Consider the following 230,686-nt stretch of genomic DNA (forward strand, 5'->3'; position numbering starts at 1 on the left):
TAACTGATAAGTAAAAGGCACGATGCGGCCACCAACCTTGGCACCAATGCAACTGTGCCCCACATCACTGTGGATATGGTAGGCGAAGTCGAGCGGCGTCGACCACGCCGGCAGATCCACGACATCACCTTTCGGGGTAAAGACATACACTCGGTCATCAAACACTTGGCTACGCACTTCATCGAGCATCTCGCCGGAGTCCGCCATCTCTTCCTGCCAGGTGATCAATTTACGCAACCAGGTGATGCGCTCCTCGTAACCGGAACGCATCGTCGCCCCGGCGCCCTCTTTATATTTCCAGTGCGCGGCCACGCCTAGCTCGGCGTTTTCGTGCATCTGGCGGGTACGGATCTGGATTTCCAGCATTTTACCACGCGGGCCAAGCACCACCGTATGGATCGACTGATAGCCATTGGGCTTCGGGTTGGCAACGTAATCGTCAAATTCGTTCGGTAGATGACTGAAGTGGGTATGCACAATCCCTAACGCGGCATAACAGTCCTGCAAACGCTCGACCACCACACGCACCGCCCGAACATCAAACAGTTCGTTAAAGGAAAGATGTTTTTTCTGCATCTTACGCCAGATGCTGTAGATGTGTTTCGGGCGTCCATAGATCTCAGCTTTGATGTTCTCATCAGCCATGGCACCGTGTAACGACGCAACGAAATCGTTGATAAATTGTTCACGATCAATGCGGCGCTCATGCAACAGATTGGCGATACGCTTGTATTCGTCCGGGTGCAGATAGCGGAAGCACAAATCCTCCAATTCCCATTTGATTTGCCCGATGCCCAGGCGGTTGGCCAGCGGTGCATAGATATTGGAACACTCCTTGGCGGCCAACACGCGCTCATCTTCGGGCGCGTCCTTTACCTCACGCAGGTGGACGATGCACTCCGCCAGCTTGATCACCACACAGCGAAAATCCTCCACCATCGCCAACAACATACGACGCATATTGTCGACCTGCTCGTAGGCCATCGAACCATTTTGGGTGGCTTTCAGTTGACGGATAGCATCCATATCGCGCACACCATGTACCAGATAGGTAATCTCCTTGCCGAACGTTTCGGTCAGGGTCTCTTCCTGCACGATGCCGACATCCGCCAATGGGAACAGCATCGCGGCGCGCATACTGTCATTATCCATGCTCAGGGTGGAGAGAATTTCTACCATTTCAAGCCCACGCCACAACAACAGCGGCGCATTAGGGTAGTTTTGGGTCTGCTGTTCACAATAACGCCAGGTTGTGGCTAATCGCTCACATGATTTTGGGCCAGTTAGCCCCAAACTGGCGATCCACTCATCAAAAGCGAATTCAACCGCCGTATTCAGATGTGCACTCCTTACCGCAACCATAACCAACCCCTCTCTACTTTGCAGCGCCATTGACCAAGATGCCCCTTATGCGGAAACATTTATACCCTAAATAATTCTAGTTGCTGGAAGGCGGAAACGTAGCGACAAATTGGTCGAGAACCAATTTGAAGCACTCTTGCGCTGGGCCGCTGGCTTAACTTCAGGGATGAGGTTGATTAATCCCCAGGCGCTTAACCAGTCAGTAACAGGGGTAAGCAAAGAAAGCTAACGACAAGCAACGTGAAGTATCACGGGTATACAGCACCCTCATGCATGCCAGACACTAACCGGTAACCAGTCGCTAGCCTTCGTGGTGTGGGATACATCACACCCAGTGATCATAATCTGTGACATCCTTCCAAGCGTCCTGGCCCGGGTAGGTTCCAGCAACGCCTGATCGACTCTATACGCCATCCATCTTGTCGCTCAACGTCTGCCTCCCAGTTTTCATTGAAAACGAGATATTTTCTTCTTAAGGATATTCTTATGCACATTATATTGCCCATTCACTACCAGCGTGGCAACACCTTACATGCGCGTTACCAGTACGCTTCTGCCCACTACGGGCTATGGGGGCTTATTTGGGGCCAACTAGATTTCTACCCGTTTGCACCCTGCCTTGGCGTTGTTGAATAAATCGAACATTTGGCCGGCACGCGGATCCGATCACTCTCCTTCTGTCAAAATAGCGACATTCCGTGCCCAGCAAAAGTTCAACATCGCCAACTGGAAGGCTTACAACAACGCCCTTACCACTCGGGGTTTACTCACTTGCTGGGGGGATGAAACGGCACTTCACGCCTGGTACTGCGAGGCAAAACCTTCTCTGCGTGTTCGCCCACCACATTATTCCGATATGGCAATCACCAGCGTATTGATGCTGAAACGGATTTTCGGCCTGACACTTCGCACCCTCCAGGGCTTCATCGACTCCAGTGTCACACTGATCAAAGTGCCGTTGAATTGCCCGGACGACACCTGCATCAGTAAGCGGGCGAAGTCCGGCCATGTCCCGTTTAAAACCCCAACGCCGGGTGAAATTGCGCACCTCGTTATCGACTCTAGCGGGCTCAACGTGTTGGGTGAAGGCGAGTGGATGGTAAAAAAACACGGTCAGGAAAAACGGCGGATCTGGCGAAAACTGCATTTGGCCGTAGATACAGAAACACATGAGGTCATCTGTGCTGACCTTTCCTTGAGCAATGTCACCGATACCGCAGCCTTCCCAGGTCTCATCCGCCAGAGGTACCGTAAAATCAAAGTCGCCTCGGCGGATCGGGCTTAGGATACGCGAGTGTGTGATGATGAGTTAAGGGGCAAGAAGCTCAAGGCGTTAATACCGCCCAGCAGCGGAGCCCGTTATTGGTCGGCAGACTATGCAGAGCGAAATCAAGCGGTGGTGCACCAGCGCGTTACCGGAGACAACACACGGTGGAAAAGTATCACAGGCTACCACCGACGTTCGATAGCGGCAACAGCGAGGTACAGAGTAAAACAGCTATTTGGTGGTCACCTGTCGCTGCGAGATTATGATGGGCAAGTTGCAGAGGCGCTGGCCATAATCTGTGCATTAAACAAGATGCCGCTCGCCGGTATGCCAGAAAGTGTACGCCTTGCCTGAAAGATGCCCATTCACGGGACTCTTTATTCCAAATCCGATTTATTCAACAAAGCCACTGTTAGGGCAAGAAGCCCGTCGGCGTAAAACGCCTCAGGAAAAGATCGCCATTATTCAGCAGTCGATAGAGCCGGGAATGTCGGTATCCCATGTGGCCCGCCTGTATGGCATTCAGCCCAGTCTGCTGTTCAAGTGGAAAAAGCAGTACCAGGAAGGCAGTCTCGCGGCATTAGCTGCCGGTGAAATTGAAACCGGGTATTTATATCCGAGGATTACTTACCGATTAGGTCGTGCCCCACGCGGGCACGTGGATTGAAACCAATCAGCGATACCAATACACCAATGGCTCCATGCATGGCCGTACATGGTTTGAAACCCAAACACGGGCGGTTAGGGGGTATTACGGGGATGCCAGTTACCTTAATTAACTGGCTGGCATTGGATTTTGAATGTCAGAGCGCGTTAGTCCAGTTTAGGGTGCTGATCGACTAACGTCTGTTTTTTATTTTCTAAATCGGCAATTTGCGCATTGATGTCCTCGACCTTTTGTTCGATGTTGTCATAGGTTTCCTGGAGCAGTTCTTTGGCTTCCGTGCGATCAGAGGCGGCTGGGGGGGCACCGCGTAGCGGTTTGTTGGCAGTTTCTTTCATAAATAGACCGGTAATCAGGCCGATCACTGCCACTACCATCAAATAGTAGGCCGGCATGTAGAGGTTGCCAGTGGATTCTACTAGCCAGGCTACCGCCGTTGGGGTAGCGCCAGCAACCAAGATTGAAATGTTGAAGGAAATTGCCAGCGCGCTGTAGCGAATATTCGTTGGGAACATTGCTGGCAATATGGATGCCATCACGCCTGTAAAGCAGTTCAGCAGCACCGCCAGCACCAATAAACCGACAAAAATTAAGCCAATCACGCTGCTGTTAATCAAAATAAAGCACGGAATAGACAACGCTACCACACCAATGCTGCCCCCGATAATAAATGGCTTACGGCCAATGCGATCGCTGGTCAGGCCGATCACTGGTTGCACGAACAGCATGCCAATCATGATGGCAATGATGATCAATATTCCATGATCTTCCGAGTAGTTCAGATTATGCGAAAGATAGCTTGGCATATAGGTCAGCAACATGTAATAGGTCACATTGGTGGAAATCACGATACCTACGCACACCAGCAGACTTTTCCAATGTTTGGCTGCAATTTCTGTGAACGAGATCCTCGGCGGATTTTCGATAGCGTTGCGATCATCTTTCTCCATCTTGTCAACATGTTGCTGGAAAGCAGGGGTTTCTTCCAGTGCATGGCGCAAGTAGAGACCAATAATGCCCAGCGGTGCCGCTATGAAAAACGGAATACGCCAGCCCCAGTCGAGGAAGTGGGCTTCGCCAACGATGCTAGAAATCAGCACCACGACGCCGGCACCCAGCACGAAACCGGCGATAGAGCCGAAATCAAGCCAACTACCCATAAATCCACGTTTGCGATCGGGTGAATATTCTGCCACGAAGATCGCCGCCCCGGAGTATTCTCCGCCGACGGAGAAACCCTGAGCAAGCTTGGCCAGCAACAGCAGGATTGGTGCCCAGATGCCGATAGCGGCATAAGACGGGATCAGTCCGATGCAGAAGGTGCTCACAGCCATAATGATAATGGTGGTGGACAGCACTTTCTGACGGCCAAATTTATCGCCCATGGCACCAAAGAAGATACCGCCGAGTGGACGGACTAAGAAAGGCACCGAGAAGGTCGCCAGCGCAGCAATGATCTGTATGCCAGGAGATGCGCCGGGAAAGAAGACTTGTCCAAGAGCATAGGCTACGAAGCCGTATACGCCGAAGTCGAACCACTCCATCGCATTGCCCAATGCGGCGGCGGTAATCGCCTTCTTCAGCTTACTGTCGTCGATGATAGTTATGTCATTAATGTGCATCGGCTTATGACGTTTTTTTCTTAACTTCATATTATCTTCCCTTAATGAAACATTAGTTGTTCGTGAATTCGCAATCCCCATCCATTTGTTTATGTTGAACCATTAGTTTGGCTAAACATATTGCTGTTCCAGGTGGCCAGCCTCCACTATCTTCATGAAATATGAACCGTAAATGCAAGCCAGCTTTAAGCGATATCACGCTATTTAGGGGACTAATTTTTTTACATTTATAGCTTAACGTTATATCTTGCGGCGATCAAATTTGGCCTTTTTTCTTATAAATTTGCATGGAAATAGATTGACGGTAAGATGCCCATTCAGGGGACTCTTTATTCCAAATCTGATTTATTCAACAAAGCCAAAAACTGTACACAATAGCCCATGGACAAAGGTAAACAAGAAAATACTGTCGATTACAATTATGGACAGAACAGGCAGTAAAAATACATAAAAACCCCTTTAAAATGGCATGTTAGATCACAAACTCAGGCAATAATAGACAGTGATAGATAACCGTAGACAGAATACTTTTTACATCCACGATTACGAAACCTTCGGCAAAAGCCCATCAATGGATCGCCCGGCGCAATTTGCTGGCGTGCGTACCGATATGGATTTTAATATCATCGAAGAGCCACTGGTGATTTACTGCGCTCCAGCCGATGACTACCTGCCAGAGCCTGAAGCGGTAATGATCACTGGCATCACGCCACAGCAGGCGCGTTCCAAAGGTGTCAATGAGGCCGATTTCGCCCGGCAAATCCATCAGGCTTTCAGCATGCCGGGTACTTGCATTCTGGGATACAACAATATCCGTTTCGATGACGAAGTCAGCCGCAATATTTTCTACCGCAGTTTCTACGATCCTTATGCCTACAGTTGGCAAAACGGCAATTCTCGCTGGGATTTGCTGGATGTGATGCGCGCTTGCTATGCACTACGCCCAGATGGCATCGTTTGGCCAGAAAACGAAGACGGATTCCCCAGCTTCCGCCTGGAACATCTCACCCGCGCCAATGGTATCGAACACACTCAGGCTCACGATGCCATGTCGGACGTTTACGCCACCATCGCCATGGCTAAGCAGGTGAAGCAAGCACAGCCACGCCTGTTAGATTTTTTGCTGCAATACCGTAACAAACAAAAACTGAATACCCTGATCGATATCGCTGAAATGACGCCCTTGGTGCACGTTTCCGGCATGTTCGGCGCAGCGCGTGGCAATACCAGTTGGGTGGCGCCGCTGGCCTGGCACCCAGTCAACAAGAACGCGGTGATCATGTGCGATCTGGCTGGTGACCTGACGTCACTGCTAACGCTAAACGCCGATCAGTTGCGCGAACGGCTGTATACTCGCCGCGATGCGATGACGGTTGACCAGACGCCGATACCGCTCAAGCTGGTGCACATTAACAAGTGCCCTGTGCTGGCACTGGCCAAAACGCTGCTGCCGGAGAACGCAGAACGATTGGGCATTGATCGCCGAACCTGCCGACAAAACCTGCAACTGCTGCGCCAACATCCGCAAGTGCGGGAAAAAGTGGTAGCGCTGTTTGCTGAAGCCGAACCTTACAAGGGCTCCGACGATGTTGATGCTCGGCTTTACGATGGCTTTTTCAGTGATGCCGACAAAGCGGCGATGAAGATAATCCAACAGACTAAGCCGCAGGATCTGTCAGCGCTGGATCTGGCCTTCAGCGATGGCCGTATGAAAGAGCTGCTGTTCAACTTCCGTGCACGCAACTACCCCAATACGCTGGACAACGCCGAACAACAAAGCTGGCTACAATACCGTCAAGAAGTGCTGAGCGCGGGACGAGTGCAAAAATACCTACTGCAACTGGAAGCACTGTATAACCAGTACGAGGGTGATAAAGAGAAAATCGCGCTGCTACATGCACTGTTTGACTATGGCCGAGAGTTGGCAGGTTAACCAGCGTAAACGCGGCTTTTATTGTTGTAAGGGGTTCAATGTTGCACTGAACCCTTCAGCTTTCGTTATGCAATCTCTTCGTTTGCCTGCGGTACTGACAGGCAGAAGCCGCGAGTCACAATGGCCAAGTAGATCAGCCCTACCGCAGCCCACACCAACCCCAGCATCATTGAGCTAGCTTCCAGATTAATCCAGAGTGTTCCCACGGTCAGCGCTCCCATCACCGGTAGGATCAGGTAGTTGAAGGTATCCTTCAGCGTGCAATTCAGCTTGTCACGGATGTAGAACTGCACAATCACCGACAGGTTGACGAAGGTAAAAGCTACCAGTGAACCGAAGTTAATCAGTGCGGTGGCGGTGACCAGATCAAAGGATACCGCCGACAGTGCGATGACACCAACCAACAACACGTTAAACGCCGGGGTACGCCATTTCGGATGCACATAGCCAAAGAAGCGGGTTGGGAACACGCCGTCACGGCCCATAACGTACATCAGACGCGATACGACAGCGTGTGCCGCCATGCCGGAAGCCAATACGGTTATACTGGAGATCACCAGGATCACCGATTGGAAGAATTTGCCCCCCATATACAGCATGATTTCAGGCTGCGAGGCATCAGGATCTTTAAAGCGCGAAATATCCGGGAAGTACAACTGCACAAAGTAAGACACCACGATGAAAATCAAACCACCAATTAACGCTGTCAGGAAGATAGCTCTCGGGATCACTCTCTCCGCGTCTTTGGTTTCTTCCGACAACGAACTGATGCCGTCAAAACCTAGGAACGAAAAGCACAGAATGGTTGCACCGGTGATCATCTGCACCACATGAGCATTTTCCGACCAAAACGGACGGCTACTGAGTAAAGTACCAGCACCTTCGCCTTGATAAACGCCGTTAATCACCAGACCTAGGAATACAATCATGATCGCCACCTGTACCACCACAATGATGGTGTTCAGGTTAGCCACCAGCTTAATGCCACGCAGGTTGAAAAAGGTCATCAGGCCGACCAATGCAGCCACGAAGATCCACGATGGTGCACCTGGAAAAATGGCTTCCAGATAAATTTTAGCCAGCAGAATGTTGATCATCGGCATGAACAAGTAGTCCAGCAACGATGACCACCCCACCATAAAGCCGACATGCGGGCTGATGGTTTTCTGTGCGTAGGTATAGGCGGAACCGGCTGAAGGGAATTTTCTCACCAGTTTTCCATAGCTCAAAGCAGTGAACAAAATTGCCAGCAACGCGAAAATATATGCGGTCGCAACGTGTCCATCTGTCAGGCCAGATACGATGCCGAAGGTGTCAAAGATGGTCATTGGTTGCAGATAAGCCAGGCCCATCATCACGACCGAAACTAAAGTCAGGGCTTTACGCATTTGAGTGCGTTGTGCTGGAGCGGCGTTAATTAGGTTATTGGACATTGCACAGCCCCCCTTTACCTTCTGCCTTACGGGGATTAGACACGCTAAGACTTAAGGTTGCAGGGAAACTTCGCAACGAGCGACTTAATTCAAAAAGAGAAGGGGTAAAAACCGGATAGCACGTCAAAGACGTCTTGACTGCGCCATAATCGCTGCGCCCACAGCGGAAACTGGCGGGCACCAATGCTAAAGTAAATAATTGCCCCATCGTTCTTATCCTCATGAGTCAAGACCATAAGAATGTTGTTTGGTCGCTCGCAAAACTATTTATCTATCCGGAACACTTGTCCGGCCTCGCTTGGTGTATGAAACGAACAGTTTGTAAAACGCCGTGCAAAAAAATAACCGACGCGTTAAAACGTCGGCTATCTGCATCCGGGGGCATTTTGCACCAAAATGCCCCCGGATGACAAGCACAAAATATTTTCTTCCTATACAAATTATTTGGGAGATGGGGCGTAAAATCCGCTAATGGATGAAGGTGGCCAGCGAAACCGTCAGGGTATGACAAACTGTAGGAAAACCACTTATGATCCACAGTGGAAACAGCCATAAACCTGCGCCACCTGCGTTCGACAGGTTTTGAGGCCCTAGGGCACGAGGTCTTATTGATAAGACTGCAATGAGAAGTCCACCTACTACGTTAACGTCTCAAACACTAGCACTACTACCTACCCCTGATATAGTGCGACTGTCTCGCGCCACGTTTCTATTTAACGTCCATTTTCGGAAAGGTCATTTCACGGTATTTCACGATACGGGTGCCGTGCGTCATCTTGTAGCCAAACCAGATAATCAGGAACAGGGAGATACCAATATAGGTTGCAGTCACACCATACCAGTCGATCTTGTCTTCCAGGAACGCCTGGTAATTTTGTCCCAGTGTGATGATCAGGCACAGCACAAAGGCAAAAATCGGGCCCAGCGGGAAAAAGCCGGAACAATAAGGCAGCTCGTTTAAATCACGCCCTTGCAGCATATAACCCCGACGGAACCGATAGTGGCTGATGGCGATGCCCAGCAAGGCGATAAAGCCAATCATGCCCGAAGTATTCAGCAGCCACAGATAAACCGACTGATTACCGAACATCGAGCTTAGAAAAAACAGACAAGCCACCACCGTGGTAGCGTAGAGCGCGTTACGTGGCACGCCACCCTGAGACAGTTTAGAGAAGATGCGGGGTGCCTTGCCTTACACCGCACAGGTAAACAGCATACGGGTTGAGGCGTACATGCCAGAATTCCCGGCGGACAGCACCGCAGTCAGGATCACTGCATTCATTACTGCTGCCGCCGACAGTAGACCAGCATGTTGGAATACCAGGGTAAACGGGCTGACACTGATATCTTTCATATCGTTGCGCAGCAGGCTTGGATCGGTATAAGGAATGATCAGGCTAATGATCAAAATGGCAAAGATGTAGAACAATAGGATACACCAGAACACCTGGCGCACCGCACGTGGGATATTTTTGCTTGGATTTTCCGATTCGCCAGCGGCGATACCGATCAACTCGGTACCCTGAAACGAGAAGCCGACGATCATCGCCATACCTATCATCGCCGAGAAGCTGCCAGCAAAGGGGGCCTCAACTAGCGTCCAGTTCTGCCAGCAGCTATGTTCGCCGCCTTTGAGAATGCCGAAGATCATTAGCATGCCGATACCAATAAAGATGATAACGGTGCTCAATTTGATCAGTGAGAACCAGTATTCTGCATCGCCGCAACCTTTGACCGATATGTAGTTCAGCAGGAACATTAGGCCGATGAACAGCGCACTCCAGATCCAACCTGGGGTAGCGAGGAACCAATACGTCATCACCAACTGCGATGCCACCAAATCAACAGCGATGGTGACTGCCCAGTTTTACCAGTAGTTCCAACCCAGCGCAAAACCAAAGCCCTCTTCAACATATTTGGCACCATAGGTGGCGAATGAACCGGACACCGGCATAAATGCCGCCAGTTCGCCAAGGCTGGTCATCAGGAAGTAAGCCTATCAAGGCATAGGACAGCAACGCCCCGCCTGAGAAACGGTAGCACCTGAGGCAACAAACAGGCCGGTGCCGATAGAACCACCAATGGCAATCATGGTTAAATGCCGGGCTTTTAGCTCGCGGCGTAATCTGGGAACTTGATGCCCCATTGTTTTTATATCCTGCTGGGCCATGCTTACCCTCTCTGCTCGTTAAAAATGAGGGCAGATTGTAACAAATACCCACTGATGAACTAGCAACATGGCAGTGATATAAGATAGCTTCATAACTCAGCAGTAATTATTAGCAGCCGCCCTACCAGGCTGTGTCCCGTGATTGAACGTGCCAGCCTCGCAGGCGCAAAAGCCCATAATCAAAGCCGAGGGGCCAGGTTTATACCCTGGCCCTATATCCAAAGCCCGACAACACGGGGTGAGGGCTTTTGGGGCACGCTCCGAAGGGCTATGCGTACCTACCAGACGAACCACTAATTTGGGTTACCAAACCTTACGCCCAGCGCCTTGCTGCGCGTTCAAATGACCACTAGCTGCGCTCACGGACAATGGCCTGGCACAGCCTAAATAAGACGACACAGAATAAAAAGTTACAGCGTGCAATAGCTGAGAAAACGCTCAAGCGCATTGGAGATGTGTTTCTGTCGGTGATGGATCAGGTACAAAGTGCGCATCAGCGGCATTAAAGGGTCATCCGGCGCGGCGAACACAACCAGTTCATCCTCCAGCCAAGGCTGAGTCACCAGTTCCTGCGTGTGGTAAGGCCCCTCTATCAGCCCAAGATCAACGCGGAAATCTGCTACTGCGGCGATCACATCCTGGTTATTGCTAACATTCAGCTCTAACTGGCTATCTAGGAAACCCTTCCAGTAACGGCCGATCATATCCGGCAGGATATAATTACCGATGGTGCTGCTGGCAGCGATACGCAACGCCGCAGCACCATGGCAGAATAGCTGCTCAATTTCCCCCACCTGCTCCAGCGTCGCCAACGCTTTAGGATACAGCAGACTGCCGTGCTCGTTAATCCCCAGCCGCTTGCCAACGCGATCGAACACCTTTATGCCCAACTGTCCTTCTAATATCCGCTAATGCCGCACTGACCACCGATTGTGACAAAGACAGCACCACTGAAGCCTGCGTGGTCGAACTGCTTTTTAGCACTTCAGTGAAAACTGCAAGTTGACGCAGGGTGATATGCATAGCCGTCTTGGTGTTGCAACGTGACCGATTAGTAAAGCTACTGAAATTATTGAAAAATTTGTAATAACACAAAGATTGTATTCTACAATATTACCACGTTTACTACATCCAAAATGAAGCTAGCTCAAAAAAAAGAGACTCGCAGGGCTGCTTGCCAGCGTGCCGGATCTTAATATCGGCAATTAGGCCCATCAATACCAGTTATTAAGATAGGTTATAGATGGCGTTGTTGAATAAATCGAACTTTTATCCGGCACGCGGATCCGATCACTCTCCTTCTGTCAAAATAGCGACATTCCGTGGCCCAGCAAAAGTTCAACATCACCAACTGGAAGGCTTACAACAACGCCCTTACCACTCTGGGTTGACTCACTTGCTGGGGGGATGAAACGGCACTTCACGCCTGGTACTGCGAGGCAAAACCTTATTATTCCGATATGGCAATCACCAGCGTATTGATGCTGAAACGGATTTTCGGCCTGACACTTCGCGCCCTCCAGGGCTTCGTCGACTCCATTATCACACTGATCAAAGTGCCGTTGAACTGCCCGGACGACACCTGCATCAGTAAGCGGGCTAAGTCCGGCCATGTCCCGTTTAAAACCGCAACGCCGGGTGAAATTGCGCACCTCGTTATCGACTCTAGCGGGCTAAACGTGTTGGGTGAAGGGGAGTAGAAGGTAAAAAAACACGGTCAGGAAAAACGGCGTATCTGGCGAAAACTGCATTTGGCCGTAGATACAGAAACACATGAGGTCATCTGTGCTGACCTTTCCTTGAGCAATGTCACCGATACGGAAGCCTTTCCAGGTCTCATCCGCCAGAGGTACCGTAAAATTGATGAGTTAGACATCGATATGAACCCTAAAATAGGTGCCGACTGGCAGAAAAAGGGTCAACAAAAACGCATCACGACACCGGGACAGAATGAAAAGCATTACCTCGCGGGTGCCCTTTATGCAGGAACCGGAAGAGTTGATTATGTCAGTGGGAACCATAAAAACTCGGGTTTATTCATTAGCCTGTTACGCAAGCTGAGAAACACATACCTAAGTGCCAAAACCATTACGCTGATTGTCGATAATTACATCATTCATAAGAGTAAAGAAACGTTGAGCTGGTTGCAGAGAAACCCGAATTTTATTGTTATTTATCAGCCATTTTACTCTCCATAGGTAAACAGGATAAAGCTCCTTTGGTTAGCTTTACATGAGACAGTCACACGCAATTACCGTTGCCGGACGAGGTGGAAATTGCTAAAAAATATGGGTCATTTTATGAAAGCCGCCTCACCGTTCCCAGGCAATAAACCTGGCTTAACGAAAGTGGAGCGGTATTAAGCGCAGGTATTTAGCGATGCTTTTAATTCTCGCGGCGTGTTGTACAACAACAAACTCAGGGATGGTAAAGATAATGCAGCGGGGTTCAGTAAAATTGGGCAGCGCTATATTAAACTGAAAGGCGAGGTGGGTGGCGCTGCGCTCAATGTGCAGTGGGGCTGGCAAACGCTGCGCGATTATGGCGTGATTTCCCGTTCCACCCGTCTTTCGCCCAGCAGCTATTTGGGATGTTCAGGCGGAGCGACGCGTGCCGGGTTGCCTTTCCGTGGGGCTTATATCGAGCGTTCCATGGCGCGCCACTCCCCCGAAAGTCTACGCCTGAAAACCTACGATGGCCGTGTTATCGGCCATCTTACCACTGCCGAGCTAGGCTATAAGAATGACCTGTTCAATGGTCAATTTGCGTACTGTGAATCTCAGGACTGCTTGCGCCGCCAAATCTTACGGCTGGTGTTCAGCCCCTATGAGAAACTCACACTGTGCAGCCAGATTTACACCACTCAAGTGCTGGACAGCTACCAGGCGATGGCGCTGAGTAAACGTCATTTCGATCGTAATGCCAACCACTATGCCTTCGATGTTAAATGGCAGGAGCCACGCTGCAACCTCAAGTTGGGTATCGCCCAGATTCGGGCACCAAAAGGGGAAGGAACGTTGGGGTTTTATCCGCGTCATATGACGAAGGACTCGCGCGGCACCTTCACCTCTATGGCCAATATGGAAGCGTATATGGCTGATGGTGAAACCATGCTGGGGATGGAGGCCGAATACGGCATGACGCCTGAATTCACCGCCGGGCTGCTCGGTACCTATGGTCAATTCGACTATCAAGGGGTTAGGATACGCCTAGGTGAGATTAACGCTTTCGGCCGCTGGCCTCCTTCACAATCACAAGTTGAAAAAATCGTTGGCCCAGGTTGGTCCCATAAGCATCAGAATAATACCCACGTAATAGCCGATGGACGCTATCAGACGTCTCATTCTCTGGCGGCAGAATTTATTGCCGAGTACCGCTTCAAACTGTTTTAACCTACCTAATTAGCGCGGTATCACTTTTTTCTACTGCGCCCCTTCAATGAAAATATGCTGGACATTCATACAGCATCCCCTTAACGTGACAGGCAATGGGCGAGTCAAACGCCGGAGCGGCAAGGTTTAACAGGAAGCAGGGTGGATAGCAGTCTGGTTTATGGGATCGGTGGGTGGGGGATCGGCCTGCTACTCGGCTGGCTGATCGCCAGCCTACTGGCGCAGCAGACCAAAGCGAGGTATGAGACCAAACTGCGTTTGCTGGAGCAAGCGTTGCAACAGGTGCAGCAGGTGGCAGCGGCTCGACGAGAGGAAACGTTACGACACCATGAGCAACAAATGCGCCAGAACGAGTTGGAACTGCGCAATTTACACAGCCAACTGGCAGCTGGGCAGGAAAAGCTGCAACAGCTCAATCACTGGCGCAACGAGTGTGAGTTGCTCAATCAGGAGCTGCGCGCCCAGCGTGAGGTCAACAGCGCGCAGGAAGCCGAACTACGCGAAGTTACCATCCGGCTAGAGGAGACTCGCATGGCAGCAGAAGAGAAGCAGCGCCTGCTGATCAACAGCGAACAGCGTCTCACCACCCAATTCGAAAACCTGGCAAACCGTATTTTCGAACATTGTGGCCGCAAGGTGGATGAACAAAACCAGCAAAGCCTGGATCGCCTGCTGTTGCCGTTACGTGAACAACTGGACGGTTTTCGCCGACAGGTGCAAGACAGCTTTGGACAGGAAGCACGTGAGCGCCATACGTTGACGCATGAAATACGCAATTTGCAGCAGTTGAATGCCCAGATTGCGCGTGAAGCTGTCAACCTCACTAAGGCGCTAAAAGGGGGCAACAAGACCCAGGGCAACTGGGGCGAGGTGGTACTGAGCCGGGTGCTGGAAGCCTCTGGCCTGCGCGAGGGGCATGAGTATGAAACCCAGGTCAACGTGCGGTTAGATCACAATAGTCGCATGCAACCGGATGTGATCGTCCGTCTGCCGCAGGGCAAGGATGTGGTGATCGACGCCAAGGTGTCCCTGATTGCCTATGAGCGTTATTTTAACGGTGAAGACGAGGCGCAGCGCGAGGCGGCGCTAAACGAGCATATTGCCTCATTGCGCGGCCATATCCGGCTGCTGGGGCACAAGGATTATCAGCAGCTGCCCAGTTTGCGCTCGCTGGATTACGTGCTGATGTTCATCCCCATCGAACCGGCCTTTCTACTGGCGATTGACCATGAGCCGGAGATGATCAGCGAGGCGCTTAAGCACAACATCATGTTGGTCAGCCCGACTACGCTGTTGGTGGCGCTACGCACCATCACTAACCTGTGGCGCTACGAGCACCAAAGCAAGAACGCCCAATGCATCGCAGACCGGGCAGCAAAGCTATATGACAAAATGCGGCTGTTCGTCGACGATATGTCCGCACTGGGTCAAAGCTTGGACAAAGCGCAGGGAAGTTATCGCCAGGCAATGAACAAACTGAGTACTGGCCGTGGTAATCTTATCGGCCAGACAGAGGGTTTCCGCACGCTGGGAGTCGAAGTAAAGCGGCCAATCAATCCGTTATTAGCTCAGAAGGCCAGCGCACAACAGCATGAAGCCGAGGCGTCGGTGGGCAACGAACCGACCAGTGTGCTGCCGCAGGCAGAAGAAGACCCTCCCTCAGGAAAAGCAAACGCCGTTTCGCCCCCTTGAACACTGCAGCAAGGTGGGGTATTACGTGGGGTTCTGTTACACTCAGCAGCACCAAATTGACTGAATAGCAGGCAGAATATGGCAGAACAACCGCAGAAAACGACCGATTTTGGTTTTCGTACCGTTGCTAGAGACGAAAAACAGGCCATGGTAGCGGATGTTTTTCATTCAGTAGCGGCAAAGTATGACGTCATGAACGATCTGATGTCATTTGGCATTCACCGTATCTGGAAACGCTTCACCATTGACTATAGCGGCGTGCGCCGTGGGCAGCGGGTCTTGGATCTAGCTGGTGGTACGGGTGACTTAGCGGCCAAATTCTCCGGCATGGTTGGCGAGCCGGGGCTGGTGGTGCTAGCGGATATTAACGATTCGATGCTCAAGGTGGGTCGCGACAAGCTACGCGATCGCGGCATCGTCAGCAATGTCAGCTATGTGCAGGCCAATGCGGAAGCATTACCGTTCCCTGATAACTATTTTGATTGCATCACTATCGCTTTCGGCCTGCGCAACGTCACCGAAAAAGGCAAAGCGCTGCGTTCGATGTTCCGCGTACTAAAACCGGGTGGCCGTCTGCTGGTACTGGAATTCTCCAAGCCTCGGCTGGCACCGTTGAACAAAGCCTACGATGCCTATTCTTTCCATGTGCTGCCAAAAATCGGCGCACTGGTGGTGAAGGATCCAGACAGCTACCGTTATCTGGCCGAATCAATCCGCATGCACCCCGATCAGGAAACGCTAAAGGGTATGATGGTCAATGCTGGTTTCGATAACGTCACCTATTTCAACCTGACCGGCGGCATTGTAGCCTTGCACCGTGGCTTCAAATTCTGAGATGAATATGCCGATGCTGTTTACCCCCCTGCTGACTGGCGCGTTGGAGACCTCGCTCAACAGCTTACTCTTTCACGATCGCAGCATGAAATCCGCCCGGCAGCGTTTGGTGGGCAAGGTGCTGCGCATTGAGCTGAAGGAACTGGCCTCTCCGCTGGTGCTGGTGTTTAGCGAGCGGCGGGTGGATGTGCTGGGGCAATATGAAGATAACGTTGATTGTACCGTCCGTAGCCGTATCCCGGCGCTACTGAAGTTGCGCGATCGCCAGAAACTGCCAGTGTTGATGCGTTGCGGCGAACTGATGGCGGAAGGCGACATTCAGGTAGTGCAACAGTGGGTCGCTCTGCTCGATCTGGCTGAGTGGGACCCTGCCGAATGGCTGGCACCCTACATCGGCGATATTGCCGCTCAGGGCATCACCCAGGCGTTGGGCAAAGGAGCCCGCTTGTTGAAAGCCGGTTTACAGCGCTGGCAACATGACATGGCGGAGACGCTAACGGAAGAGTGGCGTGTGGCACCGGGATCGCTTGAAGTGGCCTGGTTCAACGAGGATGTTGACGCCGTCACCCACAGCACACAAGCGCTGATCGCCAGCATGAACCAGTTAGAGGGCAAGCGATGACCCCTGGTGAACTCTGCCGCCTGTATTTGATCGTCCGCGTTTTTCTTAGTTATGGCCTGGATGAATTAATCCCTAAAATGCGCCTGACGCCGCTCTTGCATTTTGGCCGTCGGTTGCTGTTCTGGATGCCGAATCGGCATCAGGAAAAACCGCTGGGCGAGCGTTTGCGGCTGGCGCTGCAAGATCTGGGGCCGGTGTGGATCAAGTTCGGCCAGATGATGTCGACCCGCCGTGACTTGTTTCCACCGCACATCGCCGATCAACTGACGCTGCTACAGGATCGGGTGTCCCCCTTTGATGGCGCGCTGGCACGCAAGTCTATCGAACAGGCGATAGGAGGGCCGCTGGAGGCCTGGTTTGACGAGTTTGACCCACAAGCGCTGGCATCGGCCTCCATTGCACAAGTACATAGCGCCCTGCTGAAAACCACCGGAAAGGAAGTGGTGCTAAAGGTGATACGGCCAGATATCGGGCCGATCATTAAAGCTGACGTTCGCCTGATGTATCGCTTGGCCGGCTGGGTGACAATGTTGATGCTAGATGGCCGCCGCCTGCGCCCGCGTGAAGTGGTTCGCGAGTACGAAAAGACCTTGCTGGATGAATTGAACCTGCTGCGCGAAGCGGCCAACGCCATTCAGTTACGCCGCAATTTTGAAGGTAGCTCTATGCTGTATGTGCCTGAAGTCTACACCGATTACTGCCGTGAAAACGTGCTGGTGATGGAACGGATCTACGGCATTCCGGTTTCGGACATTAACGCACTGGAACAGCAAGGCACCAACATGAAGCTGTTAGCAGAACGCGGTGTTCAGGTGTTCTTTACTCAGGTATTCCGCGATAGCTTCTTCCATGCAGATATGCATCCTGGTAATATTTTTGTCAGCTACCAGCACCCGCAAGATCCCTGCTATATCGGCATTGACTGCGGTATCGTCGGTTCGCTGAACAAAGACGACAAACGCTATCTAGCGGAAAACTTCATCGCCTTTTTCAATCGCGATTACCGTAAGGTGGCAGAGTTGCACGTTGACTCAGGTTGGCTACCGCGCGACACCAACGTGGAAGATTTTGAATTCGCCATTCGCACGGTGTGTGAACCGATCTTTGAAAAGCAGTTGGCGGAGATCTCATTTGGCAACGTGCTATTGAACCTGTTCAATACGGCACGCCGCTTCAATATGGAAGTGCAGCCGCAACTGGTGTTATTGCAGAAGACCTTGCTGTATGTTGAAGGTCTGGGCAGACAGCTCTATCCACAATTGGACTTGTGGAACACCGCCAAACCCTTTCTTGAGAGCTGGCTGCGCGATCAGGTCGGCATACCAGCCGCGATACGTGCCCTGAAAGAAAAAGCACCGTTCTGGGCAGAGAAGCTGCCCGAATTACCTGAACTATTTTACCACAGCTTGCAGCAGCATAAGTTGCTGCTGCAAAGCTTGGATAAGCTGACTGAGCAGATGCAGGTGCAGCGGGTTCGTCAGGGGCAATCGCGTTATCTGCTCGGCGTTGGCGCTACACTGTTAGTAAGCGGTACACTGCTGCTGTTAGGACAGGTCGCGCTTTTCCCCGTCTGGATAATGGCTGCTGGCGTTATCTGCTGGGTGACTGGCTGGCAGCGAACTCCCTGAATGGGTTCGATACCCTGGTCAATCCTGTAGACTTTAAAGCACTTTTAAAGTAGAGGTAACTGAAATGGACAGTATTAGTATTACGCAATTTTTGGTTATCGCAGTGATCGTTGTGCTGCTGTTTGGCACCAAAAAGCTCCGCACATTGGGTTCTGATCTCGGTGCCTCCATCAAGGATTGCAAAAAAGCGATTGGCGACGAAACGCCACCGTCAACCCGCCAGTCACTGACCCAGCAGCCAGTCACGATGGCGTGACAAAGACTGTGGTGGAGCCTCAGCCTGCGACAGGCTCGGTGGCCACACCGTCAATCACCACGGTTTCTGAACCTGTTGCGGAGAAAACCTCATCATCTCACCAACCTAGTAGCGATCGTTAAAACATGGCTGCTGAAGATACCCAACCCCTTATCAGTCACCTGATAGAATTGCGTAAGCGGTTGTTACACTCGATTATCAGCGTGTTGGTGATCTTTTGGGTGCTGGTCTATTTCGCCAACGACATTTACCAATGGGTCGCTGCACCGTTGATTAAACAACTACCTGTCGGGGCTATCATGATCGCCACCGATGTGGCGGCACCGTTCTTTACTCCCATCAAGCTGACCCTGATCGTCTCGGTGTTTGTTTCAGCACCGATGATTCTGTATCAAGTCTGGGCTTTTATCGCACCGGCGCTGTACCAACATGAACGTCGGTTAATGGTGCCGCCGCTGGTTTCCAGCAGCTTGCTGTTTTATCTCGGCGTGGCCTTCGCTTACTTTATCGTGTTTCCGCTTGCCTTTAGCTTCTTCGCCAAGACTGCGCCAGTCGGGGTGATGATCGCCACCGACATCAATAACTACCTCGATTTCGTCATGGCGCTGTTTATGGTATTCAGCACAGCTTTCGAGGTGCCCGTTGCCATTATCCAGCTTTGCTGGAGCGGTGTAACCTCGCCGGAAGATCTGAAGAAGAAACGGCCTTATGTATTGGTCGGGGCGTTTTTGGTGGGGATGTTACTAACGCCGCCTGACGTGTTTTCACAGACTTTACTGGCAATACCGATGTACCTGCTGTACGAGGTAGGGATATTCTTCGCCCGTTTCTATACGGGCAAACGCAATGCGCCGCCGGAAGAAGAAAACCAAGGCGAATAACCCCCTGTATCTTGAGGCTGTTTTGTTTCTAATCTGCGGCAACAGACCCAGTCTTCTGCGCCAAAAAACCAATGACAACACCCACCAGCTATCCTGGTTGGTTTGAGTTAGGAGAAAACTATGAGCCATGCATTTCAGGGTTCCTTCCCAGGACGTCGCATGCGCCGCATGCGACGTCATGACTTCAGCCGCCGCCTGGCTGCTGAGAATCAATTGACGGTCAACGACCTGATTTATCCCGTTTTTGTCATGGAAGGCAACAACCGTCAAGAACAGGTCGCAACGATGCCCGATGTCTCACGCATGACTATCGACTGGCTGATCAAGGAAGCGGAAACAATCGCCATGCTCGGTGTGCCGGTGATATCCCTATTTCCGGTCATCGAGCCGGGTTTGAAATCGCTGCACGCAGAAGAATCTTATAATCCAGATGGCCTGGTGCAACGCGCGGTACGCGCGCTGAAAGATGCAGTGCCAGAACTGGGCATCCTGACCGATGTTGCGCTCGATCCCTATACCACCAATGGGCAGGACGGGGTAATCGATGAACAAGGCTATGTGATCAACGATATCACCAAAGATATTCTAGTTCGTCAGGCACTGTCTCATGCCGAGGCAGGAGCGGAAATCGTGGCACCGAGCGATATGATGGATGGCCGTATCGGGGCAATCCGCTATTGTCTGGAGCAGCAGGGCCAGGTGAACACCCAAATTATGGCCTACTCGGCCAAGTACGCTTCTTACTACTATAGCCCGTTCCGTGACGCGCTGGGATCCAGCATCAACCTACATGGCGGCTGCAAGAAAAGCTATCAGATGAACCCCGCCAATAGCGACGAAGCACTGCAAGAGATTGCGCAGGATCTGCTGGAAGGCGCGGATATGGTGATGGTAAAACCGGGTATGCCCTATCTTGACGTGGTGTATAGGGTGAAAAGCACCTTCGGCGTACCCACCTTTGCTTATCAGGTGTCTGGTGAATACGCCATGCATATGGCAGCGATTCAGAACGGCTGGCTACCAGAGCAACCTACGGTGATGGAGTCGCTGATAGGCTTCAAGCGCGCGGGGGCTGACGGTGTGCTGACCTACTTCGCCAAGCGTGTCGCTCAATGGCTACATGACGGGGCAATGCAGCGCTAGGCTGTGTCCTGTCATTGAGCATGGTGACATTGCCAACCGAAGGACGGGGCCAATAGCTGGCACAGCGCCTAATGCGCATCATAAACCAAATTGCCTTTTGCATTACACCTTCTGGAATTGTCGATTGTCCAAACTTTGGCTGACCTGCTTGTGCAGCAGGTTCAGTAACAACATCGAACGCGTCTCACCGTCTGGCTCGGTGTAGATGGCGCGCAACCCTTCGAGCACCCCGTTAACGATCAACACGGTATCCCCCGGTTGCGGGGTTTGTGGATCGACGCAAGTCTCGCCGGCATGTATTTGCAGCTCTTCGATCACCCCATAGGGTATGGTAGCCGACAGCGCTCCAAAGCGCACAAAGTGACTGACACCCCGAGTAGCGCTGAGGGTAGTGGTATGAATGCGCTCTGGGTCGAACAGTAAAAAAAGATAGTTGGGGAACAGGGGTTCGCTGACCGCGATGCATTTGCCCCGCATGATTTTTTCCAGCGTGATTATTGGGCTGAAACAATTGACTGCCTACCACTTCAGATGTTTCTGCGCCCGTGATAACTGGCCGCGTTTGCAATAAAGTAAATACTAGGATTCCACAATTACAGGCGTTGTTGAATAAATCGAACTTTTGGCCGGCACGCGGATCCGATCACTCTCCTTCTGTCAAAATAGCGACATTCCGTGGCCCCGCAAAAGTTCAACATCACCAACTGTAAGGCTTACAACAACGCCCTTATCACTCGGGGTTCACTCACTTTCTCGGTGGATGAAACGGCACTTCACGCCTGGTACTGCGAGGCAAAACCTTCTCTGCGTGGTCGCCGACAACATTATTCCGATATGGCAATCACCAGCGTATTGATGCTGAAACGGATTTTCGGCCTGACACTTCGCGCCCTCCAGGGCTTCATCGACTCCAGTGTCACACTGATCAAAGTGCCGTTGAACTGCCCGGACGACACCTGCATCAGTAAGCGGGCAAAGTCCGGCCATGTCCCGTTTAAAACCGCAACGCCGGGTGAAATTGCGCACCTCGTTATCGACTCTAGCGGGCTCAACGTGTTGGGTGAAGGGGAGTGGAAAGTAAAAAAATACGGTCAGGAAAAACGGCGGATCTGGCGAAAATTGCATTTGGCCGTAGATACAGAAACACATGAGGTCATCTGTGCTGACCTTTCCTTGAGCAATGTCACCGATACCGAAGCCTTCCCAGGTCTCATCCGCCAGAGGTACCGTAAAATCAAAGTCGCCTCGGCGGATCGGGCTTAGGATACGCGAGTGTGTGATGATGAGTTAAGGGGCAAGAAGCTCAAGGCGTTAATACCGCCCAGCAGCGGAGCCCGTTATTAGTCGGCAGACTATGCAGAGCGAAATCAAGCGGTGGTGAACCAGCGCGTTACCGGAGACAACACACGGTGGAAAAGTATCACAGGCTACCACCGACGTTCGATAGCGGCAATAGCGAGGTACAGAGTAAAACAGCTATTTGGTAGTCACCTGTCGCTGCGAGATTATGATGGGCAAGTTGCAGAGGCGCTGGCCATGATCTGTGCACTAAACAAGATGACGCTCGCCGGTATGCCAGAAAGTGTACGCCTTGCCTGAAAGCTGCTCATTCACGGGACTTTTTATTCCAAATCCGATTTATTCAACAAAGCCCATGCGTCTATTGTACAAATGATGACTTGCGCCCACTTTGCTTCAGATTATCTCCATGATGCGTACGCTTAAATCCATTGAAAAATCAATAAAGTAAAAAATCTGGATAGGGGCATTTCTCATGGAGCGCCTCTTCCCACACCAGTGTACATACTGGTCTGTTTACGGCGGTTGAAATAGTTGGGATCTATGCACGTATTTCTGAGCAGAGCCGACTTTAGGCGCTCAAAAAGAAGCACCTCACCGGAGGTATGGGGTTTGCCAGCAGTCTGAAACGTCCTGATGGCCGTTTTTTTGATGGAACTATGAGGAACTGATAATCTGGTTATGTCAAAATCGCTTGGTAATTATACCTTCAGTATCCCTTGGTAACCACTAGTACCATTCAAGAGTATCAACCAAGCTCCTGGGTGTGACATTTGTACTATTGGCTCCCCTACTAAAGATTTAATTAAGTTGTCAGGACTTCAATTAATTATCGAAAAAATACGTTGCAGTAAATCCGTCTCGGCCCCTGTCAGCGGCACTAAATTTGCTGCCATTGACCCGGCCCACCTCGGCGTGGAACGAAGACGGCAATGCCCTGTTTCCAACGCCCGATGGCAAGATCATGCCGGTGGGGTGCTTGCCACGCCGAAGCAGACCAAACTCACCACTATTGTAGCGGGCGACTCCGGGGGCGGCAAATCGGTGCTGCTCAACCGGCTGACCACCATTATGGCCACGAGTGCGAATCATCACCTCCCCTTCGTTTCACTGACGGATATAAGGACTGAGTACGACGGGCATGGTCTCACTGATGCGATCGGCGCTGCCGCCCGCGCGGCAGGACGAGGTGCTGAACATCATCCTGCGCAATGAGCCGGCGTACTGCCGTAACCTGTTCGATATCCAGCTCGGTTGGCGATCGCCGCTCGGCTACGAGGAAGACTTCATGACAAACCTGCTGACGGCACTGTGGGACAGGAGGTTTCCCGACTACCGCGAAAACTGTAGCTGGTATGAGCTGTGTGATGTGCTGCAGGATGTGGGGGAAACGCTTGCCGCGCAGCGGGCGCAGTTTCAGGCGGTACCGGAACTGGCAGACATGCCACCGCTGCTTGGCAGCGCGGATCTGACCAGTATCTACGGCACCATTGAGCGTGACGGGAGCCGGGAGTTTCTTGTCGACTATCTCGCACGCTGTCTGCGCGATGCCAGTCGCCAGTACCGCATATTTGCGGGCCGCACGCGGTTCATGATCAGTCTGCAGGCGCGGGTCATCAATGTGGATCTGCAGTATGTGGTCGGCAAGGAGACCAGGGTCTGTGACCTGAAGACCGGGATCATGTTCCTGTTTGCCGGGCATATCTCGGGCGGCGACTTTGTCCTGTCCCAGTTTGCCGGTGAGCTGTTTGCGGGGCTGCACCCACGTTGGCATGCAATGCACAGGGCACGCGTGAAGCAGCTTGACCAGGAGGTAAACACCCGGGTGTACGACGAGCTGCATAACGCCAGGCATGTGCCGTTTATCTTCCCGATGCTGGAGATCGCTGACCGCGAGCAACGCAAGCACGGTGCTCTCATCCCAGTACCTGCGTGACTTTCCGGAGGCTGTCCAGCGCTGCGCCAACTCTGTCTATATGGTGGCGGTCGATCCGGATGATGAGGCGGTGCTGCGGGATCGCTTCCAGATCCCTACGGTGACGCTCAGGCGATTCATGCACATGGGCAGTGGGGCAGCAGGAATTGTGGGCGTTAAGTACCACACCGGAGGACAGGGCACAGCGCGAGATGCTGGAAAAAGACGTGGGCGATGAGATGGCAAGACGTATCCTCAGGCGTTTTTTCCCCGGCGGCAGCGCGGAGAAAGTCATTGCGCACCGGCGGCGCACCACGGGTGAAATCAGCAGCGACAACGCCATTCATATACTGGCCGACGAACTCGTCAGGCAACATGGCTATGACCTCTGAACCCGTCAGGAGGATCAAATCCATGAACAGACCATTACACGCAAGCGGGCGGCAAGGGCTGCTGGCGACGTTGGCAGGTCTGGTGACTATGGTGGTGTATGCGTTTATTACGGGGGCGCTGCGCGCGTTGAGTGTGCTGCACTGTCAGCCTTTCACGCTGTTTCAATCGACATTGACGCATCAGGGGGCGTGCCATGAAGACAGAAAGCAGGGGGCGTGATCGCCTCCCGGAGGAAAAACCGCCCGTACCGATAGCGAAACGTGCACGCTGGTTTGCCATCAACGTACTGGTGCCGGTCTCCGACATCTCTCAGGTTGGGCGCTACACCGGCCACAACGTTGCCCGTCTCTGGCAGCGTATCCGGACTGTCACGTCGTGCCGGGCTGTGGATGACTATCGTCCGGCCAACTGGTCTCAGGCGGTGGCGGACACCGGCCTGTCGGCCTCGACGCTATGCAGGCACTATCGCTTCAGCCTGTGGATCTGGTGGGGGCTGATGTGGCTGACGGCCCTGTCGGCCATCGGACTCCTACTGATGCTGGTGACAGCGGGGGGGAGCGTCAGCCCGACTGGCTGGTTGCGTATCGGCAGTGTGTTGCTGGTCATGGGATTGCTGAGCGCCACCGGTTTTGTGCATGCACTGGGGGTAAACTACCGGCTGTGGCAGCTTGAAGCGCAGCGGGTCTCGGCGTCAGAGCAGGGCGGGTTTCAGGCATTTCTGCGGGAGACGCGCTGGTTTCGTCGGGTACTCACCGCCGGTCTACGGCGATAGTGGATAACAGGTAACAGGAGAGACATATGCATGCATTAACGTTCGCAGACGCAAGGAAACACTTCGCCGAGATAATGCAGCGCATCAGTGACAATGCTGAGCTGGTACGTATCTTGCGGCGTGATGCCCCTGACGTCGTCATCATTGGTGCCCATGAATACGACGCCATGGTTGAAACGCTACACCTTTTCAGCAATCCGGTGAACGCCGCACATATCAATGCGTCTCTGGATGAACTGGAACGTGGGGATATTGTCGAGATTGACGTTTGAAGATCCGCTTTACCCGCCGGGCTGCCACCGATTTTCAACACTGGCAAAATAACGTCAAGGTATACGAGCGCGTTAGATTGCTGATCAAGGCGGTTCATGTTGATCTGTTTTGTGGTATTGGAAAGCCCGAGCGGCTTCGCCACCATAAAAATCCTGCACTGTATTCACGCCGTATAGACAGGGAACACAGACTCGTTTACAGCGTCACTGACGGTGAGTTAACGATAATTGCCTGGAGCTTTCACTACGAAAGCCTCTGACCAGGCTTGACACCTTTCCCCTTGTCCGAGGAAAGGGGAAGCCCGTCGTCTGCCCCCCCGGCGGCTTCTGTAGTCTATCCTCTCACATTCTTTAAGGTTCCTTCCCCATGAAGCTACTGAAGCCCATTCAGGCGGCGATGCTGCTGTACGCCGTATCCTGCCCGTCGTTCGCCGCCGACGTGGACTATCAGACCATCAGCGACGCCGCAAAGAAGACGGGTGACCTGTCCAGACAGGCGCTGGTGATGATATTTGGGGACGTGGTGCTGTCCCCTTTCCAGCACGGGCAGCCCACGCTGATAGGCTCGTTCTTCGCAATGGTCTGCACGGTGGCGCTGGTGTGGTTCCTGGTCGTGACCCTGAAATCACTCTACCAAGGGGGCAGGAGGTACAACGCCTGAAATCTGCGACGGGCGATGAAATCTGGACGCTCATCGCCAATATAGGCACACGCATCACGGGGAAGATTCGGGATCCGAAGGATACGCTGGAAATCCTGCAACTGATGGCGGGTACGGAGTACCGGCCGGAGATGCCGGCCATGGTGCAGCAGGTGGGCCTGATGGGCAGCCACTGGCGTGACGATAACCGGGTGATCCTGCGTGAGCAGAAAAAAGTGGATGTGGAAGAAGTGCAGGTGCTGCAGGAGGGGGAGAATGTGACCCTGTTTAACGGCATCCTGCTGCGTTGCAGCGCATTTTATATCAAGGATGCGGACAAGTTTGCATCGGAGGCGGTGTGCATCAACCGGTCTTCCCCACGCCCGCGGGGGTATTGCCCCCTTATCGTCATTACTTATTCAAATATTGAACTAGTCATTCCTTTTCATCATTTCAGGGGCTAAATATCAGCCCGTATAGTCGGATTATATTTCTATAATTCATGAAAAGGCTGTTGTGGACCTACCTACCCATTTTTGCTGACCTGAAACAACGCCCGGTGCTGGTGGTTGGCGGTGGTGAAGTGGCGGCGCGCAAAGTCGATCTGCTTCAGCGCTCCGGGGCTGAAATACGCATAGTGTCGCAGTCGCTGTCACCTGAACTTGAACAACAGTGGCAGCATGGGCTGCTTATCTGGTTGGGAACAACTTTCGAGCCTTGTCAGTTGGATGAAGTATTCCTGGTGATTGCCGCTACGGATGACGGTGCGGTGAACGCTAAGGTGTTTGCCGCAGCGGACAAATGCCGGGTGTTGGCAAACGTGGTGGACGACAAGCCGCGTTGCTCATTTATCTTCCCATCGATTATCGATCGTTCACCCTTGGTAGTCGGTGTCTCTTCCAGCGGCCAGGCCCCGGTACTGGCGCGCATAAAGCTGGAGGCGCTACTGCCTGCCAGCTTGGGTCAGATGGCGGAAGTGGCTGGGCGCTGGCGTGGCCAAGTCAAACAGCGGTTGACGTCGATCAGCGAGCGCCGTCGTTTCTGGGAAAAAACCTTCGGTGGCCGTTTCTCTACGCAGGTAGCCAATGGCCAGAGTGCACAGGCAGAACAACAGCTAGAACAGGATTTGCACCGCTTCGCCCAAAGCGGCGAAAGTACCCAGGGCGAGATAGCCTTGGTGGGGGCCGGGCCGGGTGATGTGGGGTTGTTAACCCTGCGCGGACTACAACTCATACAACAGGGGGACGTGGTGTTGTATGACCATCTGGTTAGTGACGAGATCCTCGATCTGGTGCGCCGCGATGCTGAGCGTATCTGCGTAGGTAAACGCGCTGGCGCACACTCGGTGATTCAGGAAGAGATCAATCGTCTACTGCTGGTGTTGGCGCAGCAGGGCAAACGTGTAGTGCGTCTTAACGGAGGCGACCCGTTCATTTTCGGTCGTGGTGGCGAAGAGCTACAGGTGGCAGCGGAGGTAGGAATTCCGTTTCAGGTGGTGCCGGGCATCACTGACGCCGCTGGGGCGACCGCCTATGGAGGCATTCCGCTGACCCACCGTGATCATGCGCAGAGCGTGACATTTATCACTGGTCATTGCCGCCCCGATGGCGACGGTTTGGATTGGGCTAATCTGGCTCGGTCAAGGCAGACGTTAGCGATTTATATGGGTGCTATGAAAGCGGCAGCCATCAGTCAGTGCCTGATGGCCCATGGTCGTGTAGCTTCTACGCCAGTGTCGGTGATCAGTCGGGGTACGCGTGCCGATCAGCAAGTGCATATAGGCACGCTGCAACAACTTGAAGAGTTGGCTCAACGGGCAGCGCTGCCCGCGTTGCTGGTGATCGGCGAGGTGGTGGCACTGCATCATCAAAATCAAATCGCCTGGTTCGGGCAGCAACCACAGGTAGCAGGGACATCGCGCCCAGCTGTTGTGAATTTTGCTTAAGAAAGGCTTTTAATGTACCAGGTCCGGGATCGCATGGCGCAGGAATACGGTTTCGAACTGCTGGTGCACAAAACCCGGAAGGGGTAGCGATGAATATTAACCCGTTTATGCATGGCAGCAGAAAGTATACCGACATCATGAAAACCGAAAGTCTGAAGCAGGCACTGAACCAATATGGTTTCGATGCCGCCTTTGGCGGTGCGCGCCGCAATGAAGAGAAGTCGCGTGCCAAGGAACGTATCTATTCCTTCCGTGACCGCTTCCACCGCTGGGACCCAAAAAACCAGCGTACGGAGTTATGGCACAACTACAACGGCCAGATCAACAAGGGCGAAAGCATCCGCGTGTTCCCGCTATCGAATTGGACTGAGCTGGATATTTGGCAGTACATCTTCCTGGAAAAAATCGACATTGTGCCATTGTATCTGGCGAAATCACGGCCAGTGGTGAAGCGTGATGGCATGCTGTTGATTGTGGACGATGATCGCATCGCTCTACAGCCGGGAGAAGTGATCAGCCAACGCAGGGTGCGTTTCCGCACCTTGGGGTGCTGGCCGCGAACCGTCGCGGTGGATTCAGAGGCGCAAACGCTGCCGGAGATCATCGAAGAGATGCTGGTCTCTACCAACATTGAGCGCCAGGGGCGGATGATTGACCGTGATCAATCCGGTTCGATGGAATTTTAAAAGCGTCAAGGGTATTTCTGAGGAGCAACTGGATGAACAAAGTAATTACTCAACAAATTGCTGCCCAGGGCGGCGTCGAGTCTTATCTGCATGCTCAGCAACATAAAATCCTGCTGCGTTTTCTGACCTGCGGCAGCGTTGACGATGGCAAAAGCACCCTGATCTGGCGTTTGCTGCATGACGCGCGCCAGATCTACGAGGATCAACTTTCTACGCTGCACAGAGACAGCAAGCGCATTGGCACTCAAGGTGAGAAACTCGATCTGGCCCTGTTGATGGACTGCCTTCCGGTGTAGAGTCCACAGTGGCACGCATCGTCACCTTCGACGGCGATTTGCAAGAGGCGGTACCGGGCGAGGCTATTACCTTGGTGCTACAGGATGCAGTGGACATCAGTCGCGGCGATCTGCTGGTCGATACGGGTGAAACCTTGAAGGCGGTACAGCGCGTGCTAGTGGACGTGGTGTGGATGGCCGAACAGCCGCTGTTTCCGGGCCAGAGCTATGGTATTAAGGTGGCTGGCAAGAAAAGTCGTACGCTGGTAGAAGGCATTCGTCATCAGGTGGAAATTAACTCGCTGGCGCAGTACCCAGCGGAGAGGCTGCCGCAAAACGGCATCGGATTGGTGGAACTGACCTTCGAGGAACCACTGGTGCTGGATAGCTACCGGAGCAACCACGATACCGGCGGGCTGATCATTATCGATCGTCTTAGTAACGAGACGGTCGGTGCTGGCCTGATGCGCGAGGCGCTACTGAAAGCTAAGGACACTGTATTCAGCGCCTTCGAGCTGGAACTGAACGCGCTGGTGCGCAGGCATTTCCCGCACTGGGATGCGCGTGATCTGCTTGGAGGTCAATAAAATGGCCGCTATCCATCTACGGCCGACAGTGCCGGACGACAAGAATGTAGTTTGGCACCCGCATGCGGTGACACGAGTAGATCGTGAAGCCTGCAACGGCCATAAGGGTGCGCTGCTGTGGTTTACCGGGCTGTCCGGTTCGGGAAAATCCACTTTTGCTGGTGCGTTGGAACAGGCGTTGCATGCGCTGGGTATCAGTACCTATCTGTTAGACGGCGATAACGTGCGCCATGGCCTGTGCGGTGATCTGGGCTTTCTGACGATGATAGGCGGGAGAATATCCGCCGGGTCGGCGAAGTGGCTAAGCTGATGGTCGATGCAGGGCTGGTGGTGCTGACGGCGTTCATTTCACCCCACCGCGACGAACGGCAAAAAATACGCGAAATGTTCAACGTTGCGAGCTTTATTGAGGTGTTTGTTGATACCACACTGGCAATTTGTGAAGCGCGCGATCCGAAGGGATTGTATAAAAAATGCGCGCCGGTGAGCTGCGAAGTTTCACCGGAATTGATGCGGTTTTCGAGGCACCGCAACAGCCTGACATTCATTTGGATGGCCAACAATTGGTAACAAACTCGATTGCGCAATTGTTATACTTACTGCGTGATAAGACTATCATCGAACCCTGAATTTAAAAAGCATTTGGTGTTTGCGCCAAAGGCTTTTACGTTAAGAACCTATCCCAATAGGTGTAGATTGTTGCAGCCAGTTTGGATCAGGACAGCGCTCAACTACCGGCGTCCGGCGTATATAGAAAGTCCATGAGGAGGGTGAGCACTGCTCAGCAAAAATGGCAAATAAAATAGCCTAAAGGGATAGGCTCTTCGCTTTTAAACGCAGGAGATACTTATCTGCGGGCTAAATTGGTACTGAAAGCCGCTCTTAGTGTAGAGTACAACGAGAAGTTGTGGGATGATTAGGCGGTTTTTCAGGGGACGGGAATGGGAAAACTTACGCTGCTATTGCTGGCCTTGCTCAGTTGGTTACAGTATTCACTGTGGCTGGGCAAAAATGGTATTCACGATTATGCGCGAGTCAATGAAGACATTGTGGCTCAACGGGGCAACAATGCTAAATTGAAAGCGCGTAACGATCAGTTTTTTGCCGAAATTGACGATTTGAACGAGGGCCAGGAAGCGCTCGAAGAGCGTGCGCGTAATGAGCTGGGCATGATCAAGCCTGGTGAAACTTTCTATCGTCTGGTTCCCGACCAATACAAACGCTATGCGGTTTCCCCTTCGCAGACCAACGTGCAAAAATAGCGCATGAATCATCCTGCGAAAACCTTGCCATCGGTCACTGCTGTCCTGCCAGCTGCCGGTACTGGCAGCCGCATGCAGGCTGATTGCCCAAAACAGTATTTAACCATCGGCCATCGCAGCATTCTTGAACACGCTATCGATGCGTTGCTGCGCCATCCGCGCATTCAACGGGTCATAGTCGCTATCAGCCTTGGAGACCAACAGTTTGAGCAGTTACCAATTGCCGCTGATCCCAGGGTAAGTGTCACCATTGGTAGTCGGCAGCGCGCTTATTCAGTGCTGGCTGGCCTACAATTGGCGGGTGATGTGCAATGGGTGTTGGTACATGATGCGGCGCGCCCTTGCTTGCACGCCGACGATCTTACACGCTTACTGGAAATTACGGAACACAGTAAAGTTGGTGGCATTCTCGCCGCGCCAGTGCGCGATACCATGAAGCGTGCTGAGCCTAGCCTAGGCACCATTTCCCATACCATTGAACGCCAGGAACTGTGGCATGCGCTGACGCCGCAGTTGTTCCCGCTGGCGTTACTCAAGTATTGCCTGCAACGTGCGCTGGATGACGGCGTGACCATCACCGACGAGGCATCGGCGCTGGAGTATTGTGGTTATCATCCGTTGCTGGTGAGTGGGCGTTCGGACAATATTAAAGTAACTCTGCCAGAGGATCTGACGCTGGCCACGTTTTATTTGACTCAGTTGGACAACTAAGGAGCGCAGTATGCGTATCGGTCACGGTTTTGACGTACATAAATTCGGTGGCGAAGGGCCGCTGGTGATCGGTGGTGTTCGCATCCCTTACAAAAACGGTTTACTAGCCCATTCAGACGGTGATGTTACCCTGCACGCGGCGACGGATGCCCTATTGGGAGCGGCAGGGTTGGGGGATATAGGTAGGCTGTTCCCTGATACTGATCAGGCGTTTAAGGGCGCAGATAGCCGGGAACTGCTGCGCCAAGCCTGGAAGCGTATCCGCGCCAAAAAAGGTTACCGCTTGGGCAACCTGGATATTACCATTATTGCCCAGGCACCGAAGATGGCACCATACATCCCGCAGATGTGCATTTTCCTGGCAGCAGATCTGCAATGCCATACAGATGATGTTAACGTCAAGGCCACCACCACCGAACAGCTCGGTTTTACTGGGCGCGGCGAAGGCATTGCCTGCGAAGCCGTCGCTTTACTGATCAAGGAATAGCTGCATGGATATGGCCAATCTGATCTGGCTGCACGGTCGGCCACAGAGCATCAGCATGCTGAAAGCGAACCCAGAAGACTTCGTGGTGGTGGAGGAGTTTGGATTTGAACCGGACGGCGAAGGCGAACACGTTTTGGTTAACATCCGCAAAACAGGCTTTAACACCCAGTTCGTGGCGGATCACCTGGCGCGCTTCGCTGGCATCCATGCCCGCTCCGTCGGTTACGCAGGGCTAAAAGATCGCCACGCGGTGACTGAACAATGGTTCTGCTTGCATCTACCGGGTAAGAAAACGCCTGATTTCTCGCAGTTTGCGCTCGAGGGCTGCGAAGTGTTGGCTTGCGCCCGTCACCTGCGCAAAATGCGCATCGGCACGTTGAAAGGCAACGCCTTTACGCTAATATTGCGTCAAATTTCTGATGGTGATGACGTTGAACAGCGTTTGCGGGCGATTGCCAGCGGCGGTGTGCCGAATTACTTCGGTAGCCAGTGTTTCGGTCGCGGCGGTAATAACCTGGTGATGGCGCGGCGTTGGGCCAATGACGAAATTCGCGTCAAGGAGGCGCAGCAAGCGCAGCTTCTATCTTTCCGCCAGCCGTAGTGCGCTGTGCAATCATATTGTCAGTCGCCGTCTGACTGATGGCCTGTCGCGTACCGTGTTGGCGGGCGATGCCCTACAGCTCAGTGGCTGCGGTAGCTGGTTCATTGCCAAAGGAGACGAGTTAGAGATGCTCCAGCAGCGTCTGGATGCTGGTGAGTTAACCATCCTCCGTTACCGGGGAACAGCGAACTAGGCACCGCAGGGGATGAGTTAAAATTTGAACAACAATGCTTGGCGGAACAGCCGGATTTGCTTACGCTTTTAAGGCGCGAGCGCGTTAAACCCGCTCGCAAGGCCCTGCTGGTGCAGCCGCAAAATATGCGGTGGAATTGGTGAATTGGTGGGATGATGTCACCGTTGAATTATGCTTCTGGTTGCCCGCAGGCTGTTTCGCCACCAGCGTTGTTCGCGAAATCCTGCAGCAGGATAGCAATGATGCGGATATTGCTGAGTAATGATGATGGCATTACCGCGCCAGGCATTCAGGTGCTGGCGGCGGCGCTGCGGGAATTTGCCGATGTACAAGTGGTCGCACCGGATCGCAATCGCAGTGGTTCTTCCAATGCATTGACGCTGGAGTCGCCGTTGCGCACCTTGACGTTGGCCAATGGCGATATTGCTGTACAGCAGGGTACGCCGACCGACTGCGTATTTCTGGGCGTTAATGCGTTGATGCAACCTGCACCAGATATCGTGGTTTCAGGTATCAACGCTGGTCCCAACCTCGGCGATGACGTTATCTATTCCGGCACAGTGGCGGCCGCCACGGAGGGACGCCATTTGGGTTTGCCCGCGCTGGCGGTGTCACTGAACGGCCAGCAGCACTATACAACTGCCGCTACTATTACCTGCCGCATATTGAGGGCGTTACAGCGTGAGCCGCTGCGTACGGGAAAAATACTGAATATCAATGTACCTGATTTGCCGCTGGCGGCGATCAAAGGAATCCGCGTGACTCGCTGTGGCAGCCGCCATCCCGCCGATAAGGTGTTTTGTCAGCAAGATCCGCGTGGGCAGAACCTCTATTGGATTGGGCCACCTGGTGATAAGTTTGATACCGGGCCAGATACCGACTTCGCGGCAGTTGAACAGGGCTATGTGGCGATAACGCCACTACAGGTGGATGTAACCGCCTACACGACTCAGGAGGTCGTGAAAACATGGCTAACCAATGTAAGGGTTAACGGGAAATGGTGAACAAGCGTATGCAAACTTTGCTGACGCAGCTACGCCAGCAGGGAATACTGGACGAACGGTTGCTACAGGCGATAGAGGCTGTGCCGCGTGAACGTTTTGTTGACGAGGCGTTTGAACAGAAGGTCTATGAAAATACCGCGCTGCCTATCGGTTCAGGCCAGACTATTTAACAGCCTTATATGGTGGCGCGGATGACCCAACTGCTGAACCTTACGCCCACCTCACGGGTGCTAGAAATTGGCACTGGTTCCGGTTATCAAACCGCCATTCTGGCACATCTAGTACAACACGTTTGCTCTGTTGAACGCATTAAAGTCCTGCAATGGCAGTCCAAGCGCCGTTTTAAACAGCTCGATCTTTACAATGTCTCTACCCGCCATGGTGACGGCTGGCAGGGTTGGGCATCGCTTGGCCCATTCGATGCGATTATCGTCACCGCTGCGCCGCCGGAAATTCCGCAGGCGTTAATGGAACAACAGGACGATGGTGGCATGCTGGTGCTACCACTGGGGGAACAAGCTCAAACCCTCAAACGTATCCAACGTCGCGGCAATGAATTTGCCATCGACAGCGTTGAAGCGGTGCGCTTTGTGCCACTGGTAAGAGGTGAACTGTCCTAAATACCTGCGTTAAATAGTAGATCACTGAAGGAACTTAATTAGGTTTGAGCGATCTGATCAATCGCCAAACATCACAACCCCTCACAACCGGACTGAGTAATGCCGAACATAGCACCCATACCCCGACATGAACGACGTCAGATACAAAAAATTATCCAGAAAACACCAGATAAAAATTATGCCAGACGCCTTATCGCCATGTTGATGTTACACCGTGGCTACACGCTGAATTACCTAGGTAAAACCTTATGTGCCGCTGTCGGACGATGGGTTAATTTGTTCACATTGGGCGGCTATGAAGGATTGGCAAGCCTTTCACCTGGACGCCCCCGAAAATGGCCCACGGAGGCGATGTTGAAGATGCTTGATTTGCTCGTTCAGCGTTCTCCATAGGACTTTGGCTATCTGCGCTCTCGGTGGAATACTGAGATGTTAACGATTGAAATTAATAAATTATTTAACTCAACGTTACATCCTGGCTCACTTCGGCGCTGGTTGCCGAGAGCCGGTATTGTGTGGCGTAGAGCGGCTGCAACATCCCGTCTTTTACGAAGATGAGGTAGACATCGATATGAACCCTAAAATAGGTGCTGACTGGCAGAAAAAGGGTCAACAAAAACGCATCACGACACCGGGACAGAATGAAAAGCATTACCTCGCGGGTGCCCTTTATGCAGGAACCGGAAGAGTTGATTATGTCAGTGGAAACCATAAAAACTCGGGTTTATTCATTAGCCTGTTACGCAAGCTGAGAAGCACATACCGAAGTGCCAAAACCATTACGCTGATTGTCGATAATTACATCATTCATAAGAGTAAAGAAACGTTGAGCTGGTTGCGGCGCAACCCGAATTTTATTGTCATTTATCAGCCAGTTTACTCTCCATGGGTAAACAGGATAGAGCTCCTATGGTTGGCTTTATATGAGACAGTCACACGCAATCACCGTTGCCGGACGAGATGGCAATTGCTAAAAAATATGGGTCATTTTATGAAAGCCGCCTCACCGTTACCAGGCAATAAACCTGGCTTAACGAAAGTGGAGCGGTATTAGGCGCAAGTATTTAGGTCGAATCCGTTCGGAAAAAATAGCATCGTTGTTCCGATTTCCAAATTGTGACGCTTGCCATATATTACCCATTAATGCAATATTTTCGTTACAGGTCAATAACCTATATGAAAGAAATCAAAACACTTATCGCCAATAACCAGGCCTGGTCAGCCTGTATCAATAAAGAAGATACGAAATTTTTTGAACGTTTAGCTCAGTCGCAAAAACCCGTTTTTTATGGATAGGATGCTCTGATAGCCGCGTTCCCGCAGAACGCCTAACCGGTTTAGAGCCAGGTGAGTTGTTCGTTCACCGCAACTTGGCCAACCTGGTGATCCACACCGATCTCAACTGCCTGTCGGTTGTACAGTACGCCGTCGATGTGCTGGAGTGGAGGTTGAGCACATCATTATCTGCGGCCACCTAGGCTGCGGCGGCGTAAAAGCCGCAGTGGAGAACACAGAGCTGGGGCTGATCAACAACTGGCTGCTGCACATCCGCGATCTGTGGTACAAACACAGATCGCTACTGGGCGAATTTGCGCCGGAGCAGCGCCTCGACGTGCTGTGCGAGATCAACGTCATTGAACAGGTATATAACCTGGGCCATTCCACCATCATGCAGTCCGCTTAGAAACGCGGGCAGAAAGTAATGATTCACGGTTGGGTGTATAGCATTCAGGATGGCCGCCTGCGCGATCTGGATGTCACCGCTACCAGCCGTGAAAGCCTGGAGATGGGCTACCGCTTTGCGGTAGCCCCCTGCAGCAGGATAAAGGTTTATAATCCCACTATCGGCGCGGCATACCACCCCCACAGCACATTACTCGTCCAGCAACACCACTTTACCGATGTAGGGCAGATGGCGGTAACGTTGGGCGTAGTCGATACCGTAGCCCACCACGAATTCGTCTGGGATCGAGAAACCCACGTACTCCACCGGCACGTCCACTTCACGCCTATCAGGCTTATCCAACAAGGTGCAGATCGCCAGTGAATTCGGCGCGCGTAACGCCAGGATTTCACGTACTTTATTCAGTGTATTACCGGAATCAATGATATCTTCAACGATCAACACGTCTTTACCACGTATGTCTTCATCCAGGTCCTTGAGGATCAACACATCTCGGGTAGTGGACATGCCGCTGCCATAGCTGGAGGCAGTCATAAAATCGACTTCGTGCGGCACTGCGATAGCACGGCACAAATCAGCCATAAACATGAAGGAGCCACGCAGCAGACCGACCAGCACCATATCGCTGCCACTGTCGCGGTAATGTTCAGTGATTTTGCGGCCAAGTTCGACGATACGGGTATTAACTTCCTGCGTGGAAATTATTACGTCTACAGTGTGTTTCATAATGTATATATCTCACTGATTTTTATCAGTTAAATTTTTAATCGCTCTGCCATCTTCAGCAATTAGTGATACACCGATTGATATATGAATCATTGCACAAAGCCGAAATGATGCAAAAGCATTAGTACTATAGAGAAGAAGGCGGCGAGTATACCAGTTGTGGAGAGACATTAGGCGTTGTTGAATAAATCGAACTATCGAACTTTTGGCCGCTACGCGGCTCAGATCACTCTCCTTCTGTCAAAATAGCGATATTCCGTGGCCCAGCAAAAGTTCAACATCACCAACTGGAAGGCGTACAACAACGCCCTTATCACTCGGGGTTCACTCACTTTCTCCGTGGATGAAACGGCACTTCACGCCTGGTACTGCGAGGCAAAACCTTCTCTGCGTGGTCGCCCACCACATTATTCCGATATGGCAATCACCAGCGTATTGATGCTGAAACGGATTTTCGGCCTGACACTTCGCGCCCTACAGGGCTTTGTCGACTCCATTGTCACACTGATCAAAGTGCCGTTGAACTGCCCGGACGACACCTGCATCAGTAAGCGGGCGAAGTCCGGCCATGTCCCGTTTAAAACACCAACGCCAGGTGAAATTGCGCACCTCGTTATCGACTCTAGCGGGCTCAACGTGTTGGGTGAAGGGGAGTGGATGGCAAAAAAACATGGTCAGGAAAAACGGCGGATCTGGCGAAAACTGCATTTGGCCGTAGATACAGAAACACATGAGGTCATCTGTGCTGACCTTTCCTTGAGCAATGTCACCGATATAGAAGCCTTCCCAGGTCTCATCCGTCAGAGGTACCGTAAAATCAAAGTCGCCTCGGCGGATCGGGCTTAGGATACGCGAGTGTGTGATGATGAGTTAAGGGGCAAGAAGCTCAAGGCGTTAATACCGCCCAGCAGCGGAGCCCGTTATTGGTCGGCAGACTATGCAGAGCGAAATCAATCGGTGGTGAACCAGCGCATTACCGGAGACAACACACGGTGGAAAAGTATCACAGGCTACCACCGACGTTCGATAGCGGCAACAGCGAGGTACAGAGTAAATCTGTGCATTAAACAAGATGCCGCTCGCCGGTATGCCAGAAAGTGTACGCCTTGCCTGAAAGAGTCCCCTGAATGGGCATCTTTCAGCCAACGATTACTAAAATTTCTAAGATATTTGCGTCAAGGAGCTGTCAGCCGGGAACGGAACAACACCATAAATTTTGCAGCAAGAACAGATAATAGTTTAACGATTTACCACTTCCCTTTTCTCAGTAAGATAACTCAACGTTACCAACCTAAAACCCTTCCCTTCGCGCACGGTCAAGCATTTCACCACGGCGCTGCCAGCAAGACGCAATAAAATTCAGTGCCTTTGCAGGCAAGTGTGGTAACGTCTGCTGACGATGACCCAGTCTATTTTTACGATGAAAAAAACAACGTTATTGCTGCTAATGCTTTCTATGCTGGGGTTCTCTAAGGCCAGTCTGGCGCTGAGTGACTTAGAAGTGGAAGATCTGGCCGATCTGACAGCGGTATTTATTTACCTGAAAAATGATTGTGGTTACAACTATTTACGGAATACCCAAATCAAACGCGCTATCGTTTATTTCGCCGAACAAAATCGCTGGGATCTGAGCAATTATAATAACTACAATATGAATTTGCTGGGCGAAAACAGCTATCGCGATCTCACTGGTATCGCTATCTCTACGCATAACAAGTGTAAATTGTTGGCACGCGACTCACTAAGCCTGCTGGCCTATGCCAACTAATTCGGGTGCCTCCTGTTCATTTCCTCTCTCCTACCTTGGCCTAAATCAGCCATGCTACCGGGCAGAGTGACGCTAAGATAATATCCCGCCTCTGTGATGTGGCATGGATGCGGGGTGCCCCTATGGGCGTTTTTGAATAAATCGGATTTGGAATTCGGATTTGGAATAGAGTCCCGTGAATGGGCATCTTTCAGGCAAGGCGTACACTTTCTGACATACCGGCGAGCAGCATCTTGTTTAATGCACAGATCATGGCCAGCGCCTCTGCAACTTACCCATCATAATCTCGCAGCGACAGGTGACCACAAAATAGCTGTTTTACTCTGTACCTCGCTGTTGCCGCTATCGAACGTCGGTGGTAGCTTATGATACTTTTCCACCGTGTGTTGTCTCTGGTAACGCGCTGGTTCACCACCGCTTAATTTCGCTCTGCATAGTCTGCCGACCAATAACGGGCTCCGCTTTTGGGCGGTATTAACGCCCTGAGCTTCTTGCCCCTTAACTCATCATCACACACTCGCGTATCGTAAGCCCGATCCGCCGAGGCGACTTTGATTTTACGGTACCTCTGGCGGATAAGACCTGGAAAGGCTTCGGTATCGGTGACATTGCTCAAGGAAAGGTCAGCACAGATGACCTCATGTATTTCTGTATCTACGGCCAAATGCAATTTTCGCCAGATAAGCCGTTTTTCCTGACCGTGTTTTTTTACCTTCCACTCCCCTTAACCCAACACGTTGAGCCCGCTAGAGTCGATAACGAAGTGCGCAATTTCACCCGGCGTTGGGGTTTTAAACGGGACATGGCCGGACTTTGCCCGCTTACTGATGCAGGTGTCGTCCGGGCAGTTCAACGGCACTTTGATCAGTGTGACAATGGAGTCGACGAAGCCCTGGAGGGCGCGAAGTGTCAGGCCGAAAATCCGTTTCAGCATCAATACGCGGGTGATTGCCATATCGGAATAATGTGGTGGGCGACCACGCAGAGAAGGTTTTGCCTCGCAGTACCAGGCGTGAAGTGCCGTTTCATCATAATTATATTGAGCAAATCATGCTTGGCGATTATCCTCAGGCCTTACAGAATACCGTCATTGAAAGCATGGGGGCGTTTGAGAAACATAAAGAATGCCGCAACGTTATCCGTTGCGGCATTGTTAAAAGCGTTTTTGACAAGCAATACGCCTTGTTATCTCTGATACTACCGATTAATGCGTGACGTGGCTGTGATGGCGATGCTTGGTCACAAAACCGAGCAGAACACACATCACCATCACCGCTGCGTACAGGCCAGTGGCGGTGGTCAGCGCTGCGTGCGCACCACCTTTCGCCACAATGGGACCGGTAACCACAAAGGTCAACATGGTACCGACAGTGCCGCAGGTCAGGATGAAGTTAACCAGCTTTGGAGAGGAAACCTTGGTCTGTAGTGAACCCAGGGTGATCAACGTGGTGTAGATTGCGCTGGAAACGAAGCCCAGAGCCATAATGTAGTAATCCAAATACTGAGAGTTATCGGTATTAACGAACAGATACATCGCGAGGGTCGACAGTGAGGCCAGCACGGTGACTATACGCTGCAAGTCGAAAAAGCGCAGTACATAGCTAAATAGCCACATGCCGATCATATAAGAGGTCCAGAAATCGCTCACCAGCTTGCCGGCCTGGTTGATATCCATGCTGAACGATTTGGTGGCGTATTCCGGCACCCACTGAATAAAGCCCAGTTGACCAAGGATGTAGCACAATGCGGCGACCGACAGGAAAAATACCCCAATACCCCATTTTTCCTTGGCGATAGGTTGCTGGGTATCGGCATCTTTTTTACCCAGTACTGGGAACTCGGTGCACAGCGTCAGCACGAAGATGCCGAGGTATAGCAGCCCGATACAGGCGTAAACCCAATACCAGCCGATGTTACGAGCCAGCAGCATAGCGGCAACGATCGGGAAGAACATGCCAGCCATGCTGAAGAAAGAATCGGTGAACAGCAAACGTGAACCGCGCTGGCGGCCAGTATACATATGGGTGATCAGGAAAGTCCCTATCGACATAGTGATACCGCTGACCACACCGAGGATAAACATATACAGGGAGAATAGGGCCAGGCTTTTGCTGACCATCAGTCCTGCCACTGCCAGTACCATCAGGACAAAACCGAATAGCAACTGACGCTTTAGCGGGATGATTTCCATCAGCCAGGTATTGAGGAAAATCGCCATCAAAATACCGGCGTTGAGGAAAGTAAAGGTATTACTCATGCTGGAAACCGGCACGTTAAAATACTCTGCAATGTTTCCCATCACCATCCCTGTGACGATCACTAAAGCACCTGTTAGTGCGTATGAAAGGAAGCTGATCCAAAGGACCCGTATGCGGTTGCTGTCATTCATTGTATAGACCTGATTATGTCTGTTAAAGGTTTTATACCAGTCATACTTCAAGTTGCCTGTGCGTGAGCTTTCCTCACTCACCCCGTCACTTACTGATCTAAGCTCCTGGGGATTAATGCACCTCATCCCTGAGGTTCAGCCTGCGGCCCAGCGCAAGCACTATTTAAATCGGTTCCTGACCAATTTGTCGCTGCGTTGCTGCCTTCCTGCAACTTGAATTATTTAGGGTAAATACGGGTAAAAGGCCGCTGGTTTTTCCTGGTAAAACAGAAGAAAGTCCTGAACAGGGCCACCAGAGGGCAAATCCTAGCACAGAGGACCGGAGTTTTTATGATGGCTGTCGATTTTTTGATACAATCAACGAGGTGTAATGAAATATCTTATGATCTTTGCGTCCTTCGGCGCGGATCGCGGCTGATTGGGCTGTAAAGGCATGGCCTGCTGCTAGCTCGTGTCGTCTAGTGATCATTTTTTATTTACCAGCAGGGTGTTTATGATAGATTAATTCCCGTTGACTGTACCCTCCATACTTCAAGTTGCCTGTGCGCTAGCTTTCCTCGTTCCCCCGGTATAAGTGCCGGGGGGGGATTAATTCCCCCCCCTGAGGTTAAGCCTGCAGCTTAGCGTTTGCCGCCTTCCTGCAACTCGAATTAGTTAGGATATATTTGGTATCGGCTTATTTTTCCAGCAGTTTGTGATGCTGTTAGTAAAAGAGTAACTGGCGATCATATTTTGACCGCAAGTCCGAGTTTGTCGGTGCTATGTTCTACCATTGTATAAATATAGATAAATGGCGGGTACTTGCTGGTACCGCTCTTTAAATCACAGCGCTTTTCCGCTGTTTGTCTCTCAGAGAAGGATCTTGCCCATGCTCAAACGTACTTTAGTCGCCTGCGTTGCGTTGTGTTCCCTAGCAACAATGGCACCAAGCGCATTCGCCGCTAATGAAACCCATGTTGTGCTGACCACCTCGGTAGGGAATATCGAATTAGCGCTCGACAGCCAAAAGGCACCGGTTTCTACCAAAAATTTCGTCGACTACGTGAATAGCGGCTACAACACCATTTTATACCGAGTGATCCCAGGTTTTATGGTTCAAGGCGGCGGTTTTACGGCTGATATGCAGCAAAAATCCACCCATGCACCGATCAAGAATGAAGCTGATAATGGCTTGGGCAACCTGCGTGGTACCATCTCGATGGCGCGCACCGCCGACAAAGACAGTGCCACCAGCCAGATTTTTCTGAACGTAGCGCACAACGCCTTTCTGGATCACGGCCAGCGTGACTTCGGTTACGCGGTGTTCGGCAAAGTGGTGAAGGGTATGGACGTAGTAGACAAAATTTCTCAAGTACCGACCGGCAATCTCGGCCCGCACCAGAATGTACCGACCAAACAGGTACTCATTCTGTCAGCCAAAGTGGTGCCATAAGTCTTCCTGCCGATCCCGCCGGGGTCGGCCGTTGTCTTTTCCGTCCCCTTGCCTGTCTTTTCTTCCACTATTTGTAATATATCCCCTGTACGATCAGTTGCCTTTTGGCGATCCCCTTTTTGTTGTCCTTGACGGGGCTATGTGGCGCTTATAGTTTTATTGGCATCAGTAAGCGTTTTTCGCGCCACGTCAAAGGAAAAGAAAATGAGTGAAGCACGAATTATTGCCAAAGCGATGAAAGATGGAAAACCGATGCAGGATCTGATGATCCTACCAGCCTTAGCCAATCGGCATGGTTTGATCAACGGGGTGACCGGCACCAGCAAAACGGTGACGCTCCAAAGAATGGCCGAGCAGTTTTCGCGTATCGGTGTGCCGGTATTCCTATCGGACGTGAAAGGCGATCTTTCCGGTATTGGTGCTTAGGGTGTGCAGTCCGAAAAACTGCTGGCGCGGCTGGCAGCGATCGGCGTCACTGATTGGCAACCGCAAGCCTGCACCATCATCCCCTGGGACATCTACGGCGAGAAAGGCCAGCCGATCCGCGCCACCCTGTCCAATTTTGGGCCATTGCTGCTAGGCCGCCTGCTCGACTTGAAAGAAGTGCAAAACGGCGTATTGCAGATCGTGTTTAAAATCGCCAATGATAACGCGTTGCTGTTACTGGATATGAAAGATCTGCGTGCCATAGTGCAAATATGTCTGCGACCATGCCAAGCAGTTCCAGACCCAGTACGGTAATATATCGGCGGCCTCGATCGGCGCCATTCAGCGCTGGCTGCTGACGCTGGAGGAACAGGGTGACAATCGGTTTTTCGGTGAACCGATGTTGGATATCAACGATCTGATGAGAACTGACGCCGATGGTCATGGTGTCAGCAACTTGCTGGCGGCAGACAAGCTGATCAATCAGCCTAAGTTGTATTTGGTGTTCCTGCTCTGGTTGGTGGCTGAGCTGTTCGAACGTTTGCAGGAGCTAGGTGATCCGGTGCAGCCAAAGCTAGTGTTCTTTTTCGATGAGGCACACCTACTGTTCAACGATGCACCACCAGCGCTACTGGCCAAAATTGAACAGGTCGTGCGCTTGATCCGTTCCAAAGGCGTGGGTATTTACTTTATTACTCAGAACCCGCTGGATATCCCGGATAGCGTGCTAGGGCAACTGGGCAACCGTGTACAGCATGCATTGCGCGCTTTTACTCCGCGCGATCAAAAGGCAGTGAAAGCAGCAGCGCAGACGATGCGTGCAAATCCGGCTTTCAACGCCGAGACGGCGATCACCGAATTGGGGCTAGGTGAAGCGTTGGTGTCGTTTCTGGATGAGAAAGGGCGGCCTCATGTTGTGGAACAGGCGATGGTGTTCGCGCCGTGCTCCAAGATGGGCATGTTAGGTGCGGACGGAATGAATAGTGCGATCAATAAATCACCGTTGTATGGCCGTTATAAAGACAGGGCCGATCGCGAGTTTGCCGATGAAAAGCTGTCGTTAGAAGGCTTCGTCGCCCATGGTACGCAGCAGCCAACCCAACAGGAACAGCCTGCACCGGCGAGGAGTGGTGGGGGCGTAAACGAGTTCCTGTTCGGCTCTACCGGCCCACGTGGCGGTAAGCGTGATTGCATCGTGCAGACTACCGTCAAGAGCATGGCGCGCGATCTTGGCCGCCAGATTTTGCGCGGCGTTTGGGACTCCGTCATGGGCGGCCGGAGAAAGTAGGCTGAAATTATCGATCGGCAGCGGTAGGTTAAACCAGTAAACTGGCGCAGCGCTTTTTTATGCTGGATCTACCACTATGCTACTGCTAATCGATAATTACGACTCCTTTACCTATAACCTTTATCAGTATTTCTGCGAATTAGGTGCTGAGGTGCTGGTAAAGCGCAACGATGAGCTGCAATTGGCCGATATTGAACGGCTGGTGCCGCAGCATTTAGTGATCTCCCCCGGCCCTTGTACCCCGAATGAAGCGGGCATCTCCCTGGCCGCCATCCGTCATTTTGCCGGTAAATTACCGATCCTGGGTGTTTGTTTGGGGCATCAGGCTCTGGGGCAAGCATTTGGTGCTGAAGTGGTGCGCGCCCGCAAGGTGATGCACGGAAAAACTTCGCTGATCCATCATTTTGGATGCGGGGTATTTCGCGGCTTGAACCTCCCGCTGACCGCTACCCGTTACCATTCGCTGGTGCTGAAAGCCGAGACACTGCCGGAGTGCTTTGAGGTGACTGCCTGGAGCGAACGCAACGGCGAGCGCGATGAAATTATGGGCATCCGCCACCGCCAGTTGGCGTTAGAAGGCGTGCAGTTCCACCCAGAGAGCATCCTCAGCGAACAGGGTCACCAACTGCTGGATAACTTCCTTAAAAGCTAATTTTCCTTGCTCTTTATTGTTTTTTATGTATATTTTTTCCCTTATTCGGCATGGTTACGCTGAATAACCACTCAAAGTGGCTCCGATAATGGCCAAAAAATCCGCAGTAAGCCGCAGTATCTTTGATCCGGTTTTCTTGCCTGTTTATGCGCCGGCTCAGTGTTTGTAAGTCAAAGGCAGCCGCATTTGGGATCAACAATGCAGAGAGTACATTGATTTATCCGGCGGCATCGCGGTGACGGCACTGGGGCATTGTCACCCGGTGCTGGTCGAGGCACGGAAACAGCAGGGCGAAACCTTGTGGCATACCAGCAATGTCCTCACTAACGAACCTGCATTACGCCTGGTGGGGAAACTGATTGATGCCACCTTATGCCGATCGGGTGTTTTTGCCAACTCGGGCGCTGAGGCCAACGAAACGGTCTTTAAATTGGCGCGTCATTACGCTATTACCCCGCCCAGCCCTATAAAACCAAAATCATCGCTTTTTATAATGCTTTCCATTGCCGCACGTAGTTCACCATATTGGTGGGCGGGCGGGCCAAATACGCTGACGGCTTTGGGCCAAAACCTGCCGACATTGTGCATGTGCCGTTTAATGATCTGGCGGCGGTGAAAGCGGTGATGGATGACCACACCTAAGTAGTAGTGATACAACCGATTCAGGGTGAGGTCGGTATCACGCCGCAGGTCGGCACCCATGGCACCACCTACGGTGGCAATCTGGCGGAAGTGGCACTGGATGTGATCAATACGCTGGAGGTGTTGAGCGGCATTGAACAACGCCACGGCCTATATGTGGTCGCGTTACAGAAAATCGGTGAGCAATACCGGGTTTTCACTGCCATTCGCGGCATGGGGATGTTGATTGGTGCAGAGCTGACACCGCAGTACCACGGCAAAGCGTATGACTTCCTCATCACTGCTGCTGACAAGCGCGGCCTGATGATCGTCAATGCCGGGCCGAATGTGATCCATTTTGCCCCTTCGTTGGTGATAGAGTTTCAGGATATCGCAGCTGGCATGGCGCTGTTTGAGTTGGCGGTATAAGAAGTAATCGGTGGGTGATTGTGATCCTTGGGGTACTGCGTCTATACTATATATAGATAGACAGATAAAAAAACGACGCTTTGCTGCGCCGTTTCTTCGGTGGTTAACGCGTGTCGTAGACGACAATGGTTTTGCCGTGAGCGGAAATCAGGTTTTGGTCTTCGAGCATTTTCAGAATTTGGCCAGCAGCTGTTTCTCGTGAGCAACCGACAATTTGGCCAATTTCCTGGCGAGTGATCTTAATCTGCAGGCAGGTTTTGAGGCGTGTCAAAAATAATAAATATAGGCTGTTGCTCTGCATATTAACTTACTCGGATAGCCGAAATATACATTCCGCCGTTGCTCCATTGCTCCAGCGGTGTCATGATCAGTTCCATGGCCAGTCACATTTTGCAGCCTGGTAACACCAGGGTGTTGGTGTTGATGTGCGAGATGAAAAAGCCTTGCAGCATCGCCAATAGGTAGGGGAAATCGATCTGATCCAGCTTGCGGAAGTGGATCACCACAAAACTCTCGTCTAGTGAGGGAATAGCTTTGGCGGCGAACGGGTTGGAGGTATCTACAGTTGGTAAGCGCACCACCGAATCCATCACCGCCTCGCGGGAATGACCGCCATCTCCGGTATCTCGTATAAGCTTTTGTATCCACTTCAGGTTAACGATCGACACGTCGGTCGGTGCCGGAAGTGGCTCCCAAGGTATGAAAGTACCCGGTACCTGATGGTGAGGCATGGCTTCGTCATCGGTGTGCAGGTAATTGCGTGAGTCTCAGGTGCCGTTTTTGCCATATTCGATAAAACTCTGTTGCAGCAGGCCAAAGTCGTTGGCTTCGGGACCGAAATAGCTGATATGCCGACCCAGATCGCTCGCCTTGCGGATCGCTGCGTCCATTTCTGGCCGGGTGTAGCGGTTGAAGCTGTCGCCCTCCAACTCTGCGGCACGGAAGTGGAGTTGCTGAAATATTTTACGGAATGCCACGCTGGTGGTTGTGCCAGCACCGCTGGAGCCAGTCACTGCGATGATGGGATGTTTGGCAGACAATATGGTCGTCACTCCATTTTAAATGAGACGGTGCTAGATAATGATTATTGGCCTGTTTGGCGCACTTTCGCTGGGAGTAAATCCTGTACATGAGTGTTGGCAATCATTCATTTGTTAGCTGATTTTTCCGTTGGTCTTTGCGCCGATAACCACTAAATTTAATCCAGCCCGGCGCAAAACTGTCGGCGTGGCATGATGTTAACGGTTTCGTGCAACTGCGACCACACTAACACCACCTCTCCGCTTTTCAGTTGGTTACGCACATTTTCCACCTTTTGCTCCAGCGAGCGTTCATGCTCGCCGTAGTCGGTGCCTTCCCGTAGCACAAAAGATTCGAGGAGGCTGTTCAGGGTAGCAGTTTCAAGTTCTTGCCAAGGGATGATCACGTCGAGATATCCAGATAAAGAGATAGCCAAGATGGAATACGCTATTCCAACCACATTTTACGGTATTTAACAATACGCGGTAGCATACCCACTGCGTTTTCAGGGGCGGATTAATAGCCTCGGTCAGAGGGCGAAAGGATGCATGCATAGCCTGAATAAAAATCGGGTTGGTGGCTATTGTGGGAATAATAACGCACTGTTAGCTTTACTGGCATTAATCAACAATGATATGGCAAAAAAGCGACGCGAATCAGGGGTACCTGCTTCATGGAACTGAATTTATTTCTTTCGATGTTAGGCTTCCTACGGGTCACTGCTATCACGCCTGGCCCCAACAATATGTTACTGACTAACTCTGGTGCCAACTTCGGCTTTATGCGTTCACTGTGGTTGATGATCGGCATCCTGCTTGGCATGCAAAGCATTTTGCTGTTGGTGGCGTTTGGCGTAGGTAGCCTGCTGTTGGTCTACCCATCGCTGCACCTGATCCTGAAAATCCTTGGCAGCTTGTACCTGCTGTGGCTGGCGTGTAAAGTTTCCTCCGCCGCCTATGAAAAGCTGGAAACCGATGTGGTTCCGCTCAAGCCGATACGGCTGTATAAGGATGGTTGTTGCAGTTTCTCAACCCAAAAGCCTGGTTGATGGCGCTGGGTGCGGTAGTGAGTTTCAGTTTGACGGGTGACAGGTACTCCACTTCCATCGTGGCGATTGCGGTAGGTATCTTGGTGGTGAATATTATCGCCGGTATGATTTGGTTAGGGTTCGGCACAGTGATCGGCCGTCTGCTACATAGCAAAAAAGCCTGTATTATTTTTAACGTTTGTATAGGTGTGTTGACTGCGGCCAGCGTCCTGCTGATCTGGCACTAGTGCAGGGATGCGCGTCAACCCGTGTTGTCGGGTTTGAACATAGGCCCCCGACTTGATGATGGGATTTTGGGTCTGCGATGTTGCCATGCTTAATGGCGGCACAGCCTGGGAAGGACTGCAATGGTTGGTACGCCACGGGTCTACCCCTCACAGGATACCAAATATTCATAATTAGAATAAAAAATATTTTTTTATTCCTTTCTCATTAGTTATCACTCAGATAAAACTGCTGGCAACTAGACAGTTTCCTATCAACTTAGCGGAACATGGCGGGTAAATTTTTTTCCTTACGCGGTGTCGCGTTGCTGATGTTGTCACTTAGCGCCACCCACGTTTATGCGCTGGATATGACCGTAGCCTATCAGACATCGGCGGAACCGGCCAAGGTGGCACAGGCGGCAAACAGTTTCGCTAAACAGTCCGGTGCTACCGTCGACTAGCGTAAATTCGACAGCGGTTCCAGCGTGCTGCGTGCACTGGTCTCCGGTGATGTGCAAATTGGCAATATTGGTTTTAGCCCGCTGGCAGTGGCCGCCAGCCAGAAACTCCCCATTGAAGTGTTCTTCATCGCCGCGCAGCTTGGCAGTGCCGAAGCGCTGGTGGTGACGAACGGCATCAATAGCCAGCAGGGTTTGATCGGCAAGCGTATCGCTGTGCCGTTTATTTCCACCGCCTATTACAGCCTGCTGGCCTCACTTAAGCACTGGGGCATCAAGCCTGAATAGGTAAAATTCTCAACTTGCAGCCGCCAGCCATCGCGGCTGCCTGGCAACGCGGCGATATTGATGGTGCCTACTTCTGGGCACCCGTGGTCAACGAACTGGTCAAGCAAGGTAAGGTGCTGACCGATTACCGAATAAGTAGGGTAGTGGGGGGCACCAACGTTCGATGTCTGGGTGGTGCGCAAGGATTTCGCCTATAAACATCCTGCGGTGGTGGTTGCCTTTGTCACCCATGTGCTGGCGGCGCAAAAAGCTTATCTGGTAGAGCCGGAGAAATGGCTGAAAGATCAGAGCAACCTGAGTACGCAGGCGCGCCTATGTGGCATATCGGCGGCGCAGGTGCCGGAGAGGGTGAGGGGTAACATTTATCTGCCGGTGGCACTTCAGATCACCCAACTTGGTTAGCCGATGGAACCAACGATCCGCAACACTGCTGAGTTCCTTAAGCAGCAGGGAAAGATCCCGCAGGTTGATAGCGATTACAGCGCTTATGTTACCGACCGTTTTGTGCAACAGGTGCAGGCTGCACTACAACCTTAAGGACGCATGATGCTTAGCGTTAACCACCTTTGTGCAGAATATCAGGGATGCCCTGCATAGCGCGATGTCTCGTTTCAGATAGCATCTGGACAACTGGTGGTGATGCTCGGCCCGTCTGGCTGCGGCAAAACCACGTATCTCCGGGTTTATTGCGCCATCAGCAGGCAGCATCCAGCTAGATGGCGTGCCGATGAGCGGTCCAGGGGCCGAATATGGCGTAGTGTTCCAGCATGAGGGTTTACTGCTGTGGCGCAATGTGGTGGAGAACGTTGAGTTTGGTTTGCAATTGGCTGGCATTGGCAAGCAGCAGCATCGGCAGGTGGCACAGCAGTTGTTGTAGCGTGTTGGGCTAGCAGGTTATGAGCAGCACTTTATCTGGCAGCTCTCTGGCGGCATGCGCCTGCGCGTTGGCATTGCCCGTCCGCTGGCGACCGATCCGCGCCTGCTATTGCTAGATGAACCTTTTAGCGCGTTGGATGCTTTCACCCGAGAACAGATACAGGAACTGTTGTTCACCATCTGGCGCGATAGCGGAAAGCAGGTGCTGCTGATCACCCAAGATATCGAAGAGGCGGTGTTTCTCGCCAGCGAGTTGTTGCTGTTGTCACCGGGGGGCCGGGACAGGTGGTGGAAAGGTTGCGGCTGAACTTCGGCCAACGTTTTGCTGACGGCGAGTCTTGTCGGTCGATCAAATCTGCTCCTGAATTTATCGCGCAGTGCGAATATGTTGGGCAAAATGTTCCAACAGCGTGAGATATTGCTATGAGCCTGCATTACAATCGATGCCACCGCAGGTCAAGGCCGCGCGCCGTTGCGGCGTGCCACGCCATGTCTAGCTAAGTGGCACGATCTTGCTGGTGCTGCTGGTTGTCTGGTGGGGTGTGGCCGCCCTGTATTGGGTTAGCCCGCTGTTTTTACCCGCGCCGCAGCAGGTTCTGCATCAACTGATCATCATTGCCAGCCCGCATGAATGCCACCCTGTGGCAACATCTGGTGGCCAGCCTGGGACGCATGGCGGCAGTGATCATCGGCATTCTGGTGGGTTTTGCCATGGGCTTAATGACACGGTGCGCGGCATTCTCGTTCCGCTAATTGAAATTTATCTTCCGGTGCCGCCATTAGCTTATTTGCCGCTGATGGTGATTTGGTTCGGTATCGGCGAAACCTCGAAAATTTTACTGATCTCTTTGGCGATTTTCACACCAGTGACATTGTCCGCCATGGCGGGGGTGCGTAGCGTGGCACGGGTGCGAGTGCGCGCCGCCCACACGCTGGAAGACAATCGCTGGCAGGTGCTGTATTTTGTGGTATTGCCAAGTGCGTTGCCGGAGATGCTGACCGGTATCCGCATTGGGCTGGGTGTCAGTTGGTCGACCTGGTGGCTGCCGAATTGATCGCCGCCACGCGCGGCCTGGGATTTATGGTGCAATCCGCTGGTGAGCTTCTGGCGACCGACGTGCTGCTGGCACGCATCGGCGTGATTGCGATTATTGCATTTGGACTGGAAATGTGGCTGCGTACCTTGCAACGCCGATTGACCACTTGGCATGGAGTACAGCAATGAACGAACGTCTAAATATCACCCCGTTGGAGCCTTATCCTTATCCTTATATTGGTGCGCAGGTAGAGAACGTAGAATTGGCTAAGCCGTTAGGCGATGGGCAATTCGAGCAGCTTTATCATGCGTTGCTGAAGTAGCAGGTGCTGTTTTTCCGCAATCAGCCTATCACGCCATTACAGCATCGCGATCTGGCTGGCCGCTTCGGCGACCTGCATATTCATCCCGTATACCTGCATGTCACCAATGTGGAAGAAATTATAGTGCTGGACACTTACGACGACAACCCGCCGGATAACGATAACTGGCACACCGATGTGACCTTTATCGATAATCCGCCGTTTGGGGCGATTTTGGCGGCCAAGACGTTGCCTGCCACTGGCGGCGATACGTTGTGGGCCAGCGGCATTACCGCTTACTAGGCGCAGTCGGCACCGTTCAAACAGTTGTTGAGTGGGCTACGGGCGGAACATGATTTCACTAAGTCATTTCCTGAATACAAACATCGTGGCAGTGAAGAAGAGCACCAGCTTTGGCAGCAAGCCATGCAGAAAAACACACCATTGCTGCACCCGGTAGTGCGTACCCATCCGTTCAGTGGACGCCAGGCGCTGTTCGTCAACGAAGGTTTCACCACGCGGATTGTCGATCTGGCAGTGCAGGAGAGTGAAGCGTTGCTGAACTTCTTGTTTGCCCATATTACCAAACCGGAATTTCAGGTGCGTTGGCACTGGCAAGAAAATGACGTGGCGCTCTGGGATAACCGCGTGATGCAGCATCATGCTAACTCGGATTACCTACCGCAACGGCGCATTATGCACCATGTGACCATTTTGGGGGATAAACCTTTTTATCGGGGTTAAGCAGCTGTGCGGATCTGCGGCTGTGTTGCTGCACTGACCCACCTATGATGTATGTTTGTTTCTAGCGCTTTGCCTCGCACCCGCACCGCCGTTTTTCGATAATGGCAACGGCGGTAGTAAATATTAAGATTCGAATGACTGGGTCAGATTTTCCAACTGCTCCTGTGCCTCAAACCAGGTTATTTCCGTCTCTTCCAAGTCGGATTTTGCCTGGTTTTGTCGTTGCAGACACTCGGCCAACTCGGCCTTACGGCTGATTTGGTACAGTGCCGCGTCTGCCAGTTTTTCTTCCACCTCTGCCAACTCGGCACTCCGTTTTTCCATCTGTTGTTCCAGCTTTGTAATGTGCTTGCGCAGTGGCTGAGTCTGGGTGCGGAATTTGGCTTCACGACATTTTTGATCTTTACGCGCTTGCGCGCTGTTGCCGCCGCTTTGCTTCTCCAGCGCATCATGCTGGCTCTCCTGACGCTGCAAATTGATCAGCCATTGTTGGTAGTAATGCAGATCACCCGCAAACACTTCAACTTGGCCATCGTGCACCAGATACAGATCATCAGTGGTATAGCGCAACAGGTGACGGTCATGTGAGACCACGACCAGCGCGCCTGCGAAATCGATCAGTGCTTAGGTCAGCGCCTAGCGCATATGCATATAGAGGTCCAGGTGGTTGTGGTTGGTTCATCGAGCAGCATCAGGTTAGGGCGTTGCCAGGCCGATTTCACCGCTTAGCGGTTGCAGAGAGCCAGCCAACAGTTTGATTAGGGTTGGTTCATCAAGCAGCAGTAGGCCTGAAAGGCATATCAGCGCCTGCGCCAACCGCCGGAGAAGGCGCACACCGGACTTTGCAACTGTTCATTGGAGAAGCCGAGGCCATGTAGTGGGTTGGCGGCGCGGGCGCGGATAGTCCAGGCGTTGATGGCGTCCAGTTTGCCGTGCAATGTGGCAATGGCGTGGCCGTCGTTTTTCTCGTTGGCGAGCTGCAATCCAGAGTCAAGCTGACGAAATTCACGGTCGCCGTCGATAACATACTCTATTGCTGGCACATCCAGTGCTGGCGTTTCCTGGTTGACCCCCAGGACAAAGCCCAATGGTTGGGGAAGGTGTAGCTACCGCCGTCTGCGGTGATCTCGCCCTTCAGCAGCGCCAACAATGTGGATTTGCCGCAGCCGTTCTTGCCTACTAGCCAGATCTTCTGACCTGGATTAACCGTCGCCGTGGCGTTGTCCAACAGGACGCGAGTGCCGTGTCGGATTTGTAGCGAGGAGAATACACTCATAAAGTGCCGTATGTTCAGAGTGTGTTAAATTGTTATCTAAGGTATCAGCGTGTATTGCGTTCGCTGTTTTAATCTGCGCGTTGAATGGTAAGGGAAAACCGTTACCATGACGATGCTTTGGAGGGGAATGATATTGCCGCAGCCCAAACTTTTGCTGCTGTATTCGCACCCGGAAGCCCATGATTCGGTGGCTAACCGGGTTTTGCTCTGATCGGCACAGTAGTTGGAACATGTTAACGTACACGATTTATATGCGCACTATCCTGATTTTTTTATTGGTATTCACTACGAACAACAGTTGCTGCGTGAACATCAGGTCATTGTTTTTCAACATCCTATTTATACTTATAGCTGCCCTGCATTGTTGAAAGAATAGCTGGATCGCGTGCTGTCGCGCGATTTCGCCAACAGCATGGGTGGCAATGCGTTGGCGGGCAAGTATTGGCGCTCGGTGCTCACCACCGGCGAGCCAGAGGGCGCTTATTGTCCCGGCGGTTATAACCGCTATTCGATGGTGGATATCCTGCGGCCGTTTAAACTGACCGCCGCCATGTGCCATATGCACAGGCTGACGCCGAATCCTGGTATACTGGGCCCGCCGGCAGAAGCCGGAGGTATTGGAAAGCCATGCCACGGCTTATGGTGACTGGCTGCGTAATCCGCTGCCCTAAAGAGGGCGCTAATAATGGAAGGATCGTCTTTACTAACAGCCATTCTGCTGCTCCTGTTTGCTGCGGTGGTGATGGTGCAGATCGCCTGTCGGTTGGGAATTGGTGCGGTGCTAGGTTACTTTATTGCCGGTATCGCCATCGGTCCCTTGGGGCTTGGTATTATTCGCGATGTTGATGAAATAATGCACTTTTCTGAACTGGGGATAGTGTTCATGATGTTTATCATCGGGCTGGAACTGAATCCCAGTAAGCTGTGGAGGCTACGGCGTGCGATCTTCGGTGTTGGTGCTGAGCAGATGTTGATCACTGCAGTAGTGATTGGCGCACTGCTATTATATGTGGCAAATTTTGCCTGGCAAGCTGCTGTGATCGGGGGTATCGGATTGGCGATGTCTTCCACCGCCATGGCGGTGCAACTGATAAGTGAGAAGGGCATGAACCGCAATGAAGGCTGCCAGTTAAGCTTTTCGGCGCTGCTGATTCAGGACATGGCGGTGATCCCGACGTTGGCACTGATCCCGATCCTGGCCGGGGCTGATGGCACCAGTGATGATTGGGCGAAGACAGCGCTAAAAGTGGCGGCGTTCGGCGGCATACTGCTCGGCGGGCGTTTGCTATTGCGGCCACTGTTCCACTATATCGCCGCTTCTGGCGTGCGCGAGATTTTCACCGCTACCGCACTGTTGGTGGTGTTGGGCGCGGCGCTCTTTATGAATGCACTCAGCCTGTCGATGGCGCTTGGTACCTTTATAGTTGGTGTATTGCTGGCGGAGAGCGAATACCGCCATGAGTTGGAGATCTCCATTGAGCCGTTGAAAGGGCTGCTGTTGGGGCTTGTTCTTTATCTCGGTGGGCATTGAGTTGAATATCGGCATATTCTACATCCATTTGGCCGAAGTGTTGATCGGTGTGCTGCTGCTGGTCACCATCAAGTCAGTGGTGCTCTATTCGCTGGAGCGCATTTTTGGCTTGCGACGCTCGGTGCGCCTGCAATTTTCTGGTGTGCTTAGCCAAGTAGGAGAGTTTGCCTTTGTGCTGTTCTCGACGGCGGGAGCGCAGCAAGTATTGCAGCCTGACTCACTTTAACTGCTGCTGGTGGTCACGCTGCAGATGATGACCACGCCGCTGCTGATGCAGATTATCGACGCATTTTGGCACGCCGCTATAACGCTAAAGATGAAAATGCGGAGACGCCGCACGTTGAGGATGACGAACAACAGGTGATCATCGTCGGCTTCAGGCGTTTTGGTCAGATGATCCGCCGTCTGTTGATGGCCAATAAAATACGTATTACCGTGCTAGAGCGCGATGTCAGCGCTGTTAGTGTGCTACGGCGCTATGGTTATAAGGTGTATTACGGCGATGCTACTGAGCTGGAACTGTTGCGTGCTGTGGGAGCCGGGAAGGCCCAGTCGATCGTGATCACTTGCAACGAGCCGGAAGATACTTTGGCAGTCGTGCGCCTGTGCCAGCAGCATTTTCCGAAACTGAGGATTCTGGCACGCGCGCGGGGCCGCGTTGAGGCGCATGAGCTGTTACAGGTAGGGGTAAGGCAATTCAGCCGCGAGACCTTCTCCAGTGCACTGAAACTGGGGAGAAAGACGTTGGTAGCGCTGGGCATGCATCCGCATCAGGCTTATCGCGCCCAGCAGCATTTCCGCCGCTTGGATATGAGTATGCTGTGGGAACTGATGCCTCCGCATCAGGGCAAAGTGGCGCAAATTTCCCGCGTGAAAGAGGCACGGCGTGAGCTGGAAGAACTTTTCCATCGTGAAATGCAAAAAGAGAGTTGCCAGTTCGATGGCTGGGATGAGGACGAATAAGCGTGAGCACAGCTAGGGTTGTAACACGTAAGCGGTTTATCGCTGGTGCTATGTGTCCGGGGTGTAACGCTATGGATACGCTGGCGGTTTGGCGTGAAGATCAGGTTGATGTGGTGGCCTGTGTCAAGTGCGGCCACCATCGGCGGCAGAACGAACAACAGTTGGAAAAACATCTTCGGCCTCAGGAGCAAGTGATTGGTATTTTCCATCCATAGTAGTGTTATCCGACGTATTTTTTTACCCGAAGGGCACAGTAGGGCATATTTCCGATACAATCTGCTCAGTAAAAGCGCAGTTCTCACCATGGTGGGCGGCGTCCAAGTAGCCAACGGTAGGAGATATCATGAAAGTAGCAAAAGACTTGGTGGTCAGCTTGGCCTACCAAGTACGTACAGAAGACGGTGTTTTGGTTGATGAGTCTACGGTTAGTGCGCCGTTGGACTATCTGCACGGGTACGGTTCTTTGATTGTAGGTCTGGAAAAAGCGCTCGCAGGCCACGAAGCAGGCTCGCTTCGACGTTACAGTTGGCGCTAACGAGGCATACGGCAACTACGATAAAACCTGGTGCAACGCGTGCCGAAAGACGTTCTCATGGGCGTTGATGAATTGCAGGTTGGCATGCGTTTCCTGGCTGATACCGATCAAGGCCAGGTGCCAGTTGAAATCACTGAAGTAGATGGCAACCACATGTTGGTTGGTCAGAACCTAAACTTCAACGTGGAAGTGGTGGCCATCCGAGAAGCGACCCTTGAAGAACTGGCACACTGCCCTGTTCATGGCGAGCACGATCATCACCACGAACAGGGTGATGGTTGCTGTGGCGGTCACGGCTATGATCATGACCACGGCAAGAAAGGCGGCTGCGGTGTCTCTTCTGACTGTGCAGCGATCATTTAGGATTGAGTGGCACGCAGCTTGTCGGTCAGTGTGCGCAGGTGTTCGTGCATTTCCATTTGGTGTTGAACGACGGTCTGGTTCAGTTCTCCTATAGTGAGTTCCTGAAAGGCCAAACGGCTTTCCAACTCTTCAAGCCGTTATAGCAGCAGGCTTTGTGTGTCGGTGTGTTGCATGAGGCAACCTCTGAAATAATTAAGAGCCTATCCTATCCCATTAGGCTATTTTATTTGCCATGTTGGCCCTGGGCAGTGCTCACTCTCCTCACGTACTCTCTGTACGCTGCGGTTGTGGCGCGCTGTCCCTGTGCAAACTAGCTGCAACAATGAACGCCTATTGGGATAGGCTCTAAATCCTAATTCCGGTGCTATGTTAATAGTTGTAGTCGGGTTTGCCCTGTACTATTTATCTGGTTATCTGGGCAGGGCGCTAATGTGCTGAAGAGTTATTACCACCTTTTCCTAACGTTTTCGGGTAAGGTGAAAGAAAAATCTAATTTATCATACAAGTGGCACGTTAAAGAAAACCTGTTTATAAAATCGAAGTCTCATTTTGACTTTATGGCTGACCTGTACCATTGTTTTGTTTTCTTTCAGGCTGCTATATAATAACTCAATTATCTTACTTAATAATTGTTTGGGGCATCGCTTCAGACACGGGAGAAATGGATGAAATTTTTGTTTAAAGTTACACTTCTGGCAACAACCATGGCTTTGTCTCTTAATGCGACACAGGCCATGGCTGACGATGCCGCCAAACCGGCAGAGACTGCCAAACCCGATAACGCTGCGGCAACGCTAAGCACTGGCAAGTTCAAGAACAATGATGATCAAGCGGCTTACGCACTGGGTGCTTCTCTAGGCAGTTACATGGGTAATTCTCTCAAAGAGCAAGAAAAGCTGGGTATTAAGCTAGATAAAGACCAGTTGATTGCTGGCGTTCAGGACGTTTTCGCTAACAAGAGTCAACTGAGTGACGCGGACATCGAGAAAACCCTACAGAGCTTTGAAGCGCGCGTAAAGGTTTCTGCTCAGGCGAAGATGAAGCAGGAGGTAAAAGAAAACGAAGCCAAGGGTGTTAAGTATCGTGACATCTTTGCCAATGAAAAAGGCGTGAAGAAAACCGAAACCGGCCTGCTGTATCAGGTAGAGAAATCAGGCACAGGTGCAATACCGAAAGATAGCGATACTGTTGTCGTTAACTACAAAGGCACCTTGACTGATGGCACCGAGTTTGACAATTCTTATACCCGTGGCGAGCCATTGTCGTTCCGTTTGGACGGTGTTATCCCAGGCTGGACCGAAGGTCTGAAACACATCAAGAAAGGCGGTAAGATCAAACTGGTTATCCCTCCGGCATTGGCCTACGGTAAAACTGGCGTTCCAGGCATCCCGGTAAATTCCACGCTGATATTCGATGTTGAATTGCTGGACGTGAAAGCGGCACCGAAAGCAGAGACCAAAGCGGTGAAACTGGCTGACGCCAAAACGAAATAGGATCGACGTCCTATCGCCAGCGCCGCGAATGCTTTCGCGGCGGCACCACTTCTCCATTGATTCGCTTGACGTCTACCGTGTATCAGGCTTAACGTCAATACTGCGTATACACTGGCAGATTTGCTAGACTCGTTATCTGAATTTATAAGTTATATGCCTACCCTTAGGGTGTGTACCCGAAACTGTTCCAAGCCGTCATGCCTCGCAGACGCTTGTCGCGCTGTTTTTATGCTGATACTGGTGCAAAAGACCCTGCACGAGCAGTTTTAGCTGCGTTCCTGGCACAGGCGATCTATTTTAGAGTGGTATTTTTAATGTCTGAATCACTTTTATCCAGCGAAGCCAGCGAACTTGATTTGCTTAATGAGTGGCCTTTTAGCCAGGCGGATCACGCAATCCTGAAATCGTATGAAGCGGTGGTCGATGGTTTGGCGATGCTGATCGGCGGCCACTGTGAGATCGTGCTGCATGCGTTGGAGGACCTGAACTGCTCGGCTGTACGCATTGCCAACGGCGAACATACCGGGCGTAAAATCGGTTCGCCGATCACCGATCTGGCGCTGCGTATGTTGCATGACATGGTCTGCGACAGCAGCAGTAGTGTGTCGAAAGCTTACTTTACCCGTGCTAAAAGTGGTGCGTTGATGAAATCGATTACCATCGCTATCCGCAACCGCGAACAGCGAGTGATCGGCTTGCTGTGCATTAATATGAACCTTGATGTGCCGTTCTCACAGATCATGCAAACCTTTATTCCTCTGGAGACGCAAGAGGTGCCTTTTTCGGTTAACTACGCCTCTACCGTTGACGATCTGGTAGCGCAAACGCTGGCGTTCACCCTTGAAGAAGTGAACGCCGATCGTAACGTCGCCAATAACGCCAAAAATCGCCAGGTGGTGCTTAATCTCTATGAGAAAGGTATTTTTGATATCAAAGATGCTATTAACCAGGTGGCTGATCGCCTTAACATCTCCAAACACACTGTTTATCTGTATATCCGCCAGTTCAAAAATGGCGATCTGTTAGGAAGCGATCGTTGATAATTAATTACTGTTTGCTGGTCACCGGCCCGGCCTATGGCACCCAGCAGGCCAGCAGTGCCTATCAATTCGCCTCGGCGCTGTTAGCTAAAGGGCATCAGCTCTCCAGCGTATTTTTTTACCGTGAGGGGGTGCTTAATGCCAACCAACTGGCCGCGCCCGCCAGCGATGAGTTCGATTTGGTGCGGGCATGGGGGCAATTGGCACAGCAGCATGGTGTTACGCTCAATGTCTGCATTGCGGCGGCGTTGCGCCGCGGCGTGACCAATGAACAAAACGCGCAGCAGCAAGGTCTGCCGACCGCCAATTTGCAGCCGGGTTTCACCCTCAGCGGGTTGGGTGCATTGGCGGAAGCGTCGCTCAGCTGCGATCGCATGGTGCAGTTTTAAGAGATCATATGAAAAGAGTTGCTTTTATTTTTACCCACGGACCACATGGCAACGCTAGCGGTAGGGAAGGGCTGGATGCTTTGCTCGCCACTTCGGCATTGAGCGAAGATTTGGGGGTGTTTTTTATCGGCGATGGCGTATTGCAATTGTTGCCGGGACAGCAGCCGGAAAAAATTCTGGCGCGCAATTACATCGCTACTTTTGGCGTATTACAGCTCTATGATGTTCAGCAGTATTATTTGTGTCTGGCCTCGTTACAGGAACGCGGATTAAACCAGGTGACAGACTGGGTGCTGGACGCCGAAGTGTTGGCACCGGACGAATTGCGCCGCAGGCTGGCGGGTTATGATGCGGTGATGACTTTTTAGTTAGGAACGTTTAATGCTGTATACCCTGAGCCATTCTCCCACCCAATGTGACTTATCCGCATTATTGCGCCTGATGTTGGAAGGTGACGCCCTGCTGCTGATGCAGGACGGGGTATTAGCTGGCATGGCTGGCAGCACCTACCTTGAATTACTGTTGTTCAGTGTCCCAATATCCTTGTATGCGCTGCAAGACGATCTGGAGGCCAGAGGATTGGTAGGTTTTTTTTCGCACAAAATCACCATTATTGGATATAATCACTTTATTGAACTCACTGAAAAGCATCACAGTCAAATGGCGTGGTGAAAATGGTGATAGGCGTTGTTGAATAAATCGAATATTTGGCCGGCACGAGGATCAGATAACTCTCCTTGTGCTGTCATCAGATCACTCTCCTTCTGTCAAAATAGCGACATTCCGTGCCCAGCAAAAGTTCAACATCACCAACTGTAAGGCTTACAACAACGCCCTTACCACTCGGGGTTCACTCACTTGCTGGGGGGATGAAACGGCACTTCACGCCTGGTACTGCGAGGCAAAACTTTCTCTGCGTGGTCGCCCACCACATTATTCCAATATGGCAATCACCAGCGTATTGATGCTGAAACGGATTTTCGGCCTGACACTTCGCACCCTCCAGGGCCTCATCGACTCCAGTGTCACACTGATCAAAGTGCCGTTGAATTGCCCGGACGACACCTGCATCAGTAAGCGGGCGAAGTCCGGCCATGTCCCGTTTAAAACCCCAACGCCGGGTGAAATTGCGCACCTCGTTATCGACTCTAGCGGGCTCAACGTGTTGGGTGAAGGCGAGTGGATGGCAAAAAAATATGGTCAGGAAAAACGGCGGATCTGGCGAAAACTGCATTTGGCTGTAGATACAGAAACACATGAGGTCATCTGTGCTGACCTTAAAATCAAAGTCGCCTCGGCGGATCGGGCTTAGGATACGCGAGTGTGTGATGATGAGTTAAGGCGCAAGAGGCTCAGGGCGTTAGTACCGCCCAGCAGCGGAGCCCGTTATTGGTCGGCAGACTATGCAGAGCGAAATCAAGCGGTGGCGAACCAGCGCGTTACCAGAGACAACACACGGTGGAAAAGTATCACAGGCTACCACCGACGTTCGATAGCGGCAACAGCGAGGTACAGAGTAAAACAGCTATTTGGTGGTCACCTGTCGCTGCGAGATTATGATGGGCAAGTTGCAGAGGCGCTGGCCATGATCTGTGCATTAAACAAGATGCCGCTCGCCGGTATGCCAGAAAGTGTACTCCTTGCCTGAAAGCTGCCCATTCACAGGACTCTTTATTCCAGATCCGATTTATGCAACAAAGCCATGGTGATACTGTATATTTCTTGACACCTCTTCAGGTCAGCAATAAAATTCTGCGTCCTCGTACTATTGCTAATAGTGCATAGTAGGGGACTTATCACATGTTTACGAAGCAAGTACGAAGCAAAAACCAGGAGCTTTTTGAATGGCAACAATTAATCAGCTAGTTCGCAAACCACGCTCTGTGAAGGCTGCTAAAAGCAACGTTCCAGCGCTGGAAGCGTGCCCTCAAAAACGTGGTGTATGTACCCGCGTATATACCACCACCCCGAAAAAACCAAACTCCGCACTGCGTAAAGTATGCCGTGTGCGTTTGACCAACGGTTTCGAAGTGACTTCCTACATCGGTGGTGAAGGTCACAACTTGCAGGAACACTCCGTGATCCTGATCCGTGGCGGTCGTGTTAAAGACCTGCCAGGTGTGCGTTACCACACCGTCCGTGGTGCACTTGACTGCTCCGGTGTTAAAGACCGTAAGCAAGCACGTTCCAAGTACGGCGTGAAGAAGCCAAAGGCTTAATGGTTCTCCGTCAAGTAAGGCCAAACATTTTCACTTTAATATCAAAATAAACTCGTAGAGTTTTGGACAATCCTGAATTAACAACGGAGTATTTCCATGCCACGTCGTCGCGTAATCGGCCAACGTAAAATTCTGCCAGATCCTAAGTTTGGATCTGAGCTGTTGGCAAAATTTGTCAATATCCTGATGGTAGACGGTAAAAAATCGACTGCTGAAACCATCGTTTATACCGCGCTAGAGACCCTGGCTCAGCGTTCTGGTAAAGATCACCTGGAAGCTTTCGAAGTCGCTCTCGACAACGTTCGTCCGACGGTAGAAGTTAAGTCTCGTCGCGTTGGCGGTTCTACTTATCAGGTACCGATTGAAGTCCGCCCGGTTCGTCGTAATGCTCTGGCAATGCGTTGGATCGTCAATGCTGCTCGTAAACGCGGTGATAAATCCATGGCTCTGCGCTTAGCTAATGAGCTATCTGACGCAGCAGAAAACAAAGGTTCTGCTGTTAAGAAGCGTGAAGACGTTCACCGCATGGCCGAAGCCAACAAGGCGTTCGCCCACTATCGTTGGTAATTGCCACGCGGTAGTTATGCTAACCAGGCGGGCGCTTAAAAAAGCAAACCTACCTGGCTTAACTGAACTTGAACGCCTAAGGCAATGAGGAATCAAATGGCCCGTACAACACCTATTGAGCGCTACCGTAATATCGGTATCAGTGCTCACATCGACGCCGGTAAAACCACCACTACCGAACGTATTCTGTTCTACACCGGTATAAACCATAAAATCGGTGAAGTTCATGACGGCGCTGCCACTATGGACTGGATGGAACAGGAGCAGGAGCGTGGTATTACCATCACTTCTGCAGCCACCACTGCTTTTTGGTCTGGTATGGCCAAGCAGTTTGAACCGCATCGCGTAAACATTATTGACACCCCAGGGCACGTTGACTTCACCATTGAAGTAGAACGTTCCATGCGTGTTCTTGATGGTGCGGTAATGGTTTATTGCGCTGTGGGTGGTGTTCAGCCGCAGTCTGAAACTGTATGGCGTCAGGCTTATAAATATAAAGTTCCACGCATCGCGTTCGTTAACAAAATGGATCGCATGGGTGCTAACTTCTTAAAAGTTGTTGAACAGATCAAATCTCGTTTGGCAGCCAATCCAGTGCCATTGCAGCTTGCTATGGGTGCAGAAAAGAAATTTACCGGTGTTGTCGACCTGGTGAAAATGAAAGCTATCAACTGGAACGATGCTGATCAGGGCGTGACCTTCGAATACGAAGATATTCCGGCAGATATGCAAGCTCTGGCTGAAGAATGGCGTCAGCATCTGGTTGAGTCTGCGGCTGAAGCTTCAGAAGAACTGATGGACAAATACTTAGGCGGTGAAGAACTGACCGAGGAAGAAATCAAGAAAGCGCTACGCAAGCGCGTGCTCAACAACGAAATCATTTTGGTTACCTGTGGGTCTGCCTTTAAAAACAAAGGCGTGCAGGCAATGCTGGATGCGGTTATCGAATACTTGCCGGCCCCGACGGATGTTGCTGCCATCAACGGTATTCTGGATGACGGAAAAGACACGCCAGCTGTTCGTCACTCTGACGACAAAGAGCCGTTTGCTGCTCTGGCGTTCAAAATTGCGACTGACCCATTCGTGGGTAACCTGACATTTTTCCGCGTGTACTCTGGTGTGATTAACTCTGGTGATACCGTACTGAACTCGGTGAAAAGTGCTCGTGAGCGTCTGGGCCGTATCGTTCAGATGCATGCTAACAAGCGTGAAGAGATCAAAGAGGTACGTGCAGGCGATATTGCTGCGGCTATCGGTCTGAAAGACGTCACTACCGGTGATACTCTGTGTGATCCAAATAATGTGATCATTCTAGAGCGCATTGAATTCCCTGAACCGGTCATCTCCGTAGCGGTAGAACCGAAAACCAAAGCTGACCAAGAGAAAATGGGTTTGGCATTGGGGCGCTTGGCGAAAGAAGACCCATCATTCCGCGTATGGACTGATGAAGAATCTGGCCAGACCATTATCGCAGGTATGGGTGAACTTCATCTGGATATCCTGGTTGACCGCATGCGTCGTGAATTTAACGTTGAAGCGAACGTAGGTAAGCCGCAAGTTGCTTATCGTGAAACAATTAGTGAAACAATTAAAGACGTTGAAGGTAAACACGCCAAGCAGTCTGGTGGTCGCGGTCAGTATGGTCACGTTGTGATCGACATGATGCCACTAGAGCCAGGCGGCGTGGGCTACGAATTTGTCAACGACATCGTGGGTGGTACTATTCCTAAGGAATTCATCCCGGCCGTTGATAAAGGCATGCAGGAACAACTGAAGTCTGGTCCTCTGGCTGGTTATCCGGTTGTTGATATCAAGATCCGTCTGCACTACGGTTCTTACCACGATGTCGATTCCTCTGAGCTGGCGTTTAAATTGGCCGCTTCTATCGCGTTTAAAGACGCGTTCAAGAAAGCCAAACCAGTTCTGCTTGAGCCTATAATGAAGGTTGAGATCGAAACCCCTGAAGATTACATGGGTGACGTAATTGGTGACCTGAACCGTCGTCGCGGTATGATCGAAGGCATGGATGATACTGCCACCGGTAAAACCATTCGCGCTCAGGTTCCGCTGTCTGAAATGTTTGGTTATGCTACTGACCTGCGTTCTCAGACCCAGGGCCGTGCCTCATACTCCATGGAGTTCCTGAAGTATACTGAAGCTCAGAACAATGTCGCTATGGCCGTTATCGAAGCCCGTAGTAAATAAGCTTTCGGGTTTAACACATTTATTCATTGCCCTCTCCACGAGGGGAGAGCATTAAGAGTAAGGAATATAGCCGTGTCTAAAGAAAAATTTGAACGTTCCAAGCCGCACGTTAACGTTGGTACTATCGGCCACGTTGACCACGGTAAAACTACCCTGACTGCCGCGATCACCACCGTTTTGGCTAAAACCTACGGCGGTTCCGCACGTGCTTTCGACCAGATTGATAACGCCCCAGAGGAAAAAGCGCGTGGTATCACCATCAACACTTCTCACGTTGAGTATGACACCCCGACTCGCCACTATGCGCACGTTGACTGCCCAGGGCACGCCGACTACGTGAAAAACATGATCACCGGTGCTGCTCAGATGGACGGCGCTATCCTGGTGGTTGCTGCGACTGACGGCCCAATGCCTCAGACCCGTGAGCACATCCTGCTGGGTCGTCAGGTTGGCGTTCCTTTCATCATCGTATTCATGAACAAGTGCGATATGGTTGATGATGAAGAGCTTCTGGAACTGGTAGAGATGGAAGTTCGTGAACTGCTAGCTGCTTACGACTTCCCTGGTGGTGATCTGCCAGTAGTACGCGGTTCCGCACTGAAAGCGCTGGAAGGCGATGCGGAGTGGGAAGCTAAAATCATCGAGCTGGTGGGTCACCTGGATACCTACATCCCAGAACCAGAGCGTGCTATCAACAAGCCGTTCCTGCTGCCGATCGAAGATGTTTTCTCCATCTCTGGTCGTGGTACCGTTGTTACTGGTCGTGTTGAGCGCGGTATCGTCAAAGTTGGCGAAGAAGTTGAAATCGTTGGTATCAAAGACACCGTTAAGTCTACCTGTACCGGCGTTGAAATGTTCCGCAAACTGCTGGACGAAGGCCGTGCCGGCGAGAACGTGGGTGTTCTGCTGCGTGGTATCAAGCGTGAAGATATCGAACGTGGGCAGGTTCTGGCGAAGCCAGGCTCTATCAAACCACACACAAAATTTGACTCAGAAGTGTATATCCTGAGCAAAGAAGAAGGTGGCCGCCACACGCCATTCTTCAAAGGTTACCGCCCGCAGTTCTACTTCCGTACCACTGACGTAACCGGCACTATCGAACTGCCAGAAGGCGTTGAGATGGTTATGCCAGGCGACAACGTAAACATGGTTGCTACCCTGATCCACCCAATCGCGATGGATGACGGTCTGCGTTTCGCCATCCGCGAAGGCGGCCGTACCGTTGGTGCGGGTGTTGTTGCTAAAGTTATCGCCTAATTGCATATAATTTTCTCAACTCAAAAAAAAGGGCACGTCGGTGTCCTTTTTTTATGCCATTTATGCAAGTCTTGAACATTGCATCGAACACATTTTCTTCTTGTAAGGATTGCTTAAATCAGCAGTGGCAATATCTTGAGCATATTTCCAACCTCATCTTGCTTCCTGGCTCATTTTGCGTATAATGAGCCAGCCTACGTGATCAAGGTAGGCCTGATTTTAGTGAATCAGCCGAGTGGCAAGTAGTTTGGCCCTGCGAACAATACTCCCGATATGGGGGTCATATGCTAACGACTACACCCCCCGTAAATCGAAATGGGTGCGGGTAGTGGTTATTTATATTTATAAATAATTGGAGCTCTGTTCTCATGCAGAACCAAAGAATCCGTATCCGCCTGAAAGCGTTTGATCATCGCCTGATTGATCAATCAACTGCGGAAATCGTCGAGACTGCTAAGCGCACGGGTGCGCAAGTCCGTGGTCCGATCCCGCTGCCAACTCGCAAAGAGCGCTTTACCGTTCTGATCTCCCCGCACGTTAATAAAGACGCACGCGATCAGTACGAGATTCGCACTCATAAGCGTTTGGTTGACATCGTTGAGCCAACCGAGAAAACCGTTGATGCACTGATGCGTCTGGATCTGGCTGCTGGTGTAGACGTGCAGATCAGCCTGGGTTAATCAGGTCATTGAGCGATTGAGAGGTTGAAACAATGATTGGTTTAGTCGGTAAAAAAGTGGGTATGACGCGTATTTTCACTGAAGATGGTGTTTCTATCCCAGTAACCGTAATTGAAATTGAAGCAAACCGTGTGACTCAGGTTAAAGACCTGGACACCGACGGCTACCGTGCCATTCAGGTCACTACCGGTAGCAAGAAAGCTAACCGTGTGACCAAACCGAAAGCGGGCCATTTCGCTAAAGCTGGCGTTGAAGCTGGTCGTGGTCTGTGGGAATTTGGCCTTGAAGAAGGTCAAGAGTTCACAGCAGGTCAGGAAATCAGCGTAGAAATCTTCGCTGACGTTAAAAAAGTCGATGTTACCGGTACTTCTAAAGGTAAAGGTTTTGCTGGCACTGTAAAGCGTTGGAACTTCCGTACACAAGATGCTACTCACGGTAACTCCCTCTCTCACCGAGTTCCAGGTTCTATCGGTCAGAACCAGACTCCGGGCAAAGTGTTCAAAGGCAAGAAAATGGCTGGCCACCTGGGTGATGAGCGTGTAACCGTTCAAAGCCTGGACGTAGTACGCGTTGACGCTGAGCGTAACCTGCTGCTGGTTAAGGGTGCTGTACCGGGCGCAACCGGTGGTAACCTGATCGTTAAACCAGCTGTGAAGGCGTAAGGGGATAGCAATGGAATTAGTATTGAAAGACGTGCAAAGCGCGCTGACTGTTTCCGAAACTACCTTCGGTCGTGATTTCAACGAAGCGCTGGTACACCAGGTTGTTGTTGCTTATGCAGCAGGTGCCCGTCAAGGTACCCGTGCTCAGAAGACCCGTGCTGAAGTGACTGGTTCCGGCAAAAAGCCATGGCGTCAGAAAGGTACTGGCCGTGCGCGTTCAGGCTCTGTAAAGAGCCCGGTCTGGCGTTCCGGTGGTGTAACCTTCGCTGCGAAGCCACAAGACCACAGTCAGAAAGTAAACAAAAAGATGTACCGTGGCGCGCTGAAAAGCATTCTGTCCGAGCTGGTACGTCAAGATCGTCTGATCGTTTTCGAAAAGTTCTCTGTAGAAGCGCCTAAAACTAAGCTGCTGGCACAGAAACTGAAAGAAATGGCGCTAGAAGATGTGCTGATCGTGACCGGTGAACTGGATGAGAATCTGTTCCTGGCTGCTCGCAACCTTTACAAGGTTGACGTGCGTGATGTAGCAGGCATCGATCCAGTTAGCCTGATCGCCTTCGACAAAGTGGTTATGACTGCTGATGCTGTGAAGCAAGCTGAGGAGATGCTGGCATGATCCGTGAAGAACGTTTGCTGAAAGTGCTGCGTGCACCGCACGTATCTGAAAAAGCATCCGCTGCGATGGAAAAAAGTAACACCATCGTTCTCAAAGTTGCCCTAGACGCGACCAAAGCAGAAATCAAAACCGCAGTGCAGAAACTGTTTGAAGTCGAGGTCGAAGACGTGAACACCCTGGTAGTTAAAGGGAAAGCAAAGCGTTACGGTCAGCGTGTTGGTCGTCGTAGCGACTGGAAAAAAGCTTACGTCACCCTGAAAGAAGGCCAGAATCTGGACTTCATCAGCGGCGCAGAGTAAGTCGGAGGAGTAAGAACAATGGCAATTGTTAAATGTAAACCTACATCTCCGGGTCGTCGCCATGTTGTTAAAGTGGTTAACCCTGAGCTGCACAAGGGTAAACCCTATGCTCCTCTGCTTGAGAAATTGAGCAAAAGCGGTGGACGTAACAACAATGGCCGCATCACTACCCGTCATATCGGTGGTGGTCACAAGCAACATTACCGTCTGGTCGACTTTAAGCGCCACAAAGACGGTATCCCTGCTGTGGTTGAGCGTCTGGAATACGATCCGAACCGTTCTGCAAACATCGCACTGGTTTTGTACAAAGACGGCGAACGCAGTTACATCCTGGCACCGAAAGGTCTGAAAGCTGGTGACCAGATTCAATCTGGCATTGATGCTGCAATCAACGTAGGTAACACCCTGCCAATGCGCAACATCCCAGTAGGCTCTACGGTTCACAACGTAGAAATGAAACCAAGTAAAGGCGGCCAGTTGGCGCGTTCTGCTGGGGCCTACGCTCAGATCATTGCTCGAGACGGTTCCTACGTAACTCTGCGTCTGCGCTCTGGCGAAATGCGTAAAATTCCAGTTGATTGCCGCGCCACCTTAGGTGAAGTGGGTAACGCTGAACATATGCTTCGTGTTTTGGGTAAAGCAGGTGCTGCACGTTGGCGTGGTGTTCGTCCTACCGTTCGCGGTACAGCGATGAACCCAGTCGATCACCCGCACGGTGGCGGTGAAGGTCGTAACTTTGGTAAGCACCCGGTAACTCCATGGGGCGTTCAGACCAAAGGTAAGAAGACTCGTAGCAACAAGCGTACTGATAAGTTCATCGTACGTCGCCGCAGTAAAAAATAATTAGAGGATAAGCCATGCCACGTTCTCTCAAGAAAGGTCCTTTTATTGACCTTCACTTGCTGAAGAAGGTAGAGAAAACGGTGGAAAGCGGTGACAAGAAGCCTTTGCGCACCTGGTCCCGCCGTTCAACGATCTTTCCTAACATGATCGGTTTGACCATCGCTGTCCATAATGGTCTTCAGCACGTACCAGTGTTCGTTTCCGATGAAATGGTCGGTCACAAACTGGGCGAATTTGCGCCGACTCGTACTTATCGCGGCCATGCGGCTGATAAAAAAGCTAAAAAGCGCTAAGGTAGGAGGAAGAGATGGAAACTATCGCTAAACATCGCCACGCTCATTCTTCTGCTCAGAAGGTTCGCCTTGTTGCAGACCTGATCCGCGGTAAGAAAGTGTCGCAAGCTCTGGAAACTCTAACCTACACCAACAAGAAAGCTTCTAGTTTGGTTAAGAAAGTACTGGAGTCTGCCATTGCTAACGCAGAACACAACGATGGCGCTGACATTGATGATCTGAAAGTCACGAAAATCTTCGTCGACGAAGGCCCAAGCATGAAGCGCATTATGCCGCGTGCAAAAGGTCGTGCAGATCGCATCCTGAAGCGCACCAGCCACATTACTGTGGCCGTGTCCGATCGCTGATACTCTGGAGACTAGCAATGGGTCAGAAAGTACATCCGAATGGTATTCGCCTGGGTATTGTGAAACCTTGGAACTCTACTTGGTATGCGAATACGAAAGAATTCGCTGACAACTTGGACAGCGATTTTAAAGTCCGTCAATTCCTGGCTAAGGAACTGGCTAAGGCTTCCGTTTCACGCATTGTTATCGAGCGTCCTGCTAAGAGCATTCGTGTGACTATTCACACTGCTCGTCCAGGTATCGTTATAGGTAAGAAAGGTGAAGATGTTGAAAAACTGCGTAAGGTCGTAGCGGATATCGCTGGTGTTCCTGCACAGATTAATATCGCCGAAGTCCGTAAACCGGAACTCGCCGCTAAATTGGTTGCTGACAGTATCACTTCTCAGTTGGAACGCCGTGTCATGTTCCGTCGTGCTATGAAGCGTGCTGTACAGAACGCAATGCGTCTTGGCGCTAAAGGTATCAAAGTTGAAGTAAGTGGACGTCTTGGCGGTGCTGAAATCGCGCGCACCGAATGGTACCGTGAAGGTCGCGTTCCGTTGCATACTCTGCGTGCGGATATCGATTACAACACATCTGAAGCGCACACCACTTATGGTGTAATCGGCGTTAAGGTATGGATCTTCAAAGGTGAGATCCTTGGTGGTATGGCTGCAGTTGAACAACCGGAACCGGCTGCTCAACTTAAAAAGCAGCAGCGTAAAGGCCGTAAGTAAGGAGATTCGCTGATGTTACAACCAAAGCGTACAAAATTCCGTAAGAGGCACAAAGGGCGCAACCGTGGTCTGGCGAACGGTACAGATGTTAACTTCGGCAATTTCGGCATGAAAGCTGTTGGCCGTGGCCATATGACTGCGCGTCAAATCGAAGCAGCTCGGCGTGCAATGACTCGTGCAATTAAGCGTCAAGGTCAAATCTGGATCCGTGTATTCCCAGACACCCCGGTCACCGAGAAGCCGCTTGAAGTGCGTATGGGTAACGGTAAGGGTAACGTGGAGTATTGGGTTTCCAAGATCCAGCCTGGTAAGGTCCTGTACGAAATGGATGGCGTGCCAGAAGAGGTTGCCCGCGAGGCATTTGAACTGGCAACATCGAAACTGCCGTTCAAAACCACCTTTGTAACCAAGACGGTGATGTAATGAAAGCACAAGAGCTGCGTGAAAAGAGCGTTGAAGAGCTGAATACTGAGCTTCTCAACCTGTTGCGTGAGCAATTCAACTTGCGCATGCAGGTGGCCAGTGGCCAACTGCAACAAACTCAACTGTTGAAACAAGTGCGTCGTAACGTCGCACGCGTTAAGACTTTACTGACCGAAAAGGCGGGTATGTAAATGATCGATGTTATCCGTACTCTGCAAGGGCGTGTTGTGAGTGACAAAATGGAGAAATCCATTGTTGTTGCTATTGAGCGCACGGTGAAACACCCAATCTATGGGAAATTCATCAAGCGTACAACCAAACTGCACGTACATGACGAGAACAACGAATGTGGTATCGGCGACGTGGTGGAAATCCGCGAATGCCGCCCACTGTCCAAGACTAAGTCCTGGACGTTGGCTCGCGTTGTAGATAAAGCAATTCTGTAATAGAGTGAGTAGCTGGTTATCATTTAATAAACGGTTCAGAAGGTGGGCCGCTTATTTTTTCTACCCATAATCTGGAAGCGGTGCTACAATGCTGCTCCCTCAGTTATGGGGCTTTTCAACGACCTGACTATTTATTGGGTCCTTTTCTTGGGTCCCTAAAGTAGTAGTTGACATTAGCGGAGCACTAAAATGATCCAAGAACAGACTATGCTGAACGTCGCCGACAACTCCGGTGCACGTCGCGTAATGTGTATCAAGGTTCTAGGTGGATCGCACCGTCGCTACGCAGGCGTCGGTGACATCATCAAAATTACCATCAAGGAAGCAATTCCTCGCGGTAAGGTGAAGAAAGGCGATGTACTAAAGGCGGTAGTGGTGCGCACCAAGAAGGGTGTACGTCGCCCAGACGGTTCTGTCATTCGCTTCGATGGGAATGCATGCGTTATTTTAAATAATAATAGCGAGCAGCCTATCGGTACGCGTATTTTTGGGCCGGTAACTCGTGAACTGCGTAATGAAAAGTTCATGAAAATTATCTCTTTGGCACCAGAAGTACTCTAAGGAGCGAACCATGGCAGCGAAAATCCGTCGTGAAGATGAAGTTATCGTTATTACCGGGAAAGACAAAGGTAAACGCGGTAAAGTAAGAAATGTCCTGTCCTCTGGCAAGGTCATCGTTGAAGGTATCAATCTGGTTAAGAAACACCAGAAGCCGGTTCCGGCTCTGAACCAACCAGGCGGTATTTTTGAAAAAGAGGCTGCAATTCAGGCTTCCAACATTGCCCTCTTCAACGCGGCTACCGGTAAGGCTGACCGTGTAGGTTTTAGATTCGAAGATGGCAAAAAAGTCCGTTTCTTCAAGTCTAACAGCGAAACTATCAAGTAATTTGGAGTAATACGATGGCGAAACTGCATGATTACTACAAAGACGAGGTAATCAAACAACTGATGTCTCAGTTTGATTACAACTCTGTCATGCAAGTCCCTCGGGTTGAGAAGATCACCCTGAATATGGGTGTTGGTGAAGCGATCTCTGACAAAAAACTGCTGGATAACGCAGCAGCGGATCTGACAGCAATCTCCGGCCAAAAGCCGCTGATCACCAAAGCCCGCAAATCTGTTGCAGGCTTCAAAATCCGCCAGGGCTATCCGATCGGCTGTAAAGTAACTCTGCGGGGCGAACGCATGTGGGAGTTCTTCGAGCGTCTGATTTCCATTGCTGTTCCGCGTATCCGTGACTTCCGTGGCCTGTCTGCCAAGTCATTCGATGGTCGTGGTAACTACAGCATGGGTGTGCGTGAGCAAATCATCTTCCCAGAAATCGACTATGACAAAGTCGATCGCGTGCGTGGTTTGGATATTACCATAACTACTACTGCGAAATCTGATGATGAAGGCCGCGCGCTGTTGGCTGCTTTTAACTTCCCGTTCCGCAAGTAAGGCAGGGTTGACTTATGGCTAAGCAATCAATGAAAGCACGCGAAGTCAAGCGCGTGAAATTAGCTGGCAAGTTCTTTGCAAAACGCGCTGAACTGAAAGCTATTATCTCTGATATGAACGCATCCGAAGAAGATCGTTGGAATGCAGTCCTCAAGCTGCAAACTCTGCCGCGTGATTCCAGCCCATCTCGTCAGCGCAATCGCTGCCGCCAAACTGGTCGTCCACATGGTTATGTGGGCAAATTCGGGTTGAGCCGTATCAAGCTGCGTGAAGCCGCTATGCGCGGTGAAGTACCAGGCTTGAATAAGGCTAGCTGGTAATTACCAATTGAATCACGGGAGTAAAGACAGATGAGCATGCAAGATCCGATCGCCGATATGCTAACCCGTATCCGTAACGGTCAAGCCGCGAACAAAGTTGCGGCCACCATGCCTTCCTCTAAGCTGAAAGTGGCAATTGCCAACGTGCTGAAGGAAGAAGGTTTTATTGAAGATTTCAAAATCGAAGGCGGCACCAAGCCTGCTCTGGAACTGGTACTGAAGTACTTCCAGGGCAACGCAGTGGTAGAAAGCATTCAGCGTATCAGTCGTCCAGGTTTGCGCATTTATAAGAAAAAAGATGAGCTGCCAAAAGTTATGGCCGGCTTGGGTATCGCTGTTGTTTCTACCTCTAAAGGTGTTATGACTGATCGTGCAGCTCGCCAAGCTGGTCTTGGTGGCGAGATTATCTGCTACGTAGCTTAAATCGGGAGGAAAGAATGTCTCGTGTTGCAAAAGCACCCGTCGTCATTCCTGTCGGCGTAGAGGTAAAACTCAACGGTCAGGTTATTTCGATTAAGGGTAAGAACGGCGAGCTGACTCGTACTGTCCACGACGCCGTTATCGTAAAGCAAGCAGCTAATGCGCTGAATTTTGCTCCGCGCGAAGGTTTTGCTAACGCTTGGGCCCAAGCGGGTACTACGCGTGCACTGCTGAACGCAATGGTGGTTGGTGTTACCGAAGGCTTCACCAAGAAGCTTCAACTGGTAGGTGTTGGTTATCGTGCTGCTGTAAAAGGCAACGTGGTGAATTTGGCTCTGGGCTTCTCTCACCCAATCGAACATCAGTTGCCAGCAGGTATCACTGCTGAATGCCCAAGCCAAACTGAAATCGTGCTGAAAGGCGTTGATAAGCAGGTTATTGGCCAGGCTGCTGCAGATCTGCGTGCCTACCGCCGTCCTGAGCCTTATAAAGGCAAGGGTGTCCGTTACGCCGACGAAGTCGTGCGTACCAAAGAGGCTAAGAAGAAGTAAGGTAACACTATGGATAAGAAATCTGCTCGTATCCGTCGTGCGACCCGCGCACGCCGTAAGCTCAAAGAACTCGGTACAACTCGCTTGGTGGTACACCGTACTCCTCGCCATATGTATGCACAGGTAATTGCTCCGAACGGTTCTGAAGTTCTGGTGGCGGCTTCTACTTTAGAAAAGGCTATCACTGAGCAATTAAAGTATTCCGGTAACAAAGACGCAGCAGCAGCCGTAGGTAAAGCTCTGGCTGAGCGCACGTTGGAAAAAGGGATTGCGAAAGTCTCCTTTGACCGTTCCGGTTTCCAATATCATGGTCGAGTCCAAGCACTGGCAGATGCTGCCCGTGAAGCTGGCCTTCAGTTCTAAGGAAGAGGTTTAAGATGGCTCACATCGAAAAACAAGCTGGCGAACTGCAGGAAAAGCTGATCGCGGTAAATCGCGTATCTAAAACCGTAAAAGGTGGCCGCATTTTCAGCTTTACCGCACTGACTGTCGTTGGTGATGGTAACGGTCGCGTTGGCTTTGGCTACGGCAAAGCACGCGAAGTTCCGGCAGCGATCCAGAAAGCGATGGAAAAAGCCCGTCGCAACATGATGAATGTTGCGCTGAATAGCTGCACCCTACAGCACCCTGTTAAAGGCGCTCATACGGGTTCCCGTGTCTTCATGCAGCCGGCTTCAGAAGGTACCGGTATTATCGCCGGTGGTGCAATGCGCGCTGTCCTTGATGTCGCTGGGGTGCACAACGTATTGGCTAAAGCTTATGGTTCCACCAACCCGATCAACGTGGTTCGTGCAACTATTGATGCTTTGGCAAATATGAAGTCTCCTGAGATGGTCGCTGCCAAGCGTGGTAAATCCGTTGCAGACATTCTGGGGTAATGACCGTGGCTAAGACTATAAAAGTAACACAAGTTCGCAGCTCTATTGGCCGTCTACCGAAGCATAAAGCTACACTGCTCGGTCTGGGTCTGCGTCGTATTGGTCACACCGTAGAGCGCGAGGATACTCCTTCTTTACGCGGTATGATCAACCTGGTTTCCTACATGGTTAAAGTTGAGGAGTAACAGATGCGTTTAAATACTCTGTCTCCGGCTGAAGGTGCCAAGCATGCGCCGAAACGCGTAGGTCGTGGTATTGGTTCTGGCCTGGGTAAAACCGGCGGCCGTGGTCACAAAGGTCAGAAGTCTCGTGCTGGTGGTGGCGTACGTCGTGGTTTTGAAGGTGGTCAGATACCTCTGTACCGTCGTTTGCCGAAATTCGGCTTCACTTCACGCAAAGCGATGATCACGGAAGAAGTTCGTCTGTCTGAACTGGCTCTAGTTGAAGTCGATGTTATCGACCTGAATACGTTGAAAGCCGCTAACGTTGTTGGTATCCAAATCGAGTTCGTGAAAATTATACTTTCTGGTGAAATAGCTCGTCCGGTTACCCTGCGTGGTCTGCGTGTCACCAAAGGCGCTCGTGCTGCTATCGAGGCTGCTGGCGGTAACATTGAGGAATAAGTGAGCTGATGGCTAAGCAACCAGGATTAGATTTTCAAAGTGCTAAAGGCGGGCTAGGTGAGCTGAAGCGCAGACTTTTGTTTGTCATTGGCGCGCTCATTGTCTTCCGTATCGGTTCTTTTATTCCGATTCCTGGTATTGATGCCACTGTGCTTGCAAAATTGCTTGAGCAGCAGAGAGGCACTATCATTGAAATGTTCAACATGTTCTCTGGTGGTGCCCTCAGCCGTGCTTCTATATTTGCATTGGGTATCATGCCGTATATTTCGGCGTCGATCATTATCCAACTGCTAACGGTGGTTCACCCAGCCTTGGCGGAAATCAAGAAAGAAGGGGAAGCTGGCCGTCGCAAGATTAGCAATTACACCCGTTACGGTACGCTGGTGTTGGCCATATTCCAGTCGATCGGTATTGCTACCGGTCTGCCTAATATGCCTGGCATGCAGGGCCTGGTAATGAATCCAGGCTTTGCATTCTACTTTACTGCGGTTGTGAGCCTGGTAACCGGGACGATGTTCCTGATGTGGCTGGGTGAGCAGATTACTGAGCGCGGTATCGGTAATGGTATCTCGATCATCATTTTCGCGGGTATTGTAGCGGGACTTCCGCCAGCAGTAGCCCATACTATTGAGCAAGCCAGGCAAGGTGACCTGCATTTCCTCTTGTTACTGCTGGTTGCAGTATTGATGTTTGTAGTAACCTTCTTCGTTGTTTTCATAGAGCGTGGTCAACGCCGTATCGTCATTAACTATGCGAAACGTCAACAAGGTCGTCGTGTTTATGCTGCACAGAGCACACACTTACCGTTGAAAGTGAACATGGCGGGCGTAATACCAGCAATTTTCGCTTCCAGCATTATTCTGTTCCCGGCCACGATTGCGTCTTGGTTTGGGGGCGGTACCGGTTGGAACTGGCTGACAACGGTCTCGTTGTATTTGCAGCCAGGGCAACCGCTTTATGTGTTACTCTATGCGTCTGCAATCATCTTCTTCTGTTTCTTTTACACGGCGTTGGTTTTCAACCCGCGCGAGACAGCAGATAACCTGAGTAAGTCCGGTGCCTTCGTACCAGGAATTCGTCCGGGAGAGCAAACGGCGAAGTACATCGATAAAGTTATGACGCGTTTAACATTTGTTGGCGCGATATATATTACCTTTGTCTGCCTAATCCCGGAGTTCATGCGTGATGCAATGAAAGTACCATTCTACTTTGGTGGTACCTCGCTACTGATTGTGGTTGTCGTCATAATGGACTTTATTGCTCAAGTGCAAACTCTGATTATGTCAAGTCAGTACCAGTCGGCATTGAAGAAAGCAAATCTGAAAGGTTATAACCGCTAGTCAGATTGGTTTGAGAAGTTACGGAGAGTAAAAATGAAAGTTCGCGCTTCCGTCAAGAAATTATGTCGTAGCTGCAAAATCGTTAAGCGTAACGGTGTCGTTCGTGTGATTTGCAGCGCCGAGCCGAAGCATAAGCAGCGTCAAGGCTGATTATCTCGCATATTTTTCTTGCAAAGTTAGGTTGAGCTGGCTAGATTGGCCGGCCAATCTTTTGTATGTAGCTGCAATGCTATTTTAGTATCCTGAAAACGGGCTTTTCAGAATGGTGTTGCTGTATAAGCTGTATAAATAGTAGGAGTGCATAGTGGCCCGTATAGCAGGCATTAACATTCCTGATCATAAACATACCGTAATCGCATTAACGTCGATCTTCGGAATCGGTAAAACCCGTTCACAGTCCATCTGTGCCTCTACGGGTACTGCTGAAAATGTTAAGATCAGTGAGCTGTCTGAAGAGCAAATTGAACAACTGCGCGAAGCAGTTGCCAAATTTACTGCTGAAGGTGATTTGCGTCGTGAAGTTACCCTGAGCATAAAGCGTCTGATGGATCTTGGTACATATCGTGGTTTGCGTCATCGTCGTGGTCTGCCAGTTCGCGGTCAGCGTACTAAGACCAACGCACGTACCCGTAAGGGTCCGCGTAAAACGATCAAGAAGTAATCGGGGTGATTGAATAATGGCAAAGGCACCTGTTCGTACACGTAAGCGTGTAAGAAAGCAAGTCTCTGATGGCGTGGCTCATGTCCATGCTTCTTTCAACAACACTATTGTAACTATTACCGATCGTCAGGGTAATGCTTTGGGTTGGGCAACTGCCGGTGGTTCCGGCTTCCGTGGTTCTCGTAAGTCTACTCCGTTCGCAGCACAGGTTGCCGCAGAACGTTGTGCTGACGCAGTAAAAGAATACGGTATCAAGAACCTGGAAGTTATGGTTAAAGGACCCGGTCCTGGTCGGGAGTCTACTATCCGCGCTCTGAATGCGGCAGGCTTTCGCATCACTAATATCACCGATGTGACTCCGATACCTCATAACGGTTGTCGTCCGCCGAAGAAGCGCCGCGTATAACGTCGCTGTTTTTCGGATTGTTGGAGAAAGAAAATGGCAAGATATTTGGGTCCTAAGCTCAAGCTTAGCCGCCGCGAGGGCACAGACCTGTTCCTGAAGTCTGGCGTTCGTGCGATCGATTCAAAATGTAAAATTGATCAACCTCCTGGTCAACATGGTGCGCGCAAGCAGCGTCTGTCTGACTATGGTGTACAGTTACGTGAGAAGCAGAAAGTTCGTCGTATGTACGGTGTTCTGGAGCGTCAGTTCCGTAACTATTATAAAGAAGCAGCACGCTTGAAGGGAAACACCGGTGCAAACCTGCTGCAGCTGCTGGAAGGTCGTCTGGACAACGTTGTCTACCGTATGGGCTTCGGCGCTACGCGTGCAGAGTCACGTCAGTTGGTTAGCCACAAAGCAATTATGGTAAACAGTCGTGCTGTTAACATCGCTTCTTATCAGGTATCTCCGAATGACGTAGTCAGCATCCGCGAGAAGGCTAAAAAGCAATCTCGTGTTAAAGCTTCTTTGGAGCTGGCTGAGCAGCGCGAAAAGCCGACTTGGCTGGAAGTTGATGCGCTCAAGATGGAAGGTGTGTTCAAACGTATTCCTGAACGTACTGATCTGTCTGCGGACATTAACGAACACCTGATCGTCGAGCTTTACTCCAAGTAAAGCTTGAGTTTCAAAGAGAGGACACAATGCAGGGTTCTGTGACAGAGTTTCTAAAACCGCGCCTGGTAGATATCGAGCAAATTAGTTCGACGCACGCCAAGGTGACCCTTGAGCCTTTAGAGCGTGGCTTTGGCCATACTCTTGGCAACGCACTGCGCCGTATTCTGCTTTCATCTATGCCGGGTTGCGCGGTGACCGAGGTTGAGATTGATGGTGTACTGCATGAGTACAGCACAAAAGAAGGAGTACAGGAAGATATCCTGGAGATCCTGCTCAACCTGAAAGGGCTGGCGGTGAGAGTTCAAGGAAAAGACGAAGTTATTCTTACCCTGAATAAATCTGGCATTGGCCCTGTGACCGCTGCCGATATCACCCATGATGGTGATGTCGAAATCGTCAAGCCGCAGCATATAATCTGCCATTTGACCGATGAAAACGCTGCTATCAGTATGCGTATCAAAGTTCAGCGTGGCCGTGGTTATGTGCCGGCCTCTGCCCGAATTCATTCGGAAGAAGATGAGCATCCGATTGGTCGTCTGTTGGTTGATGCCTGCTTTAGCCCTGTAGAGCGTATTGCCTACAATGTTAAAGCAGCGCGTGTAGAACAGCGTACTGACTTGGACAAGCTGGTAATCGAGATGGAAACCAATGGCGCGATCGATCCTGAAGAGTCGATCCGCCGTGCGGCTACCATTCTGGCTGAACAACTTGAAGCTTTCGTTGATCTGCGTGATGTACGTCACCCGGAAGTAAAAGAAGAGAAACCAGAGTTCGATCCAATCCTGCTGCGTCCTGTTGACGATCTGGAATTGACTGTCCGCTCTGCTAACTGCCTCAAGGCAGAAGCTATCCACTACATCGGTGATCTGGTACAGCGTACCGAGGTTGAGTTGCTGAAAACGCCGAACCTGGGTAAAAAGTCTCTCACTGAGATTAAAGACGTGCTGGCCTCACGGGGTTTGTCTCTGGGCATGCGCCTGGAAAACTGGCCGCCGGCAAGCATTGCTGACGAGTAACCGGCGGATCACAGGTTAAGGTTTTACTGATAAGGATAAGGTCATGCGCCATCGTAAGAGTGGTCGTCAATTGAACCGTAAAAGCAGCCATCGACAGGCTATGTTCCGTAACATGGTCGGCTCTTTGGTTCGTCATGAAATCATTAAGACGACCCTGCCAAAAGCGAAAGAGCTGCGTCGCGTTGTTGAGCCGCTGATTACTCTTGCTAAGACCGACAGCGTAGCTAATCGTCGTCTGGCATTCGCCCGCACCCGTGATAACGAGATCGTGTCAAAACTGTTTAATGAGCTGGGCCCGCCTTTTTCGAGCCGTGCTGGAGGCTACACTCGTATTCTAAAGTGTGGCTTCCGTGCGGGCGACAACGCACCGATGGCATACATCGAGCTGGTTGATCGTGCTGAGTCTCAAGCAGAAGTAGCAACTGCAGAGTAATCTGTAGACGCGTAAAAAAACCGGGCAAGCCTGGTTTTTTTACGCCTAAATTCCCATTGATCTTAAGCTACCCATCCCTTTAACTAAGTCGACATGATATCTAAGTGTGTTGCAGGGTAAATTTATCTGGGAGGAAAAGTGATGTTCAAAATCGGTCAATTGGCGAAGCTCGCTGACATAACTCCGGATACGATACGCTACTATGAGAAGTAAGGCATGATGGATCATAATGTCCGTACAGCAGGAGGCTATCGGCTGTATAGCAATCAGGATCTGCAACGTCTACGTTTTATCCGCTATGCCAAACAATTAAGTGTTACGCTAGAGATGATCGCCGAACTGTTGTCAATCCGCATCGACCCAGAGCATCATACCTCCAAGGAGTCGAAGTCTATCGTTGATGCTCGCTTGAATGATGTTGAAAACAAGTTGGCTGAGTTAACCCGGATGTATGGATCCCTGAAGCGGTTGAGCGATGCCTGTTGCTGTGCCGCCCACTCCAGTAACTATTGTTCTATCCTTGAGGCGCTGGAACAGGGTGCCAGAGATGAAAAGTGCGAAAAAGACCACTGAGGAGCCTTTAATTTTTACATGGACGACAATATCAACGGCACACTTTATAATGATACTTTTAATATGGTTATTGCCGTGACGAAATACCGCCATACCAAAGGTCAGATTCAGGATAACGCCATTGAGGCGCTGCTGTATGATCCATTATTCCACCAACGTGTGGAGAGGAAAATCAAAGCGAAAGGCAGCTAACGGCGTAAAGACAAACACGCATGGGAGGCAGGTGGAAAGTAGAGACTGTGATTTAAATTGTTTAATTGCCTGTTTTTGATATGTTCACTCCAGTAACGGATACAGGAAAATGTAGTGGATCACAAAATAAGGTGTGTGATTCATAGACATCGTTTCAATTTTTTCAGCTCAAGTTCAAGCTTGTAATTCCGTTCCTGTATTGCCCATGTGACTGACAGACGCGCGTTATTTTGAGCCTCGGCGCTGGTGCTTGCACGATAATATGGGCGTTGTTGAATAAATCAGATTTAGAATAAAGAGTCCCCTTAATGGGCATCTTTCTGGCAAGGCGTACACTTTCTGGCATACCGGCGAGCGGCATCTTGTTTAATGCACAGATTATGGCCAGTGCCTCTGCAACTTGCCCATCATAATCTCGCAGCGACAGGTGACCACCAAATAGCTGTTTTACTCTGTACCTCGCTGTTGCCGCTATCGAACGTCGGTGGTAGCCTGTGATACTTTTCCACCGTGTGTTTTCTCCGGTAAGGCGCTGGTTCGCCACCGCTTGATTTTGCTCTGCATAGTCTGCCGACCAATAACGGGCTCCGCTTCTGGGCGGTATTAACGCCTTGAGCTTCTTGCCCCTTAACTCATCATCACACACTCGCGTATCCTAAGCCCGATCCGCCGAGGCGACTTTGATTTTACGGTACCTCTGACGGATGAGACCTGGGAAGGCTTCGGTATCGGTGACATTGCTCAAAGAAAGGTCAGCACAGATGACCTCATGTGTTTCTGTATCTACGGCCAAATGCAGTTTTCGCCAGATCCGCCGTTTTTCCTGACCGTATTTTTTTGCCATCCACTCGCCTTCACCCAACACGTTAAGCCCGCTAGAGTCGATAACGAGGTGCGCAATTTCACCCGGCGTTGGGGTTTTAAACGGGACATGGCCGGACTTTGCCCGCTTACTGATGCAGGTGTCGTCCGGGCAGTTCAACGGCACTTTGATCAGTGTGACAATGGAGTCGACAAAGCCCTGTAGGGCGCGAAGTGTCAGGCCGAAAATCCGTTTCAGCATCAATACGCTGGTGATTGCCATATCGGAATAATGTGGTGGGCGACCACGCAGAGAAGGTTTTGCCTCGCAGTACCAGGCGTGAAGTGCCGTTTCATCCCCCCAGCAAGTGAGTCAACCCCGAGTGATAAGGGCGTTGTTGTAAGCCTTCCAGTTGGTGATGTTGAACTTTTTCTGGGCCACGGAATGTCGCTATTTTGACAGAAGGAGAGTGATATGATGACAGCAAGGAGAGTTATCTGATCCTCGTGCCGGCCAAATATTCAATTTATTCAACAACGCCGTTATGAATATCAAAAAGGGTTTATCTGTCGGGTCAAGGGAAGGAAAGAAGGCGCTGGACGAGTTTCAGCGACATAGACCGATTAGGTTAGAGTTGCGCGGTGGCAAGTACACGCCGCGCTGTTATCAGAGTGTATCTTTGAGCAATACCTGCTGATGATAATGTAACGGTCGCAGCTTGCTGTAAAGCAAAGCGATGACGAACAGCATGGCTTGAACGATCACGATGCAGGGGCCGGTAGCGCCGTCGATATAGAAACTGATCAGGGTGCCGAGCACGCAGGAAAATACCGAAACCAGCGTTGCGACGATCAGCATGCTGTCAAAAATACGGCACAACATAAAGGCAATGATGCCTGGTGCAATCAGCATTGCGATCACTAAAATCACCCCGACTGCCTGCAACGATGCGACAATGGTCAGCGCCAGTAGGCACAGTAGTCCGTAGTGCAGCAGCTTCACCGGCAGGCCAATCACCCATGCATGATGTGGGTCAAAGCAGTAAAGCATGAAGTCTTTGCGCTTTAGCACCATTATCACCAGGGTGGCACCAGCGATCAACAGCGTTTGCTTCAATTCACCGTCGGTAATACCCAGCATATCGCCGAACAAAATATGGCTCAGGTGCTGATTGGTGTCGATACGTGAAAATAGCACCAGCCCAAAGGCGAACATGCCAGAGAAGACGATGCCCATTACTGTATCTTCCTTCACCCGGCTGTGCTCTTTCAGGTAGCCAGTAGCCACCGCGCAGAAAATACCGGAAAGAAAGGCACCGATCGCGAGTGGAATACTGAGTACGAACGCTATCACAATGCCTGGCAGCACCGCGTGAGAAATAGCATCTCCCATCAGTGACCAGCCCTTTAGCACCAGATAGCAGGACAGTACTGCGCAGATCACGCCAGTGGCGATGGCGGCGATAATCGCCCGCTGTATAAACGGGTAAGCGAAAGGTTCACTGAACAGTTGATACAAGTTTTCCATCAGTGTCCCCCAGGGTATTCACGTGCCATACGGCGTTTTGACGCTAGCAAACCGTGCTTGGGGGCAAAGAAGAAAGCCACCAGGAACACTAGCGTTTGCAAGGTCACGATCACACCACCAGTGGCACCGTCTAGGAAAAAGCTCAGGTAGGCACCAATACCGCTGGTCAACGCGCCTATAGTGATGGCGAGGAGCACCAACCGGCTGAAACGGTCAGTCAGTAGATAAGCGGTGGCTCCCGGCGTAATCACCATAGCGATCACCAAGATGGCACCGACGGTTTGCAGTGCGGCTACGGTACAGGCGCTGAGCAGGCTGAAGAACAAGATCTTAAGGCGCAATGGAGACAGGCCGATCGAAACCGCGTGATTTTCATCAAAGAATACCGCCAGCAGGTCTTTCCACAGTAAGCACAGGATCAATAGCGATATGCCGATGATGATTTCAACCTGCTGTACATCTTTGTCGGCGATGCCAAGAATGTTGCCGAAGATAATTGACTGAACATTAACCGAAGTCGGATTGAGTGAAACGATCAACAGGCCAACTGCAAAGAAGGTGGAAAAGATAAAGCCGATGATCGCATCTTCACGCAGGCGGGTGATGTGGCGGACCAGCGTCATCGCCAGCGCCGCCAGCATGCCAGTAAAGAATGCGCCGACGGCGTAGGGAAGGCCAAGGGCATAGGCACCGGCCACGCCAGGCATCACCGAATGCGACAACGCATCACCCATCAGCGACCAGCCTTTCAGCATCAGGTAGGCCGAGAGGAACGCGCAAGCAGCACCGACGATGGCGCTGACCCAGATGGCTTTTACCATGTAGTTGTAGCTGAAAGGTTGCATTAGGAGTTCCATCATCTGGGGTGTTTCTCCTTTTGCTGGCTTTGTGATGGCGGGTCGTTTTTGGTATGGCCGTAGAATACTGCTGGCCGTTCTTCATCGGTCAACATAGTCACGGTACGCGGAATCGTTATCCTCATGCAGATCCGTCCCAGACAGATTGATATGGCGTAGTACACCGCCAAATGCTTGTTCCAGATTGCTTTGGGTAAAGGTGGTTGCTGTCGGCCCGGCGGCCAGCACCGTGCGGTTAATCAGGATCACCTGGTCACAGAACTCCGGTACACTGCCGAGGTTGTGGGTGGAAACCAGGATCAGGTGGCCTTCGTCACGCAACGCACGCAGCAGTTCGATAATTGTGTTTTCAGTTTTGACATCAACGCCGGTGAACGGTTCGTCGAGCAGCAGCACTGTACCCTGTTGAGCCAGCGCCCGCGCCAGGAATACGCGCTTCTTTTGGCCACCGGATAGCTCACCAATTTGCCGGGTGCGCAATTCGCTTAACCCAACGCGCTCCAGTGCTTTGTCAACCCGCAACCGATCCTCCTGCGCAGGGATACGCAGGAAGTTCATCTTGCCGTAACGGCCCATCATTACTACGTATTCTACCAGCACCGGGAAGTTCCAGTCTACCTCCTCGGTTTGCGGTACGTAGGCGATAAGGTTTTTTTTCAAGGCGTCTGACACTGGCTTTTCACTTAATAGCACCCGTCCAGCAATAGGCCTGACTAGGCCCATGATGCTTTTGAACAACGTGGATTTGCCACTGCCATTAGCACCGACCAGTGCGCAAATGGAACCACCTCTAAGGGTAAAGTTGGCACTGTGGATCGCGGTATGGCCATTGTTGTAGGTTACCGTCACATTGTCCACGCTCAACTCAGGGCGGACAAAAACCTCGCTGGTCATTGATTAAATCCTTTGGCGATGGTTTCTACTGTGACCCTAAGCAGGTCAATATAGGTAGGCACTGGCCCATCTTGGGTAGACAATGAATCAACATACAGCACGCCGCCGTATTTGGCACCAGTCCCTTTCGCCACTTGCTTGGCTGGCTTGTCTGAAATGGTGCTTTCGCTGAACACTACCGGAATATGGTGGGTGCGCACTGCATCCACTACGCGGCGAACCTGCTGCGGTGACCCCTGCTCATCGGCATTGATCGGCCACAGGTAAAACTCTTTTAATTGGTAGTCCTTCGCCAGATAGCTGAAAGCACCCTCACTGCTCACTAGCCAGCGCTGGGCTAGAGGAATGCGTGACAGGCGTGCGCGAAGTGGGGCATCGAGTGCGCTGATTTTAGCGGCGTAGGCTTTGGCGTTACGGTTATAGGTCGCTGCGTTGGCCGGATCGTATTGAACCAGTGCCTTACGGATGTTTTCGATATACACCAGCGCGTTGCTTGGCGACATCCAGGCATGCGGGTTTGGGATACCGTTGTAAGGGCCTTCTCGGATCGGCAGCGGGGTAATACCTTTGGTCACGAACGCCGCTGGCACTTGTTTAATGTTCTCGAAAAAGCGCTGGAACCAACGTTCCAGATCCATGCCATTCCACAGGATCAGATCGGCATGCTGCGCTTTGACGATATCGCGGGGCGTTGGTTGGTAATCGTGGATTTCTGCGCCCGGCTTGGTGATGGATTCCACTACTGCGGCGTCACCTGCCACATTCTGTGCAATGTCCTGAATAATGGTGAAAGTTGTCACCACGCGGAACTTTTTCTCCGCCAAAGAGGTTTGGCTAAACAGACTGGCGCTTAGCAATAGACATAGTGGGCTGAACGGTCGGAAAAAAGCGGCTGCCTGGCGCAGACAGTTACGAGTATAAGCAATGTTTTTCAACAGCATAATAGCACCTAATCTGGGTATTGTTATAAATGCAATTGATTATTAATATCATTCATAACAAAGTCAAGCAGCAACCACGGATAGAAGGTAAATTATTTCCGCTACTAAGAAAATAATACCAGTTAGTGACTTATAATATTTTATATTTCAATATGTAACCTGTTAATCTGGTCACTCCAAGTGTAGGCTATATCCGGCAATGGCTGGTGGGCACTGCTGCAGGGCTTTCACAGGATATATGTTTGCTCAACTGGACCAACATATATTCTGCCACGCAGTAGCAAAAGTTACCACAAAGCATGTAGGGACAGGTTGATTGATAAATCACCTCTTGCTATGGCGTTGTTGAATAAATCGGATTTGGAATAAAGAGTCCCGTGAATGGGCAGCCTTCAGGCAAGGCGTACACTTTCTGGCATACCGGCGAGCGTCATCTTGTTTAGTGAACAGATCATGGCCAGCGCCTCTGCAACTTGCCCATCATAATCTCGCAGCGACAGGTGACCACCAAATAGCTGTTTTACTCTGTACCTCGCTGTTGCCGCTATCGAACCTCGGTGGTAGCCTGTGATACTTTTCCACCGTGTGTTGTCTCGGGTAAGGCGCTGGTTCGCCACTGCTTGATTTCGCTCTGCATAGTCTGCCGACCAATAACGGGCTCCGCTGCTGGGCGGTATTAACGCCTTGAGCTTCTTGCCCCTTAACGCATCATCACACACTCGCGTATCCTAAGCCCGATCCGCCGAGGCGACTTTGATGTTACGGTACCTCTGGCGGATAAGACCTGGGAAAGCTTCGGTATCGGTGACATTGCTCAAGGAAAGGTCAGCACAGATGACATCATGTGTTTCTGTATCTACGGCCAAATGCAGTTTTCGCCAGATCCGCCATTTTTCCTGACCGTGTTTTTTTGCCATCCACTCCCCTTCACCCAACACGTTGAGCCCGCTAGAGTCGATAAAGAGGTGCGCAATTTCACCTGGCGTTGGTGTTTTAAACGGGACATGGCCGGACTTCGCCCGCTTACTGATGCAGGTGTCGTCCGGGCAGTTCAACGGCACTTTGATCAGTGTGACAATGGAGTCGCCGAAGCCCTGTAGGGCGCGAAGTGTCAGGCCGAAAATCCGTTTCAGCATCAATACGCTGGTGATTGCCATATCAGAATAATGTGGTGGGCGACCACGCAGAGAAGGTTTTGCCTCGCAGTACCAGGCGTGAAGTGCCGTTTCATCCACCGAGAAAGTGAGTAAACCCCGAGTGATAAGGGCGTTGTTGTAAGCCTTCCAGTTGGTGATGTTGAACTTTTGCTGGGCACGGCATGTCGCTATTTTGACAGAAGGAGAGTGATCTGATCCGCATGCCGGCCAAATGTTCGATTTATTCAACAACGCCCTTGCTCAGGCGAATTTCACCAGCAGCCTGGCAGCATCTGCATTTCCTTGGGCACTACGCCTTCAGGGATAAGCAAAAACCAATTGATTTATATGCCATTTTGGCAGGGATTGACTGAAGGTAAATTGTTAATTTGAGCATTTCTAAAAATTTCGTGGATTAGGGGGGGCTTATAACCCCATATAATCGACAAAGGCCAACGCCAGGCGCAGGTTGGAGACGGCGGTTACTCTAATCATTTCACTTCCGTTTAAAAAAGAAACCCGCCAGTGTTCGGCTGACGTGCTGTGGATACTGGCGCACACAGGCTTCAAAGCCGCCGTCAATGCTGCAGACCGCGTCAAATCCATGATGCAACAAGTATTGCGCCACGCTGCGGCTGGTGTTAGTGAGGTGGAAGGCACCCGGCGTATGCCCGCATCAAAACTCTGCGTATCGCGAATATCAACCAGAGCGGCACTGCCATCTTTCCAACGGGTGTAAGCTTGCTCAACGTTGATCGCTTTAAACTATTCCATACTGCTGACTGCCTCATAATAAGAATATAGCGCCATTCTAGTCAATTATGCAGCCGTTTAGACCAGATTAACACTGTGGTTTTATCATACCAGCAGCACGTCGCCTCCCTGATTTCACCCGGCTAGCAAAGCTGCGACGACGTACATTTTCTTGTCTAGATGCTGGGTTTGGTAAATATTGAGCGGCGTCCATGCGGGTTATAGAGTCTACGTGGCTTCAGCGCCTTTGCAGACCTGGCGCCACTTGCCAATTTCATTCGGCTTATTGATGTCGCGGAGCGTGTGGTAGTGGGAGAGATATTAAACACTGCTATCACGTCTGCCATGGAAATTTGCCCGTGACGCGGTAAGAGATTGATAATGGCATTGTGGCGCTGGCACTCAGTCACGCAGGCTCCATCGGGAGATGGCGGATTGGTCGATGCTAGACCGCCGTTGATGCAGGAACCGAGCCTGTGCATCTCACCTTTGCGATCCTGCTGACAATACAACAGGTTGCGCTTGATAACGCTCATCATACACAGCCAGCTGGGATTATCGATCAACTCATCCAACACTACTGACAATCTGCCTACGCTGTGCGGTTATATAATATACAAGCCGCCAACAACGCTGCAAGTTCAAGTAAGAAGGGCATCAGTAGTAAGAGTGCTCACCGCGCTGATGCTCGGTCAGATCTCGCACGCCTTTCAACTCCGGGAACTGCAGCAACAGCTCTTTCTCGATCCCTTCCTTCAGCGTCACGTCAACCATGGAGCAGCCGTTACAGCCGCCGCCAAATTGCAGGATCGCCAGATTGTCATCTGTGATCTCCATCAACGTCACGCGGCCACCGTGGCCAGCCAGTTGCAGGTTGATCTGCGATTGCAGCAGGTATTTAACGCGTTCCATTAGCGGCGCATTATCGTCCACCTTGCGCATTTTTGCATTTGGCGCTTTTAACGTCAGTTGTAAACCCAACTTGTCGGTGACGAAGTCGATTTCGGCATCGTCCAAATACGGTGCGCTCAGTTCATCGACAAAGGCAGATAATTTTTCGAACTGTAGTTCGGTGTCCGTGGCTTCTACTGCGTCTGGTGGGCAATAAGAGACACCACATTCCGCTGTTGGCGTGCCGGGGTTGATCACGAATACACGGATTTGGGTGCCTTTTTCTTGATTTGCAAGCAGTTTGGCAAAGTGTTCCTGTGCAGCATCTGTTATATGGATCATAGCATTAGCTCAATAGTTGACTTCTACAGCAGGTTATAATACGCCCATCGCCATGGCACTACAACGTGCGGCAGATTTACCATATTTGTAGTGATGCGGCACCCTACCGATGCAACAGTGTAGCGATTTCCGCCACCGTACTGCCCGTGGTGACCACATCATCTAACAGGGCGACATGCCGTCCTGCGACTTGCTCATCGCAATCAAAGGCGTTGCGCCGCAGCGCCCACCGGCACTGAGTTGCTGCTGTAAGAGAGTTTTGCCTATCCGGCGCAATGCCGCTGGTCGATAGGTACAACTCAGACAATATGCTAGCGGCCAGGCTAATAGATTGCTCTGATTATAGCCGCGATGCCAGCAGCGTTTTGCTTGTAAGGGGACAGCCAAAATCAGATCGGGTTTGTTCAGATACAGCTCTCTGCGTGCTTGCGACCAGCTTAATAGCATCATGCGCGCCAGTATGGGTGCTAGCTCGGGGGCGTGCTGAAACTTGAACCTCTTAACCAACTGGCTTAGTGGGTTAATAATAGTCACTGGCGAACACCAACCGTTGCCATAGTGGCGGCTGTTGCAGGTAGCGGCCACAGGGGGGTAGCGGACTCACAGCAGGCAGCGCACAGCGCGGGCAGCACAGTGGTTTGTGCCGGTAGATTACGCAGGAAGTAGCTACAGATGCCGTGTTTGATAAGCTGTAATGGTTGCCGACATAGCCAACACCGGCTGCGGATTGATAGCATAGGTTCCTGGTAACGAACGAACTTACAAGGACATTAACCGATGACAGCGTTGTATCGGCAAATAATAGGTGAAGGTGGACGCGATCTTGTACTGCTGCACGGTTGGGGTTTGAATGCCGAGGTATGGGGCTGCATGCTGGCTCGTCTGACGCCGCATTTTCGCCTATATTTGGTCGATCTGCCCGGCTATGGCCGCAGCCAAGGGTTTGGCGCGATGTCGCTAGAGCAGATGGCTGAGAGGGCGCTCACCGCCGCGCCGCCACAGGCTTGGTGGCTCGGCTGGTCACTTGGTGGGCTGGTGGCCAGCCAGGCAGCGCTGATGCAGCCGCAGCGAGTACGCGGGTTGATCACCGTCGCGTCCTCGCCGTGCTTTGCCATGCTAGGCGATTGGCCAGGTATCCGCCCGGACGTGTTGAGTGATTTTCAGCATCAGTTGAGCCAGGATTTCCAACGCACCGTCGAGCGTTTTTTGGCCTTACAGACGTTGGGTACTAATAGCGCGCGTCAGGATGCCCGCCTGCTAAAATCGGTGGTGCTCAATCAGCCGATGCCCACAGTTGAGGTGTTGAACGGAGGCCTTGAGATATTGCGTACCGCTGATCTACGCCAGACGCTGGCGGGATTAGCTTTGCCGTTGCTGCGTGTCTATGGCTATATCGATGGATTGGTGCCGCGCAAGGTTGCCGAACGGCTCGACATTAGTTGGCCGCATTCAGTCTCTGTGATGGTGCCTAAAGCTGCCCACGCGCCTTTTATTTCTCATCCTGACGAGTTCGCGTCGCTTATTGTGTCTTTTAGCGCAGCACATTAAGAACCTATCCGAGTAGGCGTGAAATTAGTTGCCGCTAATTTGGATCAGGACAGCGCGCAATTACCGCAGCGCACAGGGCGTCCGTAAGGAAGGTGAGCACAGCCCAGGGCCAAAATGGCAAATAAAATAGCCTTATTTGATGGGTTATAAATATTGATGAAAAAGGCAGGATAGGGCGGCACTCATGAGATCACTTCAATCGATACACCACCGTACTGCACCCTTGCCCTTGCGGGCAGCTTTTGCAACTGCCACTCAGGCAGGTGTTGTTATCCTGCTTAATGCGCATCACCTTACCCATGGCCGTTAAACGTTCAAGCATCGCCTGTACCAGCGGTGTCGGCGCACCTAACAGACGGCTGAGCTGTTGCGCCTGCACGTTACCGTGTAGCGCAAGCGCATCACGTACTTTCAGCAGACTGGTCATCAGTGGCAGTTCCCCTGGGAGCACTTGCAGCAGGAGGCCGGTGTGGCGTTGCCCAGACGCACCGTGACGCGGCTGCGCGCCCGGCGTAGGCTACACAGGATCAACAGATTAACCAGCACTACCACCAGGATAACCGTCAGGCTGTACTGTGGATGCTGATTGAAAGTCGCCACCTGATAGAACAACGTCGCCAGCGAGTAAGCGATGTTCAGTCCCCACAGAATGGAGAACGTCATCCAGCCACGGCTTGATTCACGGGCGATTGCACCCATTACCGACGCGCAAGGTACATACAGCAGCACGAAAATCAAGTAGCTGTAGGCGGAGATGTTCGAACCAAACTTGCTGCTCATCACCCCTACCGAACTGACCTCCATCTCCCCTTCGCCCTTATTGGCTTCGATAGGATTGGCCAGCACGCTCAGGCTGAAGGTGTTTTTCAGCCCTTGCCAGGTTTTCCGCAGCGCGCCGTCCAGCTCATCCAGCAGATTGAAGCTGGCGGCGTCGAATTCCTGGTTGCTGATACGTTCGGCGGTATAAAGGGTATTCAGCGTGCCGACCACCACTTCTTTCGCTATGGCACCGGCCACCAAGCCGACTGTGGCCGGCCAGTTATCGTTGTGCACGCCCATCGGTTGTAGCAGCGGCGTCATAATTTTTGACACCGACGCCAGCGCGGAATCGTTGATGTTGTCGACCGGTTTGCCGCTGAACGTGAAGCTGTTTAGGCCACCGATAAAGATGCTGGCTATCACGATCACTTTGCCAGCGCGTAGCACGAAGTCTTTCAATCGTTGCCAGGTTTGCAGCAGCAGGCTTTTAAGGTGCGGTACGTGGTAGACCGGCAACTCCATGACGAATGGTGAGGCTTCGCCGCGCATGAGGGTGTATTTCAGCACCAGGCCGGTGAGGATCGCGACCACGATGCCGAGCATATATAGCGAAAACACCACCTCCGTGCCGTCCTGTCCGAAGAAGGCGGCGGCAAACACCGCGAAGATCGCCAGGCGGGCACCGCAGGACATGAAAGGTGCCATCATGATGGTGATCAGTCGTTCACGCTGGGCGTCCAGCGTTCTGGCACCCATGATCGAAGGCACGTTGCAGCCGAAGCCGACGATCAGGGGCACAAAAGATTTGCCCGGCAGCCCAAGTGCCTGCATCAGACGATCCATGACGAACGCTGCACGAGCCATGTAACCTGAGTCTTCAAGGAAAGATAGGAACAGATACATCATACCGATCTGCGGCACTAGCGGTAGCACGGTATGGATGCCGCCGCTGACCCCTTGTGCCAGGAACAGGGTCAGCCATTCAGGGAAGTGTAAGGTATAACCGAGCCACTGAATGCCCTGAATGAATATGGCCTCCGACCCGATATCGAAAATCGGCTGTAGCGCGCCACCGATGTTGATCGCCAGCAGGAACATCAGGTACATCACCAACAGGAAGATCGGCACCCCCAGCCAGCGGTTGAGGATCACTTTGTCCAGCAGTTCGGTCAGGCGGTTCGGCATCGCCTGCTGCGAGTTGCTGACCTCATCGCATAGGGTGGTGATCGACTGGTAACGGGCATCGGCGATCACCAGCGCCGGATCTTCCTGCTGTTGCAGCGCCAGCTTGGCCGCCGGCAGCAGCGTAGTGGCGGGGCCAGCCAGGCTGTGGCTGTAGATATCACCTTCAAGCATCTGCAACGCCAGCCAGCGGCGTTGCTCCGTCGGCAGGTGCTCCGGCATGGCGTCGCTTAGCGTGGCGACCTCTTTCAGCAAAAGCGATGGGTAGCTCACCAGCGCTTTCAATTCGTTAAACTGATGATTGTCGATCATCTGCTTCAGCACGCCGATGCCATCGGCCTTGGTAGAAACCATTGGAACCACCGGGCAGCCCAGTCGCGACGACAGCGCGGCGATATCGGTATTGATGTGCTGACTTTTGGCGATATCCAGCATGTTCAGTGCGATGATGCACGGGATGCCCAACTCCAAAAGTTGCAGCGTCAGGTAGAGATTGCGCTCCAGGTTGGAGGCGTCGATCACGTTGATCAGCAGATCGGCATCGCCACTGAGGATGTAGTAGCAGGCGATCTGTTCGTCGAGCGAGGTTTGCTCCGAGATGGTGGTCAGGGAATAGGTACCTGGCAGGTCGACCAGCTTAGCTTCAGACTGTGGTGTAGTGAACTGACCTTCCTTGCGTTCGACGGTGACGCCCGCCCAGTTGCCAACCCGCTGCTTGGCTCCGGTCAGTTGATTGAACAGTGTAGTTTTACCGGAGTTCGGATTACCTACTAAGCCGATGTTGAGTTTTTTCATAATCAAAGATTATACGAGTTAGTGAAAACAACGCCGACGCAATGGAAAAGCGGCAATCGAACCCAATGACGACGGCTCAGGGTTGCTCGTCAAGCAGCAATAGGGCTAGATCTTTTCTGCGCAGCACCAGGTTGACGCGGTGGGTCTTGATTGCTATCGGATCGCCGAGCGGAGCAACGCGCAATATCTCGAATGAGGAGCCGGGCAGCATACCGAGCGATAGCAATTTCTGGCGATAGGCAGGCCCAATTTCGCTGGAGAAGCCGACGATCTTATAAGTGTGTTTGGGCAGAAGAGGCATGTCATTAACCTTCCGGGAGTTGGGGGAGTAGTGCTGATGATTATTGCGCGTTGTCGGCGAACAAGATGCGCCATCGGCGTTACTCACCCATAAATCTGCGCATAAAAAAACCAATAATAGTGAGAATCGTTATTGCTTGCAATGCGAAAAGAAAGGGAATTGGTAACCAATTGTTATTGTGGTAATCGCAACCGCCAGCAACATTGCTTTGATGAAAGCTGTATGACTAACGGCACAGATGAGAATGATGAGCAATCAGTTGCGTAGTTGTGATTGATTTCATAGCTTTGAAAATTATGGCGACAGTTCTGTCGCCTTTTATTTTCACCGTGGGGAATTTAATAATATTTTAATGGGGGAATACGGGCGGTAACCATAGGTGTTTCGCCCATATAGCCCATATAAAGGCTTTGTTGAATAAAATAGCCTAATGGCATAGATGCTTAATGCCACGGGCTGCTTTTACCGCTATTACCGCCGTACAGTGCTGTGACATCACTTGGATCAAAGAGATAATGATTACCGCAGTAATCGCAATGCATATCAATATTGCCGTCTTGCTCCAACATTTCCGCCACTTCTTCGGTGGGTAGTGTCAGCAGCGCATCGGTACAACGTTGGCGCGAACAGGTGCAACGGAACAGCACATCCTGCGGCTCATATAGGGTAACCTTTTCTTGATGGTACAGGCGATACAGCACTTCGTTAGCTGGCAGGCCGAACAGCTCTGCGCTTTTCACTGTGTTGGTCAGTTGCACCAAATGGTCGAAATCGTTGGCGTTGCCCTCCTGCGCCGGTAACGCCTGCAATAGCATACCAGCCGCTACTTTTTCATCTATGTGGATGAACAGGCGGGTTGTCAGTTGTTCTGATTGGCGAAAATAGGCTTCCAGACATTCTGTCAGGGTTTCACCCTCCAGACCGACCACCCCCTGATAACGCTCACCTTCCGTTGGCGAAATAGTGATGACCATGACGCCATTGCCGATGAGCTGATGCAGGGTGCTATCTTCGGTAACGGGGGCTTGTACGCGCGCCACGCCACGCATTTCCTGGCGGTTGTTGCCATTGATCACAGCCAGCTTCAGCGGGCCATCACCTTGTAACTGGACGGTGATGTCGCCATCGAATTTCAAGGTGGCGGTCAACAGGCTGGTCGCGACTAGCAGTTCGCCCAACAGTTTCTGTACCGGTGCTGAATAGTCGTGATTGCTAAGTACCTGCTGATAGGTTTCGCTGACGGTAACCAGCTCACCGCGAACCGCATAATTTTCAAACAGGTAACGGTACAATTGGTTAGGGTTAGACATAATTTTCTCTCATTGAGGTGAGTGATTATTCCGGCTCACCAAATTTGAATTTTATCAGGTTGCGTCGCTCCTTTGTTATCAGGACGGCGATCTGGATGCGGCATAGTCAAGGCGTTCATCTTGCGTGCGAGCGCCATTTTTTCGCGCTTGGCGATACTGGCATCGGTTTCCTGATATGCCTGCTGCGCCTCACATGCACTGCGTCGCTGGTTAGTCAGTGACAGTACGATCACTATGCGCTCTTCGTTGCCTTGGCGCAGTGTGATCTCGGCATTGAGCTCAACCAACTTGCTTGGCTTACCGCGCTGCCCATTTTAGTTCACTTTACCACCGTCAATCATCTCCCGCGCTAACGCACGGGTTTTGTGGAAACGTGCCGCCCACAACCATTTATCCAGCCGAATCGCCTGGTTGCGTGTTTCCTGTTCTTTAATGTTTATCCCCCTGAGAGCTGCTGGTATCAACAGCCGGAACGCAGGGTGCTGAAAGGTTTTTCCGCACCATGTCACAAAAGCTGATCTGTTTTCAGATAACCCGATATGTGGGTGGAAAATGATAAATCAAGTTATTTATCCAAAGCCTGAGCCGGGTATGGCGGCCAAACTTGGCCACCTTGGCACCTCTGGGATAGGCTCTAAGCTCTGTTTACCCATATTGAGATAGAAATGGGGGGCGTGTAGGCTAAGCTGATTAAAAAAGTCAATATACCCGTCATGCTCCGAGTTGCCTGTGTGTGAGCTTTCCTCGCTCATTCCAGTCATTGACTGGGATGAGCACCTGGGGATTGCTGCGTTGCCGCCATCCTACAACTCGAGTTGTTTTGGGTATAGTTTTATGTGCGTTAACGCACAATGTGACTAATATTAAATTTGGTCAACGTTTGAACACTGACGAAGCCTGTGCTGTACCGATCATTATTTTGGCTATCCCTCTGCGCGCCTGATATTGCCGCTGGCTGACGGGTAACCCCTGTGAGGCAATCATGAATAAACACCCGCAACAACCTAAAATTCTGAAAGTGGTCACGGTTGCGTGTTTACGTCTATTTCACGTTGAGTCGGTCGATTTGGAATTCAGTAACGAGGAACGGCGAGTGTATGAGCGCATGCGACCTTCACTGCGTGAGGCGGTGATAATTGTGCCTGTGATCGGTGACCACCTGTTGTTGATCCGCGAGTATGCGGTGGGTACCGAGTCCCATGAACTAGGTTTTCCGAAAGGCTTGATCGATCTGGGTAAAAAGATATTGGAGGCGGCCAACCGCGAATTAATGGAAGAGGTGGGATTTGGGGCCAAACGCTTTGATTTCCTCAGCAAGCTGAAGATGGCACTATCGTACTTTTCCAGCACAATGAATACCACAGAGCCTGATAGGGGATGAACCAGAGCTGTTTCCGCAGGTACGTTGGCCGATTGCCAACATGATGGCACTGCTGGCGGAGCCGGACTTCCGCAAAGCGCGCAACGTCTGCGCACTGTTCCTCAGCGAAGCATTTTTACGCAGCTCGCGCTAAGCGTTATCCCACTGCTGAATCAAAAAGGCCAGAGATCGCTCTGGCCTTTTTGATCAGAACAGCTCGCGTCTTTCGCCAGCGGGAGCCATCAACGTGATTCTAGTATCGCGCGATGGATAGTCCGTAGGTTGAGTGCCTTAGATGAAATACTCAGAACGGCTACTATTGCCTTGCCACCATCAGAGAGCTTGCCGCTGCTCTTGTCGATGATGACCCTGATAATGCCCGCAGGCGGGGTGACCTCCTGCTCTGGAATACCTTCCAGCGCAATTTTCATGAAATCATTCCATGCCGGTTGTGCGCTCTTGGCACCGCCTTCACCGCCGGAAATTTGATCTGGGATGGCTCCTGAGGCCGTTGAACGGCCCAAATCACGGCGATGATCATCGAAACCGATCCATACAGATGTCACGGTATCCGGGCCATAGCCGGAAAACCAAGCGTCTTTCGAGCTGTTGGTAGCGGTTTTACCGCCAATATCATAACGTTTCAAATCACGCCCTGAACGCCATGCAGTGCCCATCCAGATTTGTTCACGATAGATATTGCTTGTTAATGCATCGTGGAGCAGGAACGCCAATTGGCTGCTGATGACGTGCGGCGCATACTGCTGATCGCCCTCCTTCTGAACTTGGGCAGGGGTAACTTGCTCTAACTGAGGCATCGGTACGTTACTGTTATTGCTTTCCTGCGACATGGCAACGTTTTCGACGTTATCGTCGGAAAGCAGCATTGAACGTTGGGTATCACCGTAAATCACTGGCAGGTCACACTGACTACAAACCTCCTTAGGCTTGGTTACGAATGGCGTGTTACCGCTATCATCTTCGATTTTGGTGATGAAGTACGGCTCCACCAGATAACCACCGTTTGCCAACACCGCATGGCTGCGCACTAACTGCATGGGGGTGAAGGATGCTGAGCCTAGCGCCAATGATTCGGTGTGCAAATATTCTGCGCTGGGAAACCGAAACGTTGTAGGTATTCCGCTGCGTAGTCAACGCCCATGGCACGCATCACGCGTACCATCACCACGTTCTTGGATTGGCCCAGCCCTTGGCGCAAGCGAATCGGGCCAGCGTAGGTGGGAGGTGAGTTCTTTGGTCGCCAGTAGGTGACAGCACCGGCATCCCAGCGGGTGATCGGCAGGTCGTTCAGAATGGTGGCCAGTGTCATCCCCTTATCAAACGCAGCGGTATACAGGAACGGTTTGATATTCGAACCGACCTGACGCAGCGCTTGAGTTATGCGGTTGAATTTGCTCTGATTGAAATCAAAACCGCCGACCAGCGCTTTTACCGCGCCATCGTTCGGGTTAATCGACACCAGCGCCGAGTTGACGTCCGGATTGCTGCCTTCTGCCAACATTGCTGTATCTTCCTGAGCGTTGGCGGCGGTGATCACCGCTGGCACCAGCGGGCCGTAGTGGGGCAGGTTTTTTAGTGTGTCAACGATCTGGTTTTGATCCCAGGCTGCGGCACCGAATCTCCACAGCACCTTGGACGGGCCACGGTAACCGTGGCGCATATCGTAAGCCAGCACGTTGTTGCGCACTGCCTTCTGCGCCGCCAGTTGCAGCCGCTTAGTGATTGTAGTGTAGACCTTGTAGCCATCGGTATAGGCGCTGTCACCATAGCGGGTAATCATTTTCTGACGCATCATCTCGGAGAGATAAGGGGCGGAGAAGCTGATTTCTTGCGTATGGTAGCGGGCCACCAGATGTTCAGTAGGGGCCTGATCATACTGCGCCTGTGTAACGTAATTCTCATCCAGTATACGCGTCAGCACCACGTTGCTGCAGGCGACGGCACGACGGTTGACGGTTAGAGTAGAGCGGGTTGAAGATGGAGCGGGCTTTCAGCAGACCAGCTATAGTCGCCATTTCGCTTAAGCTAAGCTGGTTGACGTTTTTACCTAAGTATACTTGTGCAGCGGCACCCACGCCGTAGGCGCGGTAACCTAAATAGATCTTGTTCAGATACAGTTCAAGGATATCGTACTTAGACAACATTCGCTCGATGCGCACCGCCAGGAAAGCTTCCTTGATCTTACGCATCAGGGTACGTTCCGGGCTCAAGAAGAAGTTTCGCGCAAACTGTTGGGTGATGGTACTTGCCCCTTGCGACGCGTGGCAAGAGATCAGCGCAATAGAGGCAGCGCGGAAGATGCCGACTGGATCGACGCCATGGTGCTCATAGAAACGGCTGTCTTCGGTAGCGATAAATGCGTGCACCATCACCGATGGGATCTGATCCAGCTTCAGCGGGATCCGGCGTTTCTAGCCGAACTGAGCGATCAGTTCGCCATCAGTACTGAAAACATGCATCGGTATCTGTAGCCGTATGTCTTTCAGTGTTGTAACATCATGTAGCTGTGGCTCGATGTATTTGTACAAGCTAAAAATCGAGGCTGCTCCCAGCACAATGCAACACACTGCGAAGATTAAAAAATACTTTACGAACTTCACCTGAGATTTCCCATTTTCATGTCATTGGGCAGTCTAGAAACAACCGCGCGGTAGTATAAAGGCAAGCCTGCAACATGGATATGTTCTTTAATTTAAATTTATCATCATCGGATGGGGGCTTGGCGAAAAATATGTTCTATCAATCATGGCAAGTGGGGCTGGATATACAAAACCAAAGTGTGCGAGCCTTGGCCGTTCAACGTCTCCGCGATGGATGGCAACTACGCCACTGGTGGCAGCATAAGTTGTCGCAGGCGGTATTGTGCGACGGTTGCCTGGAACATTCCAATGCCCTGATCCAGGAGCTACGACAGTGGAGTGTCCAGTTACCAAAATATATTTCCCGATGCATTGCATTGCCAGCTCAAAGGGTTTTGCAACAGAGAATGCCGCAGCCGGATGCGCTGCTGAAAGAACCGCAGCGCAACGATTATATTAGTATCCAAGTGGGCGTTGTTGAATAAATCGAACATTTGGCTGGCACGCGGATCAGATCACTCTCCTTCTGTCAAAATAGCGACATTCCGTGGCCCAGCAAAAGTGCAACATCACCAACTGGAAGGCTTACAACAACGCCCTTATCACTCGGGGCTCACTCACTTGCTGGGGGGATGAAACGGCACTTCACGCCTGGTACTGCGAGGCAACACCTTCTCTGCGTGGTCGCACACCACATTATTCCGATATGGCAATGACCAGCGGGCAATGACCAGCGTATTGATGCTGAAACGGATTTTAGGCCTGACACTTCGCGCCCTTCAGGGCTTTGTCTACTCCATTGTCACACTGATCAAAGTGCCGTTGAACTGCCCGGACGACACCTGCATCAGTAAGCGGGCGAAGTCCGACCATGTCCCGTTTAAAACACCAACGCCAGGTGAAATTGCGCACCTCGTTATCGACTCTAGCGGGATCAACGTGTTGGGTGAAGGCGAGTGGAAGGTAAAAAAACACGGTCAGGAAAAACGGCGGATCTGGCGAAGACTGCATTTGGCCGTAGATACAGAAACACATGAGGTCATCTGTGCTGACCTTTCCTTGAGCAATGTCACCGATACCGAAGCCTTCCCAGGTCTCATCCGTCAGAGGTACCGTAAAATCAAAGTCGCCTCGGCGTATCGGGCTTAGGATACGCGAGTGTGTGATGATGAGTTAAGGGGCAAGAAGCTCGAGGCGTTAATACCGCCCAGCAGCGGAGCCCGTTATTGGTCGGCAGACTATGCAGAGCGAAATCAAGCGGTGGCGAACCAGCGCCTTACCGGAGACAACACACGGTGAAAAAGTATCACAGGCTACCACCGACGTTCGATAGCGGCAACAGCGAGGTACAGAGTAAAACAGCTATTTGGTGGTCACCTGTCGCTGCGATATTATGATGGGCAAGTTGCAGAGGCGCTGGCCATGATCTGTGCATTAAACAAGATGACGCTCGCCGGTATGCCTGAAAGCTGCCCATTCAGGGGACTCTTTATTCCAAATCTGATTTATTCAACAAAGCCTGTTTATGATCTAAAAATGATGCACATCGCCTCCTTGGAATCAACGGATTTAATCTGGTTGTTGCAACAAACAGGCGATGAAATTCTCGATTACAAGCAAGCAGTGGCCTATTATTATACTGACTTCCCCAGATTTTGGATTGTTTAGGTCTATAACTCGTCTACAATGTCAAGTAAGAAAAGTATGCATAGCAGACCCAATGGATTGCAAGTTGAGGATAGGCGGAAAGCTCATTAACCTCTTGGAGCTTAGATAGGTAAGCGCTTGAGGTGCGCGGGTGCAGCCAACAGCGCGGCGGCTTGCAAGACTAAGGGGATAAAAGCCTGCTAAGCTAATGGTTCCGGCATCTTCCGCTCACCACGAAAAATAATTAACGATGACACACACCAGCTATAACGCTGATGCTATTGAAGTACTCAGCGGTCTAGAACCAGTACGCCGTCGTCCCGGTATGTATACCGACACAACGCGTCCCAATCACCTCGGCCAAGAAGTGATAGATAACAGCGTTGATGAAGCCTTGGCTAACCACGCTAAGCACATTGAGGTGATTCTGCACGTTGATCAGTCGCTGGAAGTGATTGATGACGGCCGTGGCATGCCGGTGGACATCCACCCCGAAGAGGGCGTACCAGCGATTGAGCTGATCCTGTGCCGCCTGCATGTCGGCGGCAAGTTCTCGAATAAAAACTACCAATTCTCCGGTGGCCTGCATGGAGTGGGGATCTCGGTGGTCAACGCCCTGTCTAAGCGGGTAGAAGTCAACGTTAAGCGTAATGGCAATGTCTACGGCATCGCCTTCGAAAACGGCGCCAAGGTGCAGGATCTGACGGTGACCAGTACATGCGGCAAACGCAATACCGGCACCAGCGTCCATTTCTGGCCCGACGAGCAGTTCTTCGATAGCCCGCGCTTTTCGGTTTCACGCTTGAACCACCTGCTTAAAGCCAAAGCAGTACTGTGCCCAGGCGTCAAAATCGACTTCATCGACCAGGTGAACAACACCGAGCAGCGCTGGTGTTACCAAGACGGCCTGACCGATTACCTGTTGGAAGCGGTCAACGGCCTGATGACCTTACCGACAGCGCCGTTTGTCGGTAACTACGCCGGTGATACAGAAGCCGTCGACTGGGCGCTGCTGTGGTTACCGGAAGTAGGCGAGCTACTGACCGAAAGCTATGTTAACCTGATCCCTACCATTCAGGGTGGTACCCATGTCAACGGGCTGCGTCAGGGGCTGCTGGACGCAATGCGCGAGTTCTGCGAATTTCGTAACATCTTGCCACGTGGCGTAAAGCTATCAGCGGAAGATATTTGGGATCGCTGCGCTTACGTGTTGTCGGTGAAAATGCAAGATCCGCAGTTCGCTGGGCAGACCAAGGAGCGGCTGTCGTCACGCCAGTGTGCGGCCTTTGTTTCCTGCGTGGTGAAAGACGCTTTTAGCCTGTGGCTGAACCAGAACGTTCAGGCGGCGGAACAATTGGCTGAACTGACGATCTTCAGTGCTCAGCGCCGTCTGCGTGCTGCCAAGAAGGTGGTGCGTAAGAAACTGACCAGTGGGCCAGCGCTACCGGGGAAACTGGCAGACTGCACTTCGCAGGATCTGAGCATGACCGAACTATTCTTAGTGGAGGGGGACTCTGCAGGTGGCTCTGCCAAGCAGGCGCGTGACCGTGAATATCAGGCGATCATGCCGTTGAAAGGCAAGATCCTCAACACCTGGGAAATTTCCTCCGACGAAGTGCTGGCCTCGCAAGAAGTACACGATATTTCCGTGGCGATCGGCATCGACCCGGACAACGAAGATCTCAGCCAATTGCGCTACGGTAAAATCTGTATCCTGGCGGATGCGGACTCGGACGGTTTACACATCGCCACGCTGCTGTGTGCATTGTTCGTCCGCCACTTTAGTTCGCTGGTGAAGGGTGGCCATGTGTATGTGGCGAAGCCACCGCTGTATCGTATCGATATCGGCAAAGAGGTGTTCTACGTCCTGGATGAAAAAGAGAAAGCTGGCGTGCTGGAACAACTTAAGCGTAAGAAGGGAAAACCGAACGTCCAGCGCTTTAAAGGGCTGGGTGAGATGAACCCACTCCAACTGCGAGAAACCACGTTAGATCCGAACACACGCCGTCTGGTGCAGTTGACGGTAAACGCCGACAATGTGGTTCAAACGCTGGCAGTGATGGACATGCTGCTCGCCAAGAAGCGTTCAGAAGATCGCCGTAATTGGTTGCAAGACAAAGGCGATATGGCCGAACTGTCGGTTTGAACCGTTCTCAGGCCTGGCGCTGCCTGCAACGCCAGATAACTCAGGGTAGAATGCTCTAGAAGCATGGCTGGCGCTGACCGATGAGGGGCAAAGCTCGCCCAACCATGCGTGTCAAATCATCCGCTCGGTGGAAAATGCCGACGAGCAGAGGGGACAAATGATGCATAAACATACCGACCTATTAGCTTCCAGCCAGCAATCATGGCACCTACTGTGACAGCCACCACGCAGATAGGTTACTATTACCAGAAGAATATCCCCTTTGTCGTCTTTGTCGTCCAAGAGTTACTGCCATGCCAAGGTCTGAGGATAATTGAGTAATGAGTGATCTAACTCATGACGGTGTAGAGCGTTTACCGCTGCACACCTTCACTGAAAACGCCTATCTGAATTATTCCATGTACGTCATCATGGATCGAGCGTTGCCGTACATTGGCGATGGGTTGAAGCCAGTACAACGCCGCATTATTTACGCGATGTCCGAGCTGGGGCTGAGCAACAGAGCCAAATTCAAGAAATCGGCCCGTACCGTGGGTGACGTGCTGGGCAAATATCATCCGCACGGTGACAGTGCCTGTTATGAAGCCATGGTGTTGATGGCACAGCCGTTCTCATATCGCTATCCGCTGGTAGATAGTCAAGGAAACTGGGGTGCACCGGATGATCCCAAGTCCTTTGCCGCCATGCGTTATACCGAATCGCGGCTGTCCAAATATGCAGAAGTCCTGTTAGCTGAACTGGGCCAAGGCACTGTCGACTGGGTGCCAAATTTTGACGGCACCCTCCAGGAGCCGAAGATATTGTCGGCGCGTCTGCCAAACATTTTACTCAACGGCACCACGGGTATCGCCGTCGGCATGGCAACCGATATCCCACCACACAATGTGCATGAAGTAGCCACCGCCGCAGTGGCACTGATCGACAAGCCGGGCGCTTTTCTCGATGATCTGCTCGTATTCGTTCAAGGGCCGGATTTTCCCACTGAAGCCGAGATCATCACCCCGCGTGATGAAATTCGCAAAATTTACCAGAATGGTCGCGGTTCGGTGCGCATGCGAGCCGTGTGGAACAAGGAAGACAACAATGCAGTGATCACTGCACTGCCACACCAGGTTTCCGGTGCCAAAGTGCTGGAACAGATCGCCAATCAGATGCGTGCCAAAAAGCTGCCGATGGTCGAAGATCTGCGTGATGAGTCCGATCACCAGAACCCGACGCGTCTGGTTGTTGTGCCGCGCTCCAACCGCATCTATCTGGATCAAGTGATGAACCACCTGTTCGCTACCACCGATCTGGAACGCAGCTATCGCGTCAACATGAATATGATCGGTTTAGATAATCGCCCACAGGTAAAAGGGTTGGTGGAAATCTTAACCGAGTGGCTGACGTACCGTCGTGATACGGTACGCCGTCGGCTTAACTATCGCCTTGAGAAAGTGCTGAAACGCCTGCACATTCTTGAAGGTTTGCTGGTGGCGTTCCTCAACATCGATCAGGTGATCCACATCATCCGCAGCGAAGACGAACCTAAACCGGTGCTGATGCAGAGTTTCGGTATCTCCGACACCCAGGCGGAAGCGATCCTAGAGCTGAAGCTGCGCCATTTGGCCAAGTTGGAAGAGTTCAAGATTCGCGGTGAGCAGGATGCGTTGGCCAAAGAACGCGGTCAACTGCAAGCACTGTTGGCCTCTGAGCGCAAACTGAACACCCTGCTCAAGAAAGAGATCCAGGCTGATGCGCAGGCTTATGGCGACGACCGCCGTTCCCCCATTATCGAGCGCGCAGAAGCCAAGGCGATGAACGAGCACGATTTCGTGCCGTCCGAACCAGTGACTATTGTGTTATCCGAGATGGGCTGGGTACGTAGTGCCAAGGGGCACGATATCGAACCAGGCGGATTAAGCTATAAGGCTGGTGACAGCTTCCGTAGCGCGGCGCGCGGCAAGAGCAACCAGCCGGTGGTGCTTATCGACTCTACTGGGCGCAGCTATGCGCTCGATCCACTGACGCTGCCTTCGGCACGCGGCCAAGGCGAGCCACTAACCGGCAAGCTGACGCTACCACCGGGCGCTACCATCGAACAGGTACTGATGGCACCAGACGATCAGAAACTACTGATGGCATCCGATGCTGGCTACGGTTTCATTTGCACCTTCAATGATTTGGTGGCGTGCCACCGCGCTGGCAAGGTGATGATTACCTTGCCGGATGACGCCAAAGTATTACCGCCAATAGAGATCCACGGCGAAAACAACATGCTGCTATCGATCACCGCCGCTGGGCGCATTCTGATGTTCCCGGTCACCGACCTGTCACAACTATCGAAGGGCAAGGGCAAAAAGATTGTCTCCATTCCGGCGACGCAGGCGGCAACCGGTGAAGATAAACTGGCTTGGCTGTTGGTGCTACCGCCACAAACTTCCATAACCCTGCATGTAGGAAAACGTAAGCTGACGCTGAGCCCAGAAGATCTGCAAAAATTCCGTGCCGAGCGTGGCCGCAAAGGCACCCAACTGCCACGCGGCTTGCGGCGCATCGACTGCATAGATGTGAATGCGCCACAGCGTGCTGCGATAGTAGGTGACCAAGAATAAGCAATAACAGGATGATAAACAGGTGGGTGCCACTTGTCAGCCCTTAGCGGTTTTGCACGCGCCGTCATTATTCATCTTTCACACGCTCAATTTTCGCCCCCAGTGCGCGCAGTTTGTCTTCAATACACTCATAACCGCGATCAATATGATAGATACGATCGACGATGGTTATACCGTCGGCGATACAGCCCGCCACTACCAGGCTGGCAGAAGCGCGCAGATCGGTCGCCATCACCTGAGCGCCGGAAAGCTGCGCAACACCATGACAAATCACGGTGTTGCTCTCCACTTCCGCCTGTGCGCCCATACGGATCAGTTCCGGCACGTGCATGAAGCGGTTTTCGAAAATGGTCTCGGTGATCACACCAGTGCCCTCTGCCACCAGGTTCAATAGACTGAACTGAGCTTGCATATCGGTCGGGAAGCCCGGATGCGGCGCAGTACGCACGGTGACTGCTTTCGGGCGCTTGCCGTGCATGTCCAAACTGATCCAGTCCTCACCTACTTCGATATCCGCACCTGCTTCGCGCATCTTGGCCAGCACAGCATCCAGTGTGTCCGGGCGGGTATCGCGGCACAGTACTTTGCCACTAGAAACTGCAGCAGCGATAAGGAAGGTACCGGTTTCGATACGGTCAGGTAGCACGCGGTACACACCGCCACCCAGACGATCCACGCCTTCGATGGTGATTTTATCGCTGCCAGCGCCGCTGATTTTCGCCCCCAACGTATTAAGGAAGTTGGCGGTATCGACAATTTCCGGCTCGCGCGCTGCGTTCTCAATAATGGTAGTGCCGGTCGCTAAGGTAGCAGCACTCATGATGGTCACGGTCGCACCAACACTCACCTTGTCCATCACGATGTGTGCGCCTTTCAGGCGGCCTGCCACAGAAGCTGTGACGTAACCTTCTTCAAGTTTTATCTCAGCACCCAGTTGTTCAAGACCCGTGATGTGCAAATCAACCGGACGTGCACCGATAGCACAGCCGCCCGGCAGGGAAACCTGGCCACGACCGAAACGCGCCACCAGCGGCCCCAGCGCCCAAATGGACGCGCGCATGGTTTTCACTAGATCGTAAGGCGCGCAGAACTCATTCACACCGCTGGCGTCAACATACACCGAACCGTTACTTTCAATCTTGGTGCCCAACTGGCTGAGTAGCTTAATGGTGGTATCGATATCCTTCAATTTGGGGAGATTTTGTAGCTCGACTGGCTCTTCTGCCAACAGGGTGGCGAACAATATTGGCAGGGCAGCATTTTTAGCCCCGGAAATAGACACTTCACCGCTCAGGCGAGTCCGCCCCTGCACACGAAATTTATCCATTTGATACTCTCTGTTATCTAACCTTACGCTGTCCCCCGCAGGGCAAACCGCCTTAAAATCCGTTGAGTTTGCGGTCTCGCTGCCACTCTTCAGGGGTATATGCTTTGATCGACAAAGCGTGAATGCGGTTGTCCGCGATGTATTCCATCAGCGGTGCATAAACCGTCTGTTGTTTTTTGACGCGGCTCATGGAGGCAAAAAGTTCGCCAACCACAATCACCTGAAAGTGGCTACCATCTCCTGTGACATACGCTTCTTCCAGTGCCAATGCCTGCATCAGCACGTCTTTTATCTCTTTATTTTCCATAGTATCCAGTTCTGCAACTCTCCCCTTAATACTGCAAGTTGCGGGCGAGTGTTGGCTTGCTCCATTGACCCCAGTCACTGACTTAAGTAAGCTTCTGAGGCTCCGTTGCGTCGCCGCTTTCCTGTAACTCAAATTATCTTGGGTATAAAGGACGGTAAACAGCCTGGTATCTTAGCGGGATAACCGGTTTTCTTAAACTAAGAACCTATCCCATTAGGCTATTTTATTTACCATTTTGGATCTAGGCAGTGCTGACCCTCCTTAACGGACTCTCTGTACGCGCCGGTTGTTGCGTACTGTCCTGGTTCAAACGGGCTGCAACAATGTACGCTTACCGGGATAGGCTCTAAAGCAAAAGCCCCTGTTCAACAGAGGCTTGGCGTAAATTCATCGTATTAAAACAGCGAAAAATGCCGCTAACCGGCATCGACAGGCATTATTGTTTGCAGGTTGTACAGTGCCACCAACGTTCTCAGCCGATCGGTCGCGCCGGAAATTTTTAGCTCCACGCCGCGCTGATGTTGATGCGCACGTAGATGCACCAGCAACGCCAACCCAGCAGAGTCCACGCGCTGCAATTGTGCCACATCAATCTCGGTTTTATCCGCCAATAATGCGCCCTGTTGTTGCCACAGTGGCAACAGCGTTTCCCGATCCAACACCCCGCGTAAGATCAACGTCTGGAGCTGAGATTCATAGCTGAGAGCCGCCGACATCAGTTTTTTCGATCCAAGGTAATCGGCTGCGCTGCAGCAACCTGCAACTGCTTGGTCAGACCGTCGATACCCTGAGTTCGAAGCGTGGCAGCCCACTCGTTCTGCTTAGTGGTGATCATGCTGACGCCCTCAGCGATCATATCATACGCCTGCCAATAACCGGTTTTGGTATTCTTGCGCCACTGGAAATCCAGACGTATCGGCGGGCGACCGTCGTTGTCAATGATAGTCACACGGATTGCCACGATATTAGCATCGTCCACTGGTCGCTCAGGAGCAATATGGTAACTTTGGCCGTGGTACATCGCCAGCGCCTGGCCATAGGCCTGCTCCAGGTAGGACTGGAAGGCGGTAAAATAAACTTCACGTTGTGCTGGCGTCGCATCTTTGTAATAGCGGCCCAGCACCAGCGCGCCAGCGTATTTGACCTGTACGAACGGCATCAACTCCTGATGCACAATGGTGTGCAGGTAGTTGGGATCCTGCTGAATTTTCGGCTGCTCGGTTTTCAGGCGGCTAAAGGTCTTCTGCGCCGCGTCTTGCATCATACTATACGGGTTGGTCTTATCGGCCGCCATCGCCAAGGGCGCAATCGCAAGCAGGGCGACCATCAATAAACGTTTAAACATGCAGGTTTCCTCTCTTAATGACTCGGTACAGTGGATTGCGATGCTACTGTGTCGGCAGCCACATCTCCCGGTTTAGCGCTGTCGCTTTTATACAGGAACTGGCCTACCAGATCTTCTAGAATTATGGCTGACTTGGTGTCCTGAATGGTGTCGCCGTCTTTCAGAATAGCGGTGCCCATATCTGGATCTTCAAAACCGACGTTCAGCGCCAGATACTGCTCCCCCAACAGACCGGCGGTACGGATCGCCAGGGAGCTGGTGTTCGGGATCTTGTGGTACTTTTCCTGGATATCCAGCACCACGCGCGGCGTATAAGTTTTCGTATCAAGCTCAATATTGGCCACGCGACCAATCACCACGCCACCGACTTTCACCGGCGAACGCATTTTCAGCCCGCCGATGTTATCAAAAGCAGCATAGATGCGGTAAGTTGGCTCACTGCCGATCGATTTAATATTCGCTACCTCTAGGCAGATAAACACCATGGCGCACAGCGCAATCAGCATAAATGCCCCAATCCAGATTTCACTTTTCTTCGTTTGCATCGAATCAATTCCCAAACATCAGTGCTGTTAGCACAAAATCCAATCCCAATACCGCCAGTGACGAATGTACCACGGTACGGGTCGTTGCCTGGCTAATCCCCGTAGAGGTCGGTACAGCGTCATACCCGTTGAAGATAGCAATCCATATGACAATAATGGCGAATACTACGCTTTTGAGTAGGCAGTTGAGCAGATCTCTTTTCCATTCCACGGCACCTTGCATCTCCGACCAGAAGAAACCGCTGTCGATGCCCTTCCAATCCACACCGACGATAGCACCGCCCAAGATGCCGAGTGCAACGAAGATAATCGTCAACAGTGGCAAACTGATCAAACCGGCCCAAAAACGCGGTGCCACGATGCGCCGCAACGGATCGACGGCCATCATTTCCAAGCTGGAGATTTGCTCGGTCGCCTTCATCAGGCCGATTTCTGCGGTAAGCGCAGAACCGGCGCGGCCAGCGAATAGCAACGCGGTCACCACTGGCCCCAACTCTCGCATAAGCGATAACGCCACCATCATACCCAGACTGGCCTCGGCACTGTAAGTGGTGAGCACGATATACCCTTGCAGCCCTAACACCATGCCGATAAACAGGCCAGAAACCATGATGATCAGCAATGACTGCACGCCAATACTGTACATTTGCTTCAACAACAGCGGCCACTGCTTGCGCGGTTCTGGCTCCCCGACCAGCGCGTTGAACAACATCAGCCCGGCGCTGCCAAAGCTGGCGCTAGTGTCAATGCATCGGCGTCCTAACGACGCTAACGCCTGTAATAACATAAGGTTATTCACTCCCTAAGCCTAATAGTTCGGTCTGATAGTCACCGGCCGGATAACGGAACGGCACTGGCCCATCGGCAATTCCATCCAAGAACTGGCGCACACGCGCATCAGGATTGTCCTGTAATTGCTGCGCCGTGCCTTCAGCGATCACCCGATGATCGGCCACGAAATAAGCATAATCGGCGATGCTCAACACCTCCGGCACGTCATGCGACACCACAATACAGGTGATGCCCAGCGCATGATTCAGTTCGTCGATCAGTTTAACCAGCACGCCCATGGTGATCGGATCTTGGCCGACGAAAGGTTCGTCGAACATGATCAACTGCGGATCCAACGCAATCGCCCGTGCCAGCGCCGCGCGCCGCGCCATACCACCGGATAATTCATTAGGCATCAGTGCAGCCGCATCGCGCAACCCCACTGCCTCCAACTTCATCAGTACCGTGCTACGCAGGAGAGGCTCTGGCAGCTTGCTGTGCTCGCGCAACGGGAAAGCGACGTTTTCAAATACCGTCAGATCGGTGAACAGCGCGCCCGACTGAAACAGCATGCTCATTTTCTTGCGCGCGTCGTACAATGGGTGGCGGGACAATGCGGGAATATTGACATCATCAAACCAGATTTCCCCACTATCCGGCGTCAGTTGACCACCGATTAGGCGCAGCAGCGTCGTTTTACCGATGCCGGACGGCCCCATGATCGCCGTTACCTTACCACGGGGAACCGTCAGGTTAATGTCTTCGAATATTAGTCGATTGCCGCGTGAGAAGCTCATGTCGCGCACGTCGACCAAATTCTTTACTTGGTGGTGCATGTTAATGCTCCTTTAGGTACGGCACATTTTTGCCAAAGCTACCTATGATGTGAAAGCAATAAGCACAATGCGTATCATCTTGACAAAACCTAGCCGCCATTTTGCTACCATTTGCTACCAATGGTGCCATTGATTTTACTTTTACGCGCCACACGGTCAAAATTGGTACCATCCATAAAGAAAAAAATAAAAGTGTGCATATTTTAGTCCATTAACCGGGAAAACCCATCACGTCGGATTTATGAGCCTATCCTAGGCGTACATTGTTGCCGCCAGTTTGCACACGGATAGAGCTCAACAACCTGAGTGTACATGCAGTACGTGAGGATGGTGAGCACTGCACAGGGCTAAAATGGCAAATAAAATAGCCTAATGGGATAGATTTCTTAGTCTGCGCAGCGGTGAGCAAAGCAAGCTAGCCGAATGACAGCTGTTAACCAACTAACTACAATAATACCCGACTAAAGGACCCTGCATGTTTCTCGCGATAGTATTATTAATCGTTGGTTTATTTTTACTGGTGTATGGCGCAGACCTCTTAGTTTACGGTGCAGCGGTGATTTCATATTCGCTCGGCGTGCAGCCGCTGATTATCAGCATGATCATCGTCGGGATCGGCACCTCGCTACCAAAGTTGGTTGATCATCTCGATCACCGCCGCGCTAAACGGGCAAATTGACATAGCATTATGAAACGTCTTAGGTTCCAACATCGCCAATATTTTACATCGCCAATATTTTACTGGTCCTGGGGGGATATACGCTGATCCAGCCGCTGGTAGCGCACTTAGAAGTGCTGCGGCGCGAACTGCCGTTGATGTTGGCAGTCACCGTATTATGCAGTTTCGTGTTGTTGATGGAAGGCCCCCTAAGCCAGTTGGACGGTGTGATGCTGTTGGCCACCGCTGCCAGGTTTATTCTGCTGATGCTGAAAATCTCCAGGCTGGCGAAGCGCGAAGGTAGAGACAGCCTGCCTGTGGAGCAAATCGCCAAGCTACCGCAAGATAGTAGCAATACAGTTGCGGTGTTGTGGCTGGTACTAGCGTTTATCATTCTGCCGCTATCATCCAAAATGGTGGTCGATAACGCCACAGTGATCGCGCACCATTTCGGTATGAGCGAGTTTATGGTCGGGTTGACCATCATTGCCATCGGCACCAGCCTACCTGAGTTGTCCACTTCCATTGCTGGTGCACTTAAAAGCGAAGGTAACATGGCGATTGGTAATATCATAGGCTCCAATATTTTTAACACGGTGATCGTGCTGGGCGTTTCCGCTTTGCTGTCTCCAGGCAGCGTTGACCCCGCCGCCTTTCAACGCGATTAATGGGTGATGCTGGCCGCCAGTATCCTGCTTAGCGCCCTGTGCATTGGCCGCAAACATCGCATCGGGCATCTAGCGGGCGATCTGTTATTATGTGGTTTTATTGCGTATCTTGCGCTGTTGTTCTTTAACCCTTTCAGTACATTCGGTTAAACCCAGGGAAGTATGTATGTCGAGTTTTCAATTGCAACCGGGCTTCGATTTTCAACAGGCCGGGAAAGAAGTGCTCCAGATAGAGTGTCAAGGGTTAGCTCAGCTCGATCGCTATATTGATGCGGACTTCACCCGCGCCTGCGAAACTATCACCGCCTGCTGTGGCAAAGTGGTGGTGATGGGCATAGGCAAGTCCGGGCACATCGGTTGCAAGATCGCCGCCACTTTCGCCAGCACTGGCACCTCCTCATTCTTCGTCCACCCGGCTGAAGCCAGCCATGGCGATCTCGGCATGGTCACCGCGCAAGACATCGTGCTCGCCATCTCCAACTCAGGCGAGTCCAATGAAATTCTGGCGCTGATCCCAGTATTAAAGCGCCAGCAAATCCCGCTTATCTGCATGACCAACAACGCGGAAAGTACGATGGGCAAGGCAGCGGATATCCACCTGTGCATCAAGGTGCCGCAGGAAGCTTGCCCAATGGGGCTAGCACCGACCACCAGTACCACCGCTACCCTGGTGATGGGCGATGCGCTGGCCGTTGCGTTGCTAAAAGTACGCGGCTTCACCCCGCAAGATTTTGCGCTGTCGCACCCAGGCGGCGCACTCGGCCGCCGACTGCTGCTGCGGGTGAACGACATCATGCACAGCGGTGATAAAATCCCACACGTCAGCACTGAGGCTTCGCTACGCGATGCGCTGCTGGAAATCACCCGCAAAAACCTGGGCATGACGGTCATTTGTAACGATACAATGAATATTGCTGGCATCTTTACCGATGGTGACCTGCGCCGGATATTTGATATCGGCATCAATCTCAACGATGCCAAGATCATCGACATCATGACACCGGGCGGCGTGCGAGTGCACCCAAGTATGCTAGCGGTCGACGCGCTGAACCTGATGCAACAACGCCACATTACTGCGCTGCTGGTTGCCGATGGCGACCAGTTGCTGGGTGTGGTACATATGCATGACATGCTGCGCGTCGGCGTTGTTTAATTAGGAAATAGAACGGAATGCGTATGGTAGACACCTGCTACGGGCCAGTAGAGCAAGACGTGATAGCGCGTGCCAACAATATCCGCCTGCTGATTTGTGATGTTGATGGCGTGCTGTCCGATGGCCTGATTTTTATGGGCAACAATGGTGAAGAGTTAAAAGCGTTTAACGTGCGCGACGGCTACGGCATCCGCTGCCTGAAAACCTCAGACATTGAGGTGGCGATCATCACTGGCCGCTCCGCCAAACTGCTGGAAGACCGGGCGAAAACGCTCTGTATCAGCCACCTGTATCAGGGGCAATCCGATAAGTGCTTAGCTTTCCACGACCTGTTGGAAAAGCTCTCGCTAACGGCGGCTCAGGTAGCCTATATCGGCGATGATCTGATCGACTGGCCAGTAATGGTGCAGGTGGGTTTAGCGGTCGCCGTGGCGGACGCGCACCCCTTGCTGACACCAAAAGCTCACTATGTGACCCGCATTGTCGGTGGTCACGGTGCGGTGCGCGAACTGTGTGACATAATTCTTTTGGCTCAAAATAAGCTGGAGGGGGACAAAGGGCTATCGATATGAGCAAAACCAAATTGTGGATCACCCTCCTGCTGGCCGTAATCGCGTTCGCACTGATCGGCTGGAATATGGTGGATTTCAGCGATGACACTGCACCGCAGCTGGTCAACGATCAGGCACCAACGTATCAGAGCGAGCACACAGTCACCGTGGTATACAACCCAGTCGGCAAGCTGAGCTACAAGCTGGTATCGGATGACGTGAAATATTATACCACAGATGAACTGAGCTGGTTTACCCAGCCAGTAATGACGCTGTTCGATAAATATGGGCTGGCAACCTGGTCAGTGCGTGCCGATCGCGCAAAACTGACTAAAAACCGGATACTGTATCTTTACGGCAATGTCGAAGTGGACAGCCTGACCGACACCTCGCAGGTGGAAAAAATTAAAACCGACAATGCTCGGGTGGATCTGATAACCCAGGATGTGTCTTCCGATGAAGTAGTGACGCTTTACGGAACAAATTTTACCTCTAACTGCATGAAAATGCGTGGAAATCTGCGGGACAAAACCGCTGAGTTGATTGATAAGGTTAAGACCAACTATGAAATTCAGAATCAAAAAACCACTCCGTAATCTGTTGATCTCAAGCGTAGTTTTGGCCACCAGCGCGCCGGTCCTGGCGCTTAAATCCGACGCCAATCAGCCAGTCGCCATCGACTCGCTCAAACAATCTCTGGATATGCAAAAAAACGTCAGCACCTTCACTGATAACGTAGTGATCAAACAAGGCACCATAGATATCTGTGCGGACAAGGTGGTCGTCACCCACCCTGGCGGCGATCAGAAAAAAACCTATATTGAAGCGTTTGGCGACCCAGTCACCTTCCATCAGATGCAGGACAGTGGCAAGCCGGTAAAAGGTCACGCGCAGAAAGTGCGTTATGACGTTGCGACGCAGTTGGTAACCCTAACGGGCAATGCCTATCTAGAGCAACTCGATAGCAATGTGAAAAGCAATCGCATCACCTATTTTGTACAACAGCAGCAAATGCAGGCGGTTAGCGATAAAGGCAAACGTGTGACCACGGTTCTGGTGCCGTCACAGTTGCAAGACAAAAATAGGCAAAATAAGAGTAACTAATCATTTATGGCTACACTTATCGCAGAAAACCTGGCAAAAGCCTACAAATGCCGAAAAGTTGTTGAAGATGTCAGCCTTAAGGTGAAATCCGGTGAAATCGTCGGCTTGCTGGGGCCGAACGGTGCTGGAAAAACCACAACCTTTTATATGGTGGTCGGTATCGTGCAACGTGATGCCGGGCGTATTGTGATCGACGAAGAAGACATAAGCCTGCTGCCGCTACACGCCCGGGCGCGCCGTGGCATCGGTTATCTGCCGCAGGAGGCGTCGATTTTCCGTTGCCTGAGCGTATATAAAAACCTAATGGCGGTGCTGGAGATCCGTTCCGATCTCACCAGCGAGCAGCGCGAAGACCGCGCCAAAGAACTGATGGAAGAGTTTCACGTCACCCACCTGCGCGACAGCCTGGGCCAAGCGCTGTCCGGAGGGGAACGCCGCCGCGTCGAGATCGCCCGCGCGCTGGCTGCCAACCCGAAATTCATCCTGTTGGATGAACCTTTCGCCGGAGTTGACCCGATTTCCGTTATCGACATCAAGAAGATCATCGAGCACTTACGTGATAGTGGCCTGGGCGTGCTGATCACCGACCACAACGTGCGCGAGACCCTGGATGTGTGTGAACGCGCCTATATCGTCAGTGAGGGCAAACTGATTGCCCACGGCACGCCGGATGCTATTCTGGCTGATGAGCAGGTGAAACGCGTTTATTTAGGCGAAGCATTCCGCCTCTGAGTACCAGCACGTCATGAAGCACAACTGGTTAACGGAAGTAAACTGAAGATTATGAAGCAAGGCTTGCAACTTAGGTTCAGCCAACAACTGGCCATGACCCCACAATTGCAACAGGCTATCCGCCTGCTGCAATTGTCCGCACTGGAGCTTCAACAAGAAATACAGTTGGCGTTGGAGAGTAATCCCCTGCTTGAGCAGAGCGATCTGCACGATGAAATCGATACCACAGCATCCAACGACCTCGAAGGTCCGGATACTCGCGAGGCACTGGAACAGAAGGAAATAGCTAAAGAGTTACCATTGGACGCCACCTGGGATGTGTTCTACACCACCAGTTATTCTTCCGGCACTAGCACCGACTACAGCGACGACGAACGGCTACTGTATCAGGGGGAAACCACCCAGACATTGCAAGATCACCTGATGTGGCAACTGGGGCTCACGCCATTTTCCGATACCGATAGCGCCATCGCCACCTCGATCATTGATGCAGTCAACAGCACCGGCTATCTCACCGTGCCGCTGGAAGAGATCCTAGAGAGCATAGGTGACGAAACTGTGACCATGGCCGAAGTCGAAGCGGTATTGAAGCGTGTACAGCGTTTTGATCCGGTCGGCATTGCCGCCCGCGATCTACGCGACTGCTTGCTGGTACAGCTTTCCCAATACGCCAAAGATACGCCGTATCTGGCAGAAGCTCAGTTGGTCATCAGCGAACATCTTGATTTGTTAGCCAACCACGACTTTCGCAGTTTGATGCGGTCAACCCGGCTAAAAGAAAATACACTAAAAGAGGTGATAGTGCTGATTCAGTCGCTCGATCCACGCCCAGGGCAGTCGATCATTACCGATGAATCGGAATACATCATTCCAGACGTGCTAGTGCGCAAAGCGCAGGATAAATGGATAGTTGAACTTAACGCCGATAGCGTTCCGCATCTGAAGATCAACCAGCAATACGCCGCGCTGGGCAACAGTTCACGCAATGAAGCAGATGGCCAGTTTATTCGCAGTAACCTACAGGAAGCCAAGTGGCTGATTAAAAGTCTGGAAAGCCGCAATGAAACCCTGCTAAAGGTCACCCGCTGCATTGTCGATCAGCAGCAGGCATTCTTTAAACAGGGCGAAGAACTGATGAAGCCCATGGTACTAGCAGATATAGCCCAAGCCGTGGAGATGCATGAATCGACAATTTCGCGCGTCACTACGCAGAAGTTTTTGCACAGCCCACGCGGTATTTTTGAGTTGAAATATTTCTTCTCTAGCCATGTGAATACCGACAGCGGTGGCGAAGCCTCCTCAACGGCGATCCGCGCACTGGTTAAGAAATTGATTGGGGCGGAAAACCCCGCCAAACCACTTAGCGATAGTAAACTGGTCACCCTGCTTTCCGCACAGGGGATCATCGTGGCGCGGCGTACCGTCGCCAAATACCGAGAGTCTTTATCCATCCCGCCATCTAACCAGCGTAAACAGTTAGTTTGACCTCTATTAGATAAGGAAGACACTTGCAGCTCAACATTACTGGACATCACATTGATATCACCGAACCATTGCGCGAGTTCGTCACCAACAAGTTTGCCAAACTCGAACACTATTTCGACCGCATAAATCAGGTGTATGTTGTCTGAAGTGTGGAAAAAATGCAGCAAATCGCGGAAGCGCAGATGCATGTGAATGGCGGCGAGTTGCACGCCTCTTCGGAAGACGAGAATATGTATGCAGCAATTGATACACTGATGGATAAATTGGCACGCCAATTGAGTAAACATAAAGATAAACTGAAGCAACACTGACATTTTGACCCCTTTTCTATCTGGGATCATGCTTAAGGCAACTTCAGTGATCAGCGCGTTACCTGTTGAGTAACGAGCCATATGGTAACCAGGGTTAAAACAGGCGAAAAATCACCTTGCTGGGCAATGCCCTGACACGTGGTTTTAAGTGAAGATGAGATGAACAACGAATATAGGCAATTAAGCTCGGTGCTAAACATCGAGTGCACTAAAAGCGCGGTATACTGCACTAGTAAAAAGCGGGCTTTGGAGATTATCAGCGAACTGGCGGCCACTCAGTTCAACCTACCGCCGCTGGTGGTGTTTGACGCGGTGCTCACCCGGGAGCGCATGGGCAGCACCGGCATAGGCAACGGTATCGCAATTCCCCATGGCAAACTGGAAGAGGATACATCGCAGGCCGTTGGCGTGTTTATTCGTCTCGACCAACCTATTGCCTTTGATGCCATAGACAACCAACCGGTTGATCTGCTGTTCGCTTTGTTAGTGCCAGCTAATCAGTGCAAAACACATTTGCATACCTTATCGCTAGTCGCCAAACGCCTGGCCGATAAAAGCGTATGCCGCCGTCTGCGTGCGGCGCAGAGTGACGAAGAACTTTACCAAATCATCACTGAGTGATACCTCGCTAACGTGACTTACCGTCAGGGTAGTGGCTACTGTTTCACCATGATGGATCCCGGCTCTTGCCGAAATTAATAATGTTTCTAGCAGTGGTAATGGATGCCACCAAAATAGCAGAGGAGTGACTACATGGTGCTGATGATTGTCAGCGGACGTTCCGGTTCAGGGAAATCCGTCGCCTTGCGGGCGCTGGAGGACATGGGGTTTTACTGCGTCGATAACTTGCCCGTGGTGTTGCTGCCGCACCTTGCTAATACACTAGCGGAACGCAACAGCTCCGCCGCAGTGAGCATCGACGTACGCAACATGCCGGAATCACAGGAGGTATTCGAATACGCCATGACTCAACTGCCGCAAAGCTTCTTACCACAGCTACTGTTCCTCGACGCTGACAGCAATACGCTGATTCGCCGCTACAGTTATACCCGCCGCCTACATCCACTCTCCAGCAAAAAACTGTCATTGGAAAGCGCTATTGATAAAGAAAGCGACTTACTTGAGCAGTTGCGCTCACGGGCCGATTTGATCATCGATACCTCGGAAATGTCAGTACATGAACTGGCCGAAATGCTACGCAACCGCCTGCTGGGCAAACGCGAGCGCGAGCTGAGCATGGTGTTTGAATCCTTCGGCTTCAAGCACGGCATCCCGATCGATGCCGACTACGTGTTCGACGTGCGCTTCCTACCGAATCCGCACTGGGATCCTAAGCTGCGGCCGATGACAGGTCTAGACAAACCGGTGGCATCTTTCCTCGATCGCCACACCGAAGTGCACAACTTTATCTACCAGACGCGCAGCTATTTGGAGCAGTGGCTACCGATGCTGGAGACCAACAACCGCAGTTACCTAACAGTAGCGATAGGCTGTACCGGCGGCAAACAGCGTTCGGTCTACGTAGCGGAACAGTTGGCCGATTACTTCCGCTCACGCGGCAAGAACGTGCAATCGCGCCACCGCACGCTGGAAAAACGCAAACAGTGACGGTCAGGCAAACGGTTAAAATTAAAAACAAGCTGGGCATACATGCCTGCCCGGCAATAAAGCTGTTCGAGCTGATGCAAAGTTTCGACGCCGAGGTAATGTTGTGCAACGACAGCGGCATCGAGGCCGAGGCCAGCAGCGTCATCGCACTGCTGATGCTGGATTCCTCCCAGAGGCGGCATATAGAAGTCGAAGCGACCGGCCCGGACGAAGTGAAAGCGTTAGCCGCCGTGGTCGAGCTGTTCAACTCTGGCTTTGATGAAGACTGATCTTTAGAAAAAACGCATCAACGTGCCACCATGGTGCGTTCGTCCTTTTTAAGATCTGCCCACTTCCGCAATTGCATACCCAAAAAATCTTTGTTAAGCACATTTTCAGCCACGCCAAGTACGACAAGCTTATCCGTTCGTACCGAATGAGCCAGGAATGATCACAGATGCGATTAAGGCCACTCAGGAACTCCTGCGAAACAGCAGCGCACGAAGGTGATAAAAAACTCGTAGATCGCCATCGCCTCTTCATAGCCGCTTTTGCTGATCGCCAGCAGGAAGATCACCTGGGTGATCTCACCCCACACCGCGCCCTACGGCACCACCACAATTTTTTTGCCAGCAGCCCCAATGAATGCGGCAGCGCAATGCCCTCCCCAAACAGAAGATCATGCCGTTCAGAAACATGGCATATATAACCACGGAAATACCTTCAGTATTACGAGTGCGTAACGTTTTAATGGTTTTGCGGGGCAAATGCAGGCAAGCGTCGTGAAAAAGGCCTCAAAGAGGCAGATAAACGGAGTTGTATCCATGTTATTCCTCAGAATGCTTCCATGACTGCCTGGATATGTAAGCCAGTAGAAATTGCGAGCAACGATGTTGTATGTGTCTTGTCCTGCAACGCTAAGCACCAGTCTTGTAAAAGATGGTAGAAAGAGTCCGACCACGAGGGGAGTTCTCGGGGCGGATCAAGCAACATTATGGTTTTTGCTAAAGTAATCTCTTCCACACCAATTTGATCAAATAGCGTCAGGAAAAAGCGATTTTCATTCTGGGTCGAATAGCATATTTCGCCTTTTTCAAAGACAATATTGATGTGTAGTCCCAGATCATCTGCCTAATCCGACTTACTGGCCCTGATACGAAAGAAAACTCCACCACAGGAGTGACCAAAGACACAACCGTTATCATAAACCTCTACCTGACCCCCGTCTTTAACCTCCACACGAGTACCCTTTACAACCCTAAGATCGTTCGTGTCGATGGTGTCAGTACTGTGCGAGCAAAATAAATCCAGCAAATGGCAGTAGATATCACCCAATGTACCGCTGCTTTTACTCTGCTGAGCCGAATCCCGCCAAGTGAGGTGATTGCGAGTCAGGGCTGAGTTTTTATTACACTCAGTAGAAAAAAATGTAGTTTGCCCAATTCCCGGTCATCTTTTACCTGAACCAAATTTTGAATGATCCGGTTATAGCGATAGTTAAAAGACATTATACTGTTTCGTGGTGCTAGCTTTACCAGCCGGTGGGCAGAAGCCAAGTCGGTGGACAGCGGTTTTTCGCAAATGAATGGGATTTGCTTATACTTCAGGACTTCTTCGGCAAGGCTTACATGTAGATTATTTGGCGTACAGATAATACAACCGTCGCTTTAACAGGACGATGAGATAACTCACTGATCTTGCTCATTTTTAATTAATAACATCGTAAAATGCCAGCTCTGTTACCGATTCAATCAGTGAAAGAGCACGCACGTGTTCCTGTGCAAAATACCACCGCAACCAACAATCCCGATGATCATGATCAAATCCCTTCTATTATGCTGAGAATTCCATGGCAGTATGGTTTATCAATACTGCTGCCAAGCACTTTAATGGCTGTAATGTCGGCATTGGCAACCAAATAAAGAAACAGCCTCATCTTTGCCGCAACAACAGGGAATAAATTCAACGTCGTAGCTGTCGGACGGATCTCCAGCGGCAGGGTTACATTTGGTGAATAGCATGCGAACTTGAAATTTACGGCTGAGGGTATCTATCCAATCAAAATCCAGCTGCATATCTTCCCGAATCCGGTAGTAGAAACATCTCTTATACTGACTTTGGTAATCATCCGGCTGTTTTACAAGCACAATGCCGCGATCATGTATAGTCTTTACAATTTCATCTACATTTTCATAACGATATCCAGATTTCCCTATTCTTTCTGCCCAAGAATCTGGCATAACCAGCTTTCCCTCTCTGATCCAATACAATTCCGGGCCCAAGCTGTAACAGAGAAAGTTCGGACTGTGCGAGATGTAGCCATCAGCCTTACGTAATGCGGAACACAGGTTGGTTCCGGTTATCAAACCAAGCAATATTACCCTCTTTTCACCTTCAACAGGGCGTTGTTGAATAAATCGAACTTTTGGCCGGCACGCGGATCAGATCACTCTCCTTCTGTCAACATAGCGACATTCCGTGGCCCAGCAAAAGTTCAAAATCACCAACTGGAAGGCTTACAACAACGCCCTTATCACTCGGGGTTCACTCACTTTCTCCGTGGATGAAACGGCACTTCACGCCTGGTACTGCGAGGCAAAACCTTCTCGGCGTGGTCGCCCACCACATTATTCCGATATGGCAATCACCAGCGTATTGATGCTGAAACGGATTTTCGGCCTGACACTTCGCGCCCTCCAGGGCTTCATCGACTCCAGTGTCACACTGATCAAAGTGCCGTTGAATTGCCCGGACGACACCTGCATCAGTAAGCGGGCGAAGTCCGGCCATGTCCCGTTTAAAACCGCAACGCCAGGTGAAATTGCGCACCTCGTTATCGACTCTAGCGGGCTCAATGTGTTGGGTGAAGGGGAGTGGATAGCAAAAAAACACGGTCAGGAAAAACGGCTTATCTGGCGAAAATTACATTTGGCCGTAGATATAGAAACACATGAGGTCATCTGTGCTGACCTTTCCTTGAGCAATGTCACCGATACCGAAGCTTTCCCAGGTCTTATCCGCCAGAGGTACAGTAACATCAAAGTCGCCTCGGCGGATCGGGCTTAGGATACGCGAGTGTGTGATGATGAGTTAAGGGGCAAGAAGCTCAAGGCGTTAATACCGCCCAGCAGCGGAGCCCGTTATTGGTCGGCAGACTATGCAGAGCAAAATCAAGCGGTGGCGAACCAGCGCCTTACCGGAGACAACACACGGTGGAAAAATATCACAGGCTACCACCGACGTTCGATAGCGGCACCAGCGAGGTACAGAGTAAAACAGCTATTTGGTAGTCACCTGTCGCTGCGAGATTATGATGGGCAAGTTGCAGAGGCGCTGGCCATGATCTGTGCACTAAACAAGATGACGCTCGCCGGTATGCCAGAAAGTGTACGCCTTGCCTGAAAGCTGCCCATTCAGGGGACTCTTTATTCCAAATCCGATTTATTCAACAAAGCCTGCTATACCCTGAATAATTCCAGTTATAGGAAGGCAGCAACGCAGCGACAAATTGATCGGGAATCGATTTGAACAGCGCTTGCGCTGAGCCGCAGGCTGAACCTAAGGGATAAGGTTCATTAACCCCTAGGAGCTTACATCAGTAATGTGACTGCGGTGAGTGAGGAAAGCTAACGCACAGGCAACTTAAATATGACGGGGATAAAACCAGATAGTGAGATGGCAAAGTACGTAGCGTTCTCCACCACCAGTGACTCGAAAGTGTTGCAATAGGTTAATTTTATTTCACTACGTATGGCAGATGTGAAGTGCAGATCGAGAACATTACGCCATTTCGTTGCGCGGTTAGCGCACCCAATCCAGCGCTTGTTCCACCACTTGAACATCAGCTCCCGGCTTATGGGCGTTTTCGCTCAGGTGGTGACGCCACTGCCGTGCGCCCGGCACCCCCTGAAACAGGCCAAGAACATGGCGGGTAATATGGCCCAGATAAGTACCATTGGATAGCTCACGCTCAATGTATGGGTACAACAATTCAATGATCGCCACACTGTCCTTGACTGCACCCTGAACGCCAAATAGCTCGTTGTCAACCCGCGCCAAAATACCGGGGTTCTGGTAGGCTGCGCGACCCATCATCACACCATCCAAATGCTGTAGGTGCTGCTGTGCCTCTTCCAGCGTCTTCACACCGCCATTGATGGCGATGGTCAATGCTGGGAAGTCTCGCTTCAGTTGATACACCCGTGGATAGTCCAGCGGCGGCACTTCGCGGTTTTCTTTCGGACTGAGGCCAGATAGCCAAGCCTTGCGCGCATGGATGGTGAACATAGCGCATTCACCACGGCCAGCAACGGTGGCGATGAAGTCACACAAAAATTCGTAGCTATCCTGATCGTCGATGCCAATACGTGTCTTGACCGTCACTGGAATTGACACCACGTCACGCATCGCCTTGATGCCATCGGCGACCCGTGCCGCCTGTGCCATCAAGCAGGCACCGAACATGCCATTCTGCACCCGATCAGATGGGCAACCGACATTGAGGTTGATTTCATTATAGCCGCGCTGTTCTGCCAGCTTGGCGCACTGCGCCAGAGCAGCAGGATCGCTGCTACCCAGTTGCAACGCCACCGGATGTTCTTCTTTGTTGTGGGCTAAATAATCGCCCTTACCGTGGATAATCGCGCCAGTAGTCACCATCTCGGTATAAAGCAGCGTTTCCTTGGTCAGCAAACGGTGAAAGTAACGGCAATGACGATCAGTCCAATCGAGCATCGGGGCAATGGAAAATCGTGAAGGGCTGTATTTCGGCGCTACACCAATATTTTTGATGCTCTGGTGGGAATTCGGGGTTTCTTTGTTTTCGTGCATTTTTTGTCTTTATGATGTCGTATTTTTTATTTATCAGGACACCACTGAGGACACCCTAGACCTGGTGTCCTCAGTGCCTAAATCTGACATGGGACATACTTAAGATGGCATACTATACCATAGACAAAAGAGCGAAAGCAGATGGCATGGTTAGATACCGCTGATCCGTTAGCATCAAGAAAGATGGTAAGAGGGTCTATAACGAAAGTAAAACCTTCACAAAGCAAGCCCATGCAAAAACATGGGGTTCTAAACGTGCAATTGAAATCGAGCAGTCAGGGATACGTAACCCTAACTACTTAACCAAAATGAAAGTTGGCGACCTGCTAAAAAGCTACATCAACGATCTCAACCTCGGTGGCAAAGCAGGACGCACCAAACGTTATGTACTGGATATGTTGCTGGACTGCGACATAGCCGAAATCACCCTTACAGACCTATCAACCAGCCATGTTATTGAACACTGCCGCCAGAGAAAAGGCGCTGGCCATTCCACTATTAAGTTATCTCTCTTCCGTTCTAGCGTCTGCCAAACCTGTCTACGGTATCGACTACACAAGCAACCCTGCAACCGATGCAAGACCGCTACTGCTCCAGATGGGGCTAATTGGCAAATCTAAACGCCGCAGCAGCCGCACGGCAAGCGACGAGTTGGATAGGTTACTGGCAAGGCTTGGGGCCAGAAGCGATCACGTCGTGGTAAAAACCCCCTTCGTTGATATTCTGAACTTTTTAATCCTCAGTTGCATGAGGTGGGCGAAGTGTGCAAAATCCGTTGGGAGGACGTGGACGAAAAACAAAGGGCCGTACTGGTCAGAGACAGAAAAGATCCGCGCAAAAAATTAGGTAACCATATGCTGGTACCACTTCTCGGCGATGCCTGGAACATAGTGCAACAACAGCCTAAAACAAGCGAGTTAATTTTCCTCTACAACTCCCCCCCTACAACTCCCGTTCCGTAACGGCGGGTTTTCAACGTGTAAGGAATGCTCTGGGTATCGAAGACTTACGCTATCACGATCTGCGCCGGGAGGGAGCAAGCCGTTTATTTGAGGCCGGATGCAGTTGCCCAAGTTACCGGCCATCGCTCGCTGAACGTTTTATGGCAGGTTTATACAGAGCTATATCCCAAATCCCTGCATGAAAAATGCGAATCTATTAGTAAAAAATAACCCCTATAACCCCGAAAGAGGTCGACCGTTAAATTAATAAGAGTTATTATAACCCCATAAAAAAATACAGAGAGCCGGAGTATGGATAGCAGGAATGCAATAGCAATGATAGAAGCTGATGGGTGGGATCTGGTGAGAGTAAAAGGTCGTCATCACCAGTTCAAACACCCAACGAAAAGGGGCTGGGTAAAACATCCTCAAAAGGACATACCGCTACCGACACTGAAAAGTATCAAGAAACAGGCGGGGCTTTAGGCGCCACCTCTTGGAGGTTTACATGTTGTATCCAGTTGCTATTGATAAAGGCCATTCATCCTTCGGCGTTCGCGTACCTGATATTCCCGGCTGCTTTTCTGGCGGCGACAACTATCAGGATGTGCTTGAAAGCGTACGTGAGGCTATCGACGCACATATAGAATTACTGGTGGAAGATGGTGAAGCGGTGCCGGAAGCGACAAGCGTGGAAAATTGGCTGACCGATCCAGATTATACAGGCGTAGTGTGGGTGCTGGTTGATGTAGACGTTACCCGGTTGATGGGTAAAGCGGAAAAAATCAACGTTACACTCCCCTCGTTGCTGATCCGCCGTATCGATAAATTTGTCGCTGCAAATCCTGAGTACGGTAGCCGTTCCGGCTTCCTGTCACGCGTGGCGGCTGATAAAGTGATTGGACGATAAAAACGTTAAGCCTTGCAAGAGGCTTTTGGTTGGAAAACACAAGGCTAATACAATTGGACTCAAAAATCCCTGAAAAAATCTACTCTCTTGATGTGCTACGGAGACTGTAATTTAAATTGTGTAATTGCTTGTTTTTGATATGTTCTTCCTGACAACGGAGACAGGAAAATTATGGACGAAAAGAAACTTAAAGCACTTGCTGCTGAATTGGCCAAAGGCCTTAAAACTGAAGCTGACCTCAACGCGTTTTCTCGTATGCTGACCAAGCTCACCGTCTAAACCGCCTTGAATGCTGAGCTTACCGAGCACCTCAGTCACGAAAAAAATGCCTCTAAAACAGGTTAGAATACCCGCAACGGTTACTCGTCTAAAACGTTGTTCACTGATGATGGTGAGATCGAGCTGAATACACCCCGTGACCGTTAAGGCTCCTTTGAACCCCAGTTGATAAAGAAAAATCAGACGCGTATCACGCAGATGGACAGCCAGATTTTATACTTGTATGCCAAAGGGATGACCACAAGGGAAATCGTTCGTGTGTTGTCTCCGGTAAGACGCTGGTTCGCCACCGCTTGATTTCGCTCTGCATACATAGTCTGCCGACCAATAACGGTCTCAGCTTCTGGGCGGTATTAACGCCTTGAGCTTATTGCGCCTTAACTCATCATCACACACTCGCGTATCCTAAGCCCGATCCGCCGAGGCGACTTTGATTTTACGGTACCTCTGGCGGATGAGACCTGGGAAGGCTTCGGTATCGGTGACATTGCTCAAGGAAAAGTCAGCACAGATGACCTCATGTATTTCTGTATCTACGGCCAAATGCAGTTTTCGCCAGATCCGCCGTTTTTCCTGACCGTGTTTTTTTACCTTACACTCCCCTTCACCCAACACGTTGAGCCCGCTAGAGTCGATAACGAGGTGCGCAATTTCACCCAGCGTTGGGGTTTTAAACGGGACATGGCCGGACTTTGCCCGCTTACTGATGCAGGTGTCGTCCGGGCAGTTCAACGGCACTTTAATCAGTGTGACAATGGAGTCGACGAAGCCCTGGAGGGCGCGCAGTGTCAGGCCGAAAATCCGTTTCAGCATCAATACGCTGGTGATTGCCATATCGGAATAATGTTGTCGGCGACCACGCAGAGAAGGTTTTGCCTCGCAGTACCAGGAGTGAAGTGCCGTTTCATCCACCGAGAAAGTGAGTGAACCCCGAGTGATAAGGGCGTTGTTGTAAGCCTTCCAGTTGGTGATCTTGAACTTTTGCTGGGCCACGGAATATTGCTATTTTGACAGAAGGAGAGTGATCGGATCCTCGTGCCGGCCAAATGTTCGATTTATTCAACAACGCCACACCGAGGTTGTCAGTTATTCGCTGTTTTGTTGCTTTAGCGTCAACATCAACCCTTTGCGCCGCTTCATCCGAGCGATGCAGTTTTTCAAGCGTATCACCCAGCCAAGCATAGTCGTAGACGTATGGCCGCTGTTTCAGCGCTTCGAGGAAGGCGTCAGTCGCCTGCTGCCATTCGCCGTGCTTCATCAGCAATTGCCCCAACGTACTATTTAGTAGCGGTGTTGCACCATACTGTTTGACCTGCTGATGCAGCGCTTTCTCCAACCGCTCCAGGTTGCCAGATTTCAGCAGTGGGATCAGCAGGACTAAATGTTCGTCATAGTGGCGTTTTAAGCTGTCCAACACAATCTCCTGTGTCATTTCGTGGTCGTTGCATTCGATCAGGTGTTCCACCATGGCGATTTGCAATGGCACTTCATGGCGGGTTTTGCGGCTTTGATCTTTCCACCAGCGCTTCAGCCCGTCACTACCCCCCGCTCTGCGGCCATCGCCTGATTCATCAGCCCAATATAAGCTTTCTGCTGCAACGCCTGTAGCTCGTTTTCGCTTTGCAGTTCAATCTTGTGCATCGATGGCAGGATCTCCAGCAGCGAATTGTAGGCACCCGTGCGCAGGTAAGCCTGCTCGGCTAGCCGTAGTACTTCCGGATGGCACGGAGCTTGGTTCAGCAGGCGATCAACGCCATTACGCGCGGCATGATCCTCGCCTTGTGCTAGCTGAATGCGCACTCTAGTGATGTCCACGGGTAACTGATCGGTGTCTGCGACCTCGGCGGCTCGCTCCAGATATTGATTAGTGCGGAAGTCATCGCCGCGCTGTTGGGCAGCTTCGGCAGCCAGCAGGTAGTTCACCATCGGCTGTTCAGCATGATCGGCATTACGCGTCAGCAGGCTCTCAACTTGCTTATAGTCGCCTTCCGCTAACTTGATGAGTGCGGCCTTGGTCTGAGCACGGGCACGGCTACGTTTACGGCCAATAAAACAGCTGCGAGTGCGCGCACCCGTGCGGAAGATGTGGCGCAGCACCCATTCGATCGCCATCAGCATTACTACTAGCAGCAGCACCATGATCATCAGACCGGTGACGCTGGTTTCAATGTTGTAGTTATCAGTCTGAATCAGTACGTAGCCTTGATGCCCAGCTAACATTGGCCCGAACACTACACTGACAATCAGCACCAGGAACAAAAATAGCACGCGTAACATGGCTTATCCCTCGTGGTGGACGGCAGGGGAATGAGAAAGCAGATTGCGCAGCCGTGTCTGCATGACTTTTTCCAATAGAGGCTGGCTTTTAAACCGTTCTGGCAGATCCATAGAGATCGACTGCTGGCTCAGTGTATCCAGTTCTTCGAGGAAAGCCTTGGCGGCTGGATCAGTGGTGTTAAAGTAAGCGCGTACCCAGGTGGAAATGGTTTCCAGCAATTGTTTGTAGGTCTCGTTTTGGTGACGAGGGATCGCTTGTGCAGCCACCAGTAGGCGTGAACGGATGTTTTCACGCAGATAGATATCCTCATTCGGGGCTAGCAGCGGTTCGGCGCTAGCATCGCGGCGGCGGAGGGTAATAAAGTCGGCCATAAAGTTGTGCCAGCTTTTGCTCAGATTCTGCCGCCATTCGCCGATCGAGCTGGAAAGCTCATCGCTGTCTTGATCCATTGGTGCTTCGTCGGTTTTGTTCTCCACCAGACGCAGAGTATCGACTTGATTGGACAACTGATTGACCCTGAGGATAATACCATCGAAATCCACTTGAGTTAGGTTGGACAGGGTATTGATGTCTTCAAAGATGGCGCGGCGCACCTCAAGCAGGCTTGGGTCATTCATGTCTGCCAGGCTGGTATCGGCACTCTTCATCAGTGTCGCCGCACTGGTGACGTCCTGATCGCTCCACAGTTTGCGGCCGGCCATTTTTACCAGAAAGTCCGCTTGTGCTAACAGCCAGGTTTTGGCATCGCTGCCGGAAAGGGTGGCAACTTTTCCCTGCAATTCATTCAACTGGCGCGCCAAGGTCGCTTGTTCTCGGTCAGCGGCGTCCAGCCTTTTGCTCCGTTGCCGCAGTAAGCCTTCCAGCACGCTTCTTTCCTGTTGCAAGCTCTGTTTTAGCACATCCAACTGTTGCTGCATTGCCTGGTTAGTGGAGAGAAACAGCTGTGCCTGCTGGCGTGTATGGTAATAGCCGCCCGCACCTAGTGCGATAACCAGCATGATAGCGACCGCACCGAGCATCGTACCAGTATTTTTGCCTTTACGGCGATCATCGTCTGGCTGTTGGAGCTTCTCAGCCGCTGGGGTTGGTTCTTCAACCGGTGTAGATGGGGTATTTTGTTCCGTCATCATGGCACATCCCATAGTCAGGTTTATTTTAACACACGGATCAACGCGTCATTGTCGGCGCTATCGGCTACGCGAATGGTGCTCCAGCCCAAGTCTTGGGCGAGGGTAGCCAAACGTTCACTTACTACGACCAGGCAGCAACGCAACAACCACGAGGAACGATAGTAATCAGGCACTAGAGTATAGAGCTGCTGTAACATTTCACCGCTGGTAACCACTAGCGTATAGACACCAGCACGCTGCCAGTGGGCGCTTTGCTCATTGCCATCGTAATATACCGGGCTGCGTTGATAACATTCATAATAGCTTACGGCGGCACCTCGCTCGCGTAATGTATCGCCGAGCAGCCTACGCCCACCGTTGCCGCGCAGGATCAACACCTGTTTGCCGTCCAATTTCTGTAGCGCTGGCAGCATCAGCAGCGTTTCACTGATTTCGCACCCGTGCGGGTATACCACCGGCAGACTGCTACTGCTGATGCGGTGTAACGCCAACCCGCTGGCCCGACCTATCGCATAATAGGCCAAATGGGTCGGCCATGTCAGCCCGGCGCTACCCATGACCGAGTCGGCATAGTTCACTGAGTGCTGTGACAAAACAAACACCAGATCACCGATGTTGAGTTGCAGCAAGGTCTGTGGCAGCTTCGGCAAGTCGCAACCGGGGGTGAAATCGATCAGCGGCGCATGATAGGCAACCCGGCCGAGTGCGCGCAACCGGTTTACCAGACATTCTCCCGCAGGAGTAGGGCGCGTAACCAGAATCGTCATACCAGCGGATTTCCCTGATAAACATCATGCAGGATTTTACGCGCGCCGCGTGCCAGTAGTTCCTCCGCCAGTTCGACGCCCATTTTTTCGGCGCTGGCAACCGGGCCACGGCATTCGCCACGTAACATTTGGCTACCATCCGGGGAACCAACCAGCGCGCGCAGCCATAGGCTATCGCCGACTAGTTCGGCATAGCTGCCTATCGGCACTTGGCAACCGCCTTCCAGACGGGTGTTCACCGCCCGTTCGGCACGCACTCGAATTTTAGTGGTGGCATGGTTCAACGGTGCCAACAGTGTGCGGGTGGTTTCATCGTCGAGACGGCATTCAATGCCTACCGCGCCTTGACCAACCGCTGGTAGACACTCTTCGGCGCTCAGTGGGCAGCAGATACGCTGTTCCAACCCCAAGCGCTTCAGGCCAGCCACTGCCAGAATAACAGCATCGTAGTCGCCGTTATGCAGCTTTGCCAGGCGGGTGCCAACATTGCCGCGTAGATCGCGCACTATCAGGTCTTGCCGACGTTCTTGTAGCTGGCACTGACGGCGCAAGCTGGAAGTACCGACAACGCTGCCCTGCGGCAGTTGATCAATCGAAGAGAAGCGATGAGATACCAATGCATCGCGCGGATCATCACGCTCACAAATAGTAGTCACCCCTAGGCCAAGTGGGAAACTCACTGGTACGTCTTTCATCGAGTGAACGGCGATGTCTGCACGCTCTTCCAACAGCGCCAGTTCCAGTTCTTTAACAAACAGCCCTTTACCGCCGACTTTCGCCAGTGGCGTATCCAGAATAATGTCGCCACGCGTCACTATCGGCACTAGTTCAACCTGTAAACCAGGGTGGGTGGCTATCAGACGTTGCTGAACATAATGTGCTTGCCAAAGAGCCAGCGGGCTTTGCCGGGTAGCAATTCGAATAATGTTATCTAACATGCTGGTTACCGTTTTTATAATTTTCCCGCCATCCTACCACTGAGCGTCAACACTGTCAGTGTAAGAAGCCACATGTGCTAAAGGTAAAGAAGGGGTAGTTAACATTACAGATATACCCTAAATAATTAGAGTTGCAGGAAGGCAGTAACGCTGGGCTACAGGCTTAACATCTGGGATCAGGTTCATTAATCCCAAGGCATTTACATCATTCAGTGACTAGATTGAGCGAGGAAAACTATCGCACAGGCAATCTGAAGTATGACGGGTATAAGAGCCTCTCGCATTAAACTCAAAATCGTTTTGAGAGGCGGTGACTTAAACAGCGAAGCGTTACATCCTTTACGGTCAATCATCAAAGTGTTAAATTGGTCACGTTTCCGCCAAATATTCTCATAACACTCATGGCGCAATGGAATGCGCATTTTTTCTAAACACTGGGATGATCAGGTGAGACATCTTGTACCTTTACATCGAGACACTGAAGCAAAGACTGGATGCGATCAATCAATTACACATCGATCGCGCCTTAGCAGCCATGAGGCCATTGTTTCAACGGGTATACCGTCTACAACCTGCCCTATTGCACCACTATCATCCCCTAATTCCGGGTTACCTGCACGGTAATGTTCCCCATGGCGTTTGCCTCTACACCCCTGATCAACCCCAACAAGATTACCTTGATGACTTAGCAGATAGCAGATAAATGGGAAAGCCCGTTTGCCAAACCAGCCAGTGATGAACTACGGATTGCCAGCATTTACTCGATGGGTAGCACCTCTTCGATCGGCCAGAGTTGCAGTTCGGATCTCGACATCTGGGTCTGCCACCAGTCCTGGCTAGATAACGAAGAACGCCACCTTTTGCAGCAGAAATGCAGCCTGCTGGAAAAGTGGGCAGCGTCGTTGGGGGTGGAAGTCAGCTTTTTTCTGATCGATGAAAATCGCTTCCGCCATAACGAAAGTGGCAGCCTAGACAGTGAAAACTGCGGCTCTACTCAACATATCCTGTTGCTAGATGAGTTTTACTGCACTGCGGTGCGCTTGGCTGGCAAACGCATTCTGTGGAATATGGTGCCGGGCGAAGAAGAAACGCATTATGACTAATATGTGCTGTCGCTCTACGCACAAGGCGTGTTAACACCGAACGAATGGCTGGATCTCGGTGGCCTGAGCACGTTGTCGGCGGAAGAGTACTTTGGTGCCAGCCTATGGCAGCTATATAAGAGCATCGATTCGCCTTACAAGGCTGTGCTGAAAACCCTGCCACTGGAAGCCTATTCCTGGGAATACCCCAACACCCAACTGCTGGCGATGGATATCAAAAAGCGCCTGCACGCTGGCGAGATCGTCTGCTTCGGACTCAACGCTTACTGCATGATGCTCGAACGAGTCACCCACTACCTGACTGAAATCAACGACCCGACCCGCCTCGACCTGGTTCGCCGCTGTTTCTACCTGAAAGTCTGTGAAAAACTGTCGTTGGCCCAAGCCTGTATTGGCTGGCGGCGGAAAATCCTCAGCCAACTGGTGAGCGAATGGGGCTGGAGCGAAGAGCGACTGGCGATCCTGAACAACCGTGCCAACTGGAAGATAGAACGGGTGTGTGAAGCACATAACGAACTGCTGGATACGATGATGCAAAGTTATCGCAACCTGATCCGCTTTGGCAGCCGCAAGAACCTCAATGTCAGTGCCAGTCCGCAGGATATCGGCGTGCTGACCCGCAAGCTATAAGCCGCCTCTGAAGCCTTGCCCGGCAAAGTAACGCTGGTAAACCCCCAGATCTGTCGGAAAAAGATTTAACCTTTATTTATGTGCCGAATGGCCGCGCCAACCACAACGGCTGGTACTTGTACAACCAGGCACCATCGATAGATTCCATCGTTAGCAATCAACCGATGGAATATAACCGCTAATAGATTCCATCGTTAGCAATCAACCGATGGAATATAACCGCTATCTGAATAAACTGGTAGCCTGGGCCTATTTCAACGGCCTGCTAAGGCCGAAGACCAGACTGAATATTAAGAACAGTAACCGGTGTGATACCGTCAAATTGCAATAATTGGTGGCCGATGTCTCCCATCACTTCCCGCTGCGCCTGCCAGCACCCACGCCGAAAGCGCTGTACTAATTCAACGGTCTATGCACTCTGCATCCGAATAAAGCTAGCTTGGCTATTATACCCTAAAGAATTCGAGTTGCAGGAAGATGGGGAAGAGAGCGGTTCCGCCACCTTGTCGGTGGATGCGTCTTTTGCGCAGAACGACCTGTTTTACGCCAACCTTGACAAGGATTTGTTTCAACACGGGCCATTCGGAAACCGATCGCACACCCTGAACTACTTCTTCCCGCTGGGATATTGGGCATTTTCCGCCAACTACACCGACTACAGCTACCATCAGAACATCCCCAATGCCAACGCAGTACTGCATTACAGCAGCCAGAGCGACACTCTCCAACTGACAGTATCCCGGTTGCTGTATCGCGACCAGTCGCACAAGACCACGCTCAACCTGCGTGGCTACCGTAAGTATTCCACTAATGCGGTGAATGACATCAACATCGACCTGCAAAAACGCCGTACCGCTGGCTGGGAGTTAGGGCTAAACCAGCGCAGCTACCTTGGCCGTACCACGCTGGATGCGAACATCAACTTGCGGCGCGGCACTGGCGTACTTAATGCCTTTCCAGCCCAGGAAGAGGCGTCCCACAGCGGCAGCGCCCGCACAGGTATGCTGCTCGGTGACCTAAGCGGTCAATCAGCCCTTCGCCTGGTGTGAGCAGCCTTGGCGATACTACACCAGCGTACGTGGCCAGTGGAACCAGAGCGCGCTGACGCCTCAGCAGCGTATGGCCATTGCCGGGCGTTACACTCACTGTACGCGGCTTTGACGGCGAACAAATGCTGTCTGGCGAAAAAGGCCAACTGTGGCGCAACGAAATCGCCTGGAATGTGTTTTCACGCGGGCACGAGCTGTACCTGACCACCGACTGCGGCTGCGTAGACGTCCCCAGGCACTCGCGACCTAGTCGGCCATCAACTGGCGGGCAGTGCACTTGGCGTGCGGGGCATGCTGTGGGGACGGTTCAATTATGACCTGTCTGCCGGGTTGCCGCTCTACAAGCCGCAGGGCTTCCACACCTCAGGCGCGACGGCCAGCTTTAGCCTCAGCCTGGAAATCTGAGGCCCAAGCGCCATGATACCGACCCTTTTGCAGATACTGACCTGAACAGACTGACTTTTATCACGGATGTGACCCATGAACAAACATTGCTATTTCAGCCGCACCCACGGGGAGTTACGGGTGGTGTCCGAACTGGCTCGCAGCTACAGCACTGAACCGGGGCAAAGCCGGGATAGCGGCGGCATCCGCTTGTGGGTAACGGTGCGCCGTGCGGTGTAGCTGCTGGGGTTGGCGCTGTTTTCCGGGCCTGCCCTGGCCGATGGCATTGTGGCAGATGTCACCGCCGCGCCCGGCCAGCGGCCCGAAGTCATCGCCACCCAGAACGGTTTGCCACAGGTCAATATAACCGCCCCCAATCAGGCTGGGATATCGCACAACCAATACCAGCAGTTCGATGTCGACGCCAAAGGGGCCATCCTCAACAACTCGGCGGTGATAACCTCCACCCAAATGGCCGGGATGATCCAAAGTAACCCCAACCCCAACCTCAACCCCAATGCCGCCCAGGCGCGGGTTATCCTCAATAAAGTCAACAGCAATGATCCCAGCCAACTACGTAGTTTCTGGAGGTAGCCGGCGGGCATTGTCTGCAACGGCTGCGTCACCCTCAACGCCGGACGCATGACGCTGACCACCGGCAAGCCGCAGTTGAACGCCGACGGCAGCCTGGCAGGCTACCAGGTCGAGCGCGGTTTAGTGCGTGTTGAGGGCGGCGGACTCAATGGTGATACCCGTCATGACACCGAGTACGTAGATATCCTCGCGCGTGCGGTAGACATCAACGCCAGCGTCTGGGCCAAAACCGGGCTATTGGTGGTCGCTAGGCGCAACCGGATAGGTGCGGACGGCACCACAGCAACGCCGCTGGCGGACGACAGCAGCACCAAACACGAACTGGCGATAGACATTGTGCAGATAGGGTCAGGTATAGTGGCCAAATCCGCATGATAGGCACAGAAGCCGGCGTGGGGGTATGCAACCAGGGCGGACACCTGCAAGCGGGCAAAACCCTGACAATCAGCAGCGAGGGCAAACTCAGTTGGCAGTCGGCTGCGCAAGAGGCTGTCATCGAGGCTGGCGGGGATATCCGGCTGATGGCCCGTGACGATATCAACCACCACGACAGGCTGCACAGCGGCGGTACGCTGGTTATTGAGAGTCTGGCTGGCAAACTCAGCCATTCCGGCACCCTGGCGGCGACCGGCGATGTTCGCCTGAGCGCTGACAGCGGTATAGATAGAGAGCCACTTCACCCTGACTGGCAAGTTGGACAATACCGATGGCAGTATCGAGGCCCATAGCCTGACACTGACATCAGGAGCACTGACCAACCAACACGGACGTCTGGTATCACTCAACGACAGTGCACAGTACTGGCGGGTCAGCGGAATACTCGACAATAACAGCGGTGAGTTGGGCAGCAACGGCGACCTTCAGCTTGACGCTGGTCGCCTCGACAACCTGGGGGATACGGTAAAAACGCAGGCAGGTCTTACCCTCTATGCTAGCTGCAATATCAACAACACCCAGGGCAAGGTGCTGGCAGGTAATGCCCTGCGGCTTGATGCGCTGGGCGCATTCGACAATCAGCAGGGACAGGTCAATGGTGCGCAATTACTGCTGACGGCACAGCGTCTGAACAATGCTCAGGGACAGGTGGTCAGCCAGGGGGATATCACCCTTATGGCACGCAGAGGGCTAAACAACCAGGGCGGCCTTATCGGAGCTGGCAAAGCGTTGACCATTCTTACTGGCGATGATGGGGATAATGGCGCTGGCAGCGCGCAAAGTGAAACGCCACTGATGGCAACGGCGCGACTCGGTCGCGCTCCGGCCAGGCGTTGACATCAAACGCGGCGGGAGCAATAGACAATCGCGCGGGTGAAATCAGCGGCGAGTCGCTGGTGCTGACGGCACAGCAGATCAACAACACCCAGGGCAAAGTGATAGCCCAGCGTGATGCTAACCTGACATCCCAATAAGCACTGAGCAATGCCAACGGCCTGCTTGATGCGGGCGGCACACTCAGCATACGCACCGATGGCGACTGGGATAACCGCGACGGCACCGCGCTGGGCGGCCATCAGGTCACTGTCGCCACTCACACCCTCAATAACGCCAGTGGTCGGCTGCAATCCGGTGGAGACCTGACACTTGACAGCACAGGCGACATCTGGAACCAATGCGGCAAACTGACCGCCCAGCACACTCTCGACATCAAGGGGGCCACAACCGGCCTGTTTGATAACTACGGCGGACGCTACAAAGCGGCGGACTACTGTACAGCAAAAAATACCTGTATTTTAATTTGAAAGAACAGTTGGACAACCACCAGGGCAGGCTGCAGGGCGGCGAGGCACTCAAACTCGATGCCCAGACGCTGAACAATGCCAGCGGCACGATAGACGGCCAGCAACGGTTGGCGCTACGCATTATCGGCGGGTTGGATAATGCGGGCGGTGCCGTGCGGAGCAACGGTGACCAGCAAATAACTGCGGCAAGCATTGACAAACGCCAAGGGGTATTCAGCAGCCGTGGCGGACTGGCGCTTACGGCAGCACAGTTAGATAACAGCAACGGCACGCTTATCAGCGAGGGCAGCGGTATCTACCGCATCGAGATGCTCGATAACCGACAGGGCAAAGTGCACAGAGGCGAGGCGCTGACGCTCAACGGCAGGCAGGTAAACAACCAGCGCGGACAACCGGTCTCGAGCCAGGCATTGACGCTTAAGGCGAACCAACTCGACTACAGCAGCCAGTCCGCGCTTGAAGTGCAGACCGACCATCTGGACAACCGCTACGGTGGCCGGGTGCTCTGGGTACGACACACACCAGCGTGACCGCACGCGACATCGACAATATGGCCGGATGGCTACAAAGCGCCTGCTCCTTCTCCCTCACCGGCGTATCCACGCTGAATAACCGCCAGGGGCGCATCCTGGCCAATGACGCACTCAGTATCAATGCCGGACAATCGCAGACAGACTCGCCGCTATCCCTATTCAACCGCCCGAGCCATAACCTGCTGGCGAGTTTCGTTCCACTGGGGGCTTGTCAGGCAGCAATCAGAAGGAGCTACTTTTTTACAATAAGTTATTTTTCTTTATACCAATCTCTGAAAGAGAATTTATTTCTGAATTCTTTAAATCTTGAATGCTTTTAATATAAAGTGGTTGGCTTATTTCCGAAGTAATTTTATTAGATTGGTTTCTTAACAAGAAGAGCATGTTTTCCATCACTGATGAATATTTTTATGCCGTAGAAATTAGCTCATATTTTCTAAGTTCTTTCCAACTTGCTCTGCAACAAAGTCAGTAATGCCACGTATACGATTTCCAAAGTCTCTTTCCATATTTTTAAGCATATTATTTTTCAGCTCAGGAATACGAGCTTATGTCACATAATAAAAACTCCCTATTAAATTTTTGTCATGCTTCATGATCGAATAGCTTTATTTATTTTTTTGATTAAATCATTGCATAATTTAATATGGCACTGACATCAGGTTTGTTAGTGGATAAACTATAGCTCTTTAGTTTATTTTTATAATAGATGGTTTGTTTCTTGCCTTGTTTCTATCTTCTTTTGCATTATTTATTTTAGCAGATGAAGATGTGATTTTTGTTACTAAATTTTCTGTTTTTTTCCAAAATAAGTTCCGCTATTATCAATTAGTTCAGTACAAGGATCCGCTACGCGCAAGGCGGCTTTCCCTAATTCTTTCCATGACTTTGCCAAACCTTCTGAAGCTCCTGCTGAAAACTGCTTAGCAACTAACTGTGGCCGTTGTAATTTTTGAAGTTACTTCAGCAGCTGTCAATCCAACTCGAACCGCTTTGACAGCAGCACTTCCTCCGCGAATTGCCGTTCCTACTGCTTTAGCTCCAGCACCAATTACTGGTATTACTGTAAGAGCATCTGTAATAGCGCCGAATATTCTCCATCCTATGTTACCTTTCTGGAATTCACGGACAGTTCCATAAATAGGGATTATGCTTAGGGTTACGTCTTTCGCAATTTCACCTGTGGATACTCGATCAGTCACTTTTTCCTCCATCGGTAACTCTTGTGCGATATGGTTCTGCTTAATTTCCGGTTTTGTATAAACCATTGACCTAGACTTTCCGCAAATAGTAACGCTCACGCCACTATTGTCAATAGTGTTTTATTGTCAATAGTGTTTTTTCCTAAATTTTTATGTACGTCCTTGGTTGTAGTATTAGTATCTTTTCTTGCGTATGTGACTGTATTTGTATTTTTATCCTGGAGGTGCAGTGTTTCTGCCATGATTTTCATCATATCTCCAAATTTTAGTGTTATTGGAATTTACCTTGCATACGAGATACAGCAGTTTTCCTATGTGAGTTTACTGGATTTGATCCTATATTTCCAGACGTAAAATTACTCTTAAGTTAGCTATCGCTTTGCCTGTCAGCTATTTGTTGTCAGCGAAAGTTGCTACCGTTACCAGGCTAAACTGAGTAAAGAAAATGACGTTATTGCCGACTGATTGCTCCGCATCACCGACAGTCAGCACAACTGGGGGTTCGGCCTGTTTTTTTGTACCTGCGTAGGGCGTTATTCGTGGTGATACCTGAAACCCTCAGATTAATTCACCCAGTCTTCCAGCGTCAGAGCCAGCACCCGTGCAAACTCTCTTGTATTATTCGTCACCAGCACGGCGGCGATGGCATGCCAGGCGATCGCCGTATCGTTCGGGCCGATCGGCGTCCCGGCCGCGGCAAGTGCCGTCTTGATCTCCGTGGTGGTAGCGTCCACCGCCGCCCGGTCCCAGGCCAGCACGGTATCCAAGCGGGCGCAGAATGCGTCGACCAGCTGCACGTGGCGCGGCGAGGCCTTCTTGCCGATCACCACGATGCAGTGATTGCGCAGCACCGCCTGTTCAAGACGTTTGAACACGGCTTCCGGCCGCTCACGCATGATGAAAGAACAAATGTTGGTGTCCAGCATATAGGTCTTGTTCACAGGTCAAATTGTCTTTCATCTCTAACCACGTCCATGCGCTCCGTCATAAAGTCCGGGTTGGCCTTTTCCAGCTGCGCGAACGAGCCCCGGGTCGGCCGGACGGGGCGCATGATGAGTCTGTCCCCTTCACGGACGATCTCCAGCTCGCTCACCCCATCAAAATCCAGATTGCGGGGCAGACGGATAGCGCGTTTATTGCCGTTTTTAAAAATGGATACGGTTCCGCATGATGTCCTTCTAGTTTATGGCGTTATAGCCCATCTGCATAGGCTCAGTATAGGCAGATACGCAGCATATGCATAGTGCAGGCATGGCTTTGTTGAATAAATCGGATTTGGAATAAAGAGTCCCCTGAATGGGTATCTTTCTGGCATACCGTCGAGCGTCATCTTGTTTAATGCACAGATCATGGCCAGCGCCTCTGCAACTTGCCCATCATAATCTCGCAGCGACAGGTGACCACCAAATAGCTGTTTTACTCTGTACCTCGCTGTTGCCGCTATCGAACGTCGGTGGTAGCCTGTGATACTTTTCCACCGTGTGTTGTCTCCGGTAACGCGCTGGTTCGCCACCGCTTGATTTCGCTCTGCATAGTCTGCCGACCAATAACGTGCTCCGCTGCTGGGCGGTATTAACGCCTTGAGCTTCTTGCCCCTTAACTCATCATCACACACTCGCGTATCCTAAGCCCGATCCGCCGAGGCGACTTTGATGTTACGGTACCTCTGGCGGATAAGACCTGGGAAGGCTTCGGTGTCGGTGACATTGCTCAAGGAAAGGTCAGCACAGATGACCTCATGTGTTTCTGTATCTACGGCCAAATGCAGTTTTCGCCAGATCCGCCGTTTTTCCTGACCGTATTTTTTTGCCATCCACTCGCCTTCACCCAACACGTTGAGCCCGCTAGAGTCGATAACGAGGTGCGCAATTTCACCCGGCGTTGGGGTTTTAAATGGGACATGGCCGGACTTCGCCCGCTTACTGATACAGGTGTCGTCCGGGCAGTTCAACGCCACTTTAATCAGTGTGACAATGGAGTCGATGAAGCCCTGGATGGCGCGCAGTGTCAGGCCGAAAATCCGTTTCAGTATCAATACGCTGGTGATTGCCATATCGGAATAATAAAGTGGGTGATCCCCGAGTGATAAGGGCGTTGTTGTAAGCCTTCCAGTTGGTGATGTTGAACTTTTGCTGGGCCACGGAATGTCGCTATGTTGACAGAAGGAGAGTGATCTGATCCTCGTGCCGGCCAAATATTCGATTTATTCAACAACGTCCCCTATAGCCTGTAGATCGGCATGGTAGGATGAGCGAACAAACGGGCCACAAGCCACGTGGGTGAAACCCATGGCCTTGGCTTCTTCTTTCATCTCATCGAACTCGGCCTGGCTGACGTAGCGCTGAACTGGTAGGTGGTGGCGACTTGGTTGCAGATACTGGCCGAGCGTCAGCATAGTGACACCATGGTGGCGCAGATCGCGCATCACTTCAATGATTTCCGCATTGGTTTCACCTAGGCCGACCATCAGGCCAGATTTGGTGGGGGTATGCGGATGTGCTTCTTTAAAACGCTCCAGTAGCTTCAATGACCACGCGTAGTTGGCCCCGGGGCGAACCTGGCGGTAAACGCGTGGCACGTTCTCCAGGTTGTGGTTAAACACGTCCGGCGGCGTTTTGGTCAGGATATCCAACGCGCGATCCATACGGCCACGGAAGTCCGGTACCAGCGTTTCGATCTTGATGGAAGGATTTTTGGCACGGATAGCAGCGATGCAATCGGCAAAGTGTTGGGCACCGCCGTCGCGCAGATCATCACGATCAACCGAGGTGATCACGACGTAACGCAGGCCCATATCGGCGATGGTTTGTGCCAGTTTTTCCGGCTCGTTGGCATCCGGGATCATCGGGCGGCCATGGACCACATCACAAAATGGGCAACGGCGGGTACAGACGGCACCAAGGATCATAAAGGTGGCAGTCCCATGGTTGAAACATTCAGACAGGTTCGGGCAGGAGGCTTCCTCACAGACCGAATGCAGGCCGTTTTTACGCATGGCAGCTTTAATGCCTTGAATGCGCGTCGAGTCGGCTGGCAGTTTGATCCTCATCCAGTCGGGTTTACGCAACAGCTCCTGCCGTTCGGTGACCACTATTTTAACTGGGATCAGTGCCATTTTGTCTGCATCGCGGTATTTGACGCCGCGTTCCATCTGAATCGGTTTACTCATAATTGTGCAGGTTCCAGTTACGAAGCTCGAATTATTTTTTAATTATTTAAAATCAATTATTTAGAGATTATATATAAAATAGTGGTAAAACTCTAGTAATACTATACCACCTTTACGGTGATCCATTCAGCACCTCTAGTATTACGATTGAGGTCTTTTATAGCTGCAGTTTTGCGTCCCATGATAGCCTGTGCAACCTCTTTGCCGTAAAGGTTTGTATATAATAGACGTGCTGAGCTGATAGGCTGCTTATTTCGTGGAGGCTAGGCTAGGTTCGGTGCCTGGCCAACTTAAATTAGTTTTATCCCTCGCTGTGCTGAATCCCTTTGATAGAATACCAGGCTTTAATCCAACCCCTTTCTTTGCACCCCTAACGGTGTGAAGTAAATATTTGCTTACGACACCAGATGTGCGGCATCTCGAAATGACCTCCTCCAATATTAACCCCTCACCTGGAATAGAAAGGCTTAGCGGTAGAGAAACCCTGACCCCAGTTTTGATCTGCACTAGGCGTTGTTGAATAAATCGAGCTTTTGGCCGGGACGAGGATCAGATCACTCTCCTTCTGTCAAAATAGCGACATTCCGAGGCCCAGCAAAAGTTCAACATCACCAACTGGAAGGCTTACAACAACGCCCTGATCGCTCGGGGTTAACTCACTTTCTGGGTGGATGAAACGGCTCTTTACGCCTGGTACTGCGAGGCAAAACCTGATCTGCATGGTCGCCGACAACATTATTCCGATATGGCAATCACCAGCGTATTGATACTGAAACGGATTTTCGGCCTGACACTGCGCGCCCTCCAGGGCTTCGTCGACTCCATTATCACACTGATCAAAGTGCCGTTGAACTGCCCGGACGACACCTGCATCAGTAAGCGGGCGAAGTCCGGCCATGTCCCGTTTAAAACCCCAACGCCGGGTGAAATTGCGCACCTCGTTATCGACTCTAGCGGGCTCAACGTGTTGGGTAAAGGCGAGTGGAAGGTAAAAAAACACGGTCAGGAAAAACGGCGTATCTGGCGAAAACTGCATTTGGCCGTAGATACAGAAACACATGAGGTCATCTGTGCTGACCTTTCCTTGAGCAATGTCACCGATACCGAAGCCTTCCCAGGTCTTATCCGCCAGAGGTACCGTAAAATCAAAGTCGCCTCGGCGGATCGGGCTTACGATACGCGAGTGTGTGAGATCGCTGCCACCTGCCTGCATTACGGTGCTACATTAGCCACGCGCAATACTAAGGATTTCATCTGTAGCTGCGTCACCCTAGTCGACCCTTGGCTGATGAACAATAATACTCGGCACCTGCATGAAGATGCGGCGGATTACGATGTAATGAACAGGAAGTCCTGGCGGTTCGCGCTCCACGCAGCACGTTGTCAGAACCTTCAGGCGTTGTCCTTCTGGGGTTGATGCCCATTTTCCGATGCTCTTTTGTCGATTGGCAACACTGGCAGGGGAATATAAGCGCGGATCAGCAACCCGCCACTTTCGCTAGTGCCAATATCCAGCACGCCGTCATGCGAGTCAATAATGCGCTGCACAATCGCCAGACCTAGCCCGGTACCGCTGGTGCTACGCGCACTGTCGCCGCGCACAAAAGGTTGTAGAAGATGCTGCAACCTTTCTGGCTCAATACCTGGGCCATCGTCTTCAACCTGGAACCATCCGCGCAGCGGCTCGCGCCCACTGCTGACTTTGATCCAGCCATTACCGTAGCACGCCGCATTGACCACCATGTTCACCGCCGCACGCTTAATGGATAATGGGTGGACATTCACCATCAGTGTGCCTGGCAACATGGCGGTTTCAATCACCCGCTCATAGCCACTTTCTGCCGCCACTACTTCACCAAGGATAGCGTTCAGATCACTGGTTTCGATCGGCATTTCATGACCGGTACGCAAATAATCGATAAACTGCTCAATGATGGCGTTGCATTCTTCAATATCTTTATTAATTGATTCAGCTAGATAGCCATCCTCCATGCTCATCATTTCGGTTGCCAGACGAATGCGCGTCAGCGGGGTGCGCAGATCGTGACTGACCCCAGCCATCAGCAACGTACGGTCATCCGCCAATAACTTAACCCCTGACGCCATCTGGTTAAATGCCCTTGTAACCGAACGCACCTCAGAGGCCCCGTACTCACGCAACGGCGGCGGGATAATACCTCTACCCACCTGCAAAGCGGCATGTTCCAGCTCCACTAGCGACCGGTTTTGGATACGGATAAACAACCATGCCCCCCCTATCGCCAGCAGTATAATCGCCAGGGTATAGCGGAAAAGTGGCGAGAAATCGCCCTGATGGATTTCAGTCAGCGGAACACGCACCCAGATATCGGGCTGTAGCCAGGTTTTCAGCCACACCACCGGAGAGTTTTTGTCCACTTCTACCCGCACATCTGTCGGCCCGCCAAGCTGATGCGCCATCTGCTGGCTGAGGAAATGATAGTGCTGCGCCCAGCATAGGCCATTTTCCTCCGCCGCCGAGTTGGTATAGAGGGAAATACCTAGCTCGCGATAGATTTCACGACGGAACGCTGGCGGCACTGGCAGCAAGGCTCCATCTTCCAGTTGCAGCCGATCGGTCATCAGCATACGCACTTCGTAAGCCAATACCTTATTGAACTGTTGCAGGCTAGGCAGGATGGCGAAGTTCAGCACCACTAAATAAGTCGTAACCAGGCTGATAATCAGCAAGGTAATGATTAAAAGCAGGGTTCTGGCAAATGAACTGCACGGTGAAAAGCGCAATCGTCTCATGCCTTGCTGCCATCTGGAACAAAGACGTAGCCCAGCCCCCAGACAGTCTGGATATAGCGTGGATGCGCAGGATCTTCCTCAATCATGCGGCGCAAGCGGGAAATTTGTACATCGATGGAACGCTCCATCGCACTGTATTCACGGCCACGTGCCAGGTTCATCAGCTTGTCTCGTGACAGTGGTTCGCGCGGGTGACTTACCAACGCTTTCAGCACCGCAAACTCGCTACTGGTCAGCGACATAGGTTGATCTTCACGGAACATTTCGCGGGTGCCGAGGTTCAGTTTGAATCTGCCGAAGGCAATCACTGCTTCTTCTTGCGAAGGTGCGCCCGGCAGCTCATTGGCCTGTCGACGTAGTACAGCACGAATGCGAGCTAGCAGTTCACGTGGGTTAAATGGTTTTAGGATGTAGTCATCGGCACCGATCTCCAAGCCAACAATACGGTCAACTTCTTCACCTTTAGCAGTCACCATAATGATCGGCATAGGGTTACTTTGGCTACGCAAACGGCGACAGATGGAGAGACCATCTTCGCCTGGCAGCATCAGATCCAGCACCATCAGGTGAAAGGATTCACGCGTCAACAAGCGATCCATTTGCTCCGCGTTGGCAACGCTACGTACTTGAAAGCCCTGTTCGGTTAAATAACGCTCTAAAAGCGCGCGCAGTCGCATATCGTCGTCGACGACTAGGATCTTATGATTTTCTTGCATGTTATTACTCCCAAAGGCTTTATTGCCTAAGTCGACTATTGTTAAAAAACCCTACCAGTCTGGATAACTTTAAAAGATATATATTCAAGCCAGCATTGTTACAAATCATATTTTTTCCTAATTTATCAATACTTTTCATCAATTATCTCATTGGCTTCACCAAAATTCCGGCGCTTAATCAGCTAAATAGGGCATCCCTCCGTTAGAGAGCAGCCTCGCTATGCTGTCCAATAAGAATAAAAAACGCCACCGGCAGGAATTGCTCGGTGAGCATAGCATGGCTATCTTGTTTCAGGCGTCTGTAAAAAATGCGCAAGTTGGCGATGCAATCGCTGGTTCTCTTTCTGCAATTCACCAACCCTTTCAAGCAGCTTGAGCGCCATGGCAATCCCCGGCCAGTCCAGATCCAGCTCAGTACGCAACCGCCCTGCGCGTCTTAGATGGCTTAACGCAGGATAATCAAACTCCCAATGCACTTGTTCTGGTTGCAACGGCACAATCACACCCAGCTCTACAATCTCGACCAGTTCATCCTGTGAAATATCCACTGTCTGGCACAGTTCCACCAGGGTAAAGGTTATCTCTTTGCTCATCATTTTGGCTCCCATTCCGTCCGGGGATCAAACGCCACCTGCTCAGACAACTCTCGCCATAGGGCGCTGATTTTTTCATCCGGTTTCGGCGGCATCACTACCTTGAGAACGGCGTACAGATCGCCGGTTTCTTTCTTGCCAGCCAGCCCCTTACCTTTGAACCGCAGCCGCTTGCCGCTTTGGCTGCCGGAGGGAATGGTCAGTGCAATCTTACCGGTCAGCGTCGGCAATTCAATTCTGGTCCCCAGCGCGGCTTCCCATGGTGCTAGCGGCACCACGATATGTAAGTTGTGACCCTCAGCCTCAAATAACGGATGCGGCGCGAAGCGAATGATCAGGTAGAGGTCGCCATTCTGGCCGCCGCCCACGCCAGCTACTCCCTGACCCTTGAGGCGAATACGTTCACCATCAGCCACGCCCGCTGGGATTTTCACATTCAGCGTTTTGCTGGTTTCACTCACCTGTCGACCCAGTTCATCCACGACAGGTAGTTGATAAGAAATTGATCGGGTTTGGCCGTTGAGCGTTTCCTCAAGAAACAGCGGAACTTCCATCTCAAGATTCTGCCTATGGAAACCGTGCACGGCAGAGCGTCGACCTCTTGCGGCATGGCCACCGAACATGCTCTCGAAGAAGTCGGAAAAATCGTGTACGCCCGCGCTATATCCCGCTTCTCTCTGCCCGGCATAGCCGTGCGTCTGCTCAGAGAAACGAGGATCTTTGCGGTGCAGCCTGAACTGATCGTATTCGGCGCGGCGCTCTTCATCCTTCAGCTCCTCATACGCTTCCGCCAGTTCCTTGAACTTGCTTTCAGCATCCTTCTCGGTACTGACATCAGGATGGTACTGACGCGCCAGTCGGCGGTAGGCGGTTTTTATGGTTTTCAAGTCGGCGGCGGGATCGACTCCCATCGTCGCATAGTAGTCTTTAAATTCCATGCAGTAATACCTTCAATTTGATGGGTTATGCGCTCGAATTCCTTGTTTTTTGTTAAGATAATGCCACCTTTTCATCGCTCTCCTTTCCCGGTAATACGATGGAAGAATATCAAAAACCCTCATTATTCCGCTATTGCTAAGGATACTCCCGATTATTAAAGACTGCGCAGGCTGATAAAACAATGCAACAGCACAAAATATCCGGTTATCGTTTCACATTTACTGACCCTGTGGCAGTGACTCAATAAAGATAAATTACCATGAAAACTTAACTGATAACCCGCCAAGGCTAGAGTAAACTCAAGCAAAAACTGGACTATCTTTGGCGCGAGGAACGCCCAGAGGTGACTAAAAAAGTGGCCTGGGCCGCCTGTCTGGGAGACAGAAGTGAGAATGCCGATTACAAGTACAATAAGAAACGGCTACGCGAGATCGACCGTCGCGTCCATTATCTAGCCCAGTGCCTGGAGTAATGGAAGGTCATCGATTATGCTCCCCAACAGGAAGGTAAAGTATTATTTGGTGCCTGGGTTGAGGTCGAGAATGACAATGGTGATGTCAAACGCTTTCGTATCGTCAGTTATGACGAAATTTTCGGTCGCAAGGATTATATATCCATTGACGCGCCGATAGCTCGCGCCCTGCTGAAGAAAGAAAAGGGCGATAACGCCATCGTCAACACCCCGCAAGGTGAAGCATGGTAGTATATCAACAAGATCGAATACCCAAAGTAAAGTTTCGTTTTTTCCTAACAGCCACTAGGCCACTGGAATACGCCGGTTTACCCACTCCGGTGGCCTGCTCTATTGGCATTTCCCCCCATCAATCTGTATAACTGTTCCCTGTTTATTCACCGTTCTTAACACAGATAATAGACTTATGAATCACCCACTGAGCCGCATTATTGCAACAGAGCTTGAGGCACAGCCCCAGCAACCCAAGCAAGTTAACTCCGCCTGCTGGATGAGGGTAATACTGTGCCCTTTATTGCACGCTATTGTAAGGAAGCCACCGGGGGCTTGGATGACACCCAACTGCGCCAGTTGGAAACCAGTTTGGGGTATTTACGCGAGTTGGAAGATCGCCGTCAGACCATCCTTAAATCGATTGTAGAACAGGGCAAGCTGAGCGAGCTGTTGGCACAGGAGATTAAAGCAACGTTGAGCAAAACCGAACTCGAAGATCTTTACGGCGTTGTTGAATAAATCGGATTGGAATAAAGAATCCCGTGAATGGGCATCTTTCAGGCAAGGCGTACACTTTCTGGCATACCGGAGAGCGGCATCTTGTTTAATGCACAGATCATGGCCAGCGCCTCTGCAACTTGCCCATCATAATCTCGCAGCGACAGGTGACCACCAAATAGCTGTTTTACTCTGTACCTCGCTGTTGCCGCTATCGAACGTCGGTGGTAGCCTGTGATGCTTTTCCACCGTGTGTTGTCTCTGGTAACGCGCTGGTTCGCCACCGCTTGATTTCGCTCTGCATAGTCTGCCGACCAATAACAGGCTCCGCTGCTGGGCGGTATTAACGCCTTGAGCTTCTTGCCCCTTAACTTATCATCACACACTCGCGTATCCTAAGCCCGATCCGCCGAGGCGACTTTGATTTTACGGTACCTCTGACGGATGAGACCTGGGAAGGCTTCGGTATCGGTGACATTGCTCAAAGAAAGGTCAGCACAGATGACCTCATGTGTTTCTGTATCTACGGCCAAATGCAGTTTTCGCCAGATACGCCGTTTTTCCTGACCGTGTTTTTTTACCTTCTACTCCCCTTCACCCAACACGTTGAGCCGGGTAGAGTCGATAACGAGGTGCGCCATTTCACCCAGCGTTGGGGTTTTAAACGGGACATGGCCGGACTTCGCCCGCTTACTGATGCAGGTGTCGTCCGGGTAGTTCAACGGCACTTTGATCAGTGTGATAATGGAATCGACGAAGCCCTGGATGGCGCGAAGTGTCAGGCCGAAAATCCGTTTCAGCATCAATACGCTGGTGATTGCCATATCGGAATAATGTGGTGGGCGACCACGCAGAGAAGGTTTTGCCTCGCAGTACCAGGCGTGAAGTGCCGTTTCATCCCCCCAGTAAGTGAGTGAGCCCCGAGTGATAAAGGCGTTGTTGTAAGCCTTCCAGTTGGTGATGTTGAACTTTTGCTGGGCCACGGAATGTCGCTATGTTGACAGAAGGAGAGTGATCTGATCCTCGTCCCGGACAAATGTTCGATTTATTCAACAACGCCCAACGCCGGATACCGCTGCAAAATTGACATAAACTGCTGCCAATCGACAAATTTTCGAAAAAAGTCTACGCCAAATACGCAGCTATCTATAATATGCAGCTTGTTTATTATCTCGAGTTGGCGTCCTACGCCATTCCCAACCTGCGTTAATAGGCAGAATTTGGCTTATGATAAAAAGAGATCAATCTTTAGCGACGCCTTATCTTCAGTTCGATCGTACCCAGTGGGCTGCATTGCGAAATTCTGTGCCGCTGAAGTTGTCAGAAGAAGAGATCCTTAAACTGAAAGGGATTAACGAAGATCTCTCTTTGGATGAAGTGGTGCAGATTTATCTGCCGCTGTCGCGACTGCTGGAATTATATATCAGCTCTAACCTGCGCCGACAGGCGGTTATCGAACAATTCCTCAGCACCGACGGGCAAAAAATTCCCTATATAATTGGCATTGCTGGCAGCGTCGCCGTGGGTAAAAGCACCACCGCCCGCCTGTTGCAGGCGCTGCTCAGTAGTTGGCCGGAGCACCGCAGCGTAGAGCTGATCACTACCGACGGATTCTTGCATCCCAACAAGGTGCTGAATGAACGCGGACTAATGAAGAAAAAGGGGTTCCCGCAATCTTACGATATGCGTAGTATGGTAAAATTCGTTTCAGAAGTGAAATCTGGTGCCAAACGCGTAACGGCTCCGGTTTATTCGCATCTAATTTATGATTTAGTCCCTGATGGCAATCAGGTTATCGAACAACCGGATATTCTTATTCTGGAAGGACTCAACGTATTGCAGAGTGGGATGGATTATCCCCACGATCCGCACCGTGTATTTGTTTCAGACTTTGTTGATTTTTCAATCTACGTCGATGCGCCGGAAACATTACTGCAAAACTGGTATATCAACCGCTTCCTGAAATTCCGTCAGGGGGCGTTCTCCAACCATGATTCTTATTTCCATAACTACTCTAAACTACCGGAGCCTGAGGCAGTCAGTATCGCTACACAACTATGGAATGAGATTAATGGTTTGAATTTGCAGAAAAACATACTGCCGACGCGTGAGCGAGCAAGTCTGATTATGACCAAGAGCGCCAGCCATGCGGTAAATAGCGTACGCTTAAGAAAATAATCCAGAGAAATATGAGGGGACTTCTGTCCCCTTAATTAAAATCTTTATTCCGCGTGGCGCAGAGATATTTCCCCACCAATAAAGGGTTTAATCATCCCCTGTTGATCAAGCAATAAAGCCCCCTGCTGATCGATGCCTCTAGCAATGCCAAAGATTTGCTTTTTACCAATCAGCAACTTGACCGGCCGATCAATAAAGTTATCTAACGAGTGCCAACGCGCTACAAATGGCGTCAGTCCATCATTTTCAAACTGCTTCAGCGACTGTCGCAGCTCATTGAGCAGGGTAGCGGCAAGCTCATTGCGATCGATGCTAATCCCTGCCTCCTGTAGGTTGATCCATCCCTGATTAATGTCGTCAGCATTGGTACCGCACATCGCCAAGTTTATGCCAGCTCCCATTACCAGATGAGCCGCATCACCAGTTTTTCCTGTCAGTTCGACCAGGATGCCCGCCAATTTGCGATCGTTAAGATACAAATCATTCGGCCACTTAACCCGAACATCCTCCGCACCTAGACGCTGTAAGACTTCGGCCATCACAATACCAATCACCAGGCTGAGCCCCATAGCAGCAGCAGGCCCCTGTTCCAAATGCCAGAACATCGATAGATATAGGTTAGTGCCAAAAGGTGAGACCCACTGTCGCCCGCGGCGGCCGCGGCCAGCCTGCTGATACTCGGCAATACAGGCGTCACCGGACTGAAGCTTACAGATACGATCCAGCAAATATTGATTGGTTGAATCCACTAATGGCAACACAGTCACGCGTTTATCTTCCAGCAGCTTGAGAATACGATCGGCTTCCAGTAATTGAATAGGGTCTGGAAGACTGTATCCATTACCTGGCACGGTTAATACATCCACCCCCCACTCGCGGATAGTCTGAATATGCTTGTTAATCGCCGCCCGACTCATACCCAACGACTCACCGAGATGTTCCCCTGAATGGGAGCCGCCATCAGTTAACAGCGCAATCAGCTTCAACGGCACCTTGCTGTCTTTCATGACAACACCTCGACTGCATTCAACTCACCCATCACGCCGATAAAACGCACCTCAGGCTCCAGCCATACATCGAATCTGGATGCTACTGTGTTGCGCACATGGCGCGCCAGAGCGACGACATCCTGGCTGGTAGCATTATCCGCATTTACCAAAACTAATGCCTGATGGAGATGTACGGCAGCCCCACCTACCCGATATCCCTTCAACTCGCATTGATAGATTAGCCAGCCCGCAGCCAACTTAACCTGTCCATCTGCCTGCAGATAATGTGGCATACCCGGATACTGAGATATCAGTGATGCAGATTTCTCTGCGCTCACCAGCGGATTTTTGAAGAAGCTGCCAGCATTCCCGATCTTACGGGGATCAGGCAACTTACTTCGACGCATCGCACAAACGGAATCGAATATTTGACTTGGTGTCACAGTTACCGGATCCAGCTTAGTTAAATCTCCATACTCAAGCATTGGCCGCCACTTCTTGCTCAAGCACAAGCCAAGACCAACGATAATGTATCCAGTCTGAAATTGATGTTTAAAAATGCTCTCACGGTAACCAAAGCCGCACTCAGCTACCGGGATACGATCAATAGCGCCGGTAAATAAATCCAAGAGATCGACATATTCACAAACGTTTTTCAATTCGATGCCGTAAGCACCTATATTCTGAATCGGTGCAGACCCCACTAAACCGGGGATCAGCGCCAAGTTTTCCAACCCGGCAATACCAACTTGCAGAGTGTGACAAACCAGATCGTGCCAGTTCTCACCAGAGCCGACATGGAGGTGCCACGTATCCAGTTCCTCTCTGATATTTATGCCTTTTAATTGGTTGACCATCACCGTACCGGAAAAGTCTTCAAGAAACAGCACGTTGCTTCCCTCGCCGAGCACCAGCAGTGGCATCTGGCGCTTTTGTGTTTGTTGCCAGACTTTGAGCATTAATTCAATTCTATCTGCTAGGACCAGATGCGTTGCGTTGACCGTGAGCGCAAAAGTATTGTGATGTTTTAAAGACGCGCTTTCAATAGACATAATGTTCAATACCCATACGGAAATAATCTTCCACCTAAATACCTGCGCCTAATAGTAGATCACTGAGGCTTTGTTGAATAAATCGGATTTGGAATAAAGAGTCCCGTGAATGGGCATCTTTCAGGCAAGGCGTACACTTTCAGCATACCGGCGAGCGGCATCTTGTTTAATGCATAGATCATGGCCAGCGCCTCTGCAACTTGCCCATCATAATCTCGCAGCGACAGGTGACCACCAAATAGCTGTTTTACTCTGTACCTCGCTGTTGCCGCTGTCGAACCTCGGTGGTAGCCTGTGATACTTTTCCACCGTGTGTTGTCTCGGGTAAGGCGCTGGTTCGCCACTGCTTGATTTCGCTCTGCATAGTCTGCCGACCAATAACGGGCTCCGCTGCTGGGCGGTATTAACGCCTTGAGCTTCTTGCCCCTTAACTCATCATCACACACTCGCGTATCCTAAGCCCGATCCGCCGAGGCGACTTTGATTTTACGGTACCTCTGGCGGATGAGACCTGGGAAGGCTGCGGTATCGGTGACATTGCTCAAGGAAAGGTCAGCACAGATGACCTCATGTGTTTCTGTATCTACGGCCAAATGCAGTTTTCGCCAGATCCGCCGTTTTTCCTGACCGTGTTTTTTTACCTTACACTCGTCTTCACCCAACACGTTGAGCCCGTTAGAGTCGATAACGAGGTGCGCAATTTCACCCAGCGTTGGGGTTTTAAACGGGACATGGCCGGACTTTGCCCGCTTACTGATGCAGGTGTCGTCCGGGCAGTTCAACGGCACTTTGATCAGTGTGACAATGGAGTCGCCGAAGCCCTGGAGGGCGCGAAGTGTCAGGCAGAAAATCCGTTTCAGCATCAATACGCTGGTGATTGCCATATCGGAATAATGTGGTGGGCGACCACGCAGAGAAGGTTTTGCCTCGCAGTACCAGGCGTGAAGTACCGTTTCATCCACCGAGAAAGTGAGTGAATCCCGAGTGATAAGGGCGTTGTTGTAAGCCTTTCCAGTTGGTGATGTTGAACTTTTGCTGGGCCACGGAATGTCGCTATGTTGACAGAAGGAGAGTGATCTGATCCTCGTCCCGGCAAAATGTTCGATTTATTTAACAACGCCTCCGACACCTGCCATGTCACCTTCACCTGGTTGCTCCGTTGGATAAAGACTTCGTTCAGCCAGCCTTGGCCGCAGAACACGCCAGCTTCACGGGTGATGATGGTAGCATCAGCCTGTTTGTAAACCGGTAACAATTGCGCGGTAAGATCGCGCTCGGTGTTGACTATACCGCCCAGATCTTCGCCTAGATCCTGGGCGACGGCATAGGGAATATCACTGTCAATTCGTTCAAGAAGCTCGGTGCGGTGGCGGTGGGCACTGTAGCGGCGTGTCGGCATGGGAAACTCCGAAATGGACGGTGGGATTACAGGGGAACATGCTACCCGGTTACAGAAATAAGTACCACCATCGTGCGGTGTCTGATGCAGTGGGAAATGGCTTGATGATGGAGTAACCAGCGCGGGCTGACTGCACAGCGTTAGGCCGTTAGGCGAATTTGGCAGTTTACCAGTACGCGCGATACAGCAAGGTATCCTTATTATTTTTTTGACATTCCGCCATGGTGGTGTGACCTAGCCTGGTGGGTGTTTGACGGGCACCTCTGGAACAACGCTATGCTTAAGAGCTTGAGAGTAGGAAAAAGGAGAGGAGTCGCTAATGACGTTGTTTACGCTAGTACTGGTTTTGGCATGGGAACGCCTGTTTAAGCTGGGTGAACACTGGCAGTTGGAGCACCGCCTGGAGGTGGTGTTCCAGCGGCTGCATCGGGTGTCGCTGGCGCAGACGCTGCTATTGACCCTCGCTTGGATGGGGGGAATGTGGGGTATGCTGTGGCTAATACAAGGGGTATTCTTTGGCATGGTGACACTACTGCTGTGGATTATTATCGGCTTACTGTGCATCGGTGCTGGCATTCAACGCCAGCATTACCACGCCTATTTGCAGGCCGTGCTGCAGGGGGATAGCCAAGCCAGCAACCAGATGGCGGAAGAACTGGCGCTGATCCACGGTTTGCCGATAGATTGTAGCGAATTGCTGCGCCTGCGCGCACTGCAAAATGCGCTATTATGGATTAACTTCCGCTACTATCTGACACCGATATTCTGGTTTGTGGTCTGTGGAGCCTATGGGCCGATAGCACTGGCGGGATATGCTTTCCTGCGCGCCTATCAAACCTGGAGGGCGCGCCACCGTACGCCGCTGGAGCGTTCGCATTCGGGTATTGATCTGTTGCTGAATTGGCTGGACTGGCTCCCGGTTCGGGTGGCGGGAGTGGCTTATGCGCTGCAAGCTTACAGCTTGGCGAAGCAGCGTTGCGCTGCGTCGATAGTGCGCTGAATATCTGCCTTACTGTGTGCCACGGACATGAAGCCCGCTTCAAACGCCGAGGGTGCCAGATAGATGCCTTCTTCCAGCATCAGGTGGAAAAAGCGCTTGAAGCGCTCCACGTTGCATTGCATGACTTGCTGATAGCAGGTGACCGATGGGACGTCAGTAAATAACAAGCCGAACATGCCGCCGACATGGTTGACCACCAGTGGGATGTGTTCTTCTTTCGCCGCGTGTCGCAGACCTTCCGCCAACCTATCGGTCAGTTCGGTCAGTGCCTGGTGTACGCCTACTTGCGACACTGCGGTCAGGCAGGCGTAGCCCGCTGCCATAGTGATCGGGTTGCCGGACAGGGTTCCTGCTTGGTAAACCGGGCCGGTTGGTGCCAGCACTTCCATCACTTCACGGCGTCCACCGAAGGCTCCTACCGGCATGCCACCGCTAATGATTTTACCCAGGCAGGTCAGATCCGGTTCGACGTGATAATAGGACTGCGCCCCAGCCAGCGCTACGCGGAAGCCGGTCATCACTTCATCGATGATCAGCAGTGCGCCATATTCGTCGCATAGTGTGCGCAGGCCCGGCAGGAACTCCGGTAGTGGGGGTACGCAGTTCATGTTGCCGGCCACGGGTTCGACGATGATGCAGGCGATTTCTGAAGGGTATTGCTCGAACGCCGTGCGCACTGAGTCCAAATCGTTATAGGTGCAGGTAAGGGTATGCTTAGCAAAGTCCGCGGGTACGCCCGGCGAGTTTGGCTGGCCGAGGGTCAATGCGCCGGAACCGGCTTTCACCAGTAGGCAGTCGGCGTGACCGTGGTAGCAACCTTCAAACTTGATGATTTTATCGCGGTGGGTGTAGCCACGCGCCAGACGAATGGCACTCATGGTGGCCTCGGTGCCTGAATTAACCATGCGCACCTTATCCATGGTCGGCACCAGTTCGGTGACTAACTGCGCCATACTGATTTCTATCTCGGTTGGCGCACCAAAGCTTAGGCCGCGCTGTGCCGCTTCGATTACCGCGTTGCGGATCGCCGGGTGATTGTGCCCCAGCACCATCGGCCCCCAGGAGCCGACATAATCGATGTAGGCTTTGCCATCGACGTCGAACAGGTATGCTCCCTCTGCCCGCTCGATAAACAGTGGCACACCGCCGACACCCGTGAAGGCGCGTACTGGAGAGTTAACCCCACCGGGGATCACCTGTTGCGCCTGGGCATACAGACTTGCGGATTTGCTGGGTAAACTCATAAATCAGCTCCTGGATTTTTTTGAATGATTTGACCGCGCTATTCTAGAGGAGAGTGTCGCGTTATGAAATGTTCATCGACAAAGAGTGATTAGTCGTAGCGGGTGGCTAAGAACCTACTGGGATAGGCTCTTAGCCGGTGGTGAGGTGACGGAGAAACGGGGTACAGAAAATGGGGTCAATACTTGAACGCAATACTTAGGTATCGGATAATCGTCAGTATTAATCAGGCAGCTAGTGTAGCGATCTGATGCTGAACAAGGTTGGGAGTAAAGAGTATGAATGATGAAACTGCATTGCCCCTGCAATTTACTGAGGCAGCAGCAAACAAGGTTAAATTCCTGATCGCTGATGAAGAAAACCCGAACCTCAAGTTACGGGTTTACATTACCGGCGGCGGCTGTAGTGGGTTTCAGTACGGCTTCAAATTTGACGACAAAATCAATGATGGCGACATGACCATTGAGAAGAAAGGTGTGGCGCTGGTGGTCGATCCGATGAGCCTGCAATATCTGGTGGGGGGGGCGGTGGATTATACTGAAGGGCTGGAAGGCTCACGTTTTGTGGTAGCCAACCCGAATGCTAAAACGACCTGTGGCTGTGGTTCCTCATTCAGTATCTGACTTTTCCCCACCAGGGTATTGACCCGTCTTCACCTCATGGCTAGCGCGTTAATGCTCCTGTCATTCACTAAGCGACAGTCTGTTCTGTGATCGGCGCTTGGCTGTACCTCAACCGCGTTTGGCCAGGGCTTGCAGCATGGCGTTAATCATCATCGTGGTCTGTTTGGCCACCACCGTGAGGAATTCGTCAAAGCTGATGTGGGATACTCTGTCGGCGACGTCGGAGATAGCGCGCACCACCACAAACGGCGTGCCGAACAGATGGCAGACGTGGCCGATCGCTGCAGCTTCCATTTCAACTGCCACAACGTTTGGGACGGTGGCGCGAATACGTGCCAACGGTTCTGCACCGTTGATAAACGCATCGCCGCTGCAAATCAGGCCGCGCACTGCGTTCAGGTTCAACTGTTTGATGCCACTTTCCGCCAGAGCGATCAGGGCGCCATCAGCTACGAACGCTGCTGGGCAACCAGCCATCTGGCCTGGCTCATAGCCAAAGGCGGTTACGTCGGCATCGTGGTAACACACTTCTTCGGACACCACGATGTCGCCAACCTTCAGCGTGCTGGCAAGGCCGCCGGCGGAACCGGTATTGATCACCATGTCCGGCTGGCAATGTTGCAGCAACAGGGTGGTGCCTATTGCCGCAGAGACTTTGCCGATACCGGATTTCAGCAGGGCAACGTCGACGCTGCCGATCTGGCCGGTATAGATTTCACTGCCCGCGCGTTGAAGGGTCTGACGGTTTTCGATTTGATCGCGCAGTAGGGCGACTTCTTGCTCCATTGCGCCGATGATGGCTACTTTCATAAATAACACTCGCTGATTAGGTGGGGAATTGCACCATAGTCTATCATGGCTGTCAGAGAGATAATTCATTGCATCTGCTGGCGGGAATTGTTATCATAGAAGTGGGTGCAACTGAGGATAAACAGATGTCCGGGATCGACTTCAAGTAAAAAATTAGCTTTCTGCGGCCATTCGGCAAACCTATTGAGGCCAAAGACGAGTACGACATTGTGCGGCAGTTTGAGAGCGATCGCAGGCGCATTATCAATTCTGCCGCCATCCGCCGTTTGCAGCAAAAAACCCAGGTCTTTGCGTTGGAGCGTAATGCGGCTGTGCGTAGCCACCTGACCTATTCGATGGAAGTGCAGCAGGTCGGGCGGCATATCGCCAAAGAGATCCTCAACCGCTTCAAACTGGCTGGGCGCATTGATGAGCTTGGCCTGACCCGGTTGCTCGCTCCCTTTGAAAGTATCATCGAAACGGCCTGTTTGATGCATGATATCTACAATCCGCTTTTCGGCCACTTCGGCGAGTCGGCGATCAACGACTGGTTCACCCAGCGGCTCGATCCCGCCAGTTGCGGCAGCTGGCCGGGTAGCCACGATAGGTGTCGGGTTGAGCTGCTACGCCTGCATCAGGGAGAAAGCGAACTTAACCGGCTGCGCAGCCGCATTCGTCAAGATCTCAGCCATTTTGAAGGCAATGCTCAGGTGAGCCGCATGGTCTATACCCTGCTGAAGCTCAACCTAACTTACGCGCAGGTGGGTTGCATTTTGAAATATACCCGCCCGGCCTATTGGGCGAGCGAGATCCCAGCTAGCCACAGCTACCTGATGAAAAAACCCGGTTATTATTTGGCGGAGGAAGCGTATTTTAATCGCTTGCGGCGCGAACTGTATATGGGCTAATTCAACCGTTTCCCTCTGACCTATATTATGGAAGCTACCGACGATATTTCTTATTGTATTGCCGATCTCGAAGACGCCGTGGAAAAAAATATCTTCACCATTGAGCAACTTTATCAGCATCTCAGGCAGGAATGGGGGGAAGCGATCACGGGGGATTTATTCGATAAAACCGTTGTCAGTGCCTTCCGCAAAATTGACAGCGGCGGAGATCAGTTCTTCATGTATTTGCGGGTATTGACGGCTTTGTTGAATAGATCGGATTTGGAATAAAGAGTTCCCTGGCAGCGACAGGTGACCACCAAATAGCTGTTTTACTCTGTACCTCGCTGTTGCCGCTATCGAACGTCGGTGGTAGCCTGTGATACTTTTCCACCGTATGTTGTCTCCGGTAACGCGCTGGTTCGCCACCGCTTGATTTCGTTCTGCATACTGCCGACCAATAACGGGCTCGCTTCTCGGCGGTATTAACACCTTGAGCTTCTTGCCCCTTAACTCATCATCACACACTCGCGTATCCTAAGCCCGATCCGCCGCGGCGACTTTGATTTTACGGTACCTCTGACGGATGAGACCTGGGAAGGCTTCGGTATCGGTGACCTTGCTCAAGGAAAGGTCAGCACAGATGACCTCATGTGTTGCTGTATCTACGGCCAAATGCAGTTTTCGCCAGATCCGCCGTTTTTCCTGACCGTATTTTTTTGCCATCCACTCGCCTTTACCCAACACGTTGAGCCCGCTAGAGTCGATAACGAGGTGCGCAATTTCACCCGGCGTTGGGGTTTTAAACGGGACATGGCCGGACTTCGCCCGCTTACTGATACAGGTGTCGTCCGGGCAGTTCAACGCCACTTTAATCAGTGTGACAATGGAGTCGATGAAGCCCTGGATGGCGCGAAGTGTCAGGCCGAAAATCCGTTTCAGCATCAATACGCTGGTGATTGCCATATCGGAATAATGTGGTGGGCGACCACGCAGACAAGGTTTTGCCTCGCAGTACCAGGCGTGAAGTGCCGTTTCATCCCCCCAGCAAGTGAGTAAACCCCGAGTGATAAGGGTGTTGTTGTAAGCCTTCCAGTTGGTGATGTTGAACTTTTGCTGGGCCACGGAATATCGCTATTTTGACAGAAGGAGAGTGATCGGATCCTCGTCCTGGCCAAAAGTTCGATTTATTCAACAACGCCCAAAGTTGCAGCAGTTTGCTGATTTACCCAGCGATAAATCGCTGTCTATGCTTGGGGCCACCATCCCCACGAACTCGCTGAGGTTCAACCTGTGGCCCAGTGCAAGCGCCGTTTAAATCGGCTCACGGCCGATTTTTCGCTGCGTTGCCGCCTGCCTGCAACTACAGATATATCGCTGAATGGAAAGGTGTTACTTGACGGTTATTAACAAAGATTGTGACATCTCCGGGCTATGAGGTCGGCAAAGCGTAGACAGCGATTGCAAAATTGACTGATTTGTCACATCGTCCCGGCAAATTTTTCTGCATGGTATAAGGCATCATCATGAATGAGTTTTCCGTTGTCTGCCGTATGCTGGGTACGCTGTTCTACCGCCAGACTCAGGATCGGCTACTTGTGCCATTGTTCACGTTGATCCAGGTGCGATGTCAAGCTGTTCTCTGCCGACTTCAACGCCATTTTTATCGGCAGCGAACGTAGTGTGCCGCCGTTCCACTCTGACTATGTTGCGGGTGCGAGCGAAGCGCAAGTGCGCACCTTCTTGCAGCAGCGAGGTATGCCATTAGGCGAAGCTCCGGCCGATCATTTTGGTTTGCTGCTGCTGGCCGCCTCCTGGCTGGAAGATCAGTCGCAGGAAGCTGAAGTTTAGGCGCAAATCACCTTGTTCGATGAGTACCGGATCCCTTGGTGTGACCGCTTCCTCGGCAAGCTGACTGCGCACGCCAACAGTGATTTTTATCGCACGCTAGCGCAGCTCGGCCATGAAGCCATCCAAACGATGCGTGACGAACTGGCGGAATACGCGCAGGGTAACGAAACGCCCAAAGCGTGAAAATTAAGGCACCACAGCATTGAGCAGTATTGTCAGCGAGAAAAAGCGCGTGCTCGCTTAGCGTTTCTTGGCAAGTTTGGGGGTAATCGTGTGACTCTTGCCTAAATTAAAGCAAGTGGATGACGTAGCGATGATTATCCCCCCCAAGGCTGATAAACGCCCTTATCCCATTACCATTCACGGAGACACGCGCGTGGACGACTATTATTGGCTGCGTGACGACGAACGCGCAGACCAGCAGATACTGGACTACCTACAGGCAGAAAATGCATACAGAGGCGATTATGAAGCAGCAGCAAGCGCTGCGCGAGACACTGTATAAAGAGATAGTGGCGCGCACACCTCAACTGGATCATTCTGTTCCCTATGTCAAAAACGCATACCGTTACCAGATCCGCTACGAACCGGGCAATGAATACGCCATTTATGTGCGCCAGCCGGAAGCAGAGCGTGAGCGGTGGGACACAATGTTGGATGGTAACCAGCAAGCTGAGAAAAGTGAGTTTTATACTCTGGGCGGGTTAGACGTCAGCCCTGATAACCTCATGTTGGGAGTGGCAGAATATTTCCTGTCACATCGGCTGTATGACATCCGTTTCAAATACCTGAGCGATAGCAGTTGGGCCGATGAAATACTGATAAATACCTCTGGCAGTTTCGAGTGGGCTAACGATTCCGCCAGCGTGTATTACATACGTAAGCATGCTAAAACGCTGCTGTCTTATCAGGTATACCGCCATGTGGTGGGTACCGATCCGCAGCAGGATGAACTTATCTATGAAGAGCGGGATGATACTTTCTACGTAGGGTTGGGAAAAACCACCTCCGAACGCTTTATTCTTATCCAGCTGAAAAGCACCACTACCTCAGAATTCCTGCTGCTAGACGCCGACCGCGCCGATAGTACACCGTGTGTCTTCGTGCCGCGCCGAAAAGAACACGAATACGCTATTGACCATTACCAGCAGCATTTCTATATCCGTTCTAACAAAGACGGCAAAAACTTTGCGTTGTATCAGAGCGCACAGGCGGATGAGTCGCAGTGGCAAACGCTGATCACCCCGCGTACCGAGGTAATGCTGGAGGGCTTCAGTCTGTTTTGCGACTGGCTGGTGGTGGAAGAGCACTGCGAGGGGCTAACCCTACTGCATCAGATCCATCGGCAGAGCGGAAAAGAAAAACGTATCGCCTTCGACGATCCAACCTACACCACCTGGTTGGCCTACAATCCAGATCCAGAGACTGCATTGTTGCGTTACGGCTACTGGTCGATGACCAGCCCGGTCACAAAGTACGAGCTTAATTTAGAAAGTGGCGAACGTGTAATGCTCAAGCAGCAGGAAGTGAAAAATTTCACCCCGAAAAATTATCGTAGCGAGCGCGTGATGGTAACAAGGTGCCGGTTTCGTTAGTTTACCGTCAGGATCTTTTCAGCCAAGGTGGCAACCCGCTAATGGTGTATTGCTATGGCTCCTACGGCAGAAATATGGAACCCGCGTTTAGCGCCAGCCGCCTGAGCCTGCTAGATCGCGGCTTTGTCTTCGCGGTGGCGCATATACGCGGCGGCGGTGAACTGGGCCAGTGGTGGTATGAAGACGGTAAATTATTCAATAAGCAGAACAGCTTCAATGATTTTATTGACGTGACGTAAGCGTTGATCGCATAGGCTTATGGCAATGCCATACAGGTGTTCGCCATGTGCGGTAGCGCTGGCGGCCTGCTAATAGGCGCGGTGATTAATCAGGCAACTTAGCTATTCCATGGCGTAGTGGCGCAGGTGCCGTTTGTCGATGTAGTCACAACCATGCTGGACGAATCGATCCCGTTGACTACCGGCGAGTATGACCAGTGGGGTAACCCGAATGAGCAGGAGTATTATGATTATATCAAGCATTACAGTGCCCGGAATCCATATCGGTATACAGCAGCAGTTGGTGATTGTCAGTTTTTAGCTCGCGCAGCTTTGCCACCCACTTGGCCGGTTCCCAATATTGTACTTGCGAATCGTGCAGGCCGGTTGTGACCAGCATATGCGGGTAGTCCTGCGCTTTCATCTGATCGTAAGGGCTGTAGCAAATCCGGCCGTTTCAAACGTTATAAGGATATTGCGTTGGAGTATGCATTTATTCTGGCATTGCTAGAATAATAACCTCTCCCATTTGGCTATTTTATTTGCTATTTTAGACTTGGGCAGTGCTCACTATCCTAACATATTCCCCATATGCTGCGGTTAGCGGGTGGTGTTGGTCAGCCCGGCAATAGTAAGGTATACTGACCGGTTAGCCGTAGAGTGACCTACCAGCCCGCCTAAACGGCGGGCTTTTTATCATTTGGATTTTGGCTTGTAGGGCAGGCGTGAAAACTTATGCGACTCGATGCGATAATACGCCACGCGCTCACGGAAATAGCCATACAGGTAAGCCGGTTGTTCGCGCTCTACCACTTCCGGGATCACCAGCATGTTATAACGCTCTTTGAATGCCACGCCGGAAGCAGCAAGGTCTACGTTCACCTTGTCCATATCTTCTTTGGAAAGTTCTGCCAAATTGTAACCCATCTTATGCTCCTTACCATTGCCGCATTGAATCTGAGCAGAAGGTAATGGACCAGGCGGTGCTTGGCAAGCCGGATGTGCCGGATAAATAAGCATACTGCGCTGGCATGGCTAATTATCGTTAGAATGGTAATGTAATTTATTTTTTCTAAATAAGAACGATCTGCTATTTTATTGAATGCAGATAGCAATGATTATCATAACGAATTAAGCGGATTAATTTTATATAATGTATTGATTTTTATTTATTTAAAATTAAATAGAAACGTATTGTAAATAAGATGTTTTTATTCTTTATTTGCCAATGCATAATGGATGAAATTAAATTTACCACCTGGAAAAAAATAATATTTATGCTGACGCAAGAAATGACCCAAAAGCTGAATGAACAACTGAATCTAGAGTTCTACTCCGCTAACATGTACCTACAAATGAGCGCATGGTGCAGCGACAATGGCTTTGAAGGTGCTGCAGCATTTCTTAAAGAGCATTCTCAGGAAGAGATGCAGCATATGCAGCGTTTGTTCGACTATCTGAGTGATACCGGCTCCTTGCCGCTGTTAGGTTTTATCGCTGCACCACCGGTTGAGTTTGAATCCCTGATTGACGTATTCCAGCAAACTTACGAACACGAGCAGTTAATTACACGTCAGATCAACAAACTTGCGCATGCGGCCATGACTGCCCACGATTATTCCACCTTCAACTTTCTACAGTGGTATGTTGCCGAGCAGCATGAGGAAGAGAAAATCTTCAAATCCGTGTTGGATAAGCTGGCACTGGTAGGCAACAGCGGTAAAAGTTTGTTCTTCATCGATAAAGATCTAAAGAAAATGAGTACTGCTGGCGTAAATGGCAACGGCCAAGTTTGATGCTTTTTTTGGCGTTGTTGAATAAATCGAACTTTTGGCCGCCACGAGGATCAGATCACTCTTCTTCTGTCAAAATAGCGACATTCCGTGGCCCAGAAAAAGTTCAACATCACCAACTCGAAGGCTTACAACAACGCCCCTTCGATTTCGACAAAGCTCTTAGTATGATGACGTTATAGTTGCGACACAGAATGATGAACGCTCTCGATAAAGGCCGGGATCCGGCCTTTCAACACTGCTCAGCTCGCTTAGACCAGTTCGATCACCTCGAAACTAGCTTCACCACTCAGGTCAGCGTTGTAATCAATACACGCTAGGCCAAAGCCGAACAAGCGCAGGAAATCTGCCTTATAGCCTTTATAGTCCGTCAGTTCATTGATGTTATTATCGTTGATCCGCGCCCAGATTTCACGGCAAGTGTTTTGTATATCGTCACGCAGTTCCCAATCATCCAAACGCAGGCGATGCTTCTCGTCAGTTTCTGGCACTGTGCCAGTGTACAGTTTGCTAGCGAACAAACGCTGTACCTGCTCAATGCAGCCTTCGTGAATGCCCTGTTCCTTCATGATTTTGAACACGATAGAAATGTACAGCGGCATAACTGGGATCGCAGAGGAGGCCTGGGTAACGACTGACTTCAGCACGGCAACATAGGCGGCCCCACCTTTGGCTTTCAGCTTCTGATCGATGGCTTGTGCTGCGCGATCTAGATCTTCTTTCGCTTTACCCAAGGTGCCATGCCAATAAATTGGCCAGGTCAGATCAGTGCCAATGTAAGAATAGGCAACGGTCTGAATGTTGTTCGCCAGCACGCCAGCTTCATCCAATGCGTCCATCCATAGCTGCCAATCCTGGCCACCCATCACCTTGACGGTATCGGCAATTTCCTTCTCTTTGGCTGGCTCGACGACGGCTTCCACCAGCACATCTTTGTTGGTGTCCAACGCCACGGATTTATAGGGTTCGCCGATAGGCTTTAGTGCAGAACGCACCACTTCACCGGTTTCTGGCATTTTGCGCACTAGGGAAGCCAATGAGTAGACCACCAGATCAATTTGCCCCAGATCCTGTTTAATTAGATCGATAACACTTAGGCGGCATTCATTGGAGAACGCATCACCGTTAATGCTTTTTGCGTATATGCCTGCTTCTTTGGCGACCTTGTCAAAACCGGCAGAGTTGTACCAACCAGCAGAGCCTGTTTTGCCTTCGCTACATGGCTTTTCAAAAAATACGCCGATGGTGGCCGCACCGCTGCCGAATGCAGCATTGATACGAGAGGCCAGCCCATAGCCAGTAGATGCACCAATAACCAGCACCTTCTTAGGCCCATTTCTCAGTTCGCCACGTGATTTTACGTAGGCGATTTGCTCACGGACGTTGGCTTCACAGCCTGCCGGATGAGCCGTAGTGCAAATAAAACCACGAATTTTAGGTTTGATAATCATAGTATTTTTTCTTGTTAGCTAAAACAGAAGGCTAATATAACTGATTTTCTCAATATACTTAAGATGGACACACGGCATAATCGAAACAAGCACCGGCGTTGTTGAATAAATCGGATTTGAAATAAAGAGTCCCGTGAATGGGCAGCTTTCAGGCAAGGCGTACACTTTCTGGCATACCGGCGAGCGTCATCTTGTTTAATGCACAGATCATAGCCAGCGCCTCTGCAACTTGCCCATCATAATCTCGCAGCGACAGGTGACTACCAAATAGCTGTTTTACTCTGTACCTCGCTGTTGCCGCTATCGAACGTCGGTGGTAGCTTGTGATACTTTTCCACCGTGTGTTGTCTCTGGTAACGTGCTGGTTCGCCACCGCTTGATTTCGCTCTGCATAGTCTGCCGACCAATAACGGGCTCCGCTGCTGGGCGGTATTAACGCCCTGAGCCTCTTGCGCCTTAACTCATCATCACACACTCGCGTATCCTAAGCCCGATCCGCCGAGGCGACTTTGATTTTACGGTACCTCTGGCGGATGAGACCTGGGAAGGCTTCGGTATCGGTGACATTGCTCAAGGAAAGGTCAGCACAGATGACCTCATGTGTTTCTGTATCTACGGCCAAATGCAGTTTTCGCCAGATACGCCGTTTTTCCTGACCGTGTTTTTTTACCTTCCACTCGCCTTCACCCAACACGTTGAGCCCGCTAGAGTCGATAACGAGGTGCGCAATTTCACCCGGCGTTGGGGTTTTAAACGGGACATGGCCGGACTTCGCCCGCTTACTGATACAGGTGTCGTCCGGGCAGTTCAACGCCACTTTAATCAGTGTGACAATGGAGTCGATGAAGCCCTGGAGGGCGCGAAGTGTCAGGCCGAAAATCCGTTTCAGCATCAATACGCTGGTGATTGCCATTACGCTGGTCATTGCTATATCGGAATAATGTTATCGGCGACCACGCAGAGAAGGTGTTGCCTCGCAGTACCAGGCGTGAAGTGCCGTTTCATCCCCCCAGCAAGTGAGTGAGCCCCGAGTGATAAGGGCGTTGTTGTAAGCCTTCCAGTTGGTGATGTTGCACTTTTGCTGGGCCACGGAATGTCGCTATTTTGACAGAAGGAGAGTGATCTGATCCGCGTGCCAGCCAAATGTTCGATTTATTCAACAACGCCGCAACTTTGGCTAATCAATTCGGTGAATGTCATAAGGGGGTTGACGCTGGCAGCAGATTCTCCTACATTAGCGCACGTCGAAAGCACGAGGCTTTATCGATGATAAAACGGTGAGGTGTCTGAGTGGCCGAAGGAGCACGCCTGGAAAGTGTGTATACGCGAAAGCGTATCGAGGGTTCGACCCCCTCCCTCACCACCATTTTAAACAAAAAAGCCTGAACGTAAGTTCAGGCTTTTTTGTTATCTGTGATACACGTTAGCGCACGGCGTTGGCCGAGCTGATAGCGAGTACACAATCCGGCGAACTGCGCCCTGAAAAAATAACCGCCAGGCTGGCAGAGACGGCGATAATCCACAAAGCAGCCGCCGCTGCTGCCGATGTCAACTGCCTATTCTGGCCATTCCCTCAACCGTGGCAGCCCCACACTGGTGTGGGGTTGCCACAGGGCGTTTTTAGTGCATTTTCAGGCGCGGGCGGAGCACCCGGTTGATGCCCCCAACCAACATCATCAGGCTGGTTTTAATAAAGCCATGCAGCGCTACCTGGTGCATGCGGTACAACGAAATGTAGATGAAACGCGCAATGCACCCTTCCACCATTATAGAACCACGCATCAGGTTGCCCATCAGGCTACCAACAGTGCTGAAACGCGAAAGTGACACCAACGAACCGTGATCTTTGTACACATAAGGCTTCAGCGTCTGCTCGTTAATCAGCGCCAAAATGTTAGTAAAGCAGCGTGAAGCCATCTGATGTGCCGACTGAGCGCGCGGTGGCACAAAGCCGCCTCCCTCTTTCGGGCAGGATGCGCAGTCACCGATGGCAAAAATGTGGGGATCGCGCGTGGTCTGCAACGTTGGCTCAACCAGCAACTGGTTGAGGCGGTTGGTTTCCAAACCACCGATATCCTTCATAAAGTTCGGCACCTTGATGCCCGCCGCCCACACCATCAGATCAGCATCGATAAACTCGCCACCCTGAGTGTTCAGCCCACTGGCCTTTACGCTTGTAACCATGGTGTTAGTAAACACGCGTACACCAAGTTTGCTCAGTTCCAGATAAGCAGCAGCGGAAATGCGCGGTGGCAACGATGGCAAAATACGCTCACTAGCTTCTACCAACGTCACATTCAGCGCACTGTTGTCCAGGCTTTCAAAGCCATAGTTGTGTAGCTGTTTCACTGTATTGTACAGTTCGGCAGACAACTCAACGCCAGTAGCGCCGCATCCAACGATGGCGATATTTACCCGCTTTTTCTGCCCTGGGTACGCCGAATACTTCAGGAACAAATTAAGCATTTCATTATGGAAACGCCGCGCCTGATACGGATTATCCAAGAAGAGACAGTGATCTTTCACCCCTGGTGTGCCGAAATCGTTCGAGGTACTGCCCAGCGCTATCACCAGAATGTCGTAAGTCAATTCGCGCGATGGTACCAGTTCACCCCCCTGCTTATCGCAAATACGGGCCAGTTGCAGCGTTTGAGTCTCGGGGTTGATGTTAGTTAGCGTACCCTGCTGGAAGCTGAAATGATGGTTGTGCGCATGCGCCAGGTAACTCAGCGCATCGACGCCGTCATCAAGTGAACCGGTGGCGACTTCATGTAGCAGCGGCTTCCACAGATGGCTTTGGCTGCGATCCACCAATGTGATCGCAGCTTTTCTCTTGCGGCCAAGCTTATTCCCTAGGCGGGTCGCTAGCTCAAGACCACCAGCACCACCACCAACAATGACGATTTTCTTCTTTGGCGTTGTCAAAATACCTCCTAAATATGAACCAACAGTTATCCGTAAGTGAATGACAAATATCCTTATAATACATATAGTTAAACTGTAATAAACCTATTCTTTAGCGCCAGAATAACATGTGAGGTTATTTGGTCATACTAAAATTGACCTACATCAATTTTTTGATTAAAGGCTCGACGCGAGGCTTTTTAGCTATTTTAATTCAATAAGTTAGCATAGAGTCTACTCTACATGGCTCTACCCGTTATTCGCAAATATTGTGCTTTATTGAGAATAACAGAGCCGCAGATTATCCCGATAAAAAGCAATAATTGCGGTTCCAAATATGTTATGAAGTTGTTAATTCCGTGCTTAATGACTACCGCCGCAGCTCTGATCATCGCTGCGCTATCCTCATGACAGTGTCCTGAATTCGTGCAGTTTATGTTCCTCCCAGCGTGCACTTAGCGTACCCAGTGCCTTGTATGCCTGCTGCCAACGTGCCGAGTCACGCAGTTCCTGGCGGGTGAACTCACCACGGTGATATAACCGTTTTACTTTCTCTGCTTTGACTGGGGAAAGGTTATCCAGCACGCTGACCGCACCAGCGCGGTTGTTGCACACCAATATCATGTCACAACCAGCATCCAGAGCCGCCTGACTGCGTTCGGCATAGCTACCCATGATAGCTGCCCCAACCATTGATAGGTCATCAGAGAAAATAACCCCATCGAACCCCAGTTCCTGCCGCAGGATTTGCTTCAGCCAGTAAGGTGAACCGCTGGCAGGAAGCGGATCGGCTGCAGTGTAGATGACGTGTGCCGACATGACCGCATCCAGTAGTTGACGGTTGATCAGTGTGCGGAAAATCGCCATGTCATGTTCATGGATCTGCGCTAACGGCCGCATATCGCGCGGGTTTTCTTTGTGCGAGTCAGTGCTGACACCACCATGGCCTGGGAAGTGTTTTCCGGTGGTTTTCATCCCAGCACTGCGCATACCCTGGATAAAGTGCTCAGCCATTGCCAGAGCTTGCTGCGGATCGCTGTGGAACGCGCGTTCGCCGATGGCGGCGCTGCCGTGGCCAATATCCAGCACCGGCGCAAAACTGATATCGATATCCTGGGCGATCATTTCTGCGGCCATCAACCAACCCGCTTCTTGCGCTAAGTGATGACCCTGCTGCGCATCTTGCATCACAGCGAACGATTTCGCCGCTGGCAAGCGGGTAAAACCTTCATGGAAGCGCTGCACGCGTCCGCCTTCCTGATCCACCGCTACCACCAGCCTATCATGCGATGCGACGCGGATCTGGCGCACCAGTTCGCGCAACTGGTGCGCATCGTGAAAGTTACGGGTAAATAGGATCAGCCCGCCAACCAGCGGGTGTGTTAAAATCTCGCGTTCTTCTGCATCCAGCTCATAGCTAGCAATATCTAGCATTATCGGACCCACGGCCACCTCACTTCATTATTTGATTTGCTTCACTCAAAACCTGGGGGGTTATCAACAAAAGCGCTGGCGCAGCATTGCCCCCCCCCAATGCAAAAATTCAGCATCGCCGCTCTGCTGCCAGCGCGCTTCAAACCACATCAGCATCAGGTAATCCACCCACGGTAACCAACGCTGCACTTGGGCGCACAACCGGGCCTCATCCGGGTAGCCATGCTGCGCATAGTGCTGTAGAAAACACTGCTGCTGAGTGCTAGCCCAATTATTGCTGCGAAACAGCGCGGCGATATCCAGCGCAACATCGCCATCGGCGGCGTACTCCCAGTCGATCAGCCGCAGCCCGGCGGCACTGGTGATCAGGTTACCTGGGTGAATATCCATATGAAGCGGGGCCAGTTGCAGTGGCGTTGGCGGTGTTATCCGCAAAAAATGCTGTTGACAACGCAGCCAGGCTGGGGTAAGACGCCGTTTGTCCAACTGCTGCCAATAGCTGGCGAACTGTCGTTGCAAGTTCAGGCGGTAACCACTGAACGGCCTTCGATGCAATCCCGCTGCCATCGCTGCCAGTTCACCACATTGATTTAAGGCGTCGAACCCCTCATTTGTGACACTCTTCCCTGTAAGCCATTCGACGATAATCCAATGATTACTCTGGGCTAAAACCTGCGGCCCTAGCCCCATGCCACAACGGCGCAGTAGCCGCGCTTCCCGTTTGCGGCTGACACCCAATGCGCCTTTCTCTGCAGTTTGTTTGAGCGCCAACAAACTGATGCCCTCCCCGTCGATACGCCAACTGTCACCCGTCAGACCCTTTACTGGGCTGAAATGACAACCGGCGGTATTTACCGCCGACAACCGGGTATTCAACAATTGTCGCAATTCAGCTTCAAGGTTCAACGGTGTCATTACCCGACCAAACTATTTCACCGGTTTGCACCAACATCAGTTGCATATCCAGCGTCGGTGATTTTACATCGCCGCTGAAGACGCTGTACAACACGTACTGTGCATTAACGATGCGCGCCAGCCCGATAGCCTTACTGCGCGAGCCAAAGCTGTCCTCCGAGGATAATCCCAGCCCCTGCCTGGCGCTCGTCAGCCGCGCTTCAGGCACCATACTGAAGGTGGAGTTAGACTCCAGCGCTGTATGTAGCGCGGATGTCGCTTTCGCCGTTTGCAATGCGCCATTGGTGTTGTTCTTCATGGTGTCTACGAACAATAGGCTGCCAGCGGTAACCCCTTTGACCTCCAGCATCTGGTTCACCAACGGCTGTAGGCCGCGGAGCCAGTCAAACTGCTGTATTTTGGGCGGCTGTGGTACATCTTCACGGGCCGACTGCTGAGGTTGTTCCTTTGTGTCCGGTAGCGTAACCGATTCGATGGTATTTGGTTGTGGAAGGCGCGACAAACAGCCACTCAAGGTTAATGCGGCCAACGCCACCAATAAATACTTTTTCATTATTATTCCTTTCCAAGCCAGCTTACAAAAACAGCTATCAACGCGTGCATTTAGCATCCAGGTTACCGTTCAGAAAAGCGTGACAATATCGGCCCCAGCGAGTGGCCGCCAACCAAATGCATATGAATATGATAGACCTCCTGACCAGCATGGCGATTGCAGTTGAGGATCAGGCGGTAGCCATCTTCAGCCACCCCTTCCTGTTCGGCAATTTTCGCCGCAGCGGTGATCATTCTGCCCAGCGCCGCTTCATGCTCGACGGTCACATCATTGACAGTAGGGATCAGTACATTCGGCACGATCAAAATATGGGTTGGAGCCTGGGGTGAGATATCACGGAAGGCAGTCACCAGTTCGTCTTGGTAAACCACATCAGCAGGGATTTCGCGGCGGATAATTTTACTGAAAATCTTTTCTTCAGCCATTTGGACGTTCCTTGGTTTAAACAGTAAGCTTTATGAGTGACAAATTCTACTGCTTTTAACCTGAATGCGCACTTTCCGCATTGGATGATGCTAAGATCACACCACCTGGCGCACTATATCTGTTATTGCTTTACCTACCCCCCAACAAGGGTCAGGCTGAAAGCTATTTCACCAGGTATGAATTTGATAATCTGTGCTCTTTGCATTAATTTAGGGGCAGACCTCCAGCTTCGCAGCAGCCACCAGATTTATGTTCAAAGGACGCCTCACCATGGTAACACGCACGCTAGATAGCACCGCCCACCCAGCTCTGGCCGGAATGCCGGATGCAGCTGAACACGCACTGCGTTTCAGTCGCGCCCGTAAGGCGCAATCCTATGCATTATTCGAAGATTATGTCGAGCTGATCGCCGATCTGTTGCAGACTACGCGAGAAGCCAGAACCACCGATATCGCCCGCCGCTTTGGTATCTCTCACCCTACTGCGATCAAGAACATCGCGCGGCTTAAAAGCGTCGGCCTAGTGGAATCGCGTCCCTATCGCGGGGTATTTCTGACTGAGGAAGGCGAACGGTTGGCACATAAGGTACGCCGTCGCCATCGGATTGTGGTTAACCTGTTAGTCTGTCTGGGAGTGCCGACGAAAACCGCCGAGCTGGACAGCGAAGGGATTGAACATCACATTTCTGACGCCACTTTAGCCGTGTTTGAACAGATCCTGCGAAAAAACACGGCGAAGTGATCCCGAAATAAGCAGTAGCTGGCTGAGGGCTTTTAGAAGCCAAATATCTTCACTTCCCTGTATCTACCTCCTGTTTTCTACGTGACACTACGCGTTGTGCTATGCGGGTTTACCTGCCTCGGGAGAAAAAATGCCGATCCCCCTTAGGTGATCGGCACTAGGCTTTCGTTTCCCTTTAAATTAACTTGTCTAACTCAGTGATTACGGATGTATTCGTCCATATCGGTTTTCAGGTTGTCAGACTTGGTACCGAAGATAACCTGAACGCCAGAGCCGGCGACAACAACGCCAGCGGCACCTAATTTCTTCAGGGTAGCCTGGTCAACCTTGGTGATGTCGGCCACGCTGACGCGCAGGCGGGTGATACAGGCATCCAGGTTAGTGATATTCTCTTTACCGCCGAAAGCCTGAACTAAGGCGGCAGACATTTCAGAACCGCCCTGCGTATCCTGCTCAGAAGCAGTGTCTTCAAGGCCTGGGGTTTTTAGGTTCAGCTTGGTGATCAGCATGCGGAAGAGAGTGTAGTACACCAGCCCGTAGAGGATGCCGACGAGGGGGAACAACCAGATTTTACTGCTGTTTCCGCTCAGAACGATAAAGTCGATCAACCCGTGTGAAAAGCTGGTGCCGTCACGCATGCCTAACAGAATGCAGATTGGGAACGCCAGACCCGCCAAGATAGCATGGCTCACATACAGGATCGGCGCAACGAAGATGAAAGAGAATTCGATCGGTTCGGTGATGCCGGTCAGGAATGAGGTCAACGCAGCAGAGATCATGATACCACCGACTTTAGCGCGGTTTTCCAGTTTGGCTGAATGCCAGATAGCGATGGCCGCCGCAGGCAAACCATACATTTTGAACAGGAAGCCGCCGGACAGTTTCCCCGCAGTCGGGTCACCCGCCATGTAACGTGGGATGTCACCGTGAAATACCTGACCCGCTGCATTCGTGAACTCGCCAATTTGCATCTGAAAAGGCACGTTCCAGATATGGTGCAGACCGAACGGCACCAGCGAACGCTCAACCACACCGTAGAGGCCAAAGGCCACTACCGGGTTCTGATAAGCTGCCCACTGGGAAAACGTCTGGATAGCAGTACCGATGGGTGGCCAGATGAAAGAGAGCGCGATGCCTAGCACGATAGCCGCCAGGCCAGAGATGATCGGCACAAACCGCTTACCCGCAAAGAAGCCCAGATACTCCGGCAGTTGGATGCGGAAGAAGCGGTTAAACATGTAGGCAGCGATGGCACCAGAGATAATCCCGCCGAGTACGCCGGTATCGGCCAAATGTTTGGTTGCAATCTCTTCGGCTGTTAGGTGCAGCACCAAGGGTGCAACCACTGAAATGGTTTTCACCATGATGCCGTAAGCTACCACCGCCGCCAGTGCGGAGACGCCATCGTTATTAGTGAAACCTAGGGCAACACCAATCGCGAAAATTAACGGCATGTTGGCGAAAACAGATCCACCCGCATCCGCCATCACATGAGAGACTACCATAGGTAACCAGCTAAAGTTGGCGGAACCGACGCCCAGCAGGATACCTGCGATAGGCAGTACTGACACTGGCAGCATTAGCGATTTACCTATTTTTTGCAGGTTTGCAAATGCGTTCTTGAACATAAATGAGTGTGCTCCTGAGTAATAATACTTTGCTACTTTTTGGCGATTATTCGCGCTGCAAGGGGAAGAAAACCCCGCAATTTAGGGTGTCTGAGCACCCTTGAATTTATTATTCAGAGTAAAATAAATGCCCTACGTAATGTTTGCTGGTAATCACATTTAAATAATAGCAAAAGGAAGCAATTTTTAAAATCGCCTGTTTTTTATCATAAAAGTCGATAAAACAATCACTAAATGCCTTTAAATTGGTGAAAATATTACTCGTTTCGTCGATTAATTACGAGCTTAAAAATTATGTCAACGATGACTACTCAGCCTAGATCAAAATTTGATGTGAAATAAGCGGCGTTGTTGAATAAATAGAACTTTTGGCCGGCACGAGGATCAGATCACTCTCCTTCTGTCAAAATAGCGACATTCCGTGGCCCAGCAAAAGTTCAACATCACCAACTGGAAGGCTTACAACAACGCCCTGATCACTCGGGGTTCACTCACTTACTGGGGGGATGAAACGGCACTTCACGCCTGGTACTGCGAGGCAAAACCTTCTCTGCGTGGTCGCCCACCACATTATTCCGATATGGCAATCACCAGCGTATTGATGCTGAAACGGATTTTCGGCCTGACACTTCGCGCCCTCCAGGGCTTCGGCGACTCCATTGTCACACTGATCAAAGTGCCGTTGAACTGCCCGGACGACACCTGCATCGAAGTCCGTCAATGTCCCGTTTAAAACCCCAACGCCGAAATAAGCGAGAAAAATTGTTAGTGGTGGCTTCGGCAAAGTTTTCCAGGCTAATGCCCTTCAGTACCGCCATGTATTCAGCCACATCACGCACATAGGCGGGTTGGTTTTCTTTACCCCGGTGCGGCACCGGGGCCAGATACGGCGAGTCAGTTTCCACCAGTATGCGATCCAGCGGCACATAACGCGCCACCTCACGCAATGGCTCGGCGTTACGGAAGGTCACGATGCCAGAGAAAGAAATGTAGAAACCGAGATCCAACAGTACTTCTGCGGTGGCGCTATCCTCAGTGAAACAGTGCAGCACCCCGCTACAGTCCTGCGCATTTTCCTCACGCAAAATCGCCAATGTGTCGGCACGCGCATCACGGGTATGCACGATCAGCGGTTTGTCCAGATCTCGGCCAATGCGAATATGCTCGCGGAACGAGGCCTGTTGCAGCTCAAGGTTGTCTTTCTGGTAGAAGTAATCCAGCCCGGTCTCCCCCAACGCGACCACTTGTGCCGCCGCTGCCAGGCAACGCAGTTCGCCGTAATCGTAGCCATCCTCCAGGTTCAGCGGGTGTACGCCACAGGAGAAGACCACCTCATCGCGCGCACCAATCAACTGGGTCATAGCCTGATAGCCCGGCAACGTAGTGGCAACTGCCAGCACGTATCCGACATCGCGCATTTTGGCCTTGGCCAGCGCGTCATCCACATTTTGGTGCAGGGTTTGATAATCCAGGCAGTCAAGGTGACAATGAGAATCAACTAACAACATAATGTTTAACTCTTTTGCTTTACAGCGAATGAAGCAGGGAATAGCTGGCAGAGCTTAGCATTTGCTCCCAGCCCAGTAATTGTTCGGTCAATAGTAGTTCGTGGTTAACGCCAACTACGCTGAGCAACTGATGGCGGCAGATCAACCATTGTTGCACGATTTGCAGCAATGAAATCTCGCTCAGCCGACTGGCCAGTTGATACACCAACGGCTGCTGATCCTGATTGAGTACATGGCTCGGTGCACCTTGCTGCCATTTTATCGCATCCACCAATAGAGCGCACAGCCAATGTAGACGCTCCCCCACATCCAGGTGACTGAGCACTGGCAACAGCGACAGCATATCATGCTGCGGCAAGGCAGCGCTCAATGCCCTACACAGGGCACTGCGCTGTTGCCAGCGCTCCGGTTGCAGCAATTGTTCAGCAGCGATTGGCGCGCCGTCGTGCAGGCGCAGCGCAGTGAGGTGTTCGACCGGGTTACCTGCTGCGTGACGGCTTAGCCACTGCATGCTCAGTTGCTCATCAGGGCTGACCAAATGCCAATACAGGCAGCGGCTGCGTAGCGTCGCCAACAATCGTGAAGGCTCGCGGCAACTCAGTAGAAAATAGGTTTTTTCCGGCGGCTCTTCCAATGTCTTCAGCAGCGCGTTGGCCGCCGCTTCGGTCAATAGCTCGGCCTGGGAGAGCCAGATCACCTTGGCCCCTCCTTGCTGTGCATAGAAATAGAGCCTCTCGATCAACTGACGGATCGGTTCGATACCTACACTGTTTTTGCCTTTTTCCGGTACCAGCAGATGGTAGTCCGGGTGGTTACCCGCCAGCATCAGTCGGCAACTATGACATTCACCGCAGTTCTTTTCACCATTACGCTGCTGGCAGAGCAACCAGCGGCTCAACGCGTAAGCTAGCGTATCGTCGCCATTGCCTACGGCAGCATGCAAAAGCAACGCATGATGGCCGCGCCCAGTGGCGTAGTGCCCAACTAACTGGTGATAGGGGATATTCAGCCACGGATACTCCATTACACGCCTTCCTGCTGTTGCAGCCAGCGGCTGACGCAGGCACGAATAGAAGCGGTAACCTGCTCCAGCGGTTGTGTAGCGTCAAGCGTGACAATCGATTCATCTTGCGCTGCCAACGCCAAATAGCGTGCGCGCGTACGTGTGAAGAACGGCAATACCTCTTGTTCCATGCGATCCAGTTCGCCGCGCGCCTGAGCGCGTTGCAGCCCAATCAGCGGCGGCAAATCCAAATAGAGGGTGAGATCCGGGCGGAAGCTCCCCAACACGGCATCGCGCAGTGAGAGCATCAGTTGCGGATCTGTGCCGCGCCCAGCGCCCTGATAAGCCTGTGAAGACAGATCGTGACGATCACCCACCACCCATGCACCGCGTTCCAACGCCGGCTTGATAACGGTTTCCACCAACTGCACACGGGCAGCGTACAGCATCAGCACTTCCGCCTTGATGGTCGGCAGTTCGTTACCCACTCCACGTTTGAACAGATCGCGCAATTTCTCCGCTAGCGGCGTGCCACCCGGCTCACGCGTAAAGACGATATCGTTGACACCATGCTCTCGCAAAACACTGGCTACGGTGTCACGCGCGGTGGTTTTGCCTACTCCTTCCAATCCTTCGATAACAACGAATTTACTTTTCATTCTTTTCCTTTAACCCCTAACGGTAGGCACGCACCGCCTGGTTATGGCTTGCAAGGTTGGTGGTAAACGTATGGCCACCCTTACCGTCGGCGACAAAGTATAAGTAAGGTGTCTTGGCCGGGCTGGCAGCGGCTTTCAGCGCGGCTTCGCCTGGCATAGCGATCGGGGTAGATGGCAGGCCAGCAATCACATATGTGTTATATGCGGTGCTGGCTTCCAGATTTTTGAGGGTAATACGGCTATTATAGCTATCGCCCATGCCGTAGATTACCGAGGGATCGGTCTGCAGGCGCATGCCAATGCGCAGCCGGTTAACAAACACCGAGGCCACTTTGCTACGCTCTTGCAGCTGCGCCGTTTCTTTTTCGATGATCGACGCCAGGGTAAGAAGATCAGCTGGCGTTTTATACGGTAGGCTGGTGTCGCGTTCATCCCACGCAGCCTGCAGCGCTTTGTTCATACGCAGGTGAGCACGCTGCAGCAAGTCGATGTCACTCATGTCGGCGGTATACCTAGGTATCCGGGTAAAACTGCCCCTTCGGGTTGCCACCCTGTGGCACGCCTAACGCAACAGCAATCTGTGCGTCGCTTTTACCTGCCAGCGTATGCTGCAAATATTTCGACTGTTGCAGCACTTGCAGCCAGTCGCGCAGGCGTGAGCCTGCAATAAAGCACACGGTGAACTGAGCTTCTTTGCCGCTTTTCAACAACTGTAGCATCTGGCGCACCGTCATGCCTGGGGTAAAACGAAACGATAAGTGCCGACCTTAAATTCCGCCAGTTCTGGCTCCACCCGCAGTAGCCATGGGAACCATCTGCCGCTGCGTACCAGTTGGTCACGCATCAATAACCCCCCCAGCGCCACATGCCCGCTGCCAACCGGTAACTTGAATATCGTTTCCTGCTCGATGGCCAGCGGCGTATCCGCAAAGCGTTCAATCTTCTGGTAGCCCCAAAACATCAGAGCCAAGGCCAGAGCAATAATAATGGACAGGATCTTTAGCTTGCTTTTCTTCATCAATCAGCTGTGATTAACAATGTGGGCGTAAAAAATCATACAGTTGGCGTGAATGGTAACGCCATGATTGCACTGTATTAATCGGTAACAACGGCATGAGCGCATTGCTCACCAGCACTTCATCGGCATCGGCCAGCGCTTCTAGTGGCTCGCTAACACAATGCAGGCTATATTCCGTGCCTATCAGTAGTTCGATCACGCGCCGCCGCATCAGACCGGCCACGCCAGACTGACTTAGATCCGGCGTAAATACGGATCTTCCCTTGCGCCAGAACAAATTAGCAGTACAGCATTCCACCAGCATACCGGAAGTGTCAAGCACTAGCGCCTCGTCGGCTACCGTCTGGTCAAGATGCGCGCGGATCAGCACTTGCTCCAAACAGTTAAGGTGCTTCAAGCCCGCGAGCAGCGGATTGTGCGCCAGTGGCACTGGGCTAAGTGCCAAACTAATGCCCTGCTCGCGCCACTGTTGATAATGTGCAGGGTAGCTGCTGCGTGCCACAAGGCGCGTGGGGGTTTTACACCCTGCTGGGCTATAGCCGCGTCCGCCGCTCCCACGCGTTAGTATCGCTTTGATCACGCCGAGTGGGAGAGGTTTGGCCGCATACACCATCTCCTGTTCAAAGGCAACCCAGTCGGTCGTGGGCAACATCAGCCGATGCGCAGCTTGTTGCAAGCGTTCGATATGCCAGGGCAGCATATCGACCTTACCAGCCTTTACCCGAGCGGTAGTGAAACAACCATCGCCAAACTGCAAACCACGATCGCTCGGTGCCAAAGCGTGATGTCGTTGCCCGTTTATCCAGTACATAAACTTTCCCCGGCCACGTTGGTTTTCACAAAAGAATATCAGGCACGTGTCGTATTAGCAGCAACATGCCGGCTGACGCGTGCAGATTTCCGACTGACAGCTCATAAACGGATGTGGGCTTTTTTACTAGATATAATGTTCAAGCATAAAAAAATCTGGGGCCAAAGTGATGACTCCAGATTGTCTCTGACTGGCGAAACCATCAAGCACGTTTAAACGATCAAAGTTAGGGCCAAAAATAGGCTTCTGATAGGTTACCAATAGCGTGATTACATTCTACGGAAGATCAGCGAACCATTGGTGCCGCCAAAACCGAAGGAGTTACACAGCGTATACTGCATATCACTTACCTGTCGCGCTTCATTTGGCACAAAGTCAAGATCACACTTTTCATCCGGGTTATCCAGGTTGATGGTTGGCGGTACGGCCTGATCACGCAGTGCCAAAACGGTAAAGATCGATTCGACCGCACCCGCAGCCCCTAATAGATGGCCGGTCATCGATTTGGTCGAACTGACCATCACTCGTTGCGCATCAAGGCCAAAAACGGACTTAACCGCCTGTGCTTCAGCCTCGTCACCAGCCGGAGTCGAAGTGCCGTGCGCGTTGATGTAACCAATTTGTGACGTGGTCACGCTAGCATCGATCAGGGCATTTTTCATCGCCAACGCAGCACCTGCACCATTTTCCGGTGGCGAGGTCATGTGGTAGGCATCGCTGCTCATACCAAAACCGAGCGCTTCAGCGTAGATCTGCGCGCCGCGTCTTTTTGCATGCTCGTATTCTTCCAGCACCATCATGCCGGCACCATCGCCAAGCACGAAACCATCACGATCTTTATCCCAGGGGCGGCTGGCTGCCTGTGGGTTCTCGTTACGGATAGACAACGCGCGCGCTGCACCAAAGCCGCCAATCCCCAATGGGGTGCTGGCTTTCTCTGCCCCACCTGCCAGCATCACGTCTGCATCATTATAAGCAATGATACGTGCAGCATGGCCGATGTTATGCACACCTGAGGTACAAGCGGTGGCGATGGAAATACTGGGGCCACGCATGCCGTACATAATTGTCAGGTGGCCTGCAATCATGTTCACGATGGTAGATGGTACGAAAAACGGGCTGATTTTTCGTGGGCCACCCTCAGCCAGTGAATTGTAATTTTCTTCTATCAAGCCTAGGCCACCAATGCCGGAACCAATAGCGGCCCCGATGCGGCTAGCATTAGCCTCGTTGATCTCCAGTCCCGCATCTTGCATAGCCTGCATGCCAGCAGCTATGCCGTACTGGATAAAAGCATCCATCTTGCGCGCATCCTTGCGGGAGATGAAATCCTCTGAATTAAAATGCTTTACCAAGCCAGCAAATTTGGTTGCATAGGCGGTGGTATCGAAATGGTCGATCAGGCTGATGCCACTCTGACCGGCAAGAAGAGCGTTCCATGTAGACTCTACTGTATTGCCGACAGGAGACAGCATGCCCAGTCCGGTCACAACTACTCGACGCTTAGACACGTTTGTCCTCCAAGGAGGGAAAATATGATACTAAGGATAGAAAAAACTTAGGCGGTCGAATGACCGCCTAGAGATGTTCTCTTACTGCTGGATAGAGTTGTTGATGAAATCAATAGCTGCCTGAATAGTAGTGATCTTCTCAGCCTCTTCGTCTGGAATCTCAGTATCGAATTCTTCTTCCAGTGCCATTACTAACTCAACGGTGTCAAGAGAATCAGCGCCTAGATCTTCAACGAAAGAAGCGTTGTTTAACACCTCTTCCTGTTTAACACCCAATTGCTCAACAATGATTTTCTTAACGCGTTCTTCGATAGTGCTCATACTCTTAAATTTCCTATCAAAACTCGCTTTCGCGATGGTTTTCGTAGTGTATAAAACGTTGGAAAAGATGCAACTCAATCCCGGCTGGTCAAACCACGATTTTACGCTATTCTGCGGTTTTTATCCCAAATAACGCAAATGGTTTTCTCATTTTTTAAATCATGTACATGCCGCCATTGACATGTAACGTTTCACCGGTGATATAGCCAGCCTCACCAGAGGCTAAAAATACAACAGAGCTGGCAATTTCTTGTGCATTGCCCAGCCGATTGGCTGGAACTGATGACAAAATGCCTGCCCGTTGATCGTCTGTTAACGCTCGTGTCATGTCCGTCTCAATAAAGCCAGGAGCCACGACGTTAACGGTAATACCTCGTGATGCGACTTCACGTGCTAAAGACTTGCTAAAACCGATCAAACCAGCTTTTGCCGCCGCGTAATTAGCTTGCCCTGCATGCCCCATGCTGCCAACAACGGATCCTATAGTGATAACACGGCCAAACCGCTTTTTCATCATAGCTCTCATTACCGCTTTTGATAGGCGGAATACTGAAGTCAGATTCGTGTTTATTATATCCTGCCATTCATCGTCTCTCATGCGCATTAGCAAACTATCGCGCGTAATACCGGCATTATTCACTAAAATATCGATTTCGCCAAATTCAGCATAAATAGCGGCCAGCACGCTATCGATAGACTGCGTATCAACCACGTTCAACATCAACCCTTTGCCGTTTGCCCCTAAATAGCTGCTGATAGCATCAGCACCGCCTTCACTGGTCGCTGTACCGATCACTTTGGCACAGCGTGCCACAAACATTTCTGCAATAGCCCGGCCAATACCACGACTTGCACCAGTGACCAGAACAACTTTACCGTCGAAATTCATCATGTTCCTCATTATTGTTCAAGCGCCGCTGACAGACTGGCGGGGTCGTTTATCGCCGCTGCTGGCAGGATGTCAACAATACGTTTAGTCAGACCGCTCAGCACCTTACCAGGGCCAGCTTCAAGCAGTAGAGTCACTCCCTGTGATGCGATAAATTTTACGCTCTCACTCCAGCGCACCGGGCTGTAAAGTTGGCGCACCAGCGCACCATGGATCGCTTCAGGATCGTTCTCGATGCGTACATCAACATTATTCACTACTGGCACACGTGGGACGTTGAAGGCGACATGATGCAGCGCCACCGCCAGCTTATTGGCCGCTGGCATCATCAGCGCACAGTGTGATGGCACGCTCACAGGCAGCGGCAGCACACGTTTGGCTCCAGCAGCTTTACAGGCGACACCTGCACGCTCAACCGCTTCTTTGTAGCCAGCGATCACCATCTGGCCTGGCGAGTTAAAGTTGACCGGGGAAACTACCTGCCCCTGAGCGGATGCTTCGCAGGCTCGAGCGATCGCTGCGTTGTCTAGACCTATGATAGCGTACATAGCGCCAGTGCCATCTGGCACCGCTTCCTGCATCAACTTACCACGCAGTTCCACCAGACGGATCGCCGCCTTAAAATCCAACACGCCAGCGCAGACCAGCGCTGAGTACTCACCCAGGCTGTGGCCAGCCATCAGCATTGGCACTTTACCACCTTGCTGCTGCCAGATGCGGAAGATCGCCACCGAGGCTGCCAGTAATGCTGGCTGTGTGTGCCAGGTTTGGTTCAGTGCCTCCGCTGGGCCTTGCTGCACCAATTGCCACAAGTCGTACCCCAGAGCAGCCGAGGCTTCGCCGAAGGTTTCTTCAACCATCGGAAATTGTGCAGCCAACTCGGCTAACATGCCAAGGCTCTGTGACCCCTGGCCTGGGAAAACAAAAGCAAATTGCGTCATTTTTTCTTTTATTCCTTTCAAATCAGAATCGAACCAACGCCGACCCCCAAGTAAAGCCGCTACCAAAGGCTTCCAATAGTAGCAAATGGCCACGCTGAATTCGCCCATCGCGCACTGCTACATCCAATGCTATCGGAACTGAAGCAGCACTGGTGTTGCCATGATGCTCTAGCGTCACCACCACCTTATCCATGCTCATGTCCAGTTTTTTTGCCGTAGCATTGATAATGCGTAGGTTGGCCTGATGTGGCACAAGCCAGTCTAGCGCACTGCGTTCCAGATTATTGGCCTGTAACGTCTCATCGACAATATTTGACAGTTCGTTAACCGCAACCTTAAATACTTCGTTACCCGTCATGGTGACATAGGCCGGTTTGTCCTGATCCTGACGATCTTTAAACGGCAAGGTCAGCAGGCTGCTATAGCTGCCATCGGCATGCAGGTGGGTTGACATGATGCCCTGCTTTTCAGATGGGCCCAGTAGCACTGCACCCGCACCATCACCAAACAGGATAAGGGTACCACGATCTTCAGAGTTTAATGTCTGTGACAGAACATCTGCGCCAATCACCAGCACATGCTTCACTGCGCCATTTTTCACGTATTGATCGGCCACGCTGAGCGCGTAGGTAAAGCCAGCACAAGCTGCTGCCAGATCGAACGCGGCGCACGCCTTGATGCCTAGCATTTGCTGTATCAGGCAAGCGGCACTAGGAAATGCGTAGGTTGAGGTGGTAGTCGCCACCACGATCAGTCCGATGTCCTCTTTCGCTACACCCGCCATTTCCAGCGCTTCTTCAGCCGCTTGGAAACCCATCGTCACTACGGTTTCATCAGCGGCGGCGATACGCCGCTCACGAATACCGGTGCGCGTTACGATCCACTCGTCAGAGGTATCCACCATTTTTTCCAGATCAGCATTGGTGCGCACTTTTACGGGTAAATAACTCCCCGTACCGAGAATCTTTGTATACATGTACGATCAGTCACTCTTAGGTAATACAGCTTCAAGGCGCGCAGCAATCCTTTCAGGGACTTGCCGCTGCACCGCCTGCACAGCCTGTTCGATTGCGGCTGCAAACGCGTGAAGGTTCGCAGCGCCGTGGCTTTTAATTACGGTGTTGCGCAATCCTAACAGACATGCGCCATTATACTGGTCGGGGTTCAGGTGGCCGAACCGCTTTACCACCCATGCTTGCAACCAACGGCTCAACAATTTTAACCACCACGTTTGCTTGCCACCCTCTTTAGATGATTTCAGCAGTGATAAGAATACTCTTACTACTCCTTCCATGGTTTTCAGAGTAACGTTACCCACAAAGCCATCGCAGATCATCACATCTGTTTTACCGGTGAGCAGATCGTTCCCTTCAAGATAACCAATATAATTAATTGTCGGCGTATTCTTTAATATGGCGGCAGCGGCACGGATATGATCCAGACCTTTAGTTTCTTCTTCACCAATATTCAGCAACGCTACACGGGGTTGCGCGATACCAACGACTTCTTCCGCCATCACTGCCCCCATCACCGCGAACTGCACCAGCATAGTGCTATCGCATTCGATGTTGGCCCCCAAATCCAGCACCACAGTTTTACTGCGCAATTGGTTAGGTATCACTGTCATTAACGCCGGACGCTTAATGCCCTCCAGCGGCTTGATCAACAACTTCGCTAGTCCCATTAGCACCCCGGTGTTGCCCGCACTGATACAGCCCTGCACTTTGCCGTCGTTAATCAGCTCTAACGCGATACGCATTGATGTACCACGGCTGGCACGTATCGCTTGTGAAGGTTTAGCATCATCAGCAATCACTGACTCAGCGGGTATGACTTGCAATCGCGCCAGAAGAACCGGATCAGCTTTGGAAAGCAATGAGGAGAGGGCGTCGGGATTGCCGACTAGTAGAAGGTGAAGCTGTAAATTAGAGGCCAGTACCTGCAATGCGGCGGGCACTGTAACGCGGGGACCAAAGTCCCCGCCCATTGTATCTAACGCCATGGTTAGACGAGTCAAGGTACTGCTACTTTAGCTTAGCCGATAACCTTGCGACCACGGTAGAAGCCGTCGGCAGTGATGTGATGACGACGATGAGTCTCACCAGAAGTTGCATCGACAGACAAGGTGGCGGTAGTCAGTGCATCGTGTGAACGGCGCATGCCACGTTTAGAACGGGTTGGTTTATTCTGTTGTACGGCCATAGACCTTACTCCTCAATTACTTACGCTTTAAGCTGGCTAGTACGGCAAACGGATTTTGTTTTTCCACCTCATATAGGCAGTTTACCAAATACTCTCTCAGCTTCGTACACTTCACAGTGTTCAGATTCATGTAGCGGAACCACAGGCAGTGAGAGAATAATTTCATCTTCAATCATTGCCAACAGATCGGCTTCGCCAAATTCGTCAACTTCGATCGGTTCGTAGCTTTCCGGTAATGCTTCAGCCTGTTCATCATTGATGACCGGGCTAAAACAATATGTTGTGTGAACACGGTGTGCAAATGGGATACCACAGCGCTGGAACATCAAGCTTACCTGGAAGGTTCGCCTACCCTGTTATCACCGCGAGGCGTTGGTTATCGATATCAATCAAACGACAACACTCCCTCGACATCACTATCCACACTAGACCACAGAGTCGGCGACACGCGCAACCTGCTCGGGCGCATAGGCACCTACACAGTCCATGCGTTTCTGAGCGGTACGTACTGCATCGATGGTCAGAGGTAATTTTACCTTTTTCATAGTATATTTATATTAACGTTGTAGCGAAGTAGAGTCAAGTAAAAAGACCGCAAAACGTCACCTTTATACCAATATTCGCTTTCACCATGGCAACAGTTTAAAATACCGTACTAGGCGTACATTGTTGCAGCCAGTTTTGACAGGGAAAGCGCAACATCTGACGGGCGTTGTTGAATAAATCGAACTTTTGGCCGGCACGCGGATCCGATCACTCTCCTTCTGTCAAAATAGCGACATTCCGTTCCCAGCAAAAGTTCAACATCGCCAACTGGAAGGCTTACAACAACGCCCTTACCACTCGGGGTTTACTCACTTGCTGGGGGGATGAAACGGCACTTCACGCCTGGTACTGCGAGGCAAAACCTTCTCTGCGTGGTCGCCCACCACATTATTCCGATATGGCAATCACCAGCGTATTGATGCTGAAACGTATTTTCGGCCTGACACTTCGCGCCCTCCAGGGCTTCGTCGACTCCATTGTCACACTGATCAAAGTGCCGTTGAACTACCCGGACGACACCTGCATCAGTAAGCGGGCGAAGTCCGGCCATGTCCCGTTTAAAACCCCAACGCCGGGTGAAATTGCGCACCTCGTTATCGACTCTAGCGGGCTCAACGTGTTGGGTGAAGGCGAGTGGATGGCAAAAAAATATGGTCAGGAAAAACGGCGGATCTGGCGAAAACTGCATTTGGCTGTAGATACAGAAACACATGAGGTCATCTGTGCTGACCTTAAAATCAAAGTCGCCTCGGCGGATCGGGCTTAGGATACGCGAGTGTGTGATGATGAGTTAAGGCGCAAGAGGCTCAGGGCGTTAGTACCGCCCAGCAGCGGAGCCCGTTATTGGTCGGCAGACTATGCAGAGCGAAATCAAGCGGTGGCGAACCAGCGCGTTACCAGAGACAACACACGGTGGAAAAGTATCACAGGCTACCACCGACGTTCGATAGCGGCAACAGCGAGGTACAGAGTAAAACAGCTATTTGGTGGTCACCTGTCGCTGCGAGATTATGATGGGCAAGTTGCAGAGGCGCTGGCCATGATCTGTGCATTAAACAAGATGCCGCTCGCCGGTATGCCAGAAAGTGTACGCCTTGCCTGAAAGATGCCCATTCACGGGACTCTTTATTCCACATCCGATTTATTCAACAAAGCCAAGACAACTTTACGGAATATTTACAGGACCTTGAAACCCAGCTCAAGCAGCAACTCCGCGCTGGCACTGTCATGGCACTGAACGCGCAGCGAAGACCATTCGCGGCGCTCCTGATAGTGTTTGCGCAGGCGATCAAATTCACCCGTCAGCCCGGAGACATTGCGCAGCAGCGTGTCATCACGGCGCACATCATACACCAAGTGAATCAATCGTTTTAATTTGCCTTCATCCAACACCCCATTGAGTTGGATATAGCAGAATTCTGCTATCGGCAGCAGTGAGGCCCATGCAATCTGTTGTGGCTGCCCAAGATAACAGCTGTAGGCCTTAAATACTTGCGTGGTGCCGCGCGCTTTGCCCTCCAGGGTATAGCCCGCGATATGCGCGGTGCCGATGTCCACTTGTGCCAGCAACGGCGGGGAAAGATCCGGCTCCGGCTCCCAGACGTCTAGCACCGTGCTCAGCTTTTTGCCCTTTTCCAACGCCTGCAACAGCGCTGCGTTGTCGACCACCGCGCCACGGCAGGCATTTATCAGAATACGGTTGTCCGGTAGTGCTGCTAGCAAATCGGCATCAGCCAGATGCCACGAGGTGTAAGGGCCAGACTTATTCAGCGGCGTATGGAAAGTAAGGACATCGGCTTCTGCCACCAGCTTCTCCAGCGGCAAAAACTCCCCCACGTCACCGCGCACTGCGCGCGGTGGATCACACAATAGCGTACGAACGCCCAATGCTTTCAGGCGCGCATCCAGACGCGAGCCAACGTTACCCACGCCGACGATACCGATGGTTTTATCACGCAGTTGGAAACCATCACGTTCAGCAAGCACCAGTAAAGCGGAAAATACATACTCAACCACCGCGATAGCATTGCAGCCTGGTGCGGCGGAAAAACCTATGCCTTGCTGCTGAAGCCAAGCTTCATCAATGTGGTCGGTGCCGGCGGTGGCGGTGCCGACAAAACTAACGCGGCTACTAGCCAGCAATTCTGCATTCACCTGGGTAACCGAACGCACCATCAGTGCCTGGGCGTCCGCCAGCGCATCACGCGGGATCGGACGACCTGGCACCACCTGTACATCGCCCAGGCGACTGAACAGCTCAGCCACATAGGGCATATTTTCATCAACCACAATTCTCACTGCGTTCTCCGACGCTTTACCGCAAATTATAGTGTGCCACTAAATCATGTCCGGCGGAAGCACTTAGAGCGAGCGTCAGTACCAAAAACTTGTCCTCGGACGATGGCAGGTAATTTTTCTGGATAGGGGATTGAGGTAATATTATTTTTACATTTTTTTGATTAAGATCATTTAATCATACTGGATAATAGTCAAGTGGAGACATAACATCAGCCAGGTAATTGGCATAACTTTGAGGAATGAATAGGCTTGGTTGAATAAATCGGATTTGGAATAAAGAGTCCCGTGAATGGGCATCTTTCAGGCATACCGGCGAGCGTCATCTTGTTTAATGCACAGATCATGGCCAGCGCCTCTGCAACTTGCCCATCATAATCTCGCAGCGACAGGTGACCACCAAATAGCTGTTTTACTCTGTACCTCGCTATTGCCGCTATCGAACGTCGGTGGTAGCCTATGATATTTTTCCCCTGACCGTGTTTTTTTACCTTCCACTCCGCTTCACCCAACACGTTGAGCCCGGTAGAGTCGATAACGAGGTGCGCAATTTCACCTGGCGTTGGGGTTTTAAACGGGACATGGCCGGACTTCGCCCGCTTACTGATGCAGGTGTCGTCCGGGTAGTTCAACGGCACTTTGATCAGTGTGACAATGGAGTCGACGAAGCCCTGGAGGGCGCGAAGTGTTAGGCCGAAAATCCGTTTCAGCATCAATACGCTGGTGATTGCCATATCGGAATAATGTGGTGGGCGACCACGCAGAGAAGGTTTGGCCTCGCAGTACCAAGCGTGAAGTGCCGTTTCATCCACCCAGAAAGTGAGTGATCCGATCCGCGTGCCGGCCAAAAGTTCGATTTATTCAACAACGCCGGTTGTCTTATGTTATCGCCGCCATGGTAGTCCGTGTCAGGCCCTTGCCCGTGAGCGCCGTTGGCGGGCTTTCGAATATGCCGCAAGGCGCGGGTTGCGAGGTTTGCTGCGCCAAATAAACAGTACGTCAAATGGCCCCAGCTCTACTGGCCGCGCCCGAAAAATCGCTATTCCGGGTTGTCGGGCTTGAACTCCCCCCTCCGCTTGATTACCCGCTTTTCGGGCAACCAGGGGGCCACAATTAATCGCTGGACACAGCTAAGCTAAGAGTAAGCGGCAAAGATTATCGGGCGGTGACAAGACAACTCATTTGCTTTTAAATGCAATACTCAGGAGAAAACCCAATGTCTGACGGCTGGAACATCGCTCTGCTTGGCGCTACTGACGCGGTGGGTGAAGCGTTGTTGGAATTGTTGCAGGAACGCCAGTTTCCGGTAGGTAAGCTTCATCCCTTGGCAAGTGTTAGTGGCGCCGATGCGATCGTGCGCTTCAACGGTCAGTCCATTCTGGTGCAAAACGTGGAGAAGTTCGATTGGTCGCAGGCACAGCTAGCGTTCTTTGTCGCCGGTAGCTAAGCCTCGGCCCGCTATGCGCAAGAGGCTACCAATATGGTCTGTTTCGTGATCGACACCAGCGGCCTGTTCGCTTTGGAGCCGGACGTACCGCTGGTGGTGCCAGGCGTCAACCCGCAGGTGTTGGCCGAATATCGTAACCGCAATATCATTGCCATCGCTGATAGCATGGTCAGTCAATTGCTGAGGGCGATCACACCACTAACCGAACAAGCGGGGATTTCTCGCCTACACGTGATGACATTGATGTCAGCCTCGGTGCACGGCAAAGTGGCAGTGGATGATCTTGCTGCTCAGAGCGCGCGTTTGCTTAACGGTATTCCGGCCGAACCTAACGTGTTCGCCAAACAATTGGCGTTTAACCTGTTGCCGCTCCTGGCTGATGAACAAGGCAGCGTGTGCGAAGAACGCTTACTCGTCGATCAGCTGCGCAAAGTGTTGCGGGATGTGGGATTGCCGATCTCGGTGAGCTGCGTTCAGTCGCCGGTATTTTACGGCCATGTGCAGGTGGTGCATCTGGAAGCCATACGCCCAATTTCCGCAGAAGAAGCGCGCAGTGAGTTGCCGCAGGCCGAAGACATTGAACTGAGTGAGGAAGATAATTATCCGACTCAAGTGACCGAAGCATCTGGCAGCGATGCGTTAAGCATTGGTTACCTGCGTAAAGATCACGGTATTCCAGCGCTGTTACAATTCTGGTCGGTATCGGACAATATGCGTTTCGGCGGGGCGTTGATGGCTATCGAAACGGCAGAATTTCTGGTGCAGGAGCAGATGTTCTGATGTCTGAGGTTGCTTTGCCCGTCCAACCGACACAAAAGATTGCACTGGGCATTGAATATGACGGCAGCCGTTATTACGGCTGGCAGCAGCAACAGGAGGTGGATAGTGTACAGGGCTGCCTGGAACAGGCGTTGAGCAAGGTCGCGGATGCACCGATCAACGTGTTGTGCGCCGGGCGTACTGACGCTGGAGTACATGCTACCGGGCAGGTGGTGCATTTTGAAACCAGCGCCCCGCGCAAGGACGCCGCTTGGGCTATGGGAGTGAACACCCATCTACCGCCGGATATTGCTGTGCGCTGGGTAAGCGCTGTCGCCGACGATTTTCATGCGCGTTTCAGCGCTACCGCACGCCGCTATCGCTATATCATCTACAATCATCGTAACCGTCCGGCAATATTGCAGCAAGGAGTGACCCATATTTACCATCCATTGGACGCCGTTCGGATGCATCGCGCCGCGCAGGCGCTGCTGGGTGAGAACGATTTTACTTCATTTCGCGCCGCGCAATGCCAATCACGTACGCCGTGGCGCAATGTAAAATATATCAAGGTCACGCGCCAAGGCGAATATATTGTGGTGGATATCAAGGCGAATGCCTTCGTGCATCATATGGTGCGCAATATTGTCGGCAGCCTTATGGAAATTGGTTGCGGCAAGCGGGCTGAGAACTGGCTGGCCGAGCTGTTGGCGTTGAGGGATCGCAATCTGGCGGCAGCGACGGCCCGAGCCGAAGGTCTATATTTGGTCTCAGTCGATTATCCTGAGCATTTTGCTCTCCCACGGTCACCGCTGGGGCCGCTGCTTATACCTGACGATTAAACGCTGTGGTGACGCCTTTCCTGCCGGGGGATTCTCTGCTCTTTGTTGCCGGCGCGCTGGCGGCATTACCGACCAATGATCTTAATGTGCATACCATGGTGGTACTGATGGTAGCGGCGGCGATTATTGGCGATGCGGTCAATTATACCCTCGGCCGACTGTTTGGTGAAAAACTGATCAGCCACCCAGACTCGAAGATTTTCCGTCGCAGCTATCTGGACAAAACGCATATATTTTATGAGAAATACGGTGGAAAAATGATTATCTTGGCGCGATTCGTGCCGATCTTACGTACTTTTGCACCGTTCGTCGCTGGTATGGGGCATATGGCCTACCGCCACTTTGTTGTCTATAACGTCGTGGGCGCACTGGTTTGGGTATTGCTATTCATTTATGCTGGCTATTTTTCGGCGGTTTGCCAGTGGTGCAGGAAAACCTGAAACTGTTCATCATGGCTATCATAATTATTTCAATTCTACCGGGTATCATTGAGATCTGGCGGGGCCACCCGCCAGAAAAAAGTAAAAACGTCGCCTAGCCTTTCGGTTAGGCTCGGTTCGACCAGTTTTTTATCCACAGTGTTGAGCTGATATGGTGTTTAATGAGCGATATTTATGGTCTGTGCTTGCGAGAAACCCTGAGGTTTCTTCTGGGGGGCATAGACAGCGGACTGGCGTTTGCCAGGTTCAAGCAGAAAGGTTATCGATGAGCTGGATTGAACGAATTCTTAACAAAAGCAATATTACACAAACCCGTAAAGCGAGCATTCCTGAAGGGGTCTGGACCAAATGCGATAGCTGCGGCCAGGTTCTCTATCGCGCCGAGCTTGAGCGTAATCTGGAAGTGTGCCCTCAGTGTGACCACCACATGCGCATGACATCGCGTATGCGTCTGCACACCCTGCTGGATAAAGGCAGCGAAGTGGAATTAGGCGGCGAACTGGAGCCGACTGACATTCTGAAGTTCAAAGATTCTAAAAAGTACAAAGATCGTTTGGTCGCTGCGCAGAAAGCGACTGGTGAAAAAGATGCATTAGTGGTGATGAAAGGCACGTTGTACGGCATGCCGATCGTGGCCGCTGCTTTTGAATTTGCCTTTATCGGTGGTTCTATGTCGTCTGTGGTTGGTGCACGTTTTGTGCGAGCAGCCGAGCAAGCACTGGAAGACCACTGCCCGCTGGTCTGCTTTTCCGCCAGCGGTGGTGCGCGCATGCAGGAAGCACTGATGTCGCTAATGCAGATGGCGAAAACCAGCGCGGCGCTGGCCAAAATACAGGAATGTGGTATACCTTTCATCTCCGTGCTTACTGATCCGACGATGGGGGGGGTTTCTGCCAGTCTGGCGATGCTTGGCGACATCAACATCGCCGAGCCGAAGGCGCTGATCGGCTTCGCTGGCCCACGCGTTATCGAGCAAACAGTGCGTGAAAAACTACCGCCTGGTTTCCAGCGCAGCGAATTTTTGATCGAAAAAGGCGCGATTGATATGATCGTTCGTCGGCCAGAAATGCGCCGAACCCTGGCTAGCATTCTTTCCAAGCTGACCAACCAACCGCAGCCACATTTTCATGAGGAAGCGCTCGTCATCGCCCAGGAAAATCAGACCGACGCCTGAGGTGCAGGCAGAGACCCCGCAAGGGTTCAGGCCAGTGTAGGGGGCCTGAGAATTAATGAACCAAGTCCAGCGATGGCACTCATGCAAAACCACCCAATTCCCCAAGCCACATCGCCATTGAACGAGTGGCTTTACTATCTGGAACATCTGCACGGCCAGGCGATCGAACTCGGCTTGGAACGTGTGCAACGCGTTGCGGCGCATCTTGAGTTATTGACTCCCGCAGCAACGGTATTCACCGTTGCTGGCACCAACGGCAAGGGTACCACCTGTCGCACACTAGAAGCCATACTGTTGGCCGCTGGCCTACGTGTTGGCGTTTACAGTTCGCCGCATCTGGTGCGCTATACCGAGCGGGTACGCATCCTGGGTGAAGAACTGAACGAGGCGGAATTTAGCCACTCCTTTGCTGCTATTGAGAACGGTCGTAGCGAAACCTCACTGACCTATTTTGAATTTGGTACTCTGTCTGCATTGCATCTGTTTAAGCAGGCACGGCTGGATGTGGTGATCCTTGAGGTCGGTCTGGGTGGGCGCTTGGACGCCACTAATATCGTCGAACCGAGCGTGGCGGTGATCACCAGCATTGCGTTGGAGCATACTGATTGGTTGGGCAACGACCGGGAAAGTATCGGCAGCGAGAAGGCAGGTATTTTCCGTAGTGGCAAACCGGTCGTGGTGGGCGAAGCGGACATGCCAGCGAGTATCCAGCAGGTGGCCGAGGCACTGGGCGCACCACTTTACCGCAACGGGGTGGCCTGGAGTTATAGTGAACAAGGCGAGCACTGGCAGTGGCAAGGTGGCAAAACGCTGCTGGCTGGTTTGCCAATGCCGAATGTGCCGCTGGTCAATGCCGCTACCGCACTGGCGACGCTGAGCTATTCCTCGCTGGACATCGACCATCGGGCAATCCATGCCGGGCTACAGCAGGCGATGCTGCCTGGCCGTTTTCAACTTGTGTGCCAAGAGCCCAGACTGATCCTTGATGTGGCGCATAACCCGCACGCTGCTAGCTATCTGGCTGGACGTCTGGCGAAGCTGCCGCGCAACGGCGGCAAGGTGCGTGCTGTGGTCGCTATGCTGTCGGACAAAGACATCGCCGACACGTTGGCCTGCCTGCGCGCGCAGGTGGATGAATGGTATTGCGCGCCGCTTGACGAGCCGCGCGGTGCTCGCGCTGAATTGCTGGCACAGCATTTGATGCATCCGCGCCAGTTTATCGATGTTGAAACCGCTTGGCGGCAGGCTATGCAGGATGCTGATAAACAAGATATTGTTATCGTCTGTGGATCGTTCTATACCGTGGCACAGGTAATGGTGGCATTAGACGAGAGGCGAGGAGTGTGAGTGGCAAGTAAATTTCAGAACCGACTGGTTGGCACCGTAATTTTGGTCGCGCTGGGTGTCATCATCCTGCCAGGGCTGTTGGATGGCAAAAAAAAATATTATGAGGATGAGTTCGAGGCGATCCCATTGGTGCCAAAGCCGGGAGAAGTGGAAGAAAACACCATGCTGCTGCCAGTCACTCAGCCGTTGCTCGCGCAGCCACCAGAGGGGGCAGAGGCTTTAGTTGAACATCAGGTAGCCCCTGAGGCAGAGGTTCAGCAGGCGGGGCACCAAAACACGCCACCGCCGACACCGGTCGATGTGAAACCAGGGGTGAAACCTGACCTAATGCCGAAACCTAAACCTGCTTCTGTGCAGAAATCGGTGAAAGAGCAGGCCCCGGTTGGACAAGCTTATGTTGTGCAACTCGGTGCGCTGAAAAATACTTCCAGGGTGGACGAGATCGTCACTTCGCTGCGTTTGTCTGGCTATCGCGTCTTTACCGTGCCATCGACACTGGTTCAGGGGCAACTCACGCGTATTTACGTTGGCCCAGATTCCTCGAAGCAAAAGCTACAGTCTTCTTTGTCGGCGCTGAATGCAATCAGCGGGTTAAGTGGGCTGGTAAAGCCGTATAGCGTGCGTTAGTCGATGTCCCGCCATTGCCCGCGAGCACAGCTGGCGGGCATTTGAAGGCGGCTTAAGTTATAGGGTGAAAGACGCTGAGGGCGTGAAAGGCGTGACGGCTGACATAGAATAGCTTGACATTGTCGAAACCCTTAAAAAATGAGCGTATCAATATGCCCGATCTCTAACGAGTTGGTTTTGGCAGGCGAAGTGGGAGCGTCCGCCGAGAAGTTGCATGGTGATCGAGCGGTTCGTGGTTTAACAGTATTCTCTTAATGCGGTGCTAGAACACGCCCTTATAGACTATTTTTATTTATAACGTGGCGGGAAATTCCCTACGAAAACGTTTTCTTTTTCTGTTAGAATTCGCCGCAAATTGAATGCGCCTGATAGATTTCAAGTTGCCTCAAGGTAGTCACTAAACAGTTCCCTGGCGCTGGGGCGGGGAGTAAGTTGAGGGCTGCCGCTGGAAAGCTAAAGGGAGCAAGGGCGATTCATCATTGGGATAGTTCATGGTCTGGATTGATTACGTCATTATAGCGCTGATTGGATTTTCGGCTCTGGTGAGCCTGATCCGAGGGTTTGTTCTCGAAGCATTATCACTGCTAACATGGGGATGTACGTTTTTCGTTGCCAGCCATTTCTACTCTTACCTTGCGGTTTACCTCACTCGTTTTGAAGATGAACTGGTGCGAAACGGTATCGCGATCGTCATTTTGTTTATCGCGACGCTGATCATTTGTGCAATGGGTAACTATGTGATTAGCTCGCTGGTAGAGAAAACTAGGTTATCAGGTACTGACCGGGTGTTGGGCATCTGTTTCGGCGCACTGCGTGGCGTGCTGATCGTTGCAGCGATCCTGTTCTTCCTGGATACCTTTACCTGCTTATCGCAAAGCACAGATTGGAAACAGTCGCAGCTTATCCCTCAATTTAGTTATATCATCAGGTGGTTCTTTGACTACCTGCAAAGCACGTCGAGTTTCTTACCGGCCCATTTACCGGGGCGGTAGCGGCTTAGAGGAAAAAACAGCATGTGCGGTATTGTCGGTATCGCCGGTTTTACACCGGTTAACCAGTCGATTTATGATGCGCTGACGGTGCTCCAGCACCGTGGTCAAGATGCTGCAGGCATCGTCACCATTGATGCCCGAAACGGGTTCCGTCTGCGTAAAGCAAACGGTTTGGTGAAAGATGTGTTCGAGGCACGTCATATGCAGCGTTTACAGGGCAACATAGGTATTGGCCATGTGCGTTACCCAACGGCTGGAAGTTCCAGTGCCTCGGAGGCTCAACCTTTCTACGTGAACTCACCGTTTGGCATTACGCTGGCACACAATGGCAACCTGACTAACGCCCATGAATTGCGTCATAAGCTGTTTGAGGGGGGTCGCCGCCACGTCAACACCACCTCCGATTCCGAGATCCTGCTGAACGTGCTTGCTAGCGAGCTGGATCATTTCACGCATTATCCTTTAGGGGCCGACAATATTTTCAGTGCTGTGGCCACCATGCACCAGCAACTACGCGGCGCTTATGCCTGTGTGGCGATGATCATCGGCCACGGCTTGTTGGCGTTCCGCGACCCGAACGGCATCCGTCCGCTAGTGCTGGGCAAACGCCAGCTTGAAGATGGTTTTAACGAGTATATGGTGGCTTCTGAAAGCGCGGCGCTGGATACGCTGGGTTTTAAATTTCTGCGCGATGTGGCACCGGGTGAGGCCGTCTACATCACTGAGAAAGGTCAATTGTTCACCCGTCAGTGCGCGGAAAACCCGAAAACCCATCTATGCCTGTTTGAGTATGTCTATTTCGCCCGTCCTGACTCCTTTATGGACAAAATTTCGGTCTACAGCGCCCGCGTACGTATGGGGCAGAAGCTGGGCGAGAAAATCGCTAGTGAGTGGGAAGATCTGGACATTGACGTGGTGATCCCGATCCCGGAAACCTCTTGCGACATCGCACTGGAGATTGCCCGCATCCTGGACAAACCTTATCGCCAGGGTTTCGTAAAAAACCGCTATGTAGGACGCACCTTCATCATGCCGGGCCAGCAGGTTCGTCGCCAGTCAGTGCGCCGTAAGCTAAACTCCAACCGTGCCGAGTTCCGTGATAAAAATGTGCTGCTAGTGGATGACTCTATCGTGCGCGGCACCACCTCAGAGCAGATCGTTGAGATGGCGCGTGATGCCGGTGCTAAGCGGGTGTACTTGGCCTCCGCCGCGCCAGAAATCCGCTTCCCCAATGTTTACGGCATTGACATGCCGAGCGTGAACGAACTGATCGCCCATGGCCGTGAAGTGGATGAAATACGCCAGATCATTGGTGCTGACGATTTGATCTTCCAAAATTTGGCTGATCTAATTGAAGCGGTGCGTGACGAGAACCCGGATATCGCCCAGTTCGAATGCTCGGTGTTTGACGGCATCTATGTCACTAAAGATGTTGACCAGAGCTATCTGGAGTATTTGTCGTCGCTACGCAACGACGATGCTAAAGCGCTATGTGGGCAGAGCGAAGCGGAAAATCTGGAAATCCATAACGAGGACTAAGTGCTATCTTGGTGCACTGCGGCGTTCGTCGCGGTGCATCGTCCTTCTCTGGCTTGCTTATCCCTCGACATTGCGGCAAAGTCTGACTGAGCTTATATTTCCAAAGCAGAGATCTACTTTATGAAACGACTTATCATCGGTATTTCCGGTGCCAGCGGCGCGATATACGGCGTGCGCCTGTTGCAGGCATTACATGATGTCGCGGAAGTGGAAACCCATTTGGTGATAAGTAATGCGGCGCGACAGACACTGGCGCTGGAAACCTCGCTGAGCTTGCGTGAAGTGCAGGCGCTGGCTGATGTGGTGCACGATGCACGCGACATCGCCGCCAGTATCTCCTCCGGTTCGTTCAAAACGCTGGGCATGGTGATTTTGCCCTGCTCGATCAAAACCCTGTCTGGTATCGTCAACAGCTATAGCAATGGCCTGCTAATCCGCGCCGCCGATGTGATATTGAAAGAACGCCGACCGTTGGTGTTATGCGTGCGGGAAACGCCGCTGCACCTTGGTCACCTGCGCTTGATGATTCAGGCGGCGGAAATGGGTGGGGTGATTATGCCGCCGGTGCCAGCGTTTTACAACTTGCCGAAAAGCGTGGATGACATCATTGATCAGACCGTCAATCGGGTTATCGATCAGTTTGGCATTGCATTGCCAGTAGATCTTTTTACCCGCTGGGAAGACCCCTACTAGCAGAGTTATCGGCAAATGGGCCTATGTTGCCCCACTGCGTGACGTCACTTCTTGCGGTGGCTCATGGTCATGGAAACCGAATCAGCATAGCGCAGAGGCTTTGTTGAATAAATCGGATTTGGAATAAAGAGTCCCGTGAATGGGCATCTTTCAGGCATACCGGCGAGCGTCATCTTGTTTAATGCACAGATCATGGCCAGCGCCTCTGCAACTTGCCCATCATAATCTCGCAGCGACAGGTGACCACCAAATAGCTGTTTTACTCTGTACCTCGCTGTTGCCGCTATCGAACGTCGGTGGTAGCCTGTGATACTTTTCCACCGTGTGTTGTCTCCGGTAACGCGCTGGTTCGCCACCGCTTGATTTCGCTCTGCATAGTCTGCTGACCAATAACGGGCTCCGATTTCCTGACCGTGTTTTTTTACCTTCTACTCCCCTTCACCCAACACGTTGAGCCCGCTAGAGTCGATAACGAGGTGCGCAATTTCACCCGGCGTTGCGGTTTTAAACGGGACATGGCCGGATTTTGCCCGCTTACTGATGCAGGTATCGTCCGGGCAGTTCAACGGCACTTTGATCAGTGTGACAATGGAGTCGACGAAGCCCTGGAAGGCGCGCAGTGTCAGGCCGAAAATCCGTTTCAGCATCAATACGCTGGTGATTGCCATAGAGAAGGTTTTGCCTCGCATTACCACCGTTTCATCCACCGAGAAAGTGAGTGAACCCAGAGTGATAATGGCGTTGTTATAAGCCTTCCAGTTGGTGATGTTGAACTTTTGCTGGGCCACGGAATGTCGCTATTTTGACAGAAGGAGAGTGATCGGATCCGCGTGCCGGCCAAAAGTTCGATTTATTCAACAACGCCGAGGGGATGTTAACGCACTAATTTATACACAATAAAACTCTTTGAAAAGCACGCATTGATTAACCAGCGCGCCGGATGCACCGCGCATAAAAATAAAAGGTTTTAGAGGATGGCGGAACAGGTTCAGGCTGCAAATACCGAGTGGGTTGATATCGTCGACGAGCAAAACGAGGTGATTGCTCAATCCAGTATTTAACAGGTGAGGGCTGAACGGCTGCGCCATCGTGCTACTTATATTGTGGTGCATAATGGTATGGGAAAAATCCTGGTGCAGCATCGCACCTATATCAAGGACGTCTATCCAGGTTAGTTGGATGCCACTGCCGGTGGTGTAGTGCAGAGCGGTGATAATGTGCTGGATTCAGCGCGCCGCGAAGCCGAGGAAGAGCTAGGTGTACCCTTCGCCGAGCACGGTCTGTTTTACTTTGAAGAACAGCAGTACCGAGTATGGGGTGCGCTGTTCAGTTGTGTATCGCACGGGCCTTTTGCGTTGCACGCAGAAGAAGTGGCTGAAGTGAGCTGGCTGACGCCGGAAGAGATCACTGCCCGTTGCGACGAGTTCACGCCGGATTTGCTGAAGGCGCTGTCGCTGTGGCTGACGCGCAACAACGAACAGGGCTATGGCAAACCGCGACACGATGTAGATGAAAACGCCTGACTTCGCGTGATGCTGAATATAAAAAGCCGATCAATGACCCAATAGAGCCAGTCCATAATCTTGTTTCACTTCCTGCGTATTAAAGCCTGAATAACCTGACGTTGTTTATCGATGACAACGAGCAGCAGTTGGATGTCCTGTTGGACGACGTGATCAAACCGTTTGACCTACCCGCCAAATTCCGTGCTTTCGGCTTTTAGGCACAGACTATCCAAGGGTAACGACATCGCCGCATTGCGCGATGCAGTTTCGCCGATGCGCAGCGGCGAGCAGCGGCCATTGGTGGTCATTCTCGACAGTATCAAGAGGCCGGGCGTGGCCTGTCAGGAAAACCCACAGAATTCCCATCACCTGTGCCTGAGGCCGTAGATGCGGTAGGAAATGCACCATCGGCAAGGGCAACCTGCTGGGCGATGGGAATGACATCACGTTGATCGCCAACGGCATCATGATGGCAGATACGCTGGCGGAGGAATGCCCAGTACAAATGCGCTGGGTGGGGGGAAGAGAGTTACGGCCAGGTGGGCACCTAGGTTTTGCTGCAACAAGAATACGGCCTGAGCGCCGAGCATATTCTGGACGCTGCCAACCCACTGCTGCGCCGAGCGGGCTGAAAAGGAAAACGCCGGTCAGTGAACGACGTTTTTTTAGCTAATAGCCTTACGGTTACCGGGCCTTGTCGGCCGCAGCGTCAGCCTGGGAAGACTGGATCGCCGTCAGCGCCACGGTGTAAACGATATCGTCTACCAATGCACCACGCGATAGGTCGTTCACCGGTTTACGCATACCTTGCAACATTGGCCCGATAGACACCAGATCGGCAGAATGTTGTACCGCTTTGTAAGTGGTGTTGCCAGTATTTAGATCCGGGAAGATGAACACGGTAGCCTGGCCAGCAACCGGTGAATTCGGTGCCTTGGATTTCGCTACATCGGCCATGATGGCAGCATCGTATTGCAACGGGCCGTCGATGATCAAATCAGGGCGTTTTTCCTGCGCCAAACGGGTCGCTTCGCGGACTTTCTCCACATCGCTACCCGCGCCAGAATTGCCGGTGGAGTAGGAGATCATCGCTACGCGCGGTTCAATGCCGAAGGCGGCGGCAGAGTCCGCTGACTGAATAGCAATTTCAGATAGTTGCTCGGCGGTCGGGTCTGGGTTGATGGCACAGTCGCCGTACACCAGTACCTGATCAGGCAACAGCATGAAAAATACGGAGGATACCAGCGAGCTGCCTGGTGCGGTTTTGATCAGTTGCAACGGCGGACGGATGGTGTTGGCGGTGGTGTGAACCGCGCCAGATACCAAGCCATCGACTTCGCCCTTATCCAGCATCAGGGTGCCGAGCGTCACGTTGTCTTCCAACTGCTCACGTGCAACCACTTCGGTCATGCCCTTGCTTTTACGTAGTTCAACCAAACGCGGCACATAGTTTTCACGCACGGCGACGGGATCGACGATCTCGATACCTTTGCCCAGTTCAATGCCTTGTGCCGTAGCCACGCGCTGGATCTCGTCCGGTTTGCCTAGAAGCACACATTTTGCAATGCCCCGTTCGGCACAGATGATGGCTGCTTTCACAGTGCGTGGTTCATCGCCTTCCGGCAGCACGATGCGTTTACCCGCTTGGCGTGCCAGTTCGGTCAGCTCGTAGCGGAACGCCGGGGGAGAAAGGCGGCGTGAGCGCTCGGAGGCAGCGGACAGCGATTCGATCCACACAGCATTGATGTGGCTGGCAATATAGTTCTGCACTTTCTCAATGCGCTGATAGTCGTCAGACGGCACTTCGAGGTTGAAACTTTGCAGGTTGAGCGAAGTTTGCCAGGTATTGGTATCGACCATAAAGACTGGCAGGCCAGTTTCAAAGGCGCGTTCGCACAGCTGCTTGATCAGCTCGTCGATGGCATAGCCGCCAGTGAGCAGAATAGCGCCGATTTCCACGCCGTTCATTGCTGCCAGACAGGCGGAAACCAGTACGTCGGGATGGTCTGCTGAGGTGACTAACAGGGAACCCGGGCGCAAGTGTTCCAGCATGTGCGGAAGGCTGCGTGCACAGAAGGTCACGGATTTCACGCGGCGGGTCATTATATCGCCTGTGTTGATCACACGTGCCTTCAGGTGACGGGCCATGTCGATAGCGCGCGTAGCGATCAGGTCGAAGCTCCATGGCACGCAGCCTAGCACCGGTAACGGGCTGTTAGCGAACAACTGTGTAAGATCGAGATGGGTAATGCTGGCTTTGGGGGAGTCGTCAAAGATTTCGGACAAGTCAGGGCGGGTGTCACCTTGCTCGTCAACCGGGGCGTTAAGTTTATTGATGATCACGCCGGTAATGTTCTTGTTTTTACTGCCACCAAAGCTGCTGCGTGCCAGTTCGATACGTTCTTTCAATTGCGTTGGGGAGTCGTTGCCCAGCGCCAGCACGAAGACGATTTCTGCATTCAGTGTCTTGGCGATTTCGTAGTTTAACGCGTTGGCGAACTGGTGTTTACGGGTTGGCACCAGCCCTTCGATCAATACCACTTCCGCGTCTTTGGCGCTCTCGTGGTAGCGAGCCACAAGCTCTTCCATCAGAACATCCTGCTGGTTGGCACTCAGCAAGCGTTCAACATAGCTTATGCGCAGCGGTTCGGCCGCTGGGATGGGGGAATGGCTGCGGATGACGGTAGTGGTTTGATCCAGGAGATCGTCTCCAGCACGGGGTTGGGCGATAGGTTTGAACACGCTCAGGCGAATGCCTTTCTGTTCCATAGAACGAATGACACCTAAACTGACGCTGGTCAAACCAACGCTGGTGCCAGTGGGGATCAACATTATTGTACGTGACACAGAACAGTTCTCTTCACAGTTAACATGAGGCTGAAATAACCCTGTCCGCCTGGGCTGACAGGACTTGAACGCATTACATGGTCAGACGAAAAGCGTCCTGCGCGATGACCCGTTCTTCGTTAGTCGGGATAACCAGCGCCAGACGGCTGCCGTCTTTGGTGATGGTGCCAGACTTGCCGAAGCGGGCTGCGATATTGCGTTCATGATCGATTTCAAAGCACAATAGGCCCAGTTTACCGAGGGTCAGTTCACGCACTTTACTGGAGTTTTCGCCGATGCCGCCGGTGAAGATCACCGCGTCGAGACGCCCGTCCATCAGGGCGCTGTAGGCACCGATGTATTTGGCTAGGCGGTGACAGAAAACATCCATTGCGCGCTTAGCATCGGCTTTACTGTCATAGTTGTCTTCCATATAACGGCAGTCGCTAGTGATGCCAGTCAGGCCCAACAGGCCGGACTCTTTAGTGAGCATTTTGTTGATCTGGTCGATGCTCATGCCCGGAGTGGCGTGCAGGTGGAAGATGATCGCCGGATCGATGTCACCGCTGCGGGTGCCCATCACCAGACCTTCCAGCGGGGTCAAACCCATTGACGTGTCAACGCACTGGCCGTTGCGCACTGCGGTGACAGAACCGCCGTTACCCAGATGGCAGGTGATCACGTTTACTTCTTCCACTGGTTTGTTCAGCATTTTCGCAGCTTCTTGTGTCACGTAGAAGTGGCTAGTGCCGTGTGCACCGTAGCGGCGAACACCGTGATCACGGTACAGGCTGTACGGCAGGGCGTAAAGATAGGATGTTTCCGGCATGGTTTGATGGAACGCAGTGTCGAACACGGCAACGTTTTTATCAGCCAGTTGAGGAAAAGATTGGAAAGCTTCTGCGATACCGATCAAGTGCGCTGGGTTATGCAAAGGTGCAAACGGTACAGAATCTTTGATACCCTGTAGCACATCGTCGTTGATGATGGCCGATGTGGTAAATTTCTCGCCGCCGTGTACGATGCGGTGGCCGATAGCGGTCAACTGCGCGGAAAGCGCCGGTTTTTGTGCCAGAATAGTGCTAACAATGAAGTTCAGCGCTTCGCTGTGCGCAGCACCAGCACCCAGGTCAGCTTGGTGTTTTGCGCCGTCAATTTTCCACTTTATACGTGATTCAGGCAGTTGGAAACACTCAGCCAAACCGGAAAGGAACTCTTCACCGCTAGCAGCATCGATAATGGCGAACTTCAGGGAAGAACTGCCACAGTTAAGAACCAGTACTAGCTTACTCGACATGGAAGTACCTACTTAAGTAGTTGAGTTTGTGTCGTTAAAGGAAAACCAAGAACACACGGCAAATTATTTGCCAATCAGGCAACTGCGTAGCGCTTACAGCCATCAACATGGATAATTAGCCTCATGTAATGGGAAAAGATTACAAGATGATGAAAAACCGATTATTTTACTGTGGCTTAGATAAAATTGATTTTTATAATGCTAAAGGGTGACAAAATTTTTATCATCTTTGATGGTCAAAATGCCTGTCTAGGATACCGATAGCCTGCCGTAAACACAAAATAAATTTTAAAGATTCAAATCTTTAGGCTTGTGTAGCACTTTAGATGAAGTGGAGGTACGTAATGACAAGCAAACAAACCGGTTCTGTAAGCTGGTTCCAGGTCTTCCTGTGCGGGCAGCATTATATGAAAACCTGGCCGTCAGACAAACGCCTGGCTCCGGTCTTTCCTGAGCATCGCGTGGCACGCACCACCCGTTTTGCTATTCGTTTTATGCCGCCCTTGGCGATATTTACTTTGACCTGGCAGATCGCGTTGGGTGGCCAGCTCGGCACGGCGATCGCCACCGCGCTGTTCGCCTGTGTTCTGCCGATGCAGGGGTTGTGGTGGCTGGGCCGCCGCTCGCTCACGCCATTGCCACCGATGCTGTTGCAGTGGTTCATTGATGTGCGCAACAAGCTGGAGGCATCAGGCCAGGGGGGAGTTCCGACTGAAGGGACACCTACCTATCAGGCTCTGGCAGATTTGCTGAAACGTGCCTTCAAGCAACTGGATAAAACTTTCCTCGACGATCTGTAAGCGTAAAAAAGTTGCAACGATGGCGATTACACTTTGGTTGTTAGATTTTGGCAGGTACCATGAGAGCCGCGCCGATGGAGTTATAGCAAGGAATCGAGGCTAATTTCTTCCAGCGACATGCTAAAGCCTGGGATAAACACCTCCATAAAATAGTCCATCTCTGGGCTACGGCGCCGCTGTAAGATTTTGTCCAACCGCGTCTTGCCCAGCGTGAATTCATTATTGCCGGCGTACAGCTCCTCCAGGCACTTTAGGTAGGCACTCAGCGCGTCGGCTTGTTTCACCACCAGCTTTTCATCTTCATTGTAGTAATGCTCATCGAGAATCAAACGGAAATCATCACGCAGTTCTACCGGGATCATATCAAGCAACTTCTGTTGGGCTATTTTTTCGATTTTCTTGTACTCGTGAGCGATCTGCGGATTGTGGTACTTGATCGGTGTCGGCATGTCACCGGTGATCACTTCACTGGCATCGTGGTACATCGCCAACAATGCCACGCGATCAGTGTTCAGGTTGCCATTGAATTTGCGGTTCTTGATTACCGCTAGCGCGTGGGCGACAAAAGCCACCTGTAGGCTGTGCTCGGAAACGTTCTCGGTACGCACGTTGTGCATCAGCGGCCAGCGGTTGATCAGTTTCAAGCGGAACAGGTGGGCAAAGAAATGGCTCTGGCTCATGATTGTCTCTATCTACAACGGCAAATGTGAAGGTGTCATTGTGAGCAGTGCTGGCGGGTTATGCAAATATCCTTCACACTGCACGCCGCGTTCAAGTTTTCTCTCGACAGATTTATCTCCCTGGTCAAGGAGTTATTTATGCTTCTGGGGATAATACGCCTCATTCTTAAGGCTCATTTTACGAGCCAGCGCTGTTCAAATCCGTTCCAAACCGATTTGTTGCTCAGTGGCCGCCTAGATGCGTCTCGAAGTATTTCAGCCATTGCCAGAGTGTGCTCGTTTTTACTGCCGGTAGTTTTCCAGGAAATGGCTTAATTTGCCGATCGCCATTTCTAACTCATCCACGCGGGGTAGCATGACGATGCGCAGGTGGTCTGGATACGGCCAATTGAATGCGCTGCCTTGCACCAAAAGCACCTTTTCTTGCAGCAGCAGGTCAAGCACCATTTTTTGGTCGTCGTGGATGTTGAAATGTTTGGTGTCGATGCGCGGGAACAGGTACAACGCACCTTGTGGTTTCACGCAGGAGACTCCGGGGATATCGTTGAGCATTTCCCAGGTGCGGTTGCGTTGTTCATATAGCCGACCGCCGGGCTGAATGAATTTGCTGATGCTTTGGTAGCCACCCAGCGCGGTCTGGATAGCATGTTGCATCGGCACGTTGGCGCACAGGCGCATTGAGGCCAGCATTTCCAACCCTTCGATGTAACCCTTAGCCTGTTTCTTCGGCCCGTTAAGCACCATCCAACCTTGGCGAAAGCCTGCCACGCGATAAGTCTTCGACAAGCCGTTAAAAGTAACAGTCAGCAGATCGGGTGCCAGCGCGGCGATCGAATGGTGCTCAGCCTCGTCATACAGGATTTTGTCGTAAATCTCGTCGGAAAAGATGAGCAGATTATGCAGACGGGCGATCTCGACGATCTGCTCCAGCAAGGCTTTGCTATAGACTGCGCCGGTTGGGTTATTCGGGTTGATGATCACAATGCCACGGGTGCGTGGTGTGATCTTGCTTATGATGTCGTCCAAATCCGGGAACCAACCGGCCTGCTCGTCACATAAGTAATGTAACGCCTTGCCACCAGACAGCGACACTGCTGCGGTCCACAGTGGGTAATCGGGTGCTGGCACCAGCATTTCATCACCAGTGTTGAGCAGCGCCTGCATGGATTGGACGATCAACTCGGATACGCCGTTGCCAATGTAGATATCTTCAACAGTAACGTCATGCATATTGCGCGCTTTGTAGTGCTGCATGATCGCCTTACGTGCCGAAAAAAGCCCTTTGGAATCACAATAACCTTGCGCAGTAGGCAGATTGCGCAACACATCAACTAGGATTTCGTCCGGAGCATCGAAGCCGAACGGGGCAGGATTACCGATGTTCAGTTTCAGTACATTATTGCCTTCTTCCTCAAGACGTTTAGCTTCTTTGAGCACCTGGCCACGAATGTCATAACAGACGTTGTCTAATTTGCTGGATTTCTCAATAGGTGACATAGGAAGTAGAACCTTTTACTTACTGGGATAAGGCGTTGTTACTGTGGAACAGCGCAAACCACCTAATGTACTACTGACGCTGATGTTTTTGAAGCGTTGAACGGCGTTGTTGAATAAATCCAACTTTTGGCTGGGACGCGGATCAGATCACTCTCCTTCTGTCAACATAGCGACATTCCGTGGCCCAGCAAAAGTTCAACATCACCAACTGGAAGGCTTACAACAACGCCCTTATCACTCGGGGTTCACTCACTTGCTGGGGGGATGAAACGGCACTTCACGCCTGGTACTGCGAGGCAAAACCTTCTCTGCGTGGTCGCACACCACATTATTCCGATATGGCAATCACCAGCGTATTGATGCTGAAACGGATTTTCGGCCTGACACTTCGCGCCCTCCAGGGCTTCGTCGACTCCATTGTCACACTGATTAAAGTGCTGTTGAACTGCCCGGACGACACCTGCATCAGTAAGCGGGCGAAGTCCGGCCATGTCCCGTTTAAAACACCAACGCCAGGTGAAATTGCGCACCTCGTTATCGACTCTAGCGGGCTCAACGTGTTGGGTGAAGGGGAGTGGATGGCAAAAAAACATGGTCAGGAAAAACGGCGGATCTGGCGAAAACTGCATTTGGCCGTAGATACAGAAACACATGAGGTCATCTGTGCTGACCTTTCCTTGAGCAATGTCACCGATACCGAAGCCTTCCCAGGTCTTATCCGCCAGAGGTACCGTAACATCAAAGTCGCCTCGGCGGATCGGGCTTAGGATACGCGAGTGTGTGATGATGAGTTAAGGGGCAAGAAGCTCAAGGCGTTAATACCGCCCAGCAGCGGAGCCCGTTATTGGTCGGCAGACTATGCAGAGCAAAATCAAGCGGTGGCGAACCAGCGCGTTACCGGAGACAACACACGGTGGAAAAGTATCACAGGCTACCACCGACGTTCGATAGCGGCAACAGCGAGGTACAGAGTAAAATAGCTATTTGGTCACCTGTCGCTGCGAGATTATGATGGGCAAGTTGCAGAGGCGCTGGCCATGATCTGTGCATTAAACAAGATGCCGCTCGCCGGTATGCCAGAAAGTGTACGCCTTGCCTGAAAGCTACCCATTCACGGGACTCTATTCCAAATCCGATTTATTCAACAAAGCCACTTCGTGCAGATAGAAGACGTGCCGCAAAATCACGATCTGGCACCGTTGCGCCACGGCGTCACCTTAAAAGATGGCCCCACCTTGCCCGCTATAGTGGAACAGGTGGACTAACCGCAATGGATGTGGCCGCGCAATCCACCGATCCGCGAACACAAATCAATCCCCACCACTTGGCTGAAAATCACCCTGTTCGAAGGCTGAAACCGTCAAATACGCCGCATCACGGCACATATCGGTTTCCCTACCCTGCGCCTGATTCGCTAAAGTATGGGCAACCTTTCATTAGGTGAGCTGCAACCCGGTGAATGAAAAAATCTTGATTCCCTATTAATGGCCGTGCGCCCACATGCCCGACGTGATATGATTTTTTGCTTATTTTTATCTGCCGGCTCATGAGACCCCCATGTCAGACAACAGCCAGAAAAAAGTCATCGTCGGCATCTCCGGCGGCGTCGATTCTTCCGTTACTGCCTATTTATTACAGCAGCAGGGCTATCAGGTCGCTGGTCTGTTTATGAAAAATTGGGAAGAGGACGATGATGAAGAATACTGCTCAGCAGCCGCCGATTTAGCCGATGCGCAAGCGGTATGTGACAAGCTGGGTATCAAGCTGCATACGGTGAACTTCGCAGCGGAATACTGGGACAACGTGTTTGAACTGTTCCTGGAAGAGTACCAAGCAGGTCGCACACCTAACCCAGATATTTTGTGTAATAAAGAGATCAAATTTAAAGCCTTCCTGGAATTCGCTGCAGAAAATCTAGGGGCTGACTTTATTGCCACCGGCCACTACGTGCGCCACCAGGATGTGGACGGTAAATGCCGCCTGCTGCGCGGTATCGACAGTAACAAAGACCAAAGTTACTTCCTGTACACGCTGAGCCACGAGCAGGTGGCGCAAAGCCTTTTCCCGGTCGGTGAGCTGGAAAAACCGCAAGTGCGCCGCATCGCCGAGCAGTTGGCGCTGGTCACTGCCAAGAAGAAGGACTCTACCGGCATTTGCTTTATTGGCGAGCGCAAGTTCCGCGACTTTCTAGGGCGTTATCTGCCCGCTCAGCCAGGCTTAATCGTCAGCGTTGATGGCCAGACCGTCGGCAAGCACAAGGGGCTGATGTATCACACCCTGGGCCAGCGCAAAGGGCTAGGCATCGGTGGCATGAAAGACAGCAGCGAGGAGCCGTGGTACGTGGTGGACAAAGATGTGGCCAACAATATGCTGGTCGTCGCGCAGGGGCATGACCACCGGCGTTTGATGTCCGCTGGCCTAATCGCGCAACAACTGCATTGGGTTGATCGCATGCTACGCAGTGAGCCATTCCGTTGCACAGTGAAAACCCGCTATCGCCAGCAGGACATCCTCTGCCGCGTTACACCACTTGACGATAAGCTCATCGAAGTGCGATTCGACGAGCCGGTAGCTGCCGTGACTCCAGGCCAATCTGCCGTGTTCTATCAGGGAGAAATCTGCATTGGAGGCGGAATTATCGAACAACGTCTGACGTAAAAAAGGGTCAGGTGCTGCAATCACCGCAGCCCATGAACGCCTTTATTTAAAATGTTGAGTTACCCAATCAGGCGCAAGCTCTAATAGTTCCGACACGATCAGTGCGAGAAGAACTGACCACCACAATATGCCTGTGTCCTCCGCCAGAGCATGCCGGCTTTTTGCGCTGCTCTACGTCACACGGCAGCTCTGCCTTAGCGTCGGCGTACTAGGCACTGGGTTTAGCGCTGATTTTGTGGCATGATCTGTAACATTTGTTGTCATCGTTGTTGTTACAGCCATGGCTGATCATCACCGAATTGTAGCCACTGCCGTCACCCTTTCGATACAAATAATTTTATAGAGTAAGCCATGTACCATTAACCGTGTTTACAGGAGTAGCCGTGGCGAAGAATTATTATAACATCACGCTGGCGATAGCTGGAATTAGCCAGTCAGCACGGCTGGTTCAGCAGTTGGCGAACCAAGGGCAATATGATCACGAAGCATTTCATACCTCCCTGAGTAGCCTGCTACAAATGGACTCCCCTTCCACGTTAGCAGTATTCGGCGGCGAAGAGCGCAAACTTAAGGTCGGCCTTGAAACGCTGATGGGCTTACTCAACGCCAGTAATAAAGGAGCGGGTGCTGAACTGACCCGCTACACCCTCAGCCTGATGGTGTTGGAACGCAAGCTCCAAGCCAATAAGCAGGCAATGCAAACCCTTGGCGATCGTCTCAGCCAGCTCGATCGCCAGTTGGAACATTTTGACCTTGAGTCAGATACGATCATCAGCGCGCTGGCTAGCATGTATGTCGATGTGGTCAGCCCGCTCGGTCAGCGCATTCAGGTTATCGGTTCGTCGGCGATCTTGCAGAATCCACAGGTGCAGTCCAAGGTTCGCGCCGTCCTGCTGGCGGGCATCCGCGCAGCCGTGTTGTGGCAACAGGTTGGCGGTAGCCGCCTGCAGCTCATGTTTTCCCGTCATCGTCTGATCAAGCAGGCACAAAATATCATTGCTGATTGTTAATAGATCCCAGGAGTTGCTACCGATGGAATTATCCTCACTGACAGCCATTTCACCCGTTGATGGACGCTACGGTGATAAAGTCAGCGCCCTGCGCACCGTTTTCAGCGAATACGGTCTGCTAAAATTCCGTGTGCAGGTAGAAGTACGTTGGCTGCAAAAACTGGCCGCCTGTGCAGAAATCAAGGAAGTTCCCGCTTTTAATACCAACACCAATGCTTTCCTCGACAAAATTGTCGGGGAATTCAGCGAAGAAGACGCGCAGCGTATTAAGACCATCGAGCGCACCACCAACCACGATGTTAAAGCGGTCGAGTATTTCCTGAAGGAGAAATTTGCGGCGATCCCTGGTCTGCATGCAGTATCCGAATTCATCCACTTCGCCTGCACCTCAGAAGATATCAATAACCTGTCGCACGCGCTGATGCTGCAAACCGCGCGTCAGGATGTTGTGCTGCCTTGTTGGCGAAAAATCATTGACGCGATGAAAAGCCTGGCACTGGAATATCGCTACATTCCTTTACTGTCTCGCACCCATGGTCAGCCGGCTACCCCATCTACCGTCGGTAAAGAGTTCGCTAATGTGGCCTACCGTATGGAACGCCAGTTTTGTCAGTTGGCACATTTGGAGATCATGGGTAAAATCAACGGCGCGGTCGGAAACTACAACGCCCATATCGTTGCCTACCCGGATGTGGACTGGCACTTGTTCAGCGAAACCTTCGTCACTTCTTTGGGCATAACCTGGAACCCATACACCACCCAGATAGAGCCGCACGACTATATAGCTGAACTGTTCGACTGCGTGGCACGCTTTAATACCATTTTGATCGACTTTGACCGCGATATTTGGGGCTACATCGCCCTGAACCACTTTACGCAGAAAACTATCGCCGGTGAGATCGGTTCCTCCACCATGCCGCACAAAGTCAATCCGATTGACTTCGAAAACTCCGAAGGTAACCTGGGCCTGGCCAATGCAGTACTGGGCCATTTGGCCAGCAAACTGCCCGTTTCCCGCTGGCAGCGCGACTTGACCGATTCCACCGTGCTGCGTAACCTCGGCGTTGGCCTGGGCTATGCGCTGATCGCATATCAGGCGACCATGAAAGGCATCAGTAAGCTGGAAGTAAATCAGGCGCACCTGCTCAACGAATTGGATCACAACTGGGAAGTGCTGGCCGAGCCGATCCAGACTGTGATGCGCCGCTACGGAATCGAAAAGCCCTATGAGAAACTGAAAGAGCTGACTCGTGGTAAGCGCGTGGATGCAGCTGGCATGCAGGCATTTATCGATGCTCTGGCATTGCCGGAAGAAGAAAAAACCCGCCTGAAGGCGATAACACCAGCCAACTATATCGGCCGTGCCGCTACCTTGGTCAACGAGCTAAATGCGCGATAAACAGGTAACCACCGAGCTAATATAAGTTGGAACCAGTGGCAGTAAAATTATCCAGAAACCTTGTTGGTTTCCGGATTTTTTATGCCGATAGTTCAACTTGCCCTACACTTCAGGCATGCCCGTCATCCCTTGGCTATCTGCAAAAATCCTGCTCTCAAATACACCTTTGGATGAAATGCTGAGTTTATGTTTTATTAAACTTTGCACCAGAACTGTTTATTCAGCGTTTATCAGCCGTTGCCGATAATAAGTCAGATCAAAAATCAATAACGTTTTTTCCGCTTACCTTGGGAACAAAACGGGCTATATCTACCATAACTTCGAATGGATAAGGTGCCCGTGCGCGTTCGCTAGAAAGCGTGTTACCTTTTATAACGTGGGTGCCAGGCCTGTTCACCAGAACATCTATAGGAGTTCACCGTGCGAATACGCGTTGTCGAAGATAATGGTTTATTATGCCACCACCTTTCCGTTCAGATGCGTGAAATGGGTCATCAGGTTGATGCTGCTGAATACGCAAAATAAGCCGATTACTTCCTGCAAGAACACGCGCCAGATATTGCCATTGTCGATCTTGGACTGCCAGGCGAAGACGGCCTTAGCCTGATCCGACGCTGGCGCGCTCACCAAATGAAATTGCCGATTCTGGTTCTGACCGCGCGCGAAATCTGGCAGGACAAAGTGGCAGTGCTAGAGGCCGGTGCTGACGACTATGTCACCAAGCAGTTTCATTTAGAAGAAGTGATCGCTCGCATTCAGGCGTTAATACGCAGTAACAGCGGCTTGGCCTCACAGATTATTGTGCTGCCGCCGTTCCAGATCGATCTGTCGCGCCGCGAGCTGAGTGTTAATGAGCATAACATCAAATTGACTGCCTTTGAATACACCATTATTGAGACGCTGATCCGCAATGCCGGCAAAGTGGTCAGCAAAGATTCGTTGATGCTACAACTGTACCCGGACGCCGAATTGCGCGAGAGCCATACCATCGATGTGCTGATGGGTCGCCTGCGCAAAAAAGTACAGGCAGAATATCCGCAGGACGTGATCACTACTGTGCGTCGCCAAGACTATCGCTTTGATGTAAAATGAGCAGTACGCTTAATGAGGATATAAAACCGTTTTCATTGTGCGCGCTTTTTAATGGCAACTGCTGGTGTGATCCTAGCATTGTCTCTGTCTTACTGCTTCTAGCAATGGTTAGGCGAGTTTATCTCTCAGTCACGCCACGAGTTGGATATAGCACCACTGGAACCACCCCATCAAATCAGTGAAATTTGCCAATTGCTGCAACAAGGTGAATCGCTTCAGCGATTAGGTGGCCTGCGTGTACTGCTCATCGGCGGTCAATCTTTCATCAATGGTGAAGTGATTGACACCGAGCACTTGCCAGCAGTAGATGCTTTGTGCCATAACTTCAGTGTTGATGCAGCCTTGCTTGGCGAAGCAGTGGACGATCCGTCATTTATGGGGCTGCTGGCCATGTTGGTAAACAGCGGATATTGGTATTTCATCCACTGATCCTAGCACTGAGAAGGTGACGGCACTGTCAGTTTTCAGGGTAGTACCGTAGGTGCTGGTGCTTATGGGATATAGTGCCACTGCGTGTTCCATCCCCACCAGTGACACACCGTGGCAATTGTAACCGCCGGTAAACAAATTTGGACAGGACAGAATGACAACTGGGTGCCATTGGTGCCACCACAGATCGGCTTTACCCTCTGTTCGATAAAGCTGGCATTGCTGGGATTATTTGTCGCATCATGATAAAACAAGCGACACTGAATCGGAACGGCTTTCAATTCCGTCTTACAGAGTCTATCATGCGCGCTCTAAAGTTTTCTATTGGCACTGCTGGTTTTGAAGCTCCATTCAATCATTGGGGCAACCCTAGAAGCTTCGGCAGTCTTTTCCAGTTGCGGTTCTATCTGCATTAGACCACGGGATAGAGTGACATTATAAATGACTGAGAAATCCTCTCTGATACCTCTTATTGAACTGCATGCCCTAAGCAAAGAGTTCGACGGTAAAACGATCATTGCCGATCTCAACCTAACAATTAACCACGGTGAATTCCTTACTATTGTCGGCCCTTCCGGCTGTGGTAAAACTACAGTGCTACGTTTGATCGCTGGATTGGAGACTGTCGATCAAGGACGCATCCTGGTTGATGACCAAGACATCACCGCCATCCCCGCCGAGCAGCGTCACGTCAATACCGTATTCCAAAGCTACGCCCTGTTCCCGCATATGACGGTGTTTGAAAACGTCGCCTTTGGCTTGCGGATGCAGAAAATCCCGGCAGCCGAACTGACGCCCCGCGTCAATGAGGCACTACGCATGGTGCAATTAGATAAGTTCGCCCAGCGCCGTCCAGGCCAGCTTTCCGGTGGTCAGCAGCAGCGTGTGGCTATCGCCCGTGCCGTGGTCAATAAACCGAAGGTGCTACTGTTGGACGAGTCGCTATCAGCGCTAGACTACAAACTGCGCAAGCTAATGCAAAGCGAACTGAAGGCACTACAGCGCAAACTGGGCATAACCTTCGTGCTCGTCACCCATGATCAAGAAGAGGCGCTGACCCTGTCAGACCGCATCGTGGTGATGCGTGATGGCCGCATTGAGCAGGCCGGCACACCGCGCGAAATTTACGAGGAGCCAAAGAACCTGTTCGTCGCGCGCTTTATCGGCGAGATCAACACCTTTGACGCCGTGGTATTGCAGCGCCTTGATCCACGGCGGATACGTGCTGATGTCGAAGGTCGCGAGTGCGACATCTATGCCGAACTGCCGGTTGAAGCAGGCCAGCGGCTGAAGGTATTGCTGCGCCCAGAAGACCTACAGGTGGAGGCAGCGAACGACGGTGCACAGCAGGATGGTCTGATCGGCTATGTACGTGAGCGCAACTACAAAGGCATGACACTGGAATCAGTGGTCAAGCTAGAGAGCGGCAAGATGGTAATGGTCAGCGAATTCTTTAACGGAGACAATCCGGATATCAACCGCTCGCTGAACCAAAAGGTGGCAGTGACTTGGGTCGAAAGCTGGGAGGTGGTGCTAGCTGATGAAGAAATCGCGTAAAGTCTTCCAAAATGCAGTGATCGTCGGCGTGGTAGCTTGGCTATTGTTGTTCGTCTTCTTGCCGAATCTGATCATTATTGGCACCAGCTTTCTTACCAGCGACGACGCTAATCTGGTGCAGGGGGTATTTACGCTCAACAACTACAGTCGGCTCTTCGATCCGCTGTATGTGCAGGTGCTGTTGCATTCGTTAAATATGGCGCTGATTGCCACCTTGTGCTGCCTTGCGCTCGGTTATCCGTTCGCCTTTATCTTGGCGCGCCTACCGCAGAAGCTGCAACCCCTGTTATTATTTCTATTGGTCGTGCCCTTCTGGACCAACTCACTAATCCGCGTTTACGGCCTAAAGCTGTTCCTCAGTTCCCGTGGCTACCTCAACGATGCACTGCTAAGCATCGGGCTGATCGACCAACCGCTGCGTATCATGTACACCTCAGGGGCAGTGATCCTTGGGCTGGTGTATATTCTGTTGCCGTTTATGGTGCTGCCGCTTTACTCCAGCATTGAAAAGCTGGACAAGCCCTGTCTGGAGGCAGCGCGCGATCTCGGTGCCAACAAGCTACAGACTTTTATCCGCATCATAGTGCCGCTGACCATGCCAGGCATCATCGCTGGTTTCCTGCTGGTGCTGCTGCCAGCCATGGGCGTATTCTACGTGGCGGATCTGCTGGGGGGGTCCAAGAACCTACTGATCGGTAACGTGATTAAAAGCCAGTTCCTCAATATTCGCGACTGGCCGTTTGGTGCGGCCACCAGCATCTGTTTAACACTGGCGATGGGGCTATTGTTACTGGTTTATTACCGGGTCACCCAACTGCTGAACAGGCAAGAGGGGCTGGTATGATTATGCGTCTGCTGCGCGGTGGGTTCATGGCCCTGGTTTACGCCTATTTGTATGTTCCGATTATTATCCTGATCGTTAACTCGTTCAACGCTTCGCGCTTTGGCTTCAGTTGGCAGGGTTTTACCACCCATTGGTACAGCATTTTGTTCAACAACGACAGCTTACTACAAGCGGCGGGTCAATCGTTAACCATGGCGGTACTGTCTGCTACTTTCGCCGCACTGATTGGCTCGCTGGCCGCAGTGGCGCTGTATCGTTACCGTTTTCGCGGCAAACCCTTTGTAAACGGCATGCTGTTTGTGGTGATGATGTCGCCAGATATTGTGATGGCGATTTCCCTTCTGGTTCTGTTTATGCTGCTGGGGATTTCGCTCGGTTTCTGGTCTCTGTTGTTCTCACACATCACCTTCTGTCTACCGTTTGTGGTGGTTACCGTCTACTCCCGGCTAAAGGGGTTTGACGTGAAAATGCTCGAAGCGGCACGCGATCTCGGTGCCGGCGAAGTCACCATCCTGCGCCAGATTATCCTACCGCTGGCGATGCCAGCAGTGGCGTCTGGCTGGCTGCTGAGCTTCACCTTATCCATGGATGACGTGGTAGTCTCTTCGTTCGTTACCGGCCCTGGCTATGAGATCTTACCGCTGAAGATCTATTCGATGGTGAAGGTCGGTGTGTCGCCGGAGGTCAACGCCCTGGCCACCATCCTGCTGCTGCTGTCCTCGGTTCTGGTGATTGCCAGCCAATGGGTGATGCATGACCGCAGCCCTAAAATCCGATAATGTTCTGGATGCTGCGGCACCCAAACGTCGGATGAGTAGCGCCCTGTGGTGGTTTGCGCTTGCTCGTCTATCCCGCTGTGTTGGCGTGCAAACCAAGTAAAAGTACGCCAGCGTTACATAGCCCGGTGGCACCGACTTTACCCACTACGTCCCGGCACCTATAATCACCCTTTCTGGGGTATGGCGCACCATTATAGGTGGCGGCGCATACCGGATCAACTCAATACTGTTGAAGGACATGCTGCATGAAAAAGTGGTCACACCTGTTGGTAGCCGGGATGATGGTGCTGAACCTAGGCTCTGCAAATGCCTCTGATGGCAAAACGCTGTACTTCTATAACTGGACAGAATACGTTCCGCCGGGGCTGCTTGAGCAGTTCACCAAAGAAACCGGCATCAAAGTGATTTACTCAACCTACGAATCCAATGAAAGCATGTACGCCAAGCTGAAAACCTACAAGGATGGCGCATACGATTTGGTGGTGCCTTCCACCTACTTTATCGCTAAGATGAGCAAGGAAGGTATGCTACAAAAGATCGACAAGAGCAAGCTCAGCCACTTCAATGATTTAAACCCCAACCTGCTGAACAAACCTTTCGATCCTGACAATGACTATTCAATCCCTTTTATCTGGGGCGCTACAGCCATTGGCGTCAACACAGATGCGATCGATCCCACCACCATCACCACCTGGGCTGATTTCTGGCAGCCACAATATAAGGGTCGCCTGTTGCTGATCGACGACGCGCGCGATGTATTTCAAATAGCGCTGCGCAAGCTAGGCTACTCAGGCAACACCAGGGATGCTAAACAGATCGAAGCCGCCTACCATGAGTTGCAGAAGCTAATGCCAAACGTGCTGGCCTTTAACTCCGATAACCCAGGAAATCCATTTATAGAAGGGGAAGTCAATCTGGGGATGGTATGGAACGGTTCTGCGTTCGTGGCGCGCCAAGCGGGCACTCCGCTGGAGGTCGTCTGGCCGAAGGAAGGCGGCATTTTCTGGATGGACAGCCTAGCGATCCCGGCAAACACACAGAATGTTGCGGGGGCGCTAAAGCTGATCAATTTCCTGCTACGGCCGGAGATTGCAGCACAGCTAGCAGAAACTATCGATTACCCCACACCTAATCTGGCAGCGAAAAAGCTACTCTCGCCTAAAGTCGCTAACGACAAATCGCTGTACCCTGATGATGCGGTGATCAACAACGGCGAATGGCAAAATGATGTGGGCGATACCAGCAGGCTGTACGAAAACTACTTCCAGAAATTGAAAGCCAGGCGCTAAGCGACCTTAACCGGGCGATCACTTCGCCCCTCATTCCTCTAATTAGGTTAATTCTCTTGCTTAGCCGATAAAACGCTAAAACCTTGCCGCTTGGCGCGAAAAAGAGTGCCAAATGAAGGTACAATGATCTACATCGGCAGCAAACTAAGAACCAATTTCACCAGGTTCACCAGGCTATTTTTTCGCTATTTTGGCCCTCTGGGCAGTGCTCGCCATCCTCAATGACTCCCTGTACGCTGCGGTTATTGTGTGCGGTACTAGTTCAAACTGGCTGCAACAATGTACGCCTAATAAGATAGATTCTCAGGGAGATTCCGATCTGCCCGCGCCACTTTGCCCACCAAGAATTTGTGCACTAAGTACGGCACCACCTCGCTGGCTGGGCCGTAATGCTTTTCGTTAAACTAGTTTTCCACCTGGCTGGGTTCCAGGTTCAATTCCATGGTGTAAGCCCCTGCCAACCGTGCCTCCTGTACAAAGCTTGTCGCTGGATAGACATGGCCAGAGGTACCAATGGTGATAAAGAAATCAGCCTTAGCCAACACCTGATAGATTTCGTCCATACCCAGCGGCATTTCCCCAAACCACACGACATGAGGGCGCAGCGGTGCAGAGAGCTGGCAGCAGTGGCAACGATCCTCAAAGCTAAGATTTTCAGGCCAGTCGAACACCTGGCCTGAATTGGTGCAACGCACCTTCAACAACTCGCCATGCATATGCAGCACCCGCTTGTTACCCGCACGTTCATGCAGGTTATCGATATTCTGAGTAACCAGCAGGAAGTTTTCCCCCATCCACGCTTCCATATCTGCTAGCGCGCGGTGCGCAGCGTTGGGCGCAATCTCTGCGGCCTGTAGCTGGCGGCGGCGCGCGTTATAAAACTCCTGCACCAATACCGGATCGCGCTGATAGCCTTCCGGCGTGGTGACGTCCTCCACCCGGTGCTGTTCCCATAGTTTATCTGCCGTGCGGAAAGTACGAATACCCGATTCGTCGGAGATGCCAGCCCCGGTCAACACCACCACAAACGGCTTTTTCAGCTTGGCCACCGCCATGATATCACGATAAAAAATACGTGAACGAAAACGCTGATGCAGCACATGCTTACTCTTGCGAAACTGACACAGCCGATGGCGAGTGTGCATTCATTTCCTCCTAAATAGGGCAGCTTCTCTGCCTGCAATTTGATTATTGCCCGCTTAACACGCGCGCCGGATCGATACGGCTGGCACGCCTGGCAGGATACCAACTGGCCAGCAGGCTTAGCACGAGGGCTGTCGCCAGCACGATCACCACATCCGGCCAATGCAGCTCAGAAGGCAGAAAGTCGATGAAGTAAATATCGCCCGATAGTAATGAATGACCGATCAGTTTTTCTACGCCTTTGGTGATAGTGGTCAGTTGTAGTGAGACGGCCACCCCTAGCACCACGCCGATCAGGCTCCCCACCAACCCAGCCAGTAGGCCGTACCAAATAAAAATGGCACGGATGAAGCCATCTTTAGCACCTAGAGTGCGCAGCACCGCGATATCTCCGCTCTTGTCCTGCACCGCCATCACCAACGTGGAAACAATATTAAAGCAAGCCACGCCGATCTCCAGCACCATCGCCAGATACATAATGGCGCGGATCATCTGAATATCGCGGTACATATAACCATAAGTACTGATCCAGCTCTTGACGTAGACGTAAGAATCAGCCACCTCCCCAGCATCGCGCACCAGTTTGTTGGCGGCGAACACCTGGTTCACTTTGATAGCGATGCCAGTGACGCCGTCACCTATATCGAGATACTGTTGCGCATCGCTCAGTGGCACCAGCACCAGGCCATGATCCAATTGGCCACTAAGTTGCATAATACCAGTTACATGCAGGCGGATGCGCTTAGGTTGCAGTAGCTTCAGTTCAGGATCGCTGTTGGGGATCATCACCGTGACGTAAGCACCCCGTTTGACACCCAGCGCATCTGCCACGCCCTTACCAAGGATCACCTGCTGCTCGCCAGCCTTGAAATTAACCCAGGCATCGCCCTGTACGAACTGTGGCAACGCGCTGAGCTGATTTTCCTGCTGCGGGTTTACCCCTTTGACCTGTACCGCACGCAGTTGTACGCCGTTTTCCATCAGGCCAGTAAAATTGATGTAAGGAGCAGCGGCCAGAATGCCCGGCACTTTCTCCACCCGCCTTAGCATAGACAGCCAACCCTGAAGCGGCTGATTCACCGCTTCGATCTCACTATGAGGCACTACTGCCAGAATACGGTTTTGCAGTTCACGTTCGAAGCCGTTCATCGCACTCAGGCCAACGATCAGTACTGCTACCCCTAACGCAATGCCGATGGTGGAGATAACCGAAATCAGCGATACCATGCCGCTGCGCTTGCGGCCACGGCTAAAACGCAGAGCCGTCAGGAAGGAAAGTGACGCACACGCCATTACTCGACCCCCAACAGAGTTAATGGCGTCTGAAGTTGGCCATCGACCATTTCCAATTGACGGCTGAGGCGCTTGGCCAACTGCAAATCATGGGTCACGACTAAAAATGCCGTACCCTGGCGCACGTTCAGCTCACCCAATAAATAAAGGATGCTGTCTGCGGTCCGTTTATCCAGGTTTCCGGTCGGTTCGTCTGCCAACACCAGCGCTGGGTTGTTGACCAGCGCACGGGCGATCGCCACACGCTGGCGCTCACCGCCTGATAGTTCATAGGGGCGATATTTGCTGCGCTTCTCCAGCCCAACCGCCGCCAGCATCTCCATCGCCTTCTTCTGCGCCAGTGCGGTATGGATGCCACCGATTAGCAACGGCATGGCGGCATTCTCTAACGCGGTAAAGTCTGGCAGCAGGTGGTGAAACTGATAGATAAAGCCGAGCTGGCGGTTGCGCAGTTCCGCCTTGGCCGCCGAAGACATGCTATTTAACGATAGGCCTTTGAAGATAACCTCGCCAGCATTTGGTGAATCTAACCCACCCAGCAGGTGCAGCAAGGTACTTTTACCGGAACCCGAACTACCGACGATCGCTATCATCTCGCCAGGCTGCATGGCAAAATTGACATTGCGCAACACATCGGTGTGCAGGTTACCTTCCTTATAGCTCTTGCATAGGTTGTCACACTGCATCAAATGAAGGTTACTCATAACGTAAAGCCTCAGCAGGTTGTACGGCGGCAGCGCGCAATGAAGGGTAGAGCGTAGATATCAAAGACACCGCCATTGCCACCACAGCAATGAACGTCACTTGCAGCGGATCAACCGCTACTGGTAACGAAGCGCCATCAATAAATGCGCCAAGGACTTGCATCAGGTTATTCAGATTGCTGGCCAGCAGCACACCGAAAAACGTGCCGATCAGTGAACCTATGATGCCAGCACTCGCACCCTGCACCATAAACACCACCATGATATGGCCGCGAGTCAGGCCTTGGGTTTGCAGGATAGCCACCTCGCTCTGTTTTTCCATCACCAGTAAGCCCAGCGAAGTGATTATGTTGAACGCGGCAACCGCAACGATCAGACTAAGTAGCAGTCCCATCATGTTTTTCTCCATGTACACCGCCTGGAACAGTTCGCCTTTGCGCTCACGCCAGTCTTTCCATTCAGTTCCTTGTGGCAGCGTCTGCTGGCTAAGGGTATCGACCATCAGAGGCTTCTGTAGGAACAGACGCCAGCCTGTAATGTTGCCAGCCGGATAACGCATCAGGCGCGATGCATCCTGCTGGTTGACCAGCAACTGATAGCTGTCCACCTCGCTGTTGGCATGAAAGGTGCCGATAATGGTGAACAGCCGTTGGCTAGGAATGTGACCCATTGGCGTGAACTGGCTGGCACTCGGCACCATTAGCCGCAGCAAATCGCCGCGCTTGACGCCGAGCTGGCTGGCCAATTGCTCACCAATAATGATGTTATAGTGGCTCGGTTGCAGTTGCTGCTGTTTGATATTGACTAGATAAGGGGTCAAGGGATCGGCTTCGTCCGGGTTGACACCGAGCATTACACCCACCGCCACACTTCGGGCGCTTTGCAGCACCACATCGCCAGTGGTCATTGGCGCAACGCGGCTGACGCCCTTCAACCCCTGAACTGCCAAGGCGGGTAGCCACTGAGGGTTGATCGACCCCTGTTTACTGGTGATCAAAGCCTGCGGCATTAAGCCAAGGATGTTGTTTTCCAGATCCTTTTCAAAACCGTTCATCACCGAGAACACAGTGACCATCGCCATCACTCCCAAAGTGATGCCGATGGTCGATAGCCAGGAAACAAACCGCCCGAAGCGGTCTGAAATACGCCCGCGCATGTAGCGCAGGCCAATGAATAACGCGACAGGTTGATACATGAAATCCGTTTTGTTGCTATGGTTAAAGCAATGTAATTATCGATAATAAAGGCTCTCCCGCGCCAAGGGAACACCCGGTGGCCTTTTATTCCGCTGACAGCGCTGGCCGAAACTCAGGCAAAACCGGACTGGCCGAACAAAATCCTGGCCGTTAACCAATTAAGTTTTAGGTTAAAACCTGATTGTGGCATTTTTAACTGTGTCAGTTTGCTGACTGCTGGGCTACTATAGCGTAGAGCACAGTTTAAGGCGCTTTATCGATTATTGCTGCCGGGCGCAATCCAACACGATGATTAAAGATACTTGAATGAGCATTTCCAATAGCCGCAGCCGTTCCTCATCCCACCGTTATTCTCTCCCCGAACGCGCAGGTGATCTGCGCCGATTAGGCCAGTTGTCCGGTTCAGCCTGCGCCGTGGAATGCGCCGAAATCGTTGAACGCCATAACGGGCCAGTGATGCTAATCGCACCAGACATGCAAAATGCCCTACGGCTGCGCGACGAGATCCAGCAGTTTACCGATCAAAGGGTCACCACGCTGTCCGACTGGGAAACTCTACCCTATGATAACTTCTCACCACATCAGGACATCAGCTCGGCCCGCCTGTCGAGCCTGTATCATCTGCCTACCATGGCGCACGGGGTGATCATTTTGCCGGTCAATACCCTAATGCAGCGCGTCTGTCCGCATGAATTTCTGCATGTTTACGCGTTGGTGCTGAAAAAAGGCCAGCGCCTGTCACGCAATAAGCTGCGCAGCCAATTGGAACAGGCCGGTTACTGTAGCGTCGCGCAAGTGATGGCGCATGGCGAATTCGCCACCCGGGGTGCCTTGTTCGATCTCTACCCGATGGGCAGCGAAGAACCATACCGTATTGACTTCTTCGACGACGCAATCGACAGCCTGCGCACCTTCGAGGTCGACAGCCAGCGCACGCTGAGCGAGGTCGACGCCATCAAACTGCTACCGGCCCATGAGTTTCCAACCGACAAAAACGCCATCGAGCTATTCCGCAGCCAGTGGCGTGAGCAATTTGACTTGCGCCGTGATCCTGAGCATATTTACCAGCAAGTCAGTAAAGGTACCTGGCCTGCAGGTATCGAATATTGGCAACCGCTGTTCTTCAGCCAACCGCTGCCATCACTGTTCAGTTATCTGCCAGCTAACACCTTGATCGTCAACACAGGCAACGTTGAAAACGCCGCCACGCGCTTCTGGCAGGACATCAGCCAGCGTTACCAAAGCCGCCGCATAGATCCGATGCGTCCGCTGCTGGCACCGGATACCCTGTGGTTACGCGTCGATGCACTATTCGGCAAACTAAAATCCTGGCCGCTCATGGCGTTAGAAACCGTAGATCTAGCGGCCCAGGCGGGTAACACCAACTTGGGCTACCACGCCCTGCCAGATCTGGCAGTGCAGGCTCAAAACAAACTGCCGCTGGAGAATTTGCACCGCTTTGTTGCAGACTTTGACGGCAGTATAATTTTTTCGGTCGAGAGTGAGGGCCGGCGCGATACGCTACAGGATCTACTCGGTCGTATCAAACTCGGTACCTCGCTGATCCAGCACCTCGATCAGGCACAGCCGACAGGCCGCTATATGATGGTCGGCGCTTGCGAATGCGGTTTCTTCGATAGCATGCGCAACTGGGCGCTAATCTGCGAAAGCGATCTGTTGGGAGAACGGGTTAGCCGCCGCCAGCAGGATAATCGCCGCACCATCAACACCGATACGCTGATCCGCAACCTTGCGGAGTTGCATCCTGGTCAACCAGTGGTGCACTTGGAGCACGGTGTTGGGCGCTATGTCAGTCTAACCACTCTGGAGGCCGGGGGTATTAAGGCCGAATATCTGATCCTATCCTACGCTGGCGAAGATAAACTGTATGTACCAGTTTCTTCGCTGCACCTGATCAGCCGTTATGCTGGCGGCGCGGACGAAAATGCCCCGTTGCACAAGTTGGGCGGCGATGCCTGGACACGCGCAAGGCAGAAGGCCGCCGAGCGGGTGCGGGATGTGGCCGCCGCACTGCTGGATATCTACGCCCAGCGCGCCGCCAAAACGGGCTTCTCTTTTCAGCACAACCGTGAACAGTATCAGCTTTTTTGCCAAACATTCCCCTTTGAGACCACACCTGATCAGCAGCAGGCCATCAACGCAGTGCTGAGCGACATGTGCAAGCCGTTAGCCATGGATCGTCTGGTGTGCGGCGATGTCGGCTTCGGTAAAACAGAGGTGGCGATGCGCGCCGCCTTCCTGGCGGTAGAAAACGGTAAACAGGTGGCGGTATTAGTGCCCACTACCCTGCTGGCACAGCAGCACTTCGAAAACTTTCGTGATCGCTTCGCCACTTGGCCAATCCGTATTGAAATGATGTCACGCTTTCGCAGCACCAAAGAACAGCAGCAGGTACTTAACGCTGCGGCCAACGGCGAGGTGAATATCATCATCGGCACCCACAAGATGTTACAAGGCGATCTGTGCTGGAGAGAATTGGGATTGCTGATCGTCGATGAAGAGCACCGCTTTGGCGTGCGCCATAAAGAGCGCATTAAAGTGATGCGCGCCGACGTAGACATTCTAACGCTGACTGCCACCCCAATTCCACGCACCTTGAATATGGCGATGAGCGGCATGCGCGACCTATCTATTATCGCCACCCCACCCGCACGCCGTCTGGCAGTAAAAACCTTCGTAAGCGAATATGACAGCCTGATGGTGCGTGAAGCGATCCTACGTGAGGTACTACGTGGCGGGCAGGTTTATTATCTGTACAACAATGTGGAGAGCATCGAGAAGGCCGCGCAAAAGCTGGCGGAACTGGTACCAGAAGCGCGTATCGCCATCGGCTACGGCCAGATGCGCGAACGCAATTTGGAGCGGGTGATGAAGGATTTCAACCATCAACGCTTCAACGTGCTGGTTTGCACCACCATTATCGAAACCGGCATCGATATTGCCAGAGCAAATACCATTATTATCGAGCGCGCCGACCGCTTTGGGCTGGCACAACTGCACCAGTTGCGAGGCCGTGTCGGGCGTTCACACCATCAGGCTTACGCCTACCTGCTAACACCCAATCCGCAAGCCATGAGCGACGATGCGCAAAAACGGTTGGCAGCTATCGCTTCGCTGGAGGATCTGGGTGCTGGCTTCGCGCTAGCCACCCATGATCTAGAAATTCGTGGTGCAGGTGAGCTGTTGGGAGAAGATCAGAGCGGCCAGATGACCACCATCGGCTTCTCGTTGTATATGGAATTGCTGGAAAGCGCAGTTGACGCACTGAAAAATGGCCGCGAACCGTCGCTGGAAGATCTCACCAGTAGCCAGGTGGAAGTGGAGTTACGCATGCCAATCCTGCTGCCGGACGACTTCGTGCCAGACGTCAATACCCGTTTATCATTCTATAAACGCATTGCCAGCGCTAAAAATGGCAACGATCTTGAAGAGCTAAAGGTAGAACTGATTGACCGTTTCGGCGTGCTGCCGGAACCGGCGCGCAACCTGTTGCAAAGCGCAACGCTGCGCCAGCACGCAAAAACGCTGGGGATCAAACGCATTGAGGGTAATGAGTACGGCGGATGTATCGAGTTCGGCGACAACCACTGTGTCGATCTGGGCTACCTGATCGGCCTGCTGCAAAGCAATCCACAGATATATAGCCTCGACGGGCCAAGCAAATTAAAGTTTATGCTCGATTTGAGAGATCGTCAGATACGGCTGAAGTTTACTAAAGATCTGTTAAGCACCTTCTTGGCGCACAGACTGGTGCTATCGACTTAGTTCTCCCTCCTGTCGCAGGCTGATTCACCCGATGATAGTAACGGGTGTTCTACTGTCTATCCTCTGGCGAGGCGGACATCCCGAAGAGGGGAAGAAAGTATCGAACTGCTTGCCACGACAATCGGCATACTGCAATCCGCTCAAATATTACACCTTTCATACCAGGGGAGTCAGTTGGTTAAATAGGAGCCTATCCCTGTAGGCGTGCTTGTTTTAGAATTTGTGTTCCTAAGAGAGGTCATTGAAGGGAGCAAAGCCCCCTATGTATCTATCTTTCTGCCGATATTTTTTTATTCCAAATGTATGTCTCTTTGCCATCAGAGTTAATTGTTTTGTCAGGAACGCTTTGGTATCCCTACTTAAAACGTGCTCCATTCCCGACACGCTCAGCAGTTCCACAGTTATCCAGGTTATAGCCACACAGCAGAGCCAGCGATAATAGCGCCTAACTACTGGTATCTAACGCCGGGAAGTGCTTCACTAGATCGTCGATCGCTTTCATCTGCACCAGGAATGGCTCCAGCTTGTCCAACGGCAGCGCGGACAGCCCGTCGCACTTGGCACTGTTCGGTTCCGGGTGCGCCTCAATAAAGAGACCAGCCAGACCAACTGCCATGCCAGCGCGCGCCAGCTCAGTCACTTGTGCACGACGCCCGCCAGAAGCAGCACCGAACGGATCGCGGGTTTGCAGCGCATGTGTCACATCGAAGATCACTGGATGCCCACCGGTTACGTTCTTCATCACGTTTATGCCCAGCATGTCAACTACCAGGTTGTCGTAGCCAAAGTTGCTGCCACGATCGCACAAGATCACCTGATCGTTACCGCCTTCCTTGAATTTATCGACGATATTGCCCATTTGACCCGGGCTGACAAATTGCGGTTTCTTCACGTTAATTACCGCGCCAGTTTTCGCCATCGCTGCCACCAAATCAGTCTGGCGCGCCAGGAATGCCGGTAGCTGGATCACGTCTACCACTTCAGATACCGGCTGTGCCTGCGCCGCTTCATGAACATCAGTGATGATTTTCACGCCAAATGTTTTTTTGATTTCTTCGAAAATCCTTATCCCTTCTTCCAGCCCCGGCCCCCGGTACGAGTGGATGGAAGAACGGTTAGCTTTATCAAAAGAAGCTTTGAAAACGTAAGGTATGCCCAGTTTTTGCGTCACAGTGACGTGGTGTTCGCAGAGACTCATCGCCAGATCACGCGATTCCAGCACGTTCATACCACTAAACAGCACAAACGGCAGATCGTTCGCTACATTGATGTCACCAATACTAACCACTTTCTGTTTCATACTTTGCCTTTGAGTAAATCGAATCAATTAGTTAATGCAGCGTGACTCTCTTCCGATCCATCGTGTAGATGTGTAATTTAGTCACTTCGTTCACCGGATCTTCATGACACTGCTCGACAAAATAGTTAAGGTCGGAAATGGCGATATGGTTGCACTCAAGCTGGGCGTAAATCAGCCCACGGTCTCGGATCTCGTAAGGATCGTCTGGGTCAAAGCACAAGGCGGTTTCGCTGGCACTCAGTGCCATTTCCATCTATTTTTCTTCCATCAGGGCGGCTTTCAAAGCATCGAGCATCTTACGTACCACCATGAGGTTATCCGATTCGTCGAGATCGTTATCTTCCAACTCAGCACACAGCCCTAGGCTACCTTTGATCCACACTTCCAATTGATGCTCGTTTAGCGTTTTGCCGTTCAATGGGTTGATCAGCCACATTTCATCATCTAGCCAGTCGGCACGTAAAATAAGCTGAGTGGGGAAAATTACCGGCATCAGCGGCAGATCCAACTGGTGCGCGATATGCAAGAAAATGATGCCCAATAATACCGGGGTACCCCGACATTCTTCCAACACCTTATCCAACCAGATGGCATCGGACAGGCGATAAACACCACCAACGCCACCGAAACCCCAGATAGTGAAGAAAAGCTCAATGAGTGCGTCCAGTTGCTGCTCCTGATTGAGATAATCCAGCATCGCTGCGCGTGCTTCATCGACCAGTTGCTGTAGCTTGCGCTCAACCTCGGCCACCGGAAAATCGCACCGTATCGACTATGACACGAGGATCACACCGGCACTCAGTGGCGAGGTGTTAAATTCAAAATCCGCAATACGGCTCATAGGTATCCCATCAGAAACGGTATTTTCGTCGTGGCAAGTTTAATTATCAGGTACAAGCAACCCAGCTCCAGAACGAACGCCAAAACGCGCAGTTTCTGACTTTTGCTCTTCTTATCCAAGGTGGCGTGGCCAAGCAGGATGTAGATAATAACGCCAAACAATTTCTCGGTCAGCCATTAGTCCATAGCCAGCAACGGATAAAATCCGAATATAACCACCAGCATGATGCCACTGGCAAACAGCAGTGTGTCATTAAGGTGCGGTGCAACCTGAACCCAACGCCAATTCATGATAGCCAATTACGCCACTGCAAAAATAAACGCAGCATAAACAAGGTGATAATAATGAAAACCATTAGCAAATGACAATCTTTCAACACAGTGTATGCGGTCATGGTGCTTCCTTACATTGCCTTACGCTTCGTTATTATCAATTTTTGGTCAATGCGGACGGCCACTGGCCGAGGGTCACGCGCTCATTGTGGCCGTAATCACGGTAAGTGGCAACCGCCCTAAATCCAGCGGCCAGCATTAGCGCGCGCACGCTGCGACCCTGCTGCCAGCCGTGTTCCAGCAATAGCCAGCCCTGAGGTTGCAGATGCTGCGGTGCCTGGCGCACGATGGCGTCCAAATCCGCCAGCCCCTGTTGCGCCGCTACCAGCGCGTTGGCAGGTTCAAAACGTACATCCCCCTGCATCAGGTGCGCGTCGTCAGCGTCTATATACGGCGGGTTGCTGGCGATTAATGCAAAATGCTGGGGTGCCAGTGAACTGAACCAGTTACCCTGTAAGAATTGCACATTGCTGATCGTCAGCTTCTGCGCATTATGCTGGGCCAGTGCCAGCGCGTCGGGCTGCACATCAACGCCAATGACCGTACAATCCGGACGTTCGCTGGCCAGCGCTAGCGCGATGGCACCAGTGCCAGTGCCGAGATCGAGAATGTGGCAGGACGCGATCGGTAGGCGTTCCAGTGCCAGTGCTACCAGGCATTCGCTATCCAGGCGCGGGATAAGGGTAGCAGGGGAAACCGACAGCGGTAGCGACCAGAATTCACGCTCACCGACCAGATAGGCTACTGGTTCACCCTGTTCACGGCGTACCAGCAGCGCTTCCAGTTGCTGCTGCTGTTGCGGCGTCAGTCGCGTTTCATCGAACGCCAGCAGAAAGGCTCTGGCCCGGCCAGTAATAAAACCCAGCAAGATTTCCGCATCGCGTCTGGGACTATCGCTGTGCGTTAACCGGGCAGCGGCGGCTTTCAGCCAGTGGTGATAATCCATCACTCTTGCTCAGCAGACAGCGCGGCAAGTTGGTCGGCCTGGTATTCCTGCACGATTGGTTGGATCAGCAAGTCCAGCTTGCCTGCCATCACCTCGTCCAGACGATACAGTGTCAGATTGATGCGGTGATCGGTCACGCGCCCCTGCGGGAAGTTGTAGGTGCGGTGGCGGTCAGAACGATCACCGCTACCCAGTAGGTTGCGGCGGGTTGAAGCTTCTGCCTGTTGGCGTTTAGCCATTTCAGCAGCATGGATGCGTGCGCTGAGCACCGACATCGCCTTGTCCTTATTTTTGTGCTGCGAACGCTCGTCTTGGCATTCCACGACAATGCCAGTCGGCAGGTGGGTGATGCGGATCGCCGAGTCGGTGGTATTAACATGCTGACCACCCGCGCCAGAAGAGCGGAATGTGTCGATTTTCAGATCGCTTTGAGTGATGTCGGGCCTTTCAGCCTCTGGCACTTCCGGCATCACCGCCACAGTGCATGCGGAGGTGTGGATACGCCCCTGAGACTCGGTTTCCGGCACCCGCTGCACACGGTGACCACCAGATTCAAACTTCAATTGGTAATAGACACCCTCACCAGAGACTTTGGCGATCACCTCTTTGTAGCCACCGTGTTCTCCCTCATTAGCGCTGATCATTTCTACACGCCAGCGGCGAGTTTCGGCATAGCGGCTATACATGCGGAACAAATCGCCGGCAAAGATCGCCGCCTCATCGCCGCCGGTACCAGCGCGCACTTCCAGAAAACAGCCGCACTCATCGTCAGGATCTTTTGGCAACAGCAGCACCTGTAGCTGTTGTTCCAGTTCTTTGGTTGTCGCTTTGGCCTGCTTGAGTTCTTCTTGCGCCATTTCGCGCATTTCAGGATCGTCTTGCATCATTTCCGCAGTCGCCAAATCCCCCTGTATATGACGCCATCTAAGGAAACAGCGGCTGACATCGGTCAATTGTGCATATTCTCGCGACAGTGCGCGAAACCGATCCTGCTCAGCAATAACGCCAGCATCGCCGAGCAACGCCTGCACTTCTTCATAGCGCTCTTGTAACGCTTCCAGTTTGTCAACAATAGAAGGCTTCATGCGTGGTATTAGACCCTGTTAATTAAGAAAACTAATGCTAATCCAGCCGGAGGATGTTGCGTAATAATTGCAACCGCTCCACATCGCCATCGCTGGCAGCCTGCTGCAGGGATTTGGTGGGGGCATGGATAAGACGGTTGGTCAATCTGTGCGCCAACTCGTGGATAACCTGTTCAACAGTGGCACCCTGCGCAATGGCGGCCAATGCTTTGGCTTCCATTCCCGCACGAATTTGCTCGGCCTGCGAGCGATAATCACGAATGGTTTCCACCGCCCCCTGCGAACGTAACCAAGCCATAAAATTGGTGCTTTCCTGCTGTATGATCACTTCTGCCTGCGCCGCTGCAGCCTTACGCTGCGCCAGGTTATTATGGATGATGGCGTGCAGATCGTCTACACTGTACAAATAAGCACTCGCCAGTTTGCCGACCTCCGGCTCGATATCGCGTGGTACAGCGATATCCACCAGCAGCATAGGCTGGTAGCGGCGCGCTTGTAGCGCCCGTTCCACCATCACTTTACCGATGATCGGTAACGGGCTGGCGGTAGAGCTGATTATAATATCTGCATCAGCCAGACGTTGGTCAATCTCCAGCAAGGTGATCACTTCCGCGCCGACTTCACCCGACAGCCTTTGAGCACGTTCGCGGGTACGGTTAGCAATGATCATATGCCGCACTTTGTGCTCGCGCAGATGTCGTGCGACCAACTCGATGGTTGCACCGGCACCAACCAGCAACACGTTTAGATCGGCCAGCGATTCGAAGATTTGACGTGCCAGTGTACAGGCAGCAAAGGCAACAGATACGGCGTTGGCACCGATTTCGGTTTCGGTGCGCACGCGTTTGGCGACGGAGAAGGAAGTTTTGAACAGGCGATCCAACTCACCGGAGAGCGACTGGCCACGCTGGGATTCAGCGAAGGCCCTTTTCACCTGCCCGAGGATCTGAGGCTCACCCAATACCAACGAGTCCATTCCGCTGGCCACGCGCATCAGGTGGCTGACCGCGTCGTTATCGTGATGCCAGTAGAGGCTTTTTTGCACATCTTCGGGGCGAAGGTGATGATATTCACACAGCCAGGCAACCAGGTGTTCGTGGATATGTTCCTGTTGCTCTACGCTAATGTACAGCTCGGTGCGGTTGCAGGTAGACAACACCACACCGCCCTGCACCAAAGGTTGTTGGAGCAAACTGGTCAGCACCTGATCGAGAGACTCTGGTGAGAAGGCCACCCTTTCACGCAGAGAAATCGGAGCGGTTTTGTGATTAATACCCAACGCTAGCAGGGTCATTACCTAGAGTAATACTTATCTTGATATGGTTTCTCGTTGCAGGGCATTCTACTTGATGCACGGGAGCAATAAAAGCCACAAACGAATCTTGCGTTCAATGACTAACTGTAGGCCAAGAAAACCAATAAATTAATAAATTACATCCAGTTACCAATAAACTGCTTAATCGGCACGCGCCTCCGGTGCGTAAATGCAACCTACGCCAATCATATGTAGCGAAACTATTACAAGATTATGGAATAAAGGCTACAAGATTATGGAATAAAGGCACGCCCCCGGAGAACGGAGGCGATGAAAACCTTTTAACGAGCGTTAAAGAAGGCATCATGCGTTTTTAGGCAGGATGGGAAAGCGGTTAGTTTGTCTTTCTAAACCTCCCCAAACGGGAGATTTTATTGTAAACAGCCTTTCAGAAACTGATCATATGGAAAAATCGGCTTTGTTGAATAAATCGGATTTGGAATAAAGAGTCCCGTGAATGGGCATCTTTCAGGCAAGGCGTACACTTTCTGGCATACCGGTGAGCGGCATCTTGTTTAATGCACAGATCATGGCCAGCGCCTCTGCAACTTGCCCATCATAATCTCGCAGCGACAGGTGACCACCAAATAGCTGTTTTACTCTATACCTCGCTGTTGCCGCTATCGAACGTCGGTGGTAGCCTGTGATACTTTTCCACCGTGTGTTGTCTCTGGTAAGGTGCTGGTTCGCCACCGCTTGATTTCGCTCTGCATAGTCTGCTGACCAATAACGGGCTCCGATTTCCTGACCGTGTTTTTTTACCTTCTACTCCCCTTCACCCAA

The 230,686-nt window shown here is 51.8% G+C and carries 188 protein-coding genes, 1 tRNA gene and 90 pseudogenes (2 of these 279 cut by a window edge); 170 read left to right on the forward strand and 109 right to left on the reverse strand.

All coding sequences use genetic code 11. The features are described 5' to 3' along the window. A protein-coding gene (relA, locus tag AACL06_RS00630; protein ID WP_339038433.1) for a GTP diphosphokinase crosses the window boundary here: on the reverse strand, positions 1-1,362 show its 5' portion. Its footprint begins 870 nt before the window's first position; only the first 1,362 of its 2,232 coding nucleotides appear in the window; its start codon is at positions 1,360-1,362; its stop codon lies off the left edge, out of view. A 685-nt stretch (positions 1,363-2,047) separates the two neighbouring features. Between relA and AACL06_RS00635 the strand changes: the two are divergent. Together AACL06_RS00635 and AACL06_RS00640 are read left to right on the forward strand one after the other, a co-directional pair. Next, positions 2,048-2,983 (forward strand): annotated as a pseudogene (locus AACL06_RS00635) (IS5 family transposase). Positions 2,984-3,038: 55 nt separating this feature from the next. Further along, positions 3,039-3,224, forward strand: a pseudogene (locus AACL06_RS00640) (transposase); the annotation flags it as partial. Positions 3,225-3,442: 218 nt separating this feature from the next. Here AACL06_RS00640 and proP read toward each other — a convergent pair. Further along, positions 3,443-4,945, reverse strand: a complete 1,503-nt coding sequence (gene proP, locus AACL06_RS00645; protein ID WP_339037317.1) for a glycine betaine/L-proline transporter ProP — start codon at positions 4,943-4,945, stop codon at positions 3,443-3,445. 541 nt (positions 4,946-5,486) lie between these two features. Between proP and sbcB the strand changes: the two genes are divergently transcribed. After that, positions 5,487-6,848, forward strand: a complete 1,362-nt coding sequence (sbcB, locus tag AACL06_RS00650) for an exodeoxyribonuclease I (protein WP_425336947.1) — start codon at positions 5,487-5,489, stop codon at positions 6,846-6,848. A 65-nt stretch (positions 6,849-6,913) separates the two neighbouring features. On the opposite strand, the gene AACL06_RS00655 is transcribed toward sbcB, so the two are convergent. From AACL06_RS00655 to AACL06_RS00665, 3 genes and pseudogenes are all read right to left on the reverse strand, one after another. Next, a complete protein-coding gene (locus AACL06_RS00655; protein WP_339037321.1) occupies positions 6,914-8,281 on the reverse strand; it encodes an APC family permease in 1,368 nt (455 codons plus the stop codon). A 709-nt stretch (positions 8,282-8,990) separates the two neighbouring features. Next, positions 8,991-10,451: pseudogene (locus AACL06_RS00660) on the reverse strand (amino acid permease). 410 nt (positions 10,452-10,861) lie between these two features. After that, positions 10,862-11,474: pseudogene (locus tag AACL06_RS00665) on the reverse strand (LysR family transcriptional regulator). 299 nt (positions 11,475-11,773) lie between these two features. Here AACL06_RS00665 and AACL06_RS00670 point away from each other — a divergent pair. From AACL06_RS00670 to hemB, 9 genes and pseudogenes are all read left to right on the forward strand, one after another. Next, positions 11,774-12,814, forward strand: a pseudogene (locus AACL06_RS00670) (IS5 family transposase). Positions 12,815-12,853: 39 nt separating this feature from the next. Next, a complete protein-coding gene (locus AACL06_RS00675) occupies positions 12,854-13,843 on the forward strand; it encodes a porin (RefSeq protein WP_339037323.1) in 990 nt (329 codons plus the stop codon). A 141-nt stretch (positions 13,844-13,984) separates the two neighbouring features. Further along, positions 13,985-15,535, forward strand: a complete 1,551-nt coding sequence (gene rmuC, locus AACL06_RS00680; protein WP_339037324.1) for a DNA recombination protein RmuC — start codon at positions 13,985-13,987, stop codon at positions 15,533-15,535. Positions 15,536-15,613: 78 nt separating this feature from the next. After that, positions 15,614-16,369 (forward strand): bifunctional demethylmenaquinone methyltransferase/2-methoxy-6-polyprenyl-1,4-benzoquinol methylase UbiE, encoded by a 756-nt coding sequence (gene ubiE, locus AACL06_RS00685; RefSeq protein ID WP_339037325.1) that lies wholly within the window; start codon positions 15,614-15,616, stop codon positions 16,367-16,369. A gap of 13 nt (positions 16,370-16,382) precedes the next feature. Then, on the forward strand, positions 16,383-16,991 hold the full coding sequence (ubiJ, locus tag AACL06_RS00690; RefSeq protein ID WP_339038435.1) for a ubiquinone biosynthesis protein UbiJ: 609 nt from the start codon (positions 16,383-16,385) through the stop codon (positions 16,989-16,991). After that, the gene (gene ubiB, locus AACL06_RS00695) at positions 16,988-18,619 is read left to right on the forward strand and encodes a ubiquinone biosynthesis regulatory protein kinase UbiB (RefSeq protein WP_339037326.1); all 1,632 of its coding nucleotides are present in this window, start codon (positions 16,988-16,990) and stop codon (positions 18,617-18,619) included. Before ubiJ ends, ubiB begins: the two co-directional genes overlap by 4 nt. A 64-nt stretch (positions 18,620-18,683) precedes the next feature. Then, positions 18,684-18,875, forward strand: coding sequence for a twin-arginine translocase TatA/TatE family subunit (tatA, locus tag AACL06_RS00700; RefSeq protein WP_339037327.1), 192 nt, complete (start codon positions 18,684-18,686; stop codon positions 18,873-18,875). A gap of 125 nt (positions 18,876-19,000) precedes the next feature. Beyond that, positions 19,001-19,756, forward strand: a complete 756-nt coding sequence (tatC, locus tag AACL06_RS00705) for a Sec-independent protein translocase subunit TatC (RefSeq protein ID WP_339037328.1) — start codon at positions 19,001-19,003, stop codon at positions 19,754-19,756. 120 nt (positions 19,757-19,876) lie between these two features. Next, the gene (gene hemB / locus AACL06_RS00710; protein ID WP_339037329.1) at positions 19,877-20,899 is read left to right on the forward strand and encodes a porphobilinogen synthase; all 1,023 of its coding nucleotides are present in this window, start codon (positions 19,877-19,879) and stop codon (positions 20,897-20,899) included. 102 nt (positions 20,900-21,001) lie between these two features. On the opposite strand, the pseudogene rfaH reads toward hemB, so the two are convergent. Next, positions 21,002-21,430 (reverse strand): annotated as a pseudogene (gene rfaH / locus AACL06_RS00715) (transcription/translation regulatory transformer protein RfaH). A gap of 144 nt (positions 21,431-21,574) precedes the next feature. Between rfaH and AACL06_RS00720 the strand changes: the two are divergent. The 22 genes and pseudogenes from AACL06_RS00720 to can all read left to right on the forward strand — a co-directional run. Continuing rightward, a pseudogene (locus AACL06_RS00720) lies at positions 21,575-22,498 on the forward strand (IS5 family transposase). Between the two features lie 510 nt (positions 22,499-23,008). After that, positions 23,009-23,413, forward strand: coding sequence for a hypothetical protein (locus AACL06_RS00725; protein WP_339037330.1), 405 nt, complete (start codon positions 23,009-23,011; stop codon positions 23,411-23,413). Beyond that, positions 23,388-24,134, forward strand: coding sequence for a hypothetical protein (locus AACL06_RS00730; RefSeq protein ID WP_339037331.1), 747 nt, complete (start codon positions 23,388-23,390; stop codon positions 24,132-24,134). Before AACL06_RS00725 ends, AACL06_RS00730 begins: the two co-directional genes overlap by 26 nt. Positions 24,135-24,265: 131 nt before the next feature. Next, complete coding sequence (locus AACL06_RS00735) at positions 24,266-24,505, forward strand: hypothetical protein (RefSeq protein ID WP_339037333.1); 240 nt, start codon at positions 24,266-24,268, stop codon at positions 24,503-24,505. Positions 24,506-24,527: 22 nt separating this feature from the next. Further along, entirely contained in the window at positions 24,528-24,725 is a 198-nt protein-coding gene (locus tag AACL06_RS00740) for a hypothetical protein (protein WP_339037335.1), read from the forward strand. Beyond that, a complete protein-coding gene (traX, locus tag AACL06_RS00745) occupies positions 24,700-25,278 on the forward strand; it encodes a conjugal transfer protein TraX (protein WP_339037336.1) in 579 nt (192 codons plus the stop codon). The genes AACL06_RS00740 and traX overlap by 26 nt, the downstream gene beginning before the upstream one ends. A 26-nt stretch (positions 25,279-25,304) precedes the next feature. Further along, entirely contained in the window at positions 25,305-25,550 is a 246-nt protein-coding gene (locus tag AACL06_RS00750; RefSeq protein ID WP_339037337.1) for a type II toxin-antitoxin system Phd/YefM family antitoxin, read from the forward strand. Beyond that, complete coding sequence (locus AACL06_RS00755; RefSeq protein WP_339037338.1) at positions 25,547-25,810, forward strand: Txe/YoeB family addiction module toxin; 264 nt, start codon at positions 25,547-25,549, stop codon at positions 25,808-25,810. Before AACL06_RS00750 ends, AACL06_RS00755 begins: the two co-directional genes overlap by 4 nt. Before the next feature lie 107 nt (positions 25,811-25,917). Next, positions 25,918-26,211, forward strand: a complete 294-nt coding sequence (locus AACL06_RS00760) for a hypothetical protein (RefSeq protein ID WP_339037339.1) — start codon at positions 25,918-25,920, stop codon at positions 26,209-26,211. After that, entirely contained in the window at positions 26,151-26,654 is a 504-nt protein-coding gene (locus AACL06_RS00765; RefSeq protein WP_339037340.1) for a hypothetical protein, read from the forward strand. The genes AACL06_RS00760 and AACL06_RS00765 overlap by 61 nt, the downstream gene beginning before the upstream one ends. A 50-nt stretch (positions 26,655-26,704) precedes the next feature. Continuing rightward, positions 26,705-28,135, forward strand: coding sequence for a siroheme synthase CysG (cysG, locus tag AACL06_RS00770; RefSeq protein ID WP_339037341.1), 1,431 nt, complete (start codon positions 26,705-26,707; stop codon positions 28,133-28,135). 12 nt (positions 28,136-28,147) lie between these two features. Then, positions 28,148-28,821 (forward strand): annotated as a pseudogene (gene cysD, locus AACL06_RS00775) (sulfate adenylyltransferase subunit CysD); the annotation flags it as partial. Between the two features lie 32 nt (positions 28,822-28,853). Beyond that, a pseudogene (locus tag AACL06_RS00780) lies at positions 28,854-29,683 on the forward strand (elongation factor 1-alpha C-terminal domain-related protein). 1 nt (position 29,684) lies between these two features. Then, positions 29,685-30,312 (forward strand): annotated as a pseudogene (cysC, locus tag AACL06_RS00785) (adenylyl-sulfate kinase). Between the two features lie 312 nt (positions 30,313-30,624). After that, complete coding sequence (gene ftsB / locus AACL06_RS00790) at positions 30,625-30,945, forward strand: cell division protein FtsB (RefSeq protein WP_339037342.1); 321 nt, start codon at positions 30,625-30,627, stop codon at positions 30,943-30,945. A gap of 3 nt (positions 30,946-30,948) precedes the next feature. Next, a complete protein-coding gene (gene ispD / locus AACL06_RS00795; protein ID WP_339037343.1) occupies positions 30,949-31,656 on the forward strand; it encodes a 2-C-methyl-D-erythritol 4-phosphate cytidylyltransferase in 708 nt (235 codons plus the stop codon). Positions 31,657-31,666: 10 nt separating this feature from the next. Then, the gene (ispF, locus tag AACL06_RS00800; protein ID WP_339037344.1) at positions 31,667-32,143 is read left to right on the forward strand and encodes a 2-C-methyl-D-erythritol 2,4-cyclodiphosphate synthase; all 477 of its coding nucleotides are present in this window, start codon (positions 31,667-31,669) and stop codon (positions 32,141-32,143) included. 4 nt (positions 32,144-32,147) lie between these two features. Further along, positions 32,148-33,199 (forward strand): annotated as a pseudogene (gene truD / locus AACL06_RS00805) (tRNA pseudouridine(13) synthase TruD). Continuing rightward, positions 33,177-33,941 (forward strand): 5'/3'-nucleotidase SurE, encoded by a 765-nt coding sequence (gene surE, locus AACL06_RS00810; protein WP_339037345.1) that lies wholly within the window; start codon positions 33,177-33,179, stop codon positions 33,939-33,941. The pseudogene truD and the gene surE overlap by 23 nt, the downstream one beginning before the upstream one ends. Next, positions 33,935-34,561, forward strand: a pseudogene (locus AACL06_RS00815) (protein-L-isoaspartate(D-aspartate) O-methyltransferase). The gene surE and the pseudogene AACL06_RS00815 overlap by 7 nt, the downstream one beginning before the upstream one ends. A 99-nt stretch (positions 34,562-34,660) precedes the next feature. Next, positions 34,661-35,615 (forward strand): annotated as a pseudogene (locus AACL06_RS00820) (IS630 family transposase). A 122-nt stretch (positions 35,616-35,737) separates the two neighbouring features. Further along, positions 35,738-36,371, forward strand: a pseudogene (gene can, locus AACL06_RS00825) (carbonate dehydratase); the annotation flags it as partial. Positions 36,372-36,434: 63 nt separating this feature from the next. On the opposite strand, the gene hpt reads toward can, so the two are convergent. Next, positions 36,435-36,971 (reverse strand): hypoxanthine phosphoribosyltransferase, encoded by a 537-nt coding sequence (gene hpt, locus AACL06_RS00830; protein WP_339037346.1) that lies wholly within the window; start codon positions 36,969-36,971, stop codon positions 36,435-36,437. Between the two features lie 258 nt (positions 36,972-37,229). Here hpt and AACL06_RS00835 point away from each other — a divergent pair. Together AACL06_RS00835 and AACL06_RS00840 are read left to right on the forward strand one after the other, a co-directional pair. Continuing rightward, positions 37,230-38,024: pseudogene (locus AACL06_RS00835) on the forward strand (IS5 family transposase); the annotation flags it as partial. Between the two features lie 367 nt (positions 38,025-38,391). Further along, complete coding sequence (locus tag AACL06_RS00840; RefSeq protein ID WP_339038437.1) at positions 38,392-38,739, forward strand: YacC family pilotin-like protein; 348 nt, start codon at positions 38,392-38,394, stop codon at positions 38,737-38,739. 190 nt (positions 38,740-38,929) lie between these two features. Here AACL06_RS00840 and AACL06_RS00845 read toward each other — a convergent pair. Then, positions 38,930-39,769, reverse strand: a pseudogene (locus tag AACL06_RS00845) (IS5 family transposase); the annotation flags it as partial. Here AACL06_RS00845 and AACL06_RS00850 point away from each other — a divergent pair. Further along, positions 39,706-39,954 carry a hypothetical protein gene (locus AACL06_RS00850; RefSeq protein WP_339037347.1) on the forward strand — a complete coding sequence of 83 codons (249 nt, stop codon included), beginning with the start codon at positions 39,706-39,708 and terminating at the stop codon, positions 39,952-39,954. The pseudogene AACL06_RS00845 and the gene AACL06_RS00850 sit on opposite strands and share 64 nt — an antisense overlap. Here the strand turns inward: AACL06_RS00850 and tsgA are convergent. Then, on the reverse strand, positions 39,944-41,128 hold the full coding sequence (gene tsgA / locus AACL06_RS00855) for an MFS transporter TsgA (protein WP_339037348.1): 1,185 nt from the start codon (positions 41,126-41,128) through the stop codon (positions 39,944-39,946). The two genes, AACL06_RS00850 and tsgA, sit on opposite strands and share 11 nt — an antisense overlap. Before the next feature lie 868 nt (positions 41,129-41,996). On the opposite strand from tsgA, the gene ppiA reads away from it, so the two are divergent. The 4 genes and pseudogenes from ppiA to AACL06_RS00875 all read left to right on the forward strand — a co-directional run bounded on the left by ppiA (position 41,997) and on the right by AACL06_RS00875 (position 45,976). Further along, positions 41,997-42,560, forward strand: coding sequence for a peptidylprolyl isomerase A (ppiA, locus tag AACL06_RS00860; protein WP_339037349.1), 564 nt, complete (start codon positions 41,997-41,999; stop codon positions 42,558-42,560). Positions 42,561-42,764: 204 nt separating this feature from the next. After that, a pseudogene (locus AACL06_RS00865) lies at positions 42,765-44,274 on the forward strand (helicase HerA-like domain-containing protein). 76 nt (positions 44,275-44,350) lie between these two features. Further along, positions 44,351-44,926: an aminodeoxychorismate synthase component II gene (locus AACL06_RS00870; protein WP_339037350.1), complete on the forward strand. Its 576-nt coding sequence runs from the start codon at positions 44,351-44,353 to the stop codon at positions 44,924-44,926. An 88-nt stretch (positions 44,927-45,014) separates the two neighbouring features. Next, positions 45,015-45,976 (forward strand): annotated as a pseudogene (locus AACL06_RS00875) (aminotransferase class III-fold pyridoxal phosphate-dependent enzyme). Positions 45,977-46,079: 103 nt separating this feature from the next. Here the strand turns inward: AACL06_RS00875 and AACL06_RS00880 are convergent. The 3 genes and pseudogenes from AACL06_RS00880 to AACL06_RS00890 form a co-directional block, all read right to left on the reverse strand. Beyond that, positions 46,080-46,226 (reverse strand): annotated as a pseudogene (locus tag AACL06_RS00880) (helix-turn-helix domain-containing protein); the annotation flags it as partial. A gap of 52 nt (positions 46,227-46,278) precedes the next feature. Next, positions 46,279-47,016 (reverse strand): annotated as a pseudogene (locus tag AACL06_RS00885) (phosphoribulokinase). A 158-nt stretch (positions 47,017-47,174) separates the two neighbouring features. Beyond that, positions 47,175-47,402 (reverse strand): YheU family protein, encoded by a 228-nt coding sequence (locus tag AACL06_RS00890; RefSeq protein ID WP_339037351.1) that lies wholly within the window; start codon positions 47,400-47,402, stop codon positions 47,175-47,177. 267 nt (positions 47,403-47,669) lie between these two features. On the opposite strand from AACL06_RS00890, the pseudogene AACL06_RS00895 reads away from it, so the two are divergent. From AACL06_RS00895 to tauD, 5 pseudogenes are all read left to right on the forward strand, one after another. Further along, positions 47,670-48,271, forward strand: a pseudogene (locus tag AACL06_RS00895) (LysE family translocator). Positions 48,272-48,537: 266 nt separating this feature from the next. After that, positions 48,538-49,533 (forward strand): annotated as a pseudogene (gene tauA / locus AACL06_RS00900) (taurine ABC transporter substrate-binding protein). A 78-nt stretch (positions 49,534-49,611) separates the two neighbouring features. Continuing rightward, positions 49,612-50,299, forward strand: a pseudogene (gene tauB / locus AACL06_RS00905) (taurine ABC transporter ATP-binding subunit). A gap of 82 nt (positions 50,300-50,381) precedes the next feature. After that, positions 50,382-51,097: pseudogene (gene tauC / locus AACL06_RS00910) on the forward strand (taurine ABC transporter permease TauC). Next, positions 51,094-51,954: pseudogene (gene tauD, locus AACL06_RS00915) on the forward strand (taurine dioxygenase). Before tauC ends, tauD begins: the two co-directional pseudogenes overlap by 4 nt. A gap of 264 nt (positions 51,955-52,218) precedes the next feature. Here the strand turns inward: tauD and AACL06_RS10460 are convergent. Next, positions 52,219-53,230: pseudogene (locus AACL06_RS10460) on the reverse strand (ATP-binding cassette domain-containing protein); the annotation flags it as partial. A 127-nt stretch (positions 53,231-53,357) separates the two neighbouring features. Between AACL06_RS10460 and kefG the strand changes: the two are divergent. From kefG to slyD, 4 genes and pseudogenes are all read left to right on the forward strand, one after another. Continuing rightward, positions 53,358-53,901: pseudogene (gene kefG / locus AACL06_RS00930) on the forward strand (glutathione-regulated potassium-efflux system ancillary protein KefG). 14 nt (positions 53,902-53,915) lie between these two features. After that, positions 53,916-55,724 (forward strand): annotated as a pseudogene (gene kefB, locus AACL06_RS00935) (glutathione-regulated potassium-efflux system protein KefB). A 50-nt stretch (positions 55,725-55,774) separates the two neighbouring features. Beyond that, complete coding sequence (locus tag AACL06_RS00940; protein WP_425336919.1) at positions 55,775-55,939, forward strand: YheV family putative zinc ribbon protein; 165 nt, start codon at positions 55,775-55,777, stop codon at positions 55,937-55,939. Between the two features lie 128 nt (positions 55,940-56,067). After that, positions 56,068-56,622: pseudogene (slyD, locus tag AACL06_RS00945) on the forward strand (peptidylprolyl isomerase). Here slyD and AACL06_RS00950 read toward each other — a convergent pair. Next, positions 56,619-56,747, reverse strand: a complete 129-nt coding sequence (locus AACL06_RS00950; RefSeq protein ID WP_339037352.1) for a SlyX family protein — start codon at positions 56,745-56,747, stop codon at positions 56,619-56,621. The pseudogene slyD and the gene AACL06_RS00950 overlap by 4 nt on opposite strands. Before the next feature lie 540 nt (positions 56,748-57,287). Here AACL06_RS00950 and fkpA point away from each other — a divergent pair. The 41 genes and pseudogenes from fkpA to arfA form a co-directional block, all read left to right on the forward strand. Beyond that, positions 57,288-58,115, forward strand: a complete 828-nt coding sequence (gene fkpA, locus AACL06_RS00955) for an FKBP-type peptidyl-prolyl cis-trans isomerase (protein WP_339037353.1) — start codon at positions 57,288-57,290, stop codon at positions 58,113-58,115. Between the two features lie 314 nt (positions 58,116-58,429). Then, on the forward strand, positions 58,430-59,155 hold the full coding sequence (locus AACL06_RS00960; protein ID WP_339038441.1) for a transcriptional regulator: 726 nt from the start codon (positions 58,430-58,432) through the stop codon (positions 59,153-59,155). Beyond that, the gene (gene tusD, locus AACL06_RS00965; RefSeq protein WP_339038443.1) at positions 59,155-59,544 is read left to right on the forward strand and encodes a sulfurtransferase complex subunit TusD; all 390 of its coding nucleotides are present in this window, start codon (positions 59,155-59,157) and stop codon (positions 59,542-59,544) included. The genes AACL06_RS00960 and tusD overlap by 1 nt, the downstream gene beginning before the upstream one ends. An 8-nt stretch (positions 59,545-59,552) precedes the next feature. Then, the gene (tusC, locus tag AACL06_RS00970; protein ID WP_339037355.1) at positions 59,553-59,912 is read left to right on the forward strand and encodes a sulfurtransferase complex subunit TusC; all 360 of its coding nucleotides are present in this window, start codon (positions 59,553-59,555) and stop codon (positions 59,910-59,912) included. A 13-nt stretch (positions 59,913-59,925) separates the two neighbouring features. Next, positions 59,926-60,216, forward strand: a complete 291-nt coding sequence (gene tusB, locus AACL06_RS00975; RefSeq protein WP_339037356.1) for a sulfurtransferase complex subunit TusB — start codon at positions 59,926-59,928, stop codon at positions 60,214-60,216. A 15-nt stretch (positions 60,217-60,231) separates the two neighbouring features. After that, entirely contained in the window at positions 60,232-60,363 is a 132-nt protein-coding gene (locus tag AACL06_RS00980) for a hypothetical protein (protein ID WP_339037358.1), read from the forward strand. Continuing rightward, positions 60,317-61,192: pseudogene (locus AACL06_RS00985) on the forward strand (IS5 family transposase). The gene AACL06_RS00980 and the pseudogene AACL06_RS00985 overlap by 47 nt, the downstream one beginning before the upstream one ends. Positions 61,193-61,388: 196 nt before the next feature. Further along, entirely contained in the window at positions 61,389-61,763 is a 375-nt protein-coding gene (rpsL, locus tag AACL06_RS00990) for a 30S ribosomal protein S12 (RefSeq protein WP_004930426.1), read from the forward strand. A 96-nt stretch (positions 61,764-61,859) separates the two neighbouring features. After that, on the forward strand, positions 61,860-62,330 hold the full coding sequence (rpsG, locus tag AACL06_RS00995; protein WP_339037361.1) for a 30S ribosomal protein S7: 471 nt from the start codon (positions 61,860-61,862) through the stop codon (positions 62,328-62,330). A 96-nt stretch (positions 62,331-62,426) separates the two neighbouring features. Continuing rightward, a complete protein-coding gene (fusA, locus tag AACL06_RS01000; RefSeq protein ID WP_339037363.1) occupies positions 62,427-64,535 on the forward strand; it encodes an elongation factor G in 2,109 nt (702 codons plus the stop codon). Positions 64,536-64,607: 72 nt separating this feature from the next. After that, positions 64,608-65,792 (forward strand): elongation factor Tu, encoded by a 1,185-nt coding sequence (gene tuf / locus AACL06_RS01005; protein WP_339037365.1) that lies wholly within the window; start codon positions 64,608-64,610, stop codon positions 65,790-65,792. Between the two features lie 368 nt (positions 65,793-66,160). After that, complete coding sequence (gene rpsJ / locus AACL06_RS01010) at positions 66,161-66,472, forward strand: 30S ribosomal protein S10 (protein WP_001181005.1); 312 nt, start codon at positions 66,161-66,163, stop codon at positions 66,470-66,472. Positions 66,473-66,504: 32 nt separating this feature from the next. Then, complete coding sequence (gene rplC, locus AACL06_RS01015) at positions 66,505-67,134, forward strand: 50S ribosomal protein L3 (RefSeq protein WP_339037367.1); 630 nt, start codon at positions 66,505-66,507, stop codon at positions 67,132-67,134. 10 nt (positions 67,135-67,144) lie between these two features. Next, positions 67,145-67,750 carry a 50S ribosomal protein L4 gene (gene rplD, locus AACL06_RS01020; RefSeq protein ID WP_339037369.1) on the forward strand — a complete coding sequence of 202 codons (606 nt, stop codon included), beginning with the start codon at positions 67,145-67,147 and terminating at the stop codon, positions 67,748-67,750. Continuing rightward, the gene (gene rplW / locus AACL06_RS01025) at positions 67,747-68,049 is read left to right on the forward strand and encodes a 50S ribosomal protein L23 (protein ID WP_339037371.1); all 303 of its coding nucleotides are present in this window, start codon (positions 67,747-67,749) and stop codon (positions 68,047-68,049) included. The genes rplD and rplW overlap by 4 nt, the downstream gene beginning before the upstream one ends. An 18-nt stretch (positions 68,050-68,067) precedes the next feature. Continuing rightward, a complete protein-coding gene (rplB, locus tag AACL06_RS01030; protein ID WP_339037373.1) occupies positions 68,068-68,892 on the forward strand; it encodes a 50S ribosomal protein L2 in 825 nt (274 codons plus the stop codon). A gap of 14 nt (positions 68,893-68,906) precedes the next feature. Then, the gene (gene rpsS, locus AACL06_RS01035) at positions 68,907-69,185 is read left to right on the forward strand and encodes a 30S ribosomal protein S19 (RefSeq protein WP_339037375.1); all 279 of its coding nucleotides are present in this window, start codon (positions 68,907-68,909) and stop codon (positions 69,183-69,185) included. Between the two features lie 14 nt (positions 69,186-69,199). Further along, positions 69,200-69,532: a 50S ribosomal protein L22 gene (gene rplV, locus AACL06_RS01040; RefSeq protein WP_339037377.1), complete on the forward strand. Its 333-nt coding sequence runs from the start codon at positions 69,200-69,202 to the stop codon at positions 69,530-69,532. Between the two features lie 17 nt (positions 69,533-69,549). Further along, positions 69,550-70,248, forward strand: coding sequence for a 30S ribosomal protein S3 (gene rpsC, locus AACL06_RS01045; RefSeq protein WP_339037379.1), 699 nt, complete (start codon positions 69,550-69,552; stop codon positions 70,246-70,248). A 12-nt stretch (positions 70,249-70,260) separates the two neighbouring features. After that, on the forward strand, positions 70,261-70,671 hold the full coding sequence (gene rplP, locus AACL06_RS01050; RefSeq protein WP_339037381.1) for a 50S ribosomal protein L16: 411 nt from the start codon (positions 70,261-70,263) through the stop codon (positions 70,669-70,671). Then, positions 70,671-70,862, forward strand: coding sequence for a 50S ribosomal protein L29 (gene rpmC / locus AACL06_RS01055; protein WP_339037383.1), 192 nt, complete (start codon positions 70,671-70,673; stop codon positions 70,860-70,862). Before rplP ends, rpmC begins: the two co-directional genes overlap by 1 nt. Next, positions 70,863-71,117, forward strand: a complete 255-nt coding sequence (rpsQ, locus tag AACL06_RS01060) for a 30S ribosomal protein S17 (RefSeq protein WP_339037385.1) — start codon at positions 70,863-70,865, stop codon at positions 71,115-71,117. 189 nt (positions 71,118-71,306) lie between these two features. After that, positions 71,307-71,678 (forward strand): 50S ribosomal protein L14, encoded by a 372-nt coding sequence (rplN, locus tag AACL06_RS01065; protein WP_000613954.1) that lies wholly within the window; start codon positions 71,307-71,309, stop codon positions 71,676-71,678. Between the two features lie 10 nt (positions 71,679-71,688). After that, positions 71,689-72,003 carry a 50S ribosomal protein L24 gene (gene rplX / locus AACL06_RS01070; protein WP_339037387.1) on the forward strand — a complete coding sequence of 105 codons (315 nt, stop codon included), beginning with the start codon at positions 71,689-71,691 and terminating at the stop codon, positions 72,001-72,003. Between the two features lie 14 nt (positions 72,004-72,017). Further along, positions 72,018-72,557: a 50S ribosomal protein L5 gene (gene rplE, locus AACL06_RS01075; protein WP_339037389.1), complete on the forward strand. Its 540-nt coding sequence runs from the start codon at positions 72,018-72,020 to the stop codon at positions 72,555-72,557. A gap of 14 nt (positions 72,558-72,571) precedes the next feature. After that, a complete protein-coding gene (rpsN, locus tag AACL06_RS01080) occupies positions 72,572-72,877 on the forward strand; it encodes a 30S ribosomal protein S14 (RefSeq protein WP_339037391.1) in 306 nt (101 codons plus the stop codon). Between the two features lie 30 nt (positions 72,878-72,907). Further along, entirely contained in the window at positions 72,908-73,300 is a 393-nt protein-coding gene (gene rpsH, locus AACL06_RS01085; RefSeq protein WP_339037393.1) for a 30S ribosomal protein S8, read from the forward strand. Positions 73,301-73,314: 14 nt separating this feature from the next. Next, on the forward strand, positions 73,315-73,848 hold the full coding sequence (rplF, locus tag AACL06_RS01090) for a 50S ribosomal protein L6 (RefSeq protein ID WP_339037395.1): 534 nt from the start codon (positions 73,315-73,317) through the stop codon (positions 73,846-73,848). 9 nt (positions 73,849-73,857) lie between these two features. Then, the gene (gene rplR, locus AACL06_RS01095; RefSeq protein ID WP_339037397.1) at positions 73,858-74,211 is read left to right on the forward strand and encodes a 50S ribosomal protein L18; all 354 of its coding nucleotides are present in this window, start codon (positions 73,858-73,860) and stop codon (positions 74,209-74,211) included. 14 nt (positions 74,212-74,225) lie between these two features. Further along, on the forward strand, positions 74,226-74,726 hold the full coding sequence (gene rpsE / locus AACL06_RS01100) for a 30S ribosomal protein S5 (RefSeq protein WP_339037399.1): 501 nt from the start codon (positions 74,226-74,228) through the stop codon (positions 74,724-74,726). A gap of 5 nt (positions 74,727-74,731) precedes the next feature. Further along, entirely contained in the window at positions 74,732-74,911 is a 180-nt protein-coding gene (gene rpmD / locus AACL06_RS01105; protein ID WP_339037401.1) for a 50S ribosomal protein L30, read from the forward strand. A gap of 3 nt (positions 74,912-74,914) precedes the next feature. Next, positions 74,915-75,349 (forward strand): 50S ribosomal protein L15, encoded by a 435-nt coding sequence (gene rplO / locus AACL06_RS01110; RefSeq protein ID WP_339037403.1) that lies wholly within the window; start codon positions 74,915-74,917, stop codon positions 75,347-75,349. Between the two features lie 8 nt (positions 75,350-75,357). After that, positions 75,358-76,689, forward strand: coding sequence for a preprotein translocase subunit SecY (gene secY, locus AACL06_RS01115; protein WP_339037405.1), 1,332 nt, complete (start codon positions 75,358-75,360; stop codon positions 76,687-76,689). A 33-nt stretch (positions 76,690-76,722) separates the two neighbouring features. Further along, positions 76,723-76,839, forward strand: a complete 117-nt coding sequence (rpmJ, locus tag AACL06_RS01120; protein WP_071837516.1) for a 50S ribosomal protein L36 — start codon at positions 76,723-76,725, stop codon at positions 76,837-76,839. 154 nt (positions 76,840-76,993) lie between these two features. Next, positions 76,994-77,350 (forward strand): 30S ribosomal protein S13, encoded by a 357-nt coding sequence (rpsM, locus tag AACL06_RS01125; RefSeq protein ID WP_339037410.1) that lies wholly within the window; start codon positions 76,994-76,996, stop codon positions 77,348-77,350. A gap of 16 nt (positions 77,351-77,366) precedes the next feature. After that, on the forward strand, positions 77,367-77,756 hold the full coding sequence (gene rpsK / locus AACL06_RS01130) for a 30S ribosomal protein S11 (RefSeq protein ID WP_004951128.1): 390 nt from the start codon (positions 77,367-77,369) through the stop codon (positions 77,754-77,756). Positions 77,757-77,789: 33 nt separating this feature from the next. After that, positions 77,790-78,410: a 30S ribosomal protein S4 gene (gene rpsD, locus AACL06_RS01135; RefSeq protein ID WP_339037412.1), complete on the forward strand. Its 621-nt coding sequence runs from the start codon at positions 77,790-77,792 to the stop codon at positions 78,408-78,410. Between the two features lie 26 nt (positions 78,411-78,436). Then, on the forward strand, positions 78,437-79,426 hold the full coding sequence (locus AACL06_RS01140; RefSeq protein WP_339037414.1) for a DNA-directed RNA polymerase subunit alpha: 990 nt from the start codon (positions 78,437-78,439) through the stop codon (positions 79,424-79,426). Positions 79,427-79,469: 43 nt separating this feature from the next. Further along, a complete protein-coding gene (gene rplQ / locus AACL06_RS01145) occupies positions 79,470-79,859 on the forward strand; it encodes a 50S ribosomal protein L17 (RefSeq protein ID WP_339037416.1) in 390 nt (129 codons plus the stop codon). 141 nt (positions 79,860-80,000) lie between these two features. Continuing rightward, positions 80,001-80,432 (forward strand): annotated as a pseudogene (gene zntR, locus AACL06_RS01150) (Zn(2+)-responsive transcriptional regulator). A gap of 75 nt (positions 80,433-80,507) precedes the next feature. Beyond that, positions 80,508-80,621, forward strand: a pseudogene (gene arfA / locus AACL06_RS01155) (alternative ribosome rescue factor ArfA); the annotation flags it as partial. A 325-nt stretch (positions 80,622-80,946) separates the two neighbouring features. Here the strand turns inward: arfA and AACL06_RS01160 are convergent. The 10 genes and pseudogenes from AACL06_RS01160 to AACL06_RS01205 form a co-directional block, all read right to left on the reverse strand. Then, positions 80,947-81,867 (reverse strand): annotated as a pseudogene (locus AACL06_RS01160) (IS5 family transposase); the annotation flags it as partial. 225 nt (positions 81,868-82,092) lie between these two features. Further along, the gene (locus tag AACL06_RS01165) at positions 82,093-82,953 is read right to left on the reverse strand and encodes a metal ABC transporter permease (RefSeq protein ID WP_339037418.1); all 861 of its coding nucleotides are present in this window, start codon (positions 82,951-82,953) and stop codon (positions 82,093-82,095) included. After that, positions 82,953-83,813 carry a metal ABC transporter permease gene (locus tag AACL06_RS01170; protein WP_339037420.1) on the reverse strand — a complete coding sequence of 287 codons (861 nt, stop codon included), beginning with the start codon at positions 83,811-83,813 and terminating at the stop codon, positions 82,953-82,955. Before AACL06_RS01170 ends, AACL06_RS01165 begins: the two co-directional genes overlap by 1 nt. Continuing rightward, positions 83,810-84,704, reverse strand: a pseudogene (locus AACL06_RS01175) (manganese/iron ABC transporter ATP-binding protein). Before AACL06_RS01175 ends, AACL06_RS01170 begins: the two are co-directional and overlap by 4 nt. Beyond that, positions 84,701-85,645 (reverse strand): metal ABC transporter substrate-binding protein, encoded by a 945-nt coding sequence (locus AACL06_RS01180; protein WP_339037422.1) that lies wholly within the window; start codon positions 85,643-85,645, stop codon positions 84,701-84,703. Before AACL06_RS01180 ends, AACL06_RS01175 begins: the two are co-directional and overlap by 4 nt. Before the next feature lie 392 nt (positions 85,646-86,037). Then, positions 86,038-86,973 (reverse strand): annotated as a pseudogene (locus AACL06_RS01185) (IS5 family transposase). Between the two features lie 304 nt (positions 86,974-87,277). Next, positions 87,278-87,537: pseudogene (locus AACL06_RS01190) on the reverse strand (rhodanese-like domain-containing protein). 173 nt (positions 87,538-87,710) lie between these two features. Next, complete coding sequence (locus tag AACL06_RS01195; protein ID WP_339037424.1) at positions 87,711-88,112, reverse strand: DeoR family transcriptional regulator; 402 nt, start codon at positions 88,110-88,112, stop codon at positions 87,711-87,713. Positions 88,113-88,191: 79 nt separating this feature from the next. After that, a complete protein-coding gene (gene nfuA, locus AACL06_RS01200) occupies positions 88,192-88,767 on the reverse strand; it encodes a Fe-S biogenesis protein NfuA (protein ID WP_339037426.1) in 576 nt (191 codons plus the stop codon). Positions 88,768-88,870: 103 nt separating this feature from the next. Continuing rightward, positions 88,871-89,504: pseudogene (locus AACL06_RS01205) on the reverse strand (DNA utilization protein GntX). Positions 89,505-89,544: 40 nt separating this feature from the next. On the opposite strand from AACL06_RS01205, the gene bioH reads away from it, so the two are divergent. Further along, positions 89,545-90,315, forward strand: a complete 771-nt coding sequence (bioH, locus tag AACL06_RS01210; RefSeq protein WP_339037428.1) for a pimeloyl-ACP methyl ester esterase BioH — start codon at positions 89,545-89,547, stop codon at positions 90,313-90,315. 190 nt (positions 90,316-90,505) lie between these two features. On the opposite strand, the gene AACL06_RS01215 is transcribed toward bioH, so the two are convergent. From AACL06_RS01215 to hslR, 5 genes and pseudogenes are all read right to left on the reverse strand, one after another. Next, a complete protein-coding gene (locus AACL06_RS01215; protein WP_339037430.1) occupies positions 90,506-90,742 on the reverse strand; it encodes a FeoC-like transcriptional regulator in 237 nt (78 codons plus the stop codon). Continuing rightward, positions 90,742-93,051: a Fe(2+) transporter permease subunit FeoB gene (gene feoB / locus AACL06_RS01220; RefSeq protein WP_339038446.1), complete on the reverse strand. Its 2,310-nt coding sequence runs from the start codon at positions 93,049-93,051 to the stop codon at positions 90,742-90,744. Before feoB ends, AACL06_RS01215 begins: the two co-directional genes overlap by 1 nt. A 76-nt stretch (positions 93,052-93,127) precedes the next feature. Next, positions 93,128-93,352 (reverse strand): ferrous iron transporter A, encoded by a 225-nt coding sequence (gene feoA, locus AACL06_RS01225; protein WP_339037432.1) that lies wholly within the window; start codon positions 93,350-93,352, stop codon positions 93,128-93,130. 443 nt (positions 93,353-93,795) lie between these two features. Then, on the reverse strand, positions 93,796-94,662 hold the full coding sequence (hslO, locus tag AACL06_RS01230) for an Hsp33 family molecular chaperone HslO (RefSeq protein WP_339037434.1): 867 nt from the start codon (positions 94,660-94,662) through the stop codon (positions 93,796-93,798). Between the two features lie 25 nt (positions 94,663-94,687). Beyond that, a pseudogene (gene hslR / locus AACL06_RS01235) lies at positions 94,688-95,096 on the reverse strand (ribosome-associated heat shock protein Hsp15). 548 nt (positions 95,097-95,644) lie between these two features. On the opposite strand from hslR, the pseudogene nudE reads away from it, so the two are divergent. Then, positions 95,645-96,176, forward strand: a pseudogene (gene nudE / locus AACL06_RS01240) (ADP compounds hydrolase NudE). Positions 96,177-96,229: 53 nt separating this feature from the next. Here the strand turns inward: nudE and AACL06_RS01245 are convergent. Then, a pseudogene (locus tag AACL06_RS01245) lies at positions 96,230-98,643 on the reverse strand (PBP1A family penicillin-binding protein). Positions 98,644-98,774: 131 nt separating this feature from the next. Between AACL06_RS01245 and AACL06_RS01250 the strand changes: the two are divergent. The 6 genes and pseudogenes from AACL06_RS01250 to parC form a co-directional block, all read left to right on the forward strand. Continuing rightward, a pseudogene (locus AACL06_RS01250) lies at positions 98,775-99,083 on the forward strand (pilus assembly protein HofM); the annotation flags it as partial. A gap of 13 nt (positions 99,084-99,096) precedes the next feature. Further along, a complete protein-coding gene (locus AACL06_RS01255; protein WP_339037436.1) occupies positions 99,097-99,258 on the forward strand; it encodes a hypothetical protein in 162 nt (53 codons plus the stop codon). Further along, positions 99,191-100,092 (forward strand): annotated as a pseudogene (locus tag AACL06_RS01260) (IS5 family transposase); the annotation flags it as partial. The gene AACL06_RS01255 and the pseudogene AACL06_RS01260, both read left to right, overlap by 68 nt. 51 nt (positions 100,093-100,143) lie before the next feature. Further along, positions 100,144-100,257: pseudogene (locus AACL06_RS01265) on the forward strand (YqiA/YcfP family alpha/beta fold hydrolase); the annotation flags it as partial. Between the two features lie 262 nt (positions 100,258-100,519). Continuing rightward, positions 100,520-102,415 (forward strand): DNA topoisomerase IV subunit B, encoded by a 1,896-nt coding sequence (gene parE, locus AACL06_RS01270; RefSeq protein WP_339037437.1) that lies wholly within the window; start codon positions 100,520-100,522, stop codon positions 102,413-102,415. Positions 102,416-102,735: 320 nt separating this feature from the next. Then, positions 102,736-105,009 carry a DNA topoisomerase IV subunit A gene (parC, locus tag AACL06_RS01275; RefSeq protein WP_339037438.1) on the forward strand — a complete coding sequence of 758 codons (2,274 nt, stop codon included), beginning with the start codon at positions 102,736-102,738 and terminating at the stop codon, positions 105,007-105,009. A 67-nt stretch (positions 105,010-105,076) separates the two neighbouring features. On the opposite strand, the gene murA is transcribed toward parC, so the two are convergent. From murA to mlaF, 7 genes are all read right to left on the reverse strand, one after another. Then, complete coding sequence (gene murA / locus AACL06_RS01280; protein ID WP_339037440.1) at positions 105,077-106,336, reverse strand: UDP-N-acetylglucosamine 1-carboxyvinyltransferase; 1,260 nt, start codon at positions 106,334-106,336, stop codon at positions 105,077-105,079. Between the two features lie 52 nt (positions 106,337-106,388). After that, the gene (gene ibaG / locus AACL06_RS01285; RefSeq protein ID WP_339037442.1) at positions 106,389-106,643 is read right to left on the reverse strand and encodes a BolA family iron metabolism protein IbaG; all 255 of its coding nucleotides are present in this window, start codon (positions 106,641-106,643) and stop codon (positions 106,389-106,391) included. A gap of 416 nt (positions 106,644-107,059) precedes the next feature. After that, on the reverse strand, positions 107,060-107,359 hold the full coding sequence (gene mlaB / locus AACL06_RS01290; protein ID WP_339037446.1) for a lipid asymmetry maintenance protein MlaB: 300 nt from the start codon (positions 107,357-107,359) through the stop codon (positions 107,060-107,062). Continuing rightward, positions 107,359-107,988 (reverse strand): phospholipid-binding protein MlaC, encoded by a 630-nt coding sequence (gene mlaC / locus AACL06_RS01295; protein WP_339037447.1) that lies wholly within the window; start codon positions 107,986-107,988, stop codon positions 107,359-107,361. Before mlaC ends, mlaB begins: the two co-directional genes overlap by 1 nt. A 14-nt stretch (positions 107,989-108,002) precedes the next feature. Continuing rightward, a complete protein-coding gene (gene mlaD, locus AACL06_RS01300) occupies positions 108,003-108,533 on the reverse strand; it encodes an outer membrane lipid asymmetry maintenance protein MlaD (RefSeq protein ID WP_339038448.1) in 531 nt (176 codons plus the stop codon). 4 nt (positions 108,534-108,537) lie between these two features. Then, positions 108,538-109,320: a lipid asymmetry maintenance ABC transporter permease subunit MlaE gene (mlaE, locus tag AACL06_RS01305; protein ID WP_339038450.1), complete on the reverse strand. Its 783-nt coding sequence runs from the start codon at positions 109,318-109,320 to the stop codon at positions 108,538-108,540. Positions 109,321-109,324: 4 nt separating this feature from the next. Next, complete coding sequence (mlaF, locus tag AACL06_RS01310) at positions 109,325-110,140, reverse strand: phospholipid ABC transporter ATP-binding protein MlaF (RefSeq protein WP_339037449.1); 816 nt, start codon at positions 110,138-110,140, stop codon at positions 109,325-109,327. Between the two features lie 475 nt (positions 110,141-110,615). Between mlaF and AACL06_RS01315 the strand changes: the two are divergent. The 11 genes and pseudogenes from AACL06_RS01315 to npr all read left to right on the forward strand — a co-directional run bounded on the left by AACL06_RS01315 (position 110,616) and on the right by npr (position 118,679). Continuing rightward, positions 110,616-111,616, forward strand: a pseudogene (locus tag AACL06_RS01315) (calcium/sodium antiporter). 16 nt (positions 111,617-111,632) lie between these two features. Then, positions 111,633-112,619 carry an arabinose-5-phosphate isomerase KdsD gene (kdsD, locus tag AACL06_RS01320; RefSeq protein WP_339037452.1) on the forward strand — a complete coding sequence of 329 codons (987 nt, stop codon included), beginning with the start codon at positions 111,633-111,635 and terminating at the stop codon, positions 112,617-112,619. A 17-nt stretch (positions 112,620-112,636) separates the two neighbouring features. After that, the gene (gene kdsC, locus AACL06_RS01325; RefSeq protein ID WP_339037454.1) at positions 112,637-113,191 is read left to right on the forward strand and encodes a 3-deoxy-manno-octulosonate-8-phosphatase KdsC; all 555 of its coding nucleotides are present in this window, start codon (positions 112,637-112,639) and stop codon (positions 113,189-113,191) included. Further along, positions 113,188-113,766 (forward strand): LPS export ABC transporter periplasmic protein LptC, encoded by a 579-nt coding sequence (lptC, locus tag AACL06_RS01330; RefSeq protein WP_339037456.1) that lies wholly within the window; start codon positions 113,188-113,190, stop codon positions 113,764-113,766. The genes kdsC and lptC overlap by 4 nt, the downstream gene beginning before the upstream one ends. Next, positions 113,735-114,274, forward strand: a complete 540-nt coding sequence (gene lptA / locus AACL06_RS01335; protein WP_339037458.1) for a lipopolysaccharide ABC transporter substrate-binding protein LptA — start codon at positions 113,735-113,737, stop codon at positions 114,272-114,274. The genes lptC and lptA overlap by 32 nt, the downstream gene beginning before the upstream one ends. A gap of 6 nt (positions 114,275-114,280) precedes the next feature. Next, the gene (gene lptB / locus AACL06_RS01340; RefSeq protein WP_339037460.1) at positions 114,281-115,006 is read left to right on the forward strand and encodes an LPS export ABC transporter ATP-binding protein; all 726 of its coding nucleotides are present in this window, start codon (positions 114,281-114,283) and stop codon (positions 115,004-115,006) included. Positions 115,007-115,057: 51 nt separating this feature from the next. Continuing rightward, a complete protein-coding gene (gene rpoN / locus AACL06_RS01345; protein WP_339037462.1) occupies positions 115,058-116,491 on the forward strand; it encodes an RNA polymerase factor sigma-54 in 1,434 nt (477 codons plus the stop codon). Positions 116,492-116,514: 23 nt separating this feature from the next. Next, positions 116,515-116,802 (forward strand): annotated as a pseudogene (hpf, locus tag AACL06_RS01350) (ribosome hibernation promoting factor). A 159-nt stretch (positions 116,803-116,961) separates the two neighbouring features. Further along, complete coding sequence (gene ptsN / locus AACL06_RS01355) at positions 116,962-117,423, forward strand: PTS IIA-like nitrogen regulatory protein PtsN (protein ID WP_339038452.1); 462 nt, start codon at positions 116,962-116,964, stop codon at positions 117,421-117,423. Positions 117,424-117,555: 132 nt separating this feature from the next. Continuing rightward, entirely contained in the window at positions 117,556-118,410 is an 855-nt protein-coding gene (rapZ, locus tag AACL06_RS01360; RefSeq protein WP_339037464.1) for an RNase adapter RapZ, read from the forward strand. After that, entirely contained in the window at positions 118,407-118,679 is a 273-nt protein-coding gene (npr, locus tag AACL06_RS01365) for a PTS phosphocarrier protein NPr (protein WP_339037466.1), read from the forward strand. Before rapZ ends, npr begins: the two co-directional genes overlap by 4 nt. 206 nt (positions 118,680-118,885) lie before the next feature. Here the strand turns inward: npr and AACL06_RS01370 are convergent. The 3 genes and pseudogenes from AACL06_RS01370 to AACL06_RS01380 form a co-directional block, all read right to left on the reverse strand. Further along, positions 118,886-119,064: pseudogene (locus AACL06_RS01370) on the reverse strand (hypothetical protein); the annotation flags it as partial. A gap of 716 nt (positions 119,065-119,780) precedes the next feature. Continuing rightward, positions 119,781-120,044 (reverse strand): Gfo/Idh/MocA family oxidoreductase, encoded by a 264-nt coding sequence (locus AACL06_RS01375; RefSeq protein ID WP_339038454.1) that lies wholly within the window; start codon positions 120,042-120,044, stop codon positions 119,781-119,783. Between the two features lie 231 nt (positions 120,045-120,275). Beyond that, the gene (locus tag AACL06_RS01380) at positions 120,276-120,764 is read right to left on the reverse strand and encodes an HAD family hydrolase (protein WP_339037468.1); all 489 of its coding nucleotides are present in this window, start codon (positions 120,762-120,764) and stop codon (positions 120,276-120,278) included. 30 nt (positions 120,765-120,794) lie between these two features. Between AACL06_RS01380 and AACL06_RS01385 the strand changes: the two genes are divergently transcribed. Together AACL06_RS01385 and AACL06_RS01390 are read left to right on the forward strand one after the other, a co-directional pair. Next, positions 120,795-120,956, forward strand: a complete 162-nt coding sequence (locus AACL06_RS01385) for a hypothetical protein (protein WP_339037470.1) — start codon at positions 120,795-120,797, stop codon at positions 120,954-120,956. Beyond that, positions 120,889-121,791 (forward strand): annotated as a pseudogene (locus AACL06_RS01390) (IS5 family transposase). Before AACL06_RS01385 ends, AACL06_RS01390 begins: the two are co-directional and overlap by 68 nt. 399 nt (positions 121,792-122,190) lie before the next feature. Here the strand turns inward: AACL06_RS01390 and dusA are convergent. Next, on the reverse strand, positions 122,191-123,219 hold the full coding sequence (dusA, locus tag AACL06_RS01395) for a tRNA dihydrouridine(20/20a) synthase DusA (protein ID WP_339037473.1): 1,029 nt from the start codon (positions 123,217-123,219) through the stop codon (positions 122,191-122,193). 173 nt (positions 123,220-123,392) lie between these two features. Between dusA and AACL06_RS01400 the strand changes: the two are divergent. The 4 genes and pseudogenes from AACL06_RS01400 to AACL06_RS01415 all read left to right on the forward strand — a co-directional run. Then, positions 123,393-124,391 (forward strand): annotated as a pseudogene (locus AACL06_RS01400) (site-specific integrase). A 105-nt stretch (positions 124,392-124,496) separates the two neighbouring features. Then, on the forward strand, positions 124,497-124,646 hold the full coding sequence (locus tag AACL06_RS01405) for a type II toxin-antitoxin system HicA family toxin (RefSeq protein WP_425336921.1): 150 nt from the start codon (positions 124,497-124,499) through the stop codon (positions 124,644-124,646). Positions 124,647-124,668: 22 nt separating this feature from the next. Next, the gene (locus AACL06_RS01410) at positions 124,669-125,070 is read left to right on the forward strand and encodes a type II toxin-antitoxin system HicB family antitoxin (protein WP_339037477.1); all 402 of its coding nucleotides are present in this window, start codon (positions 124,669-124,671) and stop codon (positions 125,068-125,070) included. A gap of 171 nt (positions 125,071-125,241) precedes the next feature. Further along, positions 125,242-125,604 (forward strand): annotated as a pseudogene (locus AACL06_RS01415) (transposase); the annotation flags it as partial. Here the strand turns inward: AACL06_RS01415 and AACL06_RS01420 are convergent. From AACL06_RS01420 to hemC, 5 genes and pseudogenes are all read right to left on the reverse strand, one after another. Continuing rightward, positions 125,604-126,342: pseudogene (locus tag AACL06_RS01420) on the reverse strand (IS5 family transposase); the annotation flags it as partial. The pseudogenes AACL06_RS01415 and AACL06_RS01420 sit on opposite strands and share 1 nt — an antisense overlap. Positions 126,343-126,475: 133 nt before the next feature. Beyond that, positions 126,476-127,626, reverse strand: a pseudogene (hemY, locus tag AACL06_RS01425) (protoheme IX biogenesis protein HemY); the annotation flags it as partial. A 3-nt stretch (positions 127,627-127,629) separates the two neighbouring features. After that, positions 127,630-128,754: a uroporphyrinogen-III C-methyltransferase gene (hemX, locus tag AACL06_RS01430; protein WP_339038456.1), complete on the reverse strand. Its 1,125-nt coding sequence runs from the start codon at positions 128,752-128,754 to the stop codon at positions 127,630-127,632. A gap of 23 nt (positions 128,755-128,777) precedes the next feature. Next, complete coding sequence (gene hemD / locus AACL06_RS01435; protein WP_339037479.1) at positions 128,778-129,524, reverse strand: uroporphyrinogen-III synthase; 747 nt, start codon at positions 129,522-129,524, stop codon at positions 128,778-128,780. After that, on the reverse strand, positions 129,521-130,462 hold the full coding sequence (gene hemC / locus AACL06_RS01440; protein WP_339037481.1) for a hydroxymethylbilane synthase: 942 nt from the start codon (positions 130,460-130,462) through the stop codon (positions 129,521-129,523). Before hemC ends, hemD begins: the two co-directional genes overlap by 4 nt. Before the next feature lie 457 nt (positions 130,463-130,919). Between hemC and AACL06_RS01445 the strand changes: the two are divergent. From AACL06_RS01445 to AACL06_RS10465, 10 genes and pseudogenes are all read left to right on the forward strand, one after another. Next, positions 130,920-132,592, forward strand: a pseudogene (locus AACL06_RS01445) (class I adenylate cyclase); the annotation flags it as partial. An 82-nt stretch (positions 132,593-132,674) separates the two neighbouring features. Next, positions 132,675-133,649: pseudogene (locus AACL06_RS01450) on the forward strand (ShlB/FhaC/HecB family hemolysin secretion/activation protein); the annotation flags it as partial. A 75-nt stretch (positions 133,650-133,724) separates the two neighbouring features. After that, complete coding sequence (locus tag AACL06_RS01455; RefSeq protein ID WP_339037483.1) at positions 133,725-133,868, forward strand: ESPR-type extended signal peptide-containing protein; 144 nt, start codon at positions 133,725-133,727, stop codon at positions 133,866-133,868. Positions 133,869-133,916: 48 nt separating this feature from the next. Further along, positions 133,917-134,597: pseudogene (locus AACL06_RS01460) on the forward strand (filamentous hemagglutinin N-terminal domain-containing protein). Next, complete coding sequence (locus AACL06_RS01465) at positions 134,594-134,950, forward strand: hypothetical protein (protein WP_339037485.1); 357 nt, start codon at positions 134,594-134,596, stop codon at positions 134,948-134,950. Before AACL06_RS01460 ends, AACL06_RS01465 begins: the two are co-directional and overlap by 4 nt. Then, a complete protein-coding gene (locus AACL06_RS01470; RefSeq protein ID WP_339037487.1) occupies positions 134,916-135,494 on the forward strand; it encodes a hypothetical protein in 579 nt (192 codons plus the stop codon). The genes AACL06_RS01465 and AACL06_RS01470 overlap by 35 nt, the downstream gene beginning before the upstream one ends. Positions 135,495-135,634: 140 nt before the next feature. Next, positions 135,635-135,961 carry a hypothetical protein gene (locus AACL06_RS01475; protein WP_339038457.1) on the forward strand — a complete coding sequence of 109 codons (327 nt, stop codon included), beginning with the start codon at positions 135,635-135,637 and terminating at the stop codon, positions 135,959-135,961. Then, positions 135,958-136,491 (forward strand): hypothetical protein, encoded by a 534-nt coding sequence (locus tag AACL06_RS01480; RefSeq protein ID WP_339037489.1) that lies wholly within the window; start codon positions 135,958-135,960, stop codon positions 136,489-136,491. Before AACL06_RS01475 ends, AACL06_RS01480 begins: the two co-directional genes overlap by 4 nt. Beyond that, positions 136,488-136,814, forward strand: coding sequence for a hypothetical protein (locus AACL06_RS01485; RefSeq protein ID WP_339037491.1), 327 nt, complete (start codon positions 136,488-136,490; stop codon positions 136,812-136,814). Before AACL06_RS01480 ends, AACL06_RS01485 begins: the two co-directional genes overlap by 4 nt. Before the next feature lie 451 nt (positions 136,815-137,265). Further along, positions 137,266-137,421, forward strand: a complete 156-nt coding sequence (locus tag AACL06_RS10465) for a hypothetical protein (protein WP_425336922.1) — start codon at positions 137,266-137,268, stop codon at positions 137,419-137,421. Here AACL06_RS10465 and AACL06_RS01490 read toward each other — a convergent pair. From AACL06_RS01490 to lipA, 5 genes and pseudogenes are all read right to left on the reverse strand, one after another. Continuing rightward, on the reverse strand, positions 137,418-137,795 hold the full coding sequence (locus AACL06_RS01490) for a hypothetical protein (protein WP_339037493.1): 378 nt from the start codon (positions 137,793-137,795) through the stop codon (positions 137,418-137,420). The two genes, AACL06_RS10465 and AACL06_RS01490, sit on opposite strands and share 4 nt — an antisense overlap. Positions 137,796-138,259: 464 nt before the next feature. Further along, the gene (locus AACL06_RS01495) at positions 138,260-138,637 is read right to left on the reverse strand and encodes a VapC toxin family PIN domain ribonuclease (protein WP_339037495.1); all 378 of its coding nucleotides are present in this window, start codon (positions 138,635-138,637) and stop codon (positions 138,260-138,262) included. Then, positions 138,634-138,849 (reverse strand): type II toxin-antitoxin system VapB family antitoxin, encoded by a 216-nt coding sequence (gene vapB, locus AACL06_RS01500; RefSeq protein ID WP_339038459.1) that lies wholly within the window; start codon positions 138,847-138,849, stop codon positions 138,634-138,636. The genes AACL06_RS01495 and vapB overlap by 4 nt, the downstream gene beginning before the upstream one ends. A gap of 153 nt (positions 138,850-139,002) precedes the next feature. Beyond that, positions 139,003-139,837 (reverse strand): annotated as a pseudogene (locus AACL06_RS01505) (IS5 family transposase); the annotation flags it as partial. 62 nt (positions 139,838-139,899) lie between these two features. Then, positions 139,900-140,865 carry a lipoyl synthase gene (gene lipA / locus AACL06_RS01510; protein ID WP_339037497.1) on the reverse strand — a complete coding sequence of 322 codons (966 nt, stop codon included), beginning with the start codon at positions 140,863-140,865 and terminating at the stop codon, positions 139,900-139,902. 513 nt (positions 140,866-141,378) lie between these two features. Between lipA and AACL06_RS01515 the strand changes: the two genes are divergently transcribed. From AACL06_RS01515 to AACL06_RS10470, 3 genes and pseudogenes are all read left to right on the forward strand, one after another. Continuing rightward, on the forward strand, positions 141,379-141,540 hold the full coding sequence (locus AACL06_RS01515; protein WP_339038493.1) for a hypothetical protein: 162 nt from the start codon (positions 141,379-141,381) through the stop codon (positions 141,538-141,540). Further along, positions 141,473-142,054: pseudogene (locus AACL06_RS01520) on the forward strand (IS5 family transposase); the annotation flags it as partial. The gene AACL06_RS01515 and the pseudogene AACL06_RS01520, both read left to right, overlap by 68 nt. Continuing rightward, a pseudogene (locus AACL06_RS10470) lies at positions 142,055-142,216 on the forward strand (type II toxin-antitoxin system VapC family toxin); the annotation flags it as partial. It abuts the pseudogene before it with no gap. A gap of 41 nt (positions 142,217-142,257) precedes the next feature. On the opposite strand, the gene envZ reads toward AACL06_RS10470, so the two are convergent. The 4 genes from envZ to cbpA all read right to left on the reverse strand — a co-directional run bounded on the left by envZ (position 142,258) and on the right by cbpA (position 145,884). Continuing rightward, positions 142,258-143,637 carry a two-component system sensor histidine kinase EnvZ gene (gene envZ / locus AACL06_RS01525; RefSeq protein ID WP_339037499.1) on the reverse strand — a complete coding sequence of 460 codons (1,380 nt, stop codon included), beginning with the start codon at positions 143,635-143,637 and terminating at the stop codon, positions 142,258-142,260. Further along, the gene (gene ompR, locus AACL06_RS01530; RefSeq protein ID WP_339037501.1) at positions 143,634-144,353 is read right to left on the reverse strand and encodes a two-component system response regulator OmpR; all 720 of its coding nucleotides are present in this window, start codon (positions 144,351-144,353) and stop codon (positions 143,634-143,636) included. Before ompR ends, envZ begins: the two co-directional genes overlap by 4 nt. A 281-nt stretch (positions 144,354-144,634) precedes the next feature. After that, entirely contained in the window at positions 144,635-144,949 is a 315-nt protein-coding gene (locus AACL06_RS01535; protein WP_339037503.1) for a chaperone modulator CbpM, read from the reverse strand. Then, positions 144,946-145,884 (reverse strand): curved DNA-binding protein, encoded by a 939-nt coding sequence (gene cbpA, locus AACL06_RS01540; RefSeq protein WP_339037505.1) that lies wholly within the window; start codon positions 145,882-145,884, stop codon positions 144,946-144,948. Before cbpA ends, AACL06_RS01535 begins: the two co-directional genes overlap by 4 nt. A gap of 311 nt (positions 145,885-146,195) precedes the next feature. On the opposite strand from cbpA, the pseudogene greB reads away from it, so the two are divergent. Next, positions 146,196-146,588: pseudogene (gene greB, locus AACL06_RS01545) on the forward strand (transcription elongation factor GreB). Between the two features lie 175 nt (positions 146,589-146,763). Then, positions 146,764-147,074, forward strand: a pseudogene (locus AACL06_RS01550) (Tex-like N-terminal domain-containing protein); the annotation flags it as partial. A gap of 53 nt (positions 147,075-147,127) precedes the next feature. Here the strand turns inward: AACL06_RS01550 and AACL06_RS01555 are convergent. Then, positions 147,128-148,030: pseudogene (locus AACL06_RS01555) on the reverse strand (IS5 family transposase). Further along, positions 147,963-148,124: a hypothetical protein gene (locus AACL06_RS01560; protein WP_339037507.1), complete on the reverse strand. Its 162-nt coding sequence runs from the start codon at positions 148,122-148,124 to the stop codon at positions 147,963-147,965. The pseudogene AACL06_RS01555 and the gene AACL06_RS01560 overlap by 68 nt, the downstream one beginning before the upstream one ends. 171 nt (positions 148,125-148,295) lie before the next feature. On the opposite strand from AACL06_RS01560, the gene coaA reads away from it, so the two are divergent. After that, on the forward strand, positions 148,296-149,246 hold the full coding sequence (gene coaA, locus AACL06_RS01565) for a type I pantothenate kinase (protein WP_339037509.1): 951 nt from the start codon (positions 148,296-148,298) through the stop codon (positions 149,244-149,246). Positions 149,247-149,290: 44 nt separating this feature from the next. On the opposite strand, the gene birA is transcribed toward coaA, so the two are convergent. The 4 genes and pseudogenes from birA to AACL06_RS01585 all read right to left on the reverse strand — a co-directional run. Continuing rightward, positions 149,291-150,253, reverse strand: a complete 963-nt coding sequence (gene birA, locus AACL06_RS01570) for a bifunctional biotin--[acetyl-CoA-carboxylase] ligase/biotin operon repressor BirA (protein ID WP_339037511.1) — start codon at positions 150,251-150,253, stop codon at positions 149,291-149,293. Further along, positions 150,250-151,287, reverse strand: coding sequence for a UDP-N-acetylmuramate dehydrogenase (gene murB, locus AACL06_RS01575; protein ID WP_339037513.1), 1,038 nt, complete (start codon positions 151,285-151,287; stop codon positions 150,250-150,252). Before murB ends, birA begins: the two co-directional genes overlap by 4 nt. A gap of 120 nt (positions 151,288-151,407) precedes the next feature. Beyond that, positions 151,408-152,331: pseudogene (locus AACL06_RS01580) on the reverse strand (IS5 family transposase). A 76-nt stretch (positions 152,332-152,407) separates the two neighbouring features. Continuing rightward, a pseudogene (locus AACL06_RS01585) lies at positions 152,408-152,686 on the reverse strand (carboxylating nicotinate-nucleotide diphosphorylase); the annotation flags it as partial. A gap of 319 nt (positions 152,687-153,005) precedes the next feature. Between AACL06_RS01585 and ampE the strand changes: the two are divergent. After that, positions 153,006-153,635 (forward strand): annotated as a pseudogene (gene ampE / locus AACL06_RS01590) (beta-lactamase regulator AmpE); the annotation flags it as partial. 5 nt (positions 153,636-153,640) lie between these two features. On the opposite strand, the gene hemL reads toward ampE, so the two are convergent. Beyond that, the gene (gene hemL / locus AACL06_RS01595; protein ID WP_339037515.1) at positions 153,641-154,930 is read right to left on the reverse strand and encodes a glutamate-1-semialdehyde 2,1-aminomutase; all 1,290 of its coding nucleotides are present in this window, start codon (positions 154,928-154,930) and stop codon (positions 153,641-153,643) included. A 276-nt stretch (positions 154,931-155,206) separates the two neighbouring features. On the opposite strand from hemL, the gene erpA reads away from it, so the two are divergent. Next, complete coding sequence (gene erpA, locus AACL06_RS01600; RefSeq protein ID WP_339037517.1) at positions 155,207-155,551, forward strand: iron-sulfur cluster insertion protein ErpA; 345 nt, start codon at positions 155,207-155,209, stop codon at positions 155,549-155,551. Positions 155,552-155,659: 108 nt separating this feature from the next. Here erpA and mtnN read toward each other — a convergent pair whose 3' ends face one another. After that, positions 155,660-156,361, reverse strand: a complete 702-nt coding sequence (gene mtnN, locus AACL06_RS01605) for a 5'-methylthioadenosine/S-adenosylhomocysteine nucleosidase (RefSeq protein WP_339037519.1) — start codon at positions 156,359-156,361, stop codon at positions 155,660-155,662. A gap of 152 nt (positions 156,362-156,513) precedes the next feature. Between mtnN and dgt the strand changes: the two are divergent. Beyond that, a pseudogene (dgt, locus tag AACL06_RS01610) lies at positions 156,514-157,488 on the forward strand (dGTPase); the annotation flags it as partial. A gap of 42 nt (positions 157,489-157,530) precedes the next feature. Here dgt and AACL06_RS01615 read toward each other — a convergent pair. Further along, a pseudogene (locus tag AACL06_RS01615) lies at positions 157,531-158,331 on the reverse strand (IS5 family transposase); the annotation flags it as partial. Continuing rightward, the gene (locus tag AACL06_RS01620) at positions 158,264-158,425 is read right to left on the reverse strand and encodes a hypothetical protein (RefSeq protein WP_339037521.1); all 162 of its coding nucleotides are present in this window, start codon (positions 158,423-158,425) and stop codon (positions 158,264-158,266) included. The pseudogene AACL06_RS01615 and the gene AACL06_RS01620, both read right to left, overlap by 68 nt. Positions 158,426-158,753: 328 nt before the next feature. Here AACL06_RS01620 and AACL06_RS01625 point away from each other — a divergent pair. Beyond that, positions 158,754-159,261, forward strand: a pseudogene (locus tag AACL06_RS01625) (TorD/DmsD family molecular chaperone). 130 nt (positions 159,262-159,391) lie between these two features. Then, positions 159,392-161,177: pseudogene (locus AACL06_RS01630) on the forward strand (S9 family peptidase); the annotation flags it as partial. Here the strand turns inward: AACL06_RS01630 and AACL06_RS10475 are convergent. Together AACL06_RS10475 and AACL06_RS01635 are read right to left on the reverse strand one after the other, a co-directional pair. Then, positions 161,160-161,333 (reverse strand): annotated as a pseudogene (locus AACL06_RS10475) (prolyl oligopeptidase family serine peptidase); the annotation flags it as partial. The pseudogenes AACL06_RS01630 and AACL06_RS10475 overlap by 18 nt on opposite strands. A gap of 254 nt (positions 161,334-161,587) precedes the next feature. Beyond that, entirely contained in the window at positions 161,588-161,818 is a 231-nt protein-coding gene (locus AACL06_RS01635) for a DNA polymerase III subunit theta (RefSeq protein ID WP_339038461.1), read from the reverse strand. Positions 161,819-162,168: 350 nt separating this feature from the next. Between AACL06_RS01635 and ftnA the strand changes: the two genes are divergently transcribed. After that, positions 162,169-162,687 (forward strand): non-heme ferritin, encoded by a 519-nt coding sequence (ftnA, locus tag AACL06_RS01640; RefSeq protein WP_339038463.1) that lies wholly within the window; start codon positions 162,169-162,171, stop codon positions 162,685-162,687. 14 nt (positions 162,688-162,701) lie between these two features. Beyond that, a complete protein-coding gene (locus tag AACL06_RS01645; RefSeq protein WP_339037523.1) occupies positions 162,702-162,866 on the forward strand; it encodes a hypothetical protein in 165 nt (54 codons plus the stop codon). Between the two features lie 69 nt (positions 162,867-162,935). Here AACL06_RS01645 and fabV read toward each other — a convergent pair whose 3' ends face one another. The 4 genes and pseudogenes from fabV to AACL06_RS01665 form a co-directional block, all read right to left on the reverse strand. After that, the gene (fabV, locus tag AACL06_RS01650) at positions 162,936-164,135 is read right to left on the reverse strand and encodes an enoyl-ACP reductase FabV (protein WP_339037525.1); all 1,200 of its coding nucleotides are present in this window, start codon (positions 164,133-164,135) and stop codon (positions 162,936-162,938) included. A gap of 18 nt (positions 164,136-164,153) precedes the next feature. Continuing rightward, positions 164,154-164,300: a hypothetical protein gene (locus tag AACL06_RS01655; RefSeq protein ID WP_339037527.1), complete on the reverse strand. Its 147-nt coding sequence runs from the start codon at positions 164,298-164,300 to the stop codon at positions 164,154-164,156. Next, positions 164,284-165,204: pseudogene (locus AACL06_RS01660) on the reverse strand (IS5 family transposase). The gene AACL06_RS01655 and the pseudogene AACL06_RS01660 overlap by 17 nt, the downstream one beginning before the upstream one ends. Then, complete coding sequence (locus AACL06_RS01665; protein WP_339037436.1) at positions 165,137-165,298, reverse strand: hypothetical protein; 162 nt, start codon at positions 165,296-165,298, stop codon at positions 165,137-165,139. Before AACL06_RS01665 ends, AACL06_RS01660 begins: the two are co-directional and overlap by 68 nt. Positions 165,299-165,411: 113 nt before the next feature. On the opposite strand from AACL06_RS01665, the gene AACL06_RS01670 reads away from it, so the two are divergent. Next, positions 165,412-165,501, forward strand: a tRNA-Ser gene (locus AACL06_RS01670). 254 nt (positions 165,502-165,755) lie between these two features. On the opposite strand, the gene AACL06_RS01675 is transcribed toward AACL06_RS01670, so the two are convergent. The 5 genes from AACL06_RS01675 to hinT all read right to left on the reverse strand — a co-directional run bounded on the left by AACL06_RS01675 (position 165,756) and on the right by hinT (position 170,366). Next, complete coding sequence (locus tag AACL06_RS01675) at positions 165,756-167,060, reverse strand: NAD(P)/FAD-dependent oxidoreductase (protein WP_339037529.1); 1,305 nt, start codon at positions 167,058-167,060, stop codon at positions 165,756-165,758. A gap of 384 nt (positions 167,061-167,444) precedes the next feature. After that, positions 167,445-168,473 (reverse strand): beta-N-acetylhexosaminidase, encoded by a 1,029-nt coding sequence (gene nagZ / locus AACL06_RS01680; protein ID WP_339037531.1) that lies wholly within the window; start codon positions 168,471-168,473, stop codon positions 167,445-167,447. Positions 168,474-168,536: 63 nt separating this feature from the next. Beyond that, positions 168,537-169,388, reverse strand: a complete 852-nt coding sequence (locus tag AACL06_RS01685) for a phosphotransferase (RefSeq protein ID WP_339037533.1) — start codon at positions 169,386-169,388, stop codon at positions 168,537-168,539. Continuing rightward, positions 169,369-169,941 (reverse strand): penicillin-binding protein activator LpoB, encoded by a 573-nt coding sequence (gene lpoB, locus AACL06_RS01690; protein WP_339037535.1) that lies wholly within the window; start codon positions 169,939-169,941, stop codon positions 169,369-169,371. The genes AACL06_RS01685 and lpoB overlap by 20 nt, the downstream gene beginning before the upstream one ends. A 62-nt stretch (positions 169,942-170,003) precedes the next feature. Further along, positions 170,004-170,366, reverse strand: a complete 363-nt coding sequence (gene hinT, locus AACL06_RS01695) for a purine nucleoside phosphoramidase (protein ID WP_339037537.1) — start codon at positions 170,364-170,366, stop codon at positions 170,004-170,006. 271 nt (positions 170,367-170,637) lie between these two features. On the opposite strand from hinT, the gene mntR reads away from it, so the two are divergent. After that, on the forward strand, positions 170,638-171,108 hold the full coding sequence (gene mntR, locus AACL06_RS01700) for a manganese-binding transcriptional regulator MntR (protein WP_339038465.1): 471 nt from the start codon (positions 170,638-170,640) through the stop codon (positions 171,106-171,108). 194 nt (positions 171,109-171,302) lie between these two features. Here mntR and ptsG read toward each other — a convergent pair whose 3' ends face one another. Next, the gene (gene ptsG / locus AACL06_RS01705; protein ID WP_339037539.1) at positions 171,303-172,736 is read right to left on the reverse strand and encodes a PTS glucose transporter subunit IIBC; all 1,434 of its coding nucleotides are present in this window, start codon (positions 172,734-172,736) and stop codon (positions 171,303-171,305) included. Between the two features lie 421 nt (positions 172,737-173,157). Between ptsG and AACL06_RS01710 the strand changes: the two are divergent. After that, positions 173,158-173,454, forward strand: a pseudogene (locus tag AACL06_RS01710) (transposase); the annotation flags it as partial. On the opposite strand, the gene AACL06_RS01715 reads toward AACL06_RS01710, so the two are convergent. From AACL06_RS01715 to yceD, 13 genes and pseudogenes are all read right to left on the reverse strand, one after another. Next, the gene (locus AACL06_RS01715; protein WP_425336923.1) at positions 173,408-174,244 is read right to left on the reverse strand and encodes a metal-dependent hydrolase; all 837 of its coding nucleotides are present in this window, start codon (positions 174,242-174,244) and stop codon (positions 173,408-173,410) included. The pseudogene AACL06_RS01710 and the gene AACL06_RS01715 overlap by 47 nt on opposite strands. A 19-nt stretch (positions 174,245-174,263) precedes the next feature. Then, positions 174,264-175,268, reverse strand: a complete 1,005-nt coding sequence (holB, locus tag AACL06_RS01720; RefSeq protein WP_339037541.1) for a DNA polymerase III subunit delta' — start codon at positions 175,266-175,268, stop codon at positions 174,264-174,266. Then, a complete protein-coding gene (gene tmk, locus AACL06_RS01725) occupies positions 175,268-175,906 on the reverse strand; it encodes a dTMP kinase (RefSeq protein WP_339037543.1) in 639 nt (212 codons plus the stop codon). The genes holB and tmk overlap by 1 nt, the downstream gene beginning before the upstream one ends. A gap of 16 nt (positions 175,907-175,922) precedes the next feature. Next, a pseudogene (gene mltG, locus AACL06_RS01730) lies at positions 175,923-176,924 on the reverse strand (endolytic transglycosylase MltG). Between the two features lie 13 nt (positions 176,925-176,937). Further along, positions 176,938-177,735, reverse strand: coding sequence for an aminodeoxychorismate lyase (gene pabC / locus AACL06_RS01735; RefSeq protein ID WP_339037545.1), 798 nt, complete (start codon positions 177,733-177,735; stop codon positions 176,938-176,940). Positions 177,736-178,004: 269 nt separating this feature from the next. Next, positions 178,005-179,246 carry a beta-ketoacyl-ACP synthase II gene (fabF, locus tag AACL06_RS01740; RefSeq protein ID WP_339037547.1) on the reverse strand — a complete coding sequence of 414 codons (1,242 nt, stop codon included), beginning with the start codon at positions 179,244-179,246 and terminating at the stop codon, positions 178,005-178,007. Between the two features lie 81 nt (positions 179,247-179,327). After that, positions 179,328-179,567, reverse strand: coding sequence for an acyl carrier protein (acpP, locus tag AACL06_RS01745; protein ID WP_339037549.1), 240 nt, complete (start codon positions 179,565-179,567; stop codon positions 179,328-179,330). Between the two features lie 154 nt (positions 179,568-179,721). Next, positions 179,722-180,456, reverse strand: a complete 735-nt coding sequence (fabG, locus tag AACL06_RS01750; RefSeq protein WP_339038467.1) for a 3-oxoacyl-ACP reductase FabG — start codon at positions 180,454-180,456, stop codon at positions 179,722-179,724. 11 nt (positions 180,457-180,467) lie between these two features. Further along, on the reverse strand, positions 180,468-181,397 hold the full coding sequence (fabD, locus tag AACL06_RS01755; RefSeq protein ID WP_339037551.1) for an ACP S-malonyltransferase: 930 nt from the start codon (positions 181,395-181,397) through the stop codon (positions 180,468-180,470). A gap of 22 nt (positions 181,398-181,419) precedes the next feature. After that, positions 181,420-182,373 carry a beta-ketoacyl-ACP synthase III gene (locus tag AACL06_RS01760; RefSeq protein ID WP_339037553.1) on the reverse strand — a complete coding sequence of 318 codons (954 nt, stop codon included), beginning with the start codon at positions 182,371-182,373 and terminating at the stop codon, positions 181,420-181,422. A gap of 6 nt (positions 182,374-182,379) precedes the next feature. Next, positions 182,380-183,414: a phosphate acyltransferase PlsX gene (gene plsX / locus AACL06_RS01765; protein ID WP_339037555.1), complete on the reverse strand. Its 1,035-nt coding sequence runs from the start codon at positions 183,412-183,414 to the stop codon at positions 182,380-182,382. A 17-nt stretch (positions 183,415-183,431) separates the two neighbouring features. Further along, positions 183,432-183,599: a 50S ribosomal protein L32 gene (gene rpmF / locus AACL06_RS01770; RefSeq protein ID WP_339037557.1), complete on the reverse strand. Its 168-nt coding sequence runs from the start codon at positions 183,597-183,599 to the stop codon at positions 183,432-183,434. Positions 183,600-183,615: 16 nt separating this feature from the next. Further along, a pseudogene (yceD, locus tag AACL06_RS01775) lies at positions 183,616-184,144 on the reverse strand (23S rRNA accumulation protein YceD). 227 nt (positions 184,145-184,371) lie between these two features. Between yceD and AACL06_RS01780 the strand changes: the two are divergent. After that, positions 184,372-185,247: pseudogene (locus AACL06_RS01780) on the forward strand (IS5 family transposase). A 74-nt stretch (positions 185,248-185,321) separates the two neighbouring features. Here the strand turns inward: AACL06_RS01780 and pdxB are convergent. Beyond that, entirely contained in the window at positions 185,322-186,443 is a 1,122-nt protein-coding gene (pdxB, locus tag AACL06_RS01785; RefSeq protein ID WP_339037559.1) for a 4-phosphoerythronate dehydrogenase PdxB, read from the reverse strand. A 209-nt stretch (positions 186,444-186,652) separates the two neighbouring features. Then, positions 186,653-187,267: pseudogene (locus tag AACL06_RS01790) on the reverse strand (transposase); the annotation flags it as partial. A gap of 389 nt (positions 187,268-187,656) precedes the next feature. Between AACL06_RS01790 and AACL06_RS01795 the strand changes: the two are divergent. The 9 genes and pseudogenes from AACL06_RS01795 (at position 187,657) to AACL06_RS01835 (ending at position 196,300) form a co-directional block, all read left to right on the forward strand. Continuing rightward, a pseudogene (locus AACL06_RS01795) lies at positions 187,657-188,667 on the forward strand (aspartate-semialdehyde dehydrogenase). Continuing rightward, positions 188,667-189,488 (forward strand): tRNA pseudouridine(38-40) synthase TruA, encoded by an 822-nt coding sequence (truA, locus tag AACL06_RS01800; RefSeq protein ID WP_339037563.1) that lies wholly within the window; start codon positions 188,667-188,669, stop codon positions 189,486-189,488. Before AACL06_RS01795 ends, truA begins: the two are co-directional and overlap by 1 nt. A 5-nt stretch (positions 189,489-189,493) precedes the next feature. After that, positions 189,494-190,026: pseudogene (locus tag AACL06_RS01805) on the forward strand (DedA family protein); the annotation flags it as partial. A gap of 167 nt (positions 190,027-190,193) precedes the next feature. Continuing rightward, positions 190,194-191,102: an acetyl-CoA carboxylase, carboxyltransferase subunit beta gene (gene accD, locus AACL06_RS01810; RefSeq protein WP_339037565.1), complete on the forward strand. Its 909-nt coding sequence runs from the start codon at positions 190,194-190,196 to the stop codon at positions 191,100-191,102. Between the two features lie 81 nt (positions 191,103-191,183). Further along, positions 191,184-192,449: a bifunctional tetrahydrofolate synthase/dihydrofolate synthase gene (folC, locus tag AACL06_RS01815; RefSeq protein ID WP_339038469.1), complete on the forward strand. Its 1,266-nt coding sequence runs from the start codon at positions 191,184-191,186 to the stop codon at positions 192,447-192,449. Then, positions 192,450-193,076 (forward strand): cell division protein DedD, encoded by a 627-nt coding sequence (dedD, locus tag AACL06_RS01820; RefSeq protein ID WP_339037567.1) that lies wholly within the window; start codon positions 192,450-192,452, stop codon positions 193,074-193,076. A 491-nt stretch (positions 193,077-193,567) separates the two neighbouring features. Next, complete coding sequence (cvpA, locus tag AACL06_RS01825; protein ID WP_339037569.1) at positions 193,568-194,068, forward strand: colicin V production protein; 501 nt, start codon at positions 193,568-193,570, stop codon at positions 194,066-194,068. 21 nt (positions 194,069-194,089) lie between these two features. Beyond that, entirely contained in the window at positions 194,090-195,607 is a 1,518-nt protein-coding gene (gene purF, locus AACL06_RS01830; protein ID WP_339037571.1) for an amidophosphoribosyltransferase, read from the forward strand. A 120-nt stretch (positions 195,608-195,727) separates the two neighbouring features. Continuing rightward, positions 195,728-196,300, forward strand: a complete 573-nt coding sequence (locus AACL06_RS01835) for a UbiX family flavin prenyltransferase (protein WP_339037573.1) — start codon at positions 195,728-195,730, stop codon at positions 196,298-196,300. Between the two features lie 149 nt (positions 196,301-196,449). Here AACL06_RS01835 and AACL06_RS01840 read toward each other — a convergent pair. After that, positions 196,450-197,088: pseudogene (locus AACL06_RS01840) on the reverse strand (transposase); the annotation flags it as partial. A 186-nt stretch (positions 197,089-197,274) separates the two neighbouring features. On the opposite strand from AACL06_RS01840, the pseudogene yfcD reads away from it, so the two are divergent. The 3 pseudogenes from yfcD to AACL06_RS01855 form a co-directional block, all read left to right on the forward strand. Further along, positions 197,275-197,823: pseudogene (gene yfcD, locus AACL06_RS01845) on the forward strand (NUDIX hydrolase YfcD). 83 nt (positions 197,824-197,906) lie between these two features. Then, a pseudogene (locus AACL06_RS10480) lies at positions 197,907-198,192 on the forward strand (transketolase); the annotation flags it as partial. A 4-nt stretch (positions 198,193-198,196) separates the two neighbouring features. Further along, a pseudogene (locus tag AACL06_RS01855) lies at positions 198,197-198,437 on the forward strand (hypothetical protein); the annotation flags it as partial. A gap of 52 nt (positions 198,438-198,489) precedes the next feature. Here the strand turns inward: AACL06_RS01855 and pta are convergent. Continuing rightward, a complete protein-coding gene (gene pta, locus AACL06_RS01860; protein ID WP_339037577.1) occupies positions 198,490-200,652 on the reverse strand; it encodes a phosphate acetyltransferase in 2,163 nt (720 codons plus the stop codon). 73 nt (positions 200,653-200,725) lie between these two features. Continuing rightward, on the reverse strand, positions 200,726-201,928 hold the full coding sequence (gene ackA, locus AACL06_RS01865; RefSeq protein ID WP_339037579.1) for an acetate kinase: 1,203 nt from the start codon (positions 201,926-201,928) through the stop codon (positions 200,726-200,728). A 344-nt stretch (positions 201,929-202,272) separates the two neighbouring features. Here ackA and yfbV point away from each other — a divergent pair, with 344 nt between their 5' ends. After that, positions 202,273-202,728: a terminus macrodomain insulation protein YfbV gene (gene yfbV, locus AACL06_RS01870; protein ID WP_339037581.1), complete on the forward strand. Its 456-nt coding sequence runs from the start codon at positions 202,273-202,275 to the stop codon at positions 202,726-202,728. Positions 202,729-202,808: 80 nt separating this feature from the next. Here yfbV and yfbR read toward each other — a convergent pair whose 3' ends face one another. After that, positions 202,809-203,408, reverse strand: coding sequence for a 5'-deoxynucleotidase (gene yfbR, locus AACL06_RS01875; protein WP_339037583.1), 600 nt, complete (start codon positions 203,406-203,408; stop codon positions 202,809-202,811). Between the two features lie 282 nt (positions 203,409-203,690). Then, a complete protein-coding gene (locus AACL06_RS01880) occupies positions 203,691-204,905 on the reverse strand; it encodes a pyridoxal phosphate-dependent aminotransferase (protein WP_339037585.1) in 1,215 nt (404 codons plus the stop codon). Positions 204,906-205,011: 106 nt separating this feature from the next. On the opposite strand from AACL06_RS01880, the gene AACL06_RS01885 reads away from it, so the two are divergent. The 9 genes and pseudogenes from AACL06_RS01885 to AACL06_RS01920 all read left to right on the forward strand — a co-directional run. Continuing rightward, positions 205,012-205,173, forward strand: coding sequence for a hypothetical protein (locus AACL06_RS01885; RefSeq protein ID WP_339037587.1), 162 nt, complete (start codon positions 205,012-205,014; stop codon positions 205,171-205,173). Beyond that, positions 205,106-206,005: pseudogene (locus AACL06_RS01890) on the forward strand (IS5 family transposase). Before AACL06_RS01885 ends, AACL06_RS01890 begins: the two are co-directional and overlap by 68 nt. Before the next feature lie 51 nt (positions 206,006-206,056). Continuing rightward, positions 206,057-206,320: pseudogene (locus AACL06_RS01895) on the forward strand (23S rRNA pseudouridylate synthase); the annotation flags it as partial. A gap of 142 nt (positions 206,321-206,462) precedes the next feature. After that, complete coding sequence (mnmA, locus tag AACL06_RS01900; protein ID WP_339037589.1) at positions 206,463-207,563, forward strand: tRNA 2-thiouridine(34) synthase MnmA; 1,101 nt, start codon at positions 206,463-206,465, stop codon at positions 207,561-207,563. Positions 207,564-207,946: 383 nt separating this feature from the next. Then, a complete protein-coding gene (gene hflD / locus AACL06_RS01905) occupies positions 207,947-208,573 on the forward strand; it encodes a high frequency lysogenization protein HflD (RefSeq protein WP_339037591.1) in 627 nt (208 codons plus the stop codon). A 22-nt stretch (positions 208,574-208,595) separates the two neighbouring features. Beyond that, a complete protein-coding gene (gene purB, locus AACL06_RS01910; RefSeq protein WP_339037593.1) occupies positions 208,596-209,972 on the forward strand; it encodes an adenylosuccinate lyase in 1,377 nt (458 codons plus the stop codon). A 420-nt stretch (positions 209,973-210,392) separates the two neighbouring features. Next, positions 210,393-211,064: pseudogene (gene phoP, locus AACL06_RS01915) on the forward strand (two-component system response regulator PhoP). Then, a pseudogene (locus AACL06_RS10485) lies at positions 211,061-211,157 on the forward strand (hypothetical protein); the annotation flags it as partial. The pseudogenes phoP and AACL06_RS10485, both read left to right, overlap by 4 nt. Before the next feature lie 12 nt (positions 211,158-211,169). Further along, positions 211,170-211,493: pseudogene (locus AACL06_RS01920) on the forward strand (winged helix domain-containing protein); the annotation flags it as partial. Here AACL06_RS01920 and AACL06_RS01925 read toward each other — a convergent pair. Further along, a pseudogene (locus tag AACL06_RS01925) lies at positions 211,434-211,702 on the reverse strand (hypothetical protein); the annotation flags it as partial. The pseudogenes AACL06_RS01920 and AACL06_RS01925 overlap by 60 nt on opposite strands. Before the next feature lie 232 nt (positions 211,703-211,934). Here AACL06_RS01925 and potA point away from each other — a divergent pair. The 4 genes from potA to potD all read left to right on the forward strand — a co-directional run bounded on the left by potA (position 211,935) and on the right by potD (position 215,962). Beyond that, positions 211,935-213,050, forward strand: coding sequence for a spermidine/putrescine ABC transporter ATP-binding protein PotA (gene potA / locus AACL06_RS01930; protein ID WP_339037595.1), 1,116 nt, complete (start codon positions 211,935-211,937; stop codon positions 213,048-213,050). Next, on the forward strand, positions 213,034-213,894 hold the full coding sequence (gene potB / locus AACL06_RS01935) for a spermidine/putrescine ABC transporter permease PotB (RefSeq protein ID WP_339037597.1): 861 nt from the start codon (positions 213,034-213,036) through the stop codon (positions 213,892-213,894). The genes potA and potB overlap by 17 nt, the downstream gene beginning before the upstream one ends. Next, positions 213,891-214,673 carry a spermidine/putrescine ABC transporter permease PotC gene (gene potC / locus AACL06_RS01940; RefSeq protein ID WP_339037599.1) on the forward strand — a complete coding sequence of 261 codons (783 nt, stop codon included), beginning with the start codon at positions 213,891-213,893 and terminating at the stop codon, positions 214,671-214,673. The genes potB and potC overlap by 4 nt, the downstream gene beginning before the upstream one ends. Positions 214,674-214,918: 245 nt before the next feature. Then, on the forward strand, positions 214,919-215,962 hold the full coding sequence (gene potD / locus AACL06_RS01945; RefSeq protein ID WP_339037601.1) for a spermidine/putrescine ABC transporter substrate-binding protein PotD: 1,044 nt from the start codon (positions 214,919-214,921) through the stop codon (positions 215,960-215,962). A 287-nt stretch (positions 215,963-216,249) separates the two neighbouring features. Here potD and cobB read toward each other — a convergent pair. The 4 genes and pseudogenes from cobB to lolC all read right to left on the reverse strand — a co-directional run bounded on the left by cobB (position 216,250) and on the right by lolC (position 220,297). After that, positions 216,250-217,107, reverse strand: a pseudogene (gene cobB / locus AACL06_RS01950) (Sir2 family NAD+-dependent deacetylase). Positions 217,108-217,150: 43 nt separating this feature from the next. Continuing rightward, positions 217,151-218,398 (reverse strand): lipoprotein-releasing ABC transporter permease subunit LolE, encoded by a 1,248-nt coding sequence (gene lolE, locus AACL06_RS01955; protein ID WP_339037603.1) that lies wholly within the window; start codon positions 218,396-218,398, stop codon positions 217,151-217,153. Further along, positions 218,398-219,102, reverse strand: coding sequence for a lipoprotein-releasing ABC transporter ATP-binding protein LolD (lolD, locus tag AACL06_RS01960; RefSeq protein WP_339037605.1), 705 nt, complete (start codon positions 219,100-219,102; stop codon positions 218,398-218,400). The genes lolE and lolD overlap by 1 nt, the downstream gene beginning before the upstream one ends. Then, positions 219,095-220,297, reverse strand: coding sequence for a lipoprotein-releasing ABC transporter permease subunit LolC (gene lolC, locus AACL06_RS01965; protein ID WP_339037607.1), 1,203 nt, complete (start codon positions 220,295-220,297; stop codon positions 219,095-219,097). Before lolC ends, lolD begins: the two co-directional genes overlap by 8 nt. 307 nt (positions 220,298-220,604) lie before the next feature. On the opposite strand from lolC, the gene mfd reads away from it, so the two are divergent. Beyond that, entirely contained in the window at positions 220,605-224,084 is a 3,480-nt protein-coding gene (gene mfd, locus AACL06_RS01970; RefSeq protein ID WP_339037609.1) for a transcription-repair coupling factor, read from the forward strand. 445 nt (positions 224,085-224,529) lie between these two features. Here the strand turns inward: mfd and kdsA are convergent, their stop codons facing one another. The 7 genes and pseudogenes from kdsA to AACL06_RS02005 all read right to left on the reverse strand — a co-directional run. Then, positions 224,530-225,384 carry a 3-deoxy-8-phosphooctulonate synthase gene (kdsA, locus tag AACL06_RS01975; RefSeq protein ID WP_339037611.1) on the reverse strand — a complete coding sequence of 285 codons (855 nt, stop codon included), beginning with the start codon at positions 225,382-225,384 and terminating at the stop codon, positions 224,530-224,532. A gap of 31 nt (positions 225,385-225,415) precedes the next feature. After that, positions 225,416-226,225 (reverse strand): annotated as a pseudogene (gene sirB1, locus AACL06_RS01980) (invasion regulator SirB1). Continuing rightward, positions 226,222-226,619 (reverse strand): annotated as a pseudogene (locus tag AACL06_RS01985) (SirB2 family protein). Before AACL06_RS01985 ends, sirB1 begins: the two co-directional pseudogenes overlap by 4 nt. Positions 226,620-226,654: 35 nt before the next feature. Beyond that, entirely contained in the window at positions 226,655-227,503 is an 849-nt protein-coding gene (gene prmC / locus AACL06_RS01990; RefSeq protein ID WP_339037613.1) for a peptide chain release factor N(5)-glutamine methyltransferase, read from the reverse strand. Further along, positions 227,503-228,588, reverse strand: a complete 1,086-nt coding sequence (prfA, locus tag AACL06_RS01995; RefSeq protein ID WP_339037615.1) for a peptide chain release factor 1 — start codon at positions 228,586-228,588, stop codon at positions 227,503-227,505. The genes prmC and prfA overlap by 1 nt, the downstream gene beginning before the upstream one ends. Before the next feature lie 37 nt (positions 228,589-228,625). After that, positions 228,626-229,882 carry a glutamyl-tRNA reductase gene (hemA, locus tag AACL06_RS02000; protein WP_339037617.1) on the reverse strand — a complete coding sequence of 419 codons (1,257 nt, stop codon included), beginning with the start codon at positions 229,880-229,882 and terminating at the stop codon, positions 228,626-228,628. Between the two features lie 489 nt (positions 229,883-230,371). Next, a pseudogene (locus AACL06_RS02005) lies at positions 230,372-230,686 on the reverse strand (transposase); it runs 354 nt beyond the window's last position.

This window comes from Serratia symbiotica (Periphyllus acericola) (assembly GCF_964019515.1).
Lineage (GTDB): Bacteria > Pseudomonadota > Gammaproteobacteria > Enterobacterales > Enterobacteriaceae > Serratia > Serratia symbiotica_D.

What these genes read in the sequence shown, in the direction of transcription:
- proP (WP_339037317.1), bottom strand. Translation starts at nt 4,945, where the DNA reads ATGAAGTTAAGAAAAAAACGTCATAAGCCGATGCACATTAATGACATA.
- sbcB (WP_425336947.1), top strand. Translation starts at nt 5,487, where the DNA reads ATGGATCGCCCGGCGCAATTTGCTGGCGTGCGTACCGATATGGATTTT.
- AACL06_RS00655 (WP_339037321.1), bottom strand. Translation starts at nt 8,281, where the DNA reads ATGTCCAATAACCTAATTAACGCCGCTCCAGCACAACGCACTCAAATG.
- ubiE (WP_339037325.1), top strand. Translation starts at nt 15,614, where the DNA reads ATGGCAGAACAACCGCAGAAAACGACCGATTTTGGTTTTCGTACCGTT.
- ubiJ (WP_339038435.1), top strand. Translation starts at nt 16,383, where the DNA reads ATGCTGTTTACCCCCCTGCTGACTGGCGCGTTGGAGACCTCGCTCAAC.
- ubiB (WP_339037326.1), top strand. Translation starts at nt 16,988, where the DNA reads ATGACCCCTGGTGAACTCTGCCGCCTGTATTTGATCGTCCGCGTTTTT.
- tatA (WP_339037327.1), top strand. Translation starts at nt 18,684, where the DNA reads ATGGACAGTATTAGTATTACGCAATTTTTGGTTATCGCAGTGATCGTT.
- tatC (WP_339037328.1), top strand. Translation starts at nt 19,001, where the DNA reads ATGGCTGCTGAAGATACCCAACCCCTTATCAGTCACCTGATAGAATTG.
- hemB (WP_339037329.1), top strand. Translation starts at nt 19,877, where the DNA reads ATGAGCCATGCATTTCAGGGTTCCTTCCCAGGACGTCGCATGCGCCGC.
- AACL06_RS00740 (WP_339037335.1), top strand. Translation starts at nt 24,528, where the DNA reads ATGAACAGACCATTACACGCAAGCGGGCGGCAAGGGCTGCTGGCGACG.
- traX (WP_339037336.1), top strand. Translation starts at nt 24,700, where the DNA reads ATGAAGACAGAAAGCAGGGGGCGTGATCGCCTCCCGGAGGAAAAACCG.
- AACL06_RS00750 (WP_339037337.1), top strand. Translation starts at nt 25,305, where the DNA reads ATGCATGCATTAACGTTCGCAGACGCAAGGAAACACTTCGCCGAGATA.
- AACL06_RS00760 (WP_339037339.1), top strand. Translation starts at nt 25,918, where the DNA reads ATGAAGCTACTGAAGCCCATTCAGGCGGCGATGCTGCTGTACGCCGTA.
- ftsB (WP_339037342.1), top strand. Translation starts at nt 30,625, where the DNA reads ATGGGAAAACTTACGCTGCTATTGCTGGCCTTGCTCAGTTGGTTACAG.
- ispD (WP_339037343.1), top strand. Translation starts at nt 30,949, where the DNA reads ATGAATCATCCTGCGAAAACCTTGCCATCGGTCACTGCTGTCCTGCCA.
- ispF (WP_339037344.1), top strand. Translation starts at nt 31,667, where the DNA reads ATGCGTATCGGTCACGGTTTTGACGTACATAAATTCGGTGGCGAAGGG.
- surE (WP_339037345.1), top strand. Translation starts at nt 33,177, where the DNA reads ATGATGCGGATATTGCTGAGTAATGATGATGGCATTACCGCGCCAGGC.
- hpt (WP_339037346.1), bottom strand. Translation starts at nt 36,971, where the DNA reads ATGAAACACACTGTAGACGTAATAATTTCCACGCAGGAAGTTAATACC.
- AACL06_RS00840 (WP_339038437.1), top strand. Translation starts at nt 38,392, where the DNA reads ATGAAAAAAACAACGTTATTGCTGCTAATGCTTTCTATGCTGGGGTTC.
- tsgA (WP_339037348.1), bottom strand. Translation starts at nt 41,128, where the DNA reads ATGAATGACAGCAACCGCATACGGGTCCTTTGGATCAGCTTCCTTTCA.
- ppiA (WP_339037349.1), top strand. Translation starts at nt 41,997, where the DNA reads ATGCTCAAACGTACTTTAGTCGCCTGCGTTGCGTTGTGTTCCCTAGCA.
- AACL06_RS00870 (WP_339037350.1), top strand. Translation starts at nt 44,351, where the DNA reads ATGCTACTGCTAATCGATAATTACGACTCCTTTACCTATAACCTTTAT.
- AACL06_RS00940 (WP_425336919.1), top strand. Translation starts at nt 55,775, where the DNA reads ATGTGTCCGGGGTGTAACGCTATGGATACGCTGGCGGTTTGGCGTGAA.
- fkpA (WP_339037353.1), top strand. Translation starts at nt 57,288, where the DNA reads ATGAAATTTTTGTTTAAAGTTACACTTCTGGCAACAACCATGGCTTTG.
- AACL06_RS00960 (WP_339038441.1), top strand. Translation starts at nt 58,430, where the DNA reads ATGTCTGAATCACTTTTATCCAGCGAAGCCAGCGAACTTGATTTGCTT.
- tusC (WP_339037355.1), top strand. Translation starts at nt 59,553, where the DNA reads ATGAAAAGAGTTGCTTTTATTTTTACCCACGGACCACATGGCAACGCT.
- tusB (WP_339037356.1), top strand. Translation starts at nt 59,926, where the DNA reads ATGCTGTATACCCTGAGCCATTCTCCCACCCAATGTGACTTATCCGCA.
- rpsL (WP_004930426.1), top strand. Translation starts at nt 61,389, where the DNA reads ATGGCAACAATTAATCAGCTAGTTCGCAAACCACGCTCTGTGAAGGCT.
- rpsG (WP_339037361.1), top strand. Translation starts at nt 61,860, where the DNA reads ATGCCACGTCGTCGCGTAATCGGCCAACGTAAAATTCTGCCAGATCCT.
- fusA (WP_339037363.1), top strand. Translation starts at nt 62,427, where the DNA reads ATGGCCCGTACAACACCTATTGAGCGCTACCGTAATATCGGTATCAGT.
- rpsJ (WP_001181005.1), top strand. Translation starts at nt 66,161, where the DNA reads ATGCAGAACCAAAGAATCCGTATCCGCCTGAAAGCGTTTGATCATCGC.
- rplC (WP_339037367.1), top strand. Translation starts at nt 66,505, where the DNA reads ATGATTGGTTTAGTCGGTAAAAAAGTGGGTATGACGCGTATTTTCACT.
- rplD (WP_339037369.1), top strand. Translation starts at nt 67,145, where the DNA reads ATGGAATTAGTATTGAAAGACGTGCAAAGCGCGCTGACTGTTTCCGAA.
- rplW (WP_339037371.1), top strand. Translation starts at nt 67,747, where the DNA reads ATGATCCGTGAAGAACGTTTGCTGAAAGTGCTGCGTGCACCGCACGTA.
- rplB (WP_339037373.1), top strand. Translation starts at nt 68,068, where the DNA reads ATGGCAATTGTTAAATGTAAACCTACATCTCCGGGTCGTCGCCATGTT.
- rpsS (WP_339037375.1), top strand. Translation starts at nt 68,907, where the DNA reads ATGCCACGTTCTCTCAAGAAAGGTCCTTTTATTGACCTTCACTTGCTG.
- rplV (WP_339037377.1), top strand. Translation starts at nt 69,200, where the DNA reads ATGGAAACTATCGCTAAACATCGCCACGCTCATTCTTCTGCTCAGAAG.
- rpsC (WP_339037379.1), top strand. Translation starts at nt 69,550, where the DNA reads ATGGGTCAGAAAGTACATCCGAATGGTATTCGCCTGGGTATTGTGAAA.
- rplP (WP_339037381.1), top strand. Translation starts at nt 70,261, where the DNA reads ATGTTACAACCAAAGCGTACAAAATTCCGTAAGAGGCACAAAGGGCGC.
- rpmC (WP_339037383.1), top strand. Translation starts at nt 70,671, where the DNA reads ATGAAAGCACAAGAGCTGCGTGAAAAGAGCGTTGAAGAGCTGAATACT.
- rpsQ (WP_339037385.1), top strand. Translation starts at nt 70,863, where the DNA reads ATGATCGATGTTATCCGTACTCTGCAAGGGCGTGTTGTGAGTGACAAA.
- rplN (WP_000613954.1), top strand. Translation starts at nt 71,307, where the DNA reads ATGATCCAAGAACAGACTATGCTGAACGTCGCCGACAACTCCGGTGCA.
- rplX (WP_339037387.1), top strand. Translation starts at nt 71,689, where the DNA reads ATGGCAGCGAAAATCCGTCGTGAAGATGAAGTTATCGTTATTACCGGG.
- rplE (WP_339037389.1), top strand. Translation starts at nt 72,018, where the DNA reads ATGGCGAAACTGCATGATTACTACAAAGACGAGGTAATCAAACAACTG.
- rpsN (WP_339037391.1), top strand. Translation starts at nt 72,572, where the DNA reads ATGGCTAAGCAATCAATGAAAGCACGCGAAGTCAAGCGCGTGAAATTA.
- rpsH (WP_339037393.1), top strand. Translation starts at nt 72,908, where the DNA reads ATGAGCATGCAAGATCCGATCGCCGATATGCTAACCCGTATCCGTAAC.
- rplF (WP_339037395.1), top strand. Translation starts at nt 73,315, where the DNA reads ATGTCTCGTGTTGCAAAAGCACCCGTCGTCATTCCTGTCGGCGTAGAG.
- rplR (WP_339037397.1), top strand. Translation starts at nt 73,858, where the DNA reads ATGGATAAGAAATCTGCTCGTATCCGTCGTGCGACCCGCGCACGCCGT.
- rpsE (WP_339037399.1), top strand. Translation starts at nt 74,226, where the DNA reads ATGGCTCACATCGAAAAACAAGCTGGCGAACTGCAGGAAAAGCTGATC.
- rplO (WP_339037403.1), top strand. Translation starts at nt 74,915, where the DNA reads ATGCGTTTAAATACTCTGTCTCCGGCTGAAGGTGCCAAGCATGCGCCG.
- secY (WP_339037405.1), top strand. Translation starts at nt 75,358, where the DNA reads ATGGCTAAGCAACCAGGATTAGATTTTCAAAGTGCTAAAGGCGGGCTA.
- rpmJ (WP_071837516.1), top strand. Translation starts at nt 76,723, where the DNA reads ATGAAAGTTCGCGCTTCCGTCAAGAAATTATGTCGTAGCTGCAAAATC.
- rpsK (WP_004951128.1), top strand. Translation starts at nt 77,367, where the DNA reads ATGGCAAAGGCACCTGTTCGTACACGTAAGCGTGTAAGAAAGCAAGTC.
- rpsD (WP_339037412.1), top strand. Translation starts at nt 77,790, where the DNA reads ATGGCAAGATATTTGGGTCCTAAGCTCAAGCTTAGCCGCCGCGAGGGC.
- AACL06_RS01140 (WP_339037414.1), top strand. Translation starts at nt 78,437, where the DNA reads ATGCAGGGTTCTGTGACAGAGTTTCTAAAACCGCGCCTGGTAGATATC.
- rplQ (WP_339037416.1), top strand. Translation starts at nt 79,470, where the DNA reads ATGCGCCATCGTAAGAGTGGTCGTCAATTGAACCGTAAAAGCAGCCAT.
- AACL06_RS01165 (WP_339037418.1), bottom strand. Translation starts at nt 82,953, where the DNA reads ATGGAAAACTTGTATCAACTGTTCAGTGAACCTTTCGCTTACCCGTTT.
- AACL06_RS01170 (WP_339037420.1), bottom strand. Translation starts at nt 83,813, where the DNA reads ATGATGGAACTCCTAATGCAACCTTTCAGCTACAACTACATGGTAAAA.
- AACL06_RS01180 (WP_339037422.1), bottom strand. Translation starts at nt 85,645, where the DNA reads ATGCTGTTGAAAAACATTGCTTATACTCGTAACTGTCTGCGCCAGGCA.
- nfuA (WP_339037426.1), bottom strand. Translation starts at nt 88,767, where the DNA reads ATGATCCATATAACAGATGCTGCACAGGAACACTTTGCCAAACTGCTT.
- bioH (WP_339037428.1), top strand. Translation starts at nt 89,545, where the DNA reads ATGACAGCGTTGTATCGGCAAATAATAGGTGAAGGTGGACGCGATCTT.
- AACL06_RS01215 (WP_339037430.1), bottom strand. Translation starts at nt 90,742, where the DNA reads ATGACCAGTCTGCTGAAAGTACGTGATGCGCTTGCGCTACACGGTAAC.
- feoB (WP_339038446.1), bottom strand. Translation starts at nt 93,051, where the DNA reads ATGAAAAAACTCAACATCGGCTTAGTAGGTAATCCGAACTCCGGTAAA.
- feoA (WP_339037432.1), bottom strand. Translation starts at nt 93,352, where the DNA reads ATGCCTCTTCTGCCCAAACACACTTATAAGATCGTCGGCTTCTCCAGC.
- hslO (WP_339037434.1), bottom strand. Translation starts at nt 94,662, where the DNA reads ATGTCTAACCCTAACCAATTGTACCGTTACCTGTTTGAAAATTATGCG.
- parE (WP_339037437.1), top strand. Translation starts at nt 100,520, where the DNA reads ATGACACACACCAGCTATAACGCTGATGCTATTGAAGTACTCAGCGGT.
- parC (WP_339037438.1), top strand. Translation starts at nt 102,736, where the DNA reads ATGAGTGATCTAACTCATGACGGTGTAGAGCGTTTACCGCTGCACACC.
- murA (WP_339037440.1), bottom strand. Translation starts at nt 106,336, where the DNA reads ATGGATAAATTTCGTGTGCAGGGGCGGACTCGCCTGAGCGGTGAAGTG.
- ibaG (WP_339037442.1), bottom strand. Translation starts at nt 106,643, where the DNA reads ATGGAAAATAAAGAGATAAAAGACGTGCTGATGCAGGCATTGGCACTG.
- mlaB (WP_339037446.1), bottom strand. Translation starts at nt 107,359, where the DNA reads ATGTCGGCGGCTCTCAGCTATGAATCTCAGCTCCAGACGTTGATCTTA.
- mlaC (WP_339037447.1), bottom strand. Translation starts at nt 107,988, where the DNA reads ATGTTTAAACGTTTATTGATGGTCGCCCTGCTTGCGATTGCGCCCTTG.
- mlaD (WP_339038448.1), bottom strand. Translation starts at nt 108,533, where the DNA reads ATGCAAACGAAGAAAAGTGAAATCTGGATTGGGGCATTTATGCTGATT.
- mlaE (WP_339038450.1), bottom strand. Translation starts at nt 109,320, where the DNA reads ATGTTATTACAGGCGTTAGCGTCGTTAGGACGCCGATGCATTGACACT.
- mlaF (WP_339037449.1), bottom strand. Translation starts at nt 110,140, where the DNA reads ATGCACCACCAAGTAAAGAATTTGGTCGACGTGCGCGACATGAGCTTC.
- kdsD (WP_339037452.1), top strand. Translation starts at nt 111,633, where the DNA reads ATGTCGAGTTTTCAATTGCAACCGGGCTTCGATTTTCAACAGGCCGGG.
- kdsC (WP_339037454.1), top strand. Translation starts at nt 112,637, where the DNA reads ATGCGTATGGTAGACACCTGCTACGGGCCAGTAGAGCAAGACGTGATA.
- lptC (WP_339037456.1), top strand. Translation starts at nt 113,188, where the DNA reads ATGAGCAAAACCAAATTGTGGATCACCCTCCTGCTGGCCGTAATCGCG.
- lptA (WP_339037458.1), top strand. Translation starts at nt 113,735, where the DNA reads ATGAAATTCAGAATCAAAAAACCACTCCGTAATCTGTTGATCTCAAGC.
- lptB (WP_339037460.1), top strand. Translation starts at nt 114,281, where the DNA reads ATGGCTACACTTATCGCAGAAAACCTGGCAAAAGCCTACAAATGCCGA.
- rpoN (WP_339037462.1), top strand. Translation starts at nt 115,058, where the DNA reads ATGAAGCAAGGCTTGCAACTTAGGTTCAGCCAACAACTGGCCATGACC.
- ptsN (WP_339038452.1), top strand. Translation starts at nt 116,962, where the DNA reads ATGAACAACGAATATAGGCAATTAAGCTCGGTGCTAAACATCGAGTGC.
- rapZ (WP_339037464.1), top strand. Translation starts at nt 117,556, where the DNA reads ATGGTGCTGATGATTGTCAGCGGACGTTCCGGTTCAGGGAAATCCGTC.
- dusA (WP_339037473.1), bottom strand. Translation starts at nt 123,219, where the DNA reads ATGCACGAAAACAAAGAAACCCCGAATTCCCACCAGAGCATCAAAAAT.
- AACL06_RS01405 (WP_425336921.1), top strand. Translation starts at nt 124,497, where the DNA reads ATGATAGAAGCTGATGGGTGGGATCTGGTGAGAGTAAAAGGTCGTCAT.
- AACL06_RS01410 (WP_339037477.1), top strand. Translation starts at nt 124,669, where the DNA reads ATGTTGTATCCAGTTGCTATTGATAAAGGCCATTCATCCTTCGGCGTT.
- hemX (WP_339038456.1), bottom strand. Translation starts at nt 128,754, where the DNA reads ATGACGGAACAAAATACCCCATCTACACCGGTTGAAGAACCAACCCCA.
- hemD (WP_339037479.1), bottom strand. Translation starts at nt 129,524, where the DNA reads ATGACGATTCTGGTTACGCGCCCTACTCCTGCGGGAGAATGTCTGGTA.
- hemC (WP_339037481.1), bottom strand. Translation starts at nt 130,462, where the DNA reads ATGTTAGATAACATTATTCGAATTGCTACCCGGCAAAGCCCGCTGGCT.
- AACL06_RS01455 (WP_339037483.1), top strand. Translation starts at nt 133,725, where the DNA reads ATGAACAAACATTGCTATTTCAGCCGCACCCACGGGGAGTTACGGGTG.
- AACL06_RS01465 (WP_339037485.1), top strand. Translation starts at nt 134,594, where the DNA reads ATGATAGGCACAGAAGCCGGCGTGGGGGTATGCAACCAGGGCGGACAC.
- lipA (WP_339037497.1), bottom strand. Translation starts at nt 140,865, where the DNA reads ATGAGTAAACCGATTCAGATGGAACGCGGCGTCAAATACCGCGATGCA.
- envZ (WP_339037499.1), bottom strand. Translation starts at nt 143,637, where the DNA reads ATGAGACGATTGCGCTTTTCACCGTGCAGTTCATTTGCCAGAACCCTG.
- ompR (WP_339037501.1), bottom strand. Translation starts at nt 144,353, where the DNA reads ATGCAAGAAAATCATAAGATCCTAGTCGTCGACGACGATATGCGACTG.
- AACL06_RS01535 (WP_339037503.1), bottom strand. Translation starts at nt 144,949, where the DNA reads ATGATGAGCAAAGAGATAACCTTTACCCTGGTGGAACTGTGCCAGACA.
- cbpA (WP_339037505.1), bottom strand. Translation starts at nt 145,884, where the DNA reads ATGGAATTTAAAGACTACTATGCGACGATGGGAGTCGATCCCGCCGCC.
- coaA (WP_339037509.1), top strand. Translation starts at nt 148,296, where the DNA reads ATGATAAAAAGAGATCAATCTTTAGCGACGCCTTATCTTCAGTTCGAT.
- birA (WP_339037511.1), bottom strand. Translation starts at nt 150,253, where the DNA reads ATGAAAGACAGCAAGGTGCCGTTGAAGCTGATTGCGCTGTTAACTGAT.
- murB (WP_339037513.1), bottom strand. Translation starts at nt 151,287, where the DNA reads ATGTCTATTGAAAGCGCGTCTTTAAAACATCACAATACTTTTGCGCTC.
- hemL (WP_339037515.1), bottom strand. Translation starts at nt 154,930, where the DNA reads ATGAGTTTACCCAGCAAATCCGCAAGTCTGTATGCCCAGGCGCAACAG.
- erpA (WP_339037517.1), top strand. Translation starts at nt 155,207, where the DNA reads ATGAATGATGAAACTGCATTGCCCCTGCAATTTACTGAGGCAGCAGCA.
- mtnN (WP_339037519.1), bottom strand. Translation starts at nt 156,361, where the DNA reads ATGAAAGTAGCCATCATCGGCGCAATGGAGCAAGAAGTCGCCCTACTG.
- AACL06_RS01635 (WP_339038461.1), bottom strand. Translation starts at nt 161,818, where the DNA reads ATGGGTTACAATTTGGCAGAACTTTCCAAAGAAGATATGGACAAGGTG.
- ftnA (WP_339038463.1), top strand. Translation starts at nt 162,169, where the DNA reads ATGCTGACGCAAGAAATGACCCAAAAGCTGAATGAACAACTGAATCTA.
- fabV (WP_339037525.1), bottom strand. Translation starts at nt 164,135, where the DNA reads ATGATTATCAAACCTAAAATTCGTGGTTTTATTTGCACTACGGCTCAT.
- nagZ (WP_339037531.1), bottom strand. Translation starts at nt 168,473, where the DNA reads ATGCTAGATATTGCTAGCTATGAGCTGGATGCAGAAGAACGCGAGATT.
- AACL06_RS01685 (WP_339037533.1), bottom strand. Translation starts at nt 169,388, where the DNA reads ATGACACCGTTGAACCTTGAAGCTGAATTGCGACAATTGTTGAATACC.
- lpoB (WP_339037535.1), bottom strand. Translation starts at nt 169,941, where the DNA reads ATGAAAAAGTATTTATTGGTGGCGTTGGCCGCATTAACCTTGAGTGGC.
- hinT (WP_339037537.1), bottom strand. Translation starts at nt 170,366, where the DNA reads ATGGCTGAAGAAAAGATTTTCAGTAAAATTATCCGCCGCGAAATCCCT.
- mntR (WP_339038465.1), top strand. Translation starts at nt 170,638, where the DNA reads ATGGTAACACGCACGCTAGATAGCACCGCCCACCCAGCTCTGGCCGGA.
- ptsG (WP_339037539.1), bottom strand. Translation starts at nt 172,736, where the DNA reads ATGTTCAAGAACGCATTTGCAAACCTGCAAAAAATAGGTAAATCGCTA.
- AACL06_RS01715 (WP_425336923.1), bottom strand. Translation starts at nt 174,244, where the DNA reads ATGTTGTTAGTTGATTCTCATTGTCACCTTGACTGCCTGGATTATCAA.
- holB (WP_339037541.1), bottom strand. Translation starts at nt 175,268, where the DNA reads ATGGAGTATCCGTGGCTGAATATCCCCTATCACCAGTTAGTTGGGCAC.
- tmk (WP_339037543.1), bottom strand. Translation starts at nt 175,906, where the DNA reads ATGAAAAGTAAATTCGTTGTTATCGAAGGATTGGAAGGAGTAGGCAAA.
- pabC (WP_339037545.1), bottom strand. Translation starts at nt 177,735, where the DNA reads ATGTACTGGATAAACGGGCAACGACATCACGCTTTGGCACCGAGCGAT.
- acpP (WP_339037549.1), bottom strand. Translation starts at nt 179,567, where the DNA reads ATGAGCACTATCGAAGAACGCGTTAAGAAAATCATTGTTGAGCAATTG.
- fabG (WP_339038467.1), bottom strand. Translation starts at nt 180,456, where the DNA reads ATGAATTTCGACGGTAAAGTTGTTCTGGTCACTGGTGCAAGTCGTGGT.
- fabD (WP_339037551.1), bottom strand. Translation starts at nt 181,397, where the DNA reads ATGACGCAATTTGCTTTTGTTTTCCCAGGCCAGGGGTCACAGAGCCTT.
- AACL06_RS01760 (WP_339037553.1), bottom strand. Translation starts at nt 182,373, where the DNA reads ATGTATACAAAGATTCTCGGTACGGGGAGTTATTTACCCGTAAAAGTG.
- rpmF (WP_339037557.1), bottom strand. Translation starts at nt 183,599, where the DNA reads ATGGCCGTACAACAGAATAAACCAACCCGTTCTAAACGTGGCATGCGC.
- truA (WP_339037563.1), top strand. Translation starts at nt 188,667, where the DNA reads ATGTCTGAGGTTGCTTTGCCCGTCCAACCGACACAAAAGATTGCACTG.
- accD (WP_339037565.1), top strand. Translation starts at nt 190,194, where the DNA reads ATGAGCTGGATTGAACGAATTCTTAACAAAAGCAATATTACACAAACC.
- folC (WP_339038469.1), top strand. Translation starts at nt 191,184, where the DNA reads ATGCAAAACCACCCAATTCCCCAAGCCACATCGCCATTGAACGAGTGG.
- cvpA (WP_339037569.1), top strand. Translation starts at nt 193,568, where the DNA reads ATGGTCTGGATTGATTACGTCATTATAGCGCTGATTGGATTTTCGGCT.
- purF (WP_339037571.1), top strand. Translation starts at nt 194,090, where the DNA reads ATGTGCGGTATTGTCGGTATCGCCGGTTTTACACCGGTTAACCAGTCG.
- AACL06_RS01835 (WP_339037573.1), top strand. Translation starts at nt 195,728, where the DNA reads ATGAAACGACTTATCATCGGTATTTCCGGTGCCAGCGGCGCGATATAC.
- ackA (WP_339037579.1), bottom strand. Translation starts at nt 201,928, where the DNA reads ATGTCGAGTAAGCTAGTACTGGTTCTTAACTGTGGCAGTTCTTCCCTG.
- yfbV (WP_339037581.1), top strand. Translation starts at nt 202,273, where the DNA reads ATGACAAGCAAACAAACCGGTTCTGTAAGCTGGTTCCAGGTCTTCCTG.
- yfbR (WP_339037583.1), bottom strand. Translation starts at nt 203,408, where the DNA reads ATGAGCCAGAGCCATTTCTTTGCCCACCTGTTCCGCTTGAAACTGATC.
- AACL06_RS01880 (WP_339037585.1), bottom strand. Translation starts at nt 204,905, where the DNA reads ATGTCACCTATTGAGAAATCCAGCAAATTAGACAACGTCTGTTATGAC.
- mnmA (WP_339037589.1), top strand. Translation starts at nt 206,463, where the DNA reads ATGTCAGACAACAGCCAGAAAAAAGTCATCGTCGGCATCTCCGGCGGC.
- purB (WP_339037593.1), top strand. Translation starts at nt 208,596, where the DNA reads ATGGAATTATCCTCACTGACAGCCATTTCACCCGTTGATGGACGCTAC.
- potA (WP_339037595.1), top strand. Translation starts at nt 211,935, where the DNA reads ATGACTGAGAAATCCTCTCTGATACCTCTTATTGAACTGCATGCCCTA.
- potB (WP_339037597.1), top strand. Translation starts at nt 213,034, where the DNA reads ATGAAGAAATCGCGTAAAGTCTTCCAAAATGCAGTGATCGTCGGCGTG.
- potC (WP_339037599.1), top strand. Translation starts at nt 213,891, where the DNA reads ATGATTATGCGTCTGCTGCGCGGTGGGTTCATGGCCCTGGTTTACGCC.
- potD (WP_339037601.1), top strand. Translation starts at nt 214,919, where the DNA reads ATGAAAAAGTGGTCACACCTGTTGGTAGCCGGGATGATGGTGCTGAAC.
- lolE (WP_339037603.1), bottom strand. Translation starts at nt 218,398, where the DNA reads ATGGCGTGTGCGTCACTTTCCTTCCTGACGGCTCTGCGTTTTAGCCGT.
- lolD (WP_339037605.1), bottom strand. Translation starts at nt 219,102, where the DNA reads ATGAGTAACCTTCATTTGATGCAGTGTGACAACCTATGCAAGAGCTAT.
- lolC (WP_339037607.1), bottom strand. Translation starts at nt 220,297, where the DNA reads ATGTATCAACCTGTCGCGTTATTCATTGGCCTGCGCTACATGCGCGGG.
- mfd (WP_339037609.1), top strand. Translation starts at nt 220,605, where the DNA reads ATGAGCATTTCCAATAGCCGCAGCCGTTCCTCATCCCACCGTTATTCT.
- kdsA (WP_339037611.1), bottom strand. Translation starts at nt 225,384, where the DNA reads ATGAAACAGAAAGTGGTTAGTATTGGTGACATCAATGTAGCGAACGAT.
- prmC (WP_339037613.1), bottom strand. Translation starts at nt 227,503, where the DNA reads ATGGATTATCACCACTGGCTGAAAGCCGCCGCTGCCCGGTTAACGCAC.
- prfA (WP_339037615.1), bottom strand. Translation starts at nt 228,588, where the DNA reads ATGAAGCCTTCTATTGTTGACAAACTGGAAGCGTTACAAGAGCGCTAT.
- hemA (WP_339037617.1), bottom strand. Translation starts at nt 229,882, where the DNA reads ATGACCCTGCTAGCGTTGGGTATTAATCACAAAACCGCTCCGATTTCT.